203 protein-coding genes, 4 pseudogenes and 1 riboswitch (1 of these 208 running past the window's edge) are annotated in these 226,663 nt (G+C 73.0%); of the genes and pseudogenes, 103 read left to right on the forward strand and 104 right to left on the reverse strand.

Annotated features, from left to right (window positions below):
• Window positions 1-62: 62 nt before the first annotated feature.
• The 4 genes from IAG44_RS34180 to IAG44_RS34195 all read right to left on the reverse strand — a co-directional run bounded on the left by IAG44_RS34180 (window position 63) and on the right by IAG44_RS34195 (window position 2,925).
• Window positions 63-485 (reverse strand): GNAT family N-acetyltransferase, encoded by a 423-nt coding sequence (locus IAG44_RS34180; protein WP_187750936.1) that lies wholly within the window; start codon window positions 483-485, stop codon window positions 63-65.
• A 7-nt stretch (window positions 486-492) separates the two neighbouring features.
• Window positions 493-1,419, reverse strand: a complete 927-nt coding sequence (locus tag IAG44_RS34185) for a TIGR03621 family F420-dependent LLM class oxidoreductase (protein ID WP_187750937.1) — start codon at window positions 1,417-1,419, stop codon at window positions 493-495.
• A gap of 86 nt (window positions 1,420-1,505) precedes the next feature.
• Window positions 1,506-2,162 (reverse strand): class I SAM-dependent methyltransferase, encoded by a 657-nt coding sequence (locus IAG44_RS34190; RefSeq protein WP_187750938.1) that lies wholly within the window; start codon window positions 2,160-2,162, stop codon window positions 1,506-1,508.
• Window positions 2,163-2,238: 76 nt separating this feature from the next.
• Window positions 2,239-2,925 carry an esterase/lipase family protein gene (locus tag IAG44_RS34195; protein ID WP_187750939.1) on the reverse strand — a complete coding sequence of 229 codons (687 nt, stop codon included), beginning with the start codon at window positions 2,923-2,925 and terminating at the stop codon, window positions 2,239-2,241.
• A 115-nt stretch (window positions 2,926-3,040) separates the two neighbouring features.
• Here IAG44_RS34195 and IAG44_RS34200 point away from each other — a divergent pair, with 115 nt between their 5' ends.
• Window positions 3,041-5,263, forward strand: a complete 2,223-nt coding sequence (locus IAG44_RS34200; protein WP_187750940.1) for a helix-turn-helix transcriptional regulator — start codon at window positions 3,041-3,043, stop codon at window positions 5,261-5,263.
• A 178-nt stretch (window positions 5,264-5,441) separates the two neighbouring features.
• Here the strand turns inward: IAG44_RS34200 and bioD are convergent, their stop codons facing one another.
• Genes bioD through bioB form a run of 3 tightly spaced genes read right to left on the reverse strand, consistent with a single transcriptional unit; the run spans window position 5,442 to window position 8,597 of the window.
• The gene (bioD, locus tag IAG44_RS34205; RefSeq protein ID WP_187752965.1) at window positions 5,442-6,149 is read right to left on the reverse strand and encodes a dethiobiotin synthase; all 708 of its coding nucleotides are present in this window, start codon (window positions 6,147-6,149) and stop codon (window positions 5,442-5,444) included.
• Between the two features lie 2 nt (window positions 6,150-6,151).
• Entirely contained in the window at window positions 6,152-7,426 is a 1,275-nt protein-coding gene (locus tag IAG44_RS34210) for an adenosylmethionine--8-amino-7-oxononanoate transaminase (RefSeq protein WP_187750941.1), read from the reverse strand.
• On the reverse strand, window positions 7,419-8,597 hold the full coding sequence (gene bioB, locus IAG44_RS34215) for a biotin synthase BioB (RefSeq protein WP_187750942.1): 1,179 nt from the start codon (window positions 8,595-8,597) through the stop codon (window positions 7,419-7,421). The genes IAG44_RS34210 and bioB overlap by 8 nt, the downstream gene beginning before the upstream one ends.
• A 163-nt stretch (window positions 8,598-8,760) precedes the next feature.
• Between bioB and IAG44_RS34220 the strand changes: the two genes are divergently transcribed.
• Window positions 8,761-9,888, forward strand: a complete 1,128-nt coding sequence (locus IAG44_RS34220; RefSeq protein ID WP_187750943.1) for an 8-amino-7-oxononanoate synthase — start codon at window positions 8,761-8,763, stop codon at window positions 9,886-9,888.
• 29 nt (window positions 9,889-9,917) lie between these two features.
• Here IAG44_RS34220 and IAG44_RS34225 read toward each other — a convergent pair whose 3' ends face one another.
• Both IAG44_RS34225 and IAG44_RS34230 read right to left on the reverse strand, forming a co-directional pair.
• The gene (locus tag IAG44_RS34225) at window positions 9,918-10,124 is read right to left on the reverse strand and encodes a DUF397 domain-containing protein (protein WP_187750944.1); all 207 of its coding nucleotides are present in this window, start codon (window positions 10,122-10,124) and stop codon (window positions 9,918-9,920) included.
• Window positions 10,125-10,136: 12 nt separating this feature from the next.
• Complete coding sequence (locus tag IAG44_RS34230) at window positions 10,137-10,997, reverse strand: helix-turn-helix domain-containing protein (protein ID WP_187750945.1); 861 nt, start codon at window positions 10,995-10,997, stop codon at window positions 10,137-10,139.
• A 223-nt stretch (window positions 10,998-11,220) separates the two neighbouring features.
• Here IAG44_RS34230 and IAG44_RS34235 point away from each other — a divergent pair, with 223 nt between their 5' ends.
• Entirely contained in the window at window positions 11,221-11,658 is a 438-nt protein-coding gene (locus tag IAG44_RS34235; RefSeq protein WP_187750946.1) for an ATP-binding protein, read from the forward strand.
• Window position 11,659: 1 nt separating this feature from the next.
• Here the strand turns inward: IAG44_RS34235 and IAG44_RS34240 are convergent, their stop codons facing one another.
• The 3 genes from IAG44_RS34240 to IAG44_RS34250 form a co-directional block, all read right to left on the reverse strand.
• Window positions 11,660-12,133, reverse strand: coding sequence for a C40 family peptidase (locus IAG44_RS34240; RefSeq protein ID WP_187750947.1), 474 nt, complete (start codon window positions 12,131-12,133; stop codon window positions 11,660-11,662).
• Between the two features lie 3 nt (window positions 12,134-12,136).
• Window positions 12,137-12,327, reverse strand: a riboswitch (cyclic di-AMP (ydaO/yuaA leader).
• 515 nt (window positions 12,328-12,842) lie between these two features.
• Window positions 12,843-13,145: a hypothetical protein gene (locus IAG44_RS34245; RefSeq protein ID WP_187750948.1), complete on the reverse strand. Its 303-nt coding sequence runs from the start codon at window positions 13,143-13,145 to the stop codon at window positions 12,843-12,845.
• A gap of 7 nt (window positions 13,146-13,152) precedes the next feature.
• Window positions 13,153-13,770 (reverse strand): ATP-dependent Clp protease proteolytic subunit, encoded by a 618-nt coding sequence (locus IAG44_RS34250; protein WP_187750949.1) that lies wholly within the window; start codon window positions 13,768-13,770, stop codon window positions 13,153-13,155.
• An 81-nt stretch (window positions 13,771-13,851) separates the two neighbouring features.
• Between IAG44_RS34250 and IAG44_RS34255 the strand changes: the two genes are divergently transcribed.
• Window positions 13,852-14,130, forward strand: a complete 279-nt coding sequence (locus IAG44_RS34255) for a type II toxin-antitoxin system Phd/YefM family antitoxin (protein ID WP_187750950.1) — start codon at window positions 13,852-13,854, stop codon at window positions 14,128-14,130.
• A 580-nt stretch (window positions 14,131-14,710) separates the two neighbouring features.
• Here the strand turns inward: IAG44_RS34255 and IAG44_RS34260 are convergent.
• The gene (locus IAG44_RS34260; RefSeq protein WP_246562244.1) at window positions 14,711-15,832 is read right to left on the reverse strand and encodes an ABC transporter permease; all 1,122 of its coding nucleotides are present in this window, start codon (window positions 15,830-15,832) and stop codon (window positions 14,711-14,713) included.
• A 103-nt stretch (window positions 15,833-15,935) separates the two neighbouring features.
• Between IAG44_RS34260 and IAG44_RS34265 the strand changes: the two genes are divergently transcribed.
• From IAG44_RS34265 to IAG44_RS34300, 8 genes are all read left to right on the forward strand, one after another.
• On the forward strand, window positions 15,936-16,568 hold the full coding sequence (locus IAG44_RS34265; protein WP_187750951.1) for a TetR/AcrR family transcriptional regulator: 633 nt from the start codon (window positions 15,936-15,938) through the stop codon (window positions 16,566-16,568).
• Window positions 16,569-16,705: 137 nt separating this feature from the next.
• A complete protein-coding gene (locus IAG44_RS34270; protein ID WP_187750952.1) occupies window positions 16,706-17,008 on the forward strand; it encodes an urease subunit gamma in 303 nt (100 codons plus the stop codon).
• A gap of 11 nt (window positions 17,009-17,019) precedes the next feature.
• Entirely contained in the window at window positions 17,020-17,331 is a 312-nt protein-coding gene (locus IAG44_RS34275; protein ID WP_187750953.1) for an urease subunit beta, read from the forward strand.
• On the forward strand, window positions 17,324-19,045 hold the full coding sequence (locus IAG44_RS34280; RefSeq protein ID WP_187750954.1) for an urease subunit alpha: 1,722 nt from the start codon (window positions 17,324-17,326) through the stop codon (window positions 19,043-19,045). The genes IAG44_RS34275 and IAG44_RS34280 overlap by 8 nt, the downstream gene beginning before the upstream one ends.
• On the forward strand, window positions 19,045-19,710 hold the full coding sequence (locus tag IAG44_RS34285; protein WP_187750955.1) for an urease accessory protein UreF: 666 nt from the start codon (window positions 19,045-19,047) through the stop codon (window positions 19,708-19,710). The genes IAG44_RS34280 and IAG44_RS34285 overlap by 1 nt, the downstream gene beginning before the upstream one ends.
• Before the next feature lie 64 nt (window positions 19,711-19,774).
• Window positions 19,775-20,452, forward strand: coding sequence for an urease accessory protein UreG (gene ureG, locus IAG44_RS34290; protein ID WP_187750956.1), 678 nt, complete (start codon window positions 19,775-19,777; stop codon window positions 20,450-20,452).
• Window positions 20,440-21,192 (forward strand): urease accessory protein UreD, encoded by a 753-nt coding sequence (locus tag IAG44_RS34295; protein WP_187750957.1) that lies wholly within the window; start codon window positions 20,440-20,442, stop codon window positions 21,190-21,192. The genes ureG and IAG44_RS34295 overlap by 13 nt, the downstream gene beginning before the upstream one ends.
• A gap of 127 nt (window positions 21,193-21,319) precedes the next feature.
• The gene (locus IAG44_RS34300) at window positions 21,320-22,912 is read left to right on the forward strand and encodes an alpha/beta hydrolase (protein WP_187750958.1); all 1,593 of its coding nucleotides are present in this window, start codon (window positions 21,320-21,322) and stop codon (window positions 22,910-22,912) included.
• A 39-nt stretch (window positions 22,913-22,951) separates the two neighbouring features.
• Here IAG44_RS34300 and IAG44_RS34305 read toward each other — a convergent pair whose 3' ends face one another.
• The 4 genes from IAG44_RS34305 to IAG44_RS34320 all read right to left on the reverse strand — a co-directional run bounded on the left by IAG44_RS34305 (window position 22,952) and on the right by IAG44_RS34320 (window position 26,417).
• Window positions 22,952-23,653 carry a lysophospholipid acyltransferase family protein gene (locus IAG44_RS34305; protein ID WP_187750959.1) on the reverse strand — a complete coding sequence of 234 codons (702 nt, stop codon included), beginning with the start codon at window positions 23,651-23,653 and terminating at the stop codon, window positions 22,952-22,954.
• Window positions 23,654-23,774: 121 nt separating this feature from the next.
• Entirely contained in the window at window positions 23,775-24,992 is a 1,218-nt protein-coding gene (gene rocD, locus IAG44_RS34310) for an ornithine--oxo-acid transaminase (protein WP_246562246.1), read from the reverse strand.
• The gene (ddaH, locus tag IAG44_RS34315) at window positions 24,992-25,801 is read right to left on the reverse strand and encodes a dimethylargininase (protein ID WP_187750960.1); all 810 of its coding nucleotides are present in this window, start codon (window positions 25,799-25,801) and stop codon (window positions 24,992-24,994) included. Before ddaH ends, rocD begins: the two co-directional genes overlap by 1 nt.
• A gap of 115 nt (window positions 25,802-25,916) precedes the next feature.
• Window positions 25,917-26,417 (reverse strand): Lrp/AsnC family transcriptional regulator, encoded by a 501-nt coding sequence (locus IAG44_RS34320; RefSeq protein WP_187750961.1) that lies wholly within the window; start codon window positions 26,415-26,417, stop codon window positions 25,917-25,919.
• Window positions 26,418-26,692: 275 nt separating this feature from the next.
• Here IAG44_RS34320 and IAG44_RS34325 point away from each other — a divergent pair, with 275 nt between their 5' ends.
• The 4 genes and pseudogenes from IAG44_RS34325 to IAG44_RS34340 all read left to right on the forward strand — a co-directional run bounded on the left by IAG44_RS34325 (window position 26,693) and on the right by IAG44_RS34340 (window position 31,819).
• A complete protein-coding gene (locus tag IAG44_RS34325; protein WP_187750962.1) occupies window positions 26,693-27,442 on the forward strand; it encodes a LytR/AlgR family response regulator transcription factor in 750 nt (249 codons plus the stop codon).
• 41 nt (window positions 27,443-27,483) lie between these two features.
• The gene (locus IAG44_RS34330) at window positions 27,484-27,846 is read left to right on the forward strand and encodes a hypothetical protein (protein WP_187750963.1); all 363 of its coding nucleotides are present in this window, start codon (window positions 27,484-27,486) and stop codon (window positions 27,844-27,846) included.
• A pseudogene (locus IAG44_RS34335) lies at window positions 27,843-29,540 on the forward strand (sodium/solute symporter); the annotation flags it as partial. The gene IAG44_RS34330 and the pseudogene IAG44_RS34335, both read left to right, overlap by 4 nt.
• Before the next feature lie 1,073 nt (window positions 29,541-30,613).
• Window positions 30,614-31,819: a sensor histidine kinase gene (locus IAG44_RS34340; protein WP_187750964.1), complete on the forward strand. Its 1,206-nt coding sequence runs from the start codon at window positions 30,614-30,616 to the stop codon at window positions 31,817-31,819.
• Between the two features lie 4 nt (window positions 31,820-31,823).
• Here the strand turns inward: IAG44_RS34340 and IAG44_RS34345 are convergent, their stop codons facing one another.
• From IAG44_RS34345 to IAG44_RS34365, 5 genes are all read right to left on the reverse strand, one after another.
• On the reverse strand, window positions 31,824-31,994 hold the full coding sequence (locus tag IAG44_RS34345; RefSeq protein WP_187750965.1) for a hypothetical protein: 171 nt from the start codon (window positions 31,992-31,994) through the stop codon (window positions 31,824-31,826).
• Window positions 31,995-32,057: 63 nt separating this feature from the next.
• A complete protein-coding gene (locus IAG44_RS34350) occupies window positions 32,058-33,008 on the reverse strand; it encodes a cytochrome c oxidase assembly protein (protein WP_187750966.1) in 951 nt (316 codons plus the stop codon).
• 84 nt (window positions 33,009-33,092) lie between these two features.
• A complete protein-coding gene (locus IAG44_RS34355; protein WP_187750967.1) occupies window positions 33,093-34,118 on the reverse strand; it encodes a 6-phosphofructokinase in 1,026 nt (341 codons plus the stop codon).
• Window positions 34,119-34,310: 192 nt separating this feature from the next.
• Window positions 34,311-35,039, reverse strand: coding sequence for a type 1 glutamine amidotransferase (locus tag IAG44_RS34360; protein ID WP_187750968.1), 729 nt, complete (start codon window positions 35,037-35,039; stop codon window positions 34,311-34,313).
• Window positions 35,040-35,054: 15 nt separating this feature from the next.
• The gene (locus tag IAG44_RS34365; RefSeq protein WP_187750969.1) at window positions 35,055-36,293 is read right to left on the reverse strand and encodes a MurT ligase domain-containing protein; all 1,239 of its coding nucleotides are present in this window, start codon (window positions 36,291-36,293) and stop codon (window positions 35,055-35,057) included.
• Between the two features lie 156 nt (window positions 36,294-36,449).
• Here IAG44_RS34365 and def point away from each other — a divergent pair, with 156 nt between their 5' ends.
• Window positions 36,450-36,995: a peptide deformylase gene (gene def / locus IAG44_RS34370; RefSeq protein ID WP_187750970.1), complete on the forward strand. Its 546-nt coding sequence runs from the start codon at window positions 36,450-36,452 to the stop codon at window positions 36,993-36,995.
• Window positions 36,996-37,079: 84 nt separating this feature from the next.
• Here the strand turns inward: def and IAG44_RS34375 are convergent, their stop codons facing one another.
• On the reverse strand, window positions 37,080-37,721 hold the full coding sequence (locus IAG44_RS34375; RefSeq protein WP_187750971.1) for a TetR/AcrR family transcriptional regulator: 642 nt from the start codon (window positions 37,719-37,721) through the stop codon (window positions 37,080-37,082).
• 135 nt (window positions 37,722-37,856) lie between these two features.
• Here IAG44_RS34375 and IAG44_RS34380 point away from each other — a divergent pair, with 135 nt between their 5' ends.
• Complete coding sequence (locus tag IAG44_RS34380; RefSeq protein ID WP_187750972.1) at window positions 37,857-39,080, forward strand: acyl-CoA dehydrogenase family protein; 1,224 nt, start codon at window positions 37,857-37,859, stop codon at window positions 39,078-39,080.
• A 62-nt stretch (window positions 39,081-39,142) separates the two neighbouring features.
• Here IAG44_RS34380 and IAG44_RS34385 read toward each other — a convergent pair whose 3' ends face one another.
• The 8 genes from IAG44_RS34385 to IAG44_RS34420 form a co-directional block, all read right to left on the reverse strand.
• Window positions 39,143-39,664, reverse strand: coding sequence for a cupin domain-containing protein (locus tag IAG44_RS34385; RefSeq protein ID WP_187750973.1), 522 nt, complete (start codon window positions 39,662-39,664; stop codon window positions 39,143-39,145).
• The gene (locus IAG44_RS34390; protein WP_187750974.1) at window positions 39,661-40,866 is read right to left on the reverse strand and encodes a cytochrome P450; all 1,206 of its coding nucleotides are present in this window, start codon (window positions 40,864-40,866) and stop codon (window positions 39,661-39,663) included. The genes IAG44_RS34385 and IAG44_RS34390 overlap by 4 nt, the downstream gene beginning before the upstream one ends.
• Window positions 40,863-42,101: a type III polyketide synthase gene (locus IAG44_RS34395; protein WP_281404316.1), complete on the reverse strand. Its 1,239-nt coding sequence runs from the start codon at window positions 42,099-42,101 to the stop codon at window positions 40,863-40,865. The genes IAG44_RS34390 and IAG44_RS34395 overlap by 4 nt, the downstream gene beginning before the upstream one ends.
• Before the next feature lie 48 nt (window positions 42,102-42,149).
• On the reverse strand, window positions 42,150-43,244 hold the full coding sequence (locus IAG44_RS34400; protein WP_246562249.1) for an NAD(P)/FAD-dependent oxidoreductase: 1,095 nt from the start codon (window positions 43,242-43,244) through the stop codon (window positions 42,150-42,152).
• Between the two features lie 69 nt (window positions 43,245-43,313).
• Window positions 43,314-43,550: a DUF6213 family protein gene (locus IAG44_RS34405; protein ID WP_187750976.1), complete on the reverse strand. Its 237-nt coding sequence runs from the start codon at window positions 43,548-43,550 to the stop codon at window positions 43,314-43,316.
• A 24-nt stretch (window positions 43,551-43,574) separates the two neighbouring features.
• Window positions 43,575-44,960 (reverse strand): NADP-dependent succinic semialdehyde dehydrogenase, encoded by a 1,386-nt coding sequence (locus tag IAG44_RS34410; RefSeq protein ID WP_187750977.1) that lies wholly within the window; start codon window positions 44,958-44,960, stop codon window positions 43,575-43,577.
• Between the two features lie 2 nt (window positions 44,961-44,962).
• Window positions 44,963-45,433: an NUDIX hydrolase gene (locus IAG44_RS34415; RefSeq protein WP_187750978.1), complete on the reverse strand. Its 471-nt coding sequence runs from the start codon at window positions 45,431-45,433 to the stop codon at window positions 44,963-44,965.
• On the reverse strand, window positions 45,430-46,962 hold the full coding sequence (locus tag IAG44_RS34420) for an ATP-dependent DNA ligase (RefSeq protein WP_187750979.1): 1,533 nt from the start codon (window positions 46,960-46,962) through the stop codon (window positions 45,430-45,432). Before IAG44_RS34420 ends, IAG44_RS34415 begins: the two co-directional genes overlap by 4 nt.
• A gap of 86 nt (window positions 46,963-47,048) precedes the next feature.
• Between IAG44_RS34420 and IAG44_RS34425 the strand changes: the two genes are divergently transcribed.
• From IAG44_RS34425 to IAG44_RS34450, 6 genes are all read left to right on the forward strand, one after another.
• Entirely contained in the window at window positions 47,049-47,621 is a 573-nt protein-coding gene (locus IAG44_RS34425; protein WP_187750980.1) for a helix-turn-helix domain-containing protein, read from the forward strand.
• 80 nt (window positions 47,622-47,701) lie between these two features.
• The gene (locus tag IAG44_RS34430; RefSeq protein ID WP_187750981.1) at window positions 47,702-48,661 is read left to right on the forward strand and encodes an NADPH:quinone oxidoreductase family protein; all 960 of its coding nucleotides are present in this window, start codon (window positions 47,702-47,704) and stop codon (window positions 48,659-48,661) included.
• On the forward strand, window positions 48,658-49,839 hold the full coding sequence (locus tag IAG44_RS34435; protein ID WP_187750982.1) for an acyl-CoA dehydrogenase family protein: 1,182 nt from the start codon (window positions 48,658-48,660) through the stop codon (window positions 49,837-49,839). The genes IAG44_RS34430 and IAG44_RS34435 overlap by 4 nt, the downstream gene beginning before the upstream one ends.
• Window positions 49,836-50,909 carry an acyl-CoA dehydrogenase family protein gene (locus tag IAG44_RS34440; RefSeq protein ID WP_187750983.1) on the forward strand — a complete coding sequence of 358 codons (1,074 nt, stop codon included), beginning with the start codon at window positions 49,836-49,838 and terminating at the stop codon, window positions 50,907-50,909. The genes IAG44_RS34435 and IAG44_RS34440 overlap by 4 nt, the downstream gene beginning before the upstream one ends.
• A 171-nt stretch (window positions 50,910-51,080) precedes the next feature.
• On the forward strand, window positions 51,081-51,944 hold the full coding sequence (locus IAG44_RS34445; protein WP_187750984.1) for a phosphatidylinositol-specific phospholipase C/glycerophosphodiester phosphodiesterase family protein: 864 nt from the start codon (window positions 51,081-51,083) through the stop codon (window positions 51,942-51,944).
• Between the two features lie 101 nt (window positions 51,945-52,045).
• Window positions 52,046-52,240, forward strand: coding sequence for a hypothetical protein (locus IAG44_RS34450; protein WP_187750985.1), 195 nt, complete (start codon window positions 52,046-52,048; stop codon window positions 52,238-52,240).
• 8 nt (window positions 52,241-52,248) lie between these two features.
• On the opposite strand, the gene IAG44_RS34455 is transcribed toward IAG44_RS34450, so the two are convergent.
• From IAG44_RS34455 to IAG44_RS34485, 7 genes are all read right to left on the reverse strand, one after another.
• On the reverse strand, window positions 52,249-53,409 hold the full coding sequence (locus tag IAG44_RS34455; protein ID WP_246562251.1) for an NUDIX domain-containing protein: 1,161 nt from the start codon (window positions 53,407-53,409) through the stop codon (window positions 52,249-52,251).
• A gap of 34 nt (window positions 53,410-53,443) precedes the next feature.
• On the reverse strand, window positions 53,444-53,893 hold the full coding sequence (locus tag IAG44_RS34460; RefSeq protein ID WP_246562253.1) for a carboxymuconolactone decarboxylase family protein: 450 nt from the start codon (window positions 53,891-53,893) through the stop codon (window positions 53,444-53,446).
• Between the two features lie 166 nt (window positions 53,894-54,059).
• The gene (locus IAG44_RS34465; RefSeq protein ID WP_187750988.1) at window positions 54,060-56,270 is read right to left on the reverse strand and encodes an MMPL family transporter; all 2,211 of its coding nucleotides are present in this window, start codon (window positions 56,268-56,270) and stop codon (window positions 54,060-54,062) included.
• 151 nt (window positions 56,271-56,421) lie between these two features.
• Window positions 56,422-57,996 (reverse strand): class I adenylate-forming enzyme family protein, encoded by a 1,575-nt coding sequence (locus IAG44_RS34470; RefSeq protein WP_187750989.1) that lies wholly within the window; start codon window positions 57,994-57,996, stop codon window positions 56,422-56,424.
• Window positions 57,996-58,877 carry an arylamine N-acetyltransferase family protein gene (locus IAG44_RS34475; RefSeq protein ID WP_187750990.1) on the reverse strand — a complete coding sequence of 294 codons (882 nt, stop codon included), beginning with the start codon at window positions 58,875-58,877 and terminating at the stop codon, window positions 57,996-57,998. The genes IAG44_RS34470 and IAG44_RS34475 overlap by 1 nt, the downstream gene beginning before the upstream one ends.
• A gap of 56 nt (window positions 58,878-58,933) precedes the next feature.
• Window positions 58,934-59,968: an IS701 family transposase gene (locus IAG44_RS34480; protein WP_187750991.1), complete on the reverse strand. Its 1,035-nt coding sequence runs from the start codon at window positions 59,966-59,968 to the stop codon at window positions 58,934-58,936.
• A gap of 288 nt (window positions 59,969-60,256) precedes the next feature.
• Window positions 60,257-61,492, reverse strand: coding sequence for an MFS transporter (locus IAG44_RS34485; RefSeq protein WP_187750992.1), 1,236 nt, complete (start codon window positions 61,490-61,492; stop codon window positions 60,257-60,259).
• A 191-nt stretch (window positions 61,493-61,683) separates the two neighbouring features.
• Here IAG44_RS34485 and IAG44_RS34490 point away from each other — a divergent pair, with 191 nt between their 5' ends.
• The 5 genes from IAG44_RS34490 to IAG44_RS34510 all read left to right on the forward strand — a co-directional run bounded on the left by IAG44_RS34490 (window position 61,684) and on the right by IAG44_RS34510 (window position 66,784).
• The gene (locus IAG44_RS34490) at window positions 61,684-62,343 is read left to right on the forward strand and encodes a TetR/AcrR family transcriptional regulator (protein ID WP_187750993.1); all 660 of its coding nucleotides are present in this window, start codon (window positions 61,684-61,686) and stop codon (window positions 62,341-62,343) included.
• Window positions 62,344-62,486: 143 nt separating this feature from the next.
• Window positions 62,487-63,302: an arylamine N-acetyltransferase family protein gene (locus tag IAG44_RS34495; RefSeq protein WP_187750994.1), complete on the forward strand. Its 816-nt coding sequence runs from the start codon at window positions 62,487-62,489 to the stop codon at window positions 63,300-63,302.
• Between the two features lie 17 nt (window positions 63,303-63,319).
• Window positions 63,320-64,900: an FAD-dependent monooxygenase gene (locus tag IAG44_RS34500; protein ID WP_187750995.1), complete on the forward strand. Its 1,581-nt coding sequence runs from the start codon at window positions 63,320-63,322 to the stop codon at window positions 64,898-64,900.
• Between the two features lie 2 nt (window positions 64,901-64,902).
• A complete protein-coding gene (locus tag IAG44_RS34505; protein WP_187750996.1) occupies window positions 64,903-65,169 on the forward strand; it encodes a hypothetical protein in 267 nt (88 codons plus the stop codon).
• A 67-nt stretch (window positions 65,170-65,236) separates the two neighbouring features.
• Complete coding sequence (locus IAG44_RS34510) at window positions 65,237-66,784, forward strand: carboxylesterase family protein (RefSeq protein ID WP_187750997.1); 1,548 nt, start codon at window positions 65,237-65,239, stop codon at window positions 66,782-66,784.
• A gap of 87 nt (window positions 66,785-66,871) precedes the next feature.
• Here IAG44_RS34510 and IAG44_RS34515 read toward each other — a convergent pair whose 3' ends face one another.
• Together IAG44_RS34515 and IAG44_RS34520 are read right to left on the reverse strand one after the other, a co-directional pair.
• On the reverse strand, window positions 66,872-68,245 hold the full coding sequence (locus IAG44_RS34515) for a nitrosuccinate lyase (RefSeq protein WP_187750998.1): 1,374 nt from the start codon (window positions 68,243-68,245) through the stop codon (window positions 66,872-66,874).
• 331 nt (window positions 68,246-68,576) lie between these two features.
• A complete protein-coding gene (locus IAG44_RS34520) occupies window positions 68,577-70,556 on the reverse strand; it encodes an FAD/NAD(P)-binding protein (protein ID WP_187750999.1) in 1,980 nt (659 codons plus the stop codon).
• A 158-nt stretch (window positions 70,557-70,714) separates the two neighbouring features.
• Here IAG44_RS34520 and IAG44_RS34525 point away from each other — a divergent pair, with 158 nt between their 5' ends.
• From IAG44_RS34525 to IAG44_RS34540, 4 genes are all read left to right on the forward strand, one after another.
• The gene (locus IAG44_RS34525) at window positions 70,715-71,686 is read left to right on the forward strand and encodes an NADPH:quinone reductase (protein WP_187751000.1); all 972 of its coding nucleotides are present in this window, start codon (window positions 70,715-70,717) and stop codon (window positions 71,684-71,686) included.
• Between the two features lie 10 nt (window positions 71,687-71,696).
• On the forward strand, window positions 71,697-72,887 hold the full coding sequence (locus IAG44_RS34530; RefSeq protein ID WP_187751001.1) for an FAD-dependent oxidoreductase: 1,191 nt from the start codon (window positions 71,697-71,699) through the stop codon (window positions 72,885-72,887).
• Window positions 72,888-72,922: 35 nt separating this feature from the next.
• Entirely contained in the window at window positions 72,923-73,468 is a 546-nt protein-coding gene (locus IAG44_RS34535; protein ID WP_187751002.1) for an SRPBCC family protein, read from the forward strand.
• A 151-nt stretch (window positions 73,469-73,619) separates the two neighbouring features.
• Window positions 73,620-74,789, forward strand: a complete 1,170-nt coding sequence (locus tag IAG44_RS34540) for a fumarylacetoacetate hydrolase family protein (RefSeq protein WP_187751003.1) — start codon at window positions 73,620-73,622, stop codon at window positions 74,787-74,789.
• 3 nt (window positions 74,790-74,792) lie between these two features.
• On the opposite strand, the gene IAG44_RS34545 is transcribed toward IAG44_RS34540, so the two are convergent.
• Genes IAG44_RS34545 through IAG44_RS34560 form a run of 4 tightly spaced genes read right to left on the reverse strand, consistent with a single transcriptional unit; the run spans window position 74,793 to window position 80,318 of the window.
• The gene (locus tag IAG44_RS34545) at window positions 74,793-77,189 is read right to left on the reverse strand and encodes a beta-xylosidase/alpha-l-arabinosidase (protein ID WP_246562254.1); all 2,397 of its coding nucleotides are present in this window, start codon (window positions 77,187-77,189) and stop codon (window positions 74,793-74,795) included.
• 21 nt (window positions 77,190-77,210) lie between these two features.
• Window positions 77,211-78,104, reverse strand: a complete 894-nt coding sequence (locus IAG44_RS34550; RefSeq protein WP_187751004.1) for a carbohydrate ABC transporter permease — start codon at window positions 78,102-78,104, stop codon at window positions 77,211-77,213.
• Between the two features lies 1 nt (window position 78,105).
• Window positions 78,106-79,008: a carbohydrate ABC transporter permease gene (locus tag IAG44_RS34555; RefSeq protein ID WP_187751005.1), complete on the reverse strand. Its 903-nt coding sequence runs from the start codon at window positions 79,006-79,008 to the stop codon at window positions 78,106-78,108.
• On the reverse strand, window positions 79,005-80,318 hold the full coding sequence (locus IAG44_RS34560) for an extracellular solute-binding protein (protein ID WP_187751006.1): 1,314 nt from the start codon (window positions 80,316-80,318) through the stop codon (window positions 79,005-79,007). Before IAG44_RS34560 ends, IAG44_RS34555 begins: the two co-directional genes overlap by 4 nt.
• Before the next feature lie 386 nt (window positions 80,319-80,704).
• Here IAG44_RS34560 and IAG44_RS34565 point away from each other — a divergent pair, with 386 nt between their 5' ends.
• Window positions 80,705-81,721, forward strand: coding sequence for a LacI family DNA-binding transcriptional regulator (locus tag IAG44_RS34565; RefSeq protein ID WP_187751007.1), 1,017 nt, complete (start codon window positions 80,705-80,707; stop codon window positions 81,719-81,721).
• Here IAG44_RS34565 and exaC read toward each other — a convergent pair.
• The 5 genes from exaC to xylB all read right to left on the reverse strand — a co-directional run bounded on the left by exaC (window position 81,718) and on the right by xylB (window position 89,038).
• Entirely contained in the window at window positions 81,718-83,241 is a 1,524-nt protein-coding gene (gene exaC / locus IAG44_RS34570) for an acetaldehyde dehydrogenase ExaC (protein ID WP_187751008.1), read from the reverse strand. The two genes, IAG44_RS34565 and exaC, sit on opposite strands and share 4 nt — an antisense overlap.
• Before the next feature lie 537 nt (window positions 83,242-83,778).
• Window positions 83,779-85,044, reverse strand: coding sequence for a helix-turn-helix domain-containing protein (locus tag IAG44_RS34575; RefSeq protein ID WP_187751009.1), 1,266 nt, complete (start codon window positions 85,042-85,044; stop codon window positions 83,779-83,781).
• Window positions 85,045-85,421: 377 nt separating this feature from the next.
• Window positions 85,422-86,024, reverse strand: a complete 603-nt coding sequence (locus tag IAG44_RS34580) for an N-acetylmuramoyl-L-alanine amidase (protein WP_187752969.1) — start codon at window positions 86,022-86,024, stop codon at window positions 85,422-85,424.
• A 248-nt stretch (window positions 86,025-86,272) separates the two neighbouring features.
• Window positions 86,273-87,484 carry an ROK family transcriptional regulator gene (locus IAG44_RS34585; RefSeq protein WP_187751010.1) on the reverse strand — a complete coding sequence of 404 codons (1,212 nt, stop codon included), beginning with the start codon at window positions 87,482-87,484 and terminating at the stop codon, window positions 86,273-86,275.
• 123 nt (window positions 87,485-87,607) lie between these two features.
• The gene (gene xylB / locus IAG44_RS34590) at window positions 87,608-89,038 is read right to left on the reverse strand and encodes a xylulokinase (RefSeq protein WP_187751011.1); all 1,431 of its coding nucleotides are present in this window, start codon (window positions 89,036-89,038) and stop codon (window positions 87,608-87,610) included.
• A 150-nt stretch (window positions 89,039-89,188) separates the two neighbouring features.
• Between xylB and xylA the strand changes: the two genes are divergently transcribed.
• Window positions 89,189-90,355 (forward strand): xylose isomerase, encoded by a 1,167-nt coding sequence (gene xylA / locus IAG44_RS34595; RefSeq protein ID WP_187751012.1) that lies wholly within the window; start codon window positions 89,189-89,191, stop codon window positions 90,353-90,355.
• Window positions 90,356-90,625: 270 nt separating this feature from the next.
• Window positions 90,626-90,973 (forward strand): hypothetical protein, encoded by a 348-nt coding sequence (locus IAG44_RS34600; protein ID WP_187751013.1) that lies wholly within the window; start codon window positions 90,626-90,628, stop codon window positions 90,971-90,973.
• 61 nt (window positions 90,974-91,034) lie between these two features.
• Here IAG44_RS34600 and IAG44_RS34605 read toward each other — a convergent pair whose 3' ends face one another.
• Window positions 91,035-92,276, reverse strand: a complete 1,242-nt coding sequence (locus IAG44_RS34605; protein WP_187751014.1) for an SWIM zinc finger family protein — start codon at window positions 92,274-92,276, stop codon at window positions 91,035-91,037.
• On the reverse strand, window positions 92,273-95,176 hold the full coding sequence (locus IAG44_RS34610; RefSeq protein WP_187751015.1) for a DEAD/DEAH box helicase: 2,904 nt from the start codon (window positions 95,174-95,176) through the stop codon (window positions 92,273-92,275). The genes IAG44_RS34605 and IAG44_RS34610 overlap by 4 nt, the downstream gene beginning before the upstream one ends.
• Window positions 95,177-95,440: 264 nt before the next feature.
• Between IAG44_RS34610 and IAG44_RS34615 the strand changes: the two genes are divergently transcribed.
• Window positions 95,441-95,623 carry a hypothetical protein gene (locus IAG44_RS34615; RefSeq protein WP_187752970.1) on the forward strand — a complete coding sequence of 61 codons (183 nt, stop codon included), beginning with the start codon at window positions 95,441-95,443 and terminating at the stop codon, window positions 95,621-95,623.
• Window positions 95,624-95,702: 79 nt separating this feature from the next.
• Here IAG44_RS34615 and IAG44_RS34620 read toward each other — a convergent pair whose 3' ends face one another.
• The 3 genes from IAG44_RS34620 to IAG44_RS34630 form a co-directional block, all read right to left on the reverse strand.
• On the reverse strand, window positions 95,703-96,503 hold the full coding sequence (locus IAG44_RS34620; RefSeq protein WP_187751016.1) for a hypothetical protein: 801 nt from the start codon (window positions 96,501-96,503) through the stop codon (window positions 95,703-95,705).
• Window positions 96,504-96,626: 123 nt separating this feature from the next.
• On the reverse strand, window positions 96,627-96,923 hold the full coding sequence (locus IAG44_RS34625) for a hypothetical protein (RefSeq protein ID WP_187751017.1): 297 nt from the start codon (window positions 96,921-96,923) through the stop codon (window positions 96,627-96,629).
• A gap of 101 nt (window positions 96,924-97,024) precedes the next feature.
• On the reverse strand, window positions 97,025-97,624 hold the full coding sequence (locus IAG44_RS34630; RefSeq protein WP_187751018.1) for a class I SAM-dependent methyltransferase: 600 nt from the start codon (window positions 97,622-97,624) through the stop codon (window positions 97,025-97,027).
• A gap of 151 nt (window positions 97,625-97,775) precedes the next feature.
• Here IAG44_RS34630 and IAG44_RS34635 point away from each other — a divergent pair, with 151 nt between their 5' ends.
• The 5 genes from IAG44_RS34635 to IAG44_RS34655 all read left to right on the forward strand — a co-directional run bounded on the left by IAG44_RS34635 (window position 97,776) and on the right by IAG44_RS34655 (window position 102,764).
• The gene (locus IAG44_RS34635; RefSeq protein WP_187751019.1) at window positions 97,776-98,555 is read left to right on the forward strand and encodes an MHYT domain-containing protein; all 780 of its coding nucleotides are present in this window, start codon (window positions 97,776-97,778) and stop codon (window positions 98,553-98,555) included.
• Window positions 98,556-98,591: 36 nt separating this feature from the next.
• Entirely contained in the window at window positions 98,592-101,138 is a 2,547-nt protein-coding gene (locus tag IAG44_RS34640) for a sensor histidine kinase (RefSeq protein WP_187751020.1), read from the forward strand.
• Window positions 101,135-101,572, forward strand: a complete 438-nt coding sequence (locus IAG44_RS34645) for a roadblock/LC7 domain-containing protein (protein ID WP_187751021.1) — start codon at window positions 101,135-101,137, stop codon at window positions 101,570-101,572. Before IAG44_RS34640 ends, IAG44_RS34645 begins: the two co-directional genes overlap by 4 nt.
• A 7-nt stretch (window positions 101,573-101,579) precedes the next feature.
• On the forward strand, window positions 101,580-101,978 hold the full coding sequence (locus IAG44_RS34650) for a DUF742 domain-containing protein (protein ID WP_187751022.1): 399 nt from the start codon (window positions 101,580-101,582) through the stop codon (window positions 101,976-101,978).
• Window positions 101,979-102,161: 183 nt separating this feature from the next.
• Window positions 102,162-102,764 (forward strand): GTP-binding protein, encoded by a 603-nt coding sequence (locus tag IAG44_RS34655; RefSeq protein WP_187751023.1) that lies wholly within the window; start codon window positions 102,162-102,164, stop codon window positions 102,762-102,764.
• A 4-nt stretch (window positions 102,765-102,768) separates the two neighbouring features.
• On the opposite strand, the gene IAG44_RS34660 is transcribed toward IAG44_RS34655, so the two are convergent.
• Window positions 102,769-103,197 (reverse strand): PPOX class F420-dependent oxidoreductase, encoded by a 429-nt coding sequence (locus IAG44_RS34660; RefSeq protein WP_187751024.1) that lies wholly within the window; start codon window positions 103,195-103,197, stop codon window positions 102,769-102,771.
• 104 nt (window positions 103,198-103,301) lie between these two features.
• Between IAG44_RS34660 and IAG44_RS34665 the strand changes: the two genes are divergently transcribed.
• Window positions 103,302-103,715 (forward strand): roadblock/LC7 domain-containing protein, encoded by a 414-nt coding sequence (locus IAG44_RS34665; RefSeq protein ID WP_187751025.1) that lies wholly within the window; start codon window positions 103,302-103,304, stop codon window positions 103,713-103,715.
• A gap of 129 nt (window positions 103,716-103,844) precedes the next feature.
• The gene (locus IAG44_RS34670; RefSeq protein WP_187751026.1) at window positions 103,845-104,930 is read left to right on the forward strand and encodes a DUF6397 family protein; all 1,086 of its coding nucleotides are present in this window, start codon (window positions 103,845-103,847) and stop codon (window positions 104,928-104,930) included.
• 29 nt (window positions 104,931-104,959) lie between these two features.
• Here the strand turns inward: IAG44_RS34670 and IAG44_RS34675 are convergent, their stop codons facing one another.
• Both IAG44_RS34675 and IAG44_RS34680 read right to left on the reverse strand, forming a co-directional pair.
• A complete protein-coding gene (locus IAG44_RS34675; protein ID WP_187751027.1) occupies window positions 104,960-105,826 on the reverse strand; it encodes an acyl-CoA thioesterase in 867 nt (288 codons plus the stop codon).
• 76 nt (window positions 105,827-105,902) lie between these two features.
• Window positions 105,903-108,416: a DEAD/DEAH box helicase gene (locus IAG44_RS34680; protein ID WP_187751028.1), complete on the reverse strand. Its 2,514-nt coding sequence runs from the start codon at window positions 108,414-108,416 to the stop codon at window positions 105,903-105,905.
• 145 nt (window positions 108,417-108,561) lie between these two features.
• Here IAG44_RS34680 and IAG44_RS34685 point away from each other — a divergent pair, with 145 nt between their 5' ends.
• The gene (locus IAG44_RS34685; protein WP_187751029.1) at window positions 108,562-109,356 is read left to right on the forward strand and encodes a metal-dependent hydrolase; all 795 of its coding nucleotides are present in this window, start codon (window positions 108,562-108,564) and stop codon (window positions 109,354-109,356) included.
• An 8-nt stretch (window positions 109,357-109,364) separates the two neighbouring features.
• Here IAG44_RS34685 and IAG44_RS34690 read toward each other — a convergent pair whose 3' ends face one another.
• The 4 genes from IAG44_RS34690 to IAG44_RS34705 all read right to left on the reverse strand — a co-directional run bounded on the left by IAG44_RS34690 (window position 109,365) and on the right by IAG44_RS34705 (window position 114,373).
• Window positions 109,365-109,622: a type B 50S ribosomal protein L31 gene (locus IAG44_RS34690; RefSeq protein WP_187751030.1), complete on the reverse strand. Its 258-nt coding sequence runs from the start codon at window positions 109,620-109,622 to the stop codon at window positions 109,365-109,367.
• Window positions 109,623-109,667: 45 nt separating this feature from the next.
• Entirely contained in the window at window positions 109,668-110,138 is a 471-nt protein-coding gene (locus IAG44_RS34695) for a DUF5709 domain-containing protein (protein WP_187751031.1), read from the reverse strand.
• Window positions 110,139-110,636: 498 nt separating this feature from the next.
• Window positions 110,637-112,418, reverse strand: a complete 1,782-nt coding sequence (locus tag IAG44_RS34700) for an ABC transporter ATP-binding protein (protein ID WP_187751032.1) — start codon at window positions 112,416-112,418, stop codon at window positions 110,637-110,639.
• Window positions 112,415-114,373: an ABC transporter transmembrane domain-containing protein gene (locus IAG44_RS34705; RefSeq protein WP_187751033.1), complete on the reverse strand. Its 1,959-nt coding sequence runs from the start codon at window positions 114,371-114,373 to the stop codon at window positions 112,415-112,417. The genes IAG44_RS34700 and IAG44_RS34705 overlap by 4 nt, the downstream gene beginning before the upstream one ends.
• Before the next feature lie 115 nt (window positions 114,374-114,488).
• On the opposite strand from IAG44_RS34705, the gene IAG44_RS34710 reads away from it, so the two are divergent.
• The 3 genes from IAG44_RS34710 to IAG44_RS34720 all read left to right on the forward strand — a co-directional run bounded on the left by IAG44_RS34710 (window position 114,489) and on the right by IAG44_RS34720 (window position 118,497).
• Complete coding sequence (locus IAG44_RS34710; protein ID WP_246562256.1) at window positions 114,489-115,202, forward strand: L,D-transpeptidase family protein; 714 nt, start codon at window positions 114,489-114,491, stop codon at window positions 115,200-115,202.
• A 46-nt stretch (window positions 115,203-115,248) separates the two neighbouring features.
• On the forward strand, window positions 115,249-116,940 hold the full coding sequence (locus tag IAG44_RS34715) for a peptide-N4-asparagine amidase (protein WP_246562258.1): 1,692 nt from the start codon (window positions 115,249-115,251) through the stop codon (window positions 116,938-116,940).
• A gap of 171 nt (window positions 116,941-117,111) precedes the next feature.
• Entirely contained in the window at window positions 117,112-118,497 is a 1,386-nt protein-coding gene (locus IAG44_RS34720; protein ID WP_187751034.1) for a cation:dicarboxylate symporter family transporter, read from the forward strand.
• 152 nt (window positions 118,498-118,649) lie between these two features.
• Here the strand turns inward: IAG44_RS34720 and IAG44_RS34725 are convergent, their stop codons facing one another.
• Window positions 118,650-119,096 carry a MarR family winged helix-turn-helix transcriptional regulator gene (locus tag IAG44_RS34725; protein WP_187751035.1) on the reverse strand — a complete coding sequence of 149 codons (447 nt, stop codon included), beginning with the start codon at window positions 119,094-119,096 and terminating at the stop codon, window positions 118,650-118,652.
• Between the two features lie 85 nt (window positions 119,097-119,181).
• Between IAG44_RS34725 and IAG44_RS34730 the strand changes: the two genes are divergently transcribed.
• A complete protein-coding gene (locus IAG44_RS34730; RefSeq protein ID WP_187751036.1) occupies window positions 119,182-120,984 on the forward strand; it encodes an ABC transporter ATP-binding protein in 1,803 nt (600 codons plus the stop codon).
• Window positions 120,985-121,473: 489 nt separating this feature from the next.
• Window positions 121,474-122,319 carry an endolytic transglycosylase MltG gene (gene mltG / locus IAG44_RS34735; protein ID WP_187751037.1) on the forward strand — a complete coding sequence of 282 codons (846 nt, stop codon included), beginning with the start codon at window positions 121,474-121,476 and terminating at the stop codon, window positions 122,317-122,319.
• A 358-nt stretch (window positions 122,320-122,677) separates the two neighbouring features.
• Here the strand turns inward: mltG and IAG44_RS34740 are convergent, their stop codons facing one another.
• From IAG44_RS34740 to IAG44_RS34750, 3 genes are all read right to left on the reverse strand, one after another.
• The gene (locus tag IAG44_RS34740) at window positions 122,678-123,682 is read right to left on the reverse strand and encodes an ABC transporter substrate-binding protein (protein WP_187751038.1); all 1,005 of its coding nucleotides are present in this window, start codon (window positions 123,680-123,682) and stop codon (window positions 122,678-122,680) included.
• A 290-nt stretch (window positions 123,683-123,972) separates the two neighbouring features.
• Window positions 123,973-124,701, reverse strand: coding sequence for an ABC transporter ATP-binding protein (locus IAG44_RS34745; RefSeq protein ID WP_187751039.1), 729 nt, complete (start codon window positions 124,699-124,701; stop codon window positions 123,973-123,975).
• Window positions 124,674-125,495: an ABC transporter permease gene (locus tag IAG44_RS34750; RefSeq protein ID WP_425508540.1), complete on the reverse strand. Its 822-nt coding sequence runs from the start codon at window positions 125,493-125,495 to the stop codon at window positions 124,674-124,676. The genes IAG44_RS34745 and IAG44_RS34750 overlap by 28 nt, the downstream gene beginning before the upstream one ends.
• A gap of 438 nt (window positions 125,496-125,933) precedes the next feature.
• On the opposite strand from IAG44_RS34750, the gene IAG44_RS34755 reads away from it, so the two are divergent.
• From IAG44_RS34755 to IAG44_RS43850, 3 genes and pseudogenes are all read left to right on the forward strand, one after another.
• Window positions 125,934-126,356 carry a secondary thiamine-phosphate synthase enzyme YjbQ gene (locus IAG44_RS34755; protein ID WP_187751041.1) on the forward strand — a complete coding sequence of 141 codons (423 nt, stop codon included), beginning with the start codon at window positions 125,934-125,936 and terminating at the stop codon, window positions 126,354-126,356.
• 182 nt (window positions 126,357-126,538) lie between these two features.
• Window positions 126,539-126,775 (forward strand): annotated as a pseudogene (locus IAG44_RS43845) (recombinase family protein); the annotation flags it as partial.
• A gap of 916 nt (window positions 126,776-127,691) precedes the next feature.
• The gene (locus tag IAG44_RS43850) at window positions 127,692-127,862 is read left to right on the forward strand and encodes a hypothetical protein (RefSeq protein WP_246565115.1); all 171 of its coding nucleotides are present in this window, start codon (window positions 127,692-127,694) and stop codon (window positions 127,860-127,862) included.
• Window positions 127,863-128,470: 608 nt separating this feature from the next.
• Here the strand turns inward: IAG44_RS43850 and IAG44_RS34770 are convergent.
• On the reverse strand, window positions 128,471-129,766 hold the full coding sequence (locus IAG44_RS34770; protein ID WP_187751042.1) for an MFS transporter: 1,296 nt from the start codon (window positions 129,764-129,766) through the stop codon (window positions 128,471-128,473).
• Window positions 129,767-129,804: 38 nt separating this feature from the next.
• On the opposite strand from IAG44_RS34770, the gene IAG44_RS34775 reads away from it, so the two are divergent.
• Both IAG44_RS34775 and IAG44_RS34780 read left to right on the forward strand, forming a co-directional pair.
• Window positions 129,805-130,611, forward strand: a complete 807-nt coding sequence (locus IAG44_RS34775) for a PIG-L deacetylase family protein (RefSeq protein WP_187751043.1) — start codon at window positions 129,805-129,807, stop codon at window positions 130,609-130,611.
• Window positions 130,612-130,674: 63 nt separating this feature from the next.
• On the forward strand, window positions 130,675-132,240 hold the full coding sequence (locus IAG44_RS34780; RefSeq protein WP_223006811.1) for a CocE/NonD family hydrolase: 1,566 nt from the start codon (window positions 130,675-130,677) through the stop codon (window positions 132,238-132,240).
• Window positions 132,241-132,260: 20 nt separating this feature from the next.
• Here IAG44_RS34780 and IAG44_RS34785 read toward each other — a convergent pair whose 3' ends face one another.
• From IAG44_RS34785 to IAG44_RS34795, 3 genes and pseudogenes are all read right to left on the reverse strand, one after another.
• On the reverse strand, window positions 132,261-133,184 hold the full coding sequence (locus tag IAG44_RS34785) for an alpha/beta fold hydrolase (protein WP_187751044.1): 924 nt from the start codon (window positions 133,182-133,184) through the stop codon (window positions 132,261-132,263).
• Complete coding sequence (locus IAG44_RS34790) at window positions 133,181-134,065, reverse strand: hypothetical protein (RefSeq protein WP_246565130.1); 885 nt, start codon at window positions 134,063-134,065, stop codon at window positions 133,181-133,183. Before IAG44_RS34790 ends, IAG44_RS34785 begins: the two co-directional genes overlap by 4 nt.
• A gap of 137 nt (window positions 134,066-134,202) precedes the next feature.
• Window positions 134,203-135,198, reverse strand: a pseudogene (locus tag IAG44_RS34795) (glycosyltransferase family 4 protein); the annotation flags it as partial.
• 253 nt (window positions 135,199-135,451) lie between these two features.
• Between IAG44_RS34795 and IAG44_RS34800 the strand changes: the two are divergent.
• Both IAG44_RS34800 and IAG44_RS34805 read left to right on the forward strand, forming a co-directional pair.
• Entirely contained in the window at window positions 135,452-136,390 is a 939-nt protein-coding gene (locus tag IAG44_RS34800) for an alpha/beta fold hydrolase (protein WP_187751046.1), read from the forward strand.
• Window positions 136,387-137,592 carry a glycosyltransferase family 87 protein gene (locus IAG44_RS34805; protein ID WP_187751047.1) on the forward strand — a complete coding sequence of 402 codons (1,206 nt, stop codon included), beginning with the start codon at window positions 136,387-136,389 and terminating at the stop codon, window positions 137,590-137,592. The genes IAG44_RS34800 and IAG44_RS34805 overlap by 4 nt, the downstream gene beginning before the upstream one ends.
• 5 nt (window positions 137,593-137,597) lie before the next feature.
• On the opposite strand, the gene IAG44_RS44840 is transcribed toward IAG44_RS34805, so the two are convergent.
• A complete protein-coding gene (locus IAG44_RS44840) occupies window positions 137,598-138,917 on the reverse strand; it encodes a serine/threonine-protein kinase (RefSeq protein ID WP_425508485.1) in 1,320 nt (439 codons plus the stop codon).
• A 234-nt stretch (window positions 138,918-139,151) separates the two neighbouring features.
• On the opposite strand from IAG44_RS44840, the gene IAG44_RS34815 reads away from it, so the two are divergent.
• Entirely contained in the window at window positions 139,152-140,408 is a 1,257-nt protein-coding gene (locus IAG44_RS34815; protein WP_246562260.1) for a cytochrome P450, read from the forward strand.
• Window positions 140,409-140,542: 134 nt separating this feature from the next.
• On the opposite strand, the gene IAG44_RS34820 is transcribed toward IAG44_RS34815, so the two are convergent.
• Window positions 140,543-141,562 carry an EamA family transporter gene (locus IAG44_RS34820; protein WP_246562263.1) on the reverse strand — a complete coding sequence of 340 codons (1,020 nt, stop codon included), beginning with the start codon at window positions 141,560-141,562 and terminating at the stop codon, window positions 140,543-140,545.
• Between the two features lie 40 nt (window positions 141,563-141,602).
• On the opposite strand from IAG44_RS34820, the gene IAG44_RS34825 reads away from it, so the two are divergent.
• Together IAG44_RS34825 and IAG44_RS34830 are read left to right on the forward strand one after the other, a co-directional pair.
• Window positions 141,603-142,157 carry a MarR family winged helix-turn-helix transcriptional regulator gene (locus tag IAG44_RS34825; RefSeq protein WP_187751048.1) on the forward strand — a complete coding sequence of 185 codons (555 nt, stop codon included), beginning with the start codon at window positions 141,603-141,605 and terminating at the stop codon, window positions 142,155-142,157.
• A gap of 168 nt (window positions 142,158-142,325) precedes the next feature.
• Window positions 142,326-143,429 (forward strand): NAD(P)/FAD-dependent oxidoreductase, encoded by a 1,104-nt coding sequence (locus tag IAG44_RS34830; RefSeq protein ID WP_187751049.1) that lies wholly within the window; start codon window positions 142,326-142,328, stop codon window positions 143,427-143,429.
• Between the two features lie 232 nt (window positions 143,430-143,661).
• On the opposite strand, the gene IAG44_RS34835 is transcribed toward IAG44_RS34830, so the two are convergent.
• The 8 genes from IAG44_RS34835 to IAG44_RS34870 all read right to left on the reverse strand — a co-directional run bounded on the left by IAG44_RS34835 (window position 143,662) and on the right by IAG44_RS34870 (window position 152,550).
• Window positions 143,662-145,758: a GAF domain-containing sensor histidine kinase gene (locus IAG44_RS34835; RefSeq protein ID WP_187751050.1), complete on the reverse strand. Its 2,097-nt coding sequence runs from the start codon at window positions 145,756-145,758 to the stop codon at window positions 143,662-143,664.
• An 84-nt stretch (window positions 145,759-145,842) separates the two neighbouring features.
• Complete coding sequence (locus IAG44_RS34840) at window positions 145,843-146,526, reverse strand: response regulator transcription factor (RefSeq protein WP_246562266.1); 684 nt, start codon at window positions 146,524-146,526, stop codon at window positions 145,843-145,845.
• A 115-nt stretch (window positions 146,527-146,641) separates the two neighbouring features.
• On the reverse strand, window positions 146,642-147,763 hold the full coding sequence (locus IAG44_RS34845) for an NAD(P)-dependent alcohol dehydrogenase (RefSeq protein WP_187751051.1): 1,122 nt from the start codon (window positions 147,761-147,763) through the stop codon (window positions 146,642-146,644).
• A 332-nt stretch (window positions 147,764-148,095) separates the two neighbouring features.
• Window positions 148,096-149,658, reverse strand: coding sequence for an FAD-dependent oxidoreductase (locus IAG44_RS34850; RefSeq protein ID WP_187751052.1), 1,563 nt, complete (start codon window positions 149,656-149,658; stop codon window positions 148,096-148,098).
• Complete coding sequence (locus IAG44_RS34855; protein ID WP_187751053.1) at window positions 149,655-150,188, reverse strand: VOC family protein; 534 nt, start codon at window positions 150,186-150,188, stop codon at window positions 149,655-149,657. The genes IAG44_RS34850 and IAG44_RS34855 overlap by 4 nt, the downstream gene beginning before the upstream one ends.
• Window positions 150,185-150,583: a cupin domain-containing protein gene (locus IAG44_RS34860; RefSeq protein WP_187751054.1), complete on the reverse strand. Its 399-nt coding sequence runs from the start codon at window positions 150,581-150,583 to the stop codon at window positions 150,185-150,187. The genes IAG44_RS34855 and IAG44_RS34860 overlap by 4 nt, the downstream gene beginning before the upstream one ends.
• 34 nt (window positions 150,584-150,617) lie before the next feature.
• Window positions 150,618-151,343 carry a cupin domain-containing protein gene (locus tag IAG44_RS34865; RefSeq protein ID WP_187751055.1) on the reverse strand — a complete coding sequence of 242 codons (726 nt, stop codon included), beginning with the start codon at window positions 151,341-151,343 and terminating at the stop codon, window positions 150,618-150,620.
• Window positions 151,336-152,550: a sedoheptulose 7-phosphate cyclase gene (locus IAG44_RS34870; protein ID WP_187751056.1), complete on the reverse strand. Its 1,215-nt coding sequence runs from the start codon at window positions 152,548-152,550 to the stop codon at window positions 151,336-151,338. Before IAG44_RS34870 ends, IAG44_RS34865 begins: the two co-directional genes overlap by 8 nt.
• An 860-nt stretch (window positions 152,551-153,410) precedes the next feature.
• Here IAG44_RS34870 and IAG44_RS44590 point away from each other — a divergent pair.
• From IAG44_RS44590 to IAG44_RS34905, 8 genes are all read left to right on the forward strand, one after another.
• On the forward strand, window positions 153,411-153,524 hold the full coding sequence (locus IAG44_RS44590) for a putative leader peptide (protein ID WP_319061084.1): 114 nt from the start codon (window positions 153,411-153,413) through the stop codon (window positions 153,522-153,524).
• Window positions 153,525-153,618: 94 nt separating this feature from the next.
• On the forward strand, window positions 153,619-154,500 hold the full coding sequence (locus IAG44_RS34875) for a glutathione S-transferase C-terminal domain-containing protein (RefSeq protein WP_187751057.1): 882 nt from the start codon (window positions 153,619-153,621) through the stop codon (window positions 154,498-154,500).
• Window positions 154,501-154,970: 470 nt separating this feature from the next.
• Window positions 154,971-155,948: an amino acid ABC transporter permease gene (locus IAG44_RS34880; RefSeq protein ID WP_187751058.1), complete on the forward strand. Its 978-nt coding sequence runs from the start codon at window positions 154,971-154,973 to the stop codon at window positions 155,946-155,948.
• A complete protein-coding gene (locus tag IAG44_RS34885) occupies window positions 155,945-156,754 on the forward strand; it encodes an amino acid ABC transporter ATP-binding protein (RefSeq protein ID WP_187751059.1) in 810 nt (269 codons plus the stop codon). The genes IAG44_RS34880 and IAG44_RS34885 overlap by 4 nt, the downstream gene beginning before the upstream one ends.
• Window positions 156,755-156,813: 59 nt before the next feature.
• Complete coding sequence (locus tag IAG44_RS34890) at window positions 156,814-157,833, forward strand: ABC transporter substrate-binding protein (RefSeq protein ID WP_187751060.1); 1,020 nt, start codon at window positions 156,814-156,816, stop codon at window positions 157,831-157,833.
• Between the two features lie 41 nt (window positions 157,834-157,874).
• Window positions 157,875-158,750: a GNAT family N-acetyltransferase gene (locus IAG44_RS34895; RefSeq protein WP_187751061.1), complete on the forward strand. Its 876-nt coding sequence runs from the start codon at window positions 157,875-157,877 to the stop codon at window positions 158,748-158,750.
• Between the two features lie 190 nt (window positions 158,751-158,940).
• Complete coding sequence (locus IAG44_RS34900) at window positions 158,941-160,155, forward strand: LLM class flavin-dependent oxidoreductase (protein ID WP_187751062.1); 1,215 nt, start codon at window positions 158,941-158,943, stop codon at window positions 160,153-160,155.
• Window positions 160,156-160,175: 20 nt separating this feature from the next.
• Complete coding sequence (locus IAG44_RS34905; RefSeq protein WP_187751063.1) at window positions 160,176-161,549, forward strand: NtaA/DmoA family FMN-dependent monooxygenase; 1,374 nt, start codon at window positions 160,176-160,178, stop codon at window positions 161,547-161,549.
• Window positions 161,550-161,708: 159 nt separating this feature from the next.
• Here IAG44_RS34905 and absR1 read toward each other — a convergent pair whose 3' ends face one another.
• Window positions 161,709-162,764 (reverse strand): beta-glucuronidase AbsR1, encoded by a 1,056-nt coding sequence (absR1, locus tag IAG44_RS34910; protein WP_187751064.1) that lies wholly within the window; start codon window positions 162,762-162,764, stop codon window positions 161,709-161,711.
• A gap of 95 nt (window positions 162,765-162,859) precedes the next feature.
• On the opposite strand from absR1, the gene IAG44_RS34915 reads away from it, so the two are divergent.
• Window positions 162,860-164,788 carry a helix-turn-helix transcriptional regulator gene (locus IAG44_RS34915; protein WP_246562267.1) on the forward strand — a complete coding sequence of 643 codons (1,929 nt, stop codon included), beginning with the start codon at window positions 162,860-162,862 and terminating at the stop codon, window positions 164,786-164,788.
• 129 nt (window positions 164,789-164,917) lie between these two features.
• Here the strand turns inward: IAG44_RS34915 and IAG44_RS34920 are convergent, their stop codons facing one another.
• Entirely contained in the window at window positions 164,918-167,521 is a 2,604-nt protein-coding gene (locus IAG44_RS34920) for a CHAT domain-containing protein (protein WP_187751065.1), read from the reverse strand.
• A 212-nt stretch (window positions 167,522-167,733) separates the two neighbouring features.
• Between IAG44_RS34920 and IAG44_RS34925 the strand changes: the two genes are divergently transcribed.
• The 3 genes from IAG44_RS34925 to IAG44_RS34935 are packed head-to-tail and all read left to right on the forward strand — an operon-like array spanning window position 167,734 to window position 170,296.
• Complete coding sequence (locus IAG44_RS34925; protein WP_187751066.1) at window positions 167,734-169,161, forward strand: S8/S53 family peptidase; 1,428 nt, start codon at window positions 167,734-167,736, stop codon at window positions 169,159-169,161.
• A 35-nt stretch (window positions 169,162-169,196) separates the two neighbouring features.
• A complete protein-coding gene (locus tag IAG44_RS34930) occupies window positions 169,197-169,796 on the forward strand; it encodes an RNA polymerase sigma factor (protein ID WP_187751067.1) in 600 nt (199 codons plus the stop codon).
• Window positions 169,793-170,296 (forward strand): hypothetical protein, encoded by a 504-nt coding sequence (locus IAG44_RS34935; RefSeq protein ID WP_187751068.1) that lies wholly within the window; start codon window positions 169,793-169,795, stop codon window positions 170,294-170,296. The genes IAG44_RS34930 and IAG44_RS34935 overlap by 4 nt, the downstream gene beginning before the upstream one ends.
• A gap of 23 nt (window positions 170,297-170,319) precedes the next feature.
• Here the strand turns inward: IAG44_RS34935 and IAG44_RS34940 are convergent, their stop codons facing one another.
• A complete protein-coding gene (locus IAG44_RS34940; RefSeq protein ID WP_187751069.1) occupies window positions 170,320-171,579 on the reverse strand; it encodes a cytochrome P450 in 1,260 nt (419 codons plus the stop codon).
• Window positions 171,580-171,639: 60 nt separating this feature from the next.
• On the reverse strand, window positions 171,640-172,485 hold the full coding sequence (locus tag IAG44_RS34945) for an N-formylglutamate amidohydrolase (protein ID WP_425508486.1): 846 nt from the start codon (window positions 172,483-172,485) through the stop codon (window positions 171,640-171,642).
• Between the two features lie 37 nt (window positions 172,486-172,522).
• Between IAG44_RS34945 and IAG44_RS34950 the strand changes: the two genes are divergently transcribed.
• Complete coding sequence (locus IAG44_RS34950; protein ID WP_187751071.1) at window positions 172,523-172,864, forward strand: DUF5713 family protein; 342 nt, start codon at window positions 172,523-172,525, stop codon at window positions 172,862-172,864.
• A 182-nt stretch (window positions 172,865-173,046) separates the two neighbouring features.
• Here IAG44_RS34950 and IAG44_RS34955 read toward each other — a convergent pair whose 3' ends face one another.
• The 3 genes from IAG44_RS34955 to IAG44_RS34965 form a co-directional block, all read right to left on the reverse strand.
• Window positions 173,047-175,263, reverse strand: a complete 2,217-nt coding sequence (locus IAG44_RS34955) for an NADP-dependent isocitrate dehydrogenase (RefSeq protein ID WP_187751072.1) — start codon at window positions 175,261-175,263, stop codon at window positions 173,047-173,049.
• 37 nt (window positions 175,264-175,300) lie between these two features.
• Window positions 175,301-176,401 (reverse strand): mechanosensitive ion channel family protein, encoded by a 1,101-nt coding sequence (locus IAG44_RS34960; RefSeq protein ID WP_425508487.1) that lies wholly within the window; start codon window positions 176,399-176,401, stop codon window positions 175,301-175,303.
• Window positions 176,402-176,621: 220 nt separating this feature from the next.
• Window positions 176,622-177,575 carry a lysylphosphatidylglycerol synthase transmembrane domain-containing protein gene (locus IAG44_RS34965; RefSeq protein ID WP_187751073.1) on the reverse strand — a complete coding sequence of 318 codons (954 nt, stop codon included), beginning with the start codon at window positions 177,573-177,575 and terminating at the stop codon, window positions 176,622-176,624.
• A gap of 123 nt (window positions 177,576-177,698) precedes the next feature.
• On the opposite strand from IAG44_RS34965, the gene IAG44_RS34970 reads away from it, so the two are divergent.
• Window positions 177,699-179,609, forward strand: a complete 1,911-nt coding sequence (locus IAG44_RS34970) for an ABC transporter ATP-binding protein (protein WP_187752979.1) — start codon at window positions 177,699-177,701, stop codon at window positions 179,607-179,609.
• A 24-nt stretch (window positions 179,610-179,633) separates the two neighbouring features.
• Here the strand turns inward: IAG44_RS34970 and IAG44_RS44370 are convergent, their stop codons facing one another.
• Both IAG44_RS44370 and IAG44_RS44845 read right to left on the reverse strand, forming a co-directional pair.
• The gene (locus IAG44_RS44370; protein WP_187751074.1) at window positions 179,634-180,437 is read right to left on the reverse strand and encodes an aminotransferase class V-fold PLP-dependent enzyme; all 804 of its coding nucleotides are present in this window, start codon (window positions 180,435-180,437) and stop codon (window positions 179,634-179,636) included.
• Between the two features lie 76 nt (window positions 180,438-180,513).
• Window positions 180,514-181,326, reverse strand: a pseudogene (locus IAG44_RS44845) (aminotransferase class V-fold PLP-dependent enzyme); the annotation flags it as partial.
• On the opposite strand from IAG44_RS44845, the gene IAG44_RS34985 reads away from it, so the two are divergent.
• Both IAG44_RS34985 and IAG44_RS34990 read left to right on the forward strand, forming a co-directional pair.
• A complete protein-coding gene (locus tag IAG44_RS34985) occupies window positions 181,325-182,164 on the forward strand; it encodes an acyl-ACP desaturase (protein WP_187751075.1) in 840 nt (279 codons plus the stop codon). The pseudogene IAG44_RS44845 and the gene IAG44_RS34985 overlap by 2 nt on opposite strands.
• Entirely contained in the window at window positions 182,161-182,643 is a 483-nt protein-coding gene (locus IAG44_RS34990) for a GNAT family N-acetyltransferase (RefSeq protein WP_187751076.1), read from the forward strand. Before IAG44_RS34985 ends, IAG44_RS34990 begins: the two co-directional genes overlap by 4 nt.
• Window positions 182,644-182,691: 48 nt before the next feature.
• Here IAG44_RS34990 and IAG44_RS34995 read toward each other — a convergent pair whose 3' ends face one another.
• Window positions 182,692-183,327: a ScbR family autoregulator-binding transcription factor gene (locus IAG44_RS34995; protein ID WP_187751077.1), complete on the reverse strand. Its 636-nt coding sequence runs from the start codon at window positions 183,325-183,327 to the stop codon at window positions 182,692-182,694.
• A gap of 106 nt (window positions 183,328-183,433) precedes the next feature.
• Between IAG44_RS34995 and IAG44_RS35000 the strand changes: the two genes are divergently transcribed.
• From IAG44_RS35000 to IAG44_RS35020, 5 genes are all read left to right on the forward strand, one after another.
• A complete protein-coding gene (locus IAG44_RS35000; RefSeq protein WP_187751078.1) occupies window positions 183,434-184,393 on the forward strand; it encodes a ScbA/BarX family gamma-butyrolactone biosynthesis protein in 960 nt (319 codons plus the stop codon).
• 68 nt (window positions 184,394-184,461) lie between these two features.
• The gene (locus IAG44_RS35005) at window positions 184,462-184,809 is read left to right on the forward strand and encodes a GNAT family N-acetyltransferase (protein WP_187751079.1); all 348 of its coding nucleotides are present in this window, start codon (window positions 184,462-184,464) and stop codon (window positions 184,807-184,809) included.
• Between the two features lie 10 nt (window positions 184,810-184,819).
• Window positions 184,820-185,473, forward strand: a complete 654-nt coding sequence (locus IAG44_RS35010; RefSeq protein WP_187751080.1) for an aspartate/glutamate racemase family protein — start codon at window positions 184,820-184,822, stop codon at window positions 185,471-185,473.
• Between the two features lie 124 nt (window positions 185,474-185,597).
• The gene (locus tag IAG44_RS35015) at window positions 185,598-187,049 is read left to right on the forward strand and encodes an FAD-binding protein (RefSeq protein WP_187751081.1); all 1,452 of its coding nucleotides are present in this window, start codon (window positions 185,598-185,600) and stop codon (window positions 187,047-187,049) included.
• 126 nt (window positions 187,050-187,175) lie between these two features.
• On the forward strand, window positions 187,176-188,405 hold the full coding sequence (locus IAG44_RS35020; RefSeq protein ID WP_187751082.1) for a transglycosylase family protein: 1,230 nt from the start codon (window positions 187,176-187,178) through the stop codon (window positions 188,403-188,405).
• Here IAG44_RS35020 and IAG44_RS35025 read toward each other — a convergent pair.
• The gene (locus IAG44_RS35025; RefSeq protein WP_187751083.1) at window positions 188,395-189,597 is read right to left on the reverse strand and encodes a DMT family transporter; all 1,203 of its coding nucleotides are present in this window, start codon (window positions 189,595-189,597) and stop codon (window positions 188,395-188,397) included. The two genes, IAG44_RS35020 and IAG44_RS35025, sit on opposite strands and share 11 nt — an antisense overlap.
• A 228-nt stretch (window positions 189,598-189,825) precedes the next feature.
• Here IAG44_RS35025 and IAG44_RS35030 point away from each other — a divergent pair, with 228 nt between their 5' ends.
• The 5 genes from IAG44_RS35030 to IAG44_RS35055 all read left to right on the forward strand — a co-directional run bounded on the left by IAG44_RS35030 (window position 189,826) and on the right by IAG44_RS35055 (window position 196,446).
• Entirely contained in the window at window positions 189,826-190,593 is a 768-nt protein-coding gene (locus IAG44_RS35030; protein ID WP_246562271.1) for a (2Fe-2S)-binding protein, read from the forward strand.
• A 14-nt stretch (window positions 190,594-190,607) separates the two neighbouring features.
• The gene (gene glgA, locus IAG44_RS35035; protein ID WP_187751085.1) at window positions 190,608-191,759 is read left to right on the forward strand and encodes a glycogen synthase; all 1,152 of its coding nucleotides are present in this window, start codon (window positions 190,608-190,610) and stop codon (window positions 191,757-191,759) included.
• A gap of 52 nt (window positions 191,760-191,811) precedes the next feature.
• On the forward strand, window positions 191,812-193,032 hold the full coding sequence (glgC, locus tag IAG44_RS35040; protein ID WP_187751086.1) for a glucose-1-phosphate adenylyltransferase: 1,221 nt from the start codon (window positions 191,812-191,814) through the stop codon (window positions 193,030-193,032).
• Between the two features lie 210 nt (window positions 193,033-193,242).
• The gene (locus tag IAG44_RS43860; RefSeq protein WP_425508541.1) at window positions 193,243-194,904 is read left to right on the forward strand and encodes a wax ester/triacylglycerol synthase domain-containing protein; all 1,662 of its coding nucleotides are present in this window, start codon (window positions 193,243-193,245) and stop codon (window positions 194,902-194,904) included.
• A gap of 63 nt (window positions 194,905-194,967) precedes the next feature.
• The gene (locus tag IAG44_RS35055; protein ID WP_187751087.1) at window positions 194,968-196,446 is read left to right on the forward strand and encodes an SDR family NAD(P)-dependent oxidoreductase; all 1,479 of its coding nucleotides are present in this window, start codon (window positions 194,968-194,970) and stop codon (window positions 196,444-196,446) included.
• Here IAG44_RS35055 and IAG44_RS35060 read toward each other — a convergent pair.
• Together IAG44_RS35060 and IAG44_RS35065 are read right to left on the reverse strand one after the other, a co-directional pair.
• A complete protein-coding gene (locus tag IAG44_RS35060; RefSeq protein ID WP_187751088.1) occupies window positions 196,425-197,183 on the reverse strand; it encodes an SDR family oxidoreductase in 759 nt (252 codons plus the stop codon). The genes IAG44_RS35055 and IAG44_RS35060 overlap by 22 nt on opposite strands.
• 93 nt (window positions 197,184-197,276) lie before the next feature.
• Window positions 197,277-197,717: a hypothetical protein gene (locus IAG44_RS35065; protein WP_187751089.1), complete on the reverse strand. Its 441-nt coding sequence runs from the start codon at window positions 197,715-197,717 to the stop codon at window positions 197,277-197,279.
• Between the two features lie 438 nt (window positions 197,718-198,155).
• On the opposite strand from IAG44_RS35065, the gene IAG44_RS35070 reads away from it, so the two are divergent.
• From IAG44_RS35070 to IAG44_RS35085, 4 genes are all read left to right on the forward strand, one after another.
• Entirely contained in the window at window positions 198,156-198,329 is a 174-nt protein-coding gene (locus tag IAG44_RS35070; RefSeq protein WP_187751090.1) for a hypothetical protein, read from the forward strand.
• Between the two features lie 48 nt (window positions 198,330-198,377).
• Window positions 198,378-198,863, forward strand: coding sequence for a GNAT family N-acetyltransferase (locus IAG44_RS35075; protein ID WP_187751091.1), 486 nt, complete (start codon window positions 198,378-198,380; stop codon window positions 198,861-198,863).
• 87 nt (window positions 198,864-198,950) lie between these two features.
• Window positions 198,951-199,529, forward strand: coding sequence for a TetR/AcrR family transcriptional regulator (locus IAG44_RS35080; RefSeq protein WP_187752981.1), 579 nt, complete (start codon window positions 198,951-198,953; stop codon window positions 199,527-199,529).
• On the forward strand, window positions 199,526-200,698 hold the full coding sequence (locus tag IAG44_RS35085; protein ID WP_425508488.1) for a GDSL-type esterase/lipase family protein: 1,173 nt from the start codon (window positions 199,526-199,528) through the stop codon (window positions 200,696-200,698). Before IAG44_RS35080 ends, IAG44_RS35085 begins: the two co-directional genes overlap by 4 nt.
• Before the next feature lie 87 nt (window positions 200,699-200,785).
• On the opposite strand, the gene IAG44_RS35090 is transcribed toward IAG44_RS35085, so the two are convergent.
• Complete coding sequence (locus IAG44_RS35090) at window positions 200,786-202,129, reverse strand: amidase (RefSeq protein ID WP_187751093.1); 1,344 nt, start codon at window positions 202,127-202,129, stop codon at window positions 200,786-200,788.
• 58 nt (window positions 202,130-202,187) lie between these two features.
• Here IAG44_RS35090 and IAG44_RS35095 point away from each other — a divergent pair, with 58 nt between their 5' ends.
• Both IAG44_RS35095 and IAG44_RS35100 read left to right on the forward strand, forming a co-directional pair.
• The gene (locus tag IAG44_RS35095) at window positions 202,188-203,132 is read left to right on the forward strand and encodes an alpha-L-fucosidase (protein ID WP_246562275.1); all 945 of its coding nucleotides are present in this window, start codon (window positions 202,188-202,190) and stop codon (window positions 203,130-203,132) included.
• An 83-nt stretch (window positions 203,133-203,215) separates the two neighbouring features.
• Window positions 203,216-203,533 (forward strand): protease inhibitor I42 family protein, encoded by a 318-nt coding sequence (locus IAG44_RS35100; RefSeq protein WP_187751094.1) that lies wholly within the window; start codon window positions 203,216-203,218, stop codon window positions 203,531-203,533.
• A gap of 55 nt (window positions 203,534-203,588) precedes the next feature.
• Here IAG44_RS35100 and IAG44_RS35105 read toward each other — a convergent pair whose 3' ends face one another.
• The 3 genes from IAG44_RS35105 to IAG44_RS35115 form a co-directional block, all read right to left on the reverse strand.
• Window positions 203,589-204,074 (reverse strand): hypothetical protein, encoded by a 486-nt coding sequence (locus IAG44_RS35105; RefSeq protein ID WP_187751095.1) that lies wholly within the window; start codon window positions 204,072-204,074, stop codon window positions 203,589-203,591.
• A 31-nt stretch (window positions 204,075-204,105) separates the two neighbouring features.
• Entirely contained in the window at window positions 204,106-205,212 is a 1,107-nt protein-coding gene (locus IAG44_RS35110; protein ID WP_187751096.1) for a C1 family peptidase, read from the reverse strand.
• A gap of 420 nt (window positions 205,213-205,632) precedes the next feature.
• Window positions 205,633-206,340 carry a FadR/GntR family transcriptional regulator gene (locus IAG44_RS35115; RefSeq protein ID WP_187751097.1) on the reverse strand — a complete coding sequence of 236 codons (708 nt, stop codon included), beginning with the start codon at window positions 206,338-206,340 and terminating at the stop codon, window positions 205,633-205,635.
• 153 nt (window positions 206,341-206,493) lie between these two features.
• Here IAG44_RS35115 and IAG44_RS35120 point away from each other — a divergent pair, with 153 nt between their 5' ends.
• Genes IAG44_RS35120 through IAG44_RS35140 form a run of 5 tightly spaced genes read left to right on the forward strand, consistent with a single transcriptional unit; the run spans window position 206,494 to window position 210,641 of the window.
• Complete coding sequence (locus tag IAG44_RS35120) at window positions 206,494-207,819, forward strand: L-fuconate dehydratase (RefSeq protein WP_187751098.1); 1,326 nt, start codon at window positions 206,494-206,496, stop codon at window positions 207,817-207,819.
• Complete coding sequence (locus tag IAG44_RS35125) at window positions 207,816-208,571, forward strand: SDR family NAD(P)-dependent oxidoreductase (protein ID WP_187751099.1); 756 nt, start codon at window positions 207,816-207,818, stop codon at window positions 208,569-208,571. The genes IAG44_RS35120 and IAG44_RS35125 overlap by 4 nt, the downstream gene beginning before the upstream one ends.
• A complete protein-coding gene (locus IAG44_RS35130; RefSeq protein WP_187751100.1) occupies window positions 208,568-209,512 on the forward strand; it encodes an aldo/keto reductase in 945 nt (314 codons plus the stop codon). Before IAG44_RS35125 ends, IAG44_RS35130 begins: the two co-directional genes overlap by 4 nt.
• Window positions 209,509-209,823 carry an L-rhamnose mutarotase gene (locus IAG44_RS35135; protein ID WP_187751101.1) on the forward strand — a complete coding sequence of 105 codons (315 nt, stop codon included), beginning with the start codon at window positions 209,509-209,511 and terminating at the stop codon, window positions 209,821-209,823. Before IAG44_RS35130 ends, IAG44_RS35135 begins: the two co-directional genes overlap by 4 nt.
• Window positions 209,820-210,641: an amidohydrolase family protein gene (locus IAG44_RS35140; protein WP_187751102.1), complete on the forward strand. Its 822-nt coding sequence runs from the start codon at window positions 209,820-209,822 to the stop codon at window positions 210,639-210,641. Before IAG44_RS35135 ends, IAG44_RS35140 begins: the two co-directional genes overlap by 4 nt.
• Before the next feature lie 22 nt (window positions 210,642-210,663).
• Here the strand turns inward: IAG44_RS35140 and IAG44_RS35145 are convergent, their stop codons facing one another.
• Entirely contained in the window at window positions 210,664-212,070 is a 1,407-nt protein-coding gene (locus IAG44_RS35145) for a lipase maturation factor family protein (protein ID WP_187751103.1), read from the reverse strand.
• 133 nt (window positions 212,071-212,203) lie between these two features.
• Here IAG44_RS35145 and IAG44_RS35150 point away from each other — a divergent pair, with 133 nt between their 5' ends.
• The gene (locus tag IAG44_RS35150) at window positions 212,204-214,279 is read left to right on the forward strand and encodes a SpoIIE family protein phosphatase (protein ID WP_187751104.1); all 2,076 of its coding nucleotides are present in this window, start codon (window positions 212,204-212,206) and stop codon (window positions 214,277-214,279) included.
• A gap of 455 nt (window positions 214,280-214,734) precedes the next feature.
• Window positions 214,735-215,598, forward strand: coding sequence for an Fpg/Nei family DNA glycosylase (locus IAG44_RS35155; protein WP_187751105.1), 864 nt, complete (start codon window positions 214,735-214,737; stop codon window positions 215,596-215,598).
• A 16-nt stretch (window positions 215,599-215,614) separates the two neighbouring features.
• On the opposite strand, the gene IAG44_RS35160 is transcribed toward IAG44_RS35155, so the two are convergent.
• The 3 genes from IAG44_RS35160 to IAG44_RS35170 form a co-directional block, all read right to left on the reverse strand.
• Entirely contained in the window at window positions 215,615-216,286 is a 672-nt protein-coding gene (locus IAG44_RS35160; protein ID WP_187751106.1) for a zf-HC2 domain-containing protein, read from the reverse strand.
• A 195-nt stretch (window positions 216,287-216,481) separates the two neighbouring features.
• On the reverse strand, window positions 216,482-217,003 hold the full coding sequence (locus IAG44_RS35165; protein ID WP_187751107.1) for a hypothetical protein: 522 nt from the start codon (window positions 217,001-217,003) through the stop codon (window positions 216,482-216,484).
• A gap of 134 nt (window positions 217,004-217,137) precedes the next feature.
• Window positions 217,138-217,680, reverse strand: a complete 543-nt coding sequence (locus IAG44_RS35170; RefSeq protein ID WP_055724814.1) for a sigma-70 family RNA polymerase sigma factor — start codon at window positions 217,678-217,680, stop codon at window positions 217,138-217,140.
• 470 nt (window positions 217,681-218,150) lie between these two features.
• Here IAG44_RS35170 and IAG44_RS35175 point away from each other — a divergent pair, with 470 nt between their 5' ends.
• Window positions 218,151-219,311 carry a CapA family protein gene (locus tag IAG44_RS35175; protein ID WP_425508489.1) on the forward strand — a complete coding sequence of 387 codons (1,161 nt, stop codon included), beginning with the start codon at window positions 218,151-218,153 and terminating at the stop codon, window positions 219,309-219,311.
• A gap of 3 nt (window positions 219,312-219,314) precedes the next feature.
• Here IAG44_RS35175 and IAG44_RS35180 read toward each other — a convergent pair whose 3' ends face one another.
• Entirely contained in the window at window positions 219,315-219,788 is a 474-nt protein-coding gene (locus tag IAG44_RS35180) for a universal stress protein (RefSeq protein WP_187751109.1), read from the reverse strand.
• A gap of 76 nt (window positions 219,789-219,864) precedes the next feature.
• Here IAG44_RS35180 and lysX point away from each other — a divergent pair, with 76 nt between their 5' ends.
• Together lysX and IAG44_RS35190 are read left to right on the forward strand one after the other, a co-directional pair.
• On the forward strand, window positions 219,865-223,092 hold the full coding sequence (gene lysX, locus IAG44_RS35185; protein ID WP_187751110.1) for a bifunctional lysylphosphatidylglycerol synthetase/lysine--tRNA ligase LysX: 3,228 nt from the start codon (window positions 219,865-219,867) through the stop codon (window positions 223,090-223,092).
• 85 nt (window positions 223,093-223,177) lie between these two features.
• Window positions 223,178-224,008 (forward strand): polysaccharide deacetylase family protein, encoded by an 831-nt coding sequence (locus tag IAG44_RS35190; protein ID WP_187751111.1) that lies wholly within the window; start codon window positions 223,178-223,180, stop codon window positions 224,006-224,008.
• A 33-nt stretch (window positions 224,009-224,041) separates the two neighbouring features.
• Here IAG44_RS35190 and IAG44_RS35195 read toward each other — a convergent pair whose 3' ends face one another.
• The gene (locus IAG44_RS35195) at window positions 224,042-224,722 is read right to left on the reverse strand and encodes a class F sortase (protein WP_187751112.1); all 681 of its coding nucleotides are present in this window, start codon (window positions 224,720-224,722) and stop codon (window positions 224,042-224,044) included.
• A 332-nt stretch (window positions 224,723-225,054) separates the two neighbouring features.
• Between IAG44_RS35195 and IAG44_RS35200 the strand changes: the two genes are divergently transcribed.
• Window positions 225,055-225,552: a hypothetical protein gene (locus tag IAG44_RS35200; RefSeq protein WP_187751113.1), complete on the forward strand. Its 498-nt coding sequence runs from the start codon at window positions 225,055-225,057 to the stop codon at window positions 225,550-225,552.
• Between the two features lie 90 nt (window positions 225,553-225,642).
• Here the strand turns inward: IAG44_RS35200 and IAG44_RS35205 are convergent, their stop codons facing one another.
• Together IAG44_RS35205 and IAG44_RS35210 are read right to left on the reverse strand one after the other, a co-directional pair.
• Window positions 225,643-226,164, reverse strand: a complete 522-nt coding sequence (locus IAG44_RS35205; protein ID WP_187751114.1) for a hypothetical protein — start codon at window positions 226,162-226,164, stop codon at window positions 225,643-225,645.
• A gap of 209 nt (window positions 226,165-226,373) precedes the next feature.
• Window positions 226,374-226,663: the final stretch of a bestrophin-like domain gene (locus IAG44_RS35210; RefSeq protein ID WP_187751115.1), read on the reverse strand. 475 nt of this gene lie beyond the right edge of the window; only the last 290 of its 765 coding nucleotides appear in the window; its start codon lies beyond the right edge, outside the window — the gene reads right to left on this strand; the stop codon is at window positions 226,374-226,376.

Here is a 226,663-nt window from a genome sequence, read left to right on the forward strand (position 1 = left end):
TCGGGAGGGGACCACGTGGCACGCGGTCCCCTCAAGGGTAAAGGACGGGCAAAGCGGCCTGGCTAGCCCAGCGGCTTCACCCATCGCCGCCACTTCTCCTCGGGCGTGTACCCCGCCGCGCCCCAGGCATGGTGCGCGGTCTCGTTGCGCGTGAGCACCATCGCGTCCGCCCGCCGCCCGCCCAGCGCCGTGAAGCGCTCCTCGGCGGCGGTCAGCAGCGCCGAGCCGATGCCCCGGCGACGCCGGTCCGGATGGACGGCCAGCCGGTACAGGTGGCAGCGCCAGCCGTCGAACCCGGCGATCACCGTGCCGACCAGCTCGCCCCCGGACTCCGCGAGGAGCAGCGCCCCGGGGTCACGGGCGACCAGCCGCTCGACGCCCGCGCGGTCGTCGCTGATGCTCGTCCCCTCGGCGGCGGTCTTCCAGAAGGCGAGCACGGTGTCCAGGTCGTCGGGCGTCGCGGCCCGTATGCGCAGATCATGCATACGGCGATCACAGCACGCCGGGCACACCCTCGACGGACATTCCGGCATCCGGACGCCCGCCCGCCACCGGCGCCCGGCCCTGGAGCTCCGCGAGCACCGGCCCGAACGCCTCCATGAACCCCTCCAGCACCGTGAAGTACGTGAACCCGTACCGCTCGCGCAGCGCCCGCACCTTCGCCGCGATCTCCGCCTCGCTGCCCACGAGCAGGACCGGCAGCGCGAGCACCTGCTCGGCCGTCAGCCCCGGTATCCGCTCCAGGAGCGGCTGCACGGCGCCCTCCGGGTCGTCGGTCACGATCACCTGCTGGATCAGCAGGTTCCGCTCGGCGGGCTCCGCACGGCCGGCCGCCAACTCCGCGTAGGCCGCGACCCGTTCGTCAAGTTCCTCCGGAGACAGGGGAGTTATCTGCCCCGTCGCGCTCCCCTCGACCACCCGCGCGCCCGCGAAGGCGACGACGTCGGCGTGCTCGGCGGCCAGCCGCAGCATGCGCGTGCCGTTCCCGCCGATCAGCAACGGCACGTGGACGCCGTCCTCCTGACGCTTCCTCAACTCCTCGACCGTGCACCGCAGATGGGTCACCCGCTCACCCGGCGTGCCCCACGGCAGGCCCGCCTCCTCGTGCTCCGCCCGCACATACCCGGCGCCCAGGCCGAGTTCGAGCCGGCCGCCGGTCAGCGCGGCGGTCGTCGACACCTCGCGCGCCAGCAACACCGGGTTGAAGAAACCCGTGTTGAGGACGAACGTGCCCACCCGGGGCCGCGTCGTCACCTGCGCCGCCGCGACCAGCGACGGGAACGGCGCCGGCATCCCGAGATGGTCCGGCACCAGCAGCACGTCGTACCCCAGCTCCTCACCTCGGCGGCACTTCGCACGCCACGCGTCGAGCGGCGTGGGCTCCAGCAGATTGACCCCGAAACGGAACGGACGCGTCATGAACTCCCCCTGATGGTCCTAGGACTTGAACGTTCGTTCGCATCCCATCACCCGGAGGCGATCACCGCCAGTGTGTTCGAGCCGGCTCAGCCCACCGGCCGCCGCGCCACCCCCAGCACGCAGTACGACGCCGGCGACACCGGCCCCGTCGGCGGCACCAACAGCCGCCGGTGCTCCCCGAGTTCGAACCCGGCGCCGACGATCGACGCCACCGGGTCCCGGTCCAGCCGGCACCCCCCGAACAACAGCGGCCACACCGTCCGGTCGAGCCCCCGCTGCACACCCCGCATCACCCGCCCGCCGCCCCGGCCGTGCTCGAAGAACCGCAGCTCGCCACCGGGCCGCAGCACCCGCCGCACCTCCCGCAGCGCCCGCTCCACGTCCCGCACGCTGCACAGCGTCAGCGACAGCACCGCCGCGTCGAACGCCTCGCTCTTGACCGGCAGCGCCTCCGCGACCCCCGGCACGACGTCCACCGGAACCTCCGCCCGCAGCGCCGCGAGCCGCGCCGACTGCCGCAGCAGCCGCTCCGGTTCGAGCGCGACGACCTCGGAGACGGCCGCCGGGTAGTGCGCGAAGTTCAGTCCGTTCCCGGCGCCGATCTCGATCACCCGCCCCGCGAGCCCCGCCAGCAGCTCGGCGCGCAGCGGACCCACGGCCGGCTCGGCCGCGACGCTGAAGCGGGCGTAGAAACGGGCGAACAGCGGATGACGGACGGCGTCCTTGGGGGTGCGCGTCGGCATGCGGGCCTCCTGCACGCGGGCTCTCCCCGCGATTGTCCCCCCGCACCGCCCCCGCGCACCCCCTCGGGACCGAGCGTCAGGCGACGAAGTCGCGCACCTGCTGGTAGACGCCGTGGTCGTTGTTCATCTCGTTGTGCGAGACGCACCCGACCTCGACGTTCGTCGCCCCGCTCAGGATCGCCGTGGTGTCCGGCGTGAGCGCGTCGTCGCAGTTGGACCAGTAGCTCGCGTACGACACGCTGCCCGGCGTCTCGTCACCCGAGTTCAGCGCCGTCAGGAACGCGCTCCCGGTGTTCATCTCCGCGCACGACGTGTAGAGCCACGCGCACAGACCGGCCGTCGTCGTCCCGTGGTTGACGCCCGCCGTCGACACGAAGTCGTCGACATAGGCCGTCCCGCCCAGGTTCTTCAGGTAGTAGCGCGCGCTGAGCGCACCCATGGAATGCGTGACGATGTCGACCTTGGAGGCGCCCGTGCGGGCCAGCACGTTCCGGACCTCCGTGGCCAGCTGCTGCGCGGTCGTGACGTTGGACTGCGACCAGCTGTACGACCACGAGTGCAGCTCGGCCGCCGTGTAGCCGTCCGCCTTGAAGTCCGCGATCCAGTCGTTCCAGCTGCTGGAGTCACTGCTCAGGCCGTGGACGAAGACGATCGGGTTGCGGGCCGCCGCGTGGGCGGAAGGCACCGACAGGGAGAGCGACAGAAGGAGCGAAGCGAACACGGCCGAGACGGCCGCTGCGACACGGCGCATGGGGCGCTGCATGATGCCTCCTGGTGCGGATGGGGTCGCCAGGAGTGTCCGGGCGGTCACACGCGCGCCGCATCGGTGAAATCGCCGGTCTTTACGGCTCAAGTAACCCGCCAGTAACGTGAAGGGCGTGGTGACTCCGGTGACTCCCCCCACGCTCGACCGCACTTCGCCACCGCCCCGCCCGGCCGCCGCCCCCACCGAGGGCGTCCGGGCGCGGATACGCGCGCGTGCGCACGGCGACCTGCTCGCCGCCGCCGAGATCGCGGCGCGGCTGACCGACCGTCAGGCGGCCGGCCTCGACCCCCTGCCCACCGAACCCGCCGACCTCGCGCCCGCGCTCCTGCGCGCGCGAAGACGCGAGGTGCGTGCCCTCCCCGACGACACGCGCCTCCTCCTCCTGCTCGCCGCCGCCGACCAGCACCCCCTCCCCACCCGCGCCTTCCTGCGCGCGGTCGCCGCCGCCGGCCTCGACACCCGCCCCCTGGACGCCGCCGAGACCGCCGGCGTCGCCAGCGCGGGCCCCGACGGCGTCACCTTCCGCGACCCCTGGATCCGCGTCGCCGCCTACGAGACGGCGACCCCCGCCGACCGGCGCGACGCCCACCGCCTCCTCGCGCGCGTGCTCGACGGCCGCGCCGAGGCCCCCCACCGCGCCTGGCACCGGGGCGCCGGCGCCCTCGGACCGAGCGGACGGCTCGCCGGGGAACTCGCCTCGGCGGCGGCCCACGCGCGCGTGGCGGGCGCCCCCGCGCTCGCCCGCGCCCTCACGGAACGCGCCGCCTCCCTCGCCACCGACCCCGCCGCCGGCACCCGCCTCCTCGCCCGCGCCGCCGCCGACGCCTTCGAGTCCGGCGACGCCGACCACGCCCGCCTCCTCGCCGCCCGCACCACCGCCGGCCCCCTCACCGGCGTCCTCGCCCTGCGCACGGGCAACGCGGGCGAGGCGTTCGACGCGGTGCTCGCGGGGGTGACACAGAGGGCTGGAACGTTTCTCCGCGACGGCGCCCCTCATAACGGCGCCCCTCACAGCGGCGCCCCTCACGAAGACATCCCCCACCTCCTCGCCCGCGCCACCGAAGCCGCCGTCTACACCGGCGACCTCCGCCGCTGCCGCGAAGCCCTCGCCCAAGCTCGCCGCGCCGGCATCGACCCGCCCGGCGTCCTGCCCGGCCTCGCCGCCGCCGTCGACGGCCGCTACGGCGACGCGCGCGACCTCCTCCAGGCCGCCGCAGGCCACTGCGGACCCGGCGGCGACCCCACCCTCCTCGTGCACGCCGGCATCGCCGCCCTGCTGCTCGGCGACCACACCCGCGCCGCCACCGCGACCCTCAGGGCGGCCGAGGCCGCGCGGGCGAGGGGCGCCGCCGGGACGGTCGTCCAGGCGCGCGAGTTCCGCGTGTACGCCGACTTCTGGACCGGACGCCCCCGGGCGGCGGAGACGGCGGCCCTGGAGGCGCTGCGGGAGGCGTACACGACCGGGCAGGACAACGCGGCCTGCCACCTCCAGGCGGCCCTCGCGATGTTCGCGGCGCTCACCGGGGACGCCGACCTGTGCCGCGAACGCGCCGCCACCGCCCGCGCCCACGCCCTCGCGCACGGCCTCGGACTGCCCGCCGCGCTCGCCCAGTGGGCCCTCGCCGTCCTCGACCTCGGCACCGGACGCTTCGACGCGGTCGCCGCCCGCCTGCGCGCCCTCGCCGGGTTCGGCCCCGGCCACGGCCACCGTGCGATCCGCCACCTCGCCACCCCGGCCTACGTCGAGGCCGCCGTCCGCACCGGCGACACCGGCGTCGCGAAGACCGCGCACGCCGACTACGACCGCTGGGCGCGGACCGTGCGCAGCGCCGACGACCTCGCGCTGAGCGCCCGCTGCCGGGCCCTGCTCACCCCGGGCGCGGCGGCCGTCGACCACTACCGCGCCGCCCTCGACCTGCACGCCGGCGGCACCCGCGACGTCGAACGGGCCCACACCGAGCTGCTGTTCGGCAGCGCGCTGCGCCGTCTGCGCCGCCGCACCGAGGCGCGGGACCGGCTGCACAGCGCCCTGGAGGCGTTCACCTCCTTCGGCGCCCCGCACTTCGCCGACCTCGCCCGCGCCGAACTACGGGCCCTGGGCGCCCCGGCGGCCCCTCTACGCGCGTCCGCCGCGCCCGAGGGCCCGCAATCCTCCCTCACCGCCCAGCAGTTGCTGGTCGCCCGCATGGCCGCCGACGGCGCCACCAACCGCGAGATCGCCGCCCGCCTCGCCCTGAGCCCCCGCACGATCGACCACCATCTCCGGGGCGTCTTCACCCGGTTGGGCATCAGATCCCGGATCGAACTGGTCCGGATCCTGGCGGAGACCCCGTGACGGGAGGGGGCGAGCCTGCCTCGCCCACACGGCCCGCGCCCCGCACCTTCGCGAACCGGGGCGCTCGCCGGCTCGCCCCGCAGGCCCGCGTTCCCGCAGGCCGCGCTCCCGCGAACCCGCCGCGCGAACCCCGCCCCGCAGGCTCCCCCAAGCTCCCCCCCAGCTCACCCCGCCCACCTCACCCCCGCTCCCAACTCCCCACGTCCCACACCCCGTCCAACCGTCCTCCCAGCCAACTCCCCGCAGCCGCACGGAACTCGGCCGGTGTCAGCGCGCCCGCCCCCGCCGGCACCGCCCCCAGCAGCGGCGCCCCCGCGACCACCGGCAGATCGTCCACGTTGCACCGCATCGCCAGATCGGGCGAGGCCGGCCAGCTCCCGATGACCACCCCGGCCAACTCGACCCCCCGGGACCGGAGTTCACGGGCCGTCAGTTCCGTCGTGTTCAGCGTCCCCAGCCCCGCCGAGGCCACCAGCAGCACCGGCGCCCCCAGCAGCGCGGCGACGTCCGCGAGGGTCCCGCCCTCCTCGTCGAACCGCACGAGAAGACCGCCCGCCCCCTCGACGAGGACCACGTCGTGATCCACCGCCAGCTTCCGGGCCCGCTCGACCACATCGTGCGGGCGGACGGGGGCAAGTCCCGCGCGGCGGGCGGCCGTTGCCGGGGCCAGCGGCTCGGGGAAGCGCGCGCACTCGGCGGTCGTGACGGCGCCCGCGAGACGCGCGACCTCGTCGGCGTCCCCCCGCTCGTCCGGCCCGACGCCGGTCTGCGCGGCCTTGAGGACCGCGACCGTACGGCCCGCCGCGACGGCCGCGGCGGCGACCGCCGCCGTCACGACCGTCTTGCCGACCTCCGTGCCCGTCCCCGTGACGACCAGGACCGTCATGCTCATCCCTCCCGCGCGGCGGCGCACACCGCGCGCGTGATCCGGGCGACGTCGTCGTCGCCGGTGACGTACGGCGGCATCGTGTAGACGAGGTCGCGGAACGGCCGCAGCCACACGCCCTCGCGCACGGCCGCGGCCGTGGCCGCCGCCATGTCGACCAGGTGGTCCAACTGGACGACCCCGATGGCCCCGAGGACCCGGACGTCCGCAACACCCTTCAGCGAAGAGGCCGTCGCCAGCCCCTCCCGCAGCCCCGTCTCGATCCGCTTCACCTCGGCCGCCCAGTCCTGCGCGAGCAGCAGCTCGATCGAGGCGCGGGCGACGGCGGCGGCCAGCGGATTGCCCATGAACGTCGGCCCGTGCGCCAGCACCGGCACCTTGCCCCGCGAGATCCCCTCGGCCACCCGCGACGTGCACAGCGTCGCCGCGAGCGTCAGATAACCGCCGGTCAGCGCCTTGCCGACGCACATCACGTCCGGCGTGACGCCCGCGTGGTCCGCCGCGAACAGGGCGCCCGTGCGGCCGAACCCGGTCGCGATCTCGTCGAACACCAGCAGCACGCCGTGCGCGTCGCACGCCTCGCGCAGCACCCGCAGGTAGGCGGGGGAGTGGAAGCGCATCCCGCCCGCGCCCTGCACGACCGGTTCCACGATCACGGCGGCCAGTTCGTCCGCGTGGCGCTCGATCGCGGCGCGCAGCTCGTCGGCGTACGCCTCGTCGAACTCCGCCGGCGGCGCGCCGACGAAGAGCTGGCGGGGCAGGACGCCGGACCACAGCTCGTGCATCCCGCCCTCGGGGTCGCACACCGACATGGGGTGCCAGGTGTCGCCGTGGTAGCCGCCGCGCCAGGTCAGCAGCCGCCGCTTGCCCGGCCGGCCGAGCGAACGCCAGTACTGGAGGCACATCTTGACCGCGACCTCGACCGACACCGACCCCGAGTCCGCGAGGAACACGTGCTCCAGGCCCTCGGGGGAGATGTCGACCAGCGTCTTCGCGAGCAGGACGGCGGGCTCGTGGGTCAGCCCGCCGAACATGACGTGGCTCATCCGGCCGAGCTGATCGCGCGCGGCCTCGTCCAGCGCCGGGTGCCGGTAGCCGTGGATCGCCGACCACCACGACGACATGCCGTCCACCAGCTCGCCCCGCCCGTCCGCGAGCCGCAGCCGTACCCCGCTCGCCGACTCCACGACGAGCGGTTCGGCCACGCCCGGCATCGGGCCGTACGGATGCCAGACGTGCCGCCGGTCCAGCTCCAGCAGTTCGCGCACGTCAGGCATTCGGCGCGAGGTCCGTTCCCACCCCGCGCCGGCGGACGGCGACGAGGTCGGGTCGGGCGTCACCCGCGGCGGACGGCACAGCCGCCGGCGCCGACTCCGCCGTCCCGCAGACACCGCCACCGCCGCAGCCGTCACCCTCGTTCGACCCGCACCCGGCGGACGCGTGCGCCCGGTGCTCCGGCAGCGTCACCTGGTCGGTGCCCTCCACCTCGAACCCGGCGTCGGCGATCATGTCGAGGTCCGCCTGCCCGGCCTGGCCCTCGGTCGTGAGGTAGTCGCCGAGGAAGATCGAGTTGGCGAGGTGCAGCGCGAGCGGCTGCATCGAGCGCAGGTGCACCTCGCGCCCGCCCGCGATCCGCACCTCGATGTCCGGGCACACGAACCGGACCATCGCGAGGATCCGCAGGCAGTGCTGCGGACTGAGGTGCCACTCCTTGGCGAGCGGGGTCCCCTCGACGGGGATGAGGAAGTTGACCGGCACCGAGTCCGGGTCGAGGGCGCGCAGCGAGAACACGACGTCGACCAGGTCCTCGTCGCGCTCGCCCATCCCCGCGATCAGCCCCGAGCAGGCCGACAGGCCGGCCGCGTGCGCCTTCTGGACGGTGTCGACGCGGTCCGCGTACGTGTGGGTCGTGGTGATCTCGCCGTACGTCGACTCGGACGTGTTGAGGTTGTGGTTGTAGGCGTCGGCGCCCGCCGCGCGCAGCCGCTCGGCCTGGCCGTCGGTGAGCAGCCCGAGGCAGGCGCACACCTCGACGCCCTCGTTCTGGTCCTTGATGGCCTTGATGGTCTCGGAGACGCGGTCGACGTCACGGTCCGTCGGGCCGCGCCCGGACGCCACCAGACAGACCCGCTTCGCGCCCCCGGCGACCCCGGCGGCGGCCGTGCGGGACGCCTCGTCCGGCTTGATCCAGGTGTACTTGAGGATCCCGGTCGTCGAACCGAGGCGCTGGGAGCAGTACGAGCAGTCCTCCGGGCACAGGCCCGACTTGAGGTTGATCAGGTAGTTCAGCTTCACCCGGCGCCCGAACCAGTGCCGGCGCACCTTCCCGGCCGCGGCCACCACGTCCAGCACGTCGTCGTCGGAGGTGCGCAGCACGGCCAGCGCTTCCTCGCGGGTCGGCGACTCGCGCCGAAGTCCCTTGTCCACCAGCGTCGTCAGCAGGTCCATGAGAGCCGATCCTGCCCTGCCGGGCCGCCTGGGGCCAAGGTGGAGACCGCACAACAGACCCCGCGTGACGTGTGGGTATTGCCACACAGTGGGCGGCTTGTCGGGCCGCTAGTGTCTGTCCGCTACCTACAAACCCCGGCTATCCACACACCCCGGAGGGGCCATGGCGTTCGGCTGGATCGACGACCACGCGGACCGGCGCCGCCGCGCCGGACTCGTCCGCACCCTGCGTCCGCGCCCCGCCGCGAGCCCCCTGCTCGACCTCGCGAGCAACGACTACCTGGGCCTCGCCCGCCACCCCGAGGTCACCGGGGCCGCAGCCGAGGCCGCCCGGACGTGGGGCGGCGGCGCCACCGGCTCGCGGCTGGTCACCGGCACGACCGAGCTGCACGCCGAACTGGAGCGCGAACTCGCCGAGTTCTGCGGCGCCGAGGCCGCGCTGGTGTTCTCCTCCGGGTACGCGGCGAACCTCGCGGCGGTGACCGCGCTCGCCCCCGAGGGGACGCTCGTCCTGTCCGACGCCGGCAACCACGCCTCCCTCATCGACGGCTGCCGCCTCGCCCGGGGCGCCGTCCAGGTCGTCGGCCACGCCGACCCCGACGCCGTCCGCAAGACCCTGCGCGCCCACGACGGCGACGCGCTCGTCGTCTCCGACACCGTCTTCTCCGTCGACGGCGACGCCGCGCCCCTGGACCGACTCGCGTACGCCTGCCGGGAGACGGGCGCCGGGCTCGTCGTGGACGACGCGCACGGGCTCGGGGTGCTCGGCGACGGCGGCCGGGGCGCCCCGCACGCGGCGGGGCTCGCGGGCGCGGACGACGTCGTCGTCACCGTCACCCTGTCGAAGTCGCTGGGCAGCCAGGGCGGCGCGGTGCTGGGGCCCGCGAAGGTGATCGACCATCTCGTCAACGCGGCGCGGACGTTCATCTTCGACACCGGGCTCGCCCCCGCGGCGGCCGGTGCCGCCCTCGCGGCGCTGCGGCTGCTGCGCGCCGAGCCCGGACGGGCGGCGCGCGCCCGCGCGGTGGCGGGCGACCTGCACGCACGCCTGACGGCCGCGGGTCTGGACGCGGTACGTCCGGACGCCGCGGTCGTCTCCGTGCGCGCGCCCTCTCCCGGGTCGGCGGTCCGCTGGGCCGCCGACTGCCGGGAGGCGGGTCTCTTCGTGGGGTGTTTCCGGCCCCCGTCCGTGCCCGACGGTGTGTCACGGCTGCGGCTGACCGCCCGCGCGGACCTCTCCGGGGAAGAGGTGGCCCGCGCGGTGCGGGTGATCGACGCGACACGGCCATGAGTCGGCGGGCACGACCGTGAACGGTGCGATCAGAGTGCCGAGGTGAACACCGACCAGCTCCCCGGGGTGAAGAGCAGCGCGGGTCCGGTGGGGGACTTGGAGTCGCGGACCGCGAGGAGACCCGTGGACGGGGCCGTTTCCACGCAGTTGTTGGCTCCGGTGCTGTAGCTGCTGCGCAGCCAGTGAGCGACCTGCAACGAGCTTGCGGAAGGTACGTTCCGAGGCAGTGCTGTCATGGGGGTGCCTCCTTACGCGCCGTCACCTATCCCGGCGATGTAATCCAACGAGTCCTCGGGTGAAAGGGCGTGGATCTGAAGGTTGGTGAAAGCCTCCGAGTAGGCCCGGAGGTCTTCTTTCCCCTCAAGGTGATGACTACTCGTCAAGTGGTCGAGAACGACCACATCCAGATCAGAAACGCTCGAAAACGAGAAGACAACGAAAGGCCCGGTGACGCCGATATGCGCCCCCGCGGTGAACGGCAGTACCTGCAGCCGCACTTGGGGAAGTCGCGCGTCCTCCAGAAGCCGTTCCAACTGCGCCGCCATCACCTCGGGACCGCCCACCTGACGGCGCAGCACCGCCTCGTCGAGGACGGCGCTCAGCAGCAGCGGCGGGTCCCCGCGCAGCACGTCCTGCCGGGCCAGACGCACCTCCACCAGCGCGTCCAGCTGCTCCTCGTCCACACCCTCCAGGGCCGAACGGGTCACCGCGCGGGCGTACTCGGGGGTCTGCAGGAGCCCCGGGACCACGGTCGTCTCCAGCGTGCGCATCGCGCTCGCCTGCGACTCCAGGCTGATGAAGTCCCGGTACGTGGGCGGCAGTACACCCCGGTAGGCGTGCCACCAGTGGTCCCGGCCGACGCCCTCGTCGACCCCGGCGAGCACCAGCATCAGCTCCCGCAGCCGATCGTCACGCACCCCGTAGGCGTCCAGCAGCAGCGCCACATCGGCCGGTTTCGCACTGCTGGTGCCCGTCTCGATCCGGCTCACCTTCGACTGGTGCCAGCCCACCAGGCGGGCCGCCTCGCCGCTCGTCAGCCGGGCCCGGTTGCGTAACGCACGCAGTTCCGCGCCCAGTTTGCGGCGCCGTACCGCGGGGCCGTGTTGCATGGCCTTCTCCTCACTCCCCATTACTCCCAAAGCGTCGCTCAAATCCGCTCTGCCGTGGCAGAGTTCACCGCTTCGAGCGACAGATATATGCACATCCTGGTGGATCGCCGCACAGGACGCCCGGGAAATGGCAGTCTGACGGTGAAGCACCAGTCCGGGACCGTACTCGAACCATCCGCTCCGTGTCGGACAGTCGGTCCCGTGGGAAAGGGACGACGTCGCCATGGCAGACCACCTGGAAGCATCCGTCACCCTGCCGAGCGACCCCGTCTCGGTCGCCGCGGCCCGCACCTTCACCGCGGGCACGCTCGCGGAGTGGGGCCTGCCGCCCGGCGCGGACCTCGCCGAGACCATCCGCCTGATCGTCTCCGAACTCGCCACCAACGCCGTCCAGCACACGCTCGGCCAGTCCCCGACCTTCACCGTCGACCTCGTCCTCGACCGGGACGAGCAGGTCAGCGTCGGCGTCACCGACAGCCATCCCCGGTTCCCCAAACGCCTCCCGGCCGCTGTCCAGCAGGACAACGGCCGGGGGATGGTGATCATCCGCTCACTGGCGGCGGAGTGCGGCGGGCGGCTCACGGTCCGGCCCACGTCGGAGGGCGGCAAGACGGTCGCCTGCGCGCTCCCCTGGCCGGTGCCGGCCCGGCAGGACTCCTGACCTACTTCACGCGGCCGTACCAGACGCTCTTGGTCCAGATCTTCTGCAGCCGTACGACGTCACCGGTCTTCGGCGAGTGCCACAGCTTGTTCGCGCCCGCGTATATGCCCACGTGGTAGACGTTCGAGCCCGAGTGGAAGAAGACCAGGTCCCCCTTCTGCCGCTTCGACGCGGAGATGTGCTTGGTCCTGTTGTACTGCTGGGACGCCGTGCGCGGCAGGGACTTGCCCGCCTTCTTGAACGCGTACTGCGTGAGCCCCGAGCAGTCGAACCGCTTCGGTCCGGCGGCGCCGTACTTGTACGGGGCGCCCTTCTTGGACGCCGCGACCTGGAGCGCCTTCGTCGAGGCGGTGGCCGCCTCGGCTCCGGAGGCGACACCCGGTACGACCACCGAGCCGCCCACGGCGGCCAGTGCGAAGGCCGAGACCGTACCGGCTCGGACCATCATCGACGGGACACGATTGAGCGCAGTCATGCGCAACCCTTCGTCAACCGCCTGTGAAGGATGACCTGTCGGATTCGGGCTGGCGAAGTTGGCCCGGCCGTGTCACCACGGCTTCACCCCAAGGGCTGCTCGGTGCGGCCATGGCGTGACCGTTCCGGCGACCCGTACTGCCTGGGTCCTCCACTCCTGCCGATGCACTCCTGTCGACTCGGTCATCCGGGCGGCGGCAGGACTCGGCGTCCACCCGGACCGCCCCGCCTCTGGTGGCGGGGGCTTGTCGTCAGACAGGGATCTTGACTCACTCGTGACCGGAATACCCAACGAATCCGAGGATTTGTGGCCTTACTCACGACTGGGCCATTCGGGTGAACAGTTCACACGGGGGCAACGTGTCCGTCACTCGACCAGCCCTCGAACAGGGCGGAAATGCCCCGGTCCGCACCCCGTATCCGCAGGTTGCGCAACCGCTGAGGGCCGCCCGGGGGAAACCTCGTTACGCCGAACGGGGGTCTTGGCCACGCCACTTCCGACACCCCTCGCCCCGTCGGCGGGCGCTGCGTCATCACGCACCCCGCGACGGGGCCGTACGTCCTTCGGCGGGAGCGCGGGGGCAGGCACACGCGCGTGGCGCGAGGGGGGCGGCACGCGTGCGTGCTTCTGTGCTTCGTGCGTCCTCCGGTGCGCCTCCCGGTGTCCCCCCTCTGATGTTTCGGGCGCTTTCGGGTGGTTCAGGGCGCTTTCAGGTGCCGGGAGGCGGCAGGTTCACCCGGGCCGTGCGGCGCTCGCCGTCCAGGACGCGCAGGGCGCGGGCCAGGGTCGGGGCGTGCAGTTCGTGTTCGCCGCGCTGGTGCATCAGCGTCAGGGCGTCACGCAGCGCCGCCGCCTTCGTCACCAGGGCCTGGGCCGCCCTCAGGCCCCGGTAGGTGTCGCCGTCCCGGCTCGGGTTGATGCGGCCCACCAGGTCGACGACCTCCAGGTAGTGGTCGACGAGGTCGGCCTCCGCGCGGGTCAGCGCCGGCAGCGGCGGGAGTTCCGGCAGCATCCGCCCCCTACCTCCCGCTCGACCTGCGGCTCGGCACGACCCGGTCGACCAGGCCGTACTCCACGGCCGCCGGGGCGTCCAGCACCATGTCCCGCTCGATGTCCTCGGTCACCCGCTCGGGGGCGCGGCCCGTGTGGCGGACGAGCATCTCCTCCAGGAGCGCGCGGGTACGGGTCAACTCCTCGGCCTGGATGGCGAGATCGCTGGCCTGGCCCTGGATCTGACCGGCCTCCGGCTGGCCGATCACCACACGCGCGCCCGGCAGGATCAGCCGCTTGCCCGGGGTGCCGGCGGCCAGCAGGATCGCCGCGGACGAGCCCGCCTGGCCCAGGCAGATCGTCTCCACGTCGCAGCTGACGTAGCGCATCGTGTCGTAGATCGCCGCCATCGCCGTGAACGAGCCGCCGGGCGAGTTGATGTAGAGCGAGATGTCCTGGTCCGGGTCCCGGTACTCCAGGTGCATGAACTGGGCCATCACGTCGTTCGCCGACACGTCGTCCACCGGGGCCCCGAGGAACACGATCCGTTCCTCCAGGAGCTTCGAGTACGGGTCCAGGGTCTTGGTGCCGTGACTCGTGCGTTCGTGGAACTCGGGCAGGACGTGGCGGGCGGTCGGGCGGGTCATGGGTGGCCCCTCTCCTTCGGCTTCTGTTCCGTCGGCGTCTGTAAAAAATGTACAGGACGTACGTGACGTTAGAATGGGGCCATGGCCTACGAGATTCCGGTGACGCAAGCCAGGGCTGAGCTCGCCGACCTGATCAACCGGGTTGTCTACGGCGGCGAACGCGTCGTCGTCACCCGGCACGGAAAACCCCTGGTCGCGCTGGTCTCCGCGGCCGATCTGGAACGCCTCGACGCGCTCGACGTGCCCGTCGAGGAGCCGATCGTCAGCGCGGTGTCGACGGTGCGAGAGGTGACTTCAGCTCCTGGCGAACGGCAGCGGTTCGGGATCGCGGCGGAGCATCGGGGGCCGGGGGTGCGTTGAGGAGGGTGGGGTTCTGCGGGGTTCTTTAAAGGGGGGAGTGCTTGGGGCTCGTGGGGTGCGGGAAAGTGTGCGCGCCCTCGCCGGGATGGCGGGGCGCGCGGTGTGATGAGCGGGGGAGTGGGCTGGGGGTGTCGGGGGTTTCGGGATCGGTCTCGATCGGCGAGTGACAGTCGGGTCGCGGCGCGGTGCCGGTCGGTGACGGCCGGTTTCCGCCCGTGCCGGTCGGCGGGAGACGTCGGTTCCCGGCCCGGCACCGCCGGTGCGAGCCGGTCGGGCCCGGCGCCGGTCCGTGTCCGTCGGCCCCCGCCCTGGAGCCGGCCCCTGCGCATCGGCTGACGCCGCCCCGGCACCGCCCGGCGTGAACCGGGCGGCACTGGTGCGGCGTCGTGGTCGTGCTCAGTACGCGGCGACCGGCCTCCACTCCTTTGCCGGTCCCTGGTCTTTCGTCGGCCTCCGTCTCTTCGCCGGTCCACGGCCCTTCGTCGGTCCCCGCGCTGGAATCAGCCGGTGCGCATCGGCGACGCCGCCCCGGCGCCGGCCGGCGTGAACCGGGCGGCGTCGGAGCGGCGTCGGGGGCGGGTCAGTGCGCGGCGACCGGCTTCCGCTCCGCCGCCGGCCCATGGTTCTTCGTGACCGGCCTCCGTCCCGCCCCCGCCCCACGGCTCTTCAGCGCCGTGCCCAGCAACACCGCGCCCAGTCCGATCGCCGCCCACCAGGTCAGGGTGAGCGCGGGGGTGAGGGACGCGGCGCCGTCGAAGAAGGAGACCGAGCGCAGGAGGGTCGCGCCGGCGCCGGGCGGCAGCCACTGGCCGATCGTGCCGGCCGGGGCGGGCAGCATCTCGGGGGCCGAGGAGGCGCCGGAGAAGGGGTTGCCGATCAGCATCACCGTCGCGGCGACCACGCTGATCGCGGCCCGCCCCGCCAGCGCGGCGGCTCCGGCGACCGCCGCGCTCACCGCCAGCGTCGCGAGGGACAGCGCGCCGGCCTCCGCCCACCAGTCACCGGTGAGGGCACCGAGCCAGCCGCCCGCGATCCCCGCGGCGACGGCCCCGACCAGCGCGGCGGACCCGACCAGCGCCGCCACGGCCGTCCACCCGGCCAGCCCCAGCAGCGCCACCACCGCGCCGGCCGCGATCCCCGCCATCGCCAGCGGCAGCACGCTCGCGGTCAGCGCCGCGCCCCTCGGATCCGACGCCGGCGCGGCGACCACGTCCACCGTCCGGACCTCGGCCCCCCGCGCCGCCGCCTGCTCCTGGACGGCCGCTTGGAGCAACTGCGCGACGACGGGACTCGCCGCCGACGCCGTCAGCAGCTGAAGCCCTCGCGGGGTGACGACGACGGCCCCGTACACCTCCCGTGCCTCGATCGCGTCCCGCGCGGCGGCCTCGTCGGCGTACCGGTGGACCTCGAACGCCCCCTTCCGCTCCCGCAGTTGCCCCTCGACCTGGGCCACCGCCGCCGCCGGCCCCGCCACCCCCAGCGGCAGATCCCGAGGACCCGACCGAGCGGCCGGCCACGCGAACGCCGCCAGCGCGACGGCGGCGAGCAGCGGAACGACCAGCAGGACGGCGACGAGATGCCGGCGCACGAGGCCGCCGCCGGACGCGGGCGCACCGGACGGTCCGGCCGCCCCGGCGTGCGCGCTTCCCCTTGCGGCGACGTCCGTTCCCGTCTCCGCCCTGTCGACCTGTGTGCTCTGCATCTCGGCCCCCTAAAAAGAAGGATCGTTCGTTTTACGGTGAGACCACCGTGCTCCCGAGACGCGGCGCTTGTCAAGAAGGAACGTTCGTTTTAAGTTGAGGAGCATGGCCCGTGTATCCCAGGCGCACCTCGACGCCCGCCGCCGTCAGATCCTCGACGCGGCCGAACGCTGCTTCGCCCGCAACGGCTTCCACGCGACGTCGATGCAGGACGTACTGAAGGAGGCGGACCTCTCGGCGGGGGCGGTGTACCGCTACTTCAGCGGCAAGGACGAGCTGATCCGGGCGATCGTCGCCGAGGCGATCGCCGTGCTGGGGGAGGTGTACGGCACGGCGGCGGAGGAGACCCCGCCCCCGCTTCCGGACGAACTCGTGGTGCGGGCGGTGGCGAGGATGCGGACGACACGGCCCGTGCTGACGGAGGACGGGGAGTGGCAGTTCCCGCGCGTGATGATCCAGGCGTGGACGGAGGTCCTGCGCAACGGGGAACTGGCGGCGCAGGTGGCGGACGGCTACCTGCGGGTGCGGAAGGCGTGGGCGGACATCATGAACGGCTACAAGGCCGCCGGCATCGTCCCGCAGGACGCGAACGCCGACGCGATGGCCCGCGTGATGATCGCGACGGCACAGGGACTGGTGACCCAGATCGCCGTCCTGGGCCTGCCCGCGAGCGAGATGGAGCAGACGCTCGCGGAGGGCCTGCGGGCGCTGATGAGCGTGCGCGACCCGCGTCCCTGACCCCCTCCGGAGGGTCACGGCTCGGTTAACGTCCCTGAAACGCGTCCCAACTAGCCTCCGATCACGCCACCAGGGCTTTTCCCGTGGCAGCGGCAGCCGGACCCCGCACGGTCCGGCGCGAGGAGGTGAGGTGTGACGTGCAACTGACCCCGCACGAGCAGGAGAGGCTGCTGATCCATGTGGCGGCCGACGTCGCCGAGAAGCGGCGCGCGAGGGGCGTGAAGCTCAACCACCCCGAGGCGGTCGCCCTGATCACCTCGCACATCCTTGAGGGCGCCCGCGACGGCCGCACCGTCGCCGAACTCATGGCGTCCGGCCGCAAGATCCTGACCAGGGACGACGTCATGGAGGGCATCCCCGAGATGATCCACGACGTGCAGGTCGAGGCGACCTTCCCGGACGGCACGAAGCTCGTCACCGTCCACGACCCGATCGTCTGAGGGGCGCCGCGATGATTCCCGGAGAGATCCTGTTCGAGGACGGCCCGATCGTCTACAACGCGGGCCGCGAGGTCACCCGGCTGACCGTCCTCAACGCCGCCGACCGCCCCGTGCAGGTCGGCTCCCACTACCACTTCGCCGAGGCCAACCCGGGCCTGGAGTTCGACCGCGCCGCCGCCCGCGGCCTGCGGCTGAACGTCGCCGCCGGGACGGCCGTCCGCTTCGAACCGGGAATCCCCGTCGACGTCGAACTCGTCCCGCTGGCCGGCGCCCGGATCGTGCCGGGGCTGCGCGGGGAGACCGGAGGTGCCCTCGATGCCTGAGATCTCACGCGCCGCCTACGCCGACCTGTTCGGCCCCACGACCGGCGACCGCATCCGCCTCGCGGACACCGACCTGCTGATCGAGATCGAGGAGGACCGCTCCGGCGGCCCCGGACTCGCCGGCGACGAGGCCGTGTTCGGCGGCGGCAAGGTCATCCGCGAGTCCATGGGCCAGGCCCGCGCCACGCGCGCGGACGGCACCCCGGACACCGTCATCACGGGCGCGGTGATCGTCGACCACTGGGGCATCGTCAAGGCGGACATCGGCATCCGCGACGGCCGCATCACCGGCATCGGCAAGGCCGGCAACCCCGACACCATGGACGGCGTCCACCCCGACCTCGTCATCGGCCCCGAGACCGAGGTCATCGCGGGCAACGGCCGGATCGTCACGGCCGGCGCGGTCGACGCGCACGTCCACTTCATCTGCCCGCAGATCGCCGACGAGGCCCTGTCGGCCGGCGTCACCACCCTGGTCGGCGGCGGCACCGGGCCCGCCGAGGGCTCCAAGGCGACGACCGTCACCCCCGGACCCTGGCACCTCGCCCGGATGCTGGAGGCGATGGAGCACTACCCCCTCAACATCGGCTTCCTCGGCAAGGGCAACACCGTCTCCCACGAGGCGATGCTCTCCCAGATCCGCGGCGGCGCCCTCGGCCTGAAGCTCCACGAGGACTGGGGCTCGACCCCGGCCGTCATCGACGCGTCCCTCACCGTCGCCGACCAGACCGGCATCCAGGTCGCCATCCACACCGACACGCTGAACGAGGCCGGGTTCGTCGGCGACACCCTCGCCGCGATCGCCGGACGCGGCATCCACGCGTACCACACCGAGGGCGCCGGCGGCGGGCACGCGCCGGACATCATGACGGTCGTCTCGCAGGCCAACGTCCTGCCCAGCTCCACCAACCCGACCCGCCCCTACACCGTCAACACCGCCGAGGAACACCTCGACATGCTGATGGTCTGCCACCACCTCAACCCGGCCGTCCCCGAGGACCTGGCCTTCGCCGAGTCCCGGATCCGCCCCTCCACCATCGGCGCGGAGGACGTCCTGCACGACCTCGGCGCGATCTCGATCATCTCCTCCGACGCCCAGGCCATGGGCCGCGTCGGCGAGGTGATCCTGCGCACCTGGCAGACCGCCCACGTCATGAAGCGCAGGCGCGGCGCCCTCCCCGGCGACGGCCGCGCCGACAACCACCGCGTACGCCGCTACGTCGCCAAGTACACGATCAACCCGGCGATCGCCCAGGGCCTCGCCCACGAGATCGGCTCCGTCGAGACCGGCAAGCTCGCCGACCTCGTCCTGTGGGAGCCCGCGTTCTTCGGCGTCAAACCCCACCTCGTCGTCAAGGGCGGCCAGATCGCCTACGCGCAGATGGGCGACGCCAACGCCTCCATCCCGACCCCGCAGCCGATCCTGCCGCGCCCCATGTACGGCGCGATCGGCCGCGCCCCGGCCGCCAACTCCCTCAACTTCGTGGCCCGGTTGGCGATCGAGGACGGTCTGCCGGAACGGCTCCAGCTCGGCAAGCGGTTCGTCGCGATCGAGTCGACGCGCGCGGTCACCAAGGCCGACATGCGCGAGAACGACGCCCGTCCCGACGTCCGCGTCGACCCCGACAGCTTCGCCGTGCACATCGACGGCGAGCTGGTCGAGGCGACCCCGGCCGCCGAACTGCCCATGGCCCAGCGCTACTTCCTGTTCTGATGTCCAGGGCAGCGCTGTTGATCCTCGCCGACGGCCGCTTCCCCGCCGGAGGCCACGCGCACTCCGGCGGGGCGGAGGAGGCCGTGAGAGCGGGGCGGATCACGGGAGTCGAGGATCTGGAGGCGTTCTGCCGGGGGCGCCTGCACACGGCGGGGCTCGTGTCGGCGTCCCTCGCCGCTTCGGCGGCGGCGGGGGTCGACCCGGTGGCGCTGGACGAGGCGACCGACGCCCGAACTCCCGCACCGGCGCTGAGAGTCGCCTCCCGCAAGCTGGGGCGCCAACTGATGCGCGCCGCCCGCGCGACCTGGCCGAACCCCGAACTCGACGCCCTGGCCCGGGAGTTCCCCAAGGGGGCCCACCAGCCCGTGGTGTTGGGGGTGACGGCCCGTGCGGCGGGCCTCGGCCCCCGGGACGCGGCGTACTGCGCGGCGTACGAGAGCGTGAGCGGACCGGCGAGCGCGGTGGTACGCCTGCTGAGCCTGAACCCGTTCGACGCGACCGGCGTGCTGGCGCGGCTGGCGGCGGAGCTGGACATGGTCGTGGACCGTGCCGTCGAAGCCGCCTCCCTCCGGGACCCGGACGCGTTGCCGGCCTCGTCGTCCCCTCTCCTGGAACTGGGAGCGGAGATGCACGCGAGCCGGTCGGCCCGCCTCTTCGCGTCGTGAGGACGTCACGCGAAGCCGATTCACCTGATCACCATCCAGCCCCCCGGCCTCCAGGAGCCGCCCCGTGCACCTCGACCACCCCCACTCCCACGCCACCGCCCTCAGCGCCGACGCCCACCGCCCCGACGGCACCCGCCGCGCCCTGCGGATCGGACTCGGCGGCCCCGTCGGCTCCGGCAAGACCGCCACCGTCGCCGCCCTCTGCCGCGAGTTGCGCGACGAGCTGAGCCTCGCCGTCGTCACCAACGACATCTACACCCGCGAGGACGCCGAGTTCCTGCTCAGGGAGGCCGTGCTGCCCCCGGAGCGGATCTCGGCCGTCGAGACCGGCGCCTGCCCGCACACCGCGATCCGCGACGACATCTCCGCCAACCTCGAAGCCGTCGAGGACCTGGAGGACACCGTCGGCCCCCTCGACCTCGTCCTCGTCGAGTCCGGCGGCGACAACCTCACCGCGACCTTCTCCAAGGGCCTGGTCGACGCGCAGATCTTCGTCATCGACGTGGCCGGCGGGGACGACATCCCCCGCAAGGGCGGCCCCGGTGTCACCACCGCCGACCTCCTGGTCGTCAACAAGACCGACCTCGCCCCGCACGTCGGCTCCGACCTCGCCCGGATGGCCGCCGACGCGAAGGCGCAGCGGGCTGAACTCCCGGTCGTCTTCCAGTCGTTGAGGAGCGAGGCGGGTGTCGCGGACGTCGCCGCGTGGGTGCGGGCGCAGGTGCGCGCGTGGACGGCGTAACGGCGACCGCCCGGCTGCGGGCCACCCCCGACGGGCGCGGCGGCACCGCCCTGCCCGTCCTGGAGAGCGACGGCCCCCTCGCCCTGCGCCGCACCCGGGGCGAACACCCCGGCGAAGCGAAGGCGTTGCTGGTCGGCGCGATGAGCGGCCCGCTCGGCGGCGACCGCTTCCGCGTCGAGGCCGACATCGAGGCCGGCGCCCGGCTCGCCGTGGGCTCCGCCGCCGCGACCATCGCGCTGCCGGGCCAGCACAAGGGCGAGGCGCGGTACGCCGTGCGGCTGCGGGTGGCCGGTGAACTCCGGTGGCTGCCCGAGCCGTTGATCTCCGCGAACGGCAGCGACCTGTACGTCACGACGCGCGTCGACCTCGCCGAGGGCGCGCGTCTGGTGTTCCGCGAGGAGCAGATCCTCGGCCGCTCCGGCGAGGAACCCGGGCGCCTCACCAGCCGGTTGACCCTGCGCGTCGGTGAACGCCCCGTCCTGGACCAGGAGTTGGCGTGCGGTCCCGGCGCGCCCGGCGGCTGGGACGGCCCCGCCGTGCTCGGCGGTCACCGGGCCGTGGGCCAACTCCTCGTCGTCCGGCCCGAGTTCGCGCACACCCCGGTGCCGGCCACGGTGCTCGCGGACGGCGCCGCCACTATCGTCCCGCTGACCGGGCCCGCCGCTCTCGTGACCGCGCTCGCCCCCGACGGGCTGGTGCTGCGACGGGTGCTGGACGCGGCGCTCGGCGAACTCGGGTAGGAGAACCGGCGAAGAACGGCAGCCGACCCCTGTTCACAGGAAACGCACAACTGACAGGATCCCTGTACTGATTCATCAACTTCAGCACAGGAGACGGCCTTTGATATCCCGCAGACCGACGAGAACGATGAAGCCGGCGAACCGGACCTTCGCGTTAGGCTCCGCCGGAGTACTCGTGACGGCGACCCTGCTGGCCGGCGCCGTCACCGCGCCCACCGCGAGCGCCACCACGGGCGGCCACCACGGCAAGGACCGGGAAGCCGTCGGCACCGCGATCGCCGCCGCGCGGGCCGCGAGAGCCGGCATCGACTGGCAGGACTGCCCCGCGAGTTGGGGCCTGGAGAAGCCCATCCAGTGCGGCTGGGTGACCGTCCCGGTCGACTACGCCAAGCCCCACGGCAAGCAGATCAAGCTCGCCGTCGACCGCATCGCCCACACCGGGACGCCCGAGGAACGTCAGGGCGCGCTCCTCTACAACCCCGGCGGCCCCGGCTCCTCCGGGCTGCGCTTCCCGCGCCGCGTCACCACCAAGGCGCCCGTGTGGGTCAACACCGCCAAGGCGTACGACTTCGTGGGCTTCGACCCGCGCGGCGTCGGCAAGTCCGCGCCGATCTCCTGCGTCGACCCGCAGGAGTTCGTGAAGGCGCCCAAGATGGACCCCGTACCCGACTCCGAGGCCGACAAGCGCGCCCAGCGCAAGCTCGCCCGCGAGTACGCCGAGGGGTGCGCCGAACGCGGCGGCGCCCTGCTGCCGCACCTGACGACCGCGAACAGCGCGCGCGACCTCGACGTCATCCGCGCCGCGCTCGGCGAGAAGAAGCTCAACTTCCTCGGCGCGTCCTACGGCACCTACCTCGGCGCGGTCTACAGCACCCTGTTCCCGACCCACGTGCGCCGGATGGTGTTCGACAGCGTCGTGAACCCCTCGAAGGAGAAGATCTGGTACCAGGCCAACCTGGACCAGGACGTCGCCTTCGAGTCCCGCTGGCGCGACTGGCAGGACTGGGTCGCCGCCAACGACGCCGCCTTCCACCTCGGGACCACGCGCGACCAGGTCCAGGCGAAGTGGCTGAAGCTGCGCGCCGACGCGAAGAAGAGCCCGCTCGGCGGGGTCGTCGGACCGGCCGAGCTGATCGGCGCCTTCCAGCTCGCCCCGTACTACGACGCGCAGTGGGCGCCCGCCGCCACGCTCCTCAGTGAGTACTTCGCCGGGAACCCCCAGGCCGTGATCGACGCCGCCGCGCCCGACCTCTCCGACACGGCCGGCAACATCGCCGCCGAGAACGGCAACGCCGTCTACACGGCCGTCGAGTGCGCGGACGCCAAGTGGCCGACGGACTGGCGCACCTGGGACCGGGACAACACCCGGCTGCACAAGGACCACCCGTTCATGACGTGGTCCAACGCCTGGATGAACCTGCCCTGCGCGACCTGGTCCACGAAGCAGGGGCCGCCGGTGGAGGTGCGCACCGGCAAGGGGCTGCCGCAGACGCTCATCGTGCAGGCCGAGCGCGACGCCGCCACGCCGTACGAGGGCGCCGTCGAACTCCACAAGCGCCTCAAGGGCTCCCGCCTCATCACCGAGAAGAACGCGGGCAACCACGGCGTGACCGCCCTGGTCAACTCCTGCGTCAACCAGCGCGTGGACGCCTACCTCCTGCGCGGGACGCTGGACGCGGCCGACGTCGTGTGCGAACCGCACGCGGTGCCCAAGCCGTGATTCGTGAGGGCGGACCGGAGCCACCGGCCCGCCCTCGTCTCAACTCAGCGGCAGCCGCGGGAACTTCTGCGCCTCCGCCTTCGCGACCGCCGCGTACTGGTCCACGTACTCCTGCCCCGACAGCGTCAGGATCGCGTACATGATCTCGTCGGTGACGGCCCGCAGGATCGCCTTCTCGTGCTCCATCCCGGCGTACCGCGAGAAGTCCAGCGGCTTCCCGAACCGGATCGTCACCGGCCGCAGACTCGGGAATCGCTGCCCCGGCGGCTGCGCCTCGAACGTCCCGATCATCGCGCACGGCACCACGGGCACCCCGGCGGTCAGCGCCATCACGGCGACCCCGACCTTCCCCTTGTAGAGCCGCCCGTCGTGCGACCGGGTCCCCTCGGGGTAGATCCCCAGCAGCTCCCCCTTGGAGAGCACCCCCAGCCCCTCCCGGATCGCGGCCTGCCCCGCCTCCTTCCCCGACCGGTCGACGGGAATCTGCCCCGCGCTGCGGAAGAACGCCGCCGTCAGCCGCCCCCGCACCCCCGGCCCGGTGAAGTACTCGGCCTTCGCGAGGAACGTGATCCGCCGCTTGATGACCGCCGGCATCAGGAAGTGGTCGGAGAACGACAGATGGTTGCCCGCGACGATCGCCGCCCCGTCCTCCGGCACATGCTCAAGCCCCTCGATGCGCGGCCGGAACAACCCCCTCAACAACGGGCCCAGCAGCACGTACTTCAACAGCCGATAGAACAAGGCCCGCTCCTCGCCCCGACGTTCCGGCAGGTCAGCCGGTACACAAAGTGGGGTCAGTGTAGGCGGGGCGAGTGACTTCGGGAACGGACCGCACCCGAACGTCCCCACGCCCCGCCCACGATCAGCTCAACACCCTCCCCAACGCCGCGAGCGCCGACCGCAGTTCCTCCTCCGTCACACACAGCGGCGGGGCGATCCGGATCGTCGAACCGTGCGTGTCCTTCACCAGAACCCCCTCCCGCATCAGCCGTTCGCTGATCTCACGGCCGGTGCCGAGCGCCGGATCCACATCCACGCCCGCCCACAGCCCCCGCGCCCGGAAGCCCACGACCCCACGGCCCACCAGGCCGGCCAGCCCCTCGCGCAGGACGACGCCCAACTCCGTGGCCCGGCTCTGGAACTCGCCCGTCTCCAGCAGCTCGACCACGGCCGTGCCGACCGCCGCCGCGAGGGGATTGCCGCCGAACGTCGAGCCGTGCTCCCCGGGACGCAGCACCTCAAGCACCTCCCGCCGCCCCACGACCGCCGACACCGGCACGATGCCCCCGCCGAGCGCCTTGCCCAGCAGCACCGCGTCGGGGACGACGCCCTCGTGCCCGACGGCGAGCGTGTGCCCCGTCCGCCCGAGCCCCGACTGGATCTCGTCCGCGATGAACAGGCACCCCGCGCGCCGGGTCAACTCCCGTACACCGGTGAGGTATCCGTCGTCCGGGATCAGGACGCCCGCCTCGCCCTGGATCGGCTCGATCAGCACCGCCGCCGTCGTCTCGTCGATCGCCGCCTCCAGCGCCGCGAGGTCGTTGTACGGGACGATCCGGAAGCCCGGCGTGAAGGGCCCGAAACCGGCGCGGGCCGTCTCGTCGGTGGAGAAGCTGACGATCGTCGTCGTCCGGCCGTGGAAGTTGTCGGCGGCGACGACGATGGTCGCCTGGTCGGCGGGGACGCCCTTCACGTCGTACGCCCACTTGCGGGCCAGCTTGATGCCGCTCTCGACCGCCTCGGCGCCCGTGTTCATCGGGAGCATCATGTCGTAGCCGGTCAACTCGACCAGCCGACGGGCGAATTCGGCGAGCCGGTCGTTGTGGAAGGCGCGCGAGGTGAGTGTCAGCCGGTCCAGCTGGCGGTGGGCCGCCTCGATCAGCGCGGGGTGGCGGTGGCCGAAGTTCAGCGCCGAGTAGCCGGCCAGCAGGTCGAGGTAACGGTGGCCGTCGACGTCCTCGACCCAGGCGCCCTCCGCGCGGGCCACGACGACGGGCAGCGGGTGGTAGTTGTGCGCGAGGACGGGCTCCTCGGCGCTGATCAGCTCGGCAGAGGTACGCGGGTCGGACACGGTCGTCATCAGCGGATCTCCTGGGTGCAGCACTTGATGCCGCCGCCGGCCTTGTGGAACTCGGACAGGTCGACGGGGACGGGGACGTAGCCGTGGTCGGCGAGCCGCGCGGCCAGCGCCTCGGCGCGCGGGGCGATGAAGACGTGCCGGCCGTCGGAGACGGAGTTCAGGCCGAACGCCAGCGCGTCGTCCCGGGTCGCGAGGACCGCGTCCGGGTACAGCGCCGCCAGCACCTCGCGGCTGCCCGGCGAGAACGCCTCGGGGAAGTAGGCGATGTTGTCGTCGTCCAGGACGAACAGCGCGGTGTCCAGGTGGTAGAAGTACGGGTCGGTCAGCGTCAGCGCGATCACCGGCCGGCCGAAGAACTCCTGCGCCTCGCGGTGCGCCTCCCGCGTCGTGCGGAACCCCGTCCCGGCGAGCAGGTAGCGGCCCGTCCAGACGAGGTCGCCCTCGCCCTCGACGACGTGCTCCGGACGCCGCACGTCGTAGCCGGCGGACTTGAACCAGGTGTCGTAGTGGACGGACTCGGGGCGCCGCTCGGGCGCGTGGAACAGGGCGCCCAGCACCCGGCCGGCGACGACCACCGCCGAGTTCGCGGCGAACACCATGTCGGGCAGGCCGGGCGCGGGCTCGACGCTGTCGACGGTGTGGCCGTGGGCGCGGTAGGCGCGGATCAGCGACTGCCACTGCTCCTGCGCGAGATCGACGTCCACGGGCTTGTCGGGGTGCATCCACGGGTTGATCGCGTACCGCACGGCGAAGTGTCTGGGTTCGCAGACGAGAAAGCGCCGGGGGCGCGCCACACGGGAGTCGGACACAGAGGGGTTCCTCCGCATTTCCTGTGAAATCTACGAGGTGTGATCAACGGTAGGAACTCGCCCGCACGCGGTACAAGTGATCGACGTTGCGTGTCGGCGCAGGAATGCTGCGTGTTCAAGCCTCTTCGCGCACGTCCGGTGCGGGCTGGCTGGCGCCCGCCTCCGGAGCCTCCGGCAGCAGGTGCGACAGCACCATCACACTGATCGTCTTGCGGATGAACGGCTCCGTCCGGATCCGCTCCAGGACCTCCTCGAAGTGCCCCACGTCCCGCGCCCGCACGTGCAGCAGGGCGTCCGCCCCGCCCGTCACCGTCATCGCCGCCACGATCTCCGGATGGTTGCGCACCACCTCCGCGAGCCGCCGAGGGGGCGCGGCGCCCTCGCAGTACACCTCCACATACGCCTCCGTGCGCCACCCCAGCGCCGACGGCCGCACCGTCGCCGTGAACCCCGTGATCACCCCGGTCTCCCGCAGCCGGTCCACCCGCCGCTTCACCGCCGTCGGCGACAGCCCGACCGCCGCCCCGATCTCCGCGAAACTGGTCCGCGCGTTCGCCATCAGCGCCGTGACGATCTTCCGGTCCAGACCGTCGAACGAGGGCGCGCCAGAATTCATGCGGGCACTGTATCCAGCGACAACACGTGCACCCGCCGGCCGGAACCCCAACGGCCTACATGTGTGCACAACCCCCGTTCCCCCCGGTAGGCCCTGTCGCCAGATTTCCACCTGCCGGGCGGCGCCTGGCACGCGCATCTGCGGCGTTGTCGTCGGTTGCCGACGCTCCGCGTCGCCGCCCTCCTCCGCCTTGCAGCTGCACGCACCAGGCGCCGCCCGGCCCGCCCTGCGGGCGGACGGTGCAAATCTGGCGACAGGGCCTACACTCCCCATTCATGCTGCGAGCCCTCGCCGTCGACGACGAACGCCCCTCCCTGGAGGAGCTGCTGTACCTGCTCAACGCCGATCCGCGGATCGGCAGTGTCGAGGGCGCGGGGGACGCGACCGAGGCGTTGCGGCGGATCAACCGGGCGCTGGAGTCGGGGCCCGGGGGGCCCGAGGCCATCGATGTGGTGTTCCTCGATATTCAGATGCCCGGGTTGGACGGGCTTGATCTCGCGCGGCTGCTCACCGGGTTCGCGCAGCCGCCGCTGATCGTGTTCGTCACCGCCCACGAGGACTTCGCGGTGCAGGCGTTCGACCTGAAGGCCGTCGACTACGTCCTCAAGCCGGTCCGCAAGGAACGCCTCGCCGAGGCCGTGCGCCGCGCCGCCGAACTGCGCGGCGCCACCCCGCACATCCCCGTCCACGAACCCGACCCCGACCACCTCCCCGTCGAACTCGGCGGCGTCACCCGCTTCGTCTCCGTCGACGACATCACCCACGTCGAGGCCCAGGGCGACTACGCCCGTCTGCACACCGGGCAGGGCAGCCACCTCGTCCGCATCCCCCTGTCGACCCTGGAGGAGCGCTGGCGCGCACGCGGGTTCGTGCGCATCCACCGCCGCCACCTGGTCGCCCTGCGCCACATACGGGAACTGCGCCTGGACGCCGGCACGGTGAGCGTCCTCGTCGGCTCCGAGGAACTTCAGGTCAGCCGCCGGCACGCGCGCGAACTGCGGGACCTGCTGATGAGGAGAACGTGAAGACCCCCCACCGCCCGCCGACGGCGAGGAGACTCTGACAGGTGCCCCACCAGGACCCCGCCGAGCGCCGCGTCACCGTCACCGGACCGCCCCGCCGCACCAGGCGCCCCTCCGGCGCCTACCGCCCGCGCACCGAGATCGACGAGCAGACCACCCTCGGCCACACCTACGTCCGCTCCCTCATGCGCTCCCAACTGCGCGCCGGGCTCACCGGGTTCGCCGTCCTCGCGCTCCTCGTCGGCCCCCTCCCGCTCGTCTTCGCCACCATGCCCGGCGCCCACCGCTCGGCCTGGTTCGCCCTCGGGTTCGGCCTGTACGTGCCGCTCGTGCTGCTCGCCCGCTGGTACGTGCGCCGCGCCGAACGCAACGAACGGGACTTCGTGCGCCTGGTCGAGGACCGATGAACCCCTCGTACGCGATCCCGGCCGTCGCGCTCGTCGTCGTCGCGACCGTCCTCGTCGGCGCGTTCGGGCTGCGGATATCGCGTACGACGTCCGACTTCTACGTCGCCTCCCGGACCGTCGGGCCACGCCTGAACGCCGCCGCGATCAGCGGGGAGTACCTGTCCGCCGCGTCGTTCCTCGGGATCGCCGGGCTCGTCCTCGTCCAGGGGCCCGACATGCTCTGGTACCCGGTCGGCTACACCGCCGGGTACCTCGTGCTGCTCCTGTTCGTCGCCGCGCCGCTGCGCCGCTCCGGCGCCTACACGCTGCCCGACTTCGCGGAGGCGCGGCTCGCGTCGCGGACGGTGCGGCGGCTCGCGGGGACCTTCGTCGTCGGCGTCGGCTGGCTGTACCTGCTGCCGCAGCTCCAGGGCGCGGGGCTGACGCTGACCGTGCTGACGGGGGCACCGGGGTGGCTCGGCGGGGTCATCGTCGCCGTCGTCGTCACCGCGACCGTCGCGGCGGGCGGGATGCGCAGCATCACCTTCGTGCAGGCGTTCCAGTACTGGCTGAAACTCACCGCGCTCCTCGTCCCCGCGCTCTTCCTCGCGCTGGCCTGGCACGGCGACGGGGGGCCGAAACGCGCCTTCGACGAACCGGCGTCCTTCCGCGAGCAGCGGGCCGTGCGGATCGACGACAGCGTCGATCTGAACCTCGCGAGCCCGCTGACCGTGAAGGTGACCGGAAGGGTGGACGGCCGCCGGTACACCGGCACGGAGGTGAGCCTGCCGATGGGCACCCACCGCGTGGAGCGCGGCACCCAGCTCGTCTTCCCCGCGGGCGCGGACGTCCCCACCGCCGAGCGGGGCAGCAACGGCGGCATGTCGACGTCGCTCGCGGCGGGCCGCGAGGAACGGCCGCTGTACGCCACGTACGGGCTCATCCTCGCGACGTTCCTCGGCACCATGGGGCTGCCGCACGTCGTCGTCCGCTTCTACACCAGCCCCCACGGGGTCGCCGCGCGCCGCACGACGGTGGCGGTGCTGGCGCTGATCGGCGCGTTCTACCTGCTGCCGCCCGTGTACGGCGCCCTCGGCCGCCTCTACGCCCCCGAACTCGCCCTTACCGGCGACGCCGACGCGGCGGTCCTCCTCCTGCCGGACCGGGTGATCGGCGGCCTCGGCGGCGACCTCCTGGGGGCCCTCGTCGCCGGGGGCGCCTTCGCCGCGTTCCTCTCCACGGCCTCGGGCCTCACGATGGCCGTCGCGGGCGTCCTCACGCAGGACGTCCTTCCCGCGCGCGGGGTGCGCCACTTCCGCCTCGGCACGGCCCTCGCGATGGCGGCCCCGCTCGCCGCCAGCCTTCTCGTCGGCGGCCTCCCGGTGGCCGACGCGGTCGGCCTCGCCTTCGCCGTCTCCGCGTCCTCCTTCTGTCCCCTGCTGGTCCTGGGCATCTGGTGGCGCCGCCTCACCCCACCGGGCGCGGCGGCCGGAATGCTGGTGGGCGGCGGCTCGGCGTTCATCGCCGTGGCGACCACGATGTCCGGCCTCCCCGTGACGGGCACCCTGCACGCCCTCCTCGCCTGGCCCGCCCTCTGGTCCGTCCCCCTCGGCTTCCTCACCATGATCCTCCTCTCCCTCGCCACCCCCAGCCGCGTCCCCCCGGGCACCGCCGCCATCCTGGCCCGCTTCCACCTCCCGGAAGACCTGACGACCGGCCGCCCCCTGCCCCCCTCCTACGAGGTGGGCCCGGAGGAGGAGCCGGAGGGAACACGAACCCAGCCCGGCGCGCCTCCGCAGCCGCCGGCCGAGGGAACGACGTACCACCACACACCAGCCGCCGGCCACCCACACGACCGCGTGCCCCCGCAGGCAGGCTCACCCGAGGGCGCGCCCGGCCCGAAGCCCGTACCGCCGCCGAGCGCCACGCCGGATGCGCTGTCGACGCATGGCCGCGCGCCGTGTCCCGGCGGGGTGACGCCGGGACCGGCCGTCGGCCGCCTGCCCGGTCGGGTGTCCCCGCAGGCGGGCTCACCCGAGGGTGGGCCCGGCCCGGGGTCTGTGCCGCCGCCGGGCGCCGCGCCGGATGCGCTGTCGACGCATGGCCGCGTGCCGCGTGCCGGCGGGGTGACGCCGGGGCCGGCCGTCGGCCGCCTGCCCGGTCGGGTGTCCCCGCAGGCGGGCTCACCCGAGGGTGGGCCCGGCCCGGGGTCTGTGCCGCCGCCGGGCGCCGCGCCGGATGCGCCGTCGGCGTACGGCCGCGTGCCGCGTGCCGGCGGGGTGACGCCGGGGCCGGCCGTCGGCCGCCTGCCCGGCCGGGTGTCCCCGCAGGCGCCGCCCGCTGCCTCGTCGCGTGTCGGCGGAGCGGGTCCGGACGCCGCACCTCTGCGCGACCGGGTGCCGTCGCCGGAGTCGTCCGCGAGGTCCGGTGCGCGGCAGGTGCCCCCGCCGGGTGAGAAGCGGCCGGGCGAGGATGCGCCGCCCGGCGACAGGACGGCACCGGAGGCCGGCCGCCCGCGCGACCGGGTGCCCCCGCAGACGGGGTCCCCCGGGGCCGGGGTGAGGGCGGGCGGTGTCGTGGCGCGGCCGGGGCTGGAGGGCGCGGCGAGCGGTGCCGTGCCGGCGTCGCACGACCGCGTGCCCGTCCAGCAGTCGCCCCCGTCGTCCTCGGCGTCTTCGTCGGCCCCGGCGTCCCCGGCGTCCTCGTCGCCCTCCTCGTACGAGCAGACCCGCGGCCCCCGCCTGCCGGAAGCCGCTCCCCACACCCCCCACCCCCCGGAGTCCGGCTCATGAGTGGTTTTCTGGCCGGTTTGCTGGTCGCGGCGCTTCCTCTGCTCGGGGCGGGGTTCTGGTTGGGGAGGCGGACGGCGCGGCCGGAGGCGTTGGGGGGGTTGGGGACGCCGGTGGAGCATGCGACGTTCCAGACGTTGCACACGGCGTCGCTGGCGGCGCCGGCGTTGAGGGCGGGGCTTACCGAGGAGTCCGCGCGGAAGTCGGCGCGGCGGCTGAGGTCGCTGCTGGGGACGGACGCGCTGTGCCTGACGGACGAGGGGAGGGTGCTGGCGTGGGACGGGGTGGGGGCGCATCACCGGGCGGAGATCATGCAGCGGCTGGCGGGGCCGATGGAGACGGGCCGGGGCGAGGCGTTCCGGCTGGAGTGCGACGCCCCCGACTGCCCCGTCCGCTGGGCCGTCGTCGCCCCGCTGACCGTGGACGACCGGGCGCACGGCGCGCTGGTCGCGTGCGCGCCGAAGGAGTCGGCCGTGCTGGTGCGGGCGGCGGCGGAGGTCGCCCGCTGGGTCTCCGTCCAGCTCGAACTCGCCGACCTGGACGACTCCCGCACCCGGCTGATCGAGGCGGAGGTCAAGGCGCTGCGCGCGCAGATCTCCCCGCACTTCATCTTCAACTCCCTCGCGGTGATCGCCTCGTTCGTGCGGACGGACCCGGAGCGGGCGCGTGAACTGCTCCTGGAGTTCGCGGACTTCACGCGCTACTCGTTCCGCAGGAGAGGCGACTTCACCACGCTGGCGGACGAACTCCACGCCATAGACCACTACCTGGCCCTCGTCCGGGCCCGCTTCGGCCCCCGCCTCGCCGTCACCCTCCAGATCGCCCCGGAAGTCCTCCCGGTCACCTTGCCCTTCCTGTGCCTGCAACCGCTCGTCGAGAACGCGGTCAAGCACGGCCTGGAAGGCAAGTCCGACAAATGCCACATCAGGATCACCGCTCAGGACACCGGCGCCGAGGCCACCGTCGTCATCGAGGACGACGGCGCCGGCATGGACCCCGAACTCCTGCGCCGCATCCTCGCCGGCGAGGTCAGCCCCTCCGGCGGCATCGGCCTGTCCAACGTCGACGACCGCCTGCGCCAGGTCTACGGCGACGACTACGGCCTCGTCATCGAGACGGCCCCCGGCGCCGGCATGAAGATCACCGCCCGGCTGCCCAAGTACCAGCCGGGCGTCCACTCGGCCGCCCGGCTGGTCCAGGGATGAAACGTCACGCCTGACGCAGCACGACCAGCGCCAGTGTGATCAGCCCGAGCACCACCCAGCCGAACCACAGCCAGCCGTTGCTGCCGAGCGCGACCGTGTACGCGGTCACCGCGACGAGCCCGCCGACGGTGACCACCCCCATGGTCTTCGTGGAACTGTCCGTGGAACCGGCCATCGCGACACCCTCCTCAGGGCCGCCCCTCCGCAGGGCGTGTCCACCCTCCATGGTGCCCTGGGATCAGCCCCGGCGTGAGTTCAGGGACGCGAGATATGCGTTGTACGCCTCGAGCTCCTTGTCGCCGTCCCGGTCGGCCGCGCGGTCCTTGCGCCTGGCCTGGCGCTGTTCGGAGCCGTACCACTGGAAGAGCAGGGCGATGAGGACGATGACCGAGGGGATCTCGCTGAAGGCCCAGGCGATGCCCCCGGCGGCGCTCTGGTCGGAGAGGGGGTCGACCCCGAGGGAGGCCGGCGGGTGTTCGAAGGTCGTGACCATCGGCGTGGACGCCATCATCAGCGCGATCCCGAAGAACGCGTGGAACGGCATCCCGGCGAACAGCTCCAGCATCCGCATCAGATACCCGGGCCGGTTCGGGCCGGGGTCGACACCGATGATCGGCCAGAAGAACACCACGCCCACGGCGAAGAAGTGGACCATCATCCCGATGTGCCCCGCCTTGGAGCCCATCAGCGTGTCGAACAGCGGCGTGAAGTACAGCGCGTACAGCGAGGCGATGAACAGCGGAATGGTGAACGCGGCATGTGTGATCACCGTCATGTACCGGCTGTGCAGCAGCGCCAGCAGCAGCTCACGCGGCCCTTTGTGCCCCTTCCCGGCGACCGGCAGTGCCCGCAGCGCCAGCGTCATCGGCGCCCCGAGCAGTACGAGGATCGGCGAGACCATGCTGATGATCATGTGCTGCACCATGTGCACGCTGAACATGACCATGCCGTAGTCGTTGAGCTTGGTGCACATCACCAGCGCGACGGTGAGCACGCCGAGCACGTAGGAGACGGTGCGCGGCCACGACCAGGTGTCACCGCGCCGCCGGAGTCTCAGCACGCCCCACCCGTACAGCCCGAGCCCGAGAACGCAGGCGACGAGGAAGAACGGATCGGCGGACCATTCCAGCCCCCGCCCCAGCGTGAACGGCGGCAGATCCATCGTCATGCCGTGCCCGCCGTGATCCATAAGAACGGCTCCAAGAGAGTGGGGGATATGCCCCCACAAGAGTAGGACTGCCCCCGGCGACGACCGTCACCGGGGGCACCCGACTCAGAGCACGCACTCCGCTTCCGCGTACCGGTCGTCCGGCACCGTCTTCAGCGTCTCCACCGCCTGCGCGAGCGGCACCATCGTGATGTCGGTCCCCCGCAGCGCGGTCATCTTCCCGAACTCCCCGCGGTGCACGGCCTCGACGGCGTGCCAGCCGAACCGCGTCGCCAGCACCCGGTCGTACGCGGTCGGCGTCCCGCCCCGCTGCACGTGCCCGAGGATCACGGGCCGCGCCTCCTTGCCGAGCCGCGACTCCAGCTCCAGCGACAACTGCCGGGCGATCCCCGCGAACCGCTCGTGCCCGTAGACGTCCTTGCCGCCCTCGTCGAACTCCATCGTGCCCGGCTTCGGCTTGGCCCCCTCCGCCGCGACGACGATCGCGAACCGCTTGCCCGCCTCGAACCGCTCACCGACCCGCCGGGCCAGCTCGTCGATGTCGAAGGGCCGCTCGGGGACGACCACGGCGTGTGCCCCGGCCGCCATCCCGGAGTGCAGCGCTATCCACCCGGTGTGCCGCCCCATGACCTCGACGACCAGCACCCGCTGGTGCGACTCGGCGGTGGTCTTGAGCCGGTCCAGCGCCTCCGTGGCGACCCCGACGGCCGTGTCGAACCCGAACGTGACGTCGGTGACGGCGATGTCGTTGTCGATGGTCTTCGGCACCCCGACGACCGGCAGCCCCGCGTCGGACATCAGCCGCGCCGCCTTGAGGGTGCCCTCACCGCCGATCGGGATGATCGCGTCGAGCCCCAGCTCCTCGACGTGCCCCTTGGCCCGCTGAACCCCGTCGCGCAGATGGGAGGGCTGGACGCGGGAGGAGCCGAGGATCGTGCCGCCGCGCGCGAGGATGCCCGCCACGGCGTCGAGGTCGAGCTTGAGGTAGTCGCACTCCAGGAGGCCCTTCCAGCCGTCCCGGAAACCGATGACCTCGTCGCCGTGGTCGACGACGGCACGGTGCACGACGGACCGGATGACGGCGTTCAGGCCGGGGCAGTCGCCGCCGGACGTGAGGACACCAATGCGCATAGCCCGCAACAACCTTCTTCACGTGGGCCGGGGACCGGACCACGTCGTCCGGCACGATTCCCGCACACCCTAGCGTCAGGAAGGGGTCGATCCGAAGGGTGCGTCCGTCTGCTGGACGTACCCGCTCACCTGCGCGGGGGCACCGTCAGACGGGCTGTTGACGGTGCCCCGAAAACCAGGTGAACACACAGGTCAGGCAGGCTGCTGCGCCGAGGCGATCCGCTCATTGCGCAACGCCTCGTACCAGCGGTCGTCGCACGGCGGCAGCGCGTTCACGTCGAGCGCCAGCTTCAGCAGCAGGTCGCCGATCAGCGGGTTGCGCGCGAGGACCGGGCCGTGCATGTACGTGCCGAACACGGTGTCGTTGTACGCGCCCTCAGTGCCGTCGCCCGTGCCGTTGCCCTTGCCCATCTGCACCCGGGCGAACGGCCGTGCCGTCGGCCCGAGGTGCGTGACGCCCTGGTGGTTCTCGAACCCGGTGAGCTGCGGCAGCCCGAGCCGGGGGTCGATGTCCGCGAGGACGTCACCGACACACCGCTCGCCCTCGCCGCGCACCGTGGTGACGTCGAGCAGCCCGAGGCCCGGCTGGCGCTGGCCCTGGTCGTTGACGAACTCGTGCCCCAGGATCTGGTAGCCGGCGCAGACCGCGAACACGATCGCCCCGTTGTTCACCGCCTGATACAGGTGCCCGTCCCGGATCAGCCGCTCCGCCGCGAGCCGCTGCGGACGGTCCTCACCGCCGCCGATCAGGTAGATGTCGCCGGACGTCGGGATCGGCTGGTCACTGCGGACGTCGAGCCGCGCCACGTCAAGACCGCGCTGGCGCGCCCGCCGCTCGACGACCAGGACGTTGCCCTGGTCGCCGTACGTGCTCAGCAGGTCGGGGTAGACCCACACGACCCGCAGTTGGTTGTCGCTCACTGGTTGAACATCCCCTCAGTTGCCGACGCGGCGGCGCAGATCCTGGAAGGCGGTGTAGTTGGCGATGACCTCGATCCGGCCCGGCGGACACGCCGCCACCGCCTGGTCGACCGAGTCGAACACCTGGAAGTGCTGGTTCGCGACTTCGAGACGGACGGCCAGGTCGAGCTTGCGGTCGCCGATCACACAGATCGGGTGCCCGGTCAGCCGCGTGTAGTCGACGTCCCACAGCCAGGACGTGTCCGTGCCGTCGGCGCCGCGCGCGTTCACCGAGAGGATCACCGGCGCGGGCGCCGGGTCGATCAGGCTGAACGTCTCCAGCCAGCCCGCCGGGTTCTTCGCCAGCAGCAGCCGCATGTCCCGGCCCTGGAACTGGACGACGTCATACCGCCCGGCGACCGCCTGCACCTGGTACATCCGCTCCAGCGCGACCTGCGGCGGCACCCCGAACACGGCGGCGACGGCGGCCGAGGAGGCGGCGTTGGCCTTGTTCGCGCGCCCCGGCAACTGGAGGTGGATCGGCCACGCGGAACCGTGCGGGTCGATGACGTGGTCCCCGGACAGCGCCCAACTGGGCTGCGGACGGCGGAAACCGCACTCGGCGCAGTACCAGTCGTCGCCCGGCCACTGGAGAACGCCGCCGCACGACGGGCAGGACCAGGCGTCGTCCTTCCACATCTGACCGGCCGCGACCCAGATCACATTGGGCGAGGACGACGCCGCCCACACCACCAGCGGATCGTCCGCGTTGGCGACGACGACGGCCTTCGAGCCGGCCAGGCCCTCGCGCCACGCCTCCGCCATCATGCGGGTCTCGGCGGCGCGGTCGAGCTGGTCGCGGGAGAGGTTCAGCAGCGCGATGCACTTCGGGTCGGTGTCGCGGGCGACCCCGGCGAGGTACTTCTCGTCGACCTCGATGACGCCGTAGCGGGAGTCCGAACCGCCCGCGAGCGCCGAGGTGATGCCGGCGGGCATGTTCGCGCCGAGCGCGTTGGAGACGACCGGTCCCGCCGCGCGCAGCGCCTCCGCGATCAGCCGGGTCGTGGTGGTCTTGCCGTTGGTGGCCGAGACGAGGACGACGTCCAGGTTCTGGGCGAGCCGGGCGAGGAGGTCGGGGTCGAGTTTCAGGGCGACCTTGCCGCCGATCACCGAACCGCTGCCGCGGCCGGCGGCCCGGGATGCCGCCGCGACCGCTTTGCCCGCGGTCACGGCGATCTTGGCCCGCGGCGTGAGCGGGTCCGAGTTGCCTGCCATCAGTCCTCGATCCTCCTTGCGTACGCGCCGCGCCTCTGCCTGACGACAACGTGGTGTGCGGCCAGCCTATCGAGATCCATTCGCACTCCCGAATCCCGGCACCGTCTCACGCTTGTTCGACATGCGCGTGTCACAAAGGACCGTACCCTTACCGCCATGCCACACCGCTCCATCCCGGGCACGCGCGGGCGAGTCCGCCCCCTCACTTTGCACGGCGCCCCGGTCCTCCACACCCCGTGCGCCGAGGTCCCCGCCTTCACGCCCGAACTCGCGGACCTCGTCGAGGACATGTTCGCGACGATGTACGCGGCGCGGGGGGTCGGCCTCGCCGCGAACCAGGTGGGCGAGGCCCTGCGCGTCTTCGTGTACGACTGCCCCGACGACGAGGACGTCCAGCACCGGGGCCACCTCGTCAACCCCCGCCTGGTCTCCGTGGACGGCGTGGTGATCCGGGGCCCGGAGGGCTGCCTCTCCCTGCCGGGCCTGGAGGCGGGAACGGAACGCCACGACGAGACGGTCATCGAGGGCTGGACCGCGCAGGGCGACCCGGTCACCGTCCACGGCACGGGCTTCTTCGCACGGTGCCTCCAGCATGAGATGGACCACTTGGAGGGGAAGACGTACGCGGACCGCCTGGAGGGGCGGAGGCAAAAGAAACTGCTGAGGCAGGTAGGCAGGGCCTCTTGGAACAAGGGGAACTGAGATCTTTGATTGGGCGCGACAGCGCCCTTCTAGGGGCGCGGGGAACTGCGCGACCAGCCACAGACAACCCGCACCCCGCAACGCTCAGAACCCCGGCCCCCCGACCCGATCCCCAGCCGCCGCCAGCCGTCCCCACAACAGATCCGCCAGACACCGCACCAACTCGGCCCGCTCACAAGGCCGTTCCCCCAGCCACCAGTCGCCGGCCGCATGCATCATCCCGACGATCCCATGCCCCCACACCCGGGCCACCTGCTGCCCACCCGGCCCCAGATCCAACCGCTCCTCGATGACCTGCGCCAACTCCTCACCCATCCGCTTGAGCAGCGGCGCGGAATGCCGGCCGACATCAAAACCCTGCTCCCCTCCGGAGGACTCCGCGGGGTGCATGAGGAACCGGTACACCTGGGGCCGCGCCTCGATCGCCGCGAGGTACGTGTCGAGGGTCGCCTCGACCCGCTCGCGCCGCTCCGCCGGGGCGTCCAGCGCGGCCCGCAGGGAGGCGAGCAGCGCGTCCGTGTGTCGCTTGGCGAGCGCCGCGTACAGCCCGCCCTTGTCCCCGAAGTGCCGGTACAGGATCGGCTTCGTGATCCCCGCCTCGGCCGCGATCGCGTTCATCGACGCCTGTGGCCCGTCGCGCAGCACCACCCGGTCCGCGGCCTCCAGCAGCTCACGCCGGCGGCGGTCAGCAGACCTCTGCTGCTCGGTCCGCTGTGTGGTGTCCATTTCGCTCCCCTGTGGTGTTTCGGTCACGCCTGCGCAAACTAACACCCGCGCCCGGAGTTGACTTTTCCTACTGGCCGGTAACAGACTGGGGTTACCGCTAGTAACATGATTGTGCACCGCCGCGCTGGAGGAGTCATGGCCGAGTTCACCATGGAGCTCAACGACGAACAGAAAGAGGTCCGCGACTGGCTCCACGGTTTCGCCGCCGATGTCATTCGCCCCGCCGCCGCGGAGTGGGACGAGCGCGAGGAGACTCCCTGGCCGGTCATCCAGGAAGCCGCCAAGGTCGGCATCTACTCCCTGGACTTCTACGCCCAGCAGTACTTCGACGCCACCGGCCTCGGCATCCCGATGGCGATGGAGGAGCTGTTCTGGGGCGACGCCGGCATCGCCCTGTCCATCGTCGGCACCGGCCTCGCCGCCGTCGGCGTCCTCGCCAACGGCACCGAGGAGCAGATCGGCACCTGGATCCCGCAGATGTACGGCGACGCGAACGACGTGAAGGTCGCCGCGTTCTGCTCCTCCGAGCCCGACGCCGGCTCCGACGTCGCCTCCATGCGCACGCGCGCGGTGTATGACGAGGCCAAGGACGAGTGGGTGCTGAACGGCACCAAGACCTGGGCGACCAACGGCGGCATCGCCAACGTCCACGTCGTCGTCGCGGTCGTCGACCCCGACCTCGGCTCCAAGGGGCACGCCTCCTTCATCGTCCCGCCGGGCACCGAAGGGCTCACGCAGGGGCAGAAGTTCAAGAAGCACGGCATCCGCGCCTCCCACACCGCCGAGGTCGTCCTCGACAACGTGCGCGTCCCCGGCTCCTGCCTCCTCGGCGGCAAGGAGAGGCTGGACGAACGGCTCGCGCGCGCCCGCGAGAAGGCGAAGAGCGGCGACCGGGTGAAGAACGCGGCGATGGCGACGTTCGAGGCGAGTCGCCCCGCGGTGGGAGCCATGGCGGTCGGCACCGCCCGCGCCGCCTACGAGGTCGCCCTCGACTACGCGAAGACGCGTGAGCAGTTCGGGCGTCCGATCATCGACAACCAGGGCGTGGCCTTCCAACTTGCCGAAATGCGCACGCAGATCGACGCCGCGCGCCTCCTCGTCTGGCGTGCCTCCTGGATGGCGATCAACGGCAGGCCGTTCACCGCCGCCGAGGGCTCCATGTCCAAGCTGTTCGCGAGCGAGACCGCCAAGAAGGTCACCGGGCAGGCGATCCAGATACTCGGTGGGAACGGGTACACCCGCGAGTACCCGGTGGAGCGGATGCACCGGGACGCGGCGATCTACACGATCTTCGAGGGGACCAGCGAGATCCAGAAGCTGGTGATTGCTCGGACTCTGTCCGGGGTGGCGATTCGCTGATGCCGGGTGCGGGGTGCGCTGTGGTTGCTCGCGCAGTTCCCCGCGCCCCTAAAAACATCCACTCACCGGTGCTTCAGAGGCGTGAGTTGCTCGATGTCGTAGCGCCTGCGCAGCTCCTCGATCGCCCCCTGGTCCGGCGGGCCGCCGCCCCCCAGGATCTCCAGCAGCTCCTCGAAGTAGCGCTCGTGATCCGGGGGCGGTGACGCCTGGAAGAACATCTTGGCCGGGGTGTCGGTGGGGTTCGCGAAGGCGTGGGGGCAGCCCGGCGGGACGACGATGACGGTGCCCGGTGTCGCGCGCACCACCCGGCTTCCCGAACGCGACTCCCAGCGCCGCCAGTTGTCCGGCGTGCGCACCCGCGGCTCGAAGGCGAGGACGTCCAGCTCGCCTTCGAGGACGTAGAACAGCTCCTCGCTGTGGGTGTGGACGTGCGCCCCGACGTCGAACCCCGGCGGCACCTCCACCTCGAACGTCGACGCGATCCGCGAGTGCTCCCCGGTCACCTTGAACGTCACCCGCTGGGCCGGCGTCTGGACGACCCGCCCGTGCCCCGGCGGCACGAGCAGCCCCTCGGGGGCCGTCACCAGGTCACCGGCAGCGACTCGGGACCACGGATCAACGCGCCCTTCTTGAAGGGCACTTGGTCGGCCGGCACCGCGAGCCGAAGCCCCGGCAGCCGGTCCAGGACCGCGTCGAGCAGCAGCTCCTCCTCCATCCGGGCCAGCATGTTGCCGGGGCAGAAGTGCGGCCCGAACCCGAACGCGACGTGCGGATTCGGCGTGCGCGAGAAGTCGACGGTGTCCGGGTCGGGGAAGACCGCCGGGTCCCGGTTCGCCGCGAGGTACGACACGTACACCGCGTCGCCCGCCCGGATCCGCACGCCCCTGATCTCGACGTCCTCGGTCGCGATCCGGGACAGGCCGACGGCGTTGCGGTGGGGGATCCAGCGCAGCAGCTCGTCGATCGCCCGGGGCCGCAGCGCCGGCTCCGCGCGCAGCCGTGCCGTCAGGTCGGGCCGCGTCAGCAGGAGGTGGAACAGCTGGCCGCTGTTGTTGGTGACCGCCTCGCCGCCGATCTGGAGCAGCACCGCGAGCCCCACGGCCTCCTCCAAGGTCACCTCGCCGCGGCCCACGGCCGTCCCCAGCAGTGAGGCGACGTCCTCGCCGGCGGAGTCCTCGCGCAGCCCGATCAGGTCGGCGAAGTACGCGCCCATCGCGGCCTTGGCCTTCTCGCTGACCTCCCGGCCGTGCGCCGAGGACAGGATGAGCTGCGTCCAGGTGTGCATGACGTGGTGGTCGGCGGCGGGCACCCCCATCAGCTCGCAGATGACGGCGATGGGGAACGGTACGAGGACGGCCGCCGAGAGGTCGGCGGGCGGCCCCGCCGCGAGCAGGGCGTCCACCAGCTCGTCCAGCATCACCCGCGAGCGGTCCCGGACGCGCTCGACGCCCCGCGCGGTGAACGCGGCGGCCACCGAGCGCCGGATGCGCGTGTGGTCCGGCGGGTCGAGGAAGCCGACCGCGCCGCGTTCGGGGATGAAGTGCGGGGCGAGCCGTGTCACCGGCCGGTCCATGACGGCCGCGCGGCTGAACCGCGGATCGCTGACGGCCATGCGGACGTCGTCCATGCGCGTCACCAGCCACGCCCAGCCCTCGCCGTTGGGGAGCTGGATCCGGGTGACCGGGCCCTCGGCCATCAACTCCCGTAGCACGGGGTCGAATTCGGTGCCCTGGAGGTCGAGGGCGGGCCACTGCCGTACGGCCTGGGTGATCGTCTCCTCGGTCACGCGCGGCTCCAACGTCCGAGCGCCATCTCGGCGGTGATCCCGGGCCCGAACCCGGCGAGCAGACCGCGCGCCCGGTCGGGGGCGCCGCCCTCGTCGAACAGCCGGCGCAGCGCGTCCAGGACGACGGCGCTCGCGATGTTGCCGTACTCGGTGAGCGTGGCCCGGCTGAAGCGGAAGGCGTGCGGGTCGACCTGGAGGAACTTGCTCAGGTCGTCGAGGATGCGCGGACCGCCCGCGTGGACGATGTAGAAGTCCAGGTCGGCCGCGTCCCAGCCGTGCGTGCCCGCCAGCTCCTGGAGGGCCGGCGCGAGGGGTTCCATCGTCGCCGGGACCCGCTTGTCCAGCAGGAAGTGGAAGCCCGTCGCCCGCACGTCGTACATGATCCACTCCTCGGTCTTGGGGATCAGGTACGAGCCGTTGCGCTCCAGCGCGATGCCCTCGCCGCCCCGGCCGCGCACCACGGCCGCCGCGATGCCGTCGCCGAACAGGCCGTTGGAGAGCAGGGAGCCGATCGCGAGGTCGGTCGGCTGGTAGCACAGCGAGCAGAACTCGCAGGCCACGATCAACGCGTTGGCCTGCGGGTACGCCGTGCAGAAGTCGTGCGCCCGGTTGATCGCCGCGCCGCCCGCCGCGCAGCCGAGCTGGGCTATGGGTATCTGGCGCGTGGTGGCCTCGAAGTCCATCTCGTTGATCAGCCACGCGGTCAGCGACGGCATCATGAACCCCGTGCACGACACGTACAGGATGACGTCGATGTCGGAGGTCAGCAGCTCCGCGTCGTCCAGGGCCCGTTGCACCACCGCGGGCACCCGCGCCTTCGCCTCGGCGACGTAGACCCGGTTGCGCTCCTCGAACCCCGGGTGTTTCAGGGTCTCCTCGATCGGCTGCACGATGTGCCGTGTCCTGACCCCGGTGTTCTCGATCAGCCGCAGGGCCAGGGGGAGTTGGGGGTGGTCCGGGTGTCGCTCGCGCGCCAGGTCCAGCGTCTGCTCCATCGTGATCACATGCTCCGGCACCGACACCGAGGGTCTGCACAAAGTAGCCATGAACCGAGCCTGCTTTCGCCGTCCGACGGCCCCGGGGAGCCGCCCGGAGAGGGTGGTGCCCCCACGATCACCCGGCCCCCTGGCGATCTCGCGCGGGATTACTCCATTGCAGCGACACGACGGCCCCCGCCCGCGCCTCGCCCTCCGGCCCGTCCCCGGCGGCGCGGTGCCACCGCCGGGGTGAACCACCCTCGCGCGTACGGACGTTGCTTCCCTGCCCGCCCAACGCCCCCGTGTTCAGCCGCCGATGCCCGTCCGGGCCCCGAACTTCCCGCCCCGGGTGGCCAGTTCCTTGATGACGACGGCCGTGCGGCCGGTGAACCGGGTCGGCCGCAGGGTGTCGTCACGCTCCGTGAGCTGCCCCACCGCGTCGTGCCGTCCGAGGGTCACCGCGCGGGCGAGGTAGCGCACGGAGAACGCCTCCGGGTCACGCCCCGCGAGGATCCTGGCCAGCGTGTCCGCCGCGTGCGCGCCCTGCGGGCCCGCGAGCGCGCACGCGAACCGGGCGCCGGGCACCGCCGCGCAGTCGCCCACCACGAACAGGCGCTCGTCGTCCACGCTGCGCAGACAGGCGTCGACCAGCGCGCGCCCGTCCGCGTCGACCGACAGCCCGCTGCGCGCCGCCAGGGCGGGCACGCCCGACACGATCGCCCACAGCGCGAGGTCGGATGCGAGCGAGGCGCCGGAGGCCAGTCGCACGGTGCCGTCGTCGGCGACGGCCTCGACACCGTCGTCCACGATCTCGACGCCCAGCCGCTCAAGGCCCTTGCGCGCGGTCTCGCGGGCGCGGCCCGTGAAGACGTCGGCGACGTGCGGGCCCACGATGCGCACGCGCAGGGCGGGGTGGGACTCGGCGATCTCGGCGGCCGTCTCGATGCCGGTCGCGCCGCCGCCGACGACGGTCACCCGGCCCCCGGGCGGCAGCGTGGCCAGCGCCGCGCGCGCCCGCTCGGCGCCCTCCCAGACGCCGACCGGGATCGTCCCCGGCAGCGGGCGGACCGTGCTGCCGACGGCCAGGAACGCGTAGTCGTACGTGAGGACCGTCCCGTCGGCCAGCAGCGCGCTGCCGTCCCCGATCTTCTCGACCGTCCCGACCCGTACCCTCACCCCGTCCCGCGCCATCGACTCCAGCGGCGCCGCCGCCTCGGCCGTCCCCGCGATCCGCTGATGCAGCCGGACCCGCTCCACGAAGTGCGGACGGGGATTGACGACCGTGACCCGCGCGCCCTTCACCTTCTTCGCGACCCGGTTCGCCGCCAGCATCCCCGCGTACCCGGCACCCACCACCACGACCTGCATCCCGGCCTCCCGCCGTTCGTGACTGTCGACCACGAGACGACGGCCGGGCGCGCGCTGTGACAGGGGAGGGGTGTGTCGCCGGTCACAGGGGGAGGGGATGCGTTATGACGAGCGGCCGCTGCTGTGGGCGATGCAGGCGACGTCGATCCGGTCGGCCAGCTTCGCCAGCTCGATCGTCAGCTCGGCGACCGTCTCCTCGTCCCACCCGGAGTCCCCGGCCTCGACGAGGTGCAGCCACCGCCCGCCGAGCGTGCGCAGCAACTTGCTGACGTCGGCCGCGGCCACCTGGAGGTCGCCACGGTCGTCGACGATCAGAGGCAGAGTCACTTCCCGGTTCACGCAGCGATCGTAACCGCGCAACCGTCACACACCGTGCCAAACGGTCGTGATGTTGCAGAACTCCCGGATCCCGTGCCCGGACAGCTCACGCCCGTACCCGGAACGTTTCACCCCGCCGAACGGGAACGCCGGATGCGAGGCCGTCATCCCGTTGAAGTAGACGCCCCCGGCCTCCAGCTCCGCCGTGAACCGCCCGGTCTCCTCCTCGTCCCGCGTCCACACGTTCGAACTCAGCCCGAACGGCGAGTCGTTGGCGACGGCGATCGCCTCGTCCACATCGGCCACCCGGTACACGACGGCCACCGGGCCGAACGCCTCCTCCCGGTGGATGCGCAGCTCGCGGCCGACGTCGGCGAGCACGGTCGGCGGATAGAACCAGCCGTCCCCCTCCGGCCGCGCGCCCCCGCACAGCACCCGCGCCCCGCCGCGCACGGCGTCCTCGACCAGCTCCTCCAGCTCGGCCCGCCCCCGCTCGCTCGCCAGCGGCCCGACCTGCGTGTCCTCGTCCAGCGGATCCCCCACCTTCAGTGCCCGCATCCCCTCGACGAACCGCCCGACGAAATCGTCGTACACCCGCTCGTGGACGACGAACCGCTTGGCGGCGATGCACGACTGCCCGTTGTTCTGCACGCGCGCGGTCACCGCGACCTCGGCCGCGCGCACGACGTCGGCGGACGGCATCACGATGTACGGGTCGCTGCCGCCCAGTTCGAGGACCGTCTTCTTGACCATGTCCCCGGCGGTGGCGGCGACGGCCCGCCCGGCGGGCTCGCTCCCGGTGAGGGTCGCCGCCTTGACGCGCTCGTCGCGCAGGATCCCGTCGACGGCGCCGGAACCGATCAGCAGCGTCTGGAAACAGCCCTCCGGGAACCCGGCCCGACGCAGCAGGTCCTCCAGGTAGAGGGCGGTCTGCGGCACGTTCGACGCGTGTTTCAGCAGGCCCACGTTGCCCGCCATCAGCGCGGGCGCCGCGAACCGGATCACCTGCCACAGCGGGAAGTTCCACGGCATCACCGCGAGCACCGGGCCCAGCGGCCGGAAGCGCACCAGCACCCGTTCCGCCCCCGAGTCCCGCGCGTCGGCCGTCGCCGGCACCTCGTCGGCCAGCAGCGCCGCCGCGTTCGCCGCGTACCAGCGCATCGCCCGCGCGCACTTCGCCGCCTCCGCCCGCGCCTGCGTGACCGGTTTGCCCATCTCGGTCGTCATGACCCGCGCGATGTCGTCGCGGTCCGCGTCGAGCAGGTCGGCGGCCTGGTTCAGCAGCCGCGCCCGCTCCTCGAACGACGTCGCCCGGTACGCCCGGAAGGCGCCCTCCGCGAGCCGCAGCCGCCGCTCCACCTCCTCGCCGTCCAGGGCCGTGTACGTCTTCAGGGTCTCGCCGGTCGCCGGATTCACCGTCGCGATGGTCATCGTCAACCTCCTTCTGAGGGCGAGTGCTCAGCCAGCCGGTCGAGAAACGCGGCCTGGGCCGCGACGACGAGACCGCGCGCCTCGTCGAGCCCGAACCAGGCGACCCGGTCCAGCTCCGGGAACTCCTGGACCCGCCCCGAGCGGGGCGGCCACTCCATGCGGAACGTCCCCGGCACGACCGCCGCCGGATCGAGGTCCGCCTCGACCGCCCACACGGTGACGACCTTGCCGCCGGCCTGCCTGACCTCCCCGAGCGCGACCGCCTCCCCCTCCGGCGGATCCAGCCCCAGCTCCTCCCGGAACTCCCGCCGCGCCGCCTCCCACGCCGGCTCGTCCGGCCCGTACTCGCCCTTCGGCACCGTCCACGCGCCCGCCTGCCGGCGCGCGAACAGCGGCCCGCCCATGTGCCCGAGCAGCACCTCGGTGCGCCCCTGGCGGCGCCGGAACAGCAGCAGTCCCGCGCTCCTTCTCACGGCCGCACCTCCGGGTGCACGGCGAGCAGCGCCGCCACGGTGTCCGCGTCCCCGGGCCGCTTGTCCTCCCGGTAGCGGACGACCCGCGCGAACCGCAGGGTGACCCCGGCCGGGTAGCGGGAGGAGCGCTGGAGGCCGTCGTAGGCGATCTCGACGACGAGTTCGGGGCGGACGGTGACGGTCCAGCCGTCGTCCGCGACGGCCAGCTCCGTCAGGCGCCGCGTCTGCCAGGCCAGCATCGCGTCGGTCATGCCCTTGAACGTCTTGCCCAGCATCACGAAACCGCCGTCCTCGGCGCGGGCGCCGAGGTGCAGGTTGGAGAGCGTGCCCGCGCGGCGGCCGTGGCCGCGCTCGACGGCCAGGACCACCAGGTCGAGGGTGTGGACGGGCTTCACCTTCCGCCAGGACGCGCCGCGCCGGCCCGCGCTGTAAGGGGCGTCGAGGGACTTGAGGACGACGCCCTCATGGCCGCAGGCCAGGGTCTCGGCGAGGAACGTCGCCGCCGGGCCCGGCTCGGTCACGACCGTGCGGCGCACCCGCATCGGCTCCGGGACCAGATGGGCGAGTTCGGCGTGGCGGTCGGCGTAGGGGAGGTCGAGGAGGTCGCGGCCGTCCACGTGCAGGGCGTCGAAGAAGACGGGGGAGAGCGGGGTGGTCTCGGCCGCCTTGGCGACATCGACGCGGGAGCCGACCCGGCCCGCGGTCTCCTGGAAGGGCAGGGGGCGGTTCGTCGTCGGGTGCAGGGCCAGGACCTCGCCGTCCAGGATGACGGTGGTGGCCGGCAAGTCGCGGGCTACGGCGGTGAGTTCGGGGACCCGGTCGGTGATGTCGTCGAGGGTGCGGGTGTAGACGTGGACCTCGAAGCCGTCGCGGTGGAGCTGGACGCGGATGCCGTCGAGCTTCTCCTCGACCGCGCAGGGGCCGAGGGCCGTGAGGGCTTCCTCGACGGAGGCCGCGGCGCGGGCGAGCATGGGGAACACCGGCCGCCCGACGGTGAGTTGAAAGGCGGCCAGGGCCGGCGGGCCGTCGGCGAGGAGGGCCTGGGCGACCGGGTGCAGGGAGCCCGCCAGCATCACCGCGCGGCGAACGTCCGCCGGGGGAGCGCCGGTTGCCTTCGCGAGGGCTTCCACGGCGACCGCGTCCAGCGCGCCCTGGCGGACCTCGCCGCTCAACAGGCCCCGCAGGAACCGCTGTTCGTCCTCGGTGGCCGCGCCCATCAACTCCGTGAGCAGGCGGGCGCGTTCGGCCTGGGAGCCGGTGCCCCTGACCTCGCCGAGGGCGGTGAGGCGGGCGTCGGTGTCCAGGACGGTGAGGGTCGGGGCAGGGGCCGGGTCCGGCGTGCGGCTGAGGAGCCGTGGGCCGATGCCGAGGCGGCCCTGGGGGAGGCGGCCCGCGAGGTAGGGGATGACGACGGGGACGTCGTCCGGGGCCGTCTCGCGGAAGAGGTCCGCGAGCAGGGCCGTCTTGCGGGAGCGCGCCGAGGTGGCGGCGACCTCGCGGGAGACCTCGGCCAGGCGTGCGAGGAGCATAGGGCCATGGTGCTACGGGGCTCGCGCGCGCACATCCCGGCGTGCGGTGTTGACAAAACCGGGTTGCCGAAACTGCAATGCCGGGCATGAGTACCGAGGACGTTCTCGCCGAAGTGGGGCCCCGGCTGCGCCGGCTCCGCAAGGACCGCCGGGTGACGCTGGCCGCGCTCGCGGAGACCACCGGGATCTCCGTCAGCACGCTGTCGCGGCTGGAGTCGGGGCTGCGCAAGCCCTCCCTCGAACTGCTGCTGCCGATCGCGCAGGCGCACCAGGTGCCGCTGGACGAACTGGTGGGGGCGCCGCCCGTCGGGGACCCCCGGGTGCGGGCCAAACCGTTCGAGCGGGGCGGGCGGACCTTCTATCCGCTGACCCGGCAGCCGGGCGGGCTCCAGGCGTACAAGGCGATCGAGCCGAAGCGCTCCGAGGAACCGCGAACGCGCACCCACGAGGGGTACGAGTGGCTGTACGTGCTCTCCGGGAAGCTGCGGCTGGTGCTGGGGGAGCACGACGTCGTGCTGACGGCCGGGGAGGCGGCGGAGTTCGACACGCGGGTGCCGCACTGGTTCGGGTCGACGGGGGAGGGGCCGGTGGAGTTCCTGAGCCTGTTCGGGCCGCAGGGGGAGCGGATGCACGTGCGGGCGCGGCCCAAGAAGACCTGAGTGTTCCCTCACGGCAAGCGACCGCTTAGTATGCGGATCGACCCCGGTCAGACGAAGCAGTCCCCCCGTGGAGGCCCCCCATGCAGGCATGGCACGTGCACGAGAACGGCGAGCCGAGCGAGGTGATGCGGCTCGTGGACGTGGCGCCGCCCACGCCCGGCGAGGGCCAGGTCCTGCTGAAGGTGCGCGCCGTGAGCATCAACTTCCCGGACGCCCTGCTCGCCCGGGGCCAGTACCAGATCAAGCCGCCGCTGCCCTTCACGCCGGGCGTCGAGCTGTGCGGGGAGACCGAGGACGGCCGCCGCGTCATCGGCAACCCGGTCCTGCCGCACGGCGCGCTCGCCGAGTACACCCTCGCCGACGCCGCCGCCCTGCTGCCCGCCCCGGAGTCCCTGGACGACGCCGAGGCGTCGGCGCTGCTCATCGGCTACCAGACGGGGTGGTTCGGACTGCACCGCCGGGCCCGTCTCGAAGCCGGCGAGACGCTGCTCGTGCACGCCGCCGCCGGCGGGGTCGGCAGCGCGGCCGTCCAGCTCGGCAAGGCGGCCGGCGCGCGCGTCATCGGCGTCGTCGGCGGCCCCGACAAGGCCGCCGTCGCCCGCGAGCTGGGCTGCGACGTCGTCATCGACCGACGCGCGGACGACGTCGTCGGCGCCGTCAAGGAGGCGACCGGCGGCCGGGGCGCCGACGTGATCTACGACCCCGTCGGCGGGGAGGCGTACCAGCAGTCCGCCAAGGCCGTCGCCTTCGAGGGCCGGATCGTGGTCGTCGGCTTCGCCAGCGGCTCCGTGCCGAGCCCCGCCCTGAACCACGCGCTGGTGAAGAACTACTCGATCCTGGGCCTGCACTGGGGCCTGTACGGCACCAAGAACCCCAAGCTGATCGCGCACTGCCACGAACAGCTCACCGAACTCGCCGACCGGGGCGCGATCAAGCCCCTCGTGAGCGAGCGCGTGCCCCTCGCGGACGCGGCCGGCGCCGTGCAGAAGCTCGCCGACGGTGCCACCACCGGACGGGTCGTCGTGGAGGTCTCCGCATGACCGACGCGAGTGAACTGCGCCGCCGCACCACCGAGTTGCTGGCCGCCCACCCGCCCGCGACGACCGAACGGCTGGACTTCCTGCGCGCCCGCTTCGACGCCGGGCTCGCCTGGGTCCACTACCCCGTCGGACTCGGCGGCCTCGACGCGCCCCGCGCCCTCCAGGCCGTCGTGGACGCCGAGCTGGCGGCGGCCGACGCCCCCGACAACGACCCGCGCCGCAACGGCATCGGCCTCGGCATGGCCGCGCCGACCATCCTCAAGTACGGGACGCCCGAGCAGCACAGCCGCTTCCTGCGGCCCCTGTGGACCGGCGAGGAGGTCTGGTGCCAGCTCTTCAGCGAGCCCGGCGCGGGCTCCGACCTCGCCGCACTCGGCACCCGCGCCGTCCGCGAGGGCGACAACTGGATCGTGAACGGGCAGAAGGTGTGGACGTCCGGCGCGCACAACGCCCGCTGGGCCATCCTCATCGCCCGCACCGACCCGGACGTCCCCAAGCACGCGGGCATCACCTACTTCCTGTGCGACATGACCGACCCCGGCGTCGACGTCCGCCCGCTGCGCCAGATCACCGGCGAGGCCGAGTTCAACGAGGTCTTCCTCACGGACGTCCGCATCCCCGACGCCCACCGGCTCGGTGAGACCGGGGACGGCTGGCGGGTCGCGCAGACCACGCTGAACAACGAGCGCGTCGCGATCGGCGGCATGCGGCTGCCCCGCGAGGGCGGGATGATCGGGCCCGTCGCCAAGACCTGGCGCGAACGGCCCGAGCTGCGCACGCACGAACTGCACCAGCGGCTGCTGAAGCTGTGGGTCGAGTCCGAGGTGTCGCGGCTCACCGCCGACCGGCTGCGCCAGCAGCTCTCCGCCGGGCAGCCCGGACCCGAGGGCGCCGGGATGAAGCTCGCGTTCGCCCGCCTCAACCAGGAGATCAGCGGCCTGGAGGTCGAACTCCTCGGCCCCGAGGGCCTGTTGTACGACGACTGGACCCTGCGCCGCCCGGAACTCGTCGACTTCACCGGGCGCGAGGCCGGCTACCGCTACCTGCGCGCCAAGGGCAACAGCATCGAGGGCGGGACCAGCGAGGTCCTGCTGAACATCGTCGCCGAACGCGTCCTGGGCCTGCCCGCCGAGCCGCGCACCGACAAGGACGTCGCCTGGAAGGACCTCGCCCGATGAGCGATCTGTTGTACTCGGAGGAGGAAGAGGCCCTGCGGTCCGCCGTACGGGACCTGCTTGGCGACCACTGCGACCCGGCCGGGGTCATCGCGCGCGTGGAGTCGGACGCCCCGCACGACACCGCCGCCTGGAAGGCGCTCGCCCAGAACATGGGCCTCGCCGGGCTCCTGGTCCCCGAGGAGCTGGGCGGCCAGGGCGCCACGCACCGTGAAGTCGCCGTCGTCCTGGAGGAGTTGGGCCGCTTCGTCGCGCCCGTGCCCTACCTGTCCAGCGCCGTCGTCGCCACCGAGGCGCTGCTGGAGTGCGGTGACGCGGAGCTGCTGGAACGGCTCGCCTCCGGCCGGGCGGTCGGCGTCCTCGCGGTCGGGCTGCACCGCGCCCCGGGCACCGCGTTCTCCGTCGCCCGCCTCGAAAACGGGCGCCTGCACGGGCAGTTGACGGGGATCGCGGACGCCGGCGCCGCCGACGTGCTGCTGGTTCCGGCGGAGGACGGCGGGCTGTACGCGGTCGAGGCGGCCGACGCGGCGATCGCCCCGCAGTCGTCCCTCGACCTCACCCGCCCGCTGGGCACGGTCACGCTCGACGGCGCCCCCGGCCGCCGCCTCGGCGAGTCCGCGCCCGCCGTGCACCGCGCGCTGCGGTCCGCCGCCGGACTGCTGGCCTCCGAGCAACTGGGCGTCGCGGACTGGGCGTTGACCGAGACGGTCCGCTACCTCAAGGACCGCACGCAGTTCAACCGGCCCGTCGGCGGGTTCCAGGCGCTCAAGCACCGGCTCGCACAGGTCTGGCTCGAAGTCGTCAACCTCCGCGCCGCCGCCCGGAGTTCGGCCGACGCGCTGTCCACCGGAGAGGACGTTGAGGTGGCCGTCGCGGTCGCCCAGGCGTACGCGTCGCCCGCCGCCGTGCGGATCGTCGAGGAGGCCCTGCAACTGCACGGGGGCATCGGGATGACGTGGGAACACCCCGTCCACCTGTACCTCAAGCGGGCCAAGGCCGACTCGATCGCGTACGGGACCGCGGGGGCCCACCGGACGGCGCTGGCCGCACTGGTGGACCTCCAAGCACCCTGAGTTCCACCGGCGTTCACTTCGCAGGGCCCGTCCCACCCGGGGCGGGCCCTGTGCCGTCCTCGGTGAACTGACGGCGGCGGTCCGGCCAACTCCTGCGCCGCTTCCTCCTCTTGAGGTGTCCACGCCCGCATACTCGCGGGGGACCCCCACGGAAGAGACAGGGAGCAGCGCATGGCCCTCACCACCCGCCGCAGAGCCCTCGGCACCCTCGGCGTCGCCCTCGCGGGCAGTCTCGCCCTGCCGAGCGTCAGCGCCCTCGCGGCCGAACGCCACCCCGTACGCCGCCCGTTGTGGCGGGCGCACGCGCACAACGACTACGAGCACCCCCGCCCCCTCTTCGACGCCCTCGACCACCGCTTCGGCAGCGTCGAGGCGGACATCTTCCTTGTCGGCGACCAGCTTCTGATCGCCCACGACGCGAGCGAACTCGACCCCGCCCGCACGCTCGAAGCCCTCTACCTCGACCCCCTCGCCGCCCGGGTGAAGGCCAACCACGGCTCGGTGTACCGGGGGCAGCGCCGGCCCCTCCAACTCCTGATCGACATCAAGACCGAAGGCTCCTCGACCTACCTGGAGCTGGACCGCCACCTGCGCCGCTACCCCGGCCTGTTCACCACCTACGCGCACGGCCGGATCCGCGAGGGCGCCGTCACCGCCGTCATCTCCGGCGACCGCGCGGCACGCGGCCCCCTGGAGGCGCAGACCGTCCGCAGCGCCTTCTACGACGGCCGCCTCGCCGACCTCGGCACCGCCGCGCCGGCCTCGCTGATCCCGCTGATCAGCGACAACTGGACGCGCACCTTCACCTGGAGCGGCGTCGGCGCCTTCCCCGACGCCGAACGCGCGACACTGCGCGGGATCGTCGACCAGGCGCACGCGCGCGGCCAGCAGGTCCGTTTCTGGGCCACCCCCGACCTCGCCGGGCCCGCCCGCGACGCCCTGTGGGGCGAACTCCTCGCCGCCGGCGTCGACTTCCTCAACACCGACGACCTCGCCGGACTCGAAGCGTTCCTCGACACCCGCACGGCCGCGTAACCACCCGTTCGAGGGACAGGTCACTCGCCCGATCCGCCCCTCCGCTACGCCACACTTGCGGCCGAACGCCGCAAAAGCGGACGTAGCGGAGGAGGTTGGCGTTGGCCCTGTCCATTTCCCTGGTCGTACTGCTGCTGATCCTGGTGGTGGTCTTCGTCCGCACCGGCGGACTGAAGCCGTCCCACGCCGTCACCTGCCTCCTGCTCGGCTTCTTCCTCGCCGGCACGAGCATGGCGCCCACCATCCACAGCGGCCTCACCGCGACGGCGGACCTGGTGGCCGGCATCCGCCCCTGACGGGCTGGTCAGCCCCGGAACGGCGTGAAGTGCGCCGGCGCGTGGTCGATCGGCAGCCCGGGGCGCCAGGCGGTGAGGGACTGCGCGCTGCACACGAACAGGGACGGCGGCAGCCGGTCCAGCGGATACCAGCGCCAGTCGCCGACCCGCTCACCCGGCTGGTCCGAAGGCTCCCCGCGCCACTTCTCCACCACGGCGCCGACGGTGACGCGGACGACACCGTCGACATGGTCGAGGAGCGTCCCGAGCAGCCGCACGTCCCGCGCGTCCGCCTCGATGCCGGTCTCCTCGCGCAACTCCCGCACGACCGTCTCCTCCAGCCGCTCGCCGGGCTCGGACGTGCCGCCGGGCAGCTCCCAGGTACCGCGCCGGTGCCGGCCCAGGAGGAGCCCGCGGGGCCCGTGGAGGATGGCGCCGACCCCGAGGGCGGCGTGCGGGACGGGCGGGAGGTTCGTACGGGGGCGGGACGTCGTGCGCGGCGGGCGGCGGGCGCGGAAGACGCGGTAGGAGGCGGGGTTCGCGGGGTCGGGCGAGGCGACCGTCTCGACGCGGTCGACGCTCAGCCCGTGCTCCGTCAACAGCCCTTCCCACAGCTCCGGTTCGAGCACCCACATCCGCACGCTCTCCTCACCGCCGCCCGCGAGCCGCAGGGGTTCGGGGCGGGCGGTGACCGTGCCGGAGGGGCCGGCGCCGTCCGAGTCGGTGTGCAGCACCGAGAAGCACAGGACGGCGCCCGGCGCGAGGGCGGTCGCGAGGGCCGGGAGGAGGCGGTACGGGTCGATGTACGGCAGCGAGCCCACCGCGTACACGACGTCGTACGGCTCCGCCGTCGCGCGCAGGTGGTCCACCGCGTCCGCCGTGATCAGGCGCAGCCCCGGCAGGTCGCCGTACCGCGCGCGGGCCCGCTCGATCTGGCCGGGCGAGGCGTCGACGGCGTCCACCCGGGCGCCGTGCGCCGTGACGAGGTGCGCGGCGTGCCGGGCGAGACCGCAGCCCAGGTCCAGGACCCGGCGCCCCGTCAGCTCGCCCAGGAACTCGGTGCCGGGGCCCACGCCGGGGAACCCCCAGTCGACGCGGTCCGCGTCCTCGACGGGCGTGCCCCGGCGCAGGTGGTGTTCCGCGTAGGTCTGCCAGACGGCGGCGTTCACGGACTCGGGGGACTGCGGCACGGGCACCTCCAAGGCGGGCCGGGACGGCGGGAGTTCAGCGCACCGGGTGCTTGCTCATGATCGACACCCGGTTGAACGCGTTGATGGTGACGGCCGCCCACACGACCGCCGACACCTGATCGTCCGTGAACACCTCACGCGCCCGCGCGTACGCGGCCTCCTGGGCGTCCGCGTCCGTCGTGAGCGTCGTCACCTCGGCCAGCGCCAGTGCCGCGCGCTCCTGCGGGGTGAACAACTCGGTGTCCCGCCAGGCCGCGAGCACACCGAGCCGGCGCGCGGTGTCGCCCTCGCGCAGCGCCGCCTTGGTGTGCACGTCGAGACAGAAGGCGCAGCCGTTGAGCTGGGAGACCCGCAGGTTCACCAGCTCGATCAGCGTGCGCCCGAGCCCCGCCTCGGCGGCCGTCGCCCGCACCGCCTCCGAGGTCTGCACCAACGCGTGGTACGCCTTCGGGCTCTGCTTGTCGATGAAGATCCGTCGCGTCACGGGCAAATCCAACCACGGGGCGGCCGGGCGCACCCACCCCTTCCCATGCCCTATGATTGATCTTGCGAGGCCGCCCCAACTCGGGGCGCCGGACAGTGCGTTGGTGGTCCAAGGAAAGACGTCCCGCTTCCTGCGGGGAGATGCAGGTGCAAGGCCGGCCCAGCGCTCAGAGTCGAAGCCCGTCCTGTTCAGCGGGGCGGGCTTCGCGCGTACCCGGCGCCTCGCCCTCGCGGATCGCGTACCGCCGGTGCAGCCGCCGCAGCGGCGCCGGCGCCCACCACGTCGCCCGCCCGCCGAGCCGCATCGCCGCCGGCAGCAGCGCGCCCCGGATCAGCGTCGCGTCCATCAGCACCGCCAGCGGCAGCCCCACCCCGTACGCCTTCACGAAGGTGATCCCGGAGACCAGGAACGCCAGGAACACCACCGAGATGAGGACGGCGGCGGCGGTCACCATCCGGCCCACCCGCTCAAGTCCCATGGCGACGGCGGCCGTCGGCGACCCGGTGCGCTCGTACTCCTCCCGGATCCGGGCCAGCATGAACACCTGGTAGTCCATCGCCAGCCCGAAGGAGAGCGCGAACAGCATCACGGGGACGATGGACGCGATCGTGCCGGTGACCGTGAAACCGCCCAGCAGGGACGCGAGATGACCCTCCTGGAAGATCCACACCAGCGCCCCGAACGTCGCCGTGAGACTCAACCCGCTCAGCATCAGGGCGAGTACGGGCAGCAGCACACTGCCCGTCAGCAGGAACAGCAGGACCACCATGGCGAGCGCGACCGCGCCGAGCGCGTACGGCAGCCGGTCGGCGAGCGAGCGCGTGGTGTCCCGGTCGACGGCCGCGATCCCGCCGACCAGCGTCTCGAACGGCGCGTCCAGCGACCGGACCTCACCCACCAGGGCCTTCGCGTCGGCGGCGGAGGCGGGCACCACGGAGAGATACGTCCCGCCCCCGATCACGAACCGCTCGTGCGCCGGGCTCGCCGGCGACACCAGCGCCCCCTTCGCGTAGCTCCCGGCCACGCTGTCGACGCGGGCGGCGTGCGGGAGCCGCGAGAGGCGGGCGGCGTAACCGGCGACCTCCTCGGCCGGCCCTCCCTCGGCCAACTCAGCCTCGGGTGCCACCACTTGCAGCGCGTTCAGCTCCCCCGAGTCGAACCCCTCCCGGATGGCCGTGGCGACCTGCCGCGCCTTCGAACTCTCCGGCATGCTCCGCTCGTCGGCCATCCCCAGCCGCATCCCGAGCGCCGGCGCCCCCAGCAGGATCAGGAACGCCAGCGCGACCGTGACGACCGGCACCGGACGGCGCATCACGAACAGGGCGAGCCGGTGCCAGAATCCCGTCCGCTCTCGCGCAGAGCCCCCACGCCGGCTCTCCACCCTCGCCCCGAGCACGACGAACAGCGCGGGCAGCACCGTCAGCGCCGCCCCCGCCGACAGCAGCGCCGTCAGCATCCCGGCGTACGCCATCGACCGCACCGCGGGCAGCGGGAAGAACAGCAGCCCCGCGAGGACGACGGCGACGGTGACGGCGGAGAACGCGACCGTGCGCCCGGCCGTCACCATCGTCGTCCGCAGCGCCTCCCGGCGGGGTGCCGTGCGCAGTTCGTCGCGGTAGCGGGTGACCATCAACAGGCAGTAGTCGACGGCGAGTCCGAGACCGAGGAGGGTGACGACGCTCAGCGCGAAGACCGACAGGTCGGTGACGCTCGCCAGGATCCACATCAGGCCCATGCCGACGAGCAGCGCGACGAACGCGACGATCAGGGGGAGCAGCGCGGAGACGACGCTGCCGAAGACGACGAACAGGATGACGAGGGTCACCGGGAACGCGATCAACTCGCCCTTCGCGCCGTCCTGCTGGGTCTGTTTCCCGGCCTCCTGCTGGAACACCGCGTACCCGCCGACGGCGACGTCGAGCCCGTCCTGCTCGCCCTCGTAGCGCGGCAGCAGCGTGTCGAGCCGCTTGCCGGCCGCCGTCTCGTCCCCGGCGACCGTCGCGACGACCAGCGCCCGCCCGCCGTCCTCGGAGCGGAGCTGGGGCGCGCGGCCGGCCGTCCAGTACGAGGAGACGTCCCGGACGCCGGGTTCCTCGGCGAGCTTGCGGGTGAGCCGGGTGCCCGCCTCGGTGGCCGTGGCGTCGTCCACCCCGGCGGGGGCCGTGACCAGCAGCGTCAGGTTCGGGGCGCCCTGGCCCGAGCGCGCCAGGACCGCCGCCGCCCGGCCCGACTCGGTGGTCGGGTCGGTCAGGCCGCCCGCCGTCAGCTTGTCGAACAGGGTCGCGCTCGCGGCGCCGCCGAGCAGCGCGAGCACCGCCGCCGTCACGAGCACCGCTCTGCCCCGCCGCCAGATCAACTCCGCCAGTCGTGCCGACATGCCTGTCCCCTCGCCGGTGTCGTGTCGCACACGAGAGGGGCCGAGCCCGGGGTTTGTGACAGGCGGGAGCGGAAAGAGACGTGGATCACATGTGCGGCCCGGACCCTGGGCCCCGCATGGGGGCCGGAACCCAGGGAGTCCGGGGGCCGGATCACGCCGGTTCGAGGCGTTCCCGCAGCCGGCGGGCCAGCTCCAGGCGCTGGACCTTCATCGTCGCCGTCCGGGGCAGCTCGGCGAGCGGGAGCTGGATGGGGTCGGCGAGCTGGGGGAAGTCCTTCACCGCGCCCCGCCAGCGCGCCGGGTCCAGCGGCACGTTGTTCTTCGTGCACACCACCGGCACCGCCTCGCCCGAGGGCCCCGCGACCAGCACCAGCTCGACCAGCTCGTCGAGCCGGCCGAGGACCGCGTCCTCGACCTCCAGCGTGGAGTCGACGTTCTCGATGACGTCCACGGCCCGGTCCAGGACGTGGACCCGCCCCCACCGGTCGCGGTAGCCGACGTCACCCGTGCGCCACCAGCGGCCGTCGCACTCCTCCTGGTAGCGCTCGTCCTCGGCGTAGTAGGTGATCGCGCGGCCGTCGCTCATCACCTCGATGAAGCCGGGCGTCTTCTTCGAGGGCCGCTGCCCGTCGCGCGGCACCACCCGCAGGTGCGTCATGCCCGGCAGCGGGTAGCCGAGGCAACGGCCGTTCGCCTTCAGGGCGTTCTTGCGGGTGTACCAGCGGGCGACGAGCGGACCGCACTCGCTCTGCCCGTAGAACTGGAAGAAGATCGGGTTGCGGCGCAAAGACGCCGAGAGCAGCTTGTGGATCGTGGGCGGGTGGATCGCGTCGAACGTGCCGCTGTAGTACTTGACGTTCGACAGCGGACGCAGCGGATGCTCCACCAACTCCTCCCACTCCACGAAGGTGTTGGGGTGCGTCTCCACGATCCCCGGCCTCGTGCGCGCCAGCAGCGGCGCGACCCGCTCCGGCTCGGGGTCGTCGATGACGACGACCGGCATGCCGTGCTCCAGCATCACCGCGAGCGCCATGTACATCCGCGAGTGGACGAACGAGACGTGGACGGCGTACGTCTCCCGCTCCCGGATCAGCCGCACCAACCGCTCCTGCGGCCGGTAACGCCCGCGCAGCGACAGCGCGGTGTGCACGACCAGCTTGGGCACCCCGGTCGTCCCGGACGTGTGCGTCATCAGCGCCGGCTGGTCCCCGTCGAGCCTGACCGGCGTGCGGCGCGGGGAGCCCGCCAGCTCCTCCAGGGACACGGTGCCGGGGCGCTCGCCGCGCGGCACGATCACCCGGGCCGCCGACTCGGCCAGCGGCAGACCGGCCAGCGGGCCGCTCAGCTTGGCCTCGTCGGTGAGGAGGTTGGGCCGCTCCAGGCGGTCGAGGAGCGCGCGGACCGTCGTCCCGTCGAGCGCCGGCGACAGCAGCACCGGCACCGCGCCGAGCCGCGAGGCCGCGCACGCCAGGAGGTAGATGTCGAAGTTGTGCGTCTTGTAGAGGGCGATGTGTTCACCGGCCCGGACGCCGGCCGCCCACAGCCGGGCGGCCAGGTCGTCGACGAGGTCGGCGAGCGAGGCGAACGTCAGCTCGCGGCCGGCCTCGGGGACGGTGTCGATGTCGTGGTCCAGGGTGACCGGCACCCCCGGGTGCCGGGCCGCCGCCTCCTCGGGCACGAGCCCGAGCCTCAGCGGCTTCTTGCTGGCGGGCAGGTGGAGCGCCATCATCCCTCCTGGGGACTCGCGAAGGTGGTGGACAGCCGCTGCGTCAGCAGCCGTGCGTCGGTGTCGGTCAGCCGGACGCCGAAGATCTCGCGCAGGGCCCGGACGGCGCCGGCGGCGCCCAACTCCCGCCGCTCGCCGGCCCCGTCGGTGTGACGGGTCGTCAACTCCGTGTTCAGCAGGGTCTGCTGACTGACTGCGTCGCCGCGCATCGCGACGAGCTTGCCGGTGAACGTGGAGCGGGGGTGGTGGGCGGTGTAGTGGTTGGAGACGTCGAAGTCGACGGCGTGGTGGCGCTCCAGGCGGAACGCGTACAGGTCGAACCAGCCGTCGTCGTGCAGCGACTGGAGGACCCACTGGTCGTCCTCGCGCACCACCCGCCAGGCGAAGCCGCCCTCGGTGTGCGTGGCGCCGTCCGCCAGGGGCAGCGGGGCGAGCGGGCTCTCGGCGCCGAAACCGACGTCCGCGAGCAGCGTCTCGCCGCCCGCCTCGACGAGGAGCGTGGTGTGGGCGCGGTAGCGGACGGTCTTCCTGCCCTGCCGGACGCGGGCGAGGTGCCGGGTCACCGGCAGGCCCAGGCGTTCCAGGGCGGCGGCGAACAGCAGGTTGTGCTCGAAGCAGTAGCCGCCCCGGCCGCCGGTCACCAACTTGCGCTGGATGTCGGTGAGTTCGAGGGAGACGCCGCGCTCGAGGGCGACATCGACGTTCTCGAAGGCGATCGCGGCCCGGTGGGCCCGGTGCAGGGCGTCCAGGGTCGTGCGCGTGGCGGTCAGGGGGCCCGCGTGGCCGACGCGGGCCAGGTAGGCGTCGAGGTCCAGGAGGTCCCCGCCCCACTGCGGGTCCGCCGGTGCTGCCGGGGTGAGTACGGTGTGATCCGTGGCCATGCGCCGGATCCTGTAAGCGGCGCCCGGGGCCGGGCAACGCGGCCGAAAGCAGTTCGTCAGGTCCCGCAGGGCGGCAGCGCGGCGACCGCGCAGGCCACCGACGCGAGCGTCAGATGGCGGTGCCAGCCGGTCAGGGAACGGCCCGCGAAGTCCTTCAGACCCGTCTGCCGGGCCCTGGTCACCGCCGTGCGGCCGACCCGGTCGGCGTGCTTGGTCAGGCGCAGCAGGACCGGCGCGGGCAGGCGCATGTTGGTGACCCACAGGTGGGCCGGCGGCCTGCGCGGGTCGGTCCACTCGCCCAGCAGCAGCGCGGGCCTGCGGGCCGCCGTCGTCACCGGGACGGCCGCCGCGAGCGACACCGCCGGGGCGGGGGAACCGTCGTGCCACTCGACGGGCCTGCGCAGCGACGTCACCGCCGCGAGGGTGTCGCGCGCCGGACGCGGGCCCGCCCCGTACCCCGGCAGGGCGGGGTCCGCCATGCGCAGGGGGGCGGACGGCTGGGTGCGCGCGATCGCCGGGAACGGGGCGAGGGGCAGCCGGGTGAGGGCGTCGGGGGCGTCGACGCCGTGGACGTCCAGGACGACCGGGCGCCGGGGGGTGTCCGCCGAGCCGAGGGCTTCCAGGACGGCGGCGGTGACGCCGTCCTCGTAGGGCTCGTCCGGGACGATGTCGTCGTCCGGGAGGTACAGGCGCCACGCCACGGGGGTGACGACGTCCGGGGAGACGAACCACACGCCGAACGACTGCCGGCACCGGGGGGTGCCGCACGGGCGTTCGCCGCTCCTCGGCAGCGGCATCGGCTGCACCACCCACGCCGCGAGCGGGTGCGTCGCCGCCAGCCACTCCACGAGCGCCGCGCGCACCGGACGCCAGTCCCAGGTGGACCCCGTCACCAGGTGGTGCAGCCGCTGCTCGGCCGCCGAGTCGCCGCCCGTGTGCTGCGCGATGCTCCGGAACGACTTCCGCCCCGGCGTCGACAGCAGCCCCCGCACGTACTCCTCCGCCCGCCGCCGCTGATCACGCCTCGGCAGCGCCCCGAACACGGCCGCGCACATCTCCCGCGCCGCGTCTTCCTGAACGAGCGTGTTCATCGAGCCTCCTGGGACGGTTGGGGGTGGACGACGCCTCGTCGACGCCGGGGGAGGGGGAGCGGTCCGGAGAAGGAACGCTCCGGAGGAGCGGTCGGCGGGCCCGCCCGGTTCCCGGGGGATTCGCGAGGTGGCCGGTTCACGGCGGTGCCCGAAGGAGGGGGCCGCCCGCCCCGGGAAGCCCCCTGCCGGGACCGGCCGCCTCGCCGGGCCGCCCGGCACAGGGCTCGCGCGGCTCCGGTCACCTCCCGGCGGCCGTCCCGGGATTGGCCGGTTCCCCGGCCCTCCGGGTCACGCCAGCGACAGCGCCACGATGGCCGGGCCGAAGGCCGCGCCGAGCTGGTAGCAGAGGGTGAACAGGCCGAGGGCGGTGGTGCGCAGCCGGTCGGGGGCGCCGGTGACGGCGATGACGGAGAGGGTGGCCTGACCGGAGGCGGTGACGAAGACGGCGACACCGCCGGCCGCGAGCATGAGCGGCGCGGGGACACCGAGCGCGACGGTGAGCGGGGCCAGCGCGCCGAGCGTCAGCAGCACCGTGAGGACCGTCGAGCGGCGGATCCGGTTCGCGGAGGCGGCCATGACCCAGGAGAGGGAGGAACCGATGAGGAGGGCGACGAGGATGCCGACGCCGACGGCCGAGGTGTCCCACCCGGCGTCGTCCTCCAGCAGCCGCGGCACGGCGTACAGGAGCGCGAAGTACGCCGTCGACAGCGAGCACACCACCGCGCACGCCGTGAGGTAGACCGGCGAGCGCAGCAGCGCGGCCGGCACGAACCCCTCGGGCCGGCGCCGGATCCAGGCGGTGAGCGCGCCGACGAGGACGGCCGCGGCGAGCACCGCCGGCAACGGGAACCGCCCCAGCAGCACCAGCGAGCTGATCAGCGCCGCGGTGAGCACCGCCCCCGTCGCGTCGAACGCCGTGTGCCCCTCGGCGGGCCGGAACTTAGGCGCGCGCAGGTACACGTACGGCGCGGCGAGGAGGGCCACGGCGGAGAGGGAGAGCGCCGCGTGCCACGACACGTGGTCGCTGAGCAGCGAACCGGAGAGCGGCCCGATCGCCCCGAGCATCCCGCTTCCCGCCGTGATGACGCCCATCCGCGCGGGCGTCCCGGCCAGGTTGATCGCGGTGGTGATGAACCCGCCCCCGCCGAACGCCTGGGCGGCCCGCCCGGCGATCAGCCCCGGCATCGAGTCCGCGGTGAGGACGACCACCGTGCCCGCGATCACCAGTAACGAGCAGAGCAGGACGGCCGGCCGCACCCCCCGGTGGCGCAGCAGCGCGGCGACCATCGGCGTGCCGAGCGCCATCGCGAGCCCGAACACGGTCGCGATCCAGGTCGCCGCCGGCACGGATATCCCGATGCCGTCGGCTATGTCGGGCAGCGTCGTCGTCGCCGCGTTGGCGCTCAGCGCGGTCGGCGTGGCCATGACGCCCAGCGCGAGCGCGGCGATCCGGTGCCGTTCGGGCGGCGGCGCTGGTTCGGCCACGGCGTCGCGCGGCTGCTGGTCCGGTGCGGAACGGGTCATGACAGGGAGCCCTTCTGGGACGTGACGCAGCAGCGAAGTCGTGATAACAGAGGGTGAACTACTGCGCGTAGAGTATGTGTTGCACCAGGTGCTGTAAACAATGCGACGATCGATGTAGGTCCAACGGTGTAGACCCCCGCCCACCAGCGGACGGGTACGCTGCGGATCCACGGCCGAGCGGAGGGACTGCGATGACGGTGGGAACGACGGCGGACACCCGTCGCGGCATGCCGGAGAAACGACGGGCGATCATGCGGGCGGCCCGCGCCGTGTTCGGACGAGAGGGCTACACCCGGGCCGGGGTCGACACCATCGCCCTGGAGGCCGGCGTCTCCAACAGGACCATCTACAACCACTTCGCCGACAAGGAACAGCTCTTCCAGATGGTCGCCCTGGAGGGCGCCGAACAGGTCACCGCCGCCATCGCGGAGATCCTGGAACGCCACCTCCGCAAGATCGTCGACGTCCGCGAGGACCTGATCGCCTTCGCCCTGGAGCGCGTCCAGGCGGTCACCGAGTTCCCCGACCACTTCGCCCTCGTCCGCACCATCGAGGCCGAGGCGTCCCGCATCCCCGTCGACGTACTGGAGTCCTGGCGCGACGTCGGCCCGCTCTCCGCGCACAAGCGGCTCGCCCCCTACCTGCGCCGCATCGGCGAACGCGGCCTCCTCGACCTCGACGACGCCGAACGCGCCGCCAACCACTTCAACCTGCTGACCATCATCGACGTCAACCAGCGCACCTTCTACGGCGCCCTGCCCCTGCCCGGACCCGAGGTCACCACCATCGTCATCGAGGGCGTCGACACGTTCCTGCGCCTCTACGGCACCGGACGGGCGACGGAACACTGACCGCGCCCCCGATCCGGCGGACGCGCTGGTCAGCTCCCCACTCCACGCCCCGCTCCGGGACCTGACGGACTCGCCCCGGTGCCCTTTGTGCCCCTGCGGACGGCCACCGATGCTGGCCGGGCAGGAGACCTAGGGGGGCGGAGATGGACGGTGAGGCCACGGGCCGGGCGCGGCACGCCCTGGACGCCTACCTGCGGCGGCTCGGCGTCCCACGGCCAGAGCGGGCCGACCTGGAGACGCTGGCCCGGCTCCAGGACCGCCACCTGCGGACCGTGCCGTTCGAGACGATCGACTTCAACCTCGGCATCCCCGTCCGCCTCGGCGAGGGCGCCGTCGAGAAGATCGCCCACCGGCACCGGGGCGGCGGCTGCTACGAGCTGAACACCGCCTTCGCGCTCCTGCTGCGCGACCTCGGCTACCAGGTCGACCTGCTGTCCGGCCGCACCCTGCACGACGGCAGGCGAGCCCCGCTCGGCGTCCTCGGCGGCCACCTCATGCTGAAGGTGACGATCGACGGCGAACCCTGGCTCGTCGACGTCGGCTTCCGCTGGGCGAACCAAGGCCCCCTGCGCCTGCGCGAGCGCGGCCCGCAGAAGGACGAGAACGGCGAGTACCGCATCCTCGACGCCGACCACGGCGACGTCGTCATCGTCCACGACGGCGTCCCCCGCGTCCGCCTGGAGACCCGGCCCCGCGACCCCGAGGACTTCGCCGCGACCCTGTGGTGGTTCGCCACCGCCCCCGAATCCCCCGTCACCGGCACCACGGTGTGGGCGTCCATCGTGACCGGCACCGGCCGGGTCTCCCTCCTGGACCGCACCCTCACCCGCGAGGAACACGGCGAACGGATCCGCGACGTCCTCGACGACGACGCCTTCCCCGCCGCCTGCCGGCGCTGGTTCGGCATCGAACTGGACCGCCTGCCGACGCTCCCGCCGCTGCCGGCCGACCCCTCCTGACCAGAAAGCGGAAGGCGATGAAGAGCACCGAACGCACAGAGAAGATCTTCGACGTCCTGGTCGTCGGGGCCGGCCCCTCCGGGCTGCTCCTCGGCTGCGAACTCCTCAGCCGGGGCGTCCGGGTCAGGATCGTCGACGCGGCCCCCGAGCCGACCCGCGTCCCCCGCGCGCTGTCCATCTACCCCCGCGCCCTGGACATCCTCGCCGACCAGGGCCTGCGCGACGCGGTCTACGAGGTGTCCGGCACGATCCGCACCCTCAGCTATTTCTCCGAACGAAACCACTTGGCCTCGTTCCACATCCCCGAGGAGCACGCGGCCCGCGTCCTGCCCCAGTACGAGACCGAGCGCATCCTCACCGAACGCCTCGAAGCCCTCGGCGGCAAGGTCGAGCGCGGAGTGCGCCTGCTCTGCCTGGAGAACGTCGACTTCAGCGGCCGCATCGAGAACACCGACGGCGTCACCGCCGTCCTCGAAGGCGCCGACGGCATCGTCGAGCGCGCCGTCGCCTCGTACGTCGTCGGCGCCGACGGCGCGGGCAGCGCGGTGCGCGGCCAGCTCGGCATCGGCTTCCACGGGTCCACCTACGGGCTGGAGTTCGCTCTCGTCGACGCGCGGATCGACGGCCGCCTCGACCCCGAGGAGATCCTGTACTACCAGGGCCCCACCGGCACCCTCGCCGTCGTCCCGCACCCGGGCGGCGTCTTCCGCTTCCTGTCCGTCCTGCCGCAGGGCGTCGCGAAGAGCGCCGGCGTCGCGATGATGCAGGAGATCGTCGACGAACGCGGCCCGCGCGGCATCCGCATCACCGAGCCCGTGTGGACGACCGTCTTCCGCGTCCACGCCCGCCTCGCCGCCGACTTCCAGCTCGGCCGCGTCTTCCTGATCGGCGACGCCGCGCACGTCCACAGCCCGGCCGGCGGACAGGGCATGAACAACGGCCTCCAGGACGCGCACAACCTCGGCTGGAAACTCGCCGCCGTCCTCCGGGGCACCTCCCCTGTCTCCCTCCTCGACACCTACGGCCCCGAACGCTCCGAGGCCACCCGGCGCAGCGTCCGCGACACCGACCTGCACACCAAGGCGTGGATGGCCAAGGGCAAGACACGCGTGCGCGTGCGGGACGCCGGGTTCAAACTCGCCGAGCGCACCGGAGCCGTCTCCCGCCTGTACGCGCCCGTCCTCGCCGGACGCCGCCAGACCTACCCCGTCCCGCGCGACACCCAGCTGCCGTCCGGTGTCTCGCCCTGCCAGGCGCGCGCGAAACTCCCCGGCGGCATCGGCGTCGGCGGGCTCTTCCCGCGCGAACAGGCCCTCGCGCACGGCGTCACCGGGCCGCACTGGACCCTCGTCCTCACCGGCACCACCCTCGACGCCGGACCCTGGCGCGCCCAGGTCGGCCACATCGCCGCCCGCTGGCCCCACCTGAAGACCGTCACCGTGCCCGCCCGCAGCCTCGCCGCCGCGACCGGCTGCCGCCGGCTCGGCTACCACCTCGTCCGGCCCGACGGCCACATCGCCGCGCACGGCCACGAGCACGACCTCAGCCGCCTGGAACAGGAACTCGCCGCCGGCCTCGGGCCCGGGAAGCGGGGCTGACGATGCCCCTCCGGGCGGTCGCCCGCCGGCCGGTCGCCGCCCCCGGCCCCGCCGCGCTGAGCCAGGCGGCGCCCGTGCCGGACGGCCGGATCGGCGTCCACCCGCACGCCCGCACGACCGGCCGGTCCAGCGTGAGCGCCGCGTCCGTCGTCGCCGACCGGCTCACCGCCCGGTACGGCATGCCGCGCGTCCTCGCCCGAGACGAGGACGACGTGCTTCGGCGGTACGAACCCTTCGGGCGGGCGCGGGAGGGGCCGGCGCGGGGGTGAGGACGTCGCAAGGCGGGCCCTGGCGGACGTGCCGGGGCCCCTTACTTTTCAGAGGAGTCGTACGAGCATGACCTCCGGTCTCACCACCACCTCTGTCGTGCGGATCGCGAGTGGCGAGCTGCGCGGCACCCTGGAGACGTGCCGGCAGCGTCCGCTGCACGTCTTCCGGGGTGTGCCCTACGCCCGCGCCGCACGCTTCGCCTCGCCCCGCCCGGCCGACCCCTGGACCGACGTCCGCGACGCGACCGTCTTCGCCCCGGCCTTCCTCCAGCCCGGTGTTCCTGACAGCACCGAGGACGCCCTGTACGCCAACGTGTGGACGCCCGACCCCGGCGCCCGCCTGCCCGTGCTGGTCTACGTCCACGGCGGCGGCTGGCAGGTCGGCTCCGGGAGCGCGCCCACCTTCGACGGGGCCAAGCCCGCCGCGCTCGGCAATATGGTCGTCGTCACCTTCAACTACCGCCTCGGTGCCTTTGGTTGGGGGCTGCACGAGGCGTTCGAGGACCCCGGCACCGGGCGCTTCGCGAACTGGGGGCTCCAGGACCAGGCCGCGCTGCTGCGCTGGGTCCGCGACAACATCGAGGCGTTCGGCGGGGACCCCGGCGCCATCACCCTGTGCGGCACCTCCGCCGGCTCCGTCTGCGCCCGCCTCCTCACCGCCGCCGAGGAGACCCGGGGCATCGCGCGCCGGCTCATCGCGATCAGCGCGAGCCGGCCCTGGGCCCCCACGATGGGGCTCACCCCCGCCGACGCGACCCGCGCGTACGAACTGATCGCCGGGCAACTCGGGGTCGGCGTACGGGACTTGCGCACGGTACCGGCGGGCGCCCTGTTCGCCGCGTGGAACGCGCTCTTCGACGGGCCGCCCGCCGGGCGGGTGCTGGGCAGCGGACGTGAGTACCGGGGGCCGGTGCTCGACGCGCCGACCGGCGTGGGGAAGGAGCCCGTCGTCCCGGCGATACCGGTGATGTCGGTCCACAACCGCACCGAGGGCTCCTTCTTCACCGACCCGCACAGCGTGTCCTTCCCCCCGGCGCCGCCCGCGCCCACCGACGAACGCGAACTGCGGGCCGCCGTACGGGAGGTGATGCTCAAGTGCACCGACTCCGTACCCGACTGGCAGCCCGCCGCGTGCGTGGCCGCGTACCGCGAGGCCGCGCTCGACGAGGGCCGGCCCGCCGATCCGCTCTCCCTGTGGACCGAGGTGTGGGGGGACGCCGTCTTCCGCTACCAGATCGTGCGGCTCGCCCAGCGGCACGCGCTGCGGGGGGCCTCCCCGCAGTACGTGATGGAGTTCGCGCATCCGGTGCGGGCGCCGCACTTCGGGACGCCGCACGACGCGACGTCCAAGTTCCTCTTCGGGTCCCACGCCCACCCCCTGTTCGTGGGGCAGTTCGGGGACGGGCCGCTGGAGCGGCGGGTGTCGGACACGTTCGTGGACCTCGTCGCGTCCTTCGTGCGCGGGGAGGCGCCGGCGGAGGAGTGGCCGGTGTACGCGCCGGGGACGCCGAGTGCGTTGATCCTGGGCGGGGTCGAGGGGGCTCGGGTGGAACACCCGTCGAAGCTGCGGCAGTTGGAGTTCTGGGACGAGGTGGAGTGGCTGCCGGGAGCGTAGGCGAGGTGCTGGGTGCACAGGCGGGAGCGCCGGTCCGGAGAGGGGGTTCCGGTCCGGCGCTCCCGGGTCTTTTTTTGGGGCGGGGGCTCAGTCGCCCAACGCCCGGTCCACCAAGGCAGGCGCCGCCCCCAAGTACCGGGTGGGATCGCAGAGTTCGGCGACCTCCTCGGCGGGGACCTCGGGGAGCAGGCCGGCCAGCACGGCGGCCAGGGGCTGACCGGACGCGTCGGCCTCGACGGAGGCGCGGGTGAGGAGTTCACGGGCGCGGGCCCTGCCGAGGCGGGGGGTGAGACGGGCCGCGATCCGCTCCGACACGATCTGACTGCCTGTCAAGTCCAGGTTGGCGCGCATCCGTCCGGGGTCGACCACAAGACCTGAGGCCAGCTCCACGGCCGTGTGCGCCGCGCCGCCCACCAGACGCAGACACTCCCGCAGCAACAGCCACTCGGCGTGCCAGGCCCCGGCCGAGCGCTCGTCCTCCGTCACCATGCACTGCGTCAACGCCCCCGCCAGCGCCGGGACTTGCAGCGCAGCCGAGCGGATCATCGTGCTCAGCACCGGGTTGCGCTTGTGCGGCATCGCCGAGGACGCGCCCCGCCCGGACACCGGCGGCTCCGCCACCTCCCCGACCTCCGTGCGCGCCAGCGCCTGCACGTCGACGGCGACCCGGCCGAGCGCCCCCGCCGTGAACGCCAGCACGGCGGCGAGGTCCGCGAACGGGGTGCGCAGCGAATGCCAGGGCAGTGCGGGGACGGCGAGGCCCGTCTCGGCGGCGAACGCCTCGACCAGACGGTCCGGATAGCCGGCCCTGTCGCCGGGCGCCCCGTCCACCGCCGCGTACTCCAGGTACCCGGCGAGCGTGCCGGCCGCGCCGCCGAGCGACACCGGCAGCCCCTCGTCCGCCACCCGGGCCAGCCGGCGCCGGGCGTCGAGGAGCAGTTCCCGCCACCCCGCCGCCTTCAGACCGAACGTCGTGGGCACGGCGTGCAGCGCCAGCGTCCGGCCCGCCATCGGGGTGTCCCGGTGGGCGCGGGCCGAACTGCCCAGCGCGTCCGCCGACTTGTCGAGGTCCGCGACGATCAGGCGCAGCGCGCGCCGGGCGATCAGCATCGCCGCCGTGTCGAGGACGTCCTGGCTCGTGGAGCCCCGGTGCACGAACTCCGCCGCGCTCGGGTCGACTTGGGCCACCCGCCGGGTGAACGCCTGGACCAGCCCCACGACCGGGTTCGCCGTCTCCCGCGAGGCCAGCGCCAACGCCCGTACGTCCAGGCCCCCTTCGGCCGCGACCGCGCTGATGACCCGCGCCGCGTCCTCCGGCACCGTCCCGAGCCCCGCCTGCGCCCGCACCAGCGCCGCCTCGGTGTCCAGCATCGCCTGCACCCACGCGTCGTCGGCGACGACCGTCTCCACGGGGGTGCCGGCGCGGACGGGGGAGAGGAGACCGGAGTCGGGGGCGGTCATCGGACGTCCTCGGGGGAACGGGCGTCGCGGGCGGGGGAGTTGGGGGGTGGTGGGTTGAGGGCGGGGGAGCTGAGGGGGTGCGCGGACTCGGCGCGACCGGGGGAGGTGGTCCCGGAGAAGGCGGTTCCGGCACGCCCGAGGGAGGAGACGGCTACCCCGCGCCCTGCGCTCCGCGCATTCGCCGCGCCAGGCCCTGCGCTCCGCGCACCCGCCGCCTCGCGCCCCGTGCCCCGCACATCCGTCGCCCGCTGAGGAGCCGCCGCCCCCTGAGGAGCCGCGCGGCCTCCCGATCGCCGGCGCCGTACCTGGCACGCCGCCCGTGTCAGCGCGCTCACACGACCACCCCGGACCACTCGCTGTCGTCCTGGAGCGGGCGCACTTCCTGCGGGACCCGGGCCACCGGTGGCAGGGCGAGGACGGCGCGGGCGATGGCGTCGGAGTCGCCGAGGGTGACGGAGTCGACGCCGGGGCGGATCCCGGCGGCGGTCACCCAGTGCACGGCCTCGGTCGGGACGCCGAAGGCGAACCGGCGCGGATGCGGCCGGCCCTGGCTGTCCAGGAGGTGGTAGGGGCGTTCGCCGACGGCGAGCCCGCCGGTCTCGTACATCGTCCCGCAGCTCCCGTCGATCCGGAACGGCGCCGCCTGCTCGGTGGCCAGCAGGTGCCGCAGCAGCGGGTCCTCGGTGCGGCGGACGTCCGGCTCGGGCAGCCGCGCCTCGATCAGCGCCCGCGCCCGCACCGGCGGCCCGGGAACCGCCGTCGTGTGCGCGACGAACGACGGGTCGGCGGTGTCGAAGCGGATCTGCGTGCCAGGACCGGTGAGGACCAGCAGCCCGGCGTCCAGGAGGGCGATCATCTCCTCGATGCGGGAGGCGGGCGGGCCGATCGACAGGAACGCGTTGAGCGGCGTGTACCAGCCCTCGACGTCGTCCCGGTAGGAGTTCCCGTCGATGCCGCCGTGGTCGACGGCGAGCCGGATCTCGTTGCGCAGGTCGCGCAGCACGTCGAGCGCGGCCTTCAGCGGCCCCTCGACGTTGCCGGCCTCGGCCTCGCGGACGTCGCGCAGCAGATAGCCGCGCAGCCACGCCCCGAACTCCTCGCGGCTCGCGAACTCCCGCCCGGCGAGCGGCGAGACGATCCGCTCCCAGTCCCAGCGGGCGTCGGGCTCGAGCCCGTGCCGCTGGAGCAGCGCGGTCGCGTCCGCGCCGGGCCCGAGCGCCAGGAACTCCTCGGCGAACTCCTCGGCCTTCCCGCCCCGGGCGGCGAGCAGCGTCGTGTAGTACACGTGCTCCACCTCCCAGCGGATCAGCGGCCACAGGTCCTCGCCGAAGTAGGGCCGGTCCCCGTCGGCGCCGCGCGAACGCAGCCCCTCGACGTACTCGGCGGTCAGCAGCTTCGGGAGGTAGCGGCCGTGCGCGCCCTTCTGGTTGGCGCCGCGCGCGTGGTACGGCACCCCGCGCCGCGAACTCGCGTACATCACCGGCTCGCGTCCGCTGGGCCGGTAGACGAGCCCGCCCTGCGGCCGCCGTTCGAAGACGCCGCCGCGCCCGAGCGTGAGCAGCGCCATGTAGTCGAAGAAGTTCAGCCCGAGCCCGCGCACCAGCACCGGCTCGCCCGGCAGCACCCCGCTGAGGTCGGCGTCCGCCGGGTTGGTCGGGGTCAGATAGGTGAGGTGGTGGATGCGGGCCAGCGCCGCCGTCCGCTCCTGGCGGGGCGTCAGGCGCGCCGGCACGTGGCCCTGCGCGAGGACGACGGCGTCCAGGTCGTTCAGCCGCGTCCCGTCCGCGAGCCGCACGCCCTGCCGGCCGCCCCGCACGCCGTGCACGTCGGACATGGCGACCGCCTGCGAGCGGTGCACCCGTACCTCGACGTGCCCGGGGGCGCGCGCGAGGATCTGCCGGAAGCAGTCGTTGAGGTAGTGCCCGTAGAACGCCCGGCTCGGATACGAGTCCGGCTCCAGGCGGCGCGCCTCCGCGAGGGTGTCCTCGTCGTAGTCGTGGCCCTCGACCCCCAGCAGCGCGAGCTGGCGCGCCCAGTCGTACAGCGAGGGCCCCGGCTCGATCGGCCCCTCGATCCGCACGCTGTCGTCGGTGAACACGGTCACCTGCGAGGCCACGGTGTTCATCAGCAGATGCCGCGACTGCCCCGCCCGCCACACCCGGCCCGCGCCCGGCGTGTTCGGGTCGACGAGATGGACGACGACGAAGGCGTCGGAGGGGTTCAGGCGCTCGCCCGCGCACAGCCGCTCCAGCACGGACAGTCCCCGGGGGCCCGCGCCGACGACACAGATTTCCTTATGCCTTCTGCTCATCCGAATCTCCTCAGGTGCGCGAATTCCTTTGCGAAGTTCCGGCCCCGGAGAAGCCCGCGTCAATGAAGGAAACGGGGATAAGTCAGGTCCCCCGGCGGACCTGACGAATTCCCCCGCACCGCATGTCCGACGGCGTTGTCCGGCGACAGTCTGACGTCATGCGTGCCGCCTACATCACCGAACTCGGGCCGTCCGACGGGATCCGCCACGGCGACCTGCCCGAGCCGACGCCCGGACCGACCGACGTGCTGGTAGAGGTCGAGTGCACCACCGTCAACCCCGTCGACACCCTCGTGCGCTCCGGACGGTTCCGCACCCCCGTCCCGCTGCCCCTGGTCGTCAGCCGCGACCTCGTCGGCACCGTCCTGACCGCGGGCCCCGGCGCCCCCGGCTTCCGCCCCGGCGACCGGGTGTGGACCAACTCCCTGGGCCACGGCGGACGTCAGGGCGCCGCCGCCGAGCGGGCCGTCGTCCCCGCCGACCGGCTCTACCACCTGCCGCCCGGCGCCGACGCCGAACAGGCCGTCGCCGTGCTGCATCCCGGAGCCACCGCCTACCTCGCACTGTTCAGCGAGGCCCGACTGAGGCCGGGGGAGACGGTGTTCGTGGCGGGCGGCGCCGGGAACGTCGGCAGCGCGCTCGTGACGCTGGCCGTCGAGGCGGGCGCCCGCGTCGTGGCGTCGGCGTCGGCGGCGGACGCCGGGTACGTGCGCGGGCTCGGCGCCGAGGCCGTACTCGACTACCGGGCACCGGACTTCGGGAAGTGGCTCGGACGGATCGACGTCCACCTCGACAGCTTCGGCACCAACGACCTCAGCCAGGCGGTGGAGTTGATCGCGCCCCGGGGCCGGATCGTGCTGCTCGCGGGGGTGGCCGCACGACCTGTCCTGCCCGTCGGGCCCTTCTACCAGAAGGACGCCTCGATCCTCGGGTTCGTCATCTCGCACGCGACGACCGGACAGCTCGCCGAGGCCGCCGTCACCGTCAACCGCCTCGTCGCGGCGGGGAGGTTGACGCCCCGGCACATCGAGCGCGTGCCCCTGAGTGAGATGGCCGACGCCCATCTGCGCATGGAGAAGGGCGAGTTGCGCGGCAGACGGCTCATCGTCCGCCCCGACCTGGACCGTTAGGAGACCGGCAGTGATACACCTCGTGGTGGTCGGCGGCGGCATCGGCGGACTCGCCTCCGCGCTGGCCTTCGCCCGGCACGGCCACCGGGTCACCGTCCTGGAACGGCGCGCGGAGTTCACCGAACTCGGCGCCGGCATCCAGCTCGCCCCCAACGCCTACCACGCCCTCGACCGCATCGGCGTCGGCGCCGAGGTCCGGGCCCGCTCCGTGTTCGTCGACGCCCTGCGCCTGTACGACGGCACCACCGACGAACTCATCAACTCCATGCCGCTGACCGGGGGTTACCGCCGCCGCTTCGGCAACCCCTACGCCGTCGTGCACCGCACCGACCTGTACCGGCCGCTCCTCGAGGCGTGCCGCGCGCGGCCCGGCGTACGGCTCGTCACCGGGGCGTCCGTGAGCGGGTACGGGCAGGACGCGGCGGGGGCGTGGGCGCTGCTCGCCGACGGCACCCGCGTCGCCGGGGACGCGGTGATCGGCGCCGACGGCATCCGCTCCGCCGTCCGGGGGCAACTCCTCGGCGACGGCGAGCCGCGCGTGTCCGGGCACACCATCTACCGGTCCGTCATCCCCATGGACCGGGTGCCCGAGGAGCTGCGCGCCAACGCCGTGTGCCTGTGGGCCGGGCCGCAGTGGCACTTCGTCCACTACCCGATCAGCGGCGGGCGCGAGCTGAACCTCGCGGCGACGCGGGACGACGGCGCCGTCACGGCCGTCGCCGGGGAGGCCGTCGAGCGGGCCGCCGTCCTCGCCGAGTTCCCCGAACTCGGCGACGTCACCGGGCAGTTGCTGCGGCTGGGGGAGGGGTGGCGGCGCTGGGTGCTGTGCGACCGGGACCCCGTCGCCACCTGGGTCGACGGCCGCGTCGCCCTCCTCGGCGACGCCGCGCACCCCATGCTCCAGTACGCCGCGCAAGGCGCCTGTCAGGCCCTCGAAGACGCCGTCCTGCTGGGCGAGTTGCTGGGCCCGCAGATCTCCGCCGACGCGCTGCCCGCCCGGCTCGGCGCGTACGCCGCGCTGCGGCGGACCCGGGCCGCGCGCACGCAGCTCGTCGCGCGGGAGATGGGGCGGCAGGTCTACCACCCCGCCGGGGTCGCCGCGAAGATCCGCAACGCGGAACTGTCCGCCCTGAGCGCCGACGAACTCCACGAAAAGGTCGAATGGCTGCACGGCGACCGGGAATTCCAGCGCACCGCGTGAAATCACCTCCCTACCAGAGAGCGAGCACACCGAAAATGACCACCGATTACGAACGCCCCGGCGTGACCACATTCCAGGTCCGCGCGGAGATATTCATCGCCGCCTCCCCCGAAACGGTCTACGCCACCGTCAGCGACCTCGGCCGCAGCGCCGAGTGGAGCCCCGAGTGCCGGGGCGGCACCTGGATCAAGGGCACCCCGTCCACCGTCGGCGCCGTCTTCGAGGGCACCAACCTCCGAGGCGCCGACGCCGTCCCCTGGGCCCCCGTCATCCGCGGCACCTGGTCCACCCTCTCCGAGGTCGTCGAAGCCGTCCCCGGCTCCGTCTTCCGCTGGATCATCCTCACCTCCGCCGGCGAACCCCAGGAGAGCACCTGGTCCTTCGAGATCTCCCCCACCGCCGGCGGCAGCCACCTCGTCCACCACTACCGCCTCGGCCGCCTCACCGAGGGCCTCTCCAAAATCTTCGCCTCCCTCGACGAGCCCGGCCGCGAACGCTTCGTCACCGAGTGGAACGCGAAGCTGGCGGCCGATGTGGAGCGGACGGTGGCGGGCATCAAGCGGGTGATCGAAGGGGCGTGAGGGGACCCGGCGCAGTTCGCCCCCTGGACGCCGTTCGTCGCGTCATTCGATGATGGCCGGGCAGGGTACGACCCGTGGGGCGGGTGCGAGGTGTTCGACGGGCGTCCCGCGACTCCCACCGAACCCCCTCGAACCCAGGAGAGCAGCGATCGTGGAATCGGCAGCAGCGCGCCCCCGCCCGGTCCTGACGGCGGGCTCCGTCCTGCCGGCGGACGCCGACCGGGCCGCCCTCGTCGCGCGTGTCCAGGGCCCGGACGGGCCGTGTGTGGCGGCGGTGCGTGGCGAGGAGGTCGTCGATCTGACCGCCGTCGCCCCGACCGTCGCCGATCTCATGGAACGCGACGACGCGGCGGACGTCGTCCGCGAGGCCGCCGGCGGACAGGTCTGGCGTCTGGACGACCTGCTCGGCAACCAGGACGTTCCGCGTCTGCTCGCGCCCGTCGACCTGCAAGTGATCAAGGCCGCGGGCGTCACCTTCGCCCGGAGTCTGCTGGAACGCGTCATCGAGGAGCGCACGGGCGGTGATCCGGCGCAGGCCGCGCGGATCCGGGACCGGGTCGGGGAGGTGGTGGGCGGCACGCTCGACGGCATCCGTCCCGGATCGCCGGAGGCGGACAAGGCCAGGGAACTGCTCGTCGCCGAAGGGCTGTGGTCGCAGTACCTGGAGGTCGGGATCGGCCCCGACCCGGAGGTGTTCACCAAGGCCCCGGTCCTGTCCGCGGTCGGCACCGGCGCCGACATCGGCGTGCTCGGCGCCTCGGTGTGGAACAACCCCGAGCCCGAGGCCGTCCTCGTCGTCGACTCGCGCGGCCGGGTGCGCGGCGCGACGCTCGGCAACGACGTCAACCTCCGTGATATCGAGGGCCGGAGCGCCCTGCTGCTGTCCCGCGCGAAGGACAACAACGCCTCCTGCGCGATCGGCCCGTTCGTCCGCCTCTTCGACGAGGACTTCGACCTCGACACCGTCCGAGGGCTTGACATCGACCTCCGGATCGACGGCACGGACGGCTACGTCCTGCACGGCAGCAGCTCCATGCGCGAGATCAGCCGCGACGTCCTGGACCTGGTGGCCGCCACGCACGGCCCGCACCACCAGTACCCGGACGGCTTCGTGCTGTTCACCGGCACGCTGTTCGCCCCCACCGAGGACCGGCAGGCACCCGGCGCGGGCTTCACCCACGAGCACGGCGACGTCGTGCGGATCTCCAGCCCGCGCCTCGGCGCGCTCGTCAACACCGTCGTCCCCAGCGAGCAGGCCACGCCGTGGACGTTCGGCGTAGGGGCGCTGATGCGCAGCCTCGCCCGGCGCGGCCTGCTGTGAGCTTCAGGCGACCGGCTCCTGCACGATGGTCGCGTGCAGGCGCCGTGTGTGGTCCACCCGGCGTTCGGCCCCGGTCAGCACGACCCTGGCCGTCAGCCGCGCATTCGCGCTGGACGCCGCCAACCGCACCTCCAGCTCGCCCGGTTCGACCACACGCCGCCCGTCGCGCCCGGTGAAGGAGGCGAGGTCGGCCGGGAGAGTGACCCGCAGCCGCCGCGCCTCACCCGGCTCCAGGGCGACCCGGCCGTACCCGACGAGGCGCTGCACCGGCTGGACGACGGAGGCGACCGGGTCGTGCAGATAGAGCTGGACGACCTCGGTCCCGGCCCGCCCGCCCGTGTTGCGGACGGTGAAGGCGAGGGCGAACTCGCCGTCGGTCGGCGCCTCCTGGACGTCCACGGCCAGGTCGGTCCAGTCGAACCGCGTGTAGGACAGCCCGTGCCCGAAGGCGAACGCGGGCGTCGGATCGGCGGTGGACACCTTGCTGACGTGAGCGAGCCGCGCCCCGAGGTATGTGGCCGGCTGGGAGCCCGCCCCGCGCGGCACGCCGACCGGGAGACGCCCGGAGGGCTCGGTACGGCCACTGAGCACCCCGGCGATCGCGTGCGTGCCCTCCTCGCCGGGGAAGAAGGACTGCACGATCGCGGCGGACTCCGTCACGGCACGCCCGAGGGCGTACGGCCGTCCCGCGAGCAGGACGGTGACCACGGGCGTCTCCAGGTCGAGCAGGGCGTCGAGCAGGTCCTGCTGCGCGCCGGGCAGCACCAGCGCCTCGACGTCGCACCCCTCGCCGCTGGTGCCCCGCCCGAAGACCCCGGCGCGGTCGCCGAGCACGACCACGGCGACGTCGGCCTCGCGCGCCACCCGGACGGCCTCGGGGATGCCGGAGAGGTCCCCGTCGTCGATCCCGGTGCCGCGGGCGACCGTGATCTCGGCGCCGGGGAACTCGGCGGTGAGCGTGTCGCGCAGGGTGGGCAGCGCGATGCCGAGCGGGGTACCGGGGTGGCGGACGCCGATGTGCTGGGGGAAGGAGTAGCAGCCGAGGACGGCGGTGGGTTCGTCGGCGTTGGGGCCGAGCAGCGCGATGCGGCGCGGTCTCTCCAGCGGCAGGGTGCCGTCGTTGCTCAGCAGGACGACCGCTTCCTCGGCGACCGTGCGGGCCAGCGCGCGGTTCCCGGGACCGTCCAGGTCGATCCGGCCGCGCAGGGCTTCCGGGTCGTCCATGTCGTCCAGGTTCGCCCCGTCGAGCGCGGCCGGCACGGGGTTCCAGTCCGGGTCGAGCAGGCCGAGCACCGCCTTCTGGGTGAGGACCCGGCGCAGGGCGCGGTCGACCAGCGCCTCCGGTACGCGGCCGTCGGCGACGGCACCGGCCAAAGGGGCGCCGTACGTCTTGACGTTGGGCAGTTCGACGTCGGTGCCCGCGCGCAGCGCCGTGCCGGCGGCGTCGGCCCAGTCGACGGCGACGCCGTGCAGTGTCCGCAGGAAGGCGACGGCGAAGTAGTCGGCGACGACAGTGCCGTCGAAGCCCCACGTGTCGCGCAGCAGCCCGGTGAGCAGATCCTCGTCCGCTGCGGAGGGCATGCCGTCGGTGTCGGTGTAGGCGCACATCACCGACCGGGCGCCGCCCTCACGGATCGCCATCTCGAAGGGCGGCAGCAGCACGTCGGCGCGTTCCCGCGGGCCCATGGAGGTGGGGGCGAGGTTACGTCCGGCGCGGGAGGCCGAGTAGCCGGCGAAGTGCTTGAGGGTGGCGACGAGCCCGGCGGACTCCAGACCTTGCACGTACGCCGTCCCGATGGTGCCGACGAGGTACGGGTCCTCGCCGATGGTCTCCTCGACCCGACCCCAGCGGGCGTCGCGCACCACGTCCAGGACGGGCGCGAGCCCCTGGTGGACGCCGACGGCACGCATGTCGCGGCCGATGGCGGCGGCCATGCGCCGCACCGCGTCCGGATCGAAGGTCGCGCCCCAGGACAGCGGGACGGGGTAGGCCGTCGCCCCCCAGGCGGCGAAGCCGGCCAGGCACTCGTCGTGCGCGAGCGCGGGGATGCCGAACCGGTTCGTGGCGGCGATCCGGCGCTGGGTCCGGGCCAGGGAGAGCGCGCCCAGCGCGGGGTCGACCGGGACCGTGCCGAACGGCCGGGTCAGCTGGCCCAGGCCGTCCGGCAGGAGCGCGTCGAGATCGACGGCCTCCTCCATGTCGTGCTGGTGGGGGGCCACTTCACCGCCCTGGTCGGAGGCGCCCACCCACACGCCGTACAGCTGGGCGATCTTCTCCTGAAGGGTCATCGCGCCGATCAGGGCGTCGACCCTCGCGGGGACGGGAAGGGCGGGGTCGTTCCAGGGGGAGATCCCGGTGGGGGGTTCTGCGGGGGTCTCTGTGGTGGGCTCTACGGCCACGTCAGCGTTTCACTTTCTCGGTCAACGGCTGAATCCGGCGGTCAGACCGCTCAGCAGCTGGCGGCGGCCGAACACGTACAGGATGATCAGGGGCAGGGTGGTGAGGACGACGGCGGCCAGGAGCGCGGGGACGTTGACCCCGTACTCGCCCTGGAAGGTCCACAGCGCGAGCGGCAGCGTCCGCTGGGACGGGCTCTGGGTGAGGATCAGCGGCAGCAGGAAGCCGTTCCAGATGGTCAGCGCGTTGAAGATGGTCACGGTGAGGATCGCCGGGCGGGTGAGCGGCGCCGCCAGGCGCCACAGCGTCCCCCACTCGGTGGCGCCGTCCACCCGCATCGAGTCGAACAGCTCCTTGGGCACGTCGCGGATGAAGTTGGCGAGGATCAGCACGGACAGCGGGATGGCGAAGGCGATCGACGGCAGGATCAGCGCCAGCAGGCTGTCGTACAGCTGAAGTTTGATGATGATCAGGTAGACCGGGATGACCGTCGCCTGAAGGGGGATGGCGAGGCCCATGAGGAACAGGCCGTTCACCACCCGCAGGAACCGCATGCGCCAGCCGCGCACGATGGCGTAGGCGGCCATGAAGGAGACCGCGACCGCCGGCACCACCGCGCCGACGGTGACCACGACGCTGTTCCAGAGGTAGCTGACGAAGTCGGACTCGAAGACCAGCCTGTAGTTGTCCAGCGTGGGATCGGTCGGCAGCGCCAGCGGATTGCTCGCGTAGTAGGTGCTCTGCTCCTTGAGGCTGGTGACGAGGATCCAGTAGAGGGGGATGACGACGACGGCCAGCCAGAGCCATCCGGCCAGACCGCCGAGCCAGTTGCGCCGCCCGGCGGTCGTACCGCGACGGTGTCCCCGCTCCCGGCGGGCGGTCTTCTGCGGCTGAGGCTTGGTGAGCGTGGTGGTCATGTCAGACTCCCTCCAGCTGGCTCTCACCGGCGTCCCGGCCGCCGAGCCGGCGCAGCAGCAGGGCGAGGGCGAGGCCCACCAGGACGAGGATGACCGCGATGACGCTGGCCGGCCCCATCAGGCTGGCCTGGAAACCCCGCTTGTACATGTCCAGCGCGAGGACCCGGGTGGCGTCTCCCGGACCGCCCTCGGTCAGGACGAAGATGAGGTCGAAGAAGGTGAGCGAACCGACCACCATCAGCGTCGACGAGGTGATGATGGTGTACTTCAGCTGGGGCAGCGTGATGCTGAAGAACTGCCGGATCTGCCCGGCACCGTCCAACTGCGCCGCCTCGTACAGGGACTTCGGGATCTGCTGGACGCCCCCCTGGTAGATCAGCGAGTGGAACGGCACGAACTGCCAGGAGACGACGAAGATGACGACGCCGAAGGCGAGCCAGGGACGCCCCAGCCAGTCCTTGCTGAGCCAGTCGAACCCCAGCCCGGCGCCCAGCCCGAAGTTGGGGTCCAGCAGCGCCTTGTACGCGACCGCGATCGCCGCGGAACTGAGCAGCAGCGGCACGAAGTAGATCAGGCTCAGCACCGCACGGTAACGCTGGCGGCCGGCCAGGAACGTGCCGAGCAGAATGCTCGCCGGGGTCTGGACCGCCCAGGACACGGCCATCACCAGGAACGTCACCCACAGGGCGTGCGGCAGCCCGGGGTCGGTGAGCACCGCACGCCAACTGGTCAGCCCGGACGGCTCGATGGAGCCGATGCCGTCCCACGTCGTGAAGCTCAGCAGGAAGACGCCGACGAGCGGGACCACGGCGAAGCCGACGAAGAACAGCAGCGCCGGTACGGCCAGCCAGGGCAGGATGCCGGGCCGGCCCTCGCGCGCCGGGGAGCTGGTGAGTGCGCTCACGTGCCGATGACCTTGTTGAGGTTGGAGGCGAACTGCTGCGGCGATATGGACAGTTGGAACAGCCTGACGATGTTGTCCAGCAGCGCCTCGGCGGACGTCGGGCTGAGCGCCTGGTCCCAGGACTGGCCGAACGCCTTCGCGTTGCTGGCGACGCCGTAGACGAACTCCAGGAACTCGGAGCTCTTGGACCCGGCCAGCAGCTTCTGCGAGTCCTTGCGGATCGGCACCGCCCCGGTGTCGATCCACTCCTTCACCTCCTCGTCCGTGAGGACGCCGGTGGCGAAGAACTTCTTCGCGATCTCCTTCTGCTCGGCGCTGGCCTTCGAGGAGATGGACAGGTACTGGGCGGGGTTGCCGACGGAGTTGCTCGGGTCGCCCTTGCCGCCTTCGACGGGCGGGAAGTTCATGAAACCGAGGCCGCCGCTGGAGACGAAGTTCTTCCCCTCGTTCTGCTGGATGCCGTACGACCAGGTGCCGTGCAGCATCATCGCGGCCTTGCCGGTGTAGAGCAGCGCCTGGTCGGCGTTGGAGTCCGCGGTGATCGAGGAGAAGCCCTTGATGAATCCGTCCGCCTTGACGAGGTCCTGCACCTTGGTCAGCGCCTCGATGGCGGCCGGGTGGGACCAGGCGTCCTTCTCGCCGTCGTAGATGGCCTGGAACACCTCGGGGCCGCCGATGCGGTCGAACAGGAACTCCAGCCACATCATGTTCGTCCACCGGGACTGGCCGCCGAGGGCGAACGGCGCAATGCCCTTCGCGTTGAACCTGGGCACCAGGGCCATGATGTCGTCCCAGGACTGGGGCGGCTGGACGCCGACGTCGTCGAAGACCTTCTTGTTGTAGAACAGGACGATCGGCTCCACGCTCTCGAACGGCACCGCGTAGAGCTTGCCGTCGACGGTCGCCGGGCCGAGCGAGTTCGGGAAGAGCCGGTTCTTGAACTCAGGGTTCTCGTCGAACCACGGGGTGAGGTCGTCGACCTGGCCGGCCTTCACGTAGGTGCGCAGCGTGCCGCCGCCCCACCCCCAGATGATGGTGGGCGCCTTCCCGGCGCCGATGGCGGTCTTGATCCTCGTCTTGAAGGCGTCGTTCTCGAAGGTGGTGACCTCGATCTTGCCCTTGGGGTTGGCCTTGTTGAACCGCTCCACCGCACCGGTTCTGACGCCTTCCTGAGGCTGGCCGCTCAGATGCCAGTACGTGGCGGTTCCACCACCGCTCTCGCTGGGGCCGGACGAGCCGCAGGCCGCGAGGGCCGCGGAGGCCGGCGCGGCGGCGGCCAGGCCGAGGAGGGTACGTCGGGAGAGCGCCATGTTCTTCTCCGCACTCGAGAGCCGTCAGCATCTCGTGAGTCATGGTGAAAGGTTTTCGAAACAGCTTTCTCCGAGCTCTGTCCGTGCAAATTAGGTATCGAACTGACGCCCTGTCAAGGTGCGTGCAGGCATGTTGTCGTGTTGCGGACAGCCCCTTAATATCGGGCAAGAACGACTCCTGAGGGGCCCTGGCGGTGGACCGAAACCATTTCGAAATCGACTGACCTGGGACGGAGAGGTGATGTGATGTCCGCGGCTGACGCACGGTCGGCCCAGGTCATGCCTGAGGCCGCTGCCGGGGTGCCGTACGGTTGACCGGTTCCACCCGCACGGCCGGCCCGACCGGCAGCTCACCACACCGGTGGACGTACAGCTGGGAGGAACCGATGCGTCCGAACGCCAGGCGCACCACCTTGGCCGATATCGCCCAGGCGGCGGGAGTCTCCGTCGCGACCGTGTCCAAAGTGGTCAACGGCCGCGGTGACGTGGCGCCGCACACCCGCAGCCGGGTACAGGAACTGCTGCGGCAGCACGACTACCTCGCGCCGGTGTTCCGTCACACCGAGGCCGCCGAGAGCCCGACCGTCGAGGTGCAGTTCCAGGGCGGCCTCAAGTCGTACGTGGCCGCGACCCTGGAAGGCATCATCGACTCCGCCGCCGAATCGGGGGCCTCGGTGGTGATCAGCAAGGCGTCCCACGCCCCGCACTGGGCCCGGGACCTGGTCTCGGCCGGACGCCGCGCCGTCATCGCGGTCACCAGCGGGTACACCACCGCGCACATGGACGAACTGGCCCGCTCCGGGCTGCCGTTGGTCGTCCTCGACCCGCTGCACCTGCCGGACAGCCGCGTCCACAGCGTCGGGTCGACCAACTTCGGCGGCGGGCTGGCCGCGACCCGGCACCTGCTCTCCCTGGGCCACCGCCGCATCGCCTACATCGGCGGACCGGCCATGGCCATGGCCAACCAGGCACGCGTGCACGGCTACCGCGCCGCCATGGAGGAGGAGGGCGCGCAGGTGCCGGACGCCTACGTCCGGCCCGGGGACTTCACGTACGAGACCGGGCTGCTCGGCGCCACGGTGCTCCTGGGGTTGCACGAGCCACCGACGGCGATCTTCGCGGGCAACGACGAGATCGCCCTCGGTGCCATCGAGGCCGCCCGCACCCGGGGGCTGCGCGTCCCCGAGGACCTGAGCGTGGTCGGCTTCGACGACACGAGCCTCGCCCAGATGGCCTCGCCGCCGCTGACCACCGTGCGTCAGCCGCTGCGGGAGATGGGCGGTGCGGCCCTGCGCACCGCCCTTCGGCTGGTCAACGGCGAGAAGGTCGAGTCCCACCACATCGAACTCGCGACGGAACTCGTGGTGCGCGCCTCGACGGCACCGCCCCGCGATCGCCTCTAGAAGAACCCGAGTTTCTTCGGGCTGTACGAAACGAGGAGGTTTTTGGTCTGCTGGTAGTGCTCCAGCATCATCTTGTGCGTCTCCCGCCCGATCCCCGACTGCTTGTACCCGCCGAACGCCGCGTGCGCGGGGTACGCGTGGTAGCAGTTGGTCCAGACGCGGCCGGCCTGGATCGCCCGGCCCGCCCGGTAGGCCGTGTTGACGTCGCGGGTCCACACACCCGCGCCGAGCCCGTACGACGTGTCGTTGGCGATCTTGATGGCGTCGTCGAAGTCGTCGAACCCGGCGACGGAGACGACGGGCCCGAAGATCTCCTCCTGGAAGACGCGCATCCGGTTGTCGCCCTCGAAGATGGTCGGGCGGACGTAATAGCCGCCCTTCAACTCGCCGTCGAACTCGGCGCGTTCACCACCCGTGAGGATCTTCGCGCCCTCTTTCCGGCCGATCTCGATGTACGAGAGGATCTTGGACAGCTGCTCGCCGGACGCCTGCGCGCCGATCATCGTCTCGGTGTCGAGCGGGTGCCCCGGCTTGATCAGCTCGGTGCGGGCGACGGCCGCGGCGAGGAAGTCGGGGTAGTTGCCGCGCTGGATCAGCCCGCGCGAGGGGCACGTGCACACCTCGCCCTGGTTCAGCGCGAACATCGTGAACCCCTCGAGGGCCTTGTCGCGCAGGTCGTCGTCCTTGTCCCAGATGTCGTCGAAGAAGAGGTTCGGCGACTTGCCGCCCAGCTCCAGCGTCACCGGCTTCAGGTTCTCCGCCGCGTACTGCATGATCAGCCGCCCGGTCGAGGTCTCCCCGGTGAACGCGACCTTCGCCACGCGCGGGCTCGACGCGAGCGGCTTGCCCGCCTCCAGGCCGAAGCCGTTGACGATGTTCACGACGCCCGGCGGCAGCAGGTCGGCGATCAGGGACATCCAGTAGTGGATCGAGACGGGCGTCTGCTCGGCCGGCTTGAGCACGACCGCGTTGCCCGCCGCCAGCGCCGGCGCGAGCTTCCACGTCGCCATCAGGATCGGGAAGTTCCACGGGATGATCTGCGCGACCACTCCGAGCGGTTCGTGGAAGTGGTATGCCACCGTGTCGTCGTCCAGCTCGCTGAGCGAACCCTCCTGCGCGCGCACCGCCCCCGCGAAGTACCGGAAGTGGTCGATGGCCAGCGGTATGTCCGCCGCCAGCGTCTCGCGCACCGGCTTGCCGTTCTCCCAGCTCTCCGCGACGGCCAGCGCCTCCAGGTTCGCCTCCATCCGGTCGGCGATCTTCAGCAGGATGTCCGAGCGCTCCGTCGCCGACATCCGCCCCCACCCGGGCGCCGCCGCGTGCGCCGCGTCCAGCGCCCGCTCCACGTCCTCCACCGTGCCCCGCGCGACCTCCGTGAACGGCTGCCCGTTCACCGGGCTCGGGTTCTCGAAGTACTGCCCGCGCGCGGGCGGCACGTACTCCCCGCCGATGAAGTGGTCGTAACGCCCCTCGTAGGAGACGATCGCCCCCTCCGACCCGGGTGCGGCGTAACGAGTCATCCCATACCTCCCTCAGCAGCGCTGCCCGCCGTTGGACAGCTCCGACGGACGGTACGGAACGGGACGTTGCACGGACGTTGCGTCCGGGGGGAACCGGCGCGGGGTTCGTTGAGCGTGTGTGCGTACGGTGCGGGTGCGGGTGCGGGTGCGGGTGCGGGTGCGGGTGCGGGTGCGGGTGCGGGGGCCGGTGCCGGAGCTGCCGGGGCCGTGAGCCGGGTGCCACCGGAAACGCGAGCCGCGCACGGCCGGGAGTGTGGGCTGTGTGCTGCTGGGAGCGTGAACGGTGTGCTGGTGGTGGCGTGAGCCGCGCGCCACCGGAACCGCGATCCGGGCCGCCCGGCATTCCGTCCGAGGTGTCCGGCCCATGGCACCCGGTGCGGGGCGTCCGGCCCGCCCGGCGGAGGTCCCCCGGCAGACGTCCCGCCCGGCGTGAGGCGATTCGCCGCCCCGACGCCCCTCCGCGCCCCACCCGCCGCTCCCCGCAACGCCCCTCCACACCCCGCCGGTTCCCCGTCCCACCACTGCCTCATCCACCCTCTACCTCACCCACCCTCCGGTCCCCACCAACTCCTCCTCCAGCGCCGAGAGTCGCGCCCGCACCGACGCCGTCGGCCGTACTACCGCCAGCGCCCGCCACACCTCCAGGTCGTCCTCGCCCCACGGCGCGTGCGCCCAGTCGGTCAACAGGTCGGGATCCTGACCCGCGATCAGCGCCGCCCGCACCCCGTCCGCGAGCTGCCGCCGGAGCCGGGTCACCGCCGGCGCCCGCGAGCCGGGCAGCAGTGGACCGGCGTACGCGGCGAGGGCCGCCGTCACCGCCCCGGCGGCGAGCCTGCGTTCGACGACCGCGAGGTCCGACTCCACCGGCACCGTCAGCCGGTACGGCCGCGACGCCAGCAGGTCCGGCCCCAATACGCCCCGCAGCCGGGCCAGTTCGGCACGCAGGGTCACCGGCGTCACCGACTCGTCCTCGTACAGCGCGCACAGCAGCCCGTCCCCGGTCAGCCCCTCCGGGTGACGGGCCAGCAGGACCACGATCTCGCTGTGCCGCCGGCTCAGCCGCACCGTCCGCCCGCCCGCCGTGAGCAGGGCCTCGTCCCGCCCGAGCACGGTCAGCTCCGCCGCCTCGACGACGGGCCGCTCCCGCGCGATCAGCGCCAGCTGGGACTCCGCCGCCCGCGCCACCGCCTGCACGAACCCCAGGCTGTGCGGATGCGCCAGCGCGTTCCCGCCCGTCACGTCGACGGCGCCCAGGACCCGCCCGGTGCGCGGATCGTGCACCGGAGCCGCCGCACACGTCCACGGCTGCGCCTGCCGCGTGAAGTGCTCCGCCGCGAACACCTGCACCGGCCGACCCACCGCGACGGCCGTCCCCGGCGCGTTCGTCCCCACCGCGCTCTCCGCCCACCGCGCGCCGGGCACGAAGTTCATCCGCCCCGCCCGCCGCAGGGTCGCCCCGTCCCCCTCGACCCACAGCAGCCGGCCGTGCGCGTCGCACACCGCGAGCAGATGCGCCCCGTCCGCCGCGAACGGCCCCACCAGCTCCCGCAGCAGCGGCATCACCGGCGCCAGCGGATGCTTCGCCCGGTACTCCCCGAGCACCCCGTCGGTCAGCTCCACATCGGCCGTGCGGTCCGGCCCCACCCCGGCCCGCGCGGACCGCCGCCAGGAGTCGGCGACCACCGGACGGACGGGGCGCGCGACCGTGCCCGCCGCCGTGAACGTCTCATGCGCCCGCCGCAGCGTACGGACCCGCTCGACGGGGTCGGCCCCGGGCTCCAGGGCCACCCAAGGATCGGTCAACTCGGCCTCCCGGAAGGTGGATCAGGCGGTACAGGTCACTTGGAGGGGTGGGATGTGCGGCAGGTGAAGCGAGGTGAGGGTCTGACGCTGACGGGGACGACAGCGCGAGGGACGAGCGCGGGGGCGACGGCGGCGGGTGACGGCGAGGTCGGTGACGCGGTGCTCGGGCGCCGCGCGGACGGTGTGGCCGGCACCGCGCGCCGCACGTCGTTCCCGACGGCGCACCCGTGGCCGGCCTGCTTGCGGACATCGTCACTCCGGGCCCCGGCGCCGACAACCGTCGCGGCACCACTCACTCGAATCCGGCCCTTCCATATCGGTGTCCGCATCCGCATCGGTGTCCGCGCCCGTGCCCGCTCAAGTCCGCCCACGCCCGCTCAGCTCTGGGCGACGAGTCTCATGTACCGCGCCCAGTCCCAGTTCCGGCCGGGGTCCGTGTGGTCACTGCCCGGCACCTCGTGGTGGCCGATGACGTGGGCCCGGTCCTTGGGGATGCCGTACCGGTCGCACACCGTCGCCGTCAGCTCGGCCGACCGCTCGTACAGCGCGTCCGTGAAGTAGGCCGGCCGGTCCACCCAGCCCTCGTGCTCGATGCCGATGCTGCGCGTGTTGTACTCCCAGTTCCCCGCGTGCCACGCGACGTCGGCCTCCCGCACGCACTGGGCGATCCGGCCGTCGGACGAGCGGACCACGTAGTGCGCGGACACCTTCTTCTTCGGGTTCCGGAAGATGGTCAGCGCCTTGTCGAACGAGGTCTGCGTGACATGGATGACCACCAGGTCGACGGGGTGGCGCGGCGAAGGCCGGTCGGACACGGTGTAGTTGGCCGGGGCGGCGGGCGCCCACAACGCCGACGGACGGTCGGGCGCCTGCGTCTGCGCCCCGGCCCTCGGCTCGGGCAGCATCACGGAGGACGCCGCCGCGAGCACGGCCCCTTTGAGAAGGTGACGCCGGCCGGGTGGGGAACCGGCCCGGTTCATGCCTTGGTTCATGCAACGCCCTTCCGCCGATGAGGAGTTCCACGACCGCCGCTGCGATGCGTGTGATCACAAGGTACGGCGGCGAAAGGGCCCGCAAGAGGACACCGCGGGATTCTGTGGACAGACCGGGACCTGTGGAAAACCGGCTCACCCGAAAGGGGTAATTCCGCTTCGGCGAACGGGAGTTGTCCACAGGTGGGACGTTTCACCTCGACCTGGATCCGATCATCACACCGGACGGTCCCGCCTCACCCCGCCCCGACACCCACCCCGACCGGATCGTCCAGCACGGCCCGCACCACGGAATGCGCCGCCCCCAGCAACGGCCCCTCCGACCCCCACCGCGACACGGACACCGGACACACCGGCCCCGCCGTCCGCCGCGCCAACTCCGCCTCCAGCGACGGCAGCAGCCACGGCGCGAGTCCGGCGAGCGCCCCGCCGAGCACGACGCTTTCCGGGTCCAGCAGGTTGACCGCCCCGGTGAGGGCGATCCCCAACGCCGTCCCCGCCTCCCGCAGGGCCCGCCGCACCGCCTCGTCCCCGTCCGCCGCCCGCCCCGCGAGCAGTCCGACCCGGTCACCGCCCGGTGCGAGGCCGGCCGCCCGCAGGACGGCCTCCTCCCCGGCGTACTGCTCCAGACATCCGCGCCCGCCGCACACGCACTGCGGCCCGTCGGGGTGGACCGGCACATGCCCCAGCTCGCCCGCGAACCCCCGCGTCCCGCGCAGCAGTCCGCCGTCCACGACGACCGCCGCGCCGATCCCGATCTCCGCCGACACGTGCAGGAAGTCGCGCGGAGCGCCTTCGCCGAGCCAGAGTTCGGCGAGCGCACCGAGGTTGGCCTCGTTGTCGACGGTGAACGCGGGCTCCGGGGACAGCAGTTCACCGAGGTCGACGCCGTGCCAGTCGAGGTTCGGCGCGCGCACGACCGTCCGCCCGTCCCGCGCGACCAGCCCGGGTACGGCGACGGCGAGCCCCGCTGCCCACAGCCCCTGCCCGCGCGCCTCGGCGACGACGTCCCGCACCAGTTCGCTCAGTTCGGCGACGACGGGCCCGGGGGAGCGGCCCCGGTTCGTCCCCTGCCGCTCGGCCCGCGCGCGTACCTCGCCGCGCAGGTCGACCGCGCAGACGGCCAGGTGGTCGACGCCGATCTCCGCGCCGATCCCGGCGGGCCCGCGCCGCGAGACCGCGAGCGCCGACCCGGGCCGCCCCACCCGTCCGGGGCGTTCGGGCCCCAGCTCCTCCAGCAGCCCGGCCCGGATCAACTCGTCCACCAGCGTCGACACGGCCGTCCGCGTCAGCCCGATCCGCGACGCCACCGCCGCCCTGGACAGCGACCCCTCCGCGCTGACGGCGTGCATCACGCGCGCGAGGTTGCGCCGCCGCATGCCCTGCTGGGTGTCGGAGGACACCCGGCCGGGGCCGGTGGGACGAGGGTCGTGCAGGGGCGCGGTCATGCGGGGGAGTCCTCCGGTTCTCGTCGGGGCGTGCGGTCGGGAATGCGAGGGCAATGGATCAAAAGTCCACTGCCGTGGCATTCCCGCGCGCGGGACGGCGTCCTGGCGGGGCGCCGGTCGCGCTCAGCCGCCCAGCAGCCCCCCGGCGTCCGCCAGCACCCCCGCGATCCGCTCCAGCGCGGCGTCGTCGCGGGGCACAGCCTCCAGGACCGGCCCGCGCGTGGTGTTCCAGCGGCGGGCCACGGCCGCGGGGTCCTCGCCGGTGAGCAGGCCGGCGGCCTGCGCGGCGGCGCCGAGGGCGACGAGTTCCTTGGCCTCGGGGACCTGGACGGGGCGTCCGGACAGACGCCGTACGGTCTCCTGCCAGGCGCGCCCGCGTGCGCCGCCGCCGATCAGCAGCAGGGGCGCGGAGCGGTCGGCGTCCTCGTCGAGGACCAGGTCGAGCGCGCCGAGCAGGGAGTGGACGGCGCCGTCGTAGGCGGCCTGGAGGAGCTGTCCCGCGGTCGTGTCGTGGCGCAGGCCGTGCAGGACGCCGGAGGCGTTCGGGAGGTTCGGGGTGCGCTCGCCGTCCAGGTAGGGCAGGAGGGTGACGCCCGTGGCGGGCTCCACCGCCTCGCGGTCCAGGCCCAGCAGGGCGGCGACCTTGTCGACGGCCAGGGTGCAGTTCAGGGTGCAGGCGAGGGGAAGCCAGTCGCCGTGCGCGTCGGCGAAGCCGGCCACGGTTCCGGTCGGGTCGGCGGGGCGCCGCTTCGACACCGCGTAGACCGTGCCGGAGGTGCCGAGGCTCAGCACGGGCGCGCCAGGGCGCAGACCCAGGCCCAGCGCCGCCGCCGCGTTGTCGCCGGTGCCGGCCGCGACGAGGGTGCCCTTGGCGAACGGCAGCCCGTGCCCGTCGCGGACGGTGCCCGCTACCTCGCCGGGGCGCACCACGCGCGGGAGGAGCGCCGGGTCGAGGCCCACGTGCGCCAGGATCTCGGCGTCGTAGGCTTCCGTGCCCGACGCCCACCAGCCCGTCCCGGAGGCGTCGCCGCGGTCCGTGGTGCCCTCGCCGGTCAGGCGCTCGGTGAGGTAGTCGTGCGGCAGCCGGACGGCCTTGACGGCGCGCAGCGCCTGCGGCTCGTTCTCCGCGAGCCACGCCCACTTGGTGACCGTGAAGGAGGCCGCCGGGACCGAGCCGGTGCGCTCCGCCCAGAACTTCGCGCCGCCCAGTTCCTCCGTCAGCCGGCGCGCCTGCGGGGCCGAGCGGACGTCGTTCCACAGCAGCGCCGGGCGCACCGGCTCGCCGTCGCCGTCCAGCGTCACCAGGCCGTGCTGCTGCCCGCCGACCGAGACCGCCGCGGCCTCGCGGGCGGCGTCACCGCACTGCCTCAGCGCCTCGCTGAGCGCTTCCCACCACTGGCGCGGGTCGCTCTCCCGTCCGGCTCCCGCGGAGACCGTGTGCGGGGCCTGGCCGCTCGCGACGACCTCGCCGGTCGCCACGTCGACGACGAGGGCCTTGGTCGACTGGGTGGACGAGTCCACGCCGACGACGAGCGGACCTTCGGCTGCTGACATCGGGCTCTCCCTCATGCTGTGCGCGACGGTGCGGGAACTCTCTGTGACACGTCCCCGATCGGTCCTCGAACGGTCTTCCCAGGGATGCGTCCGCATACTAATTTGTAAACGGCCATGACGAAATAGTCGTACGCAGCAAGGAGCCGCGGTATGAGCTACCAGCCCACCCCCGAGGACAGGTTCACCTTCGGCCTGTGGACCGTCGGCTGGCAGGGACGGGACCCCTTCGGCGAGGCCACGCGCGGTGCCCTCGACCCGGTCGAGACCGTTCAGCGCCTGTCCGAACTGGGCGCCTACGGCGTCACCTTCCACGACGACGACCTGATCCCCTTCGGGTCCTCCGACACCGAGCGCGAGTCGCACGTCAAGCGCTTCCGCCAGGCCCTGGACGCCACCGGCATGACCGTCCCGATGGCCACCACCAACCTCTTCACCCACCCCGTCTTCAAGGACGGCGCGTTCACCGCGAACGACCGCGACGTGCGCCGCTACGCCTTGCGCAAGACGGTCCGCAACATCGACCTGGCCGTCGAGCTGGGCGCCAAGACGTACGTCGCCTGGGGCGGCCGCGAGGGCGCCGAGTCCGGCGCCGCCAAGGACGTGCGCGTGGCGCTCGACCGCATGAAGGAGGCGTTCGACCTCCTCGGCGAGTACGTCACCGCCCAGGGCTACGACCTGAAGTTCGCGATCGAGCCCAAGCCGAACGAGCCCCGCGGCGACATCCTCCTGCCGACCGTCGGGCACGCGCTCGCGTTCATCGAGCGCCTGGAGCGGCCCGAGCTGTACGGCGTGAACCCCGAGGTGGGCCACGAGCAGATGGCCGGCCTGAACTTCCCGCACGGCATCGCGCAGGCGCTGTGGGCGGGCAAGCTCTTCCACATCGACCTCAACGGCCAGTCGGGCATCAAGTACGACCAGGACCTGCGGTTCGGCGCCGGTGACCTGCGCTCCGCGTTCTGGCTGGTCGACCTCCTGGAGAGCGCCGGGTACGCGGGTCCGAAGCACTTCGACTTCAAGCCCCCGCGCACCGAGGACTTCGACGGCGTCTGGGCGTCCGCGGCCGGCTGCATGCGCAACTACCTGATCCTCAAGGAGCGCGCGCTCGCCTTCCGCGCCGACCCGGAGGTCCAGGAGGCCCTGCGCGCGTCCCGGCTCGACGAGCTGGCCCAGCCCACCGCCGCCGACGGCCTCGACGCGCTCCTCGCCGACCGCGCCGCCTTCGAGGACTTCGACGTCGATGCCGCCGCCGCCCGCGGCATGGCCTTCGAACGCCTCGACCAGCTCGCCATGGACCACCTCCTGGGCGCCCGCGGCTGATCTCCCTCCACGCGCGCGTGCCCGTCGGTGTCCAGGGCGGCCGGGACGGGCGAACCGTCCCGGCCGGACGGGCACGCGCGCGTGGGCGGTACACGGCGAGCCGACGACCGGGCTGCGGCTCTCGCCCCACGCGCGCGTACTGCACCCGTACGACCACTCGTGCGGCGTTCCGCGTGCATTGCGCCGGAATCGTGCCCTCCAGGGCCTGAGCCGGTACCAACTCCCGCGCACAGGCCCCGCCCGGCCCGGACCGGGGCCAGTGTGGTTCCCATGGCCACTCCGCCCGTACCTCCGCATCCGCCCTCCGGCGGCGGTTTCGGCGCCCCGCCACCCGACGCCGACGACCGGCGCCCCCGCAGGCGCCGCACACCCCTGTTCGCCGCCCTGGCCGCGCTGCTGGCCGTCGCGGTGATCGTGATCGCCGTCCTGGCGACCGACGGGAACAGCGGCCCCGACGACGAGAAGGACTCCGGGAACACCTCCGGCCCGCCCTTCGAGCTGCCGAGCAGACTCCCCACCGGAATCCTCCCGACCCGGTTCCCCTCACTGCCCAGCGACCTCCCGACCGCGATCCCGAGCGGCTTCATCCCCAGCGACCTGGCGTCACTGCTGCCGTGAGCCGGTTTCATGGCGCGTGGGCCCGCCCCGGTGTCCGGAGGCGGGCCCACGCGCCGGCCCGTCACAACGGGTCCTCCTCGCCCTCGTCCCGGGAAGCCGCCGCCCAGGCCGTCGCGGGATCCGGGGCGGGCTCGCCCGCCGGTGCCCAGCGGCCGTCGCGCCTCCGGTAGGGCCACCAGCGGCCGTCGTGGTCCAGGCGTATCTGGGCGGGAGCGCCGACAGCGGTCCAGCGGTTGGCGCGCGGACGCAGCGGCGGACGCTCGCCGGGGTCCCAGGCCGCTTCGAGAGCCGCCCGCGCGCGTGCCGCCGTCTCCTCGTCGAGGGCCCATTCCTCGTCGAGGACCCTCAACGCGCCCACGCCCCCCATGCGCCACGCGTGCACGGCGGGATCCAGCCCCTCGCGCCCGCGCCCCGAACCCGCCACGAGCCGGGCGGCGACAGAGTCGTCGGACGGAGAGCCGGCCGCGAGGCGGACCGCGTCCTGAGCGGGCGTCAGCTCGGCCGCCTCCGGCGTCCCGCGCAGGGCCTCCCGCAGAAGCCGGTGCGCCTCCCGGGCCGTGCACGCGGCCAGGAACTCCAGAGCGGCCGGGACGACATCCCCGGGCGGCTCGGTCTCGGCGTCCAGGGACGGCGGGACCCCGGGACCCTCGGGCAGCTCCGGCGGAGCGGGCAGCGTGGCGGGCACGGACGCGTACGCCCGCGCGGCGTCGACGCCGTCGGGACGGGACGGGCGCGTGCGGGCCTTGAGGCCGTCCATCAGCGCCCGTTCGGGGCGCCCGCGCAGCGCCAGCAGCACGAACGGGTCCTCGTCGAGCAGCCGGGCCACCTGGTAGCACAGCGCGGTCGTGTGCCCGCAGTGGTCCCACGCGCCGCAGTCGCAGGACGCCTCCAACTCGCCCAGCCCCGGCAGCAGATCCACGCCGGAGTCCGCCGCGTCCTCCACCAGGTGCGGCGGCATCTCGCGGTCGAGCAGCGCGGCCAGATACCCGGCCCGCTCGACGGCCAGCCCCAGCAACCGCTCCCACTGCGCCTGCGACAGCTCCGGCAGGAGCACGTCCGCACGGTGCGCCGTACCGTCCCGGTCCCGGACGACGGCCGTCACGCGGCCCGGCCGCACCGACACGGCACCGACCGCGCCCCCGCGCGCCAGACGACGCCCGGCACGGATCTGGGCGCCGTCCAGCACCCCGTCCTCCAGCGCGGCGACCCAGCCACGCCCCCACCACGTCCGCGCGAACGCCTGCCCCCGCGCGGGCGCGGTCACCTCGAACGTCGACTCCTCGTACCCGTCGTGCCCGGTCATCGTGTCCCCCCTCGCAGCTCCACCAGTTCGGCCAGCTCGGCGTCCGTCAGCTCCGTGAACGCCGTCTCGCCGGAGCCGAGCACGGCGTCGGCGAGTTCCCGTTTGCGCTCCAGCATCCGCGCGATGCGGTCCTCGACCGTCCCCTCGGCGATCAGCCGGTGCACCTGCACCGGCCGGGTCTGCCCGATGCGGTACGCGCGGTCGGTGGCCTGCGCCTCGACAGCGGGGTTCCACCAGCGGTCGTAGTGCACGACGTGCTCGGCCCGGGTGAGGTTGAGCCCCGTCCCGGCCGCCTTCAGCGACAGCAGGAACACCGGAACCTCCCCGCTCTGGAAACGCCCGACCATCGCCTCGCGTTCCCCGACCGGCGTCCCGCCGTGCAGGAACTGCGAGGGCACACCCCGTACGCGCAGGTGCCGCTCGATGATCCGGGCCATCGCCACGTACTGCGTGAACACCAGGACGCCGGCCCCTTCGGCGAGGACACCGTCGAGGAGTTCGTCCAGCAGCTCCAGCTTCCCGGACCGTCCCGCGATCTCCGGCCGCTCCTCCTTGAGGTACTGGGCGGGGTGGTTGCAGATCTGCTTGAGGCCCGTCAGCAGCTTCACGACCAGCCCGCGCCGCGCCATGTCGTCCGCCTCGGCGATCCGGGCCAGCGTCTCGCGCACCAACGCCTCGTACAGGCCCGCCTGTTCCGGCGTGAGCGACACTGGCCGGTCGGTCTCGGTCTTGGGCGGCAGCTCCGGGGCGATGCCCGGATCGGACTTGTGGCGGCGCAGCAGGAACGGCCCCACCAGCCGGGCGAGCCGTTCGGCGGCGGCCGGGTCACCGCCGCCCTCCACGGCCCGCGCGTACCGCGCGCGGAAGGCCGTCAGCCGGCCGAGCAGCCCCGGCGTCGTCCAGTCCAGGATCGCCCACAGCTCCGAGAGGTTGTTCTCCACCGGGGTGCCGGTGAGCGCCACGCGTGCGCGTGCCCCGACGGTCCGCAGCGCGCGGGCGGTCGCCGCGTACGGGTTCTTCACATGCTGCGCCTCGTCGGCGACGAGCAGCCCCCAGGGCACCTCGGCGAGCCGGGGCGCGTCCAGGCGCAGCGTCCCGTAGGTGGTCAGGACGAACTCGCCGTCCGCGAGGGACGCCAGGTCCCGGCGCGGGCCGTGGAAGCGGCGCACGCGCGTGCCGGGCGCGAACCGCTCGATCTCCCGCTGCCAGTTGCCCATGAGCGACGTCGGGCACACCACGAGCGTGGGGCCCGCGGACGCCGGGTCGGCCTGGCGGTGCAGGTGCAGCGCGATCAGCGTGATCGTCTTGCCGAGGCCCATGTCGTCGGCCAGGCAGCAGCCGAGCCCCAGCGACGTCATCCGGGCCAGCCAGTCCAGACCGCGCCGCTGGTAGTCCCGCAGGGTCGCGGCGAGCGCGGCCGGCTGGGCGATCGGCTCCTGTTCGCCGGACGGCACCAGCCGCTCCCGCAGGCCCTCCAGCCACGGAGTGGACCGCACGTCGACCAGGTGGCCGTCGATCTCCGCGGCGCCCGTCAGCGCGGCGCTCAGCGCCGCCACGGGGGCGAGCTTCAGGTCCTGCCGGGAACGGGCGCGGCGGACCTCCCCGGGATCGACGAGGACCCACTGGTCGCGCAGCCGCACGATCGGGCGGTTCGCCTCCGCGAGCCGGTCCAGCTCCTCGCGGGTCAACTGCCGGTCGCCCAGCGCGAACCACCAGCCGACGCTCACCAGCGCGTCGGCCGACAGGAACGAGGCCGGCTCGCCCCGCCCGTCCGGCGGGCCCACCACCGCGCGCGTGTTCAGCGTCCGGGACAGCTCCCTCGGCCAGTGCACCTCGACCCCGGCACCGGCCAGCGCCCGCGCGCCCTCGCCGAGCAGGTCCTCGACGTCGTCGTCCAGGAGCTCGACGACGTCCGGGACGGCGGCCGACAGCAGGGGCGCCAGCGGGGGCCAGGCACGGGCCGCGCGGCGCAGCGCCAGCAGGACGTCCATCCGCGCGTGGGGGCCGAAGCCGGAGCCGGGGTGTGCGGGCGCCGGGGACGGCGGGGCCGCCTCCGCCCGCGCGTGTCCCGCAGCCGACGGGCCGAACCCGGGCAGCGCTGTCTGCGCGGGCGCCCGGTCGGACAGTGCGGTCCCCCCGCGCGCGGGTTCCCCGGCACCGTCCGTCGCGGCCCACACGTCCGCCGCGTCCGCGATCACCCCCGGATCGGCGACGGAGCGGACCTGCGGCACCGCGCGGAACCGAGGCTCCCCGGGGCCGTCCAGTCCCGACACCTCGACGCGCAGCGAGATCCGCACGCCGGCGTTGTGCCCCGCCGCGACGTCGGTGGCCCACGCGCGTGCGTGCGGCAGGCGCTGCGGCTGCCGTCCCCCGTAGGCGGGGGCGCCCGTCACGAGCGGCGCGGCGGGGGAGCGGGGCAGGGTGTCGGCGACCGCGTCCAGGAAGGCCCGCACCAGCCCCTCCGGCGCGGGCAGCCGGAGCTCGGGGCCGCCGTCCAGGGGGACGGCGTGCGCCTCGGGCGGCATCGCGGCGGCGAGCCGCCGGATCCGCTCGACGTCGTCCTGGCCGAGCGGCCCGACCCGCCAGGCGTCGTGGTCGCCCGCGGACAGGCCGGGCAGCAGCAGTCCGCGCGCGACGAACTGGAGCGCCAGGAGCGCGGCGCCGCCCCAGAAGGCCGCCGCCGGATGCGCGTCCGGCGCGACCCGCGCCCGCGTGAGCACCGGCAGCGCCTCCCGCACGGAGACGAAGGCGACGGGCACCTCGACGGCCTCCACACCCGCACCGGCCGGCTGTACGACGCGCAGCCGCCCGGCGGAGCCGACGGCGGGCGGCTGCGCGTCGCCGCCCGGGTGCCAGAAGGCGATCCGGCCGGTGCGGGCCGGGTCGCCCGGCACGAACACGGCGTGGCAGCGGGACGGTTCGGGGACGTCGGGCGGTGTTTCCGTGGGGACCCTCTGTGTGGCGATGACCCTACTCCTCAAGTTTGACTAGTCAGGCTGCGGTCGCCGAGGGTACAGCATGGGAAGAGGCTCACGGCAAGGTTTTCTCAGGGACATCTCGGGGTCGGTCTCGGGGACGTCTCAGGGTCGGCGGCTGGAACCGCGGGCCGCGTGGAGCCGTTCTCACAGCAGAGAGCGGCAATGGCCGCGAAGGAGGCGACGTACATGTCGAAGAACGCGAAGATCGCCGCGGGCGGGGTGGCGGCCGGACTCCTCCTGCTGATCTGGCTGCCCTGGTGGGCGGCGCTGCTGATCGTGCTGGGGGTCCCCGCCGCCGCGTACCTCGCGCTGGACCCGTCCCAGCGGCGCAGGCTGCGCCGCGTCACCCGCAAGGAACTGGGCCGCTGAGGGTGGGGCCGGACGGTCTCCCACCCGCGGGGGCCGTCCGGCTCGGCTCGGCCACATGGCTCGGCTCGGCCGCAGCGTCTCAGCTCGGGCGCACGGCCATCCGGTCCAGCGCCTCCAGCAGCCCCGGCAGTTCGGGCCCCCGCCCGACGGGCAGCACCTCACCGGGCTTGTCGTCGAGGAGGACGAAGGCGATGTCGTCGGTGCGGGCCACCAGCGACCAGCCCGGCCCGTCCGCCCGCAGCGTGCGCGCCTCGCCCGGCGCGAAGGAGGACCGCACCCGGCCCAGCGGAGGCGGCGTCTCGACATAGGCGCGCGCCTCGGCGAGGACCCGCCGGACGTCACTGGGACGCGCGCTCGCGTCCTGCTCCTGCCGGGGCGTGAACTGTGAGTCGTCGATCTGCTCGCGCCAGGTCGACCACTGCACCGCTATCTCGTCGGCCCCCAGCCGCCGCCGCGCCGCCCCCCACACGCTGGTGTCCGGCGGAACCAGCGCGGGCCCCTCGGCGACCTCGGGAGCGGGATCGTGCGGCGCGGGGACGCCGGGCGCGGCCACGGCGACCGGCAGGGGCCAGCCGGGCAGACCCGCGACGACCGACCGCTCGTCCGGCGACAGGTCGTACTCCATCCCGCAGTCCCAGGAGGCGATCGCGACCGCCACCAGCGACACGTCGTCGACGACCACGGTCCACCGCGCGCCCGTGCCGTCCTGGCCGAACACCAGCCCGTAGCCCTCCGCGAGCGGCGGAAGGCCGAGCGACGCGCACGCCTCCGGGTAGTCGTCGCCCAGCGCGCTCGGGAACTGAGCGGGCGTCAGCAGCACCGCCGTGAGCACATAGAGCGCGTCTTCGGCGGCAACGGTGTCCTCGTCCGTCCCGGACATCCCGGCCTCCCCGTGGGTTCGTCCAACGGCGCGCACCCTAGTGCGCCCGTGACGTGCTTGTCACGACTCCCGGACGGACCCGGAGCTGCGGCTTCGGCCAGGACGGGGACGAATCGGCGCGTGTCAGGCGGCCGGCAGCCCGAGGAGCGCGCGGGCGACGCTCTGCGGGGACTCGTCGTGCTCGCGCGCGAGCGTGACCACCGCCCGGCAGGCCAGCTCGCGTACCCCGAAGGACAGCGCCTCCGGCGACACCCAGGAGGCCGCTTCCTCGATCCGGTCCTGATCGTCCAGCGCGCACGCCGACACGTACACGGCCGCCGCCTCGAACAGATTCGGTACCCGCTCCCGCCGCCCCCGCGCCGCGTCCGCGCGCGTACCGCCCGTCAGCAACCCCCAGGCCCTGCGCAACCCGCCCGCCATCCGGACCACCCTCCTCCTGCCCGCCCGGCGCGACCGGGCGCCGGCTCCTGTTCCCCAACGTAGAGTCGGACCTTTCCCGGCAGAAGGGCCCAGGCGCCCGCTCAGTCCTCCCGCACCGCCAGCGCCAGGAAGCGGTTCTCCTCGTCCGTGTACGACGTCATCCGCCAGCCCGAACCGGCCAGCAGCGGCCGCAGGTTGGGCTCGGCCCGCAGGTCGTCCGGCGTGAGCCGGCGCCCCTGGCGGGCCGCGAGGGCGGCGCGGCCGACGGGATGGAAGAGGGCCAGCGCTCCGCCGGGGCGGACCACGCGCGCCAACTCCCGCAGCCCGGAGGCCGGTTCACCGAGGTGCGCGACGAGGCCCGCGGCGAACACGGCGTCCAGCACCCCGTCCCGCAGCGGCAGCGCGGCGACGTCGGTGAGCAGCAGCCGCCCGTCACGCCCCCGTCCGGCCCGTACGGCGGCCTGGAGCATCGCCGGGGTCAGGTCGGCCCCGAGGACCGTCCCCGAGGGCCCCACGGCCGCCCTGAGCGGCGTCAGGGCTCGCCCGGTGCCGCAGCCGGCGTCCAGGACCCGATGGCCCGGCCGCAGCCCCAGCGCGGCCACCGCGGCGGCGTAGGCGGGGCCGTCACCGGCGAACCTCTCGTCCCAGCCGGCCGCGCGGGCCGCGAAGAACTCCTGGACGTGCGTGCGGTACTCGCTCATGAGCGCATGATCCCGCACCGTCACACAGAGACCCACAGCGCGCAGGTCCGGGCGCCACTTGATCACCTGTGCGCACTTCTCCGCCACATTGCGGCACTTTCCGAAGCGCGCTCCCTCTGTGCGCCCATGCCCGCACTAGCGTCCCTGAGCCATGGGACACCTGGACCACGCAGCCTTCGGCTGGCTCACCCCCGTGCTGTCGTACGTGATGGCCTGCATAGGCGCCGCCCTCGGACTGCGCTGCACCGTGCGCGCCCTCGGCGCCACCGGACGGTCACGCCGCAACTGGCTGATCACCGCCGCCTCCGCCATCGGCACCGGCATCTGGACGATGCACTTCGTCGCCATGCTCGGCTTCGCCGTCAGCGGCACCGACATCCGCTACGACGTACCGCTGACCGTCCTCAGCCTCCTCGTCGCCATGGTCGTCGTCTGCGCGGGCGTGTTCGCCGTCGGCTACGGACGCGACCGCACGCGCGCACTGCTCACCGGCGGACTCACCACCGGAATCGGCGTCGCGAGCATGCACTACCTGGGCATGGCGGCCGTCCGGCTGCACGGCGACGTCCACTACGACCCGATGGCCGTCGCCCTCTCCGTGGTGATCGCGGTCGTCGCGGCCACCGCCGCCCTGTGGGCCGCCCTCAACATCGAATCGCCCGTCGCGGTCACCGTGGCCTCCCTGGTCATGGGCGCGGCCGTCAGCAGCATGCACTACACCGGGATGTTCGCGGTGAGCGTGCGGGTCACGCCCTCCGGGGCGGCGCTGCCCGGGGCTACGGCGATGCAGTTCATCTTCCCCCTCGCCGTCGGCCTCGGGTCCTACCTCTTCCTCACCTCGGCCTTCGTCGCCCTGTCGCCCACCACCAGGGAACGCGAGGCGTCCGCCTCCGCCGAACGGGCCGTGGAGCCCGCAGGCACGCACGCGTAGCACCACCCCTTCGACCCACCGTCCAGCGAGGAGTCCATGCGTACCCCCAGGAAGGCCACCGCGGCCGGCCCCGAGTCACCGAACCCGGTGCGCGGCCGCCGCGCCCACGCCGGGCCGCCCGCAGACGAGGGCCTGGGCGACCCCACGGACCCGGCGGACGGCACGCCCCCGCGCGCGCAACGCTGGCGAATACGCCCCCGCACCGTCCGCGCCAAGATCGTCTGCCTGCTGATGGTGCCGGTCGTCTCGCTGCTCGCCCTCTGGGCGTACGCCACCGTCACCACCGCCCAGGACGTCTCCCGGCTGCGCCAGATCCAGCGCGTCGACTCCGAGGTCCGCGCACCCGTCGCCGCCGCCGTCGCCGCGCTCCAGGCCGAACGCACGGCCGCCGTCCGGTACGCCACCGGGCCTGACGCCGAGCAGACGGACAACCTGCGCGGGCTCGCGCGGGCCACCGACCGTGCGGTCGCCCGGCTGCGGCTCGGCGAGGACAGCACCGTCGCCGACGGCCAGGAACTGCCCGCCGGAGTCGCCCAGCGGCTCGCCGCCTTCGTCACCGGGGCCGAGCAACTGCGCGCCCTGCGCGGCGCGATGCTCGCGGGGAAGACCGACTGGGCCCAGGTGTACGGGCGTTACACGCGCACGATCTCCGACGCGTTCGCCGTGGGCGGCGCGCTCTCCGGGATCCAGGACGCCGAACTCGGCTCCGACGCGCGCGTACTGCTCGAATTCTCCCGCGCCGCCGAAGCCCTCGCCCAGGAGGACGCCGTCCTCGCGAGCGCACGCGTGGCGGGTCGCCTCGACACCGGGCGCCTGCGTATGTTCGGCGCCGCCGCCCAGACCCGCCGCGCCCTCACCGAGGCCGCCGTGACCGACCTGCGCGGCCCCGAGCGAGCCGCCTGGCGGACCCTGGCCGGGGACGACGCCTACAAGGGCCTGACGGCCGCCGAGAACCGGATCCTTGCGAGCGCCCCCGGCACACGGGCCCTGGCCACCGCGCCGGAGTCCGCCTGGAACGCCGCCCACACGCGCGTGCAGGCGGGCATGCGCACCATCGAGACGGACGCCGGGCACGAGGTGGCCCGCCGCGCCGACCCCTTCACGCGCGGGCTCCTCACCCCGGCCGGCGCCGCCGTCCTGCTCGGCCTCGCCGCCGTCGTCGCCTCGCTCGTCATCTCCGTACGCATCGGCCGCGGCCTCGTCGTCGAACTCGTCAGCCTGCGCAACGGCGCCCTGGAGATCGCCCGCCGCAAACTCCCCGAGGCCATGCGCAAGTTGCGCGCGGGTGAGGAGATCGACGTCCGCGCGGAGGCCCCGCCGGGCCCCCGCGCGGAGGACGAGACCGGACAGGTCGCCGAGGCCCTGACGACCGTCCACCGGGCCGCCCTGCGGGCCGCCGCGGAGCGCGCCGAACTCGCCAGCGGCATCTCCGGGGTGTTCGTCAACCTCGCGCGCCGCAGCCAGGTCCTGGTGCACCGTCAGCTGAGCCTCCTGGACAGCATGGAACGCCGCTCCGACGACCCGAACGAGCTGAGCGACCTCTTCCGCCTCGACCACCTCACCACCCGCATGCGGCGCCACGCCGAGAGCCTGATCATCCTCTCCGGCGCCGCGCCCGGCCGCGCCTGGCGGATGCCGGTCCCGCTGACCGACGTGGTGCGCGCCGCCGTCTCCGAGGTCGAGGACTACGCGCGCGTGGAGGTACGGCAACTGCCCGAGGCGTCCGTCGTCGGCGCCGCCGTCGCCGACCTCACCCACCTGCTCGCCGAACTCGTCGAGAACGCCGCCCAGTTCTCGCCCCCGCACACGCGCGTGCGCGTCACCGGGGAACCCGTCGGCAACGGGTACGCCGTCGAGGTCGAGGACCGGGGACTCGGCATGGGCCAGGAGACCCTTGTGCGGGCCAACCGGCGCATCACCCAGTCGGAGGCGCTGGACCTGTTCGACAGCGATCGCCTCGGCCTGTTCGTCGTCAGCAGGCTCGCCGCCCGCCACGGCATCAAGGTCCACCTGCGCACCTCCCCCTACGGCGGCACCACCGCTGTCGTCCTGCTGCCCACCGCCCTCCTGGACACCGGCAAGCCGGAACGTTCCGCCGCACAGGCCGTCCGGAGCGGCGCACCGGAGCACAGCGTGGAACCCGCGTACGCGCGCATCCCAGGCGACCACGGCCACGAGGCCGTCCCCGCGCCGGCCGACCGCCCCGCCCTCGTCGCACCGACGGCACCGGCGGCAGCACCGGCCCCCGACTCGGGGCCGCCCCCGGCACAAGCCCCCGCGCCCCCGCCGCCGGGCGTCACCCCCCTGCGCCTGCACCGCCCCCAGGACGACGCCCCAGAGCCCCCTGAGGCCGCCGACGACGACCTCCCGCGCCGCGTGCGCCAGGCGAGCCTCGTACCCCAACTGCGCGGCCCGCGTGCGGAAGAACCCGAGCGCCCGCGCGGCCCGCGCGACGACGGACGCACCCCCGAAGTCGTCCGTGACCGCATGGCCGCCTACCGCGCGGGCTGGGCCCGCGGCGGCGGCAGACACCCCGGCCGCGCGGCCGGACCGCATTCCGGCAGTGAAGGAGACCCCGCATGATCCAGGACCCCGGCACGAGGCCGTCCCAGCGGTCGGGGGAACTCGACTGGCTGCTGGACGATCTGGTGACGCGCGTGAGCGAGGTACGGCACGCGGTGGTGCTGTCCAACGACGGCCTCGCCGTGGGCGCCTCCAGCGACCTCGGGCGCGAGGACGCCGAACACCTCGCCGCCGTCTCCTCCGGCTTCCACAGCCTCGCCAAGGGCGCCGGACGGCACTTCGGCGCCGGCGGCGTACGGCAGACCATGGTCGAGATGGACGACGGCTTCCTGTTCGTCGCCGCCGCCGGGGACGGCTCCTGCCTCGCCGTCCTGACCGCCGTCACCGCCGACATCGGGCTCGTCGCCTACGAGATGGCCCGCCTCGTCAAACGCGTCGGCGAGCACCTGCACACCCCGCCGCGCGTCGCCGCGCGCCCGCCCGCGGCGGGGTGAGGCGGCGATGACCGACGACCCGACCACCGCCGCCCAGTGGTACGACACCGACGCCGGGCCCCTCGTGCGCCCGTACGCGATGACCGGGGGACGCACCAGACCGGGGCCCACCGGGGTGCGCTTCGACCTGATCGCCCTCGTCACCCTCGACCCGGGCGCGTTCGGCGCCGACGACGACCACGCGCTCGGGCCCGAACACCGCGCCCTGATCGACCTGTGCCGCGTCGAGACACAGTCCGTCGCGGAACTCTCCGCCGGGACCGACCTGCCCGTCGGCGTGGTCCGTGTCCTGCTCGGCGACCTGCTGGAGACCGGCCGCGTCACCGTCAGCCGCCCGGTGCCGCCCGCGCACCTGCCCGATGAACGGATCCTGCGGGAGGTCATCGAAGGGCTGCGGGCGCTGTAGATGAACACCCGTCACCAAGCGCGCGTATACGTACGCGTCTCGCGCCCCTCAGGGCATCGGAAAGAGCAAGAACGGTCACAAAAGACGGATCGCGATCGAATCTCCCGCACCAGGCCGACGGTCGCCATCCTGCTGCCCCCGGACGACACCCACGCACGCCGGCACTCCCGAGAGAAGTGATCCATGGCCTCCGAGCACCCCGACGCCACCGGCGAGACCGCCCCGCTGGCCCTGAAGATCCTGGTCGCCGGCGGGTTCGGCGTGGGCAAGACGACCCTCGTGGGCGCCGTCAGCGAGATCAAGCCGCTGCGCACCGAGGAACTGCTCAGCGAAGCCGGGCAGACGGTCGACGACACCGACGGCGTCGACCAGAAGGTCACCACGACCGTCGCCATGGACTTCGGCCGGATCACCATCCGCTCCGGCCTGTCGCTCTACCTGTTCGGCACCCCCGGCCAGGACCGCTTCTGGTTCCTGTGGGACGAACTTTCCCAAGGCGCCCTCGGCGCCGTCGTCCTCGCCGACACCCGGCGCCTGGAGGACTGCTTCCCGGCCGTCGACTACTTCGAGCACCGGCACATCCCGTTCGTCGTCGCCGTCAACTGCTTCACCGGCGCCCGCGCGTACGCCGCCCCCGACGTCTCCCGCGCCCTCGACCTCGACCAGGGCACCCCCGTCGTCCTGTGCGACGCGCGCGACCGCGACTCCGGCAAGGAAGTCCTCATCCGCCTCGTCGAGTACGCCGGGCGCATGCACACCGCCCGGCTCCTCGACTCGGTCGGCTGACTCGTTAGTCCGAGACGGCCTTCTGCGCCAGGACCTTCTCCACGGCGACCCGCACGAGCAGTTCGCCGGGCACGCCGTTGCGGGCGCCGAACTCCTCGGCGCGGTCCTCGCCCATGTAGCGGGCCCCGATGCGGGCGGCCCAGTGACGGACCTCGGAAAGGTCCTCCGAGACGGTGGCCCGGCCCTGGAGCACCACGAAGTCGAAGGGCGGGCGGTCGTCGTCGACGCACAGGGCGACACGGCCGTCACGGGCCAGATTGCGGCCCTTCACGGTCTCCTTGCCGGTGTTGAACACCAGGTCGTCCCCGTCGAGCAGGAACCAGATCGGGGCCACGTGCGGGCTGCCGTCGGCCCGGACGGTGGACAGCTTCGCGGTGCGGGTGCCGTGCGAGACGAACGCCCGCCATTCCTCGTCGGTCATCTTCTGCGCCATGCCGCCATCCTCCTTGCTCGTGCCCCCGAAACTGCGCAAGGGTGGCGGGCAAGTCCTCGCACGGGCGGGACCCAACGGGGAGAAGGACGCGGGGAGACCGAAGCATGGGGCAGAACCAGGGACTCGACTGGCTGCTGGACGACCTGACCGAGCGCGTCGAACACGTACGGCACGCACTCGTCCTCACGACCGACGGACTGACGGCCGGCGCCAGCACCGGACTGCGCCGCGAGGACGCCGAACACCTCGCCGCCGTCTCCTCCGGCCTGCACAGCCTCGCCAAGGGCTCCGGCCGCCACTTCGGAGCGGGCCAAGTACGGCAGACGATGGTCGAGTTCGACGACGCCCTCCTCTTCGTCACCGCCGCCGGCACCGGCAGCTGCCTGTGCGTCCTCACCGGTGCCGAGGCCGACATGGGCCAGGTCGCCTACGAGATGACACTCCTCGTCAGCCGCGTCGGGGAACACCTCACGATGGATGTGCGCCAGCCCGAACGCACCCCGCTCACAGAGCGCTGACCTGCACATTCAGTCGTGTATACGGAGTTATCCACAGGCTTGCCACGGGATCGGGCAAAACGGCTACGGTTTTTTCCGAGGCCACCGCGAACAGCGCGGAGCCCGACCTGACCACGGGGGAGACCGACCATGTCTCAGTACACCGTCGCCCGACCACAGCCCCTCACCTGCACGCCGAAGCGCGCGGCCCGCGAACTGGGCCTCAAGCGCGCCGAGGTGGACCTCGCCGTCCACCTCGGGCGCATCCGGACCGTGCCGGACGAGGGAGGCGGCGGCCGCCGGATCGCGTACACCGAACTCGAACGGCTGCGCGCCGAGCCGGACTTCCCGGAGTCCTTCCTCGAAGGGGTGCGCGCCGTCGGCACCGGCGAGGCCGCGGAACTCCTGCGCATCTCGCCCGCCCGCTTCTCCCGCCTCGCGCGGCTCGGAGTCGTCGTGCCGGTCCGCTTCTACCTCAACCGGTACCGGGCCGTCGTCTGGCTCTACCTCGCCGACGAACTCCGCCAGTTCGCCGCCGACCCGGGCAACGCGCCCCTGCTCACCGGCCGCACGCCCGACGACATGCGGGCCCGGCTCACCGAAGGAGCCGACCTCAGGCCCCGCAACTGGCGCGGCCGCCACCTCGGCTTCCTGCTCCGCCAGGCCGACAACCCCTGGCAGCGCGCCGGCGCCCTGGCCACCTTCCTCGACCCCGCGCAGGTCGCCGAACTCGTCCCCGACCCCTACGAGCGGGCCCGGCTGAGCCGTTCCCGCCCCACCACACCCGCGCACGGCGCCCCGGGCTCACCCTCCGCCCACCTGGCCGCGACCATCATGACGGCGGACGACCCGGACGAGATCGCGTGGCTGCGCGCCGACCTCACCCAAGCCCTCGCAGAGGCCCGTACGGACCTCCCGGCACCCCGCCCGGCATGGACCCCCGAACCGACCCCCGAAGCCGTACCCGATCCCGTGCCCGCACCGAGGCTGCGGACCGTACCGGCACCCGCCCCGAGCCCCCAGGTCACGCCCGCACCCCGGGCAGCGCCCGCACCCGAACCACGCCTGCGGACCCAGAGCCCACCCGACCCGGCACGCGAAGCCCACCCGGCGCCTCAGCCGGTACCCCGGCCCGCACCCGAACCCGAGCCGCACCTCCGGACGCCGGCACCCCGTTCACGCCACCGCCTGCCGAAGTGGCTGCGCCGCAGGAGCAGGGCCAGGCAGCACGTCTGACCACTCCTGACCATCCCAGGGGCGAACCCCTACAGCGCCCGGAACAGGCCCTCCTGGACGACGGACACCAGCAACTGCCCGTGCAGGTCGTAGATACGGCCCCGGGCCAGCCCCCGCCCACCCGTGGTGATCGGCGACTCCTGGTCGTACAGGAACCACTCGTCCGCCCGGAACGGCCGGTGGAACCACATCGCATGGTCCAGAGAGGCCATGTCGAAGTTCCGCAGCCCCCACAACGGCTCGACGGGGATACGGACGGCGTCCAGGAGGGTCATGTCGCTGGCGTAGGTGAGCGCGCAGGTGTGGACGAGCGGATCGTCGCCCAGCGGCCCCACCGCCCGCATCCACACGGCGCTGCGAGGCTCCGCCTCCTTCAGCTCCTCAGGGCTCCAGCGCAGCCGGTCGACGTACCGGATGTCGAACGGCTGACGCCGGGCCATCCGCTCCAACTGCTCGGGCAGCGCCCCGAGATGCTTACGGACCTCGTCCGCGACCGTCGGCAGCGACTCCGGGTCCGGGACCTGCCGGGCCGGCGGCAGCTGCTGCTCGAAGGGACCTTCCTCAGGCTTGTGAAAGGAGGCGGTGAGATTGAAGATCGTGCGGCCCTGCTGCACGGCGGTGACCCGCCGGGTCGTGAACGACCGCCCGTCGCGCACCCGCTCCACCTGGTACACGATCGGCACACCGGGCCGGCCGGGACGCAGGAAGTACGCGTGCAGCGAGTGCACCGGCCGGTCTCCCTCCGTGGTCCGGCCCGCCGCGACCAGCGCCTGCCCGGCCACCTGCCCGCCGAAGACCCGCTGGAGGGATTCCTGGGGGCTGCGCCCGCGGAAGATGTTGACCTCGATCTGCTCCAGGTCGAGCAGGTCGACAAGTCTCTCGGCGGGGTTCGTCATGGCGTCTCTCCTGTGGTCACGAACCGGATCGCGGGCCGGGGCACGGGCCGGGGCGCGGGACGGGGCATGGGCTGCCTCACAACTGGCCCACGGAGGTGACCCGCACGACCGCGCGGCCCTCGGCGTCGGACGCCGCGAGGTCGACCTCCGCGCTGATGCCCCAGTCGTGGTCCCCGTTCGGGTCATCGAAGATCTGCCGGACCCGCCACAGCCGGTCGGCCGGCTCCTCCTGGATCACGAGCAGCTTCGGGCCGCGCGCGTCCGGGCCGGTACCCAGGTCCTCGTACTCGTCCCAGTAGGCGTCCATCGCCTCGCCCCACGCGTCCGCGTCCCAGCCGGACTCGCCGTCCATCTCGCCGAGTTCGCCGACCTGGTCGAGGGCCGCCAGCTCCACGCGGCGGAACATCGCGTTGCGCACCAGGACCCGGAAGGCGCGCGTGTTCAGGGTGACCGGCTTGACCTCGTCGGCCTTCTCCTGGGCCTGCTCGGCGGTCATCTCCTCCGGGTTGGCAAGCTGCTCCCACTCGTCCAGCAGGCTGGAGTCGACCTGGCGCACCATCTCGCCCAGCCACTCGATCAGGTCCTGAAGGTCCTCGGACTTCAGGTCGTCGGGGACGGTGTGGTCCAGCGCCTTGTAGGCGCTCGCCAGGTAGCGCAGCACGATGCCCTCCGTGCGCGCCAGCTCGTAGTGGGAGACCAGCTCGGTGAACGACATGGCCCGCTCGAACATGTCCCGGATGACGGACTTCGGCGACAGCGGATGGTCGCCGACCCACGGATGGCTCTTGCGGTACGTGTCGTACGCGTGGGAAAGCAGCTCCTCCAGCGGCTTCGGGTACGTGATGTCCTGAAGGCGCTCCATGCGCTCCTCGTACTCGACGCCGTCCGCCTTCATCAGGGCGACCGCCTCACCGCGCGCCTTGTTCTGCTGGGCGGCGAGGATCTGGCGCGGGTCGTCGAGCGTGGACTCCACGACGGAGACCATGTCGAGCGCGTAGGACGGCGACTCGGGGTCCAGGAGCTCGAACGCGGCCAACGCGAACGTGGACAGCGGCTGGTTGAGCGCGAAGTCCTGCTGGAGATCGACCGTGAGGCGCACGACGCGGCCCGTCGCGTCCGGCTCGTCGAGCTTCTCGACGATGCCGCCGTCCAGCAGGGAGCGGTAGATCGCGATCGCCCGGCGGATGTGCCGAAGCTGCTGCCGGCGCGGCTCGTGATTGTCCTCCAGGAGGTGGCGCATCGCCTCGAACGCGTTGCCGGGGCGGGCGATCACCGACAACAGCATCGTGTGCGTCACCCGGAAACGCGACGTCAGCGGCTCCGGCTCCGACTCGATCAGCTTCTCGAAGGTGTTCTCCGTCCAGGCCACGAAGCCCTCGGGCGCCTTCTTGCGGACCACCTTGCGCCGCTTCTTCGGATCGTCACCGGCCTTCGCGAGCGCCTTCTCGTTCTCGATGACGTGCTCCGGCGCCTGCGCGACGACGAACCCGGCCGTGTCGAAGCCGGCCCGCCCCGCGCGGCCCGCGATCTGGTGGAACTCCCGCGCGCGCAGCGTCCGCACCCGGTTGCCGTCGTACTTCGTCAGGGCCGTGAACAGCACCGTACGGATCGGGACGTTGACACCGACGCCCAGCGTGTCCGTCCCGCAGATCACCTTCAGCAGGCCCGCCTGGGCCAGCTTCTCCACCAGCCGGCGGTACTTGGGCAGCATGCCCGCGTGGTGCACCCCGATGCCGTGCCGGACGTACCGGGAGAGGTTGCGGCCGAACTTGGTCGTGAAGCGGAAACTGCCGATCAGATCGGCGATCTGCTCCTTCTCCTCCTTCGAGCACATGTTGATGCTCATCAGCGCCTGCGCCCGCTCCACCGCCTGCGCCTGCGTGAAGTGCACGATGTAGACCGGCGCCTGCCGGGTCTCCAGGAGGTCGGTCAGGGTCTCCGTCAGCGGCGTGTACCGGTACTCGTAGGACAGCGGCACCGGGCGGGTCGCCGAGCGGACCACCGAGGTCGGACGCCCCGTGCGCCGGGTGAGGTCCTTCTCGAAGAAGGAGACGTCACCCAGGGTCGCCGACATCAGCACGAACTGCGCCTGCGGCAGCTCCAGGATCGGGATCTGCCAGGCCCAGCCCCGGTCGCCCTCGGCGTAGAAGTGGAACTCGTCCATGACGACCTGGCCGACGTCCGCGTCCTTGCCGTCGCGCAGCGCGATCGACGCAAGGACCTCGGCGGTGCAGCAGATCACCGGGGCGTCGGAGTTGACCGACGCGTCGCCGGTCAGCATCCCGACGTTCTCCGTGCCGAAGATCTTGCACAGCTCGAAGAACTTCTCCGACACCAGCGCCTTGATCGGGGCCGTGTAGAAGGTGACCTCGTCGCGGGCCAGCGCCGCGAAGTGGGCGCCCGCCGCGATCATGCTCTTGCCGGACCCGGTCGGCGTCGACACGATCACGTTCGCCCCGGAGACCACCTCGATCAGCGCCTCCTCCTGGTGCGGATAGAGCGTGAGACCGCGCTCCTGCGACCAGGACTCGAAAGCTTCGTACAGGGCGTCGGGGTCGGCGGTCGGCGGCAACTGATCGATGAGGGTCACACACCCATCTTGCCTGTCCCGGGCCCTTTGAGGGGAATCGGCTGCCGCCGCGAAGATCACGGCCGCTACGCTGTGTCGCCGACGGAGTGTCAGAGCACCCGGTCAACTGGACAGCGGCACAAGAGGAACGGGGCGGGCGAGCGCCATGATGGGACCAGCACACTCACTGTCGGGCGCCGCCGCCTGGCTCGGCGTCGGAGCCGCCGCCGCGGCGGCGGGCAGGCCGATGCCCTGGCCGGTCGTCCTGGCCGGCGCGCTGATCTGCGCGGGCGCCGCGCTCGCCCCCGACCTCGACCACAAGGCCGCCACCATCTCGCGCGCCTTCGGTCCCGTCTCGCGGTGGCTGTGCGAGATCGTCGACAAGCTCTCCTACGCCGTCTACAAGGCGACCCGCAAACCGGGCGACCCGCGGCGCTCCGGCGGGCACCGCACGCTGACGCACACCTGGCTGTGGGCGGTGGCGATCGGCGCCGGCACCTCGGCGCTGGCGATCATGGGGGGCCGCTGGGCGGTCCTCGCGATCCTCTTCGTGCACATGGTGCTGGCGATCGAAGGGCTGCTGTGGCGGGCCGCGCGCGGCTCCAGCAGCGACGTCCTGGTGTGGCTGCTGGCGGCGGCCACGGCGTGGATCATCGCCGGGGTGCTGGACAAGCCCGGCAACGGCTCGGACTGGCTGTTCACCGACCCCGGCCAGGAGTACCTGTGGCTCGGGCTGCCGATCGTCCTGGGCGCGCTGGTGCACGACCTCGGGGACGCGCTGACCGTCTCCGGCTGCCCCGTCCTGTGGCCCATCCCGATCGGCCGCAAGCGGTGGTACCCGATCGGGCCGCCCAAGGCGATGCGGTTCCGCGCGGGCAGCTGGGTCGAACTGAAGGTGCTCATGCCGGTGTTCATGCTGCTCGGCGGGGTCGGCGGGGCGGCCGCCCTCAATTTCATCTGACGGCCGGCTCAACCCTCGCGCTCGCCCGCGCCGTACTGCCGCTCGAAACGGGCGACGCGGCCCTCCGTGTCCACCGTGCGGGCCTTGCCGGTGTAGAAGGGGTGGCTCTGCGAGGAGATCTCCACGTCCACGACCGGGTACGTCGCGCCGTCGTCCCACTCGATGGTCTCCGCGCTGTTCGCGGTGGACCGGGTCAGGGAGGCGTACCCGGCGGCACGGTCGCGGAAGACGACCTCGTGGTAGTCGGGGTGCTGGTCCTGCTTCATGCGGGCTCCTCCGGGAGTGCGGAACGGGCTGGGGGCTCGGCCCTCTCACCCCGACAGCGCGTCCTCGTCGACGATGTGCATCGCGGCCTCCTCGGCGGAGGCGGCGGCGCCGTCGATGCCGACGTCCGTGGCGACGAGGGCGCTCTCCTCGTCCTCGTGGGCGCCCTCGTCCGGGGCGACCAGGCGGCCGGCGCGCGCGGCGCCGACCTCGTTGTCGAGGAGTTCGCCGTCGGTGCCGTCGCAGTCGCCGAGGCCGTCGCCGTCGTACGCGGCCACGTCCGGGACCTCCTCGGCGAGCCGCTGGTCCAGGGTCTCCCCGCGCCGGGCCTCCGCCGCCGTCACGCCGGTGTGCTCGACGGCCCACGGGCGCTCCGGCGGGGACCAGCCGCGGTCGAGGGGGTCGCCGACGCCGTCCTGGTCGAGGGTGTCCTCGGCGTCCAGCAGCCCCGCGTCGTCCTGGACCTCGGACCCGTCGGGCTGGTAGACGTCGTCGCCCCATCCGTCGCCGCTGGTCACGCACACCTCCAGAGGGTGAGGCCCGAGCCACGTCCCGGCACGACCCGGACCGCGCCGTGCACACCTACTGCCCTCCAACGTTCCACCCCGCCCCGCGCCCGCGCAACGGCAACGCGGAACACCCGGCCCACCGGGCACGCGCGCGAGGACGAGCGGACGGCGGCACACACCGGGGCCACGCGGACGCCGACGCACCACCGGAGCGACGCTCGCGACGCCGGAACACACCCCCGGAGGAGCCTCGCGTGGCCTGCCACCGGTCACGAGGACCGCCGCCACGGCGTGCGCCCCCGGCCCGACGGCGCTCGCCCGCGCGGCGACCGGCCCCGCCCACACCCCGGCGACGCCCCCGCGCGCGGGAGCGAGGCTTCGTCCCCGGCCCGCCTCAGCCCCGGCCCGCACGACGCCCCCGCGTGCCCGCGCGAAGACCGCACCCGGCGGGAGCGGACAGGCGGAGGGCCCCCGCCCGCGCGTGAAGGCCGCGCCCTCACCCCCGTCTCACCCGTGCCAGGACCTCCACAGCGCCGCGTACGCGCCGTCCGCCGCGACCAGGTCGGTGTGGCTGCCGAGTTCGCTGACGCGCCCGTTCTCCACGACGGCGATGACGTCCGCGTCGTGGGCGGTGTGCAGGCGGTGGGCGATGGCGATGACCGTGCGGCCGTCCAGGACGCGGGAGAGGGAGCGTTCGAGGTGGCGGGCGGCGCGGGGGTCGAGGAGGGAGGTGGCCTCGTCGAGGACGAGGGTGTGCGGGTCGGCGAGGACCAGCCGGGCGAGGGCGATCTGCTGGGCCTGCGCCGGGGTGAGGGCGAGCCCGCCGGAGCCCACCTCGGTGTCGAGCCCGTCGTCCAGGGCCCGCGCCCACGCGGACGCGTCGACCGCGCCCAGCGCCGCCCACAGCTCGGCGTCGTCCGCGCCGGTGCGGGCGAGCAGGAGGTTGTCGCGCAGGGAGCCGACGAAGACGTGGTGCTCCTGGTTGACGAGGGCGACGTGGGAGCGGACCTCCTCGGCGGTCATCCGGGACAGCTCGGCACCGCCGAGGGCGACCTGGCCGGCGCGCGGCGCGTAGATCCCGGCGAACAGCCGGCCCAGCGTCGACTTGCCCGCCCCGGAGGGGCCGACCAGCGCCAGCCGGGTCCCCGGCGCCACCGACAGGGACACCTCGCGCAGCACGTCGACGCCCTCCCGGTACCCGAAGCGCACCGAGTCGGCAGCCAGCTCCCGCCCCTCGGGAACGAGCCCCGCCTCACCGGCGTCCGGCTCGATCTCCCGCACCCCCACCAGCCGGGCCAGCGACACCTGGGCGACCTGGAGCTCGTCGTACCAGCGCAGGATCAGGTTCACCGGATCGACCAGCATCTGCGCGAGCAGCGCCCCGGTGGTCAACTGCCCCACGCCGATCCACCCCTGGAGGACGAACACACCGCCCAGCAGCAGCACGGACGAGAGCACCGTGAGGTGTACGGCGTTGATGACGGGGAACAGCACCGACCGCAGCCACAGCGTGTACCGCTCCCAACCGGTCCACTGTTTGATCCGCAGCTCGGACAGCGCGACCCGGCGTTCCCTGAGCCGGTGCGCCTCGACGGTCCGCCCGGCGTCCACGGTCTCCGCGAGCGCGGCGGCCACGGACGCGTACCCGGCGGCCTCCGACCGGTACCCGGCGGGCGCCCGCTTGAAGTACCAGCGCCAGCCGACGACCAGCAGCGGCACGGCGAGCAGGACGGCGGCGGCCAGCGGCGGCGCCGTCACGACCAGCCCGCCGAGCAGCAGCGCCGACCACAGCACGCCGATGATCAGCTGCGGCACGGCCTCGCGCATGGCGTTGGCCAGCCGGTCGATGTCGGTGGTGACGCGCGACAGCAGGTCACCGGTCCCGGCCCGCTCCAGGACGCCCGGCGGCAGCCGCACCGACCGCACGAGGAAGTCCTCGCGCAGGTCGGCCAGCATCCGCTCCCCGAGCACCGCGCCGCGCAGCCGCACCTGGTGCACGAACACGGCCTGCACGCCCAGCGCGAGCGTGAACAGCGTGACGGTGAACCCGAGCCGCAGCTCCCGCTCACCGGCCGACACCCGCTCCACGAGGCCGCCCAGCAGCCAGGGCCCCACCATCGAGGCGACCGTCGCCACGGTGTTGACGAGCACCAGGACCAGGAACGCGCGCCGGTGCCTGCGCACCAGCTCGCCGACGTACGCGCGGACGGTCGCGGGCGCGCCGACGGGCAGCGTGCTCGCCGTCGCCGGCGCCGCCGGGTCGTACTGGGGCGGCTGAACGCCGATCATGCCGACTCCTCGATCTTCTCCGACTCGGAAACGACGCCGTTCGCTCCGGCGCCCGTGACGGCACCGCCCGCCGCGACACCGCCCGGCACACCGGCGCTTGCCACAGCACCGCCCGGCGCCCCCGCCTCCGGCACGGAAACCCCGTCCGCATCCGCATCCACATCCACATCCGCATCCGGTTCCCGAGTCACCACCGCCCGGTACCGTCTCTCGTCCCGCAGCAGCTCCCGGTGCGTCCCGACCGCCGCCACCGCACCGCCGTCCAGCAGCACGACCCGGTCGGCGACGTCCAGCAGCAGGGGCGAGGACGTGAACACCACCGTCGTGCGCCCCTTGCGCAACCCCCGTACGCCCTCCGAGACGCGTGCCTCGGTGTGGGAGTCGACGGCGGACGTCGGCTCGTCGAGGACCAGCACCTCGGGATCGGTGACCAGCGAGCGGGCGAGCGCGAGGCGCTGGCGCTGCCCGCCGGAGAGGGAGCGCCCGCGCTCGGTGACGTGGGCGTCCATGGGGTCGCCCGGCGAGCCCTGGGTGAGCGCGTCGAGGACGTCCCCGCAGCGCGCGGCGGCGAGCGCGGCGTCCGCGTCCACGGCTCCCGACGACGGCACGTCGAGCAGGTCGCGCAGGGTGCCGGAGAGCAGCACCGGGTCCTTGTCCTGGACGAGGACGAGGCCGCGCGCGGTGTCCAGCGGCAGCTCGTCCAGCGCCACCCCGCCCAGCAGCACCGACGGCCCCGGCTCGGCACTGTGCCCGCCCAGCCGCTCGGCCAGCCGCCCGGCGGCGTCGGGGTCCCCGCAGACGACGGCGGTGAAGGCCCCGGCGGGCGCGAGGAGCCCGGAGGCGGGGTCGTACAGGTCACCACCCTCCGCACCACCACCCTCCGCACCACCGCGCGCCGCGTCCCCCGTCACACCGTCCACCGCACGGACCGCCACACCGTCCGCCCGATCCCCACCGTCCCCGCGCGCCAGCGACAGCACCCGCGCCGCCCGCTCGGCCGACGGCCGGGAGAAGGAGTAGGCCATGGCGATCTCCTCGAAATGTCGCAAAGGGTACGAAAGGATCGCGACGGAGCTGTAGACGGTGACGAGTTCCCCCACCGACACCCGCCCCTCGCGCGCCAGCTGCACCCCGTACCAGACGACCCCCACGAGCAGCAGCCCCGGCAGCAGTCCCTGGAGCGCGCTGATCAGCGCCCACATGCTCGCGCTGCGGACGGCCGCGTGCCGGACGTCCTGCGAGGCGGCGCGGTAGCGGTCGAGGAACAGCTCCTCGCCGCCGATCCCGCGCAGCACCCGCAGCCCCGCGACGGTGTCCGAGGCCAGCTCGGTCGCCCGCCCCGCCTTCTCGCGCTGCGCGTCCGCCCGCCGGGTCGCCCGGGGCAGCAGCGGAAGCGCCGCGAGCGCCACGACGGGCACCCCGACGGCGACGACGGCCCCGAGCGCGGGCTGGTAGACCACCAGGGCGACGCAGACGAGGACGACGGTGAGGGCGGCGGCCGTGAACCGGGACACCGCCTCGACGAACCACCCGACCTTCTCCACGTCACCCGTCGACACCGCGACCACCTCACCGGCCGCGACCCGCCGGGTCAGCGCCGACCCGAGCAACGCCGCCCTGCGCGCCAGCAACTGCTGCACACGCGCGGCGGCGGTGATCCAGTTCGTGACGGCCGCCCGGTGCAGGAACGTGTCCCCGAGGGTGATCGCGACACCGCACAGCAGCATCAGCGCGCCCGCCAGCGCGAGCCGCGCGCCCGAGCGGTCGACGACGGCCTGGACGGCGTACCCGACGAGGAACGGCTGCGCCGCCACGGCCGGGAAGTGCAGCATGCCCCAGGCCAGGGACTTGAGCTGACCGCCCGCCTGGCTCCGCCCGAGCCACCACAGGAAGCGCGGCCCGGAACGCGCGTCGGGCACACCCGGGTCGGGATACGGAAGGTCTTGGATCTGCATGACGTCCCAGGAACTCGTGTCAGAAGGAGGCGCAAACCGTGCCAGCCTCGCCGCGCCGGACGGCGAAACTCAACCGGTTTTCCCCTGGGCCCCACGGATTGCGACCATGGAAGGCATGCGAGGAACAGTGACGCGGACGGCGGCGGCCGGGGCGCTGCTCGCCGCCCTGGCCGGCTGCGCGAGCACGCAGTCGCACGACAGCCACGACAGCGCGGACGCCGGGACGAAGAAGCCCGCCGCCGCGGCCCCGACCACCGTTCCGGGCGTCGGCCCGAGCCTGCGCGAGCGCATCCCGGCCGGCTCCCGGCAAGTCGTCGCGGTGTACGGCGAGGGCAGGAACTCTCCGGACGCGACGGTCGTTCTCTACATCAAGCAGGGCAGAACCTGGCAGAAGGAGAGCAGCTGGCCGGCCCACAACGCGCGCAAGGGCTGGACGACGGACCATCACGAGGACGACGGCCGCAGCCCCGTGGGGGTGTTCACCCTCACCGACGCGGGCGGCGTCCTGAAGAACCCCGGCACGAAACTGCCGTACACGCGATCGAGCGCCTTCGAGACGCCGAGCTGGTGGCAGAAGCCGTACCGGCACGACTTCGACTACGTCATCGCCATCGACTACAACCGGATCAAGGGGACTTCTCCGAGCGACCCGACCCGCCCGGAGGGGGAGAGGAAGGGAGGGAGCATCTGGCTCCACATGGACCACGGCAGCGGCACATCGGCCTGCGTCAGCCTGTCGAAGGCGGGCATGGAACACCTGCTGAAGACGCTGGACCCGGCCGCACACCCGGTCGTCGTGATGGGGGACCGGGCCGAGCTGGCGGCCTGAACCGCACCATTGCGGGACGCGGGGCGACTCCCCTAGAACACCGGCCATGACCAGACGGCTCATCATGTCCATGCTCGCCGCATTCGCTGCGGCGGCCCTCCCTCTGACGGCGACCGCGCACCCGGCCCAGGCGGCCGACCCCGCCCAGCCAGCCGACTCCGCACAGGCGTCCGTCCCCACCCGGGCGACGGCCCCCGCAACCGACGCCCCGCCCGTCATCGACGCCCCGCCCGTCTTCGGCTCCGACTGGCACGACCCCCTGACCGCCGCCCCGCCCGTCCCGAAACCCGGCACCAAGTCATGCGAAGTCACCGTCGCCCAGGCCCAGTTCCGCGACTTCACCCCGTACCGGGGGACGTACACCCCGCCCGCCGCGTGCGGCACCGACTGGAGCAAGGTCGTCCTGCGCCTCGACGGCAAGGTCAAGGGCCGCCAGTACGACAGGCTCGGCTCCCTGCACGTCGGAGGCGTCGAGATCTACCGCACGTCGACGCCGCAGCCCTCGCCGGACGGCATCGAGTGGTCGGTCGAGAAGGACGTCACCCGGTACACGGACACGCTGCGGCGCGCGCAGGACGTGGAGATGCTGATCGGGAACGTCGTGGACGAGACGTACACGGGCGTGCTGGACGTCAAGGTCACGCTGACGTTCCACAAGGCGCCCGCGTCCCACAAGTCCCCCGAAACGCAGGGCACTTCACGCACCTCCGTCCCCGACAAGGTCCTCACCCTCACCCCCGACCACACCCTCACCACCCCGCGCAACAGCGAACGCATCCTCGCCGAGGTCTACGCCACCGGCTCCGGCGGGGGCTGCGAGGAGTACTGGTACCTCTCCGTCCCGGCCCCGGCGCCCTACTCGTGCCAGACCCCGGACGGCCCCTACCGCGAGGTGCGGATCACGGTGGACGGCAGGCTCGCCGGCATCGCCACCCCGTTCCCGACCGTGTGGACCGGAGGCTGGTCCAACCCCTTCCTCTGGTACGTCGTCCCCGGCCCCCGCGCCTTCGACATCAAGCCCATCGAGTACGACCTGACCCCGTTCGCGGGACTCCTCAACGACGGCCGCCCGCATCGCGTCGAGGTCTCCGTCGTCGGCGTTCCCGAGGGCCAGACGGGGTGGAGCGCGCCGGTCAACGTCCTGGTCTGGCAGGACGCCGGGAAGCAGCGGGTCGGCGGGAAACTGACCGTCCACAAGGAAGGCGCCCCCACGGGCTCCTCGACGTACACGCCCGGCACGGAGCACCGCGTCGACACGCGGGCCGGGCACAGCCTGACGGTCGCCGGGTACCTCGACACCTCGCACGGCCGCGTCACCACCACGGTCGCCCGCACCCTGGCCCACACCTCGGCGCACCGCTGGACCGACGGCGAGAGCACCGACGCCCTCGACGGCGTCTGGCGGGACGACGAGACGGTCGTCGTCAACGGGCACGCGACGCGCGCGCACCGGACGTACACGATGGACGGCGAGACGACGATCGGCGCGGACGCCCGGCTGCGGACCGTCATGACGCTCGCCGACCGGGCCGCCGTCAGCGACTCGCGCGGGCGGTGGTCGCGGCTCGACGACACCTACACGGGCGACGCGGCGTACACGACCGGTGTGCCGCGCGACCAGCGGCAGGGTGTCGCGACGACGACCGAGCGCTACCGGCTGACGGGCTCCGGGGGCTGCTACGACCGCACGGTGACGGCGGTTCAGGGCGTGCTGACAGGGGACAGTAGCGCCTGCTGAAACCTCCTGATGTGTGATGCATCACTCATGACGTGATTTACAAATCGGCAACACGGAGGTCTTCCCTACGAGCCACGGGCACTCCAAAGTGATCGGCACGGAAGACGCTTTCCGTATCGCAGAAGTCCTGTCGGGTTTCTGTGAGTCCACCGTCCCCTCTCAGGAGTGCCCGTGCCGCAGTCCGTACCGTCCCTGCCGCGACGCGCCGCACGAACGCTGCGTACCTCGCTCTTCGTCCAGGTCGCCCTCGCGCTCGTGCTCGGAATCGCCGTCGGCAAGCTGTGGCCCGGCTTCGCCTCCGACCTCCAGCCGCTCGGCGACGGCTTCATCCGGCTGATCAAGACGATCATCTCGCCGCTGGTGTTCTGTGTGGTCGTCGTCGGGATCGCCAAGGCCGGTGACCTCAAGGCGTTCGGCCGGATCGGGCTCAAGGCGCTGATCTGGTTCGAGGTCGCGAGCACCTTCGCCCTGATCGTCGGGCTCCTCGCCGCGAACCTCGTCCAGCCGGGCTCCGGGATGAACGTCGACCCGTCCACGCTGAACGCGGCGGCCGTCGACGCGAAGACGGACGGCGGGTCGCTGCCGTCGACCACCGAGTTCATCCTGCACGCGCTGCCGACCTCGTTCATCGGCGCGTTCGCCGAGAACTCCCTGCTCCAGGTGCTGATCCTGGCCTGTCTCGTCGGCGCGGCGCTGCTGCACCTCGGGCACACGAAGGTCCCGCAGGTGCTGCCCGCGATCGAGCAGGCGCAGGAGATCATCTTCGCGATCGTCGGCTTCGTCATGCGGCTCGCGCCGATCGCCGTGTTCGGCGCGATGGCCGTCCTCATCGGCAACTACGGCCTCGGCGTGATCGAGACCTACGGCAAGCTGATCGCCCTGTGCTACGCGGCGGCCGCCCTGTTCATCGCGCTGCTCGCCGTCGCCCTGAAGATGGTCACCGGGCTCAGCCTCTGGAAGTTCCTGCGCTACATCCGCGAGGAGATGTTGCTCGCGCTCGGCACCGCGTCCACCGAGTCGGTCATGCCGCGCGTCATGCAGAAGCTGCGCAAGGCGGGCGCGCGGGACGACGCGGTCGGCCTGGTGCTGCCCACCGGGTACTCCTTCAACCTCGACGGCGCCTCGCTCTACCTCTCCATCGGCACCCTGTTCATCGCGCAGGCCGTGGGCGTCGACCTCAGCCTCAGCCAGCAGATCACCGTCGTCCTCGTCCTGATGCTGACCAGCAAGGGCATGGCCGGCATCCCCGGCTCCGCCTTCCTCGCCCTCTCCGCGACCGCGTCCTCGCTCGGCGCGATCCCGGCGGGCGCGGTCGCCCTGCTCCTCGGCGTCGACCGGATCATGGACTCGATGCGCGTCGTGACGAACCTCCTCGGCAACTGCGTCGCCGTCTTCGCGGTGTCGCGCTGGGAGGGCGCGCTGGACCTGGAGCGGGCACGGAAGGTGCTGGACCGGGAGATCGACGTGACGGGGGACGAGGACGACGTGGCCGGTGCCGACGAGGCCGCCGTGCCCGCTCAGCTCGCGAAGAAGGAGCCCGCGCCCGAAGTGAGCTGATCTCGTTCGAGTGAATTTCCGCCGCGGAATCCTCACGGGCGAGCGCGGACGACCGCGGACGAAACGCTGACGAACGCGACGGAACAGGCCGCGGCCACCGCCTCCGACACCCCGGAGCCGGTGGCCGCGGCCTGTTCCGTGTGCCGATACGCCTAGCCGTGCACCGGCATGCCGTCCAGCAGCGTGCCCAGCAGCTCGCCCAGTGCCTCGCGCTCGTCCTCGGTGAGCGGTGCCAGGATCTCCGAGGCGGCCGAGCGGCGGGCGCCGCGCAGGGCGCGCAGGGCCAGCCGGCCGTCCTCGGTCAGCTCGATACGGATCACGCGGCGGTTGGTCGGGTCGGGGACGCGGCGGACCTTGCCGTTCGCCTCCAGGCCGTCCACCAGCGTCGTCACCGCGCGCGGGACCACTTCGAGGCGTTCGGCGAGGTCGGCCATGCGAGGCGGGGCGGGGTACTGGGCGAGCGTGCGCAGCAGGCGGGACTGGGCCGGGGTGACACCCAGACCGCACTCCTCGATGTGCCGTTTCTGGATGCGGTGCACGCGGCGGGTGAACCGCAGCAACTGCTCGGCGAGGAGGCTGTCTGGATCCGGGGTGGCCATGCGGGAACAATAACAGGATGCCGTTCATTGTGAGTATAGGTAACAATGAACGTGGTCCTGATCCCCGTGCCCCGCGAAGGAGCCCATGCACCCCGACCGAGAGAAAACCGCCTGGAAGCCGCCGGCCGATGCCGAGCCGCAGCCCCGGCAGGTCCGCCGCATCCTGAAGCTGTTCCGCCCCTACCGCGCCCGCCTCGCCCTCGTGGGCCTGCTGGTCGCCGCCTCCTCACTGGTGTCCGTCGCGACCCCGTTCCTGCTGAAGGAGACGCTGGACGTCGCGATCCCCGAGGGCCGTACGGGCCTGCTGAGCCTGCTCGCCCTCGGCATGATCCTCAGCGCGATACTGTCCGGCGTCTTCGGCGTCCTGCAGACGCTGATCTCGACGACGGTCGGCCAGCGCGTCATGCACGACCTGCGCACCGCCGTCTACGGCCGCCTCCAGCGCATGTCGCTCGCGTTCTTCACGCGCACCCGCACCGGCGAGGTCCAGTCCCGCATCGCCAACGACATCGGAGGCATGCAGGCGACGGTGACGTCCACGGCGACGTCCCTGGTCTCCAACTTCACCGGCGTCGTCGCCACCGTCGTCGCGATGCTCGCCCTCGACTGGCGGCTGACCGCCGTCTCGCTGCTCCTGCTGCCGGTGTTCGTCTGGATCAGCCGCCGGGTCGGCAGCGAGCGCAAGAAGATCACCACCGAGCGGCAGAAACAGATGGCCGCGATGTCCGCGACGGTGACGGAGTCGCTGTCGGTCAGCGGCATCCTGCTGGGCCGCACGATGGGCCGCGCCGACTCCCTGACCAGGTCCTTCGCGGACGAGTCCGAGCGCCTTGTCGACCTGGAGGTCCGCTCCAGCATGGCCGGGCGCTGGCGGATGGCCGTCATCGGGATCGTCATGTCCGCGATGCCAGCGGTCATCTACTGGTCGGCGGGCGTCGTCCTCCAGGTCGGCGGGCCCGGCGTCTCGCTGGGCACGATCGTCGCGTTCGTCTCCCTCCAGCAGGGGCTGTTCCGGCCCGCCGTCAGCCTGCTGTCGACCGGCGTCCAGATCCAGACGTCCCTCGCGCTCTTCCAGCGCATCTTCGAGTACCTGGACCTGCCGATAGACATCACCGAGCGCGACCACCCCGTCCACCTCGACCGGGTCAAGGGCGAGGTCCGCTTCGAGGACGTCTCGTTCCGGTACGAGGGCGAGGGGCGGGCGATCCTCGACGGGATCGACGTCACCGTCCCCGCCGGGCACAGCCTCGCCGTCGTCGGCGCGACCGGTGCGGGCAAGTCCACGCTGGGGCATCTGGTGCCCCGCCTCTACGACGTGACGGGCGGCCGGGTCACCCTCGACGGGGTCGACGTCCGCGACCTCGACCTCGACACCCTCGCGCGGGCCGTCGGCATCGTCTCCCAGGAGACGTACCTCTTCCACGCGACGGTCGCCGAGAACCTGCGCTTCGCCAAGCCCGACGCGACGGACGAGGAGCTGCACGCCGCCGCGCGCGCCGCGCAGATCCACGACCACATCGTCTCACTGCCCGACGGGTACGACACGGTCGTCGGTGAGCGGGGGCACCGGTTCTCCGGCGGGGAGAAACAGCGGCTCGCCATCGCCCGCACCATCCTGCGCGATCCGCCGGTCCTCGTGCTCGACGAGGCGACCAGCGCGCTGGACACGCGGACGGAGTACGCCGTGCAGCGGGCGCTCGACGCGTTGTCGGCGAATCGGACGACGGTGACGATCGCGCACCGGCTGTCGACGATCCGGGGGGCTGATCAGATCGTCGTCCTGGAGGAGGGGCGGGTTGTGGAGCGGGGGACGCATGAGGAGTTGGTGGAGCGGGAGGGGAAGTATGCGGGGCTCGTGAGGCGGGGGGAGGCGGTGGTGGCGTCGTGAGGGGGAGGTGTTGCTGAGGTGGGTGGGCGGGGGCTGTGGTGTGTTTGGCGGGGGTGGCTCGGAGCGGGCGGTGTGCTGGGGGGGCGTGTTGAGAGGTGCCGCTTCCTCAGGGGCCGGGCTGCTTAGAGGGCGCTCGATGGGGTCGGCTCTCTTGGGGTTGGCTCGCCGGGCTGGGCTTCTTGGGGCGGACCGGCCTTCTCGGGGCCGGCTCGCCAGAGGGGCCGCCCCTCCCCGGCTTCGCGGCGGGGCGCCCTTCTCCTGCCACGGCTTCCCGTCGGGTCGGCCTCCTCTTGCCACGGCTCCCTCCCGCTCCGTGGCCCCGTCTCCGCGCCGACAAGTCCCGCCCCCGCGTCGACGAGCCCCGTCCCCGCGCCAGCGCCGCTCTCCCACGTGCTGTGGTCTCCGGGGTGCTGCGGCTTCCGGGGGCTGATGATCCGACAAGGGGAAGATATGCCCGGTTTTTGATTGTATGAGAGTTAACGTGCCCGCATGCAGATGAACACTCCGCCCCGGAGCGCGATCCGTCTGACGCGCCGCGGCCGAACCGTCCTCGTCGTCACCGGGGCGGCAGTGGCCGCCGCCGCGGTGGCGGTGCCGCTGCTGAGCGTGGAGCGGCCGGCTCCCGAGGCCGCCAAGCCGAAAGTGCTGACCATCCCGGAGGGCTGGCGCGCGGGCCAGGTCTACGAGGCGGTCGACAAGGCGCTCGCCCTGCCGGCCGGTACGACACGCAAGGCCCTGCCGAAGAGCGGCCTCCGCCTCCCGGCCGACGCGGAGGGCAACCCCGAGGGCTACCTCTTCCCGGCGACGTATCCCCTCACCGAGAAGTCGACCCCCCAGTCCCTCCTGACGTACATGGTCGCCACGGCCGACAAGAAGTTCAACGGCGCTCCCGTCGCCGCCGGCGCCCAGCGCAACGCGATGAACGTCTACCAGGCCGTCACCATCGCCAGCATCGTCCAGGCCGAGGCCGCCACCAAGGCGGACATGGGCAAGGTCGCCCGCGTCGTCTTCAACCGGCTGGAGCGCGGCATGCCCCTCCAGATGGACTCGACGATCAACTACGCCCTCAACCGCTCGACGCTGAACACGGCGGAGTCCGACACGAGGATCGACAGCCCCTACAACTCCTACCAGCGCATGGGCCTCCCCCCGACCCCCATCGACAACCCCGGCGAAGAAGCCATGCGCGCCGCCATCACCCCCACCCCCGGCAACTGGCTCTACTTCGTCACCGTCAAGCCCGGCGACACCCGCTTCACCGCCGACTACGCCGAACACCAGCGCAACGTCGCGGAGTTCAACAAGCTCCAGGCCAGGAAACCGAAGGCGGGATGACACACGCCCGAGCCGGGGCTCGCCCCCCGGCTCGGGCCGACGACCGTCAGGCCGCCGCCGGTTCCCCCGGGTTCGCGGAGGTTCAGATGGGTGAGGCGGGGGGAGGGCGGGGCGGAAGCCGGTGGCCCGGAGGGCGACGTCTGCCTGCGCCTCGTCGCCGTCGGGCCGGCGGACGCTCGTCGGGGGGCGTCGAACATGGGGTGGCGGTTCAGCACGCCGTTCGCCAGGCCCTCGCGGATCGAGTCGTTGAGGGGGGCGGCGACCGAGACGACGCTGCGCGGCGGGAGGCCCCGCCGGACCCGGTCCTCGATCAGGGTGACGGCCGCGTGGCCCTCCTCCACTGGGGTGTCTGCGGTGGCTACCTCGCCGGGGTTGTCGAAGCGGGCAACTTGCCGTTGAAGCGCTTGTCCACGAACCCTGAGAAGTCGACCTTTCCTGGGATCAGCTTCAACTCCGCGAACGTGTCGGCGATCCTCTGCTCGGAATCGATCAGCGGCTGATCGACAGCGACCGGAACGCGCGTCGCGTGTGTACGTTTCACCGAGGCGAGCGCCACGTCGTACGGCAGCCCCGTGTCCTTCGCCCACACCCTCGCCCAGTCCGTCTGATGCCCGGAGACCCAGTCCTGTGCCCGGCGCAGCCGCGCGAGGTAGTCGGCGATCGCGGCGGTCTTCTTCGGGTCCCTGAGCGCGGCGGGCGCCGCGACCTGGAAGCTGAGGCCGTTGACGATGCCCTGCCCGGTCGTCAGTACGCGCCCCTTCCCCGCTTCGAGGACCTGTGATGTGTACGGGTCCCAGACGGCCCACGCGTCGACCTTGCCGGAGGTGAACGCGGCGAGCGCGTCGGCCGGTTGGAGGTACTTGACCTGGACGTCGTCCAGGGTCAGGCCGGCCGCCCTGAGGGACGCGACGAGTTGGTAGTGCGCGGAGGAGCCCTGCGCGACGGCGATCGACTTCCCTTTCAGATCAGCGGACTTGGTGAGCTTCGAGCCGTTCGGCACGAGGATCGCCTCGCCCTCGGACGAGCCGTGCCACGCCGCCACCACCGTGATCTTCGAGCCCGCGCCGGCCGCGAAGACCGGCGGGGTGTTGCCGACGGCGCCGATGTCGACCGCGCCGGCGTTGACGGCCTCCAGGAGGGGTGGGCCGGAGGTGAACGTCGACCACTTGACCTTGTAGCCGAGGTTCTTGAGTTCACCGGCCGCACGCAGGACCGCTTCCGAACCGCCTTTCTGGTCACCGACGTTGAGGGTGAGGGAGCCGGTGCCGTCGGTCGTCGTGCTCGCGGAGGAGGTGCCGGCGCAGGCGGTGAGGAGGAGGGCGAGGGGGAGGAGGGCGGCGGGGAGGGGGTGGCGTCGTCGCATGTGGTGGGCCCTGTCTGTGGGGGTGGGGTAAGTGGGGGCGGGGGGAGGGGAGTTGGGGTGGCGGAGGGTGGTGAGGGCTGGGGATTCGGGTGGTGGAGGTTTCTGTCGGCCGGAGTTTCGGACGCCAGGGTGGGGAGTTCGGGCGGCCGGGGGAGGGGCCGGGGCCGGGGGCTCGGTCGGCGGGGGCGGAGGAGTGGAGGCCGCCGGGGTTCACCCGGGGTTCGCTCCGCCGGGGTGAGGGTGCTCGAACCGCCGGAGCCGGGGCGCTCGGGCCACCGGAGTCAGGGTGTTCACGCCGCCGCCTCGACCCCCAGCCGTGCCAGCAACCCCGCCCGCAGTTCGGCGAACCGGGGGTCGGCGAGGTCGCGTGGCCGGTCGAGGTCGATGCGCTGCTCGTGCGCGATGACCCCGCCGTCCATCACCAGGACGCGGTCCGCGAGCAGGACGGCCTCCTCGACGTCGTGCGTGACGAGCAGGACCGCGCAGCCGCGTCGCCGCCACAACTCGCCCACCAGGCGCTGGGCGTTGATCCGGGTGAGCGCGTCGAGGGCGCCGAACGGCTCGTCCAGCAGCAGGAGATCGGGTTCGCGGACCAACGCCCGTGCCAGTGAGGCGCGTTGGGCCTCGCCGCCGGAGAGGGTCTTGGGCCAGGCGTTGGCGTGCTTCGTGAGGCCGACTTCCTCAAGTGCCTTGTCCGCGACGGCCCTTGGGGGCTTGCCGGGCAGCCCGAGCAGGACGTTGCGCCACACCCGCTTCCACGGCATCAGCCGGGGTGCCTGGAACGCGACCGCTTTGCGGCGCGGCACCAGCACCGTCCCCTCGATCTCCCGGTCGAGCCCCGCGAGGATCCGCAGCAACGTCGACTTGCCGCAGCCGCTGCGGCCGAGGAGCGCCACGAACTCGCCGGACCCGATGGCGAGTTGGAGGTCGTCGATGACGGCACGCCCGTCGAAGGACCGCGTCAGCCCCTCGACCCGTACCGCCTGTCCGGTCACCGGCCGGTGAACGTCGGTCGCCATTGCAGCAGCACCCTCTCCAGAGAACGGACGACGAAGTCGGCGAACAGCCCGAGGAACGCGTACACGATGAGGCACACCACGATCACGTCCGTCCGCAGGAAGTCCCGCGCCTGCACCATCAGGAACCCGATCCCCGAGTCCGCGTTGACCTGTTCGGCGAAGACCAGTGCGAGCCAGGCGATGCCGAGCGAGTACCGCAGCCCCGTCAGCGCGCCGGGCAGCGCGCCCGGCAGCACGACATGCCGGACCAGCCCCCACCTCGACAGCCCCAACGACTCGCCCGCCTCCACGAGTTGGGAGTCGACGCCGCGGATCCCGGCGTACACGTTCAGGTACAGCGGGAAGGTCACGCCGAGCGTGATGATCGCGACCTTCGGGCTCTCGCCGATCCCGAACCAGATGATGAACAGCGGGATCAGGCCGACGAACGGCACCGTCCGCACCATCTGCACCGGCGCGTCCACCAGGTCCTCGCCGATCCTGAACAGCCCCGAGAACAGGGCGAGTCCGACGCTGACGACCGTCCCGAACAGCAGCCCGAGGGCCACCCGCCGCAGCGACGTCCCCATCGCCGACGTCAGCGATCCGTCGGTGATCAGGTCCCTGCCGACCTCCGCGATCCGTCCCGGTGAGGCGAGCACGTCCGAGGTCAACACCCCAGTCGTGCTGAGGAGTTGCCACAGCGCCAGCAGTAACACCGGTCCTGTGGCGCGGCGTAGCCAGCGGGGGACGCGGGTGCGGCGCGTGGCGCGGGGGACGATGGGCTGGAGGGCGATTGCGCCACTGTCCGTCATGTCGGGCTTGGTGGAGTCGGACGGTGGCCGGGCATGGCTGATGCTCATGGATGCTCCACGGGGCGGTGGGGGAACACACCTCGGCAACACCGGATCAGGCGGACGTCACAGGTCCGCCGAGGGGGAGAGCCGCCGAGAGGGAGAAGACGTCAGCAGCCGCGGCGACACGCGGCGGAGGCCACCCGCAGCAGGTCGATGTGACCGCGCGTGGTGAGCAGGGCTGAACGCAACATGCGGCTGAAGGTAGCCAGTTGGGGGGTGGGGGTCAACGGGTGTCTTGAGAGGTGGACTTCGGGATGGGACAGGTAGGAGAGGGGAAGGGAGGGGTGTGGCGGGTGCGGGTGCGGTGGCGTACGGAGCCGCATGGGCGCCGGGCAGGTCCGGTCCCCCCGCCCCGCTCCGGAAGCCACCCCCGTCCGCACCGGGGAGAATGCCCCCATGTCCGATGCCTTCACCACTCACGTCCTGCACATCACCTCCGGCTCCCGGGAACGGGTCGTCGACCTCACCCATGACTGCGAGTCCTTCCTCCGCGAAGTGGCCCGGGACCGCGACGGCCTCCTCAACGTGTTCGTCCCCCACGCCACGGCCGGCATCGCCGTCATCGAGACCGGCGCAGGCAGTGACGACGACCTCCTCGCCGCCCTCCACACCCTCCTCCCCGCCGACGACCGCTGGACCCACCGCCACGGCTCCCCCGGCCACGGCCGCGACCACGTCCTCCCCGCGCTCGTCCCACCCCACGCGACCCTTCCGGTGCTCGGGGGACGTCTTGAGCTGGGGACTTGGCAATCCGTGTGCTTGGTGGACACGAACACGGACAACCCTGACCGTCAGGTCCGACTCAGCTTCCTGGGCTGAGCCCCCGGTCCGACCGAGACCGTCCCGGGGCGGCCGCGAAATCTCCGTACCTTGAGCACCCGATACGGAGAAGTTTCGCGCGGTACGGACCTGAACGTGATCGAACGCCCCTACGGCGGATGTGGAAGTGCCTGCTCGGCGTGCGTCGGCTGTCGAGGATGAAGCTGGCCACGTCCGATCCGATGACTCGTCCCAAGCTGGGCCCTTGGCTCCGGGGCGAGCGAGGCCCGTACGACGGCTTGGCGGCGGCAGCCGTCGACCGCCTCGGACGCAACGTCGTCGACTGCCTGAACACCGGCTACAAAATGCGCGACGAGGGGAAGCTGCTCGTCACCTTCGGCCATGACGGACCGTGGGACCTGGACGACCCCGTCGACGAGAACCGCTTCACCATGGAGGCGTGGGGCGCGCAGATGGAGCTGCGGGCGATCCAGCGCCGGAACCGCAGCGCCACGGTGAAGACGCGTGCGGCGGGGCGTCCCAAGGGCAAGCCGTCCTACGGGTTCCAGTACGTCAGGACCGTGATGGGCGGCAGGATCGACAAGGTCGTACTGCACCCGCACGCCTCGGCCGTCATCCGCGAGGTCGCGCGTCGCATCCTCGCTGACCCGGAACGCAACACCCCGAGCAGCGAGGCTGCCCGGCTCTCCCGCACAGGAGAGCTGTCCCCGACGTCCTTCGTGGAGTTCCTTGAGGCCGACGGGCCGCTGACCGATCCACGGGCGCATGGTGGGGACCCGGCCGGCGCGTTCCACGTCGTCGTTCCGTCACTGCCCGGCTTCGCCTTCTCCAGCCCGCTGTCGGCGCGGGGCTGGACCCTGGAACGGACCGCAATGGCGTTCGGGGAGCTGATGAGCCGACTGGGCTACGAGCGGTTCGGTGTGGAGGGCGGTGACCTCGGCGCCGGGGTGACCGGCCGGATGGCGATGCTCCTGCCGGAGCGGGTGATCGGCGCTCACACCCACGGAGACCGGCTCCAGCTCGGCATGGCCGGCGAAGACCTCCCGGTTCCCGAGGGACTCGGAGCGGAAGAACGCGCTGCCCTCGAAGCAGCGCAACGGGCCTGGTCCCAGATGAAGGGCTACCGGGTCCTACACTCGACCGAGCCCAACGCCCTGTCCGCAGGTCTGGCCGACTCCCCGATCCTCCAGCTGGCCTGGATCGCCGAGAAACTCGCCCAGTGGGCCAACCCCGCCACCCCGATCAGCCGCGACGATGTCCTGATCACCGCCAGCCTCTACTGGTTCACCCGCACCGGCCCCGCGACAGCCGACTTCTACTGGGAACTGGCCTACGCCCCCCGACAGCAGTTGGGGCGAACCCAACGGTGTCCCTATGGGCGCCTCCCTCTTCTACAGCGACCCGCTCGTCCGGAAAGTCCTCCACCCCGGTGGCGGGCCGTCCTTCCTCAGCGAACACGCCGAAGGCGGACACTTCCCGGCCTTCGAGGTTCCCGACCTGTTCGTCGACGACACCCGCGCCTTCTTCCGGCAGCTCCGCCGCTGACACCAGCACAGCGAAAGCCGCACACAAGGCGAGACCGCTTCAGCACCTTCGATCTGCGACACCGCTCGGGTACCACGACGAACACGAAACCCTCCTCGCATGCGGTCACTCGGTCTCACCGTGCCGAGTGGCCGCACGCGGGGAATCCCGCTGGCCGCCGTCAGCTTGCCCAACTCACCGGGCGTCTTCACCAGCATCGCCGGAGTGGAAGCCCAGCAGCACCTGAGCGACGGCCCGGCGGACCAGTTCGGAGTCTGTCAGCCGCGGCGGGCGCCGCGGCTTGTCCAGGGCGCCACTCGGTGCCTGCGAGGTGGAGATCCGGCTCCGGTACCCCGTCGCCGCTGTCGCCGGGTGGTGGTGCCGATCCGGTACGCCCCTGTGGGTGAGGGCAGGGTTGTCCTTGGGTGCCCCGACGGCGAAGCGGTACTTGCGACACCGGGGCGGTGGCGGCCAGGAGGTCGACGGCGAGCAGTGCGGCAGGCAGCCGGGCCCGCATGAAGTCCGCGGTGGCGATGGACACGATCGCGCCCGGCGATTCTCGGTCCCTGTGGTGCCGACGGTCTCCTCCCTGCGGCCGGGTGGGAACTGCTGGAGTCGCTTCACAGGGCTCACGGGGTCTGCGGGCTGTGCCGTGCATGCGGCGCCTGTGCGGCGCGGGGCAGTGCCCACACGGCGTAGATCCCGGTGGCGAGGACGAGTCCTGCTGCCAGGGTGAGGGTGCTTCCGACGCCGTGGGAGTCCGCGCCGTTGCCCGGTCCGTCGGTGAGGGGGGAGTTGTGGGCGAGCCAGCCGGCCGCTGTGGCGCCGAGGAGGGCGGCCGCCCGTTCGACCGGGTTGATCAGCGCGGTGACCCGGCCGAGGTGGGTCGGCGGTGCTGCCTGGACGATGATGGGGGTGAACGAGGCGTAGGTGACGGCCAGCGGGATGCCGACGAGGAACATGACGGCCAGCGCGGGGTGGATGCCGGAGCAGTTCGCGCCGATGGCCAGTCCTGTGCCGGTTGCCAACAGCCCCCATGCGAACAGGCGGTGGGGGTCGTGGTGGGTGAGGCGGGTGGCGGTCAGCACTCCGGCGACCAGTCCGAGGCCGAGGACGCCTTCGAGGATGCCGAACCACTGGGGTGCGGCGTCGAGATCCTCGGTGACGAAGAAGACTCCGAGGGTGTTGAAGGCGGTGATGCCGGTGGTTCCGAGGACGACGGCGACGATGAGTGTCCTGAGCGGTCTGCTGCGGGCCACGACACGCAGTCCGTCCGCGAATTCGGCGGCCAGTCCGGTGCCGGGGAGCGGTTCGCCCGACTTTTGCCGGTGCGGTGCGCGGACCGCACGGATCAGTGCGCAGGACACGAGGAAGGAGGCGGCGTTGAGGGCGAGCGCCCACTGGATCCCTGCGGTGTAGAGCAGGGGCGCGGCCAGCGGCGGGCCGGCGATGACGGCGATCGCGTGGGTGCTCTGCCCGATGGCCGCGGCCCGGTTCTGGTCCTGGGACGGCACGACGCTCTGGATCAGTGCGAAGCGCGCGGGGTTGAAGAACTGCGCGGCGACGGTTGCCGCGAGGACGATCGCGTAGAGCAGGAGCAGGGTCGCTCGGCTGTCGTGCGCGGGAGAGGGGCGCGAGACCACCAGGACGGCGGCGAGCATGAGCAGGGCTCGCAGGAGGTCGGCCGTCATGAGGGTCCGGCGTTTGTTCCACCGGTCCGCGAAAACCCCGGCGATCGGGCCGACGAGCATGGTCGCCAGCGCGGTGACGGCGGCGATGCCGGAGACCGCGAGCGGGGCGTCGCCGCTCTCGCGCAGGAGGATGACGCCGATCCACAGGGACAGGGTGGTGCCGATGGCGTAGTCGCCGATCTCGGAAAGCGTCTGCCCTGCCCACAGCAGGGTGAAGTTCCTGTTGATCAGCACTCGGGGATCTTATCTGTGGGCAGCGGTAGGTTGGTTCGGTGCGAGCTACCTGCGTTTTCTTCCATGCCCACCCCGATGACGAGTCCTTGTTGACGGCGGGGACGATGGCCGGGCTCGCCGCGGAGGGGCACCGTGTGGTGCTGGTGGTGGCGACCGACGGCGATGCGGGGCTCGCGGATCCGCGGACCCTGGGAGGGCGTCGGCTGGGGGAGGTCCGCCGTGAGGAGGCGACGGCCTCCGCCCGTGCCCTGGGTTGCGCACGTGTGGAGTTCCTCGGTTTCCGCGATTCCGGGCTCGACCCGGTGCACGGTCCTGTTCCGGGAGCGTTCAGCACGATGGACGTGGAGACGGCGGCCGACCGGCTGGCGCAGGTCTTGGAGAGCGAGCGCGCGGATCTGCTGACCGTCTACGACCCGGTGGGCGGCTACGGGCATCCGGACCATGTCCAGGTGCACCGTGTCGGATACCGGGCGGCCGAACTGGCGCGCACACCACTCGTGTTGGAGGCCACGGTGGACCGGGACCTGCTCCTGCGCGGGCTTCGGTGGGCGGCGCGGCTGCCTGTGCTCGGCCCGAAGGTCGACCCGGCGTCCTTCCAGGACGCCTACGTCCCGGGCGAGGACATCACGCACCGGGTGGACGTGCGCCGGTTCGCCGCGCTCAAGCGGGCCAGCATGGCCGCGCACGGCAGCCAGGCGGGCGGTGGTGACGGCGTGCGGACCCTGGCCGGCCTGCGCCGGCTGCCGGCTCCGGTGTTCCGGCGGGTGCTGGGGACGGAGTGGTTCGTCCAGAGGAGTCTGACCGAGGGCGTACGGCTGTCCGACCCGCTGGCCGTTCTGCGCTGATCACCGGGACGATATGCTCCCCTCGCAGTTTGTGCTGGTCAAAAGGGTGAAGGAGTCGGCCGAGTGATCAGGGCCGGGCGGGTACGGGTGCAGCGCGACATCGAGGTGCCGGTGGGCGGCGGCGTGGCGTTGCCGGCAGACCGCTACTACCCGTCCCCAGGGGTGTCCGAGGGGACACCGACCATTCTGGTGCGGTCACCGATGGGGCGTCGGCCGCTGGGGATCTTCTACGGCCGCTACTTCGCGCGCCACGGCTTCCAGGTCCTGGTCCAGGATTCCCGGGAAGCGGGGGACTTCCGCGCACACGCCGTGCCGTTGAGCCGGGAGCACGAGGACGGGCTCGCCACGGTCGAGTGGTTGCGTCAACAGCCCTGGTTCACCGGGCCCTTGGCCATGCACGGACTCAGCGCTCTCGGGTTCTCGCAGTGGGCCATCGCCGCCGATGTGCCGGAACTCAAGGCGCTGTCGGTCCACCTGTCGGCGTCGTCGTTCGCCGACGCCATCTTCACCGGCGGCTCTTTCGGCCTCGAATCGGTGTTGATCTGGCTTTCGAACCACAGCTTCACCTCGTCGATCACCGCGCCCTCCCGCGTGCGGCGTGCCGTGGCCACCGGCCGCCCGCTGGAAGAACTCGACCTCCTGGCCAGCGGGACACGCCTGCCGTTCTTCCAGGAGGTCCTGGCCGACCAGGGGCCCGGCAGCACGCTGCGCACCGCGTTGGACCACAGCCGCACTCCCCGCCGGACGAGCGTCCCGCCCGCGCACCTGGTCGGAGGCTGGTACGACGTCTTCGTGCGCGGCCAGTTGGACGACTATCTGGCCCTTCGGGCGGCCGGCCACGAACCGCACCTGACCGTCGGCCCCTGGTTCCACTACGACCTGCGGCATGTCATGGTCTCCAACCGGGAGGCCCTGGCCTGGTTCCGCGCGCACCTGCTCGGCGAACGCAGCGGTGTGCGCCCCCACCCGGTACGCCTGTTCGTCACCGGTGCCGACGAGTGGCGGGACTATCCGCACTACCCGCCGCCGGGTACCCAGCAGGTGCGCTGGCACCTCCAGCCGGGCCGGGGTCTGGCCGAAGGAGCCCCGGCGGAATCGCAACCGGACCACTACCGTTTCGACCCGTCCGACCCGACCCCCGCGCCCCGTGGCCCCACCCTGATCGGCAATTCCCGCCCCGCCGACAACCGGGCCCTGGAACGGCGCTCCGATGTCCTCACCTACACGAGCGAGCCGCTGCGCCGTCCGATGGAGGTCATCGGATCGGTGACCGCGGACCTGTACGTCCGCTCCAGCCGGGAGCACACCGACTTCGTGGTGCGCCTGTGCGACGTCCATCCCGGGGGTGCGTCGATGAACCTGTGCGAGGGCATCCTGCGGCTCGTACGGTCGGCGGATACCGCCGACGAGGACGGGGTGCGCCGCATCAGCGTCGAGCTGTATCCGACCGGGCACCGGTTCAGAGCCGGGCACCGGCTCCGGGTGCAGGTGTGCAGCGGCGCCTCACCCCGCTTCCCGGCCAATCCCGGTACCGGGGAGCGGGCCGGGTCGGTCAAGGTCACCGCCGAGCAGGAGGTCTTCCACGACCCGGCTCGGCCGTCCGCTCTCGTCGTCCCGGTCGTCGGCTGACGAGGCCGGGCCGCGCGCCCTTATACGGGAGCTTGCTCTGTTCCCGTACGAGGTACGGCCCGCGCTGCCAGGCTGATCAGTTCGGTGTTGACCAGGTCGGCCCGGCGGCGGTGGCTGGAGTGCCCGCCCTCGGGCACCACCAGCAGTTTCGCCCCGGGGATCAGTTCGGCGAGCCGGGTCTTGGTCTCGTCCGGGATGTACGGGTCGTCGGTGCCGGCGACGACCAGCGTCGCGGCCCGCCCGATGACCGGCAGCGCCTGGCTGTGGTCGCAGACCATCGCGTCGGTGGACAGGGCGGTGAACGCCAAGGTCGACGCCGACATGATGACGCCCCACAGGGTGGTCCTTCCGCGTGCGCGGTCGGCGGCCCGCACCCGGGGCGAGGTCGGTGCCCACTGCGGCCTGATCCGTACCGCCACGGAGTTGACCGCCCAGAAGCAGGCGGCGGACAGCAGCCGCACCGGACCGAGCAGCCGCGACAGCACGACCAGGGGACGCGAGACCTTCATGCCCAGCCCGTAGCTGACGTCGCCCCACCTGCCCGGCAGGCTCTCCACCAGCGCGACCCCGGTGACGGTGCGTCCGAAGAGCTCGGGGTGCTCAGCGGCCAGGGCCGCGATGACCGTCCCGCCCATCGAGTGCCCGACCAGCACGAGCGGGCCCTCGGCCGCGACCGCGTCGATCACCGCCTTCAGGTCCAGCGCGGTCTGGCGGATCGTCGCCCTGCGCCAGGACGTCTTCCCGGACCGGCCGTGCCCCCGGTGGTCGTAGAAGACCAGCCGTCCGGCCGAGGCGAGACCGGCGCGCTGGGAACGCCAGTGGTGGATGGTCAGGTTGAGCCCGTTGACGAAGAGGAAGGTGGGCACCTGCCCCTCGGCTTCGTCGATCTCCACGTGCAGGCCGGTACCGCCGGACTGCACCGCCAACTCCGTCGGGGTCGTCACTTCTCCCACCAGTCCCGGAAGGTCTCGAAGGCCGTTGCCTCGTTGTGGCCCGAGCGGTTGACCGTGTGGTGCAGCGCTCCGACGAACGCCGCCGCACTCTCGATCGGCACTCCGGGAATCGGCACCACGTAGCGGGACACGCCTCGCTTCGCCAAGTGCGCGGAGATCCACACGTCGTCCTGCCAGCGCACTTCGGCAGGCCATCCGTCGAAGTCGTGCACCGCCGCATCCAGCGCACCGGGCGGTATCAGGTACCCCCACATGCCCATGAGCACGTCCACCGGGACCGGCTCGCGGACCGCGGTGCCGCTGACGTGACCCAGGTAGCGCGGATCCACGCCGTAGCGCACACGCTGGCCGCGGACCCCGAGGGCGGCATGCGGCATCCGGCGGTGGCTCGCCAGCAGGGACTCCAGGAAGTCGTGCGGGTAGATCGCGTCGTCGTCCACCACCACCAGCACGGCATCCGGCTCCTCCACCAGGGCCGGCAGGAGCTTGGTCGCCGGTCCCACGTCGGTGCAGCGCAACACGTCCACACCCGCGGGCAGCCCGGAAGGCTCCGGATAGGGCACGTTCTTACGCAGCGAATAATCCGGCCAGGCCAGCAGGATGCGGTCGGGCGGGCAGCTCTGGTCCAGCAGGCTGCGCAGTGTCGGACGCAGATACCGCAACCGCTGGGGAACTGTGCTCAGCGTGACCACGAGCCGTTCGGGCCGCTCAGCGCGCTCAGAGGGCCCACCCGGCTGCGGGTCACGGCACATCAGCCTCGCTGCGCGGACGACGTCATGGGCGACGCGGGAGGGAGAGCTGTTGGTGAACCGCTGGCGCAGGTGTACGACGTTGCTCCAGGCGATGCGGGCGATGTGCTGAGGGGTCTCCAACGGGTTTCCTTGTCTGTTCTGGGCTGGTCGTCCGCCCGGGTCCAGGCCAGTTCGGCGGCCTGGTCGTAGCAGTCCTGCAGTCGTTCGAGCACGAAGGGCCAAGAGCATGTGGTCGGCCTGGTGGAGCGGTTGTGCTCGGCTATCCGCTCCCGGAGGAGACCGTCCCGTCCGATCCGGGTGAGCTGGTCCACCAGGTCCTCCAGGCGTCGTCCGAGCAGCCCTTCGCGGCCGTGCTCGATGAAGTCCGCGACCCCCGTGGTCGAGCGGGCCACGACCGGCAGCCCGGCGCAGCGCGCTTCGAGGACGGCCAGGCCGAACGCCTCACGGCCCGTCACATTCAGGTAGGCGTCGGCCGTGGACAGCACCCTGTGCACGCCGGCCCGGTCGTGTGCGCCGACGAGATCGACCCAGCCGTCCATCCGGTGACGCCTGAGGTAACGTTTCATCGCCGAACGCCGAGGTCCCGCCCCGACAATGGTCGCCCGCATCCCGACACCGGGGGACAGGCGAGCGTGGGACTCCCGCAGAACCCGCAGCAGGGCCATCGGCTGACGGCGGCGGGCCAGGCGCCCCACCGAGACGACGTGGAACTCCGCGCCGCCCCGCGTTCGCTGAGCGGCGTCGACCGTCCACCGGCCCGTGTCGACACCGTTGGGCACGACCATGATCCGCACCGAGCCGGGCAGCGCCTTGGCGACCTGTCTGCCCACGGGGGTGCTCACCGCCGTCACCACCAGCCCGCGCCGCCACCTGCCGAGTGCGGCGATGGTGCGGTAGAGCAGCCGGACGGGGCTGTCCCACATGCTGTGCACGGTCAGCACCGCCGGGACCGACAACTCGCCCGTGATCCGAGCCGCCCGCCAGGCGAACGGAGAGACCACACTGACATGGATGTGCACCGCGTCGGGCCGCAGAGATGTCAGAAGGCCGCGCAGCTCCGACGCACGCACGCGATGGACGGCGAAGGGAAAAGAAACGTCCGCTCCTGGCCCGCGATCGGGCGTCCCCGTGACGACGTGAACCGTCTGCCCCGTATCGGACTGCGCACGGGCCAGCGCTTCGACCTGGACCTCGATGCCGCCGATCCGCGGTGCGAAAACATCGGTGACATGCGCGATCACCGTCTCTTCCACCGTACTCGACCCACCCCCGCGGACCCTTGCCCATTGCCTTGGCCGCCCCTTTGGTCCCGGTAAGTGGTGCGACGGAGAAGATCATCAGCCCTGCCACGCGCAACTGGCAAACCCGGCAGGGGCGATGTGACAACGGCCACCCCCGATCCCCGTCGAGGGCCGAAGATAGGATGCGGAGCCGGTCGTGAGCGCCGGTCCTTCGGAGCCGTGGACAGTCCCGGCCGTCCGTGAAGGATCGAGAAGCGTGGAAGCGATGGCACACTCCGTTGAAGAACTCGCAGTCCCAGCCGGCGACGGGCTCGCCCTGCACGTCGAGGTCGACGCCGGCTCTCCGGGCGAACCGACCCTCGTCTTCGTGACGGGCTTCAACACCACCCTGGCCTACTGGGACAACCAGCGCCGAGCACTGGCCGATGTGGGCCGACTCGTCTTCTACGACCACCGGGGGCACGGCCGTTCCCAGGACTCCACCCTCAAGAACGCCACGGTCGCCCAGACCGCACGTGACCTCGCCTCGGTGATCGACGCCGCCGCCCCGACCGGGCCGGTGATCATCGTCGCGCACTGCATGGGCGGCCTCGCGCTCTGCGCCCTGGCCCAGCAGCAACCGCACCTGTTCGGCAGCCGGATCACGGGGGTGGTGCTGCTCGACACGATCGCCGCACGCTGGCTCCAGGCCGTCACCGGACTGCCCGTGCCCACCCCCGTCGCACGCCCTGTCGTCCGCCTGCTCCTCGCCCTCACACTGCGCCTGTCCACAGCGACCAAGCGGAACGATTCAGCACCGGTTCCGGCGGCCGAGAAACCCAAGGGACAGGGCACCCCGGCCACCCGGCCCCGCACCCTGCGCACCCGCGTCCGCACCGCCCGGCGCATCGTGTCGTCGATGCCCAGGGACTCGCTGCTCGCCCTGCTCGCCGACATCTCCGTCTGCGACTACACCGACGGCCTGCCCGTACTCGGGACCCTGCCCGTCCTCGTCCTCTCCGGTGAGCGCGACAGGTTCATGTCCCCCCGCCAGAAGGCCGCCACCGCCGCCGCCATCCCCGGTGCCCGTTTCGAAGGCATCCCCGGCGCCGGGCACTTCAGCTCCGTCCACCAACCCGAGCAGGTCGAGCGGCACGTGCGTGACTTCGTCCGGCACGTCACCACGCCCGACGCCCCCATGGCCGGCAGTGGTGCGGTCCGTTGACCCTCACCGCAGACCGGTCGACACCCGGTGCCGACCGGGTACCGGCTCCCCGGCCGCGGTCAGGCCGCCGACTGACCGCCCTCGGCCTGTTCTGGATCGTCACCCGCCTGACGGCGGTCGTCGGCATCCTCCTCAGCGGCCAGAACGCCTGGCAGGAAGTCGCCGGTTACCAGCACTGGGCCGACACCATGCTCACCGGCACCTTTCCGACCGCGGACACCACCTGGCAGTACCCGCCGGGCTCCGCACTGATCATGCTGCTGCCGTACTTGAGCCCGCTCGGCACCTACGTCCAGATCTTCATCCTCATGACCGTGGTCGTGGACGGCCTCGTCACCCTCGCCCTGATCCGCACCGGACCGGCCACGCGCCCCCTCGCCCCGGCCTGGATCTGGACAGCCGGAATCCCCGTCCTGTTCGGCCTCCCGTACACCCGGTACGACATCTTCCCCACCGCCTGCGCCGTTCTGGCACTGCTGCTCGTCCACCGCCGCCCCACCGCCGCGGGAGTGATCGCAGGTACGGGAATCTCCCTGAAAGCCTGGCCCGCCCTTCTCCTGATCGCCGCGCCGGGCAGAACCTGGCGCTCAGCCCTGGCCGTCGCCGCCGGGGTGTGCCTCACCGCAGCCGCCCTGCTGCACAACGCCCTCGGCTTCCTGACCTCCCAGGCGGGCCGCGGCGTCGAATACGAGTCCGTCGGAGGCAGCCTGCTGCTGGCCGCACGCCACCTCGGCTACACCGGGCACATCGAAAAACGCTACGGGTCCTACGAAATCGTCGGCCCCCATGTCGCCGCGGTGGCCGACGCCTCCCTCGCCGCCAGCGCCCTGGCCGCGTGCTGGCTGATCCGGTGGCGCCGGCGCACACGCGGCTCCGCCGCCCCGGCCGCCGACGCCGCGCTCACCGCCACGCTCCTCTTCGTCGTCACCAGCCGTGTCATCAGCCCCCAGTACCTCATCTGGCTCCTGGGCCTGGTCGCCGTGTGCGCCGCCTCCCGGACCACCACACAACGCCCGGTCATCGTCCTGGTGCTTGCCTGCCTCCCCCTCACCGCCCTGGAATTCCCCATCTTCGTCAACCAGGCCCTGGCCGGCCAAGCCCCGGTCATCGCGATCCTGCTCCTGCGCAACCTCCTCCTCGTCACCGCCGCGCTCTGGTCCTGCCACCGACTACGGACACACCCTGGACCGCCCTCCCGCTGATCGCCTCACCCGCGAACCCGGCTCGTGGGGGGGATTCCGGCATATGACGCCTGTGGCAGGTGCCCAGCAAGGCGCGCTGAACCGGTTTGCGAATGTCCGCTCGTAAGGGCTTGGGCTGTATCAACGAGATGCACGTGCCGGGGCACCGATTGCTGGAGCGCTTTGGAGTAGTTCCACAAGGATGTTTGGTGGGCCCGCCGCCGCCCGCGAAGCCTCCGGGGGTGAGTGAGTTGAGCCAGGTCTGGAACTGTTTTTGTTCGGCCGGGCCGAGGATGCGGGTGGTTCCGGGTGCCGGTGGGATGGGGTCCTGGCTGGGGATGGACGGGTCGACCCTGTTGATGCCGGCGCGCATCGGCAGGATGCCGGGGACTTGTCCTTGGTAGGAGGCCAGGATGAGCGGCACAGGCTGCGGCAGCGGTACCGGGAACAGCGGAAGTCCTGGCAACCCGGAAGGTCCGTCCGAGCCGTTCGGGAGCTTGACCCGCTTCTGCGAGTCGTCGAGGGCGTTCACGACGTTGCCGAGGCGGTGGATCCACGGGTCGTCGAGGACGCTCCTTGGCGAGGTCCCTTTCCGTGATGTCGCGGAGGGGTTCGGGGAGGCCGTCGAGGTCGGGGTCGGCGGACATGACCCGATAGGCGACCACGTCGGGAGCGCCGGTGCCGAAGGGCGGGCGGCCGGTGGCCGCGTAGGCGACGAGGGAGCCCCAGGCGAACACGTCGCCCTGAGGGCCGGTTGTTCCGGTGCGGTAGTGCTCAGGGCTGATCCAGCCGGGCGTGCCGGTCATCGTGCCGGTGCGTGTCACCGAGGTGCCGTCGGCGGCGTGGGCGATGCCGAAGTCCAGGAGGCGGGGGCCGGTCGGGGTGAGGACGACGTTCTGCGGTTTGACGTCCCGGTGGACGACCTCGGCCGCGTGGATGGCGGCGAGAGCTTGGGCGGTGCCGGTGGCGAAGGCGTACAGGGTGGCGGCGGTGAGGGGGCCGTGGGCGGCGAGGTGCTGGTCGAGGGTGAGGCCGGGGGCGTAGGCGGTGGCCAGCCAGGGGGATTCGGTGTCGGGGTCGGCCGCGAGAACGGGCACGAGGCACGGCCCCTGGACGCGGGCCGAGAGCCGCACCTCACGGCGGAAACGGGCCCGGAACTCCGGATCCCCGGCCGGCGCGGCATGGATGACCTTGACGGCGACGCGCAGCCCGGCGGGATCGAGACCGGCGTGCACGACGCCCATGCCGCTCGCGCCCAGCCGCCCGACGATCCGGTACGGGCCGACCTGCCGGGGGTCACCAGGGCGGGCGGGCTGCACGCGCCCACCGGAGCGGGCAGCGCTCACAGAGAGTCCGTTCCTGTTCCACGAAGAAGAGCTGCGAGGAGCGGCGCTCTTCGGATACACCGCTGTGCCTCCGCGGCTGGATGTCATCCGCAGGATGCCTCGACGAGCAGTGGCACTCTGTGAATCGGCCGGGGGCAAGTCCTTGGGGCCGGCCGATGGGTTGCCCAAAGTGGTGTGGTGGTCACCGCTGGCTATCATGGGGCGGGTTCGCAACGTGCGCAGCGGGAGGTCGAGTTGGCCGGTGCAGTGCCGGAGTTGTCGAGGGCGGAGGTGGCTGCCTGGAAGGCGGCGGGGACGCCGGTCGTCGATCTGCTGGGGCGGGCCCACCGGCTCGGGCCGGTCAGTGGGTTCCGGCTCGGGGACCGGCCCGTCGTCCTCGTGACCGACCCCGAAGCCGTCCGGCACGTGCTCGCGCGACATCCGGACCGGTACGTCAAACGCTCCCACCGGATGCGTCACCTCCTCGGCGACGGGGTACTCACCGTCGACGGGCCCGCCTGGCGGGGGCAACGCAGGCTGTTCCAGCCCCAGTTCACCGTCCAGGGCGTCCGGCGCTACGAGCGGGCGATGCGGGACGCCGTCGCGGACGTCGCCCGCGCCTGGAGCGCGTCGGCCCGTACCGGCGAGCCCCGGGACCTCGTCGCCGACATGCGGCGCTTCACCATCGACGTGATCTGGCGCGCCACGACCGGACTGCCCCTCGACGACACCACCCACCGCCAACTCCTCGCCGCCGCCCGCATCGTGGCCGCGGTCGCCGCGATCGGGCCCGCCGACACCGCCGACCTGGAGCGCGACCTCGCGGAGGTCGACGCCGCCGCCGGACGCGCGGTCGCCGCCGCCCGCGCCAACGGCGACCCCGGCATCCTCGACGCGCTGCTCGACACCGTCGAACTCCCCGACCCCGACGGGCGGTTGGTCCGCGACAACTTCGTCACCTTCCTCGTCGCCGGGTACGAGACCACCGCCGCCACGCTCAGCTGGCTCCTGCTGCTCCTGCACGACCACCCGGGGGACCGGGAGTGGGCGCTCGCGCAGGGGCCCGCCGGCTCGGCCGCGCGGACGGCCGCGATCCGGGCGCTGATCAGCGAGACCCTGCGGCTCTACCCGGCGGCGCTGCTGCTGTTCCGCGACACCACCGAGGACGACGTCCTCGCCGGGCACCGGATCGGGAAGGACACCACCGTCGCCCTGTGCGCCTACCTCACGCACCGGATCCCCCAGTTGTGGCCGGATCCCGAGCGGTTCGAGCCCCGGCGATTCCACGAACCGGCGCCCCGGCCTGCCCTCGGTACGTACTACCCGCTCGGGCTCGGCCCCCGCACCTGCCTCGGCGCCCAGTTCACCCTCCAGGAGATGACCCTCCTCGCGGAAACCCTGCTGCCCGCCTTCGAGTTCGCCCTTGTCGGGGAGCGGCCCCGGCCCGCGTTCGACATCACGATCCATCCCGACGGGCCGCTCCTCGCGCGGGTGAGCGCGCGGGGCGAGTGAGACGGACGGCAGGGGAGGGCCGGGGCTCGGGGGAGGGCTGGGACGCGGGGGCGTGACGTCCCCGGCCGGCGAGGGCGGCTCGGTCCGCCCGGCGTGAGGGGGTCCGGCTCGGCGCGCTGTGCGGCGGGGCGTCCTCATGGGGCCGTCCCCTCGCCGGGAGGCGTGCCGTGTGTGCGCCGGCCCCGCCTGTGAGGTGCGGTCGACGCGAGTCCGTCCCCGCCGCGCCCGCGCGAGCCGGCCGGTGTGACCTCGTCCCCGTCTCCCTCGCGCCCTCGCGAGGTGACCGGCGTCGATCCGTCCCCACCCCCGCTCCGTCCCGGTCGTCCCAGCACCACCCCCGCCAACACCAGCGCCAGACCGCCCAGTTGGCGCCCGCTCAGGCTGTCCCCCGCGACAGCCGTCCCCAGTAGGACCCCCGTCACCGGATTGAGCAGGCCGATCAACCCCACCGTCCCCGCCGGCAGATGCCGCAGTCCCGCGAACCAGACGGCGAACGCCAGGGCTGTCGCTATGAGGGAGGTGTAGGCGATCGCCAGGACGGCGGAGACGGACAGGGAGGGCGGTGCGCCCTCCACCGCGACCGCGACCGGCAGCAGGAAGAGGCCACCCGCCGTGAGCTGCCAGGCCGTGGCCGCGAGGACGTCGGCGCCGGAGCCCCAGTGCTTGGTGAGGACGTGCCCGAACGACGAGACCAGCATCGCGGCGGCCGACGCGAGGACGCCTACGACGCTCGTGCCGTCCGCCCCCGTGAAGAGCATCAGGCACACCCCGGCGAGCCCGACCGCCGCCCCCGCGAGATGCGCGGCGCGCGGGCGCTCGGCGACCAGACCCCACGCGAGCAGCATCATCGTCAGCGGCGAGACCGCCATCACCGTCGACGCCACGCTCGTCGGCAGCAGTTGGGAGGCGACGTACACGAGGACGAAGAACACGCTCGCGTTGAGGAAGCCGAGGACGGCGGAGCGCCCCCACCACGCGCCGCGCGGGAGTTGTCGGCGCAGCATCAGGAGGGCGAGCCCGGCGGGCAGTGCGCGCAGGGCCGCGCCGTACAGGGGGCTGTCGGCCGGCAAGTACTCGTGCGTCACGAAGTAGTTGGCTCCCCACGCCACCGGGGCGAGGGAGGTGAGGGCGATCCAGCGTGCATTCGCTTCCATGGAAGACAATGTAGCTTCCCGGGAAGGTACCCTGGAAGGCATGAGTGAGGACATTCCCTCGGAAGAGTGGCGGAACCAGGCCCCGCCCCCGCGTGACCGCGTCGCCCGCATCCAGGACGACTGGCGCCGCGAGCGCCCCGACCTCGACGTCTCCCCGCAGGGCGTGATCGGCAGACTGCACTCGCTGGCCGGCCGCCTGACCGACGAACTGTGCCTGGTCTACGGGCGGTACGGCCTGGGGGAGGGGGAGTTCGACGTGCTGTGCGCGCTGCGCAGGGCCGGCGCCCCGTACGAGCGGGCGCCCGGCGAACTCGCCGCGCACACCATGGTCACCACCGGCGCGATGACCAAACGCATCGACCGGCTGGAGCGCGCGGGCCTCGTCACCCGGCGGCGCGCGGACGACGACCAGCGCGGGCGTATCGTCGCCCTGACCGAACCAGGCCGCGAGCTGATCGACCGCGCCTTCGCCGACCACATGCGCAACGAGCGCAGGCTGCTCGACCTGATGACACCCGCCGAGGCGGCCATCCTCGAACAGCTCCTCGGCTCCTGGCTCACGAGACTCGACGGAGGCGCGCCCGGCGACTCCTGAGAACCCGGCAACTCCTCGCCCAGGGACGGGGTTTCACGGGATGCGCACCCGCCCTCACTCTTTCTTTAGATTTCAAAAGCTACGCTCACGGACAAGCCGAGCGGCCGAAAACGGCCCCCACGCCCCGGCGCTCGCGCGAAGCACCCCCACAGGTACAGGAGACAGGCCGTGCGCGACGGCGACGTAGTGGTGATCGGCGGCGGCTACGCCGGAGTCCGGCTGGCCAAACGGCTGGACGCGACCTCACGGGTCACCCTGGTGGACCGCAAGGAGGTCTTCTTCCACCGGATCGCCTCCCTGCGCGCGGGCGTCCACCCCGAGTGGACCTCGACCCCGTTCATCCCCTACGACCGGCTCCTCACCCACGGCCGGATCGTCGTCGGCAAGGCCCTGCGCATCGACACCGACGCCCGGCACGTCGTCCTCGCGACAGGCGAACGGATCCCCTACGACGTCCTCGTCATCGCGACCGGCGCCGACTACCCGGAGCCCGCCCGGTTCACCGGCACGACCGTCGACGAGGCCGCCAAGACGTTCGCCGCGCACCAGCAGAAGATCGCCGGCGCCGACCACGTCCTGGTCGTCGGCGGCGGCCCCTCCGGCGTCGAACTCGCCGCCGAGATACGCCTGGCGCGCCCCCACGTGCGCGTGACGCTCGCCCACGCCGGCGACGCCCTGCTCGACTCCACCGGCAGCGCCTGGGCCGGACGCCGCGCGCGCACCTGGCTGGAGGCGCACGACGTCGCCGTCCGCCTCGGCTCCTTCATGGCGCCCGGCACCGAGTTCGGCGTCTACAAGGACACCCACGGCGAGGCGGTCGAGGCCGACGTCTCCTTCTGGGCCACCGGCATCACCCCCAACACCCTGTGGCTGCGCCTCGCCGGGCACGGCGACTGGCTCAACCCCGCGGGCCACGTCCGCGTCGACCGCGCGCTGCGCGTGGCGGGACTGCGCGACGTCTTCGCCGTGGGCGACGTCAACGACGCGGCCGAGCAGAAGGTCACCCAGGCCGCCATCAGCCAGGCCGACCTCGCCGCCCACAACATCCGCGCCCACCTCGCCGCCGGGCGCCACCGCAAGGAACCCCGCCTCTACCGCGCCCCCCACCGCACCCCGCTCATCGTCCCCTTCGGCGGCGCCGACGGCCTCACCCTCGTCCCCGTCCCCGGCGGCGAGAGCGCCGTCCTCGGGAGCCGCACGACGACCGTCGCCAAGGCGAAGACGCTGATGACGCCGTACATGCGGCGCCAGCTGGGGTACACGGCGGCCTGAGCGCACGAAAGGGCCGCCCCGTGGAAGTCCACGGGGCGGCCTGCGGGCGGTGCCTCAGCACCTGTTCGGCCAGCACGGATTGGAGGCGAGCCGGGACCGAGCCCCCGGAAGGTGGAGGGCTGCGGCGATCTTCAGGAAGCGTGCCAGCGCCCTGTCCTTGACTGAACGCCCGGAGCGTTTCCCACGCATGTCTGTCTCCTTTCGGCCCCGCTCTCACGGGGTGTTCCCACAGTCAGAAGTCTTCGGCGCCCAGGGACCCGGACGCATGAGACCGAGGTCCCGACGTGGTCCCGGGACCGGCGGGGAACCTGGCGTCCACGACCGTCCCGTCCACACTGCTGGTGAGGGCGAACGACCCGCCCAGCTCCTCCGACCGCTGTGCCATGGACCGCAGCCCCACCCCCGGGCAGTCCCGGTGGGAGGGAAAGCCGTCCCCGTTGTCCGTGATCCGCAGGGACACCCGCCCGTCCGACGCCGACACCAGCGCCTGCGCGCGGTCGGCGTGCGAATGCCGGACCACGTTGTTGAGCGCTTCCGAGGCGATCCGATACACCGCCACCTGCAGCGCGGCCGGCAGCGGCGGCAGCGGGTCGGGCTCCACCGCCACCCCGATGCGCAGACTGCGGCTGCTCAGATGGTCGGCGAGCTGCCGCAGCGCGCGCGTGAGGTCGGCGCCGTCCAGCGCGGCCGGCGCGAGCCCGTCGGTGATGTGCCGCAGCTCCTTGATCGCATACCCGATCCCGTCGGACACCTCCGACAGCGGACGCGCCACCTCCGCGCCCGCGCCCCTGCGCACCGCGTCGACCTGGAGGCGCAGTCCCGACAGTGCGGGACCGAGCCCGTCGTGCAGCTCGTGCCGCAGCCGGCGCCGCTCCTCCTCGCGCGCGTGGATGAGCTGTTCCCGGCTGCTCTGGAGATCCTGGTACAGGCGCGCGCCCGCGAGCGCCGGAGCCGCCTGCCCGGCGAGCACCTGGACCGCTTCCCGGTCCTGCGGGTCGAGAGCCAGCTCACCCGGGCGCGGCGCCACGCACAGCCGTCCGATCTCCTCGCCCCGGTACAGGAGCGGGAACTCCTCCGCCACCGGCCCGGGATCGTGGATCCGTACCAGCTCACGCGGCCCGTGCCGGGTGTCGACCGTGACCGAGACGGCGGGCAGCCCCAGCACCCCGACGACGGCGTCTCCCAGCAACTGAGGCGTGTCCCCCGGATCGGGCGCACGGCTCAGCCGCTCGGCCAGCCCCCGCACCACCTGGTACGGGTGCGCGCGATCACCGTAGAAGTAGTGGTCCATCACGCGCGCCGCCCACCGGAACGTCGGCCGCAGCAGCACCCCCAGCAGCAGACCCAGCGCGCAAGCCGGCAGCAGCCGCGCCGTGTCCCGGTGGTGCGGGGCCAGGCTCAGCAGCACACCCGCCGCCGCCATGGCCGCCGCCAGCAGCAGGAACGTCAACAGCAGCGTCGCCAGCACCCGGCGCGCGGCGCGATCGAGGTACCACGCGCGTGCGCGCGCGCTGACGTAACCCAGACACAGCGGCCACACCAGCGCCGCCGCGTAGCGCACCGGACGGTCCACGGCCTCCGGGATGTCCACCCGCAGCGTCAGCAGCGCCAGCACGGACCACACCGTGTACGGCACCGCGACCCACCAGGTGTCCCGCAGGTACTGCCGGGACCGCAGGCTCTTCACGACCATCACCAGCAGCGCCAGCACCTGCGCCACCTCGATCCCGGTCGGGAACACCCACCGGGAGACCGGCTCCGTACGGTGCCAGAACGCCGCCCACGCCCCCTGGGCCATCGGATTGCGCACTCCCATCCACCCGTCGACCAGCGTCCACGCGTAGAGCCCCTGGGCGACGCACAGCAGCAGCATGACGACGACGTACAGGCGCGCCCGCACCGAACCGAGCCGCCCGTCCGGCAGCCAGACCGGCTGGGTGAGGATCAGCAGGCCGAACAGCATGTAGAAGACCATCCCGGCCACACAGGCGACCCCGCCGAGCGAGGCGGGCAGCAGACCCAGCGTGATGGTGATCAGCAGGACGTCGGCCACCGTCACGGTCAGCGCGGCGGTCATCAGCAGCCAGCCGAACACGGCACCCGTCGGGCGCGCGGCGAACAGCATCCCGGACAACGCGAAACCGAAGCCCAGCAACAGGTTCTGCACCGAGTAGTGGAACTGGTCGTAAGCCGTCACCGTGTCCAGATGGATGAGCGTGAGCACCGCCCACACCACCCCCGACAGCGCGACGACCGCGCACACCAGATACGCCGGAAGCAGCTCACGCCCCGTGCCCGGGACCTTGGTGCCGTTCACCTCCGCGCCCATCGCCACTCCTCGCCGTCGCCGACCGGATCCCTCCAGCTTCGGGCGCCCGCTGTCCCGGACGCCTGAGGCACAGGTCCCGACCCGCTACCGTTCCTCGCCGAGGCCGGCGTCCCGCGCGCGGGCGACGGCCTCCGCGCGCGTGGCGACGTGCAGCTTCTCGAAGATGTGCGTGACGTGGTTGCGGACGGTCTTCTCCGACAGGACGAGCTCCCGGGCGATCCTGCGGTTGTCGAACCCGCGCGCGATGAGTCCCAGCACCTCGCACTCGCGCGTGGTGAGCGCCGGGAACAACTGCTCGGCGTCCCGCCGCCGCGAGCCCGCGACCAGCGTGCTGAGCCGCGCCGCCACCCCCGCCCCGAACACCGCGCCGCCCGCCGCGACCGTCCGCACGGCGTGCAGGACCTCCTCGGCGGCGGCGCCCTTGACGATGTACCCGCGCGCGCCCGCCTGGAGGGCGGCCAGCAGGTCGCCCTCGTCGTCGGACATGGTCAGGGTCAGCACGGGCAGCCCGGGGTGCTCCTCGGCCAGCGAGCGGATCGCGGAGATGCCGGAACCGTCGGGCAGCCCCAGGTCCATGATCACGACGTCCGGGAGGTGCGCGGCCACCGCCTCCGGCACCTGCGCGACGGTCTCCGCCTCCGCCACGACCACCACCTCGCCCAGGCTCTCCAGCGCCGACCTCAGCCCGCTGCGGAACAGTGGATGGTCCTCGACGACAAGCGCCCGCAGCACGGACCGGTCCGCGGGCGGAGCGGCATCCTCGTTCACTCTCGAAAGGTAATCCCTTCGGGGGTGGTTCGGCATATTTTCATCCGGTACCTCACGCATCACCTGTGACACATCACGCGTCACACATCACATGTCATGCATCACGCATCACACCTCACGGCATCAGCAGCACCGGCTTCACCGCCTCCCCCCGCACCGCCGCCGCCCCCGCCTCCTCGATCGCCTCGAACGGGAACACCGACACGAGCGCGTCCACCGGCAGCCGCCCCGCCAGGTACAGCTCCACCAACGCCGGCACGAACACCCGGGGCACCACGTCGCCCTGGTTGACGCCGACCACCCGAGGCCCCCGGTCCAGCATGGTCGGGACGTCGAACGCCGCCTCCGTCCCGGCCGGCGGCGCCCCGACCACCCCGCACACGCCGCTCACCGCCAGCCCGTCCACCGCCTGCCGCAGCACCCTCGGCACCCCGCTCGTCTCCAGCGCCCGCTCCGCCCCGCGCCCGCCGGTGAGGTCCCGGACGGCCGTCAGGGGGTCGTCCTCGTCCGGGTTGACGGTGTCGGTCGCCCCGAGCCGGCGCGCGAGCGCCAGCCGGCGCGGATCCGGATCGACGGCGATCACCCGCGTCGCCGGGGTCAGCCGCGTCGCCATCACCGCGGCCAGCCCCACCGACCCGACGCCGTGCACCACGAGCGTGTGCCCCGCCTCCGGGCGCAGCACGTTCAGCACCGACCCCGCCCCCGTCTGCACCCCGCACCCCAGCGGCGCCAGCACCTCCGGCGGCAGCCCCGCCGGCACCGGCACGACATTGCGCTCACCGGTCAGCGCGAGCGTCGAGAACGACGACTGCCCGAAGAAGTGGCCGTGCAGCACCGAACCGGCGTGCCGGCCCGTCCCGAACACCGTCGCGCTCCCGTCCAGCCTGCCCCCGCCGAACAGGTTCAGCGCCGGCCAGTGCGCGCACCGCACCGGACGCCCGGTCAGGCACGCCGGACACCGGCCGCACGACGCGAAGCTCAGGACGACGCTGTCGCCGGGCACCACCGACGTGACCCCCGCGCCCACCGCCTCCACCGTCCCCATCCCCTCGTGCCCCAGCACCGCCGGGACGGGGAACGGGGTGTGCCCGGCGCGGACGCTCAGGTCGGTGTGACAGATCCCGGCGGCCTGCACGCGGACCAGGACCTCGTCGGGACGAGGATCGTCGACACGGACCTCCTCCAGGGCGAAGGGGGCGCCGTGGGCGCGGACGACGGCGGCGGTGGCGGTGTGCATGGCGGGTCTCCCGAGAGGGGGCGATATATCACATGTCACGCATCTTGGGGTGTGGGGGATGTGGGGGGATGGTGGGGGATGGGGTGGCTGTCGGGGCTGCGTAATACATCACGCGTCACGCATCTCCGTCGTGGGGGAGTGCTGTATTACGCAGGGGGCCTTCCGCTGGGTGAAGTGCTGCATCACGCATCACGTGCTTTCGCGGGGCGGTGTGGTACATGACGCATCACGCGCCGCTGCGGGGCCGGGTGGTACATCACGCATTACGCACCGTTGCCGGGCCAGGCGGCACATCACGCATCACGCATCGCGCGCCCCACCCCGACGCTCCTTCACGGCAACACCCCTCCCTCCCGCACCACCCGCAACGCCTGCGCGGCGATCGTCAGCGTCGGGTTGACCGCCGCGGACGACGGGAAGAACCCGCCGTCGACGACGAAGAGGTTCGCCACCTCGTGGCTGCGGCAGTACGGGTCGAGGACGGACCGCGCGGGATCGGTGCCGGCGACGGTCGTGCCGCACTGGTGGCCGGTCGCCTCGACGCCCAACCGGCGTGAGAACACGAGGGGATAGCCGGCCCGGCGCATCATCGACGCGGCGGCGCGGACGAGTTTGTGGTGGGCGCGGGTGTTGGTGGGGCGCCAGCGGATGGTGACGTCGTCGGCGCCGGGCCCCGGCAGGACGCGGTTGTCCGGATCGGGCAGGTCCTCCGACATCACCCACCAGTCGACGCTGCGCGAGGCCAGCGCTCCGAGCAGCCGCCGGGGCAGCCGGGGATGCGCGGCGGCGAGCGTCGCCCCGTACACCTTGCCCATCAACTGGAGTGTTCCCAGCGGGTGTTGACCCTGCGGGCCGCCCGGCAGGTAGAAGTCGTTGACGGCGAGCGTCTTCTGGAAGGTCACCGGGTTGCGGCGGCGCGGATCGACCGCCATCAGCACGGAGTTGTTGTGCAGCATGAGGTTGCGCCCGACCAGCCCGCTGCCGTTCGCGAGCCCGTCGGGGTGCGCGGCGCCACCCGAACGCAGCAGCAGGACAGCCGAGTTGACGGCCCCGCACGACACCACCACGGTTCCGGCCCGGAGTTGGACCGCCCGCCCGTCCCGCACGGCGTCGACGGAGGTGATCCGCCGCCCGCCGGGGTCCGTGCGCAGCCGGACGGCGCGGGTGCGGGTGAGGAGGCGGACCGTCGGGGTGCGCAGCGCGGGCCGCAGGGCGCGCGTCTCGGCGTCGCTCTTGGCGCCGACCTGGCAGGGGAAGGCGTCGCAGGTGGCACAGCGTTCACACGCCCCCTCGGGCGCCAGGTCGACGCCGAGTTCGACGGGGTGGGGGTGCAGGCCCTGTGCCGTGAGCCGGTCGGCGAGGGCGGCGATGACCGGCTCGTGCGGCACCGGCGGCCAGGGGTAGGGGCCGCTGCGGGGCGGGCCGCTCGGGTCGGTGCTGTCGGCGCCGTGGACGCGGTAGAGGTGTTCGGCCTCCGCGTAGTACGGCTCCAGGTCGCCGTAGGTGAACGGCCAGGCGGGCGAGGTGCCTTGAAGGTGTTCGACCGTCCGGAAGTCGCTCGCGCGCAGCCGGGGCAGGGCGGCGCCGTAGACCTTGGTGGTGCCGCCGACGCCGTAGAACCCGCCGGAGGTGAAGGGGCGGCCGTCGGCCGTGTGCCAGATGCCGGTGTTGTGGTAGCGGTGGCCGACGAACACGGCCTCCGGGGAACGGTTCTCGGGCTCGCGGGGCAGGAAGTCGCCCCGCTCGACGACGAGTACGCGCGCGCCGGTCGAGGCCAGCGCCCACGCGGTCGTCGCGCCTCCGGCGCCCGAGCCGAGGACGAGGACGTCGGCCTCGTACACGTCCTGCTCCCGCGTGACGACCGGCGGCGATCCTGGACCCCAGACGCCGGTCATGACGCGGCCCTCGGCGGGTCGTAGAGGCGGACCGGCGTCTCGTCGTGGAACGGCAGGCGCTCGGGGATCTCGGACAGCTCCAGATGGAGGCCGAAGGGGGTGCGCAGGTAGATGAACCGGACGCCGGCGATGGGCCCTTCGGCGACGGTCTGCGGCTCACCGAGGGCAACCACCCCGTCGTACGCGGTGAGATGGGCCAGCGACGCGTCCAAGTCCTCGGTGCCCAGGGCGAGATGGTGACCGCCCCAGTCGCTGTTGCGGGGGTAGACGCGGCGCTGGTCGGGGGAGGCGTACTCGAACAGCTCGACGTTGGTGACCGGGCCGAGGCGCAGCATCGCGATGTGGGCGACGGCGCTGCGGTGGACGCCGAGCTGGCGCAGCATCCACAGGCCGGCCGCGTCCTCGACCGGGCCGGTGCGGTAGGCGAGTTGGGCGCCGAGCGCGTCGGTGAAGAAGGCGACGGCCTGGTCGAGGTCGGGCACGGTGTAGGCGACGTGGTGGACGGCGCCGACGCCGGGGACGGTGGTCATGACGGCTCCTTGAGGGAGGCGCGGGCGGTGCTGGGGGTGCGGGGCGGCAGGGCCCGGGTGACGGCGGCGGGGCCGAGCGTCAGGCACAGCAGCCGGGCGCCGTGCCGGCCCGCGGTGAGGGTGGCGGCGCCGCCGTGCGGGGCGAGGACGAGGCCGCCCGCGGTGAGCGGGACGGGGCGCCGGTCGGCGTGCACCGTCCCGCCCAGCACGTACCAGACGGTCTCGGTGCCGCCCCGGCCGGCCGGCTCCCAGCGGGTGCCGGGGGCCAGTTCGACCTCGTCGAACGCCTCGCACTCGCTGTGCAGCATCCCCCGCCGGGCGAGACAGCGGACGGCCGCCCGCTCCTCGCCGGGCCCGAACAGGACGGCGCTCAGCGGCCCGTTGTGGACGATCACGGCCAACTCCCTTTCCTGCGACGTGAGTCGGGTGTCAAGCGGCGCGTTGTTCCGTCGGCAGCGGCACGTCCAGCACCGCGTGGAAGAACTCCAGGCCGCCGTCGCCGGCCCACAGCCGCACCGCCCCGCCCAGCGGCAGGGTCAGCGCGGTCCCCGAGGCGAGGGCGACCTCGCGGTCGGCGGTGCGGGCGGTGCCCGTGCCGCTCAGCACGAACACGGTGTGCTCGGTGCCGCGCGCCGCGAACTCCACGCCCGCGTGCGGCGGAAGGTCCTGGACGTGGATGGTGCGCAGCGGCCCGGTGAGGACGCTCTGGGCGTCCAGCGGGCCGTGGGCACGCAGATCGCGGACGACGATGCTGTTCACGGAAGTCTCCTGCTCCAGGGGCCGGCGGGGCCGGGGGAAGACGGCGGGCAACTCCACCACCAGCCAGGACAGCGGCCGTTGCCCCGTGTTGTGCAGCGCGTGCCGGGAGCCGATCCCGGTGAGGACGGCGTCCCCGGCGCGCACCCGGTGCGCCGTGCCGTCGAGGTGGATCTCGCCCCGGCCGCGCAGCAGGAAGTACAACTCCTCGGTACGGGAGTGCAGATGCTCCCCGCTGACCCCGCCGGGCGGCAGCCAGGCCCACTCGACGGCCTCCCAGCCGCCGTACAGGCCGGTCCGCCGCGCCAGGCAGGTCCAGCGGGAGATCCCGTCCGAGTCGTGCACGCCGTGCACCACGGCGGGCGAGTGGACGTCGGCCACCACGAGTGCGTCACGCATGGGACCGCACCTCCTTCGCGGCGCGCGCCAACTTCTCGGCCGCGCCGGTGATCTCACGATCCGTCAGGTCGTTCACGAACACCGCGTCACCGATGCCGACCGGCAGCGGCAGGCGCTGCATGCCATCGCGGTGACGGACGGTGTCCGCGAGGGCGGAGCCAAGCAACTCCGGCTCCATCAGGGGGTGGTGGACCGGCAGGCGCAGCGCGCGCATCGTGTCGAGTACACGCGTGCACTGACGGTCCGTCATGAGGCCGCGGCCACGGGCGATCACGGTGGTCAACGCCATGTCGAGGTTGACCGCCTCGCCGTGCAGCAGCGCGGGCAGGGCGCGCATCTCCAGCGTCGGACTGAAGGTGTGGCCGTAGTCGACGACCCGCTCCAGCCGGTGCTCCCACAGGTTGTCGTGGAGTTCTTCGAGCATCCCGTGCACCGCGCGGGCCAGTACGTGATGTGCCGTGGTCCGCAGCGGGCCCGCCGTCTGGAAACGGCCGGCCAGCAGGCGCTCGCCGCTGCTCTCCAGCAGGTCGAACAGGTCACGGTCCTTGATCAGGGCGATCTTCAGGATCTCGGCGAGCCCGTTGCCGATGTGCCGCTCGTCCAGCGTCGCGAGGAACGCCGGGTCGAGCAGCGTCTCGACGGCCGGGTGGTACGTCCCGAGGCGGTTCTTGCCGCCGCCGAAGTTGACGCCGGTCTTCGCGCCGACACCGGCGTCCACCAGCCCGATCAGGGTGGTCGGGACCCGGACGTACGGGGTGCTGCGCCGGTACAGGCTGCACGCGAGGCCGACGATGTCCAGCAGCACCCCGCCGCCGACGGCCACGACCGGCTCGCGGCGCCGGTCGAGGCCGAAGCGGTCCATCGCGTCGACCACGGAGTACACCGAGTCCATCGTCTTCAGTCGCTCGTGCGCGGGCAGGACGTGGATGCTGTATGACGCGTGACGCGCCGCCTCGCAGTAGGCGCGCAGCGCGTCGCCGTACAGCAGGTCCACGTGCTCCTCGACGACCAGCAGCCGTCGGGCCGGCGTGCTCTCGCCCTCCGGGAGGCCGGCATGGGCGAGGGCGGGGTTGCGGGGGTCCAGGACGCCGGGGGCGAACCGGACCCGGTAGCTGACGGGCTTCGCGGTGGCGACGGTCCAGCTGCGCGCCGGTCCCGGGCCGTCCGTGGTGGTGAGGCCGTGGGTGGTGGGAGGCGGGAAGGGCATGACGGGTCCTTCGTGGTTCGGACGGCCGTGGGAGGGGTCGCGCGGGCAGTGGTGTGTGATGTTCCACTGACGGTGACGAGGCGCCCACGCTCCGCACGAGGCGGCCGGGCGGGCCGGTTCCACCTCGTGCGGGCGGGGCTGGGAGGCCGGACCGGCGGGCACCCCCACCGGCCGCCGCCGCGCCGCACCCCTACGGCGCCCCCGTCGGCGGCCGGCGTCGCGGGCAGCTCGCACGGAGCGCCCCGTCCGGTCCGGCTGGTCGGTGTGCACGGGTTCCGGGAGAAGCGGAGCCGTCTCGCCGGTGGCCGGGGTTTCAGTGCTGTATGACATGTGACCCACCACCTTCCGGAAGCTCCCTCCGAGAGCGCCCCTCTCGGAACCTCGCTCACTCAAGGTCCCCCGCCCGACGTCCCGACGGCGTGAGTCCCCGGCCCTGTCACGGCCCCGCATCGCGCCGGGCCGGCCTGGGACCGGGGTGGGGCCGGGGCGTGAGGAGCGGGTCCGGGAGCGAGGTGGGATCGGGGTCCCGGGAACGGGGGAGGGGCGTCAGGGATGTCCCTTGGGGGACGGCGGCTCGGCGTGACGTCCGGGGTGCCGCGGTGCCTCGTTTCCGTCGTCCCCGCGCCCTGGGGAGAGAGCCCGCGCGGACTCGGGCTGTGGAGCGGGCCAGGTCAGGCGGACTCGTGGGTCGCCGACTTCGAACTCGCCTTGCGCGCAGTGGACTTGGCCGCCTTAGGTGCAGTGGCCCTCGTGCCGGCCATGAGGAGAGCGCCACGGCTCAATCCCCGGACACCCCCTTGACGCCCCGGAACCCTCGATCGACACTCGAACCGGGAATCCTAGTGAACAGGTAGGGAATCATGGGGCGCCTGGAACCGACCGTCAGCCGCACGAGCCGCACGGCCTGGTCGTCGCCCCTCCTCACCTCCCGCCGCCACATCGACCTGCTGCGCGTGTGCAGCGCACAACGCTGACCCCGCAGGTCCACACCCCCCTTCCCGCACACCCCTCAGCCGCCGCAACCGCCGCCGCGCGTACGCCCCCGCGCGCTCGCCCCCGGGGAGAACCATGACCGCAACACCGCTGACCGCCCACGCGTACGACCGCCCGGCCCCCGCCTTCCGGGGCCGCATCGGCGGCGACGCCCGCAGCGGCCACTACGCCGTGCCGCGCCGCTACCGCCTCCACCTGTCCACCGCCGACCCCGACGGCCTGCGCATCGCCGTCACCCACAGCCTCCTCGGCCTCGACACGGCGTGTCCGCTCACCTTCCTGCCCGCCGTCCCCGACTGTCCCGACGGCGGACACGCGAGCCTGCGCCCGCTGTACGAGGCGAGCGCGCACCGCTACCGGGGCCCGGCCCTCGCGCCCGTGCTCAGCGACGACTGGTCCGGCCGCATCGTCTCCACCCACGGCCCCGACATCGCCCGCGACCTGGCCCGCCGCTTCGGCGGCGGCCGTCCGTCGCTGTACCCGTGCGGCACCGAGGCGCGGATCGAGACGGTGGAACGCCTCTGCCGCCGGGCCGAGCACGCCGCCCAACTCGCGGGCGACGCACAGGCGTCGGAGCGCGAGCGAGCCGACGCCCTCGACGGCCTCCTCGACGCGCTCGGCGGCCTGGAGCAACAGCTCGACGACGACGTCCATATGGCGGAAGGTCAGCTCACCGCTGCCGACGTCGACCTGTGGGTCACCCTCGTCCAGCTCGACACCGTGCACCGCCATCACCTCGACGCCGCCGCCGTCCAGCGGATCGCCGCCCACCACGCCCTGTGGGCCCGCGCCCGCCGCCTCACCGCCCACCCGGCGTTCGGCGCGCACCTCGACCTCGACGGCATCGACCGCCGCCACCGGGCCCGCTGCCAGGGCCTCGAAGCCGCCGGCTCGGCTGTCCAGATCCTGGACTGGGCCGCGTACGCGACCGAGGAAAACCGGACCCACCAGCGCTGATCCGGTCCGGAACCCGGACGGACGTTGACAAGCGTCCGGACGACGGGCTTGACTGCGGCGCGGAACGGTCTGACGATCCAGCGCCGCACCCCTTCTCGACGGCCGCCCCGGCCGCCGCCCGAAGCAGAAGCAGAGGACGACATGTACGCAGCTCCCAGGACGGCGCCCCGCCGCTCCCCGGGCTGCGTACGCCCGTACCTCAGCCACCTCGTCGCGAACCGCGCCGTCGATCTCCTGCGCGTCAGCAGCGCACTGTGTACCGCACCGGGCCGTGCCCGCTGTCGGGTCTGACCTCGAAGCCGACCCCGACCGCAGCGCCCTCGCCGGCCACCGCACACGCGGTGCGCCGCCCGCAGCCCTCGAACCCCGGTCCCGTACGCGCCCGTTGACCGCGCCCGCTCCGTGAGGAGCCGTGCACCCGCGGCCCGCCGCCTGTGACCCGGGGAGCCCGCCTTCCGCCGGAGCCCCTTATGAGCGAATCACCGGGCGCCGTGTCCCTCGCCACGGCACCACCACCTGATGAGCCGTCAAAAGTCGTCACGGCGCAGCGAGTTCAGCCGCTGCGCCGTCCTGGACGCTGGATCGCCACCGTGATCGTCCTGGTCCTGGCCGCCCAGTTCGCCCACGGCCTGATCACCAACCCCTTCTACCAGTGGGACCGGTTCGGCTACTGGTTCCTGCGCCCGGCCATCGTCGAAGGACTCCTGGTCACCCTCGAAGTCACCGCCTGGAGTGCGGTGTCGGGCCTGCTCGGCGGCATCCTGCTGGCTCTCGCGCGGCTCTCGAAGAGTCCGGTGCTGCGGGCGGTGAGCTGGGTCTACATCTGGGCGTTCCGTTCGATCCCGCTGATCGTGGTGCTGCTGTTCCTCTACAACTTCAGTGCCCTGTACCGGACGTTGAGCGTCGGAGTCCCCTTCGGCCCGGCCTTCTTCAGCTTCGACGAGTCGCGGCTCGCCACCGACATGGTCATCGCCGTCGTCGGACTCAGCCTCCACGAGGCCGCGTACGCCGCCGAGGTCGTCCGGGGCGGGGTCCTCTCCGTCGACCAGGGGCAGCACGAGGCCGCCGCCGCGCTCGGCCTGCCCAAGGGGTACCAGTTCCGCCGGATCGTCTTCCCGCAGGCCCTCAGGTCGATCGTCCCCAACTACGTCAACCAGCTGATCGGGCTGGTCAAGTCGACGTCGCTGGTCTTCTACGTCTCCCTCCTCGACCTCTTCGGCGCCGCGCAGACGATGGGCTCCACCTACCCCGGCGACGTCGTCCCGCTGCTGCTGGTCGTCACCGTCTGGTACCTGATCCTCACGAGCCTCGTCTCGATCGCCCAGTTCTACGTCGAGCGGTACTACGCGCGCGGCGCCACCCGCACCCTGCCGCCCACCCCGTTCCAGCAACTGCGCGCCTCCGTCGGCCAGTTCAGGGAGCGCCTGCGCAAGGAGGCCGCCGTATGAGCACCGCCACCGCTACCGCTACCGCCGCCACGGCCACCGCTGTTGCGCCCGCCGCCGTCGAACTCCACGGCGTCCACAAGTGGTTCGGCACCCACCGGGTCCTGGACGGCATCGACCTGACCGTGCGCCCCGGCGAGGTCACCGCGCTGCTCGGCCCCTCCGGCTCCGGCAAGTCCACGCTGTTGCGCGTCATCAACCACCTGGAGAAGCCCGAACGCGGCTACGTCAGCGTCAACGGCGAACTCATCGGCGTACGCGAACACGGCGACCGGCTGCGGGAGTTGAGCGAGCGGGCCATCCTCGCGCAGCGGTCCGGGATCGGGTTCGTCTTCCAGAACTTCAACCTCTTCCCGCACCTCACCGTCCTGGACAACGTCGCCGCCGCCCCCGTCGCCACCGGACGGCTGCACAGGGCCGGGGCCCGGGAACTCGCCCGCGAACTCCTGGACCGTGTCGGCCTCGCCGACAAGTCGGCCGCCTATCCACGGCAGTTGTCCGGCGGCCAGCAGCAGCGCGTCGCCATCGCCCGCGCCCTCGCGCTGCGTCCCGGCGTCATCCTCTTCGACGAGCCGACCTCCGCCCTCGACCCCGAGCTGGTCGGCGAAGTCCTCGCCGTCATCAAGGACTTGGCGACCAGCGGCACCACCCTCCTCATCGTCACGCACGAGATCGGCTTCGCCCGCGAGGTCGCCGACCGCGTCGTGTTCCTCGACGGCGGAAGGATCGTCGAACAGGGCCCGCCGCAGCAGGTACTGGACGAGCCGCGGCACGAACGGACCCGCGACTTCCTCGCCAAAGTCCTCTGACACCACCCCACTTGACCCACGAGACCCCCCTTCCTGACCCACGAGACCCAAGGACAGCCATGCCCGCGCCCCTCTCCCGACGTGCCCTGATCCGAGGCATCACCGCGACGGCCGCCGTCGCCTCCCTCGCCGGCGGGCTCGCCGCCTGCGGCGGGGACAGCGAGGCCGCCACCGCCACCGACTCCGCGGGCTCCGTCACCATCGGCCGCGTCTCCAACGGGGCCGCGAAAGAACGGACGTTGAAGGTCTCCGAGGTGAAGTCGATCAGCGCCGAGGTGCCCGCGGCGATCCGCGAACGCGGCACGCTCGTCATCGGCAGCGGCTCCCTGCCGTCCGGCACCGCGCCGCTCGGCTACGTCGGCGACGACCAGAAGACCCTCACCGGCTCCGAGCCCGACCTCGCCCGCCTGGTCGCCGCGGTCCTCGGACTCAAGCCCGAATACCGGCGGTTCACCTGGGAGAACCTGTTCGTCGGCATCGACAGCGGCAAGGTCGACGTCGGCCTCTCGAACATCACCGACACCGAGGAACGCAAGCGGAAGTACGACTTCGCCTCCTACCGGCAGGACAACCTCGGCTTCGAGAAGCTGAAGTCCAACTCTTGGACGTTCGACGGCACTTACCGCAGCCTCGCGGGCAAGACCTTCTCCGTCGGCGCCGGCACCAACCAGGAACGCCTGCTGCTGGAATGGCAGAAGAAACTGAAGGCCGAGGGCAAGAACCTCACCATCAAGTACTTCCAGGACAGCAACAGCACCTATCTCGCCCTGAACAGCGGCAAGATCGACGCCTACCTCGGCCCGAACCCGAGCCTGTCCTACCACGTCACGCAGAGCGCCAAGTCGCCCTCGCCCACGGCCATCGCGGGCACCTACTCCGGCGCCGGCGAAACCCTCCAGGGCCTGATCGCGGCGACCGTCAAGAAGGACAGCGGCCTCGTCAAGCCGCTCGCCGACGCGATCAACCACCTGATCGAGACCGGCGCGTACGCCCAGTGGCTCGACTCCTGGAACCTCGCCAACGAAGCCGTCACCAAGTCCGAGATCAACCCGCCCGGCCTGCCCCTCACCAACGCCTGACACACCGTCAACACCACTCCGAACGAAAGGACTTCGCCTCCGTGACCCACCCGGACGACCTCCACGGAGGCAGAGCCCCGGCCGCCACCGCGCCCCACCCGCTCGACAACGCCGTCTGGGCCGCCCTGACCGGCCCCCACGCCCACCTCGCCGACCGGGCCGGGCTGCGAGCGCTGGGTGAACCAGCCCGCGCCGCCCGTTACCCCGCCGACGTCTACGCCTTCGCCGCCCTCGACGACCCGGCCGACCCCGCCGCCTGGGTCGACCTGCACCGCCTCGTCGGGCCCGCGACGGCCGTACGCCTCAAGCCCGTCGACGCCGTCCCCGACGGCTGGGAGGTGATCCGGGAAGGGCTCGGGGTCCAGCTCGTCGACACCTCGCTGCGCACCGAGCCCGACCCCGAGGCGGTGCGGCTCGGGCCGGACGACGTCCCGGAGATCCTGGACCTCGTCGCCCGCACCCGTCCTGGGCCCTACCTGAAACGGACGATCCTGCTCGGCACCTACCTCGGCATCCGGCACCGGGGGCGGCTGATCGCGCTGGCCGGGGAACGGCTCAGGCCGCCCGGCTGGACCGAGATCAGCGCCGTCTGCACCGACCCCGCCCACCGGGGCAGGGGGCTCGCCACCCGGCTCGTGCGCGCGGTCGCCGCCGGGATCCACGCGCGCGGGGACACGCCGTTCCTGCACGCCGCCGCCGGCAACACGGGGGCGATCCGGCTGTACGAGTCGATCGGCTTCACGCTGCGGCGGACGTCGCGGATCGTGGAGGTGCGGAGCCCCGCGGGGCCGGCCACCGGGCGCGCCGCCGAGTTTGTCGAGCCGGCTGAGTTCGGCGAGTCCGCAGAATCGATTTCGCACAGAAGTTCGAAAAATGTCGTGGAATCGGGAACACGGCCGAGGACCGGCCCGTTGTGACGGATGAGAGCCACGACCGGACCGCACGGAGCGAGAGAGAAGGAGGACGGCAGTGACCGACATCCACATACGCCACGCCGAACACCTTCACGCGCTCTGTAGCTGACACCGTCCCGCACCCCCGCCGCCGCACCCGCTTCCCGCGCGGGCCCGGCGCCCTCGTACGGACCTCCAGGAAGGCACTCCGCCCGTGTCCCCTTCGTCTCCCTCGTCCCCCGCACCTCTCCACCTCGCCGTCGCCCTCGACGGCACCGGCTGGCACCCCGCCTCCTGGCGCGAGCAAGTCGCCCGCCCCCGTGACCTGTTCACCGCCGGCTACTGGGCCGACCTGGTCACCGAGGCCGAACGCGGCCTGCTCGACTTCGTGACCATCGAGGACGGCCTGGGCCCCCAGTCCTCCCGCCTCCTCGACCCCGACGACCGCACCGACCAGGTCCGAGGCCGCCTCGACGCCGTCCTGATCGCCTCCCGCGTCGCCCCGCTCACCCGGCACATCGGCCTCGTCCCGACGACCGTCGCCACCCACACCGAGCCGTTCCACATCTCCAAGGCCATCGCCACCCTCGACTACGTCAGCACCGGCCGCGCGGGCCTGCGCGTCCAGATCACCGCCCGGCAGAACGAGGCCGCGCACTTCGGCCGGCGCACCCTCCCGCGCATCGAGTCCTACGACCACACCGACCCCGCCACCCGCGCCCTGATCACCGACCTCTTCGACGAGGCCGCCGACTACGTCGAAGCCGTCCGCCGCCTGTGGGACAGCTGGGAGGACGACGCGGAGATCCGCGACGCCGCCACCGGCCGCTTCGTCGACCGCGACAAACTCCACCACATCGACTTCGAGGGCCGCCGCTTCAGCGTCAGGGGCCCCTCCATCACCCCCCGCCCGCCCCAGGGCCAGCCCCTCGTCGCGGCCCTCGCCCACGCGACGGTGCCCTACCGGCTGGTGGCGCGCGCGGCGGACGTCGGCTTCGTCACCCCGCACGACACCGACCGGGCGCGGGCGATCGTCCAGGAGATACGCGCCGAACAGGAGGCCGCGGGGCGCGGCGCCGACCCGCTGCACGTCTTCGCCGACCTGCTGGTCTTCCTCGACGACGACCCGGCCGAGGCACGGGCGCGCCGGGCGCGGCTCGACGACCTCGCGGGCGAGCCCCACAGCGGCGACGCGCGGATCTTCGCCGGCAGCCCCGCCGAACTCGCCGACCTGCTCCAGGAGTTCCAGACGGCCGGCCTGAGCGGGTTCCGGCTGCGTCCCGCCGTCGCCGGACACGACCTGCCCGCGATCAGCCGGGGCCTGGTCCCCGAACTCCAACGGCGCGGCGCCTTCCGCACGGCGTACGAGGCCGACACCCTGCGCGGGCTCCTCGGCCTGACCCGCCCCGCCAACCGATACGCCGCCTGAGCGCGAGGGAGACACCGACGATGAGCAAGCCGCTGAAGCAGATCCACCTCGCCGCCCACTTCCCCGGCGTCAACAACACCACCGTCTGGAGCGACCCCCGCGCGGGCAGCCACATCGAGTTCAGCTCCTTCACCCACTTCGCGAGGACCGCCGAACGTGCCAAGTTCGACTTCCTGTTCCTCGCCGAAGGGCTCAGGCTGCGCGAACAGGGCGGCACGATCTACGACCTGGACGTCGTCGGCCGCCCCGACACCTTCACCGTCCTGGCCGCGCTCGCCGCCGTCACCGAACGGCTCGGCCTGACCGGCACCATCAACTCGACGTTCAACGAACCGTACGAGGTGGCCCGGCAGTTCGCGAGCCTCGACCACCTCTCCGACGGCCGCGCCGCGTGGAACGTGGTCACCTCGTGGGACGCGTTCACCGGGGAGAACTTCCGGCGCGGCGGCTTCCTGCCGCAGGAGGACCGCTACTCCCGCGCCAGGGAGTTCCTGACCACGGCCCACGAACTGTTCGACTCCTGGCAGGGCGACGAGATCCTGGCCGACCGGGCCACCGGCGCCTTCCTGCGGGACGCGAAAGCCGGCTCCTTCGTCCACACCGGCAAGCACTTCGACATCCACGGCCGGTTCAACGTGCCGCGCAGCCCCCAGGGCCGGCCGGTGATCTTCCAGGCCGGGGACTCCGAGGAGGGCCGCGAGTTCGCCGCCGCCGAGGCCGACGCGATCTTCAGCAGGCACGCGCAACGGGAACAGGGCCAGGCGTTCTACGCGGACGTCAAGAGCCGCCTCGCCAAGTACGGCCGCCGCGCCGACCAGTTGCTGATCCTGCCGGCCGCGACCTTCGTCCTCGGCGACACAGAGGACGAGGCCCGCGACACCGCCAGGGAGGTGCGCCGGCAGCAGGTCAGCGGAGCCACCGCGCTCAAGCACCTGGAGTTCGTCTGGAACCGCGACCTCTCCGCGTACGACCCCGAGGGCCCGCTGCCCGAGATCGACCCGGACGTCGACGCCGAGCACATCTCGCGCGGCCGCGCCCAGGTCAGGATGTACCGGGATCCGCTGGCCACCGCCCGCGAGTGGCGCGAGCTGGCCGAGGCCAACAAGTGGTCGATCCGCGACCTCGTCATCGAGACCGGCAACCGGCAGAACTTCGTCGGCACCCCCGAGACCGTCGCCCGCACGATCGACGAGTACGTCCAGGCGGACGCCGCCGACGGCTTCATCCTCGTCCCGCACATCACCCCCGGCGGACTCGACGAGTTCGCCGACAAGGTGGTCCCGCTCCTCCAGGAGCGGGGCGTCTTCCGCGCCGACTACGAGGGCACCACCCTGCGCGACCACCTCGGCCTCACCCACCCGGACGAGGCCCGCGAGAGCCGGGCAGCGTCGTGAGGTTCCCCGCGAGCGTCCTGCGCAAGGAGATCCCCGACCCGCCGTTCGACTGGGCCCCCGTGTTCCCCGGCCCCGCCGGTGCGGCCGGGCCGCCCGCCCTCCCCCGAGAGCGGACGGCCCGGCCTTTTCCCCCGGCGCTGGACTGTGGTTCGTGGGCGGTCACCAGCACATGACCGCCGTCTGCCCCGACCCCCAGGCCGAGTAGAGGCGCAGCCGCACGAAGTACCGGCGCCCCTTCACCAGCCGGGCCCGCAGGGTCGCGTTCCCCGGTGTGCCCCCGTCGTCGTCCCCGGCGAGGAAGCGCGGCTCCCCCTCCCGCTCCTCGAAGAGGACGACGACGGCGTCGCAGTCGCCGAACACGGCGAGCCGGTAGTCGCGGGTCTCGGGCGGCTCCAGCGTGAAGTCCGCCTGCTCACCCGGCCCGAGGACCAGCGGCTCCGACCGGAACGGCACGAGCGGGCCCGGCGGGCGCGCGGGCGGCGGCGGATACCAGCGCTGCACGAACTCCTTGTCCAGCGCGGACAGCGCCCCCGGCGGATGCACGCCCTGCCGGAACTGCTCGGGCTCCAGGATCAGCCCCGCCGGGAACGGGTACTCCATCACCGACTGCGGGTCCCACACCGTGCCGTTGACCTCGGCCGCGTCCAGCTTGCGCAGGATGTTGAGGTACGTGCGCTCGCGGCTCCAGTGGTTCGGCGGGCCCGCGAGGTCGGCGTACACGGCCTCCTCGTCCCAGTGGATCCCGGCGTACGGGCTCTGGTGCTCGTGCTGCATGCCCAGCGCGTGGCCGATCTGGTGCAGGGCCGTCGCGCGCTCGCCGGGGGCCGTGAGGTCCCAGCCGAAGTTCATCGTGCGCTCGTGGAGGCCCGCGAGGAGGGCGTCGCGCCCGACGGCCGACCAGGAGCCGTTGCCGTCCTGGAACCCGATGCGTACCTCCGCCTCGGACCGGTCGGTGACCTCCGTGAACGTCACGCCGATGCCGAGCCCCTGCCACTCGCGGAAGCAGTCGCGCACGACCTCGCGCTGCGCCTCGGCGCCGGCCCAGGAGAGCCTGCGCGAGGTCCGGTCGCAGGTGTCGAAGAAGCAGTAGTGCAGGACCGTGCCGTTGACCCACATCCGCCGGCCGCCCATGAGCGCACCGAGCCGTTCGGCGGCGAGACCCGGGGTGAACCCGGGCTCCGGCTGCCGGACGAGCGAGCAGTAGCGGGCGGTCATGTGTTCCACAGTGCCCGGTCCAAGGTCACCGCGCCTGAGTCGGGGGCTACTCAAGTCACCGTGTATCAGACCTGAGTACCCCCGCTCATGTTGACGTGACGACTCTCGAACGCGACCCGAAGTCCCTCGACGCACCCTGGCCGTTCACCGGCCGGGAGGAGGAACTGACCCTGATCCGCCAGGCGTTGACCGCCGCCCGCCCCGGCATGATCCTCACCGGTCCGCCCGGCCACGGCCGCACCCGCCTCGCGGCGGAGGCCGTCAGGGACCTCGTCCCCGGGGCGGCGCGCGAAGCACCGAGGGGGGCGCGCGGACGGACGGCGCGCGGCGGCCTCCAGGGAGCGCACGGCGCCGGTACGCGCGGGGCGCGCGGCCGCTCGGGAGCACCCACCGGACCGTACGGCCGCGCCGCCGAGCCACACGGCCGGGAGACCGCCCCGCGCGGAGAGACCCCCGCCGACGCCCGCGCCCGGCAGAGCACCGACGCCCTCCACGAGACCCCCGCCGGCACCCGCCCGCACGCCCGGCACACCCCCGACGCCCCACCCGCGTGCGCGCGCGTCGCCGGCACCCCCGAGACCCGCGCGCTCCCCTTCGCCGCCTTCGCCCACCTCCTCCCCGAGGACGTCACGCTCCACCGCGCGGTCGAACTCCTCGCCCCGGTGCGCCTGTTGCTCGTGGACGACGCGCACCTCCTGGACGACGCCTCCGCCGCCCTCGTCCACCAGCTCGCCGTCCAGGGCCGCACCCGCCTGCTGGTCGTCACCGCCGAGGGCGCCCCCGCGCCGGCCGCGATCACCCGTCTGTGGGCCGACGAACTCCTCCCGAGGCTCGTCCTCGGCCCCCTGCCCCACGACGAGACGGCGCGGCTCCTGGCGGCCGGTACGGGCGTCGAGCTGGACGCCCTCACCGCGCACCGGCTGCACCGGCTGTGCCGGGGCGACCTGAGGCTCCTGAGGGAGCTGGCGGACGCCGTACGCGAGCAGGGCCTGCTCGTACCGGCCGAGGGCGCCGAGTACGCCTGGCGGGGTCCCGTGCCGGTCACGGCGGCCGTCAGGGAGCACGCGGCCGCCGTCCTCGCGCGCACGGACGCCGAGCGCGAGACCCTTGACCGGCTGGCGTTCGCGGAGCCCCTTCCGATGCCGGCCCACCGCCTCGACCTGGGTGTCCTGGAGCGCCTTGAGGCCGACGGGCTGATCGAGGTCGGGGAGGACACGCGCGTACGCCTCGCCGACCCGCTGCACGGGCCCGTCCTGCGTGCCGTCGCGGGCCGGCTGCGGTCGCTTCGGCTGACCGGGGAGCGCGAGCCGCACGACGTGGCGCTCGCCGAGGAGTCCGCCGAACTGGTCCGGCGGATGACGGCGGCGGACGTGCGGGACACGCGCGCGCCCGTGGGGGAGTGGCTGGCCGCCGAGGGGGAGCCGGTCGCTGCGGTCCACGCGTGCGTGCGCGCACGGTTCGCACGGTTGCGGGGCGACCTGCGGCTGGCGGCGTCCTGGGCGCGCGAGGGCCTGAGGCACACCCCCGGCGACGCCTTCTGCCGTGCGGAGCTGGCCCGTGCCGAGGACGGCGCGGTGCGGCCCGACGAGATGCGGGACGCCGGCGGGGTGTTCGCGCTCCACGCGTGCGCGCTCGCGCAGGGCGACGCGGCGGCGCTGGACGAGGCCGCGCGGGAACTGGAGGAACGGGGGTTCCTGCTGCACGCGGTCCAGGCCCGCACCCAGGCCGCGCACCTGCACCGCGACCCCCGTGCCGCCCGCGCCGCACGCACGCGTGCCGTCGCCCTGGCCCGCCGCTGCCAGGGCGCTGCCCACCCCGCCCCCACCGGCCTCGCCCTCGACGAACTCACCGCCCGCCAGCGCCAGATCGTCACCCTCGCCGCGGCGGGCCTCAGCAACCGCCAGATCGCCGAACGCCTCACCCTGTCGATCCGCACGGTCGGCAACCACCTCTACAGCGCCTACACCCGCCTCGGAGCGAGCGACCGCGACGCCCTGCCGTGGCTGGTGGGCCAACCGGCGTGAAGGCGCAAGGCCGTGGACGGCGCGTCAGGGCCGACGCACACGCGCGCCCCACGCGTGTCAGAAGCGCACCGGACACGCGTCGTCAGACACACACCACGCGCGCGGCACCACAGCAGCCTCACGCCCCCCTCACGCCGCCCCGAACGCCGTGAACGCCCACCCCGTCGCCTGATGCACCGCGTCCCCCGGCACCGCCCCGCGCGCGTCCCGCAGGGCCTCCGCGAGCGAGCGCCCGTCCGCGAGGCTCTTGTGGAGCGCGAGCATCAGCGGGACGACGGCCGCGTCGTTGACGGGCGCGCTGCTGGCGAGGACGCCGGCCGTGCCGAGGGGGAGCAACGCGGTGACGAGGCCGAGGAGTTCGTCGGCGCCCACGGACGCGAGGCGGGCGGTGTCGCAGCTGGAGAGGATGATCCGGTGGGGGCTGCGGTCGAGGCGTTCGAAGTCGTGCACGATCAGCGGCCCGTCGGCCATCCGCAGGGCGGAGAACAGCGGGCTGTCCGCGCGGAACGTGCCGTGCGCGGCGATGTGCGCGAGCGCCGCCCCGTCCAGCTCGGCCAGCACACGCGGCACACGCGCGCCGTCGTGCTCCAGGACCACGGGACGCCCGTACCGCCCGGCGACCTCCGGGACCTCGGCCCCGCCCGTCGCGAGCCCGGGACCGCGCACCAGGACGTGCCGCCCGCCGGACGGCGCCGGGGTCTCCTTGGCCCGCAGCCAACTGCTCGCCGACGGCGACACGCTGAGCACCCGCTCGCGCAGCGCGGGCAGCAGTGCCCAGGGCACCCGGTGCAGGCGCGCGGGCGGCACGACGATCACAGGGCCGTCGCCGAGATGGTCGGCGGCGGGTCCGAGCAGCAGGTCCTGGAGGCGGCGGCCCATCTCCTCGACGAGCGGCAGCCGATTCTCCGCGCCGGGGTGGGCGAGCCTGCGCAGCGCCGCCTGGACGTGCTCGGCCTCGCGCTCCGCGTCCGCGAGCAGCCCGCCCGTGAACCGGCGCACCCGGCCGTCCCCGCACAGCAGCACCTGCACGCGCCCGTCCAGGACGGCGAGTTCGACCAGCCGTTCCCCGTCGAGCCGATCCAGCAGCCGGACCACGTCGAAGCGGTGGCCGCCTTCGGGGGACTCGCCCCGGATGTGCAGGGTCCGGGAGCGGATCTCGCGCTCCAGACGCCGCTGCTCGCGCTCCAGGGCGGGCAGGGGGCGCCCGGAGATGCGGGCCTGCTCCGCCTGGTCGGCGATGACCCGGAAGGCCGTCAGACCGCTCAGGAGGGCCGCGTCGGCGGGCGGCCTGGTCGGCGGCGCGGACAACACCGTCGCCCGCCAGCGCTCGCTCCACAGCAGCAACTGCCGCGGCCCGCCCCGCTCCAGGCTCACCTGCTGCGCCAGCGCGGCGAGTTCGGCGCCCTGCGCCGTCGCGCGGGCACGCAGCTCGGAGGCGCCCAGCGTCATCCGGTGGTCGTCCAGGACGTCCAGACCGCGCCGGCACGCCTCCAGGACGCCCCGCCCCGAGCCCGCCGCGCGCGCCCGCAGGGCCTGCGCCGCCCAGCCCGTCACCCGGGCCAGCGGAGGCCCGCTGTGCCGGCTGCGGGCGGCCAGCGCGAGGTAGCGCTCGGCGTCGGCCGTCCAGTCCAGGCCGAGCGCGATACGGCCCGCCAGCAGCCACGCCTCCGGCGCGGCGGGCGCCCCGAACGAGGCGAGCTTCCCGGCGACTTTCGCGGCGTCCGCGACCAGCCGGCCCGAACCCCGGCCCGCCGTCAGCCGGGCCTCGATCAGCACCAGTTGGGCGTGCGTCTCCCACCAGGTGCGCCGCTGCGCCGCGAACAGCCGCACGGCGACCGCCGCGCGCGCTATCGCCGTGCCCGTGTCGCCCGCGAGGCGGGCCGCCTTCGCCGCCGTCAGCAGCAGCTCCGCCTTGCGCGTGGACTGGCCCCGGATGCCGTCCAGGACGGCGATCGCCGCGTCCGCCTCGGCCAGCGCCTCCGGGGCGAGGCCGGCCGCCATCAGGACCTCGCAGCGCCGGATGTTGAGCATGATCCCCGGGGTGCCGAGCTTCGCGTACCGCTCCTCGGCGTCGTCCAGGAGGCTCAGCGCGCGCGGGATGTCGCCGGAGCGGAACGCGGCGATGCCCTGGCTCTCGACGGCGTCCGCCTTGTCGTGCTCCTGGTCGGTGGTGTCCCACAGGGCCTGCGCCGCCGCGTAGTCGGCGTCCGCCCGGTCCACCGCGCCGAGCGCCAGGTGCACCGTCGCGCGCAGGTTCAGTGCGCGCGCCGTCCAGATGGTGTCGCCGACCTGACGCAGCACCGGCACCGCGCGCCGCAGGTCCTCCAGTGCCTCCGGATGATGGCCCAGCACTTCCCACGAGTACGCCCGACGGAACAGCACCCGCGCACGCGTGAGGCCCGTACCGCGCTCCACGCCCCGCTCGAACGCGGCCAGGCCCTGCCGGGTGCGGCCCGCGTGGACCAGGGCGACGCCCAGGGTGCCCAGGATGTCCGCCTCCCGGTCCGCCGAGTCCGCGCGGGCCGCCAGCACGCACGCGCGGCGCAGGTGTTTGAGGGCCAGCCGCAGGTCGCCCCAGTCCCGCTGCCAGATCCCGATCACCTGATGGGCGACGGAGGCGTGCAGCGGCGGCGGATCGGCGCGGAGCAGTTCCTCCGCGCGCGCCAACGCCTCGTGGGGGGCGGCGAACACCAGAGGCAGCAGTTCGAGGACCGGTTCGTGTGCCGCTGTCACCCCACGGATGGTATCGGGCGGCGGAGCGCACCACACCGGTCGGTGCGCTTCCGCCGAAACCCCGCACCACCGCCCGGGCGCGCACTCCGGCGCACACGGCGAAACGCGCCCCCGCCGCGCTCCGTGAACCCGCTCCCGTCCCTCACCCTGTATCAACCGCCGCGTTCGCGGCTCTGAACTGACGACCATCGCCTCAGGGGAAGAGGACAGCCATGGCGCCACAGCGATTCCAGGAGCAGTTCGACCACATCCAGCGTTCGATGCCGGACGTGCCACTCGCCATGGGGCCCGACGATCTCGGGGAGTTCGTGTACGAGAAAGGCGTCGTCCTCGCGCGGGACGGCGAGGAGGCGCGCCTCGTCGAGGACACGGTGCGCGCGCACTTCACGGAGGCACCGGACCTGACCCCCGACCACGTGCGCCGGGCCGGCCCCGACCGCAACCGGTCCGGGATCACCCGGATACAGGTCGGCGACCCCGGCCAGGGCATACGCGCGGGCGGGGACGACCAGAGCGTCGCCCACGCCCTGCGCGCGCTCGGCGCCCGCGAGGGCCGCGCGGGACACCGGCTGATCAGCCGCAACCACGTCGTCCACATCGCCACCAACGCCTGCCCCGGCGACGAGCCGGTGCCCGCCCCGCGCTCCGCCGCCACCAACCCGGCACCCGCCGACGCCGTGCACGACCCGGACAGCGCCGTCTCTGTCCTGGTCGTCGACAACGGCCTCACGCACGACTACCGCGCCTGCCCCGGCATGAGCCACGTCACGGGTGACGCCCTCGCCGGCGAGACCGACAGCCAGGGCATCCTGCGCCAGTACGCCGGGCACGGCACGTTCATCGCGGGTCTGCTCACCGCCGTCGCCCCCAACACGGACGTCACCGTGCGCAACACCCTCAACGACGCGGGCGCCATCCTGGAGTCGGAGTTCGGCGAGCGCCTGTTCGACGCCGTCGAGGACGGCTGGCCCGACATCCTGAGCCTGTCCGCGGGCAGCGTCAACGGCCGCACCGACGGCCTGCTCGGCGTCGAGGCGTTCATGACCGCCCTCCAGACGCAGCGCACGCTCCTGGTGGCCGCCGCCGGCAACGACGGCAGCGCCACCCCGTTCTGGCCCGCCGCGTACGCCGCCGTGCCCGGCCACGCCGACGCCGTCCTGTCGGTCGGCGCGCTGCGCACCGACGGCGCGTTCGGCGCCTGCTTCACCAACCACGGCCCCTGGGTGAAGGTCTACGCCCCCGGCGAACGCCTCGTCAGCGCGCTCACCGGCTTCGAGGCGCCCGTGCCGTACGTCTACCAGCACTCCACCTACGACTCCTGCCGCTACGGCTTCGGCTACGCCTGCACGTGCCGCTCCCCGCAGCACACGGGCGTCCTCAGCGACCCGGCGGAGAAGCCCGACCAGGTGATGTTCGACGGGTACGCCGCCTGGAGCGGCACCTCCTTCGCGACGCCCCTGGTCGCGGGGCTCGTCGCCGCCTGGATGAACGCCACGAAGGAGACCGACCCGCGCGCGGCCGCCGGCGCCCTGCTCGCCTCCTGCGCCGACTTCGCCGAGGTGCGCGGCGCGCACGTGACGGCGTTGCGCCCGCCGACCTGGCTCCCGGCCACCGCCGAGCAGCCCGTCGCCGTCTCATGAGGGCCGTCGCCACCCCCGTCACGGCGTACGATGACATGCCGTACACGAGGGGTGGGGCCGTGGACCGTACTGATGTCGGCGCGCTCGTCCAGGCCGCGATCGACGGTGACGCGGCGGCCTGGAAAGCGCTGGTGGAAGGGCTCAGCCCGCTGGTCTGGTCGGTGGTGCGCGCACACCGGCTCTCCGAGGCCGACGGGCACGAGGTGTGCCAGACCGTGTGGTTCCGCTTCGCCCAGCACCTGGGGCGGATCCGGGAACCCGAGAAGGCGGGCGCCTGGCTCGCGAGCACCGCGCGCAACGAGTGCCTGAAGGTCATCAAGAGCCTCAAGCGCCTCACCCCGACCGACGACCCCCAGGTCCTGGACCGGGTCAGCGAGGACCGCACCCCCGAACAGTCCGTCCTGGACTCCGAGGAGGCCGCCGCGCAGAGCGAACGCGTGCGCCGCCTGTGGCAGGAGTTCGAGGCGCTGGGTGAACGCTGCAGGCAACTGCTGAGGGTGCTCATCGCCTCGCCCCCGCCCAGCTACCAGGAGGTGGCGGACGCGCTCGGCATCGCCGTCGGCAGCATCGGCCCGATGCGCCAGCGCTGCCTGCGCCGGCTGCGCGTCCGCCTGGAAGGCCGGGGTCCGAAGTGAACGACGACGTGTACGACGGGATGGACGATCCGATGAACGAGGCCCCGCACGACGACGCCGGCGACGGTTTCGCGGACGACTGTCTGGAGGAGGAGCTGCGCCAGGCCGCCGCGATCCTCGACCCGGTGCCCGCCGAGGTCTACCGCACGGCCCTGGAGGCGTTCGCGCTGGTCGACCTCGACGCCAAGATCGCCGGGCTGACCTTCGACTCGCTGACCCACGGCATCCCCGTGCGGGGGGTGACGGACGCGCCGCGCATGCTGACGTTCGACACCGGGGACCTCACGGTCGACGTCGAGGTCACCACGCACGGCATGTTCGGGCAGCTGATGCCCCCGCAGACGGCCCGCATCGAGGTCCTGGGCGGGCCCCAGCAGGCCACCGCGCTCGACACCGACGACCTCGGGCGGTTCAGCAGCGACGCGGCCCCCTCGGGCCCGTTCGCGCTGCGGGTGCGGGCCGGCGGGGACGTCGTCGTCACGGAGTGGCTGCGGGCCTGAACCTCATCGCGCCCACCCGCGTCTCACCAGGTGACCGGCAAGGTGCGTGGCCCCCGGATCATGGTCTTCTTCCGCCACTCGACCTGGTCCGCCGGGACCGCGAGGCGCAGCCCCGGCAGCCGTCCGGCCAGCGTCTCCAGCAGCAGGTCGAGCTGGAGGCGGGCCAGGACGGCGCCGGTGCAGTAGTGGGGGCCGTTGCCGAACGCGAGGTGCGGGTTCGGGTCCCGGCCGACGTCGACGACGTCCGGAGCGGGGAAGACGTCCGGGTCGCGGTTGGCGGCCAGGTACGACACGTACACCGGCTCGCCCGCGCGGATCACCCGCCCGGCCAGCTCGACGTCCTCCAGGGTGATCCGGGCCAGGCCGACGCTGCTGCGGTGCGGGATGTAGCGCAGCAGCTCGTCGATCAGCACCCCGCGCGTGTCCGGCCGTTCACGCGTCCGCACCAGCAGCTCCGGGCGGGTCAGCAGCAGGAACAGCATCTGTCCGGCGTTGTGGGTGACCGCCTCCCCGCCGATCTGCAACGGCCCCGCGAGCCCGATCGCCTCGTCCTCACGCACGTCCCCCCGCGCGACGGCCGCACCGAGCAGCGCGTACACGTCCTCACCGGAGCCGCCGGAGCCGCCGGAGCCGCCGGAGCCGCCGGAGCCGCCGGAATCGTCGGCCCGCGCGCGGATCGTCGCCGCGATCCACCCGTACAGGCCCTCCTTGGCCCGCTCCGAGCCCGCCGCGCCGCCCGACGTCGAGATGATCTCGCGCGTCCACGCGTGCACCCGCGGACGGTCCGCTTCCGGCACGCCCATCACCTCGCTGACCACCGCCAGCGGGAACGGCTCCAGCACGCGCGCGACGAGATCGGCGGGCGGCCCCTCCGCGACGACCGCGTCGACCAGACCGTCCAGGATCGCCCGCGCCACCGGGCGCAGTCGCTTCATGGCGCCCACCGTGAACGCGCCCGCGACCGCCTTGCGCAGCCGGTTGTGGTCGGGCTGGTCCGCGAACGCCAGCGAACCCGGGCGGGGCTTGAAATGCGGGGCCATACGCGTGACTTGACGGCTCGTCACCTCGGCGCGGCTGAACCGGGGGTCGTTCGTCACGGCCCGGACGTCGTCGTACCGCGTCGCCAGCCACGCCCAGCCCTCGCCGAACGGCAGCCGGATCCGGGTCAGCGGGCCCTCGCGCATCAGCTCCGCGAGGACCGGGTCGAAGGCGGTGCCCTCCAGGTCGGGGGTCGGCCAGTCCCGCACGGCGGGCAGGGGCGGCGCGGTGATCTCCTCGGTCATGCGTCCACCCTCGCCGGGCGCGGGCGGCGTGTCGCGCGGGAGTGCTCCTAACAGGGCGGGTCAGGGCCGCGGGCCCGAGACGGCGTCCACGAGGGCCGCCAGCGCCCGCGCGACACGGCCCAGCCCCGGGCCCGCCGGGCCACCGGGCTCGGTCATGTAGACGTCCCGGCGGACCTCGATCATCAGCGCGGTCACGCGCGCGTCCGACCCGTAGAACTCCAGGGGGACGTACGTACCGCTGAAGGGGCTGTCCAGCCCCACCTCGAACCCCGCGAACGCCGTCTCGGCCGCGTCCAGGAGCGCCGGGGGCGTGTGGAACGGGTCGGTGCCCAGGCACACGGCCGGGCGCGCGCCGTCGCCGTGCAGCTCGTACGGCAGGGGCGTGCTGGGGTACGAGTGGACGTCGATCACGACAGCCCGGCCCGCGCGCTCGACGCGCTCCCGCACGGCCTCGGTCATCGCGCGCGCGTACGGACGGAAGTACCGCTCCACGAGCGGCCCCGGATCGACGGCGTCGTCCCGCAGCACCTCCCGGTGCGTCGTGCGCGTGTAGACGGCCCCCATCCCCACCGCCCGCATCTCCTCCCGCTCGTCCAGGAACCGCTCCGGGTCCACCACCAGCCGCGACAGCAGGTTGACGAACCGCCACGGCCGCACCCGGCTCCCGCCGGCCGCGTCCCGGGCGATCTCCGCCGTCCACGCGTCCACGATGTGGTCCGACTCCCGCTCCAGCTCCGCGTCCCCCAGCACGATCCCCGTCCGCACCTGTGCCGGGATCTCCCGCGCCGAGTGCGGCACGTGCAGGATCACCGGCGAGTCCTTTGCACCGGGGAGGCACACGAAGGACGGCGGTACGGCGCTGGTCAAGGCTGCTCCCGGGGCGTTGTCAGTGGCGTGGTGCACCATCGGATCACGGTGTCACATCGACTGCGGGGGAGGGGCCATGGGCCTGACGAACGAACAGACGGCGGAGCGGGAGTTCCTGGCGACGCTCTACGAGGACGACTACTTCCCCGACCACGTGCTGGACAAGGGGCGCGCGATCCTCGTCCGCCTCTGCGCACGCATCGAGACCGAACAGCCCGCCGACCTGAGCGCGCTCTACGCCCTCACCCACGCCGCGACCGAGGAGTTCAACGCCCTCGAAGCGGAGTTCGACGCCGCCGGCAGCGAGATCGAGACCGTGGCCCGCGAGGAGATCGGCGGCGAGTTCTGGTTCGTCGCCCACGCGTACGGCTTCCCGACCGCCGACGTCGAGGAACTGATCGCACCCCGGGAGTGGTGATGCGCGCTGTCCTTGTCGCCGACGGCCTGCGCGGCGAGCACGGGTCCCCAGAGAGCGTCCGCCCGTGCAGGAGCGGTCGTCCGGTGTCGCGCAAGGGCCCGCCCCGGCCGGGAAGGATCCGGCCGGGGCGGGCCCCGGGGCACTCGCGTCGGCTCGCAGCGGGAGCCTCAGCGCGGTGTGTGCTACAGCGCGGCGAGCGCCGTGTTCCAGGTGGCGGACGGGCGCATGATGGCCGCGGCCTTCGCCGGGTCGGGCTGGTAGTAGCCGCCGATGTCGGCCGCGGAGCCCTGGACGGCGTTCAGCTCGTCGACGATCTTCTGCTCGTTCGCCGCAAGGGTCTCGGCGAGCGGGGCGAACGCCTTCGCGAGGTCCGCGTCGTCGGTCTGCGCGGCCAGCTCCTGCGCCCAGTACAGGGAGAGGAAGAAGTGGCTGCCGCGGTTGTCGATGCCGCCGACGCGACGGGTCGGGGACTTGTCCTCGTTGAGGAAGGTCGCCGTGGCGCGGTCGAGGGTGTCGGCGAGGACCTTGGCCTTGGGGTTGTTCGTGGCCTCGGCGTACTGCTCCAGGGACGGCACCAGCGCGAAGAACTCACCGAGGGAGTCCCAGCGCAGGTAGTTCTCCTTGACGAGCTGCTGGACGTGCTTCGGCGCGGAGCCGCCGGCGCCCGTCTCGAAGAGCCCGCCGCCCGCCATCAGCGGGACGACCGACAGCATCTTGGCGCTGGTGCCCAGCTCCAGGATCGGGAAGAGGTCAGTCAGGTAGTCGCGCAGCACGTTGCCGGTGACGGAGATGGTGTTCTCGCCCCGGCGGATGCGCTCGATGGAGAACTTGGTCGCCTCGACCGGGGACAGGATCTTGATGTCCAGGCCCTCGGTGTCGTGCTCCGGCAGGTACGCCTTGACCTTCTCGATGATCACGGCATCGTGGCCGCGCTCGGCGTCCAGCCAGAACACGGCCGGGTCACCGGTGGCACGCGCACGCGTGACAGCCAGCTTGACCCAGTCACGGATCGGCGCGTCCTTGGTCTGGCAGGCGCGGAAGATGTCGCCCTCGGCGACCTCCTGCTCCAGGACGACGTTCCCGGCCTGGTCGACGAGGCGGACCGTGCCGGCGGCCTTGATCTCGAACGTCTTGTCGTGGGAGCCGTACTCCTCGGCCTTCTGCGCCATGAGGCCGACGTTCGGGACGGAACCCATGGTCGACGGGTCGTAGGCGCCGTGCGCGCGGCAGTCGTCGATGACGGCCTGGTAGACGCCCGCGTAGGAGGAGTCCGGCAGGACGGCGATGGTGTCGGCCTCCTGGCCGTCCGGGCCCCACATGTGGCCGGAGGTGCGGATCATGGCCGGCATCGAGGCGTCGACGATGACGTCGGACGGCACGTGCAGGTTGGTGATGCCCTTGTCGGAGTCGACCATCGCGAGCGCCGGGCCCTCGGCCAGCTCCGCGTCGAAGGACGCCTTGATCTCGGCGCCGTTCTCGAGCGCGTCGAGGCCCTTGAGGATGCCGCCCAGACCGTCGTTCGGGGTCAGGCCGGCGGCGGCCAGCGCCTCGCCGTACGCGGCGAACGTCTTCGGGAAGAACGCGCGGACCACGTGGCCGAAGATGATCGGGTCGGAGACCTTCATCATCGTCGCCTTGAGGTGCACGGAGAACAGCACGCCCTCGGCCTTGGCACGGGCGATCTGCGCGGTCAGGAACTCGCGCAGCGCGGCGACGTGCAGCACGGACGCGTCGACGACCTCGCCCGCGAGGACGGGGACGGACTCGCGCAGGACGGTCGTCGAACCGTCGGCGGCGGCCAGCTCGATCTTCAGCGAGCCGGCCTCGGAGATCACGGCGGACTTCTCGGTGGACCGGAAGTCGTTCTCGCCCATGGTCGCCACGTTCGTCTTGGACTCGGGGGTCCAGGCGCCCATGCGGTGCGGGTGGGTCTTGGCGTAGTTCTTGACCGAGGCGGGAGCGCGGCGGTCGGAGTTGCCCTCGCGCAGGACCGGGTTCACGGCGGAGCCCTTGACCTTGTCGTAGCGGGCCTGGATGTCCCGCTCCTCGTCGGTCTTCGGGTCGTCCGGGTAGTCCGGCAGCGCGTAGCCCTGGCCCTGCAGCTCGGCGATCGCGGCCTTCAGCTGCGGGATGGACGCCGAGATGTTCGGCAGCTTGATGATGTTCGCGGCCGGCGTCTTGGCCAGCTCGCCCAGCTCGGCGAGGGCGTCCGGGATGCGCTGGTCCTCGGACAGGTACTCCGGGAACACCGCGATGATGCGCCCGGCCAGCGAGATGTCCCGGGTCTCCACGGAGACGCCCGCCTGGCCGGCGTACGCCTCGACCACCGGCAGGAACGAATACGTCGCCAGGGCCGGGGCCTCGTCAGTGTGGGTGTAGATGATGGTCGAGTCAGTCACCGGGTGCTCCGCTCCACGTCTGCAACATTGCTCGACATCAAGATATCTCGTGATCGGACCGGCCTCGACAGGGGTCCGTACGGTCCCGCTGCTGCGGTATCACCAGCGACCCCGGCTGCAACGACACGTTCCGCGCCGGCGCCGGGATCCGGATCCCCTCCGCCCGGTACCGCTTGTGCAGCCGCTTGATGAACTCGTGCTTGATCCGGTACTGGTCGCTGAACTCGCCGACGCCGAGGATGACGGTGAACCCGATGCGGTTGTCGCCGAAGGTGTGGAAGCGGACGGCGGGCTCGTGGTCCGGTATCGCGCCGGTGATCTCCGTCATGACCTCCGCGATGACGTCCATGGTGACCTTCTCGACCTGGTCGAGGTCGCTGTCGTAGGCCACCCCGACCTGCACGAGGATCGTCAGCTGCTGTTCGGGCCGCATGAAGTTGGTCATGTTGGCCTTGGCGAGCTGCCCGTTGGGGATGACGATGAGGTTGTTGGACAGGGCGCGCACGGTCGTCTGACGCCAGTTGATGTCCTCGACGTACCCCTCCTCGCCGCTGCTCAGCTTGATGTAGTCACCGGGCTGGACGGTCTTGGAGGCGAGGATGTGGATGCCGGCGAAGAGGTTCGCGAGGGTGTCCTGGAGCGCCAGCGCGACGGCGAGACCACCGACGCCGAGGGCGGTCAGCATCGGCGCGATGGAGATGCCCAGCGACTGGAGCATCACGAGGAACCCGATCGCGAGGATCAGCACCCGCGTGATGTTCACGAAGATCGTCGCGGACCCGGCGACCCCCGGCCGGGACTGTGTGACCGTCTGCATGAGCCCCGCGACGACCCGCGCCACCGACACGGTCACCACGAAGATCAGCACGACGGTGAACGCCTGGTTCGCGGTCCGGTGCCACACCTTCGCCAGCGGCAGCACGGCCGCCGCCGACGCGACACCCCCGGCGACCGCCGCCCACGGCAGCACGCCCCGCAGCGCGGCGACCATCACGTCGTCCCCGCCCCACCTCGTCCGCTTCGCGTGCTTCGCCAGCCACAGCAGCAGCGACCGGGACACGAACGCCACCAGCAGCCCGGACGCCACCGCGATCCCGGCCACCACCGCGTCGTGCACGGTGAGTTCACGCGTCAGCATCCCTCACCTCCCGCCAACTCGCCCATAAGAGGCCGGATGTGAAATGTCGTCACCTGGTCACCTGCTCGATTCCGGGATGTGCTGACGCGCCCTCGACCGGAGCGCGACCATCCATCCTGCCGCATCCGGGAAGGACCTTTCGCAAGCCCTTTCGACGCGTCAGGATCCGCGCCCCGAGCGGGAGAAGAGCGCTGCCGACCCCAGAGGGAACGGGCGCGCCTCATATCACCTTGAACCGCACCAACGCCCCCAACGCCACCGCCCCCGGCACCAACGGCACCCACACCGTGATCACCCGGTACGTCAGCACCACAGCCGTCGTCAGCGCCAGCGGCCCGCCCGCCGCCACCAGCGCGATCACCAGCGCCGCCTCCACCGACCCGATCCCGCCCGGCGTCGGCACGAGCGCCACCGCGACGGTCGCCGCGAGATAGGCGAGCGCCATGTGCAGGGCCGGCACCGGCAGCTCCAACGCCCGCCCCACGGCGACGAGTCCGGCCGCCTGGAGCGCCGGGAACGCCAGGGAGCCGCCCCACAGTGCCAGCACCCGCCCGGGACACGTGTGCACGGACCGCGCCTCGGTGAGGGCGGCGCGCAGGAACGTCACGACGGGCGCGCGCAGCCGCCGTACGAGGCACAGGAGGCCCGCGACGACGGCCGCGCCCCCGGCGACGGCCGCGAGAAGCGGACCGGCGTCCGTGCCGGGCAGCAGCGCGCCCAGCCGCAGCGCGTCGGGGAAGGCGCACAGCAGCGCGGCCAGCAGGCCGACCCGGGCGACGCTCTCCGCGAGGAGGTACAGCGCGAGGGCCGCCGAGGACCGCGCGAGCGGCACCCCGCACACGGTCATGAACCGCAGGTTGACCGCGCCGGCGCCGAGCCCGGTCGGCAGCAGGTGGTTGGCGGCGCCGGCCGCGAACTGGGTGGCCAGCAGCCGCAGCCGGGGCAGCGGCTGCGACACCGCGCCCTGCCGGGTGACGGCGGCGGCGACCCAGGTCAGACAGGTCGCCCCGGCGGCGGCCAGCAGCCAGGGCCACTCGGCGTCGTGGAGGTGCCCGAAACCCTCGGCGAGGACGTCACGGTGGCGGACCGCGACGACGGCGACGAGGGCGACGGGCACGAGGCAGAGCAGTTGGCGCACGGGGACGCGCCGGGGAGCGATGAGGGGGACGGTCACGTCGTCAGAGGTTCTCCACGCCCGCACAACGCGGGGTTGCGGGCGCGCGGACGCCGTATGACGAACTCCCGTCACGCCCTTGACCTCAAGATTGGTCGAGGTCCTACGGTCGTCCCCATGAGCATGGAGACCACCGCGTGGGCGCAGTTGCAGAGCGCCATGAGCGCCAGGACCGGACACGGCAGACCCTTCGACCGCGAGACCCTGCGCCGCATCGGCGCGTTCGCCCGACCGCACCGCAGGAGGATCGCGCTGTTCGTCGCGCTCGGGATGGTGACCGCGCTGCTCGCGGTCGCCTCGCCCGTGCTCGCCGGACACGTCGTCGACACGATCGTGTCGCGCGGCGAGCCCTCCGTCGTCGTCCGCCTCGCCCTGCTCATCGCGGGCATCGCGATCCTGGAGGCCGGGCTCGGGGTGCTGGGGCGGCGGCTGTCGGCGACGCTGGGGGAGGGGCTGATCCTGGATCTGCGGACGGCCGTCTTCGACCACGTGCAGCGCATGCCGGTCGCGTTCTTCACGCGCACGCGCACGGGCGCGCTGGTATCCCGGCTGAACAACGACGTGATCGGCGCGCAGCGCGCGTTCAGCAACACCCTCTCCGGCGTCGTCAGCAACCTCGTCACCCTGGTCCTCACGCTCGCCGTCATGCTGACCCTGTCCTGGCAGGTCACGCTCCTCGCGCTGGCCCTGCTGCCGGTGTTCGTGATCCCGGCGCGGCGCATGGGCGCGCGGATGGCGGGCATGCAGCGCGAGGCCGCGACCCTCAACGCGGCGATGGGCACCCGCATGACCGAGCGGTTCTCCGCGCCCGGCGCCACCCTCGTCAAGCTCTTCGGCCGCCCCGAGGAGGAGTCCGCCCAGTTCGCCGAACGCGCGGCCCGCGTTCGGGACATCGGGGTGCGGACGGCGACCGCGCAGTCCGTCTTCATCACCGCCCTGACCCTGGTCTCGGCCCTCGCGCTGGCGCTGGTGTACGGGCTCGGCGGGCGGCTCGCGCTCGGCGGCACCCTGGAGCCCGGCGCCGTCGTCTCCCTCGCGCTGCTCCTGACCCGGCTGTACGCGCCGCTCACCTCGCTCGCGGGCGCGCGCGTGGAGGTGATGAGCGCGCTGGTGAGCTTCGAGCGCGTCTTCGAGATCCTGGACCTGAAGCCGCTGATCGAGCAGAAGCCGGACGCCGTCGACCTGCCGGCAGGACCGCTCTCCGTGGAGTTCGACGACGTCCGCTTCGGCTACCCCGCCGCCGACCGCGTCTCCCTCGCCTCCCTGGAGGAGGTCGCCGCCCTCGACACACGCGGCGGCGTCGAGGTCCTGCACGGCCTGACGTTCCGCGCGGAACCCGGCCGGACCGTCGCCCTCGTCGGTTCCTCCGGCGCCGGCAAGTCGACCGTCGCGCAGCTCCTGCCCCGCCTGTACGACGTCGACTCCGGCGCGGTGCGGATCGGTGGCGTGGACGTCCGTGACGTGAGCGCGCGCTCGCTCAGGGAGACCGTCGGCATGGTCACGCAGGACGGACACCTCTTCCACGACACCGTCCGCGCCAACCTCCTGCTCGCCGCCCCGCTCGCGACCGACGCCGAGCTGTGGGACGCGCTGCGCCGGGCCCGCCTTGAGGCGCTGGTCCACGACCTGCCCGACGGCCTCGACACCGTCGTCGGGGAACGCGGTTACCGGCTCTCCGGCGGGGAACGCCAGCGGCTCACCATCGCCCGCCTCCTGCTGGCCCGCCAGCGCGTCGTCATCCTCGACGAGGCGACGGCCCACCTGGACAACACGTCCGAGGCGGCCGTCCAGGAGGCGCTGACCGAGGCGCTGGCCGACCGCACCGCGCTGGTCATCGCGCACCGCCTCTCGACGGTCCGCGCGGCCGACCTGATCCTCGTCCTCGAAGCCGGCCGGATCGTCGAACAGGGCACGCACGAAGGGCTGCTGGCGGCCGAGGGACGGTACGCGCAGCTGTACCGGACGCAGTTCGAGGGACAGCAGGAGGATGAGGCGGAAGCGGACTGCTTCGCCTGCGAGGAGGCCGCGGTGTAGGGGGGGCAGGGGGGCGCGGGGCCCTCAGCACCCCACCCGGGCCCCGAACTCCCCTTCCTCCCAAGCCCCCTTGGCCACCACCTCCGCGCACACCTCCACCAGCCGGTCCACGTCCCGCGTGTTCGTCCCCACCCCCATCGACGCCCGCACCGCCCCCTGAGCCCGGACCGCGAGTTGGGCGAGGTACGCGTCGACGTCCGCCGGCGCACCCCGCAGCAGCGCCGCCCGCACCACCTCCGGGGTCATCCCGTTGGCCTCCTCGGCGACCCCGGGGTTGCAGAAGCAGCCGGTGCGCAGGCTGACGCGGGCGCCGGCGGCGGCCCGCTGGAGGAGCCGTTCGTCGAGCGGAGTGCCGTCCGGCCGCAGGAGGTTGAAGGCGACGGTGGGCCCCCGGCCGTCGGTGGTGAGGGGCCCGAGGACGCGGACGGCCGGGGCGCCGTCGGGGTGGCGCAGCGTGGTGAGGCCGGCCAGGAGGCGGGCGGTGAGCGCCGCGACGTGGCGGCGGACGGCGCCGGCGCCCAGCGCGCGGTGCCAGGCGGCGGCGGCCGTCACGTCGGGCAGGGCGAGGAAGGGCAGGGTGCCGTCCTCGAACCCCTCCGGCGGCGGGGCGGGCAGATGCCAGTCGGTGTGGGCGGACGACGCCCGCACGGTCCCGCCCGCGAACCAGGGCCGGCGCAGGGCGGCGAGGGCGTCGCGGCGGGCCACCAGGCAGCCCACGCCCGACGGGAACCCGGTGATCTTGTACCAGGACAGCGCGACGAAGTCCGCCGGGACCTCCGTCAGGTCGAGCGGCCCGGTCGGCAGGTACGCGGCGGCGTCGAGCAGCACCCGCCACCCCCCGGCGCCGCGCCTCGCCGGCCCACTCCAGCGGATGCCGCACGCCGGTCGCGTTGGACTGCGCCGGGAACGCGAACAGCCCCCGCCCGCCCGCGTCCAGACACGCCGTCACCGCCGCCGGATCCGTGCGGAAGTCGGGGCCCGGCGGCACGACCCGCACCGGCGCCCCCGCGCGCGCCGCGTAACGGCGCATCCCCAGTACCGAGTTGTGGTCGTCCCCGAGGAACGCGAGCGGCGCGCGCGGGCCGAACGGGAACGCCTCCGCGACCAGCCGCAGGGCCCCGGTCGCGTTGGCCGTGAAGACGACCGTGTACGCCTCGCGCGGGGCCCGGCAGAACGCCAGGACCGCCTCGCGGGCCTCCTCCACGAGCCGGGTCGAGGCGAGGGAGGCGGGGCTCGCGGTGTGCGGGTTGCCGTACACGCCCGCGGTGAGGCGGGCGGCGCTCGCGCGGACCAGGGAGAGCGGGGCCGGCGCCGCGCCGGTCCAGTCCAGATAGGCGTGGTCCTCGGCGTCCAGGTACGGGAATTCCGACTCCCGCAGGAAGCCGAGAGCATCTGTTCGGTCGGGTGCGGATGTGGCCGGCATCTCGGAACCTCTCTTCACGTCGCCGCGAAAACACGCGCGGAACGGCCCGATAAAACCCACGGAAAACAATCCAACGTGACACAGGAAAACATGGTGCGTATATCGCCCCTTCCGAGTGAAACATTCGCCGGGGACCACTCCGTCCAGCGGTAACTGCCCGTATTCGGGCCGGTGCTCGTGGCAACCTACGGTGCGTGAACGATAGGGACCATTATCGGTCCGCGTTCGCCTCGGTACCGAGAAAAACCACGGTCCGCCCCGCCCCTGCCGAAATTCGAACCGGGACATCGCCATGCCGATCGATCTGCGCGCGGAACTCGAACCCAGTGTCACCCGCCGTCTCGACCACCACCTGACGGCCGCCCGGGAGTGGATGCCCCACGACCCCGTCCCCTGGTCCCTCAGCTGGGACTTCGACAGCTCCCCCTGGCACCCCGGGCAGTCCCGCCTCACCGGGCCCGCCCGCACGGTCCTCACGCTCCTGCTCGCCGCCGAGGAGGACCTGCCCCGCCGCCACGCGGCCCTCGCCGCCGTCTGCGGCGACCGGGGCGCCTGGGCGCGCTGGCTGCACCGCTGGACCGCCGAGCGGCAGCGCCACGGACTCGCCCTGCGCGACTACCTCCTCACCACCCGCGCCGCCGACCCCGTGGAACTGGAGCGGGCCCGGCTGGCGGCGCTCGGCGCGGTCCGCGAGGAACCCGTGCGCGACCTCGCCCGCACCCTCGCGCACCTCACCGTCCAGGAGACGTCCGCGGCCGTCCTCTACCGGTCCGTCCCCGGCGTCCCCGACTGCGGGGCGCGGCTGCTGGACCTCGTCGCCGGCGACAAGGAACTCCACGCCGCCTTCCACCGTTCACTCCTCGACGACGCCCTCCTGATCGACCCCTCCCGCACCGTCGCCGCGATCTGCGCGGAACTCCTCACCTTCGGCCCGCCCGCCTCCGGCGTCCACGACCTGCGCCGCCACCTCGACCTCGTCCTCCACCCCCTCCTCGCCCACTGGCGCCTGACCGAGCTGACCGGCCTCGACGCCGACGCCGTACGCGGTCTCGACGCGCTCGGCGCCCTGCTCGACGGCGTCCGCCTCCCCGCGCCCGCCGCGCCGCCCCTCACCGTCGGCGGCCTGCTGTGACCGTCACCGTCCGCACCGGGTACACCGCCGACTACGACGCCGTGCGCGCCCTGCACGTGCGCTGCTCGGCCGCCACCCGGGCGCGGCGCTACCACACGGGGACGCCGCAGCTGAGCCGTGAGGCGTGGGAGCGGATGAGCGGGCCCCGCGCCGGCTGCACGCTCCTCGCGACGCCGTTCGGGCTGCCCCAGCGGGTCGTCGCCGTCGGCCACCTGCTCTACGAACGCCATCCGGACGTCGCCGAGCTGGCCGTCCTCGTCGAGGACGCCTGGCAGTCCCACGGGCTGGGCGGCATCCTCTCCCGGCGGCTGTACGGCCTCGCCCACTTCATGCGCGTGCGCACGATCGTCGCCTACGTCGCCGCCGACAACATCCGCGCCCGCCGCATGGTCCAGGCCCTCGGCCGGCACAGCGGCGGGGGCGGGCCCGACGTGCGCCTGGTCTCCGACTCGGACGTCCTGGAGGCGGTCCTCACCTGAGAGCCCGAGGCCCCTGTCCCGAGGCTCCCGCTTTGAGGCCCGGCCGTCTCACCCCACCAGCGCCGCCAGCTCCCGCCCCCGTGCCAGACACCCCTCCGTGTCCCCGTCCACCCGCATCGCGGGCAGCAGCAGGCGCCACATGTCGGCCACCGCGTCCTCGACGTCCGCGCGGCGGCACAGGGCGTCCGAGACGGTGTGGGTGCCGAAGAACGCGGCGATGACGGTCCGGGCGGTGCGCGGGACGTCGAGGGCCGGGTTCAGCTCGCCGGCGTCGCGGGCCTCGGTGAGGACGTCGCCGACGGTCGCGATCCAGCCGACGAACGGCAGCGGCAGCTCCGTCGAGATCGCCTGCCGCTCGTTCCAGAGCCGGTTGCCGGCCCGGACCAGGAGGTTGTCGCGGAACTCGCGGGCCACCTCGAAGCTGAGGAGCACCAGCCGCTCCAGGGCGGTGCCCTTCCGGCGCAGGCACCCGGCGATCACCGGCGGCCAGTGCGCGAAGTGCGCCTCGACGACACTGCGCGCCAGGTCCTCCTTGCTGCCGAAGTGGAAATACAGCGCCCCGCTGGTGTACCCGCTGGAGCGGGCCACGTCGGAAATGCTCGTGCCCGCGTACCCGTACTCCTCGAAGAGCCGGGCGGCCGCCACGAGAACGGCCTTTCTGGTCGTCTCCGCGCGCTCCTGCATCCTGCGTCCTCCGGTCCTGGATGTCTCGATCGGCCTTTCAGGTGATCTATAGGCGGCGGAGGGAAAAGTCAGCACTGACACGGCCGGACGTTGTTCTCATGATTTTATGTCCAATGCTCTCGCCGCCCTTTCCTCCGCCCCCGCCATCGCCCCCGCCATCGCCACCGCCGAGCCGAGGACGGCGGCCCCGACCTGGGACCGCACGGTCCCCCGCCACCTGGTGCACCGCCGCTCGGTGACGGAGGTCCTGCTCACGGACGCGCTCAGGGTCTCGGACAGCCGCTTCCTGGTCGCCGCCCAGTGGCCGCTGCGGCACTCCACGTTCCCCCACGACCCCGAGGGCCGCCACGACCCGGTGTTCGCCGTCGAGACGATCCGTCAGATCGGCCTGCTGATCCCCCGCGTGTTCCTCGGCACCCCGCCCGAGACCCGCCTGCTCATCAGGACCGTCGGCTTCGCCCTGGACCCCGCCGCCGAGCCCCGTACGGCGTTCGGCGCGAGCGACATCCTGTGCGAGGCGCACCTGTCGGACGTCCGCGAGGTCCCGGCGCGCCCGGGGCCGCTGTCCCTGTCGCTGCGCGTCGTCTTCTCCTGCGCCGGCGTCCCCTTCGGGCGCGCGCACGGACGGCTGCGCACCCTCACCCCGCGCCAGTACGACGCCCTGCGCACCGGCCGCGACCGGCAGCCGCCCCGCCCGCCCGCAGGGGAGCGGCCCGCGCCCGCCGAGGCGGGGGTGACCGGCGAGGGCGGGGTGATGGTCGCCCGCGATGCGGCCGGCGCCGTCCGCATCGCCCCCGCCGACCTCGGCCACCCCCTCTACTTCGACCACCCCAGCGACCACGTCCCCGGCATGGTCCTCCTGGAGTCCGCCCGGCAGGCCGCGTGCCTCGCGCGCGGGCGCGCGGGACGGCTCATCGCCGCGGACCTCACGGCGACCGGGTTCACCGAGTGGACGCCGGCGGCGCGGGTCGACTGCGCGGCCGGGGACGAGGGCTGGGGCTTCGAGGTCGTCCAGGAGGGCACGGCGACGGCGTCGGGGACGCTGAGGTTCGAAGGGGAGCGGTGACGGGCCCGCCCGGTGTGATCATCGTCCACTACGCTCGGCCCCGTACTTCTCACCCCGGGAGCGTGCCCATGAGTGACATCCACATCCGCGACGACCGCGAGGCGGGCCGCCTGGAGGCGCTGGACGCCGGCGGTGAACTCGTCGGCCACATCGCCTACTTCACCCTGGACGCCCCCGAGGCCGCCCTCGTCCCGGTCCACACGATCGTCGAACCGGCCCACGAGGGCCAGGGCATCGCGGGCTCCCTGGCGCGCGAGCTGTACGCCGTCGCCGCGCGCGAGGGCAAGCAGGTCGCCCCGCTCTGCCCGTACGTCGTCTCCTGGGCCGCCCGCCACCCGGACGAGGCCCCGCCCGCGAGCCCGGAGCTCCTGGGGGCGGCGAAACTCTGGCTGAAGGAGCACCCCGAGGCGCGCTAGCCTCCCCGGCATGCGTCTCGCCCTCCTGCACACCTCGCCGGTCCACATCCCCGTCTTCGACGCCCTGCGTGACGAGCACCACCCGGACCTGACCCTGCGTCACCACGTGGACGAGTCGCTGCTCGCGCGCGCCCGCGTGGAGGGGCCCGAGGCGGTCGCGCCGGCGGTGCGGGAGGCGCTGGAGCGGACGGTGGGGGAGGGGGTGGACGCGGTGCTGTGCACGTGTTCGTCGATCGGCGGGGTCGCGGAGGAGCGGGGCGCGGACCTCGCCGTCCCGGTCGTGCGGGTGGACCGGCCGATGGCCGCCGCGGCGGTCGCCGCCGGGGCGCGGGTCGTCGTCCTCGCGGCGGTCGCCAGCACCCTCGGGCCGACCGCCGACCTGGTCCGCGAAGAGGCGGGCGGGCGCGCGGTGAGCGTGCGGACGGTGCTGGTCGAGGGCGCGTGGGAGCTGTTCGAGGCCGGGGACGCCGGGGCGTACGCGCGTGCCGTCGCGGACGCGGTGGACGCGGTGGCGGACGCCGACGCGATCGTGCTGGCGCAGGCGTCCATGGCACCGGCTCAGGAACTCGCCCGGACGGCGGTCCCGGTGTTCTCCAGCCCGCGTCCCGGACTCGACGCCGCCGCTCGGTGCGTGCGGGACGCGCGCGATGTCCGGAGCAGGTGAGGCCAAGTGTGCTTGAAACCACAAGTACCAGACGCTCAAGATCGACTTAGCATGGCACCCTGATCCATCCGACGACCTTCCGGGCCGCCCCAGGAGGGCCGGAGGGGCGAACGAGGCGAGGCACATGACCCCCACACCCTCCCGTCGCACCGTGCTCCAGGGCCTGGCCGCAGGCTCCGCCGTGGTCGCCTTCGACCCCGTCGCCCGCAGCTGGGCGGCGACCGCGGACCCCGGCCTCCCGCAGGTCCCCCCGCTGGACGGCACCCTGCGCACCGACGCGGCCTCCCTCGCGGCGGCGGCCGAGGACTACGGCCACATCGTCCACCGCACCCCGGCCGCCGTCCTCAGCCCCGGCTCGGTCGACGACGTCGTCAAGATGATCCGCTTCTGCAACGCCCACGGCATCAAGGTCGCCCCGCGCGGCCAGGGCCACGGCACCTACGGCCAGGCCCAGGCGGCGGGCGGCGTGATCATCGAGACGGGCCCGCTGAACCGGATCGGGACGCCGGAGCACGGCACGGTGACGGTCGGCGCGGGCGCGCTGTGGATCGACGTCCTGCGCGCCACCCTCCAGCACGGCCTCACCCCGCCCGTGTTCACCGACTACATCGAACTCTCCGTCGGCGGCACCCTCTCGGTCGGCGGCATCGGCGGCCAGACCCACCGGCACGGCGCCCAGGTCGACAACGTCCTCGCCCTCGACGTCGTCACCGGCGCCGGCGAACTGGTGCGCTGCTCACCCGCGCGCCACGCCGACCTGTTCCACGCCGTCCTCGCGGGCCTCGGCCAGTGCGCCGTCATCGTCTCCGCGACGATCCGCCTGGTCCCGGCGCCCACCGCGCCGACGGTCCGCCACTACCTCCTGCCCTACACCGACCTCGCCGCCTTCCTCGCCGACCAGCGGACCCTCACGCGCGAGCGCCGCTTCGACTACGTCGAGGGCCAGGTCACCGCCGACAAGAACGGCGCCTTCACCGCGTACGTCCTGGAAGCGGTCGCCTACGACGCGGATGTCCCGGAGGAGACGCTGCTGGCGGGGCTCGGGTACGACCCGGCGGGCGTCCAGCGCACGACGCCGACCTACTTCGACTTCGTCAACCGGGTCGGACCGGTCGCCGAGGAGCTGAAGAAGTCCGGGGTCTGGGCGTACGCGCACCCCTGGCTGAACCTGCTGATCCCCGGCGAGCGGACCGCCGAGGTGGCCGGGGAGATCCTGGCCGGGGTCACCGCCGCCGACGTCGGCGCCGGGCTGATCCTCCTCTACCCGCTGGAGCGCGCCCGCCTGCACGCCCCGCTGCTGCCCATGCCGGACGACCCGGTTCCGTACCTGTTCGCGATCCTCGCGGCGACCCCGTCCACCGACACGGCCACCGTCGACCGCCTCCTCGCCGCGAACCGGGCGGCGTACGAGAGGACCGCGGCGGCCGGCGGCACGCAGTATCCGGTCGGCTCCATCCCGTTTCGGCCTGCGGACTGGCAGGAGCACTTCGGGGCGGCCTGGCCGCAGCTCGTGGCCGCGAAACACACCTACGACCCCCGCGGGGTCCTGGTGCCGGGGCAGGGCATCTTCGGCTGAAACACGGTGACATGAGGGGAACCGTTCGGGGTAGGACAGCGGCTGATTCGCGGTCTTGTCCTGGCCGGTTCCCGCCCCATACGTTTTCCCCTCCTGACGCCTGTCCGCCTGTCCAGGGGGGATCACATGGCCGTACGCGGCCGGCACCGCCGGTACCAGCCGAACCGGATCAACCGCGCCTCGCTCACCGTCACTGCGGGCGGCGCGGGCATGGCGCTCCCGCTCATCGCCGCGAGCCCGGCGAGCGGCGCCGACGTCCACACGTGGAACAAGGTCGCGGCCTGCGAGTCCACGAACAACTGGCACATCAACACCGGGAACGGCTACTACGGCGGGCTCCAGTTCAGCCAGTCCACCTGGGAGGCGTACGGCGGTCTGTCGTACGCGGGGCGCGCGGATCTGGCCACCAAGGACCAGCAGATCGCGGTGGCCGAGAAGGTCCTCGACGGACAGGGGCCGCGCGCCTGGCCCGTCTGCTCGGTCCGCGCCGGGCTCACCCGGGGCGGGGACGCGCCGGACATCGAGCCGGTGAGCCGGCACAGCACGGTCAAGAAGGCCAAGCAGGCGCCGGACGTCCGCGCGCAGGCCACCCCGCAGTCCCGCGCCGGGCGCACCGAGATGTACACGGTCGTGCGCGGCGACACCCTCTCCGGCATAGCCGACGAGCGTGACGTGCGCGGCGGCTGGCGGGGCCTGTACGCCGCGAACCGCACGACGATCGGCGCCGACCCGGACCTGATCATGCCGGGGCAGCGGCTGAGCCTGGACGGCAAGGCGGCGGCGAAGAACCCGGCCAAGAACCCGGCCAAGGCCACGCCCAAGGCGAAGACCAAGCCGGCCGCCAAGCCCAAGGCCGTGTCCAAGCCCGCCGCCAAGCCCAAGCCCGCCGCCAAGCCCAAGCCGGCGGCCAAGTCCAAGCCGGCCGCCAAGCCGAGAGCCGACGAGGGGCACGCCACCCGTGTCGCCCCCGTGAACGCCGGGACCGGCACCCGCTACCGCGCCACCGGCTCCTCCTGGTCGAAGGGCTACCACACGGGCGTCGACTTCCCCGTCCCCACCGGGACCACCGTGAAGGCGGTCGGCGCGGGCGAGGTCGTCACCGCCGGCTGGGGCGGCTCCTTCGGCTACCAGGTCGTCATCCGGCACACGGACGGCCGCTACACCCAGTACGCCCACCTGTCGGCGATCTCCGTACGGGACGGGCAGTCGGTCGGTGCGGGCCAGCGCATCGGCCGGTCCGGGTCCACGGGCAACAGCACGGGCCCGCATCTGCACTTCGAGGTGCGGACGGGGCCCGGTTTCGGATCCGACGTCGACCCGCTCGCCTACCTGCGGGCCGGCGGCGTCAGGATCTGACCTTGGCGCGGTGCCGGTCGCCGGTCCGCGCCGCCACGGAGAGCCCGTCGAGGACGAACCGGTAGGTGCCGTCCGGGAGTTCGGCGGGACGCTGCTGGGGCAGCTCCTCAAGGGCGGGTACGGGGGGTACGGCGGGCACGGCGGGTAGCGCGGGCACGGCGGGCGCGGGCTCCGGGACAGGGTCCGGGGCGGGCTCGGCGGACGCCTGCGCGGCCGGCTGTCCGGGATGCTTCGCGAGCGGTCGGCCGCCGGTGGCCGGGTCCGTGACGGCGGATCCGGCGCCGGCCCCGGGCTCCGGCGCCGTGTCCTGGCGGCCCTCCCCGGCGTGCGGGGCTTCCGGCCGGTCCGTGTGCTCGCGGGCCAGCCGCTCCGTCGTCAGCAGGATCAGCCCGCCGGCCGCGACGACGCCGCAGCCGAGGGCGAGCGCGGTGCCGGTGGTGCCGTAGCGGAAGGTCTCGCCGAACATCGTGATCCCGACGGCCGCCGCGACCACCGGGTTGACGACGGTCAGCGTGGACAGCGGGGCCGCGAGCCCGGCGCCCCGGTAGGACGCCTGCGACAGCAGCATGCCCGCCGTCGCGAGGACCCCGATCAGGGCCAGGGTGGGCAGGTCACCGGCGGAGACGCCGCCCGCCCAGTCCACGGCGACCGTCTTCGTGAACACCGACGACATGCCGAACGCGATCCCGGACGCGGTCGCCAGCAGCATCGCGCGCACCGCCGGGTGCCGGTGCACCGCGCGGGCGGCGACCATCAGCGCGGCCACCGCGCCGGCCGTCGCCGTCGCGACCGCGATCCGCTGCGGCGTCGTCAGGGACTGCGAGTCGGAGGCGCCGACCAGCGCCAGCAGGCCCGCCAGGCCGATCGTCGCCATCAGGGCGCCCCGCCAGGCCGTCGCCCCCGCGCGGCGCTTCACGAGCAGGGCCGCAAGCGGCAGCGCGAACACGATCGTCAGCGCGCCCAGCGGCTGCACCAGGCTCAGCGGGCCGTACGCGAGCGCCACCACGTGGAGCACCCCGCCCAGGCCGTTCAGCGCGACCGCGCCCCACCACGCCGGGCGGCGCAGGGGCGCGTACTGCCCGCCGGAGGTGCCCGGGGAGGAGAGCGCCACCTGCTCCTGCACGATCGCCCCCGCGGCGTACGCCACGGCGGAGACCAGCGACAGGACCACGGACAACGCGAGGGCGCTCATCGGCTGCTCCTCTGCGTGAGGCGGGGGCTCGGGGCCCGGCGAGGCGAACGGTCGGCTCTCATGACAACAACGATGCCCCGTCGATCTGTTCCTGTCGTCGTACCTGAGCACTCATTGCGGCCTACTACCTACGGAGTACGAAAGGCCCCGAGTCCGCCTCAAGGGTGGTGGTGCGCCGCTCCCGGACGTACCCCCGGGATCCGACCGTTCTTGGTACTACTGCCTCTCGTGGACCTCGACCCCGCTCTCGCCGCCCTCCGCCCGCTCGGCGGCTTCTTCGTCCTGCGCACCCTCCTACCCCCGGCCGGAGACCCGGCGACCGCCCCGCCGGGCCCGCTGCCGACGCTCGCGGACGCGTACGAAGGCCGGTCGTCGGATGTTTACGGAGATCCGCTGATTTTCCGTGTCCGCTCGGTCGCGGCCGGTGTCGGCGCCCCCGAGGAGCGGGTCGCCGCCTCCCTCGCCCACCAGTCCCTGGCCTCCCGCCTCTGGTCGGCGGCCCTGGGCTGCGCGGCCCTCTACGGCCGCCTCCCCGACCTCGACCCCGCCCTCCTGCGCTGGCGCCCCGACGCCTCCGCGCCGGACGACCTGTGGCTCACCGAGGTCCGCCCGGCCCCCGCCCGTGACCTCGCGGCGGCCGTCCTCGACGCCCACCTCGAACCCCTCGCCGCAGCCCTGCGCACCCGCCACGGCGTCGCCCCCGGCCTCCTGCGCGGCAACGCCGGATCCGCCCTCGCCGGCAGCGCGCGCCAGCTCACCCTCTGGGCGCGGCAGTCCGGCCGCTCCGACGTCGCCGCCACCACCCGCGCCCTGACCTCCGAGCTCTTCGCCCACCCCCTGCTCGCCGGCACCGGCACCTTCACGAACGGCCGTTTCCGGCGCCGCAGTTGCTGCCTGTACTACCGGGTGCCCGGCGGTGGCCTGTGCGGCGACTGCTGTCTCGACGCCCTTCCCCGCGCGCCCCGTCTGGGTGACCATGAGGGAACCGGTCGCTGAGAGAGGGGCTTCGGTTGCGAGTGGGGCTGCTGACGCGGGAGTACCCGCCGGATGTCTACGGGGGCGCCGGTGTCCATGTCGAGTTCCTGGCACGGGAGTTGAGACCGCTCGTCGACCTCGACGTGCACTGCTGGGGCGAGGGCCGCGCCGACGGCGTGCTGCGCCACCGCTCCTGGTCCGCGCTGGACGGCGCGAACGACGCGCTGCGCACGTTCTCCGTCGACCTCGCCATGGCCGCCGCCCTCGAAGGGCGCGACCTCGTCCACTCCCACACCTGGTACGCGAACCTCGCGGGCCACTTCGCGAAACTCCTGCACGGCGTGCCGCACGTGATGACCGCGCACTCCCTGGAACCCCTGCGCCCCTGGAAGGCCGAGCAACTGGGCGGCGGCTACGCCCTGTCGAGCTGGGCCGAGCGCACCGCGATCGAGTCCGCCGACGCGGTCGTCGCCGTCTCCGGGGCGATGCGCGAGGACATCCTCGCCTGCTACCCGGCGCTCGACCCCGCGCGCGTGCGCGTCGTCCACAACGGCATCGACACCGGCCTGTACCGCCCCGACCACGGCACCGAGGCCCTGCTGCGCGCGGGCCTTGACCCCGACCGGCCCTACGTGCTGTTCGTCGGCCGCATCACCCGCCAGAAGGGCGTGCCCCACCTCCTGCGCGCCGTCCGGGACGTCGACCCGCGCGCCCAGGTCGTGCTGTGCGCGGGCGCCCCCGACACCCCCGAGATCGACCGCGAATTCCGGGAGCTGTACGAGGAGTTGAGCGGCGTCCGGGACGGGGTGCACTGGATCCCGAAGATGCTGCCGCGCCCCGAGGTCATCCAACTCCTCACCCACGCCGCCGTGTTCGTGTGCCCCTCGGTCTACGAGCCGCTGGGCATCGTCAACCTGGAGGCGATGGCGTGCGGGACGCCGGTCGTCGCCTCGCGCGTGGGCGGGATCCCCGAGGTCGTCGACGACGGCGTCACGGGCCTGCTGGTCGACGTGGACGGGGAGTTCGAGGCCGGGCTCGCCCGCGCGATCGACTCCGTGCTCGCCGATCCGGCCGCCGCGCGGCGGATGGGGGAGGCCGGACGGGCCCGCGCGGTGGGGGAGTTCGGGTGGGACGCGGTGGCCCGGCGCACTGTCGCGCTCTACGCGGAGATCCTTCGACAGGGTTGAGGCGCCTCGCGCGGGGGCAGTGAAGGGGCACCCACAGGTGAGGGGAGCGGCTATGCGTCGTGGCGGACCTTCGGTGCTCGGGATCGTGCTGGCTGGCGGTGAGGGCAAGAGGCTGATGCCCCTGACCACGGACCGGGCGAAACCCGCGGTGACCTTCGGCGGGACCTACCGGCTGGTGGACTTCGTCCTGTCGAACCTCGTCAACGCCGACATCCTGCGCATCTGCGTGCTGACGCAGTACAAGTCGCACTCGCTGGACCGGCACATCACCACCACCTGGCGGATGTCGAGCCTGCTCGGCAACTACGTCACCCCGGTCCCCGCGCAGCAGCGGCTCGGGCCCCGCTGGTACCTGGGCAGCGCGGACGCCCTGCTCCAGTCGCTGAACCTCGTGCACGACGAACGGCCCGAGTATGTCGCGGTGTTCGGTGCGGACCACGTCTACCGGATGGACCCCCGGCAGATGCTCGCGCAGCACATGGAGAGCGGCGCGGGCGTCACCGTCGCCGGGATCCGCGTCCCGCGCGCGGAGTCCTCGTCGTTCGGGGTGATCACGCCGGGCAGCGACGGGCAGGTCGTCGAGCGGTTCCTGGAGAAGCCGGCCGACCCGCCCGGCCTCGCGGACGACCCCGACAGCGTGTTCGCCTCCATGGGCAACTACCTGTTCACCACCAAGACCCTCATCGAGGCGCTGCAGCGCGACGCCGAGGACGAGTCCTCCGTCCACGACATGGGCGGCTCGATCCTGCCGCAGCTCACCGCGCGCGGGGAGGCGTACCTGTACGACTTCAGCCAGAACCACGTGCCCGGCGAGACCAGCCGGGACCGGGGGTACTGGCGGGACGTCGGGACGCTGGACGCGTACTACGACGCGCACATGGACCTCATCGCCGAGCGGCCCGCGTTCAACCTCTTCAACCGCAGCTGGCCGATCTACACGCACTCCGGCCAGCTCTCGCCGGCGCGGTTCAACGCGGGCGGGATGGCCAGCGAGTCGATCATCAGCGCCGGGTGCCTGATACGCGGGCAGGTCACGCGGTCCGTGCTGTCGCCGGGCGTCGTGGTCGATCCCGGGGCGGTCGTGCAGGGGGCGGTGCTGCACGACAACGTGCGCATCGGGCGGGGCGCGGTGGTGCGGGGCGCGGTGCTCGACAAGAACACGGAGGTCCCGCCGGGGGCGACGATCGGGGTGAACCCGGAGCGGGACGGGGAGCTGTACACGGTGTCGAAGAACGGGGTGATCGCGCTGGGGAAGGGGCAGATCGTGAGCTGAGGGGTGGGCGGGACGGGGGCGCGGGGCGGGGCCGGAGCGGTGACTTAATCCGTTGTTAACTGAGCGTAGCTTGATCGTACTTGACCGTAATCGCTCGAACGGGTTTGACTGCTGCTCCACCCGTCGCCGACGCGAGGCAAGCCTGTGACCGCCGACCTGCTCGCCCCCCTCGACCTGGCGTTCTGGAACCTGGAGTCCGCCGCACACCCGATGCACCTCGGCGCCCTCGGCGTCTTCACCGCGCACTCACCCACCGCGGGCGCCCACGCCGCCGACCTCCTCGCCGCCCGCGCGCCCGGCGTCCCCGGACTGCGCATGCGCATCCGCGACACCTGGCACCCCCTCTCCTTCGGCGCCGCCGTCCGCGAACCCGCTCCCGGCTTCGACCCCCTCCACCACGTCCTCCTCCACGCCCCCACCCCCGACTTCCAGACGGAGGCGGGCCACCTCATGCAACGCCCCCTCGACCGGACGCGTCCCCCTTGGGAGGCCCACGTCCTGCCGGGTGAGGACGGGGTGACGTTCGCCGTCCTGTTCAAGTTCCACCACGCCCTCGCGGACGGGCTGCGCGCCCTGACACTCGCGGCGGCGCTACTGGACCCGATGGAGGGACCACCACCCCGCAGCCGGCCCGCGCACGCGGAGACACCGACGGGGGTACGGCGCCTGGCGGGAGTGGCGCGAGCGGCCCTGCCGGGACGCGGCGCGCTGAAGAGCGCGACGGGACTCCTGACGTCGGCGCACGCCGCGCTGCCCGGCCCGGTGCGCGGGGCGCTCAGCCGTACGGCGAGCCTGCCCGCGCTCTCGGCGGGCGTGGTGCGCGACGCACTGAGCGGTACGGCGGAGCCGCCCACCTCGGCGACCGACGCCGCCTCGGGACCGGCCCGGCAAGGCGCCGCACCGCTGTCCAGCGCCCTGTCCGGCGCCCTGTCCGGCGCGGCCCGGCACACCGCCGCCCCCTCCCTCGCCGCCCTCTCGGCCACCGCCCGCCGAGCCGCCCCCCTCCTCGACGCCGCCGCCGAGCCCGTCGCCGACGTCCTCGCCGGTGCCGTCGCGTTTCCCGGCCGGCTCCAGGACGCGGTGTCCGGCGCCGGGCGTGCCCTCGACATCGGCGTCTCCGTCGCCGTGTCCGGTCTCGCCGTCCGCTCCACCCCGGCCCTCGGCTCCGAGCCCACCGGTACGCGCCGTACCGCCGGGGTCGTCATCGACGTCGATGACGTGCACCGGGTGCGCAAGGCCGTCGGGGGGACCGTCAACGACGTGCTGATCGGGGTGGTCGCCGGGGCGCTGCGGCGGTGGCTCGACGGGCGCGGGGAGCGGACCGACGTCACCCCGCGCGCGCTCGTCCCGGTGTCCCAGCGCCGTCCCCGTACCGCTCATCCGCAGGGGAACCGGCTCTCGGGGTACCTCGTGCGGCTGCCCGTGGACCAGGCGGATCCGCTCGCGCGGCTGGCCGCCGTGCGCGGGGCGATGGACCGCAACAAGGACGCCGGTCCCCGCCGGGGCGCGGGAGCCGTCGCGCTGCTCGCCGACCACGTGCCCGCGCTCGGGCACCGGCTCGCGGGGCCGGTCGCCGGGCACGCCGCGCGGCTGTGGTTCGACGTCCTCGTGACCAGCGTGCCGCTGCCCGGCGTGGGGCTGAGGCTCGGCGGGCATCCCGTCGTCGAGGTGTATCCGTACGCGCCCCTCGCGCGCGGGCAGGCGCTCGCCGTCGCCCTGTCGAGCTACCGCGGGCGCGTGCACGTCGGCCTCGTCGCGGACGGCGCCGCCGTGCCCGACCTCGACCGGCTCGCGGACGCCGTGCGCGCCGAGGTGGAGACGCTGGTCACGGCGACCGCGACGGGTTTGGAGGAGAGCCGGGGCGCTCCGTAGAATCACCCGTTCGAAAGCGGGCGCGACCGGCGCGCCGCACGGCGAGTCGAGGAACACAGCGCGATGACGGTGACAGAGGACGGCGAGGTCGCGTACGGCCCCGGGATCGACCCCGAGCGGCTGGCCGTCTGCCTCAGCGTGCTGGACGAGCTGGACAAGCTCGAAGTGGACCACCCCGACGCGATCGCCGTGCGCCGCGCCACCGCCGGCATCTACCGCACGGTCAAGCAGCGCCGCCGCCAGGAGCGCCGCGCCGCGAAGACCGCCCACGACAAGGCCGTCACCGAGGCCACCGCGACCGGCTCCGCGCAGCGCATCGACGACGAGACGGAGGGCCTGCTGCCGTCCTCGGTCACCGAGGCGGGCCGCATCGCCGGCGTCCTGCAGCGCCCGCGCTCCTGCTACACCTGCAAGGCCCGCTACGTCGAGGTCGACTACTTCTACCACCAGCTCTGTCCGGACTGCGCGGCCGTCAACCGCGCCAAGCGCGACGTCCGCGCCGACCTCACCGGCAAGCGCGCCCTGCTGACCGGCGGCCGTGCCAAGATCGGCATGTACATCGCGCTGCGCCTGCTGCGCGACGGCGCGCACACCACGATCACCACCCGCTTCCCCAAGGACGCCATCCGCCGCTTCACGGCGATGGACGACTCCGCCGACTGGATCCACCGCCTCGAAGTCGTCGGCATCGACCTGCGCGACCCCGCCCAGGCCGTCGCCCTCGCCGAACAGACGGCCGCGGCGGGCCCGCTCGACATCCTGATCAACAACGCCACCCAGACGGTCCGCCGGCTGCCCTCCGCGTACGCGGCCCTCGTCGACGGCGAGTCCGCGCCGCTGCCCGCCGGGGAACTCCCCGCGCACCACGTCATCGGCGCGTTCGGCTCCGGCGCGGTCGACGGCCTGGCCGCGCTGCCGCTGGGCACCTCCGGCATCGAGGCCCAGAAGGTCGCCGACCTCGCCCTCGTCGCCGGGAACGCCAGCGTCGCCCGCCACCTCGACGGCACCGCCATCGACGCGGGCGGCCTCGTCCCGGACGTCGTCGACACCAACACCTGGGTCCAGTCCATCGAGCAGATCTCGCCCGTCGAACTGCTGGAGACCCAACTCTGCAACTACACGGCCCCGTTCATCCTCATCAGCGCCCTGCGCGCGAGCATGGCCGAGGCCGCCCGCAAGGCGCCCAGCAAGCGCGCGTACGTCGTCAACGTCTCGGCGATGGAAGGGGTGTTCGGCCGTGGCTACAAGGGCGCGGGCCACCCCAACACCAACGCCGCGAAGGCCGCGATGAACATGGTCACGCGCACCAGCGCGGAGGAGATGTTCCAGACGGACGGCATCCTCATGACGTCCGTCGACACGGGCTGGATCACCGACGAGCGCCCCCACTACGACAAACTCCGCCTCGCCGAGGCCGGGTTCCACGCGCCGCTCGACCTCGTCGACGGTGCCGCCCGCGTGTACGACCCGGTCGTGCGCGGCGAGGCGGGCGAGGATCTGTACGGCGTCTTCCTGAAGGACTACGCGCCCGGCAAGTGGTGAACCCGGGCCCGGCGCACCCGGGTTCCGCCGTCGACCAGCAGATCGGCGCCGGTCACCCAGTCCGCCTCGCCCGACACCAGCCACAGCACCGCCCGCGCGACGTCCTCGGGCTCCCCGAACCGCTCCAGGGGGAGCCCGTCCGGCGTCCGCCCCTCCCACGCGAACCGCGCCATCCCGGTCCGCGTCAGCCCCGGCGACACCGAGTTCACCCGGACGCCAGGACCCAGCTCACCCGCCAACTGCTCGGTGAGCCGCAGCAGCGCCGCCTTGCTGACGCTGTACGCGCCCACCCCGGCGCCCACATGGACGGCGCCCTCGGTGCAGACGTTGACGACCGCGCCGCCGTGCTCGCGCATCCACCCCCGCCACGCGCACTGCGTCAGCCGCAGCGGGGCCCCGACGTTGACGGCGAACGCACGGGCCCACAACGCGGGTTCGGCGTCCATCAGCGGGCCCAGCGGCTGATTGACCGCCGCGTTGTTGACCAGGACGTCCAGGCGCCCGAACTCACGCAGGGCGAGGGCGACGAGAGCCCGGGGGAGCGCCGGGTCCGCGAGGTCACCGGGGAGACCCGCACCGTCCAACTCCCGTGCCACGCGGCGTACTTCGACGGAGTCACGGGCGGTGACGCAGACCCGCGCACCCGCCTCGGTGAGCGCGCGGGCGACGGCGAGACCGATGCCCTTGGTGGCGCCGGTGACGAGGGCCGCCCTGCCGTGCAGTGAGTACGACGTCATCGGCGTACGGTCTCATGACGGGTCGTCAGATGACAGCGCCCGGTGAGAGGGAGTCAAGGTTCCCCAGGCGGCGGCGAGTTGCGCCACGCGTCGTCAATCCACCGCCCCCAGCGGCGAGTTGCGCCCGGCGACGATGTGCAGGACCGTCCGCCAGTCCTCCAGCACCCCCGCGTCGAACCCGGCGCCCCGCGCCTCCTCGGCCGCGTGGGCGAGCCGGGCGAGATCGTCGTCGGCGAGGAGGTGCGCGGGCCGGGGATGCCGGCGCAGCAGCGCGGCGACACGGGGGCCGAGGAGGGGGCGGACGGCGTCGGCGGTGCGGTCGGCGCGCCGCGCCGGGTCGGCGGGGCACAGGACGTGGCCGACCGGGTGGACGAGCCCCGCGAGCTGGAGCTCCTTGTCGGCGGGGCGACCGCGGCGCAGCAGGGCGGCCGTCCGCAGGGCGAGGTCGTGCAGATCGGCCGTGGCACCCGGTGCGCGCACACCCCTGCACGCGTACAGCAGGTCCATCAGCTCCTCGACGCTGCGCAGCTCCATCCGTCGGTCCTCCCGCGAGACAGCCGGTGCGCGAGCCAGCAGACCATGGCGACCTTGCGGACGGGCCAACGGCACCTGAACTGAGCGGCCCTACGCCGAACGGATGAACCGCCGGGGGGCGGGAACGCGCCCGGGACGTCAACCGACAAGGGATGACATGGAGGTGACGTGTCATCGTTACGTCAAATTTTCAGCGCTATCGAGCGGACCCCCGCTCATTTGGTTACCCTAGGGCTCGGCGGTCAGCAGTACAGGGATCCCACCCGAGCCCATCGTCCGCCGTGGGGCAGGCCGGTCCATCACGGCCTGCGCGCCCAGGAGTTGTCGGCGCCACCGCGCCCGGACCGCCTTCAAGCTTTTCCCGAGGGTGCTTCAGGCGCCGGCCCGTAGAGTGACCGGCCCGCCCCGAGGGTGACCCGAACACATAAGGAGTGCGCGGTGACACCGGAGAACACGAAACGCGAGCAACGCCCCGAGGAACGCGCGGAGCGCTCGGCCAGGCGGCCCGGAGAACTCGGCAGCCTCGACGTGTGGGCGCACTCCGCCCCCATCCGGCTCGCGGGTTACGAGGACGACCTCGCCGAGCCCCACATCCTGCCCAGCGTGGACTGAGCCCGCCTCATAACCGTCCGACGGCATGGGCGTGCCAGACTCGCGCCCATGCTGATCAGGGAAGCCGACCCCGCCGACTGGCCGTCGATCTGGCCGTTCTGGCACCGCGTCGTGGCCGCCGCCGAGACCTACACCTGGGATCCCGACACCCCCGAGGAAACCGCCCGCGCGCTGTGGATGAGCCCCGCGAAACGGGTGTACGTCGCGCAGGACGACGACGGGGCCGTCGTCGGCAGCGCCTACCTCACCCCCAACTACGGTGGCCGGGCCGGGCACGTCTGCAACGCCGCCTTCATGGTCGACCCCGCGCGCGGGCGCCGGGGCATCGGCCGCGCGCTCGCCTCCCACGTCCTGGCCGAGGCGAAGAGCCAGGGCTACCGGGCGATGGTCTTCAACGCCGTCGTCGAGACCAACCCCGCCGTCCACCTGTGGACCTCCCTCGGGTTCAGCATCCTCGCGACCATCCCGGACGCCTTCGACCACCCCCGGCACGGGCTCGTCGGCCTGCACGTCATGCACAAGGAGCTTGCCTAAAGGGTTTAGGCAGCCGCATAATCCCCTGAGGTGATTCTGGGCGACCCGGACGGTCTGGGCGGTCCGGGCTCCGGGAAGGGGACGACGATGGCGCGCGCGGGGCTGACCCCTGAACGCCTGGTCCTCGCGGGCGCGGAACTCGCCGACGAGGCCGGCTTCGAGAACGTCACCCTCTCCGCGCTCGCCCGCCGCTTCGACGTCCGCGTCGCGAGCCTGTACGCCCACGTCAGGAACTCGCAGGACCTCAAGACCGGTATCGCGCTGCTCGCCCTGGAGGAACTGGCCGACCGCGCCGCCGACGCCCTCGCCGGACGGTCCGGCAAGGACGCCCTCACCGCGTTCGCCGACGTCTACCGCGACTACGCCCGCACCCACCCCGGCCGCTACACCGCCGCCCGCCACCGCCTCGACCCCGAGACGGCCGCCGCGAGCGCGGGCGTGCGGCACTCCCGCATGACCCGCGCGATCCTGCGCGGCTACGACCTCACCGAACCCGACCAGACCCACGCCGTCCGCCTCATCGGCAGCGTCTTCCACGGCTACGTCAGCTTGGAGGCGGCCGGCGGCTTCGCGCACAGCGAGCCCGACTCACAGGCCAGTTGGGAGCGGATCCTCGACGGCCTCGACGCGCTGCTGCGCAACTGGCCCACCAGCGAAGAAGGTTGACCGTGCCGCTGCACCGAATCCCCGTCACCGCCGACCTGATACGCGGCGCCCTCGACCTCGAAACCACCCCGGACGGCGGACTCGTCCCGCACCGGCTCCCGCCGCGCGCCCGCGCCCGGAACACCGACCCCCAGCTCGCCGCCGTCGAGGTCCAGCCCTCCGGCGTCCGCCTCGCCTTCCGCACCCGCGCCACCGAGGTCGAGCTGGAGGTCCGCCCCACCACCCGCGTCTACGCCGCCGCGCCGCCCCGGCCGCCGGCCCTGTACGACCTCCTCGTCGACGGCACGCTCACGGCCCAGTCCGCCGCGACCGGCGGCGACACGCTCACCGTCGACATGACGACGGGCGCGACGGAACTGACCCCCGGCCCGCCCGGCACCGTCCGCTTCACGGGCCTGCCCGCCCGCCTCAAGGACGTCGAGATCTGGCTGCCCTACGCGCAGAAGACCGAGCTGCGCGCCCTCCGCACGGACGCCCCCGTCGAACCCGCCGCCGCGTCAGGGCGCAAACGCTGGCTCCACCACGGCAGTTCCATCAGCCACGGCACCGACGCCGCCAGCCCCACCGCCGTCTGGCCCGCCGTCGCCGCCTCCCTCGGCGGCGTCGACCTCCTCAACCTCGGGTTCGGCGGCAGCGCCATGCTCGACCCCTTCACCGCCCGCGCCATCCGCGACACCCCCGCCGACCTCATCACCCTCAAGGTCGGCATCAACATCGTCAACGCGGACGCCATGCGCATGCGCGCCTTCGGGCCCGCCGTCCACGGCTTCCTCGACACGATCCGCGACGGCCACCCCGACACCCCGATCCTCCTCATCTCCCCCATCCACTGCCCCATCCACGAAACCACCCCGGGCCCCGGAGCCCTCGACCTCCCGGCATTCGCCGCAGGCACCCTCCGCTTCCTCGCCACCGGCGACCCGGGCGAGGCAGCCAAGGGCCGCCTGACCCTGGTGACGATCAGGGAGGCCCTGGAACGAATCGTGACCCAACGCGCGGCCGAGGGCGACAAGTTGGCCTACCTGAACGGCCTCGACCTCTACGGCCCCGACGACAAGGACCTCCCCCTCCCGGACGACCTCCACCCGGACACAGCGACACACCGACGGATGGGGGAGAGGTTCGCGGAGAGGGTGTGGGGGCGGGACGGGTCGCTGGAGGGTTTTTAGGGGCGCGGGGCTGTGTCTGATACACGGCTCTGCCGCAGGGGCGCGAACAACCACGACGTACCCGCACCCGCCACACAACAGCCCCCCTCACTCCATAGGCGCGGTCCGAGGCCACGGCCTCAACTCTTCAAGCTGCTCGGCCACCCGAAGCAACCGCGCCTCACTCCCCGGCACCCCGACGAGCTGAACCCCGGTCGGCACCCCGGAGGGATGCGTGCCGAAGGGGACCGACATCGCGGGCCACCCCACGAGATTCCAAGCCGGCGTGAGGGGCGAGTAGTTGGTGTTGGCGAGGAGATTCCGCGCCCACCCCCGCTCGTGCCAGGCGGCAGCCTTGGGCGCTCGCCGAGCCAGCGAGGGCGTCATCAGCACATCGCACTCGGCGAAGAACGCCTCGAACCGTCCCCGCAACTTTTCCCGCCCTCGCCCTTGACGGACGACTCCGAGGAACCGCCGCCCCACAGCCGCGTGCACCCGCGTGCGCCGCGCGAGCAGCCCGGGTTCGAGCGGCCGCGCGTCGACCGCGGTGCCGGCGGTCCAGTACGCGAGCGAGGTCACCGAGAGAGACAGGGGATACGGCGGATCGGCCCGCCGCACCCGGTGCCCCGCCCCGCTCAGCACCCGAGCGGCCTCCCGGGCGGCGACGACATACGGCTCACTGACGGACACCCCGGCCAACGGACTCCGCACGGACACCGCGACCCGGAGGAACCCGGCGGACGAGGGCCGCTCGACCGGAACCCCGGCCAGCACGGACAGCACCAGCCGCGCGTCCTCGACGGTCGTCGCGAGGGGCCCGTTCTCGGAGAGCCCGAACCAGTCCCCGTCCCCGATCCCGGCCGGCACGACCCCCTGACCGGGCTTGACGGTGACGAGCCCGCAGTTCGCGGCGGGAATCCGCAGCGACCCCATCCCGTCGTTGCCGAGGGCGACCGGCACCATCCCGGCGGCGACGGCCGCGGCGCTCCCCCCGGACGACCCCCCGGCCGTCCGGGAGAGGTCCCAGGGGTTGCGGGAGACCCCGTGCACCCCCTCGGTCGTCCCGAACACACACAGCTCGGGCACGTTCGTGAGCCCCACGACGACCGCCCCGGCGGCCCGCAGCCGGGCCACGGTCGCATGGTCCTCGGCGGACGGCGCGTCGGACGTCGCCGCGGACCCGACCCGCATCGACTCCCCCCGCACCGCGAGATTGTCCTTGACCGCCAACGGCACCCCGGCGAGCGGCAGTTCGGCGAGATCGTCCCGCGCCGCCAGCTCGTGCGCCTCCGCGAGCGCCGCGTCCCTGCGCACGACCCGGAACGCCCCGACCCGCCCGTCCAGCCGCTCGATCCGTGCCAGGTGCTCGGCGACCACCTCCCGGGGAGTGGCCCGCTTCTCGCGTACGGCGGCGGCGATCTCTGCGGCGGTACGGCCGACCCAGCTGGTCACGGAGGCTCCTCGGGGTGTGCGGTGGGGGAGAACTCTGCCTCATCATTCGACACCTCCGATGACCTGGGGGCCTTGTACGCGGGCTTGTCGTCGGATCCTGGGCGCCGCGACAGCGACCCTCCTCCTCTTCGCGACGCTCTGCGCGACGCCGGACACGGCACCGTCCCGGTCGTCACGGACCCCGCGCGGACCGGCGACGTCGTCGTTCGTCGGCATCGACCCGGCCCGCACCGCGTCTGCGCCTGCCGTATCCACATCTCGCCGCCCTGGCTGGAGAACCTGGTCCGCGAGGCGCATCACGTGTCACACACCACCTCGCCGACCTGTCCCGCATCCCCGTCGCCCCCACCGACACCGAGGCCGACCTCGTCCGCAAAGCCTCCCCAGTCCGCTCCACCGCACGGCAGATCGCCTGGCAGAACCTGGAGCGGACGGCGGGTTCAAGCTCGCGATCCTGACCGTCAAGCACCACGACGGCCTCGTGCTCCACCCGACCCGGTACACCAAACGTCCTGCGGTCCTTCGCCGACTCCATGCGGCGGTACGGCATCAGGTCGGCGTCCACCTCTCGCCGGCCGACGAGAACCAGTACCTCCACGGCGTCTACGCCAACGGCAGCACCCGCGCCCGGCGCACGATCCCGCCCCGCACGGCCGGCGACGACCGCACACCGGGACGTTTCCGGACGCTCGACGCCACCGGCTACGGCGCCCACATGCTCAACACCCTGTACGAAGTGCTCACCGAGTACGGCCCCGTCGACGAGGTCTGGTTCGACGGCGCGCAGGGGCACGCCCGCGAGAACGAGTGGAACGTGATACCCGTCAAGGAGAACCAGTACGGCCGCACCGACTGGGCCCTCTCCTGCGACACCGAGGTCGACCGGATCCGGCTCGCCGAGGTCATCCGCGAGGGGCGGCAGGTCGAGGCGTTCGTCGTCGAGGCGCTGCGGGCGGGCACGCGGACGCAGGCCGCGCGGGCCCAGACCATGTCGGCGGGCTGAACCCGGCCCCGGGGCGCCCTGGCCGGGTGGTCCGGTGGTATATCACGCAGTACACCGGAAGCAGGTACGGCCGAGGAGGTCCCGTGGGTGAGGTGCGTGTCTCGTCGCAGGAGTCACGGGTGAGCGTGCGGGCCGGTGACGACGTCGTCGTCGAACTCCCCGAGAACGCCACGACCGGCTTCCGCTGGGAGGTGACCGGCCTCGACGGCCTCGAACTGACCGGCGACGACTACACCCCGGACCCGGCCCCGCCCATGATGGTCGGGACCGGGGGAACCCGCCTCCTGCGGCTGCGCGCCGAGAAGGCGGGTGAGGGCCGGCTGGAACTTGTCTACCGCCAGCCGTGGGGAGCGGAGAACGAGACGGCGGGGGAGTACGCGTTGCGGGTCACTGTTGTGTGACGCGTGATGTACCACCCGCCCCACGCCCCCGCCCCAAGCCCCGCCCCCGTTGCCGCTACCAGAGATAGATCTCGTGCACCATCCCGTCCGCCTCCTCGCGGAAGGAGATCGGCCGGCTGGTCTGGCGGGCCTGGGAGGCGAGGGTGGTGAGGGCGGTGAAGGACCAGTCGGTGGCGTTGTAGATCTTCTTCCAGCCGCCGCCCTTGACGCGGAAGAAGGCGTTGCGGGTCTGGTTGATGGACCAGAGCCCGTCCACCGTCACGTTCTGCGTCCAGGTCCCGGTGATGGCCGCGAACGCGCGCAGCTCGCCGTGGAGTTCGGGCGTGAGGGTGGGCCGTGCCTCGCCGGCCGCGTTGAGTTCGAACCGCTGGACCATGGCGTCCCCGGCGGGCTTGCCGGCGCCGCCGAGCGCGCCGCCCGCCAGGCCGGCGTTCACACCGGGCGGGAGGAGGGCGGGCCGGCCGGCCTCGTCCTGGGCGGTGGAGGAGCGGACCTCCTGGATGGTGGGCGCGGACTGCGCGTCCTGCTGCTGCGGGCTCATCGTCGTCCCTCCGTTTCCTGTCGCGCCCGGCTCACCAGGCGTAGATCTGCTGGACGGTGCCGTTGTCCTCGTAGAGGCCGACCTTCGCGCCGTTCGCCTTGGACGCGGCGAGTTCCGCGAGCATCGAGGCGTCGGTCGCGCCGACCGAGCCGTTGAGGCTGAGCCAGCCGCGCAGTTCGCCGTAGGCCCAGGCGTTGGCGTCGGCCTCGTTGCTCCACAGCGCGAGGATGCGCTGGTCGGGGAGCCAGTTGCGGATGACGGCGCCGAGGTAGCCGACGTTGTGCCAGCTCTCGATGGCGCACTCGCCGTACCCGATGCGGAAGAAGCCCTGCTCGCCCCAGCCGGGGCCCCAGCTGTTCTTGGCGATCCAGCACTGCTGGGCGTCGTCGTAGCCGACCAGGGTCACGCAGTGACCGCCCGCGAGGTCGCCGGCCCGGTGCCGGTAGACGCCGCCCGCGTAGGAGAAGAAGTCCTGGTAGACGTAGAAGCAGGCGACGACCGAACCGTAGGTCGAGATCAGCTCCTTCATCGTCGCCGGGTTGTTGGCCTGCTGCCAGGAGCGGGCCTTGACGAGCCGGTTGGGCCAGTCCGCGTTGAGCTTGCCGCAGTCCTGGTCGCCGGCCGTGTACGGGAAGTACTCCTCGATGGTGATGCCGGAGTCGCGCACCTTGTCGGCGAGGGGTTCCGGCAGCCAGCCGGAGCCGCAGGTGGCGCCCGCCGCACGCCCGTAGCAGTAGTACGCCTGCGCCTCGGAGAGGTCGAAGCCGAGGTTCGGGGTGCGGTTGGTGTACCGCGCGACGTGCTCCAGCGTGGCGACGGACCCGAAGGCGACGCAGGAGCCGCACGACCCCTGGTTCTTCACGGGCGTCGTGTAGTTGACGCCGCCGATGTTGCGCAGGTCGAAGGCGCTGGGGGCGCCGATCGACTCGGCGGTCGCGGCGAGGGCGGCGGCCCGCTCGCTCTGCCGGGCGGCCTCGTGCTCGGCGACCTCGTGCTCCTGCACGGGAACGCCGAGCCGCAGCACGCGCTGGGCCTCGGTGAGGGAGGTCATGCTGGTGGCGGCCATCCGCCACGGGTTGCCCGCGTCGTCGAGCACCGACCTGAGGTGGTCGAGGTCGAGCGGGTCGTTGACAGGCATGGTGGAGCCTCCTTGCTGCTGCTGAGGAACGCGGACCGGGCAGCACGAAGCGGCGTACGAGGCCGCCTCGGTGACGGTTCGTCAGGATGTCGTGCCGGGAGGAGAGGCGGGCACGTGCGCCTCGACAGGTCTAGGACGCGCGGGTCGATTCCGCGTCAGTGTCCGTGTGTTCTCGCGATGGCTTGCACAGCCGAACCCCCGATTGCGCCGACAACCCCCGAAGTCCGTACGGCGCCCCTCCGGGCCGCCGACGGCTGTCGCTTCGAAGCTAAGCAGAGAACGCGGGGGGCGGGAATACGCCGGAATGCGGAGCCGGGAACGGGGTACCCGGACCGCCGCGTTGCGGAACGCCGACTCCCGCTCCCGGCAACCGCTTTCGGAAACCGCCCTCCCAAATCCCCGTCCCACGCGGTCGTTTCCTCAGGCCCCCACCTGCGCCCGCAGCCACTCCTCGACCTCACCCACGTGCGCGGCGGCGGCCGCCCGTGCCGCCTCCGGGTCCCGTGCCCGCAACGCCCGGTGGATCGCGGCGTGTTCGCGCCGGGTGCGGGCGAAGGCGCCCTCCTCGGCGTACCCGCGCCAGACGCGCGCGCGGAACGTGCGGGAGGAAAGGCCCTCCAGGATCGCGGCCATCGTCTCGTTGCCGGCGGCGACGGCGATCGTCCGGTGGAAGGCGAGGTCGTGGGCGAGGATCACCTCGGGGTCGTCGGTGGCGTTCATCGCCGCCAAGTGCTCCTCGACCTCGGCGAGTTGGACGTCCGTGATGCGCGCCGCCGCCAGCGCGGTCGCCGTCGACTCCAGGACCCGCCGCACCTCGAGCAGCTCCACGAGCCGCGCCCCCCGCGAGAGGTCGGCGACGACGCCGAACGTCTCCAGCAGGTCCCCGGCGTCGAGCGCGGTGACGTAGGTCCCGGACCCGTGCCGCGCCTCCAGGACCCCGAGGACGGTCAGTGCCCGGATCGCCTCCCGCATCGAGCTGCGGGACATCCCGAGCTGCGCGGCGAGGTCCCGCTCGGTCGGCAGCCGCTGCCCCGGCTCCAGCAGCCCCTCCGCGATCATCGCCTTGATCCGCTCGATGGCGCGCTGCGTCACCGTGCCCCGCTGCGGGGCGGTCCCCGTGTCGTCCACCGTCTGTTCCTCACTGAAGCCGTGCGGGGAGTCTAGCGAGCGAAGTGGTCGGACCACTCCTACGGAAATTCTCCGAAAAACCCCTCCAGAGGGTGGTCAGGAGGGAAATTGGTCTGATAAATATGCGGGGTCGAGACAACCGAAAGGGGTTCCGTGAGCCCACGCATCACCGCCGTCGACACCCACGACATCCGCTTCCCCACCTCACGGGAGCTGGACGGCTCCGACGCGATGAACCCGGACCCGGACTACTCCGCCGCGTACGTCGTCCTGCGCACGGACGCCGGGGACGGGCACGAGGGCCACGGCTTCACGTTCACCATCGGCCGGGGCAACGAGGTCCAGGTCGCCGCGATCGAGGCGCTGCGCGCACACGTCGTCGGCCGGGACGTGGACGAGGTCTGCGCGGACCCGGGATCGGTGAGCCGCGCCCTGATCGGCGACAGCCAACTGCGCTGGCTGGGACCGGAGAAGGGCGTGATGCACATGGCGATCGGCGCGGTCGTCAACGCCGTCTGGGACCTCGCCGCCAAGCGCGCCGGAAAACCCCTGTGGCGGCTGCTCTCCGACGCCGACCCCGAGTGGCTGGTCGCACAGGTCGACTTCCGCTACCTCACCGACGCCCTCACCCCCGCCGAAGCCCTCGACCTGCTGCACCGGGGCAAGGAGGGCGCGGCCGGCCGCCGCGACCACCTCCTGGCGCGCGGCTACCCCGCCTACACGACGTCCGCCGGCTGGCTCGGGTACGACGACGAGAAGCTGGCCCGCCTCGCCGCCGAGGCGGTCGCGGACGGGTTCACGCAGATCAAGCTGAAGGTCGGCGCCGACCTCGACGACGACGTCCGCCGCTGCCGGGTCGCCCGCGAGGTCGTCGGCCCCGGCATCCGCATCGCCGTCGACGCCAACCAGCGCTGGGACGTCGAGGAGGCGATCCGCTGGACCAACGCGCTCGCCCCCTTCGCCCCGTACTGGATCGAGGAGCCGACCAGCCCGGACGACGTCCTCGGCCACGCGGCCGTACGGCGTGGCGTCGCCCCCGTGAAGGTCGCGACCGGCGAACACGTCCAGAACCGGATCGTCTTCAAACAGCTCCTCCAGGCGGGCGCCCTGGACGTCCTCCAACTGGACGCGGCCCGCGTCGGCGGCGTCAACGAGAACCTGGCGATCCTGCTGCTGGCCGCGAAGTTCGGCGTCCCGGTCTGCCCGCACGCGGGCGGGGTCGGCCTGTGCGAACTCGTCCAGCACCTCTCGATGTTCGACTATGTGGCCCTGTCCGGGACGACTGAGGACAGAGTCATCGAGTATGTGGATCATTTGCACACCCACTTCCTTGATCCGGTGGTCATCAGGGAAGGTCACTACATGGCACCCGGCACGCCCGGTTTCTCCGCCGCCATGCGGCCGGAGTCCCTGGCGCGCTACCGCTACCCGGACGGTGCCTTCTGGCTCGCGGACCTGAAGGAGAACAAGGCGGCATGAACGACTTCGAGGGGCTTTCGGCGCTGGTCACGGGCGGCGCCTCCGGCATCGGCCGGGCCACGGCCGACCTGCTGGCGGAGCGCGGCGCACGCGTCGCGGTCCTCGACCTCGACCCGTCCGGCGTCGACAAACCCCTGTTCGCCCACCGCGCCGACGTCAGCGACGACGCCTCCGTGCGCGCCGCCGTCGAGGCCGCCGTCGCCGACCTCGGCGGCCTGGACATCCTGATCAACAACGCGGGGATCGGCGCGCAGGGCACCGTCGAGGACAACGACGACACCGAGTGGCACCGCGTCTGGGACGTCAACGTCGTCGGCATGGTCCGCACCGCGCGCGCGGCCCTGCCCCACCTGCGCGCCTCGTCGCACGCGGCGATCGTCAACACCTGCTCCGTCGCCGCGACCGCCGGACTGCCCCAACGGGCCCTCTACAGCGCCACGAAGGGCGCGGTCCTCTCCCTCACCCTCGCCATGGCCGCCGACCACCTCCGCGAGGGCGTCCGCGTCAACTGCGTCAACCCCGGTACGGCGGACACCCCTTGGATCGGCCGGCTGCTGGACGCCGCACCCGACCCGGCCGCCGAACGCGCCGCCCTGGAGGCCCGCCAGCCCACCGGACGCCTGGTCAGCGCCGCCGAAGTCGCCGCCGCCATCGCCTACTTGGCGAGCCCCCTCGCGGGCGCGACGACCGGCACCTCCCTCGCGGTCGACGGCGGCATGCAGGGGCTGCGCCTGCGACCGGTGGGCCAGTGAACCGCCTGGGCCGCACCGACGTCCGGGTCACGCCCCTCGGCTTCGGCGCGGCGGGCATCGGCAACCTCTTCGCCCCAGTAACCGACGAACAGGCGGGCGAGGCGATAACCGCCGCCTGGGACAAGGGGATCCGCTACTTCGACACCGCCCCCCACTACGGCCTCGGCCTGTCCGAACGCCGCCTCGGCGCCGCCCTGCGCGAGCGCCCCCGCGCCGAGTTCACCGTCTCCACCAAGGTCGGCCGCCTCCTCGAACCCGCCGACGGCACCGGCGACGACCTCGCCGAGGGAGGCTTCGCCGTCCCCGCCACCCACCGCCGCGTCTGGGACTTCAGCGCCGACGGCGTCCGCAGATCCCTCGAGGCCAGCCTGGACCGCCTCGGCCTCGACCACGTCGACATCGTCTACCTCCACGACCCCGACGACCACGCCGGACAAGCCTTCGACGAGGGCTACCCGGCACTGGAACGCCTCCGCTCCGAAGGCGTAGTCGGCGCGATCGGCGCCGGCATGAACCAGACGGCGATGCTCACCCGCTTCGTGCGCGACACGGACGTCGACGTCGTGCTGTGCGCCGGCCGCTACACCCTCCTCGACCGCGGCGCCCTCGACGACCTCCTCCCGGCGGCCGAGGAGCGCGGCGTGTCCGTCGTCATCGGCGGCGCCTTCAACTCCGGCCTCCTCGCCGACCCGAAGCCCGGCGCCACCTACAACTACACCGCCGCGCCACCGGAGTTGGTGCGACGGGCCCAGTACCTGAAGTCCCTCGCCGAGCGGCACGGCAGCACCCTGCGGGCCGCCGCCCTCGCGTTCTGCGCGGCGCACCCGGCCGTCGCGAGCGTCCTGGTGGGCGCCCGCTCCGCCGACCAAGTCCTCGACGGGGCCGAGCAGTTCGCGACCCCGGTGCCGGACGCCTTCTGGAAGGAGGCCGGGCTGTCGTGAGGATCGCCCTGCACACCAAGGTCCGCGCCGACCGCGTCGAGGAGTACGACGCCGCCCACCGGGAGGTGCCCGTCGAACTGACGGACGCGATCCGTGCCGCCGGGGCCACCTCCTGGACCATCTGGCGAAGTGGCACCGATCTCTTCCACGTCCTGGAATGCGAGGACTACGGCCGCCTCCTCGCCGAGCTGGAGAAACTGCCGGTCAACGTGGCCTGGCAGGCGCGGATGGCCGAACTCCTCGACGTCGTCCACGACTACTCCGCGGGAGGGGCGGACGCCGGGCTGCCGGTCGTCTGGGAGCTGCCGTGACCGTCGACGCCCACCACCACGTCTGGGACCTCACGGTCCGCGACCAGGACTGGATCCCCCAACAGAGCCCGCTCAGACGGGACTTCACCCTCACCGACCTGGCTCTGGAGGTCGCCGCGCACGGTGTCGGCCGCACGGTCCTCGTCCAGACCGTCCCCGTCGCCGACGAGACCCCCGAACTCCTCGCCCTCGCCGACGCGTCCGCCCTCGTCGCGGGCGTCGTCGGCTGGACCGACCTCACCCACCCCGGCATCGCCGAGGAACTGGCCCGGCTGCGTGAACTCCCGGGCGGCGCCCACCTGAAGGGCATCCGCCACCAGGTCCAGGGCGAGACCGACCCGGGATGGCTGCGACGGCCCGACGTACGCCGGGGACTGAAGGCGGTCGCGGACGCCGGGCTCGTCTACGACCTGCTCGTCCTCCCGCACCAACTCCCCTCCTGCACAAGGGCGGCCGCCGAACACGACGACCTGGTCCTCGTCCTCGACCACCTCGGCAAACCGGCCATCGCCTCCGGCGCCCACGACACCTGGGCCGACGACCTGCGCGCCCTCGCCCACCACCCCAACACCATCGCCAAGCTCTCCGGGCTGGTCACCGAGGCGGGCCCGGACTGGACGACCGCCCGCCTGCGGCCGTACGTGGACGTGGCCCTGGAGGCGTTCGGACCCGACCGGCTGATGTTCGGCTCCGACTGGCCGGTGTGCACGGAGGTGGCGAGCTACGGGCAAGTCGTCGAGACCGCCGGGGAGTTGATCGCGGCGGAGGACAGGGAACAGGTCTTCGGGGCGACGGCCACGCGCGTGTACGGCCTCTGAACTCGCCCGCACCCCCCGCCCCTCACCGCCCCCGATCCAGCCGGGTCGGCGGCAGGAACTCCCGCACGTACGTCCGCCGCCAGCACTCCCCGCTCTCCCTCAACTCCCCCCAGTCCGTGTACCGGTAGCGGAACAACCGGGCCCGGACGAAACGCGGCGGCTCATCGAACGGCACCCGGCGCAGCAACCGCAACGTCACCGGATCACCCTCCAACAGCCGCTCCACGAACGCCGAGAACCACGCCCCCGCGTACGACGGAGACAGCCCCGCGAACCACATCATCCAGTCCAGCCGCAGATGGTAGGGCGCGAACTGGCGCGGCCAGCGCCCCAGTTCACCCGGCTTCCCCTTGAACTCGTACTCCCGCCACCGCCCCGACTCCTCGGGCGTCTCGTCGAGCGTCCCCTCGACCACCACCTCGTACCGCACCCGCCCGACGCTCCCGAACGCGCCGTAGGAGTTGACCAGGTGCAGCGGGTCGAACGAGCGGTTCATGACCTGGCGCCGCGAGAGCATGTTGCGCACCGGACGGTGGCTCAGGAGCAGCAGCAGGGCGGCGACGGCCAGCACCACGACCTCGTACCAGAGCGGCGTGGGCGGCGACTCCCGCCCACCGGACGGCCACTCGACCACCGACAGCGCGAGTGCGATCGTCAGCCAGTTCAGCCAGGCGAAGTTCCCCGACGCCACCAGCCACAGCTGGGTCAGGATCATCAGCGAGGCCGCCGCCGTCGCCACCGGCTGCGGGGCGAACAGGAGGAACGGCACGACGAGTTGGGTGACGTGGTTGGCCGCCGCCTCCAACCGGTGCACCGGGCGCGGCAGACGGTGGAAGAACCAGCTCAACGGGCCCGGCATCGGCTGGGTCTCGTGGTGGAAGTCCAGGCACGTCAGCTTCCGCCAGCACGCGTCGCCCCGCAGCTTGATCAGCCCCGCCCCGAACTCGACCCGCAGCAGCAGCCAGCGCAGCAGGAACAGCACCACGACGGGCGGGCCGACGTCGTCGTTGCCGAGGAACACCGCGAGGAACCCGGTCTCCAGGAGCAGCGACTCCCAGCCGAACCCGTACCAGGTCTGCCCGACGTTCACGATCGACAGGTACAGCACCCACGGCACCAGCCACAGCGCCATCGCCGCCCACAGCGGCACCAGCGCGTCCACCCCGGCCAGCAGGGCGGCCGACACCGCGCAGCCCGCCCAGGCGCACGCCCCGAAGTACCGGTCCGAGTAGTGGAGTTGGAACAGGCTCGGCGCCTTGCGGAACGGGACGCGCGCGGTGAACCGGGGGATCGGCAGCAGCCCCCGCTCACCCAGCAGCGCCCGGAACTGGAGGGCCGCCGTGAGGAACGCGACCAGGTACACGGCGGCCAGCGCGCGCTGGAAGAGGAGACGCCCCAGCCAGGCGGCGTCGGAGGTGAACCAGTCCATGGCGGTGACTCTCGGTGAGCTGTTTCCCCGCTTGCGTCAGCATTATGGGGTGAAAGTGCCCATCCCGGATCTCCCCTCCGGGTGACCCCCTGCTCCGGTCGTGAAACCCCACGAACCCTGTCACAGTGGGCACATGCCGGACGACTGGCCCGCCCATCCGGACCCGATCCTGGCGCTCAACCGCATGGGCAGCTTCGACTGGGACCTGGACGCCGGGCAGTTCCACATGGACGCGCGGGCCCACGAGATCTTCGACCTGCGCCCTGAGGAATACGACGGGAGACCGGAGACACTGGGCATCCGGGTGCCGAGGGCGGAGGGCGAACGGCTGGACACGCTGGTCGCCCAGGCGATCAAGGACGGCAGTGAGAACTACGGCTGCTACTTCCGGCTCCGGCTGCGCGACGGCACCCTGCGCTGGACCCACACCCAGGGCTACATCCGCCGCGACAAGACCGGCCGCCCCCGCCGGATCATCGGCATCGTCCGGGACGCCACCCAGGAACTCGACGACCTCGCCCGCCGCCACGAGGAGACCACCCGGGACGACGCGCGCCGCGAGCAGACGAACGTCGTCCAGCTCACCACGGCCGCCCTCGCACACGCGCGGACCGTGCAGGACGTCATCGACGTCCTCAAGGACACCCAGGGCCTCACCCACCTCGGCGCCACCAGCCTCGTCATGGGCCTCGTCGAGGCGGGCCGCATCCGGCTGGTCGCCGAGGGGCCCGAGGGCAGCTTCGTGCCCGGCACGCTCGTCACCCGGATCGACGAGCCGTACCCGATGAGCGAGGTCGTCCGCACGCTCACCCCCCGCTTCATCGAGTCGCCGGAGGAGTTCGCGGCCGGCTACCCCGTGCTGTGGCCGCACCTCGCCGGCCTGCGGATCACCTCCGCCGCCTACCTCCCGCTGATCGTGCAGGCCCGCCCGATCGGCGCGATGGGCCTCCTCTACGGCGACCGGCGCGGCTTCACCCCCGAGGAGCGCAACATCCTCGTCGCGCTCGGCTCGAGCATCGCGCAGAGCCTCCAGCGGGCCATGTTCTACGAGCAGGAGAAGGACATCGCGCAGGGCCTCCAGCAGGCCATGCTGCCGCGCACGATCCCCAGCGTCCCCGGCGCCGAGATCGCCGTCCGCTACCGGGCCGCGACCATCGGCGGGCTGCTCGGCCGGGACATCGGCGGCGACTGGTACGACCTGATCCCGCTGCCCGCCGGCCGGGTCGGCGCGGTCATCGGCGACGTCCAGGGCCACGACACGCACGCGGCGGCCGTCATGGGCCAGCTCCGCATCGTCCTCAAGGCGTACGCGTCCGAGGGACACCCGCCGGGCACGGTCATGGCGCGCGCCTCGCTGTTCCTGCACGCCCTCGACACCGACCGCTTCGCGACCTGCCTGTACGCCGAGGCGGACCTCGCGACCGGCGTCGTCCAGGTGGTGCGCGCCGGACACATCGACCCCCTGCTGCGCGCCGCCGACGGCACCTGCCGCCGCCTCACCGTCCCCGGCGGGCTGCCGCTCGGCCTCTCGGCGGAGTTCGGCGGCCTCGCCTACCCCGTCAGCACCCTGGAACTCGACCCCGGCGACCTGCTCGTGCTGTGCACCGACGGCCTCGTCGAGCAGCCGGGCGCCGACCTCGACGACGGCATGCGCCTCCTGACGGCCCTGGTCGCCGACGGCCCGGACGACGTACGCGGCCTCGCCGACCGGCTGATCGAGGTCGCCGAGGAACGCGGCGGGGACGACGACGTCGCGCTGCTCCTGCTGCGCCGCCGCTGCCTCGACGCCCCGCGCGCGGGCGGCCGTCTCCAGCAGCACGTCACCCCGGGCGACCCCGACGCGCTCGTCCAGGCCCGGCACATGATCCGCGCCGCCGTCCGCGCCTGGGGCGCCCGCGCCCGCGCCGACGACGTCGAACTGGCCGCCGACGAACTGATCACCAACGCCCTCATGCACACCGAGGGCGCGGCCGTCGTCACCCTCCGCGTCGTCCTCGCCGACCCCTCCCGCCGGCTCCGCGTCGAGGTCGAGGACACCTCCAGCGCCCTCCCACGCCCCCGCGACCCCGCCACCGCCGGCGTCTCCGGCCGCGGCCTCCTCCTCGTCGACCTCCTCGCCGACGCATGGGGCGTGGAGGCACGGGGCGGCGGCAAATGCGTGTGGTGCGAGTTCGCGCTGCCGGAGGCGGGAGAGCGCGGGGCAGGGTGAGCGCGGCCGGGACGGCGGCAGCGAGGGCCCCGGCCGTTCACCGCGCGCTCCGTCCCCGCAACGACGACGGCCCGCCCCCCGGTCACGGCCCGCCGCCGCACGCTCGCGACGAGTCCGGAGACCCCTCGCCCCGCGGGTTCCCCGGCTGACACGGCCCGAGCGGCCGCCCGCCGCCGCAGCCAAGAGCCGCGCCCGCGCCGCCCCCGCGCCCGCGCCGCCCCCGCGCCCGCGGCGCGCCCGCCCCCCGGTCACGGCCCGCCGCCGCGCGCGCGACGAGTCCGGAGACCCCTCGCCCCGCGGGTTCCCTGGCCGCCGCGGCCCGAGCGGCCGCCCGCCGCCGCAGCCAAGAGCCGCGCCCGCGCCGCCCCCGCGCCCGCGCCCGCGCCGCGCCCGCGCCGTCCCCGCGGCCGGAGCCCCGCCGGGCCGTTCCCCGCTCCCGGTGGCACCCTGGGAGCATGCCCGAGCTACCCGAGGTCGAGGCCCTGAAGGACTTCCTCGTCGAGCATCTGGTCGGTCGTGAGGTCGTCCGGGTGCTGCCTGTCGCGATCAGTGTGCTGAAGACGTACGACCCGCCGGTGACGGAGGTCGAGGGGCGGGAGGTCGTCGGGGTGCGGCGGTACGGGAAGTTTCTCGGGGTCGGGACCGGTGGGGGGCCGTATCTCGTCACGCATCTCGCCCGGGCGGGGTGGCTGCACTGGCGGGATCGGCTGCCCGACGGGATGCCCCGGCCGGGGAAGGGGCCGCTGGCGTTGCGGGTCGCGTTGGAGACGGGGGCGGGGTTCGACCTGACCGAGGCGGGGACGCAGAAGAAGCTCGCGGTGTATGTCGTGCGGGATCCGCGGGAGGTGCCGGGAGTCGCGCGGCTGGGCCCCGATCCGCTGGCGGAGGGGTTCGACGAGGCGCGGCTGGCCGGGCTGCTCGCGGGGGAGCGGCGGCAGCTCAAGGGGGCGCTGCGGGACCAGAGCCTGATCGCGGGCGTCGGCAACGCCTACAGCGACGAGATCCTGCACGCGGCCCGCATGTCCCCGTTCAAGCTGGCGTCCTCGCTCACGCCGCAGGAGACACACGCGCTGTACGAGGCGCTGCGCACCACACTGAGCGACGCCGTGGAGCGCTCCCGAGGCGTGGCCGCCGGACGGCTCAAGGCCGAGAAGAGGAGCGGGCTGCGCGTGCACGGCAGGGCCGGCGAACCGTGCCCGGTCTGCGGGGACACGATCCGCGAGGTCTCCTTCAGCGACTCCTCGCTCCAGTACTGCCCCACCTGCCAGACGGGCGGCAGACCACTGGCCGACCGCAGGCTGTCGCGCCTGCTCAAGTGACGTGCCGCCGCCGTCCTCACGACCCCGCCGGGATCCGCAGCAGCGTCTGATCGCCTTCGCGCACGTCGTAGAAGGCGATGTCCCCGGTGTGCATCGCCGTCCCCCCGTGCATCGTGGTGGGCCGGGCATCGTGGTCGGGGACCATCCACCCGGTCGCCGTCTGCTCGCTGCCGTCGCGGCCGACGATGACGAGACGGCAGGAACGCGGCCCCGCGCCGTCCTTGACCTCGACCTCGATGTCCGCGCCCCACGCCTTGTCGGCGGCGGTCACCCGGGCCCACACCCCGGACTTCGCGTCGGTCGCGGCGATCTTCACCTGACCGCTCGCCACGGCCTGAGTCCCCTCCCCGCCCCCGACCGCCATCATCAGCGCGGGCCCGGCCAGCGCGACGACGACGGACGCGGCCAGCCCGTACAGGAACCGCCGGCGCACCGCGCGGCGCCGGGCCGCGACCTCGCCGAGCAGCTTGTCCAGCAGCCGGGGGCCGGGCCCCGCGAAGGGGTGCACCGAACGCGGGGTGGCCCGCCGGTACAGCATCAACTGCCGGGTCGTGGGCCCGAACTCCGTGACCTGAGCCGCGCACCGAGGACACTCCATGAGGTGGTCCTCGAAGCGGAAGGCTTCCGCTTCGTCCAGGACACCGAGCGCGTACGCGCCGACGTCCACATGCTGTTCCAGGGACCTCATCGCCGAATCCTCGTGCCGTTGGGTGCGGTTGGGGTTACTCCTTGCTCCCACCGGTACGCACCCGGCTCCGGAATCACTCAAGGCGTGTGCAGAATCGTGACCCAGATGTTCGGAGCCGCCACGCGGACGGATTGGTCGGATCGGAAACTTTTTTGCGCGCCCCTGATCCGATCCGGCCCAGCCCTCCGATCCGGCCTAGAACAGGTGGATCGCCAAGTGCCCCAGCGGCAGCCCGAGTTGCCAGGCCGGCGTCCACACCTTCGGCCCGTCCTCCTCGCCGACGCCGACGACCGCGCCGCCGCCCGGGACCGCGTTGAGGTCGGGGGCGAGGAGTTCGGTCTCCTCCAGCCACCGCCAGGCGTCCTCCGCGAGCCGCAGGTCCGGCGAGTCGAGCCCCGACTCGGTGATGCGCGCGGCGAGTCCGGCGAGCCGTTCGCTCACCCAGTCCTGCCACGGCTGGTCGTACGCGGTCAGCGACAGCCACGTCTCCAGCTGCGTGACCACCCTGATGCCGGGGAGTTCCCCGTCGGTGTCCGACAGGAAGATGGTGAGCGCCAGCGCGTCGCGCCCGGCGCGGAACTCGAACGACGTGGGCGGCATCAGGTCGCCCGTGCGCAGGAGTTCGTCGGCGATGTACTCGGCGTACAACCAGGCCATGGGGACGGTGAGTTCACCGTCGTCGGACCCGTCCGTGCCGTGATGATCTCTGTCCAGCATCCCTCGCAGCCTTCCCTCCGGTGTGCCGTCGCCCGTCGCCGGGCCCCCAGTCCGGAACACGGATGGGAACAGCCGATTACTCAACCGGGGTCACAGGCAAGGCGCTTTACGGAGGTTTGACTCTGCGATGGGTTTCAGCGCAGGTCGGCCGCGTAACCCGGAAGGACCCGGCGCAGGGCGCGCAGCGCGTAGTACGCGCGGGACTTCACGGTACCGGGAGGGATGCCCAGTATCTCGGCGGCCTCCGCCACACTCGCCCCCTGGAAGTACACGAGCACCAGGACTTCACGGTGTTCGGGAGTGAGAGTCTTCACAGCCTCGCGGACGTCGAGGGCGGCGGCGGCGCGCTCCGCGTGGTCGGCGCAGACCGGAGCGTGTTCCAGCACCGCGTCGCCCACCTCGGCCGGCCGTGCCTGCCGGGCCCGCCGCGCGTCGATCGCGAGCCGCCGGCCGACGGTCATCAGCCAGGGCCGCACGGAGTCGAAGTCGTCCGCCCGCAGGGCCTCGGGGTGCTGCCACGCCCGGACCAGGGTCTCCTGGACGAGGTCCTCCGCGCGCTGCCGGTCGCCGTCGCTCAGGCGCAGCAGCAGCGCGAAGAGGGGCCGCCCGTGTTCCCGCTGGAGCGCGGCGAGTTCATGCTCAGCGGTCGTCTTCGGCTGCGTGAGTGTGGCGGTCATGGCCGTTATGCCACCCCAGGGCCGTCACTCAGCGACAGGGCGCGTACACGGATCTGCGACGGACGGTCGATCGCGTCGACGAACGGTTCGACGAACGGTCGGTGAACGGCGGTGCGGGGAGTTCCGGTTCGGGGCGGGGACGGGGGTTCGATTCGCCGGCCGACGCGGGGCGGCGGGCCAGATCCGGCGTGGTGGCACCCGGTGCGGGGCCGATGGGGGCGGTCGCGGCGCGCGGTCGCGGCGCACGCGGGCCGGCCCGGCGCCGTGCCGCCAAGCACCGGCCGGCGGCGAGGGACGGGTTCAGGCCGCTTCACGGACGGACGCCACCCTCAGCCCGCCCCCTCCCTTACGCCGATCGCGCGCATCCTCCCCACCCCCAGGAGCGCCGCCACCCCCTCGGCGCGGGGATGCGCTAGGAGTGTGGCCGAGCGTCGTCGGTATGACAATCAGACCAGAACGGGGTTGTTGTGGTGAACACACGCAGACCGCTGGCCCTCGCCGTCACCGTCCTCCTCGCGGTGGCCGCCTGCCAGGTCCAGGAGTCCCGCGAGGAGAAACGGCCCGCGCCGGGCAGGCCGGCCCCCTCCGCGCCCCCCGCCCGCACCGGCTTCACCCTCGTCGCCACCGGCGACGTCCTCCCGCACACCTCGGTCATCGAACGCGCCCGCTTCGACGCCGGCGGCCGGGGCCACGACTTCCGCCCCATGCTCGACGGCGTCCGCGCGCTCGTCTCCCGCGCCGACCTCGCCCTGTGCCACATGGAGACGGTGTACGGCGCGAACGGTGACTACACCGGCTACCCCGCGTTCAAGTCCCCGCCGGAGATCGCCGAGGGCCTGGCCGCGACCGGCTACGACGGCTGCTCCACCGCCTCCAACCACAGCCTCGACGACGGCCCGGCCGGCGTGCGCCGCACCCTCGACGCCCTCGACGGCGCCGGCGTCCGCCACGCGGGCACCGCCCGCACCCCCGAGGAGGCCACCACCCCGACCCTCCTGCGCGCGGGCCGCGCCACCGTCGCCCACCTCGCCTACACCTACGGCACCAACGGCTACCCCCTCCCGCAGGGCCAACCCTGGAGCGTCAACCTCATCGACGAGGCCCGCGTCGTCGCCGACGCCCGCGCCGCGCGCAGGGCCGGCGCCGACGTCGTGGTCGTCTCCCTGCACTGGGGCACCGAATGGCAGGACGCCCCCGACGACCGTCAGCTCACCCTGGCCCGCACCCTCACCGCGTCGCACACCGCGGGACGCCCCGACGTCGACCTGATCCTCGGCACGCACGCCCACGTCCCCCAGGCGTACGAGAAGGTCAACGGCACCTGGGTCGTCTACGGCATGGGCGACCAGATCGCGGGCGAGATGGTCAACCACCAGGGACAGCGGGACCCGCGCGGCAACCAGTCCACCGTCGCCCGCTTCACCTTCGCCCCGCCCGCCACCCCCGGCGCCCGCTGGAATGTCACCCGGGCCGAGTTCGTGCCCCAGTTGTTCGACATCGACGCCGGCCGCGTCCTCGACCTGAACCACGCCCTCGCCCAGGGCGCCGACGTCCGGGGCGTCCGCGACCGGATCAGGGACGTCGTCCTCAGCCGGGGCGCCGCCAGCGACGGCCTCACCATGGCCGAGTGACGTCTACGGGACGACCGTCACCGGCCAGCGCCCCGCCTTGACCAGCCGGACCGCCACCGACCCCACGATCCGGTGCCCCGCCTGTTCCGACGCGCCGACGACCACCGCGTCCGCCTTGAGGTCGTCGGCGGCGGCCACGAGACCGGTGTAGGGGTCGCCGCGGAACGTGTGGAACTCCCAGCGGATGTCGAATATCCCCTTGAGGCGTTCCGTCTCGCTGCGGACCATCGCCATCAGGTCCTCGGCGATCGCCTCGGTCGTCTCGGCGACCGGTGCCCCGACCGCCGCCCCCGCCGCCAGCACCGGCTGGACGTACACGATCGCCAGCAGCGCGTGCTGGCGCCGGGCGAGCCCGGCCGCGTAGGCGGCGGCGCGGAGGGAGGAGTCGGAGCCGTCGACCCCGACCACGATGACCTTGGGTCCGTCGGTGCCCCGCTCGAACCCCTGCGAGGGCTGCCGCTCATGCTGTTCCGTCACGCGGCGAGGCTATCGGAACACCCGCTTCCCCCCGCTCGGCGGGCGCGCGGCCCGGTCCCTTCCTACAGTCGGAGCCATGAGCGCAGCCGCAGCAGAGACCGCCCCCGCGCGGCAGGCCGACCCGCCCGGACACCTGCGTCACCTCACCCGCGTCCCCGAGGCGTTCGGCGCGTTCTTCGGCGCGATCGGCGCCCTGTGCGTCATCCTCGCCTTCGTCCCGCCGCTGCGCCGCCTGCTGCGCCCGGCCGTCGACGTCCTCGACGCGCAGCTCATCCCGGTCAGCGCGAACCTCGCCTACGCGGTCTTCCTGTTCCTGCTGGCCGGCGCGACGGCCGCCCGCAAGAAGGTCGCCTGGTGGCTGGTCGTCGTCTATCTGGGCCTGCTCGCGGTGGGCGACGGTCTCGGGATCGCGTTCGGCGACTACGTCGAGTCGCTGCCCTCGCTGGTGATCTGCGGGCTCGCCCTCGTCGTCCTGATCCTCGCGCGCCGCGAGTTCTACGCCGCCTCCCGGCACGGGGCCGTGCGGCGCGCCGTCCTCGTCCTGCTGGTCGGCCTCGGGCTCGCGATCCTCGCGGGCTGGGGGCTCGTCGAGGTGTTCCACGGCACCCTGCCGCGCGGCCAGCGGCTCGCCTGGGCCGCCGACCGGGTGCTGGGTGGTCTGGTGTCCGGCGGCTCCTTCGACGGGCGTCCGCCGCGCGCCCTGTTCTTCCTCCTCGGCCTCTTCGGCGCCCTCGCCCTGCTGAACGCCGCCGCGACGCTGTTCCGCAGCCAGCGCATGGAGGCCGCCCTGCACGGCGACGAGGAGGCCCGCATCCGCGCCCTCCTGAAGCGCTACGGCGGCCAGGACTCCCTCGGCTACTTCGCCACCCGCCGTGACAAGGCCGTCGTCTTCTCGCCCAGCGGCAAGGCGGCCGTCACCTACCGCGTCGAGGCCGCCGTCTGCCTCGCCAGCGGCGACCCCGTCGGCGACCGGGAAGCCTGGCCGCACGCCATCGCCGCCTGGCTGGAGACCGCCCGCCGCCACGGCTGGACCCCCGCCGTCATGGGCGCCTCCGAGGACGGCGCCACCGCCTTCGCCCGCGCCGGCCTCGGCGCCCTCCAGCTCGGCGACGAGGCCATCCTCGACATCCCCTCCTTCGACCTCGGCGGACGCGACATGCGCGTCACCCGCCAGGCCGTCAACCGGGTCCGCCGCACCGGCGCCACCTGCCGGGTCCGCCGCCACTCCACCCTCACCGCCGAGGAGATGGACGAGGTCGTCGACCGCGCCGACGCCTGGCGCGACACCGAGACCGAACGCGGCTTCTCCATGGCCCTCGACCGGCTCGGCGACCCCGCCGACGGCGACTGCCTCCTCGTCGAGACCGTCGCCGCCGACGGCCGCCTCCTCGCCCTGCTCTCCTTCGTCCCCTGGGGCCCCGACGGCATCTCCCTCGACCTCATGCGCCGCGACCGCACGGCCCCCAACGGCGTCATGGAGTTCATGGTCGCCGAGGTCTGCGCCGCCGCCCCCAAGCTGGGCATCCGCCGTATCTCCCTCAACTTCGCGGTCTTCCGCTCGGTCTTCGAGGAGGGCGCCCGCATCGGCGCCGGGCCCGTGCTGCGGCTGTGGCGCCGGCTGCTGCTGTTCTTCTCCAAGTGGTGGCAACTGGAAGCCCTCTACCGCTCCAACGCCAAGTATCGGCCCGCCTGGTTCCCCCGCTTCCTGTGCTATGGCGACACCGGCGCCCTCGCCCGCGTCGGCCTCGCCTCCGGCATCGCCGAGGGCTTCGTCGTCGTCCCCTCCCTGCGCCGCCACCGCCTGAAGCACGCGGTGCGCCCCGCCTCCTCCACCGGCGACCTGCCGCCCCTGGAGGAGCTGACCGAGCCCGCCGAGCCGCGCGCCAAGGGCCCCTCCGACCAGGTCCGCGTCCGCCAGGAACACCTGAAACGGCTGTATGACGCCGGCACCGACCCCTACCCGGTCGGCGTCCCGGCCCCCACGCACGCCCTCGCGGACGTCCGGGACGGGGACGAGGTGACCGTCGCCGGACGTGTCCTGCGCGTGCGGGACTTCGGCGGGATCGTCTTCGTCACCCTCCGCGACTGGTCCGGCGACCACCAGCTCGCGCTGACCGACGCGCGCCGCTTCCGGGCCGACGTCGACCTCGGTGACCTCGTCACCGTCAGCGGGAGCGCCGGGCGCAGCGACAAGGGCGAACCGACCGTCTTCGTCGACGACTGGCAGCTCACCGGGAAGTGCCTGCGGCCCCTGCCCGACAAGCGGCGCGGGCTCACCGACCCCGAGGCGAAGGTGCGGCTGCGGGCCCTCGACCTCGTCACCAGCCCCACCGCCCGCGACACCGTCCGCGCCCGCTCCGCCGCCGTCCAGGCGCTGCGGCAGGGCCTCCTCGACCGGGGGTACCTCGAAGTCGAGACGCCCATGCTCCAGCAGATCCACGGCGGCGCCAACGCGCGTCCGTTCACCACCCACATCAACGCCTACGACCTCGACCTGTACCTGCGGATCGCCCCCGAGCTGTACCTCAAACGGCTGTGCGTGGGCGGTCTGGAGAAGGTCTTCGAGATGGGCCGGACCTTCCGCAACGAAGGCGTCTCGCCCAAGCACAACCCCGAGTTCACGATGCTGGAGGCGTACCAGGCGTACGCCGACTACGACGTCATGCTCGACCTCACCCGCGAACTGATCCAGGGCGCCGCCCGCGCCGCCTTCGGCACCCCGCTCGTCCGCAAGGGCGGGCAGGAGTACGACATCTCCGGGCCGTGGCCCGTCAAGACCGTCTACGGGGCGATCTCCGAGGCGCTGGGGGAGGAGGTGAGCGCCGACACCGGACTCCCCGCACTGCGCCGGCTGTGCGACAAGGCCGCAGTGCCGTACGGGGACGGCGACGGGCGCGGCGACGTCGTGCTGGAGATGTACGAGCGGCTGGTGGAGGAGCGGACCCAGCTGCCGACGTTCTACAAGGACTTCCCCACGGACGTCTCCCCGCTCACCCGGCAGCACCGGGCCGATCCGCGCGTCGCCGAACGCTGGGACCTCGTCGCGTTCGGGACCGAACTCGGCACCGCCTACTCCGAGTTGACCGACCCCGTCGAGCAGCGGCGACGCCTCACCGAGCAGTCGCTGAAGGCCGCGGGGGGCGACCCCGAGGCGATGGAGCTCGACGAGGAGTTCCTGGAGGCGCTGGCCTACGCGATGCCGCCCACCGGCGGACTGGGGATCGGGGTGGACCGGCTGGTCATGTTCCTCACGGGGCTCACCATCCGCGAGACGCTGCCGTTCCCGCTGGTCCGTCGAAGATGAGCTTTTTCGGCTGGCGGAGTGGAAATCGGACGCCGTACCGGTGTCGTGAGGGTGACTCCCGGCCCGCGTGGGTGACTGATGCTTCATGCACAGAGATCAGGTGTTCACACGGCGTCGGGTGTTGTGGGGAGCGGGCGCCGTCGCCGCGGGGGGTGCCGGGGCCGTCGCCCTCGGGGTGAGCGGCGGGGGCGAACCGGCCGCCGTCCCCGCCGCCGGGCCCCCGGCCCGCACCGTGCCCCGCAAACCCTCCGCCTACCGCCTCCAGCCCATCACCGGCTTCGGCCCGCCGCCCGCCTCCTCCCGGCTCCCCGCCCGGCGCAAGCCGATCCTCGAGATGTCGGGCCGGGGCAACACCATGGTCCTGACCTTCGACGACGGCCCCGACCCCCGCTACACACCCGCGATCCTCGACACGCTCGACGAGTACGGCGTGCGCGCGATGTTCTTCGTGTGCGGCGAGATGGCCACGGACCACCGGGAACTGCTGGCACGGATGGCCGACGAGGGCCATGTCGTCGGCAACCACACCTGGTCCCACCCGCTGCTGACGAAACTGCGGCGCGGCCGGATCCGCTCGGAGATGGAGCGGACCTGCGAGGTGATCGAGGAGGCGTACGGGGAGCGGCCGAGGTGGTTCCGGGCGCCGTACGGGGCGTGGAACCGGGCCGCGTTCCAGATCGGGGCGGAGCTGGGGATGGAGCCGCTGGCCTGGACGGTGGACACGCTGGACTGGACGACCCCGGGCACCGGCACCATCGTCCGCCGCGTCGCCGGCGGCGCCGGGCCCGGCGTGGTGGTGCTGTCGCACGACGCGGGCGGGGACCGGACGCAGAGTGTGCGGGCGCTGCGGCGGTATCTGCCGCGGCTGCTGGACTCCGGGTACCACATCACCGTGCCGCGCGGGCACCCCGCCTGAGGGGGGGCGGGCGCCCGCCCGGCGGACGTCCGCTCAGCGGACCTCGGTCAGGCGGGCGAAGACCACGACGTTCCCGTCGTAGCCGTCGGCCTTGGAGAAGCCGCCGCCGCAGGTGATGACCCGCAGTTCGGGGGCGCCCTTGGAGGCGTACACGCGGTCGCCGGGGAAGTTCTTCTTCTCGAAGACCTCGATGCCGTAGACCTCGAACACGGCCGTCTTCCCGTCCGCCCGGGCCACCTCGACCTTGTTGCCCTTCTTCAGCGCGCCGAGGCCGTAGAAGACGGCGGGCCCGAGCTTGTTGTCGACATGGCCGACGACCACCGCCGTGCCCTTCTCGCCGGGCGAGACCCCGCCCGTGAACCAGCCCGCGAGGTTCGGGTTCTCGGGCGGCGGCGCGTCCACCCACCCGGCCGCGTCGAGGCCGACCGGCATCACCGGGGCGTCGACCCGGATCGCCGGCACCCGCACCCGCTGCGGCACCGAGTACGACAGCGGGTCCGGGGCCTTGTCGAAGACGCTCCCGGTCAGCCCGCCCGACCTGCTGTCGGCGGCAGCGGCGGCGGCCGGCTGCGGCGGGCCCGCGTCGAACTCGCCCGAGCCGTTGCGGATGAGCGCGAGGCCCGTCAGCAGGACCAGCGCTATCACGCCCCACGGCGCGCGCTTCCTCGGCCGCTCCTCCTCGTCCGCCGCCTCGGACAGCCCGTAACCCGACATTCGCCATCCCCTTTCGACACGGCCGTCACCGTGTCCCGTAGCGCACACCGAAACGCTAGGACGGCCCGCGGGGCGCCGCGACAAGTGAGCGGCGAACGGGTGGCCGCCGGACGGGGAAGTGCGCCATCCGAGTTGACGGGCGCAGGAAATTTCTGACGGTCCGTGACCTGCGCGGATGTCTGATTATGCGAACGGTGCACGGCGTGTCGGCTCACCAGGACGGACCAGTCCCGAAATGCGGGCGCCCGCACGGCATCTGAGGGTCTTTCCGGGAGGCGTTCTCTCGCCGACAGACCGGGGACGTGCCCCGGGGCGCCTTCCGCGGAGGAACCATGCGAACCACTCGTGCCCTGGCGGCCTCGGCCGCCGCGTGCGCCGTCCTGGGCCTCGCCGCCCCGACGGCGTCGGCCTGGACCGACCCGACGTCGGTCACCTCGGCGCCCAGCGTCATCGCCCGGGGCGGCCAGCTCGTGCTCACCGTCAACGGGGGCGGTCAGAACGCGTGCACCACCGGAGGCTCGTCGATCAGCTCCCCGGCCTTCCCGACGACCAACTTGACGTCCATGGGCGGCAACACGGCCACCGCGACCGTCCGCGTCAACTCCTTCGCCAGCGCCGGGTCGTACAGCGTCACGACCACCTGCGAGGGGCGCACCCGGACCTTCCCCGGCGTCTTCACCGTCCTCGGCGGGGTGCGCGGCGGGCTCGGGGGCTCCTCGACCACCGGCGCGACGCCGACCGACATGGCGATCGGCGGGGGGCTCGTCGCGGCGGCCGTCGTCGGGGGCGGGGTGTTCTGGATGCGGCGGCGCGCGGAGCGGCGCATCTGAGGAACCGGGCTCTTCCCGAAGAGCCCGGACATGCCGTCGGCCCGGTCCCTCGTCCTTCGAGGGCCGGGCCGACAGCGTGGTGGCGAGGTGTCAGGCGCCGTCCTCGCCCGTGCGACGGCGGGAGAAGTGGTACGCCGCGCCGACCGAGCCCACGATGAGCAGCGTGCCGAGGCCCAGTTCCTTGAGGTCGAAGCCGCCGACCGTGCCGCCCTCACCGGCGTGCACACCCCGGTTCGGGGGGTACGGCACCGGGGTGGGCACCCGGCCGCCCGCGATCGTCAGCTGCGCCGTGCCGGTGTCGCCGCCGTTGCAGGTGAACGTCACGCGGTAGGAGGCGCCGGGGCGGGCGTCCCAGTCGACGGTCGCCGTGGACTGCGAGCGGTCCGGTGGGATGCGGACGGTGTCGAAGACGCCGGACGAGACGATGACCGTCCCGCCGCAGTTGCCGTTGCCCCGGTCCACCGAGAGCGTGACCTGGCCGCCCGCCGCGATCGTCGACGGCATCACGCTGAAGCCGAACGCGTTGCTGTCGCCCGCTGCCGCGGACGGTGCGGTGAGGGCCAGGGCGCCCGCGCCCAGCAGTGCGGCCGAGGCGACGCGTATCGCGCGCATGGTCAATCCTCCGGTCCCCGAGGAGCAGCTTGCGGACCTTTTCCGCTCGTGCCTGGAATGCACCTCGATGACCGAAACGCTAGGAACAGGTGTGCGTACGCGCGATCGGTGTCGTGCGAATGGGGCATGCGTGTGGGCCGCTCAGGGGATGTCGGCGGCGTGTCGGGCGCGGGGCCGGGGTTGAGGCTGCGTCAGTCCTGCGGGCCGGGTCAGTCCTTCGCGCCGGAGAAGAAGTGGAGGAACGGTTCGGCCGAGGCTGTGATGCCGCGGCTGTAGGGGGCGTCGAAGTCCCAGATGAGGAACAGCAGGAAGGCGATCAGCGCGGAGAACAGGCAGGCCAGGATGAGTTCGCGGGGTGTGCGGCCGATCTGGAGGGCGAAGACCATGCCGATCGTGACGATGCCGCCGCCCAGCAGGCCGCCCCACACGACGCCGGGCATCGTCGGGTCGATCGACTCGGCGCGGGCGGTGCGGGCCTGGTCGGCGGCGGCGACCTGGT

The sequence above is a fragment of the Streptomyces roseirectus genome, from assembly GCF_014489635.1.
Lineage (GTDB): Bacteria > Actinomycetota > Actinomycetes > Streptomycetales > Streptomycetaceae > Streptomyces > Streptomyces roseirectus.

Excerpts from the sequence above, each read along its gene's own strand:
- IAG44_RS34180 (WP_187750936.1), bottom strand. The coding sequence starts at position 485 with ATGCATGATCTGCGCATACGGGCCGCGACGCCCGACGACCTGGACACC.
- IAG44_RS34185 (WP_187750937.1), bottom strand. The coding sequence starts at position 1,419 with ATGACGCGTCCGTTCCGTTTCGGGGTCAATCTGCTGGAGCCCACGCCG.
- IAG44_RS34190 (WP_187750938.1), bottom strand. The coding sequence starts at position 2,162 with ATGCCGACGCGCACCCCCAAGGACGCCGTCCGTCATCCGCTGTTCGCC.
- IAG44_RS34195 (WP_187750939.1), bottom strand. The coding sequence starts at position 2,925 with ATGCAGCGCCCCATGCGCCGTGTCGCAGCGGCCGTCTCGGCCGTGTTC.
- bioD (WP_187752965.1), bottom strand. The coding sequence starts at position 6,149 with ATGACGGTCCTGGTCGTCACGGGGACGGGCACGGAGGTCGGCAAGACG.
- IAG44_RS34210 (WP_187750941.1), bottom strand. The coding sequence starts at position 7,426 with ATGCCTGACGTGCGCGAACTGCTGGAGCTGGACCGGCGGCACGTCTGG.
- bioB (WP_187750942.1), bottom strand. The coding sequence starts at position 8,597 with ATGGACCTGCTGACGACGCTGGTGGACAAGGGACTTCGGCGCGAGTCG.
- IAG44_RS34220 (WP_187750943.1), top strand. The coding sequence starts at position 8,761 with ATGGCGTTCGGCTGGATCGACGACCACGCGGACCGGCGCCGCCGCGCC.
- IAG44_RS34225 (WP_187750944.1), bottom strand. The coding sequence starts at position 10,124 with ATGACAGCACTGCCTCGGAACGTACCTTCCGCAAGCTCGTTGCAGGTC.
- IAG44_RS34230 (WP_187750945.1), bottom strand. The coding sequence starts at position 10,997 with ATGCAACACGGCCCCGCGGTACGGCGCCGCAAACTGGGCGCGGAACTG.
- IAG44_RS34235 (WP_187750946.1), top strand. The coding sequence starts at position 11,221 with ATGGCAGACCACCTGGAAGCATCCGTCACCCTGCCGAGCGACCCCGTC.
- IAG44_RS34240 (WP_187750947.1), bottom strand. The coding sequence starts at position 12,133 with ATGACTGCGCTCAATCGTGTCCCGTCGATGATGGTCCGAGCCGGTACG.
- IAG44_RS34245 (WP_187750948.1), bottom strand. The coding sequence starts at position 13,145 with ATGCTGCCGGAACTCCCGCCGCTGCCGGCGCTGACCCGCGCGGAGGCC.
- IAG44_RS34250 (WP_187750949.1), bottom strand. The coding sequence starts at position 13,770 with ATGACCCGCCCGACCGCCCGCCACGTCCTGCCCGAGTTCCACGAACGC.
- IAG44_RS34255 (WP_187750950.1), top strand. The coding sequence starts at position 13,852 with ATGGCCTACGAGATTCCGGTGACGCAAGCCAGGGCTGAGCTCGCCGAC.
- IAG44_RS34260 (WP_246562244.1), bottom strand. The coding sequence starts at position 15,832 with ATGCAGAGCACACAGGTCGACAGGGCGGAGACGGGAACGGACGTCGCC.
- IAG44_RS34265 (WP_187750951.1), top strand. The coding sequence starts at position 15,936 with ATGGCCCGTGTATCCCAGGCGCACCTCGACGCCCGCCGCCGTCAGATC.
- IAG44_RS34275 (WP_187750953.1), top strand. The coding sequence starts at position 17,020 with ATGATTCCCGGAGAGATCCTGTTCGAGGACGGCCCGATCGTCTACAAC.
- IAG44_RS34280 (WP_187750954.1), top strand. The coding sequence starts at position 17,324 with ATGCCTGAGATCTCACGCGCCGCCTACGCCGACCTGTTCGGCCCCACG.
- IAG44_RS34285 (WP_187750955.1), top strand. The coding sequence starts at position 19,045 with ATGTCCAGGGCAGCGCTGTTGATCCTCGCCGACGGCCGCTTCCCCGCC.
- IAG44_RS34300 (WP_187750958.1), top strand. The coding sequence starts at position 21,320 with ATGAAGCCGGCGAACCGGACCTTCGCGTTAGGCTCCGCCGGAGTACTC.
- rocD (WP_246562246.1), bottom strand. The coding sequence starts at position 24,992 with ATGACGACCGTGTCCGACCCGCGTACCTCTGCCGAGCTGATCAGCGCC.
- IAG44_RS34320 (WP_187750961.1), bottom strand. The coding sequence starts at position 26,417 with ATGAATTCTGGCGCGCCCTCGTTCGACGGTCTGGACCGGAAGATCGTC.
- IAG44_RS34325 (WP_187750962.1), top strand. The coding sequence starts at position 26,693 with ATGCTGCGAGCCCTCGCCGTCGACGACGAACGCCCCTCCCTGGAGGAG.
- IAG44_RS34340 (WP_187750964.1), top strand. The coding sequence starts at position 30,614 with ATGAGTGGTTTTCTGGCCGGTTTGCTGGTCGCGGCGCTTCCTCTGCTC.
- IAG44_RS34345 (WP_187750965.1), bottom strand. The coding sequence starts at position 31,994 with ATGGCCGGTTCCACGGACAGTTCCACGAAGACCATGGGGGTGGTCACC.
- IAG44_RS34350 (WP_187750966.1), bottom strand. The coding sequence starts at position 33,008 with ATGGATCACGGCGGGCACGGCATGACGATGGATCTGCCGCCGTTCACG.
- IAG44_RS34355 (WP_187750967.1), bottom strand. The coding sequence starts at position 34,118 with ATGCGCATTGGTGTCCTCACGTCCGGCGGCGACTGCCCCGGCCTGAAC.
- IAG44_RS34365 (WP_187750969.1), bottom strand. The coding sequence starts at position 36,293 with ATGGCAGGCAACTCGGACCCGCTCACGCCGCGGGCCAAGATCGCCGTG.
- def (WP_187750970.1), top strand. The coding sequence starts at position 36,450 with ATGCCACACCGCTCCATCCCGGGCACGCGCGGGCGAGTCCGCCCCCTC.
- IAG44_RS34375 (WP_187750971.1), bottom strand. The coding sequence starts at position 37,721 with ATGGACACCACACAGCGGACCGAGCAGCAGAGGTCTGCTGACCGCCGC.
- IAG44_RS34380 (WP_187750972.1), top strand. The coding sequence starts at position 37,857 with ATGGCCGAGTTCACCATGGAGCTCAACGACGAACAGAAAGAGGTCCGC.
- IAG44_RS34410 (WP_187750977.1), bottom strand. The coding sequence starts at position 44,960 with ATGACCATCGCGACGGTGAATCCGGCGACCGGCGAGACCCTGAAGACG.
- IAG44_RS34420 (WP_187750979.1), bottom strand. The coding sequence starts at position 46,962 with ATGCTCCTCGCACGCCTGGCCGAGGTCTCCCGCGAGGTCGCCGCCACC.
- IAG44_RS34425 (WP_187750980.1), top strand. The coding sequence starts at position 47,049 with ATGAGTACCGAGGACGTTCTCGCCGAAGTGGGGCCCCGGCTGCGCCGG.
- IAG44_RS34430 (WP_187750981.1), top strand. The coding sequence starts at position 47,702 with ATGCAGGCATGGCACGTGCACGAGAACGGCGAGCCGAGCGAGGTGATG.
- IAG44_RS34435 (WP_187750982.1), top strand. The coding sequence starts at position 48,658 with ATGACCGACGCGAGTGAACTGCGCCGCCGCACCACCGAGTTGCTGGCC.
- IAG44_RS34440 (WP_187750983.1), top strand. The coding sequence starts at position 49,836 with ATGAGCGATCTGTTGTACTCGGAGGAGGAAGAGGCCCTGCGGTCCGCC.
- IAG44_RS34445 (WP_187750984.1), top strand. The coding sequence starts at position 51,081 with ATGGCCCTCACCACCCGCCGCAGAGCCCTCGGCACCCTCGGCGTCGCC.
- IAG44_RS34465 (WP_187750988.1), bottom strand. The coding sequence starts at position 56,270 with ATGTCGGCACGACTGGCGGAGTTGATCTGGCGGCGGGGCAGAGCGGTG.
- IAG44_RS34470 (WP_187750989.1), bottom strand. The coding sequence starts at position 57,996 with ATGGCGCTCCACCTGCCCGCCAGCAAGAAGCCGCTGAGGCTCGGGCTC.
- IAG44_RS34475 (WP_187750990.1), bottom strand. The coding sequence starts at position 58,877 with ATGGCCACGGATCACACCGTACTCACCCCGGCAGCACCGGCGGACCCG.
- IAG44_RS34480 (WP_187750991.1), bottom strand. The coding sequence starts at position 59,968 with ATGAACACGCTCGTTCAGGAAGACGCGGCGCGGGAGATGTGCGCGGCC.
- IAG44_RS34485 (WP_187750992.1), bottom strand. The coding sequence starts at position 61,492 with ATGACCCGTTCCGCACCGGACCAGCAGCCGCGCGACGCCGTGGCCGAA.
- IAG44_RS34490 (WP_187750993.1), top strand. The coding sequence starts at position 61,684 with ATGACGGTGGGAACGACGGCGGACACCCGTCGCGGCATGCCGGAGAAA.
- IAG44_RS34495 (WP_187750994.1), top strand. The coding sequence starts at position 62,487 with ATGGACGGTGAGGCCACGGGCCGGGCGCGGCACGCCCTGGACGCCTAC.
- IAG44_RS34500 (WP_187750995.1), top strand. The coding sequence starts at position 63,320 with ATGAAGAGCACCGAACGCACAGAGAAGATCTTCGACGTCCTGGTCGTC.
- IAG44_RS34505 (WP_187750996.1), top strand. The coding sequence starts at position 64,903 with ATGCCCCTCCGGGCGGTCGCCCGCCGGCCGGTCGCCGCCCCCGGCCCC.
- IAG44_RS34510 (WP_187750997.1), top strand. The coding sequence starts at position 65,237 with ATGACCTCCGGTCTCACCACCACCTCTGTCGTGCGGATCGCGAGTGGC.
- IAG44_RS34515 (WP_187750998.1), bottom strand. The coding sequence starts at position 68,245 with ATGACCGCCCCCGACTCCGGTCTCCTCTCCCCCGTCCGCGCCGGCACC.
- IAG44_RS34520 (WP_187750999.1), bottom strand. The coding sequence starts at position 70,556 with ATGAGCAGAAGGCATAAGGAAATCTGTGTCGTCGGCGCGGGCCCCCGG.
- IAG44_RS34525 (WP_187751000.1), top strand. The coding sequence starts at position 70,715 with ATGCGTGCCGCCTACATCACCGAACTCGGGCCGTCCGACGGGATCCGC.
- IAG44_RS34535 (WP_187751002.1), top strand. The coding sequence starts at position 72,923 with ATGACCACCGATTACGAACGCCCCGGCGTGACCACATTCCAGGTCCGC.
- IAG44_RS34550 (WP_187751004.1), bottom strand. The coding sequence starts at position 78,104 with ATGACCACCACGCTCACCAAGCCTCAGCCGCAGAAGACCGCCCGCCGG.
- IAG44_RS34560 (WP_187751006.1), bottom strand. The coding sequence starts at position 80,318 with ATGGCGCTCTCCCGACGTACCCTCCTCGGCCTGGCCGCCGCCGCGCCG.
- IAG44_RS34565 (WP_187751007.1), top strand. The coding sequence starts at position 80,705 with ATGCGTCCGAACGCCAGGCGCACCACCTTGGCCGATATCGCCCAGGCG.
- exaC (WP_187751008.1), bottom strand. The coding sequence starts at position 83,241 with ATGACTCGTTACGCCGCACCCGGGTCGGAGGGGGCGATCGTCTCCTAC.
- IAG44_RS34580 (WP_187752969.1), bottom strand. The coding sequence starts at position 86,024 with ATGAACCGGGCCGGTTCCCCACCCGGCCGGCGTCACCTTCTCAAAGGG.
- IAG44_RS34585 (WP_187751010.1), bottom strand. The coding sequence starts at position 87,484 with ATGACCGCGCCCCTGCACGACCCTCGTCCCACCGGCCCCGGCCGGGTG.
- xylB (WP_187751011.1), bottom strand. The coding sequence starts at position 89,038 with ATGTCAGCAGCCGAAGGTCCGCTCGTCGTCGGCGTGGACTCGTCCACC.
- xylA (WP_187751012.1), top strand. The coding sequence starts at position 89,189 with ATGAGCTACCAGCCCACCCCCGAGGACAGGTTCACCTTCGGCCTGTGG.
- IAG44_RS34600 (WP_187751013.1), top strand. The coding sequence starts at position 90,626 with ATGGCCACTCCGCCCGTACCTCCGCATCCGCCCTCCGGCGGCGGTTTC.
- IAG44_RS34605 (WP_187751014.1), bottom strand. The coding sequence starts at position 92,276 with ATGACCGGGCACGACGGGTACGAGGAGTCGACGTTCGAGGTGACCGCG.
- IAG44_RS34615 (WP_187752970.1), top strand. The coding sequence starts at position 95,441 with ATGTCGAAGAACGCGAAGATCGCCGCGGGCGGGGTGGCGGCCGGACTC.
- IAG44_RS34620 (WP_187751016.1), bottom strand. The coding sequence starts at position 96,503 with ATGTCCGGGACGGACGAGGACACCGTTGCCGCCGAAGACGCGCTCTAT.
- IAG44_RS34625 (WP_187751017.1), bottom strand. The coding sequence starts at position 96,923 with ATGGCGGGCGGGTTGCGCAGGGCCTGGGGGTTGCTGACGGGCGGTACG.
- IAG44_RS34630 (WP_187751018.1), bottom strand. The coding sequence starts at position 97,624 with ATGAGCGAGTACCGCACGCACGTCCAGGAGTTCTTCGCGGCCCGCGCG.
- IAG44_RS34635 (WP_187751019.1), top strand. The coding sequence starts at position 97,776 with ATGGGACACCTGGACCACGCAGCCTTCGGCTGGCTCACCCCCGTGCTG.
- IAG44_RS34640 (WP_187751020.1), top strand. The coding sequence starts at position 98,592 with ATGCGTACCCCCAGGAAGGCCACCGCGGCCGGCCCCGAGTCACCGAAC.
- IAG44_RS34645 (WP_187751021.1), top strand. The coding sequence starts at position 101,135 with ATGATCCAGGACCCCGGCACGAGGCCGTCCCAGCGGTCGGGGGAACTC.
- IAG44_RS34650 (WP_187751022.1), top strand. The coding sequence starts at position 101,580 with ATGACCGACGACCCGACCACCGCCGCCCAGTGGTACGACACCGACGCC.
- IAG44_RS34655 (WP_187751023.1), top strand. The coding sequence starts at position 102,162 with ATGGCCTCCGAGCACCCCGACGCCACCGGCGAGACCGCCCCGCTGGCC.
- IAG44_RS34660 (WP_187751024.1), bottom strand. The coding sequence starts at position 103,197 with ATGGCGCAGAAGATGACCGACGAGGAATGGCGGGCGTTCGTCTCGCAC.
- IAG44_RS34665 (WP_187751025.1), top strand. The coding sequence starts at position 103,302 with ATGGGGCAGAACCAGGGACTCGACTGGCTGCTGGACGACCTGACCGAG.
- IAG44_RS34670 (WP_187751026.1), top strand. The coding sequence starts at position 103,845 with ATGTCTCAGTACACCGTCGCCCGACCACAGCCCCTCACCTGCACGCCG.
- IAG44_RS34675 (WP_187751027.1), bottom strand. The coding sequence starts at position 105,826 with ATGACGAACCCCGCCGAGAGACTTGTCGACCTGCTCGACCTGGAGCAG.
- IAG44_RS34685 (WP_187751029.1), top strand. The coding sequence starts at position 108,562 with ATGATGGGACCAGCACACTCACTGTCGGGCGCCGCCGCCTGGCTCGGC.
- IAG44_RS34690 (WP_187751030.1), bottom strand. The coding sequence starts at position 109,622 with ATGAAGCAGGACCAGCACCCCGACTACCACGAGGTCGTCTTCCGCGAC.
- IAG44_RS34700 (WP_187751032.1), bottom strand. The coding sequence starts at position 112,418 with ATGATCGGCGTTCAGCCGCCCCAGTACGACCCGGCGGCGCCGGCGACG.
- IAG44_RS34705 (WP_187751033.1), bottom strand. The coding sequence starts at position 114,373 with ATGCAGATCCAAGACCTTCCGTATCCCGACCCGGGTGTGCCCGACGCG.
- IAG44_RS34710 (WP_246562256.1), top strand. The coding sequence starts at position 114,489 with ATGCGAGGAACAGTGACGCGGACGGCGGCGGCCGGGGCGCTGCTCGCC.
- IAG44_RS34715 (WP_246562258.1), top strand. The coding sequence starts at position 115,249 with ATGACCAGACGGCTCATCATGTCCATGCTCGCCGCATTCGCTGCGGCG.
- IAG44_RS34725 (WP_187751035.1), bottom strand. The coding sequence starts at position 119,096 with ATGGCCACCCCGGATCCAGACAGCCTCCTCGCCGAGCAGTTGCTGCGG.
- IAG44_RS34730 (WP_187751036.1), top strand. The coding sequence starts at position 119,182 with ATGCACCCCGACCGAGAGAAAACCGCCTGGAAGCCGCCGGCCGATGCC.
- mltG (WP_187751037.1), top strand. The coding sequence starts at position 121,474 with ATGCAGATGAACACTCCGCCCCGGAGCGCGATCCGTCTGACGCGCCGC.
- IAG44_RS34740 (WP_187751038.1), bottom strand. The coding sequence starts at position 123,682 with ATGCGACGACGCCACCCCCTCCCCGCCGCCCTCCTCCCCCTCGCCCTC.
- IAG44_RS34745 (WP_187751039.1), bottom strand. The coding sequence starts at position 124,701 with ATGGCGACCGACGTTCACCGGCCGGTGACCGGACAGGCGGTACGGGTC.
- IAG44_RS34750 (WP_425508540.1), bottom strand. The coding sequence starts at position 125,495 with ATGACGGACAGTGGCGCAATCGCCCTCCAGCCCATCGTCCCCCGCGCC.
- IAG44_RS34755 (WP_187751041.1), top strand. The coding sequence starts at position 125,934 with ATGTCCGATGCCTTCACCACTCACGTCCTGCACATCACCTCCGGCTCC.
- IAG44_RS43850 (WP_246565115.1), top strand. The coding sequence starts at position 127,692 with ATGGGCGCCTCCCTCTTCTACAGCGACCCGCTCGTCCGGAAAGTCCTC.
- IAG44_RS34800 (WP_187751046.1), top strand. The coding sequence starts at position 135,452 with ATGGCACACTCCGTTGAAGAACTCGCAGTCCCAGCCGGCGACGGGCTC.
- IAG44_RS34820 (WP_246562263.1), bottom strand. The coding sequence starts at position 141,562 with ATGGAAGCGAATGCACGCTGGATCGCCCTCACCTCCCTCGCCCCGGTG.
- IAG44_RS34825 (WP_187751048.1), top strand. The coding sequence starts at position 141,603 with ATGAGTGAGGACATTCCCTCGGAAGAGTGGCGGAACCAGGCCCCGCCC.
- IAG44_RS34835 (WP_187751050.1), bottom strand. The coding sequence starts at position 145,758 with ATGGGCGCGGAGGTGAACGGCACCAAGGTCCCGGGCACGGGGCGTGAG.
- IAG44_RS34845 (WP_187751051.1), bottom strand. The coding sequence starts at position 147,763 with ATGCACACCGCCACCGCCGCCGTCGTCCGCGCCCACGGCGCCCCCTTC.
- IAG44_RS34850 (WP_187751052.1), bottom strand. The coding sequence starts at position 149,658 with ATGACCGGCGTCTGGGGTCCAGGATCGCCGCCGGTCGTCACGCGGGAG.
- IAG44_RS34855 (WP_187751053.1), bottom strand. The coding sequence starts at position 150,188 with ATGACCACCGTCCCCGGCGTCGGCGCCGTCCACCACGTCGCCTACACC.
- IAG44_RS34865 (WP_187751055.1), bottom strand. The coding sequence starts at position 151,343 with ATGCGTGACGCACTCGTGGTGGCCGACGTCCACTCGCCCGCCGTGGTG.
- IAG44_RS34870 (WP_187751056.1), bottom strand. The coding sequence starts at position 152,550 with ATGCCCTTCCCGCCTCCCACCACCCACGGCCTCACCACCACGGACGGC.
- IAG44_RS44590 (WP_319061084.1), top strand. The coding sequence starts at position 153,411 with ATGGGGCGCCTGGAACCGACCGTCAGCCGCACGAGCCGCACGGCCTGG.
- IAG44_RS34875 (WP_187751057.1), top strand. The coding sequence starts at position 153,619 with ATGACCGCAACACCGCTGACCGCCCACGCGTACGACCGCCCGGCCCCC.
- IAG44_RS34880 (WP_187751058.1), top strand. The coding sequence starts at position 154,971 with ATGAGCGAATCACCGGGCGCCGTGTCCCTCGCCACGGCACCACCACCT.
- IAG44_RS34885 (WP_187751059.1), top strand. The coding sequence starts at position 155,945 with ATGAGCACCGCCACCGCTACCGCTACCGCCGCCACGGCCACCGCTGTT.
- IAG44_RS34890 (WP_187751060.1), top strand. The coding sequence starts at position 156,814 with ATGCCCGCGCCCCTCTCCCGACGTGCCCTGATCCGAGGCATCACCGCG.
- IAG44_RS34905 (WP_187751063.1), top strand. The coding sequence starts at position 160,176 with ATGAGCAAGCCGCTGAAGCAGATCCACCTCGCCGCCCACTTCCCCGGC.
- absR1 (WP_187751064.1), bottom strand. The coding sequence starts at position 162,764 with ATGACCGCCCGCTACTGCTCGCTCGTCCGGCAGCCGGAGCCCGGGTTC.
- IAG44_RS34925 (WP_187751066.1), top strand. The coding sequence starts at position 167,734 with ATGGCGCCACAGCGATTCCAGGAGCAGTTCGACCACATCCAGCGTTCG.
- IAG44_RS34930 (WP_187751067.1), top strand. The coding sequence starts at position 169,197 with ATGCCGTACACGAGGGGTGGGGCCGTGGACCGTACTGATGTCGGCGCG.
- IAG44_RS34940 (WP_187751069.1), bottom strand. The coding sequence starts at position 171,579 with ATGACCGAGGAGATCACCGCGCCGCCCCTGCCCGCCGTGCGGGACTGG.
- IAG44_RS34945 (WP_425508486.1), bottom strand. The coding sequence starts at position 172,485 with ATGGTGCACCACGCCACTGACAACGCCCCGGGAGCAGCCTTGACCAGC.
- IAG44_RS34950 (WP_187751071.1), top strand. The coding sequence starts at position 172,523 with ATGGGCCTGACGAACGAACAGACGGCGGAGCGGGAGTTCCTGGCGACG.
- IAG44_RS34960 (WP_425508487.1), bottom strand. The coding sequence starts at position 176,401 with ATGCTGACGCGTGAACTCACCGTGCACGACGCGGTGGTGGCCGGGATC.
- IAG44_RS34970 (WP_187752979.1), top strand. The coding sequence starts at position 177,699 with ATGGAGACCACCGCGTGGGCGCAGTTGCAGAGCGCCATGAGCGCCAGG.
- IAG44_RS34985 (WP_187751075.1), top strand. The coding sequence starts at position 181,325 with ATGCCGATCGATCTGCGCGCGGAACTCGAACCCAGTGTCACCCGCCGT.
- IAG44_RS34995 (WP_187751077.1), bottom strand. The coding sequence starts at position 183,327 with ATGCAGGAGCGCGCGGAGACGACCAGAAAGGCCGTTCTCGTGGCGGCC.
- IAG44_RS35000 (WP_187751078.1), top strand. The coding sequence starts at position 183,434 with ATGTCCAATGCTCTCGCCGCCCTTTCCTCCGCCCCCGCCATCGCCCCC.
- IAG44_RS35005 (WP_187751079.1), top strand. The coding sequence starts at position 184,462 with ATGAGTGACATCCACATCCGCGACGACCGCGAGGCGGGCCGCCTGGAG.
- IAG44_RS35010 (WP_187751080.1), top strand. The coding sequence starts at position 184,820 with ATGCGTCTCGCCCTCCTGCACACCTCGCCGGTCCACATCCCCGTCTTC.
- IAG44_RS35015 (WP_187751081.1), top strand. The coding sequence starts at position 185,598 with ATGACCCCCACACCCTCCCGTCGCACCGTGCTCCAGGGCCTGGCCGCA.
- IAG44_RS35020 (WP_187751082.1), top strand. The coding sequence starts at position 187,176 with ATGGCCGTACGCGGCCGGCACCGCCGGTACCAGCCGAACCGGATCAAC.
- IAG44_RS35025 (WP_187751083.1), bottom strand. The coding sequence starts at position 189,597 with ATGAGCGCCCTCGCGTTGTCCGTGGTCCTGTCGCTGGTCTCCGCCGTG.
- glgC (WP_187751086.1), top strand. The coding sequence starts at position 191,812 with ATGCGTCGTGGCGGACCTTCGGTGCTCGGGATCGTGCTGGCTGGCGGT.
- IAG44_RS43860 (WP_425508541.1), top strand. The coding sequence starts at position 193,243 with ATGCACCTCGGCGCCCTCGGCGTCTTCACCGCGCACTCACCCACCGCG.
- IAG44_RS35055 (WP_187751087.1), top strand. The coding sequence starts at position 194,968 with ATGACGGTGACAGAGGACGGCGAGGTCGCGTACGGCCCCGGGATCGAC.
- IAG44_RS35060 (WP_187751088.1), bottom strand. The coding sequence starts at position 197,183 with ATGACGTCGTACTCACTGCACGGCAGGGCGGCCCTCGTCACCGGCGCC.
- IAG44_RS35065 (WP_187751089.1), bottom strand. The coding sequence starts at position 197,717 with ATGGAGCTGCGCAGCGTCGAGGAGCTGATGGACCTGCTGTACGCGTGC.
- IAG44_RS35075 (WP_187751091.1), top strand. The coding sequence starts at position 198,378 with ATGCTGATCAGGGAAGCCGACCCCGCCGACTGGCCGTCGATCTGGCCG.
- IAG44_RS35080 (WP_187752981.1), top strand. The coding sequence starts at position 198,951 with ATGGCGCGCGCGGGGCTGACCCCTGAACGCCTGGTCCTCGCGGGCGCG.
- IAG44_RS35095 (WP_246562275.1), top strand. The coding sequence starts at position 202,188 with ATGACCTGGGGGCCTTGTACGCGGGCTTGTCGTCGGATCCTGGGCGCC.
- IAG44_RS35105 (WP_187751095.1), bottom strand. The coding sequence starts at position 204,074 with ATGAGCCCGCAGCAGCAGGACGCGCAGTCCGCGCCCACCATCCAGGAG.
- IAG44_RS35110 (WP_187751096.1), bottom strand. The coding sequence starts at position 205,212 with ATGCCTGTCAACGACCCGCTCGACCTCGACCACCTCAGGTCGGTGCTC.
- IAG44_RS35125 (WP_187751099.1), top strand. The coding sequence starts at position 207,816 with ATGAACGACTTCGAGGGGCTTTCGGCGCTGGTCACGGGCGGCGCCTCC.
- IAG44_RS35145 (WP_187751103.1), bottom strand. The coding sequence starts at position 212,070 with ATGGACTGGTTCACCTCCGACGCCGCCTGGCTGGGGCGTCTCCTCTTC.
- IAG44_RS35150 (WP_187751104.1), top strand. The coding sequence starts at position 212,204 with ATGCCGGACGACTGGCCCGCCCATCCGGACCCGATCCTGGCGCTCAAC.
- IAG44_RS35155 (WP_187751105.1), top strand. The coding sequence starts at position 214,735 with ATGCCCGAGCTACCCGAGGTCGAGGCCCTGAAGGACTTCCTCGTCGAG.
- IAG44_RS35160 (WP_187751106.1), bottom strand. The coding sequence starts at position 216,286 with ATGAGGTCCCTGGAACAGCATGTGGACGTCGGCGCGTACGCGCTCGGT.
- IAG44_RS35165 (WP_187751107.1), bottom strand. The coding sequence starts at position 217,003 with ATGCTGGACAGAGATCATCACGGCACGGACGGGTCCGACGACGGTGAA.
- IAG44_RS35170 (WP_055724814.1), bottom strand. The coding sequence starts at position 217,680 with ATGACCGCCACACTCACGCAGCCGAAGACGACCGCTGAGCATGAACTC.
- lysX (WP_187751110.1), top strand. The coding sequence starts at position 219,865 with ATGAGCGCAGCCGCAGCAGAGACCGCCCCCGCGCGGCAGGCCGACCCG.
- IAG44_RS35190 (WP_187751111.1), top strand. The coding sequence starts at position 223,178 with ATGCACAGAGATCAGGTGTTCACACGGCGTCGGGTGTTGTGGGGAGCG.
- IAG44_RS35195 (WP_187751112.1), bottom strand. The coding sequence starts at position 224,722 with ATGTCGGGTTACGGGCTGTCCGAGGCGGCGGACGAGGAGGAGCGGCCG.
- IAG44_RS35200 (WP_187751113.1), top strand. The coding sequence starts at position 225,055 with ATGCGAACCACTCGTGCCCTGGCGGCCTCGGCCGCCGCGTGCGCCGTC.
- IAG44_RS35205 (WP_187751114.1), bottom strand. The coding sequence starts at position 226,164 with ATGCGCGCGATACGCGTCGCCTCGGCCGCACTGCTGGGCGCGGGCGCC.